The organism is Dryocola mayonis (assembly GCF_051307045.1).
Classification (GTDB): domain Bacteria; phylum Pseudomonadota; class Gammaproteobacteria; order Enterobacterales; family Enterobacteriaceae; genus Dryocola.
In genome coordinates this window covers 2,585,863-2,816,548 of sequence record NZ_CP150452.1, presented here as the reverse complement: position 1 = coordinate 2,816,548, position 230,686 = coordinate 2,585,863, and the positions used below count along the sequence as shown (strand labels likewise).

Genomic DNA, 230,686 nt, shown 5'->3' with positions numbered 1-230,686 from the left:
AATCGCCCGGCGGTAGACCTGAGCGGTGCGCGCGCAGTAGTAATAGGATTTGGTTCGGCCTTCGATTTTTAGCGAGTGGACGCCCATTTTCGTCAGGCGCTCCACGTGCTCAATGGCGCGCAGATCTTTGGAGTTCATGATGTAGGTGCCGTGCTCGTCTTCAAACGCGGACATGTACTCGCCGGGACGCTTCGCCTCTTCCATCATAAAGACTTTATCGGTCGGCGCGCCCAGGCCAAGCGTTGGCTCGACGTTTTGCACCGGAATAGGCTCGTGAAGGTGGACGATATTGCCCACCTCGTCCTCTTTGCCTTCCGCTACCTTATATTCCCAACGGCAGGCGTTGGTGCAGGTTCCCTGGTTGGGATCGCGCTTGTTGATATAGCCTGAAAGCAGGCAGCGGCCGGAGTAGGCCATGCACAGCGCGCCGTGAACGAAGATTTCCAGCTCCATTTCCGGCACCTGCTCACGGATTTCCGCGATTTCGTCCAGCGACAGCTCGCGCGAAAGAATAACGCGGGTCAGCCCCATCTGTTTCCAGAATTTTACCGTCGCCCAGTTGACGGCGTTCGCCTGCACCGACAGGTGGATATCAATTTGTGGGAAAGCTTCGCGCACCAGCATGATCAAACCCGGGTCGGACATTATCAGCGCGTCCGGGCCCATTTCGACCACCGGCTTCAGGTCGCGAATAAAGGTTTTCAGCTTGGCGTTGTGCGGGGCGATGTTGACCACGACGTAGAATTTTTTGCCCAGATCGTGGGCTTCGTTAATGCCGATCTGCAGATTTTCGTGGTTGAACTCGTTATTACGCACGCGCAGGCTGTAGCGCGGCTGGCCTGCGTAAACGGCGTCCGCGCCATAGGCGAAAGCGTAACGCATATTTTTCAGCGTTCCCGCTGGCGATAAAAGCTCTGGTTTAAACATGATGTTTCCGGTCTGATGTCAGGTCAGAACCACCTCACCTGGTGAGGCGGTTATAGCAGCTCGCGGGGATTACCCCAATTTTAGGGCGGGAATTGTAGCGCCGTGGACGTAGGGAGTAAACCGCCGGGCAAATGTTTAGACCAGTAAATTAAAAATCGGCGAGGAAATGCTGATATCGCCGGCAAATTCTTTAAGGGAGGAGACGTTTGAGCGGAAGTGTTCCAGCATACGGTCTATTGCCTGTTCTTCATTTTCAGCCTCGGTTTCATAAGGCATTTTTCTGAAGCCGTTCGCTTTTAAGCGATGCTTTTCGATTGCTGACAGGGTCTTTTTCTCATAAACGTTAACGCCGATATCGCTTAAATAAAAAGAGTATAATTTCATAGGATTATCCTTTTCACGGTGAAATATTATCAACTATTAAAGACACGTGTACGGCTGTTATGTTTCCTCTCGCCATAGTTGGGCTTTGCATTTTTTACATAGAATGGTGCGGCGAAATCAGTAAAACAGGCGAGGCCTGCAAACTTTCTGCAAAGAGGCAATGATGACACTGGATTTTACCACCAGCAATAATATCTGATGGATAAGACCTGATGTATATATCCTTTGTCGGTGATTTTTCCCAAAGATGGGCTAAAGGAGATTTCGTCAAAGGTGCATAGCAAATATTGAACATCCAGATGAGTAAGTAATATCTAATAATATTAATGGGTTAGCGGCATGGTATTAGAAACTGTAACGACGAGCGGATAATGAGCTTAACGGGAATTATTTGAGATGAAATTGGCGAAATAAAAAATAGCATCCTGTGATTTCAGACATTTTCTTTTGGCAAGCATATATAAGATATGTGGATAATTAATTGAAGAGTTATTGAGTGGGTGAATTGCGTGCTGAAATTATTATTTAATGAAATGCCTCGGCCAGAGGCATTTCGAGGATTCAGGCCATACGGCAGGCGTCCGCCTCCCAGCGGTAGCCTACGCCGTAAACGGCGCGAATAAACGACTGCTCTTCGTCAAGGGCTTCAAGCTTGCGGCGCAGGTTTTTAATATGGCTGTCGATGGTTCTGTCCGTTACCACGCGATAGTCGTCGTAAAGATGGTTCAGCAGCATTTCGCGTGAAAACACTTTTCCCGGCTCGTGGGAGAGGGTTTTTAGCAGGCGGAACTCGGCGGGGGTGAGGTCCAGCAGCTTGTCGCGCCAGCTGGCCTGGAAGCGGCCTTCGTCGATAAGCAAGGGGCTTTCTTCGCCCGGCGGAATTTGTTCCTGCTGACGCCTGCAGCGGCGCAAAATGGCTTTGATGCGCGCCACCACTTCTCTTGGGCTGTAAGGCTTGCAGATATAGTCATCGGCGCCGATTTCCAGACCCAGCAGGCGGTCGATTTCTTCTATTTTCGCGGTCACCATCACAATCGGCACCTCGGAAAAACGGCGGATTTCCTTGCACAGCGTCAGGCCGTCGGTGCCCGGCAGCATTAAATCCAGCAGGATTAAGCTCGGCGGCGTCTGGCGAACGTAAGGCAGCACCCGATCGCCATGGGTAATCAGCGTCGGGGCATAGCTCGCGGCCCGCAGATAATCGATAAGCAACTGCCCCAGTTTCGGTTCATCTTCAACAATCAAAATGTGCGGAGCATTTTCATCAATCGGAAAATCGGTCATATGTTTCTCATTGATTCTGGATCCAACGGTAACTCTACTGTAATGCTAACGCCCCCGAAAGGCGAATGGCCGGCCTTCAGGGTGCCGCCGTGCGCGGCGACGATGTTCTGGCAGATTGATAGCCCGAGTCCGGAGCCGCCGCTTGCGCGGTTTCGCGAGCCTTCGGTGCGGTAAAAGCGGTCGAAAAGCATGCTTAGCTGCTCGTCGTTTACGCCGGGCGCGCTGTCGGCGAATGTCATGACGAAGCGCTGCTGGCTCACCTCGCCGGAAATCAGTAGCTGGCCGCCCGCGTCGGTATAGCGCAGGCTGTTTTCCAGCAGGTTGTGGAGCAGCTGCATCAGCCGATCGCTGTCGCCAAAGATGCTGACCTGGTCGGGCAGCGCGAGGCGGATGCTAAGCCCGCGGGAATCAAAGCGCTGACGAAATGCGCCCGCCGCCACCTCCAGTAGCGTAATGATATCGAGAGACTTTTTCTGGTAAGCCAGCGCGCCCTCATCGGAGAGCGACAGCTGGTGCAAATCGTCAACCAGCTTGGTGAGCGTGGCGACCTCCATCTGCAGCGAAGCCACTGAGTCAGGGGTGAATTGACGCACGCCGTCCTGAATCGCCTCCAGCTCGCCGCGCAAAATCGCCAGCGGAGTGCGCAGCTCGTGGGAGATATCGGCCATAAAGGCGCGGCGCATGTTGTGGTTTTTTTCGAGCGTGCTCGCAAGCTGGTTAAAATCCTGAGCAAGTTTTCCCAGCTCGTCCTGGCTGGTGGAGTCGACGCGAGTGGTGAAATCGCCCGCCGCCAGCCTGTGCGTGCCTTCAACCAGCCGCTTAACCGGCGCCAGCAGGCCTCGCGCCAGCAGAAAGGTCGCCGCAGCGGCCAGCAGGGTGGAGAGCGCGACGATAATCCAGCTGGTGCGGCGCTGCTGGCGGTCAAAGTTGATATCCGTATTCCGCGTTAATCGTTCCACCGGTGAGGCGATAACCCAGCCCACGTCGCGGCCGTTAACGTTGATGGTGCGACGCATGCCGTCCGGGGGCACCGGCCCGCGCGGGCCAACCAGCGTTTTGAAATCCTGGTCCACCACCCAAAACTGCGTGCGCCAGCCGTGCGGCGGCATGTTTGGGTTGCGTCCGTCCTCGTCGTGCTCAAAGGATTTCAGGATTTGAAACATAAAGCGGTCGTTGTGGCGCAGGAACTGCCAGTTTCCATGCAGGGCGTACTGCTCGCCCAGCGCGTCTCCCAGCAGCTCTAGCCGCTGTTCGTTGCCGTGTTTGATGTAGTCAATAAAGCCGCGTTCGAAACTCAGCCGCACGCCCCAGTGCATAATGGCCAGCACCAGCAGACAGGTGGAAAAGATGGCGAGAAACAGCTTGCCGGTAATACCTGGCCGCCAGAGTTTCATTAATGGCTCCTTTTACGTCGCGCGATAACGACGTTTTTTGTCGTGTCCTTAGGTACGCGGGTAAAGACCAGCGCGGGAAGGGCGATAATCACCGCCATGCTCAGATAGGTATAAAGGAAGACGCTGTGCACCACCGGGCTGTCCGGCGCGATCTGGTGATGGCCGTACATGCCAAGCAGCATCCCGGCGACGGTAACGCCGATACTCATGGAAAGCTGCATCACCATCGACAGCAGGCTGTTGCCGGAGCTTGCCATATCGTCCGGCAGGTCTTTGAGCGTTAAGGTGTTCATGGAGGAAAAGCGCACCGAGTTGACCATCCCCTGAATAAACAGCACCACGGGCAGCAGGTAGTACCAGCCGAGCAGGGCGGTGGCCATAAACAGCAGGCTGATGACCGCCAGACCGAGCGTTGCGGCGACCAGCACCTGGCGATAGCCGAAGCGGTTGACGACCTGCACCACGATGCGCTTCATGCCCATGCTGCCCAGCACCATCGGGATCATCATTAAACCGGCGTGGAAAGGGGAAAAGCCGAGGCCGATTTGCAGGAACACCGGCGTCATAAACGGCAGCATGCCGCTGCCGACGCGTCCGCAGAAGCTGCCGAACAGGCCGAGCGAAAAGGTGCGCGTCTCAAACAGGCCAAGCTTGAACAAAGCGTTCTCGTTTCCGCGGGCGTGCCACAGATAGAGCATGATGGCCAGCACGCCACAGCCCACCAGCAATCCGAGAGCAAGCGCGGAAATGCCCAGCCCTTTCTGCCCGTCAAGGGCGATGGTCAGCGCCGCCATGCCGAAGGCCAGCAGCACAAAGCCCGGCATGTCAAAGCGGCGGGTTTGCATAGTGTAATTCGGCATCAGCCAGAGCGTGGCGACGGCGCCGATAATCCCCACCGGCAGGTTTATCAGGAAGATCCAGTGCCAGGAGGCGTACTCCACCAGGATCCCGCCCAGCGCCGGGCCAAGCAGCGGGCCGATCTGGCCGGGGAGGGTCACGAAAGTCATCGCCGCCATGTACTGCTCGCGCGGGACGATTTTCATCACCGTCAGCCTGCCTACCGGCACCATCATTGCGCCGCCGATCCCCTGCACCACGCGGGCCATAATCAGCTCGTCAAGGGTTGCGGCGTGGGCGCAAAACAGGGAGCCGATGGTAAACAGCACTATGGCGGTAAAGAAGATATTGCGCACGCCGACCCGGTCCGCGAGCCAGCCGCTGGCGGGAAGCATAACCGCCACGGTCAGCACGTAGGAGACGATGACCGAATGCATATGCAGCGGGCTCTCTCCCAGGCTTGCCGCCATCGAGGGCAGGGCGGTATTGACAATGGTGGTGTCCAGCGACTGCATAAAGAAGCCAAAGGCGACAATCCACAGTTGCCAGCGAACGGCTGCGGGCAGATCGGTCATTTAGTTCAGCACCTCGTCTTTACGGGATTTACGGGTAAAGTGTAAACGTAAACGATCAAAGAAGAGATAGACAACCGGCGTGGTGTACAGCGTCAGCAGCTGGCTGACCACCAGGCCGCCGACGATGGTTATCCCCAGCGGCTGGCGCAGCTCGGCGCCGTCTCCGCTGGTCAGCACCAGCGGCAGCGCGCCGAACAGGGCGGCGAGGGTGGTCATCATAATAGGGCGGAAGCGCAGCAGGCAGGCCTGGAAGATGGCGTCTTCCGGGGACAGGCTGCCGTTACGCTGCGCGTCTATGGCGAAGTCCACCATCATGATGGCATTTTTCTTCACGATGCCGATCAGCAGCATGATGCCGATCAGCGCGATCAGGCTGAAAGGCGCGCCGAACAGCTCCAGCGCAAGCAGCGCCCCGACCCCTGCCGAAGGCAGGGTGGAGAGGATAGTCAGCGGGTGCACGTAGCTTTCATACAAAACGCCCAGCACGATATAGACGGTGGCGATAGCCGCGATAATCAGCATCACCTGCGATTTCATCGTATCCTGGAAGACCTGCGCGGTGCCCGCATAGCTGCCGCGCACCGTCGACGGCACGCCAAGAGAGGTCATGGTGCGGTCGATGGCTTCGCTTGCTTCCGAAAGCGATACCCCCGTCGGCAGGTTAAACGAAACGGTGGAGGCCGCGGACAGCCCCTGATGATTGACCGAAAGCGGCGCATTCGCCGGCTGCCACTTCGCGAAATAGGACAGCGGGATCGGCTTGCCTTCGCTGTTGGTGACGAACATCTGATCCAGCGCGCTGATGTCCTGGGTGTAGCGCGGGTCGACCTCCATTACCACTTTGTACTGGTTGAGCGGCTGATAAATGGTTGAAATCTGGCGCTGCCCGAAGGCGTTATTCAGCAGGCTGTTGGCGTCGCTTACGCTAATCCCCAGCCGGGACATAGTTTCACGGTCGTAAATCAGATCCATTTCCGCGCCGTTGTCCTGCTGGTCGGAGTTAACGTCCGCCAGCTGCGGCAGCTTAGCGAACGCCTGACGAATTTTCGGCTCCCACTCCCGCAGGTCGGCGAGGTTATCGGATAGCAGCGTGTACTGGTAGCTGGCGTTGGCAGAACGGCCGCCGACGCGAATATCCTGCACCGCCATCAGAAACAGGCTCGCGCCCGGCTCTTTCGCCAGCTTTTTACGCAGCCTGTCGATGACCTGCTGCGCGGTTTCCGTGCGTTCGCCAAGCGGCTTGAGTGAAATAAACATCATTCCGCTGTTTACCCGCGAGCCGCCGGTAAAGCCGGTGACGTTGTCCACCGCCGGGTCTTCGCGAATGATCTTCATAAAATCCTGAAGCTTGCCGCGCATCGCCTGGAAGGAGATGCTCTGGTCGGCCTGGATATTGCCCATCAGCCGCCCGGTGTCCTGCTCCGGGAAGAAGGTCTTTGGAATGGCGATATACAGCCAGACGTTGAGCGCGATGGTAGCAAGCAGCACCAGCCCCGTCAGCTTCGCATGGCGCAGCACCCAGCGCAGCGAACGGCCGTAGCCTGTCTGCATCGCCACCAGCACGCGGCCGAAGCCACGCTTGCGGTTCGGCTTATGCTGCGGTTTGTTTTTCAGCAGCCAGCCGCACATCATCGGCGTCAGGGTCAGGGAGACGACCAGCGAAATGCCGATAGCCACCGAAAGCGTGACGGCAAACTCTTTAAACAGGCGTCCGGGCAGGCCGCCCATCAGCAGCAGCGGCAGGAAGACGGCCACCAGCGAGAGGCTCATGGAGAGCACCGTAAAGCCGACTTCGCGCACGCCCTGCAGCGCGGCCTGCAGCGGTTTGACGCCCGCCTCCAGATGACGGGAAATGTTCTCCAGCACCACTATCGCATCGTCCACCACGAAGCCGGTGGCGATGGTGAGCGCCATCAGCGACAGGTTGTTCAGGCTAAAGCCGCACAGATACATGGCGATAAAGGTGCCGATTAACGACACCGGCACGGCGACGGCGGGAATTATCGTCGCCCGCCCCGAGCGCAGGAACAGGAACACCACCAGAATGACCAGGCCCACGGAGATGACCAGCGACTGCTCAACTTCGGAAAGGGAGGCGCGAATGGTCGGCGAACGGTCCTGGGCGACCTGCAAATCTATGGAGGCGGGGATGGTTTCCCGCAGCTCGGGAATTTTCGCCCGGATTTTATCCACCGTCTCGATGATGTTCGCTTCCTGGGATTTGCGGATCATCAGCAAAATTGCGGGCCTGGCGTTGGTCATCCCGGCGTTGCGCACGTCCTGCACCGAGTCGGTGACGCTTGCCACGTCGCTCAGGTGCACCGCGCCGCCGTTGTTGTAATGCACAATCAGCGGCTGATATTCCGCGGCGGTTTTCAGCTCGTCGTTGGTCTGCAGCTGCCAGCGGTGGGTATTTTCCTCCACCGCGCCCTGCGGGCGCCGGACGTTAGCGTTGCTAATGGCGGTGCGCACCGCGTCCAGCGAAACGCCCTGGTTAAACAGCGCCTGCGGGTTGAGCGCCACGCGAACCGCCGGCAACGAGCTGCCGCCGACGTCGACATCGCCCACGCCGTCGATTTGCGCGACGGTCTGGGCCAGCTGCGTAGAGGCGAAGTCATACAGCTGCCCCTGCGAAAGCGTATCCGAGGTCAGCGTCAGGATCAGGATTGGCGCATCGGACGGGTTGGCTTTGCGGTAGGTAGGCCGGCTCGGCATCCCGCTTGGCAACAGGCTTTGCGCCGCGTTGATGGCGGCCTGCACGTCACGCGCCGCGCCGTTGATATCGCGGTCGAAATTAAACTCCAGGATGATGCGCGTGCTGCCCAGCGAGCTGGAGGAGGTCATTTCGCTCACCCCGGCGATTCGCCCCAGCGCGCGCTCAAGGGGCGTGGCGACCGAGGAGGCCATGGTTTCCGGCGAGGCGCCGGGCAGCGAAGCGCTGACCATAATGACCGGGAAGTCCACCTCCGGCAGCGGGGCTACCGGCAGCAGGCGGAAGCCCAGCACGCCGCACAGCGTGATGGCGAGGGTCAGCAGGATCGTCGCGACGGGCCGGTAGATAAACAGGGCGAAGAATTTCACTGGGCTTCTTCCTCACGCTTGCCAAATTTCTGGCGTGAGTAGTGCGAGAGTCGGTCGAACAGCAGGTAGATAACCGGCGTGGTAAACAGGGTTAACACCTGGCTGACCAGCAGCCCGCCGACCATGCCGATCCCTAACGGACGACGCAGCTCGGCGCCAACGCCGGTGGAAAGCATCAGCGGCAGCGCGCCCAGCAGCGCCGCAAGCGTGGTCATCAGAATCGGACGGAAACGCAGCAGGCACGCCTGATAAATCGCTTCATACGGCGACATGCCCTGCTCGCGCTCCGCCGCCAGCGCAAAGTCGATCATCATGATGGCGTTTTTCTTCACGATGCCGATAAGCAGGATGATGCCAATGATGGCAATCACGTCGAGCTCGGCCCCGGCCAGCATCAGCGCGAGCAGCGCGCCGACGCCCGCGGTGGGCAGCGTGGAAAGAATGGTCACCGGATGGATAAAGCTTTCATACAGCACGCCCAGCACGATATACATCGCCACCACGGAGGCGATGATAAGCCAGATGGTGCTGCCAAGGGCCGCCTGGAAGGCGAGGGTGCTGCCCTGGAACTGGGTGGTGATATCCGTGGGCAGCGAAAGCTCTTTTTCGGCATCGGTAACGGCCTGTACCGCTTCGCCTAACGAGTAGCTGCCCGGGACGTTGAAGGAGATCGTCGTCGACGGGAACTGGTCGAGGTGGTTTACCGAAAGCGGCGCGAAGCGCTGTTCGACTTTGGCGATAGCGCTGAGCGGAACGGTGCCGCCGGAGGTCGCGGCGAGGCGGATATTATCCAGCGCGCTCAGGCCCGGGGTGGTGCTGGTGTCATGCTCAAGCACCACGCGGTACTGGTTTGCCTGGGTATAGATGGTGGATATCAGGCGCTGGCCGAAGGCGTTATACAGCGCGTTGTCCACGTCGGACATGGAAATGCCCAGGCGGCTGGCGCTGGCGCGATCGACGTTAACGTACGCCACCAGGCCCTGATCCTGCCAGTCGCTGCTGACGTCGGAAAGCTGCGGCAGGGTTTGCAGCTTGTCCATCAGCTGCGGTACCCAGGTGCTCAGCGCCTCCAGCGAGGTGGCCTGCAGCGTGAACTGGTACTGGGTGCGGCTGACCGTGGTATCAATGGTGAGATCCTGAACCGGCTGCAGATAAAGCTGCACGCCCGGGACTTTTGCCACATTCGTTTGCAGGCGTTCAATGACGGCTTTGATGCGGTCATCGCGATCGTCAAGCGGTTTGAGATTGATCTGCAAACGCGCGCTGTTCAGCGAAGGGTTGGTGCCGTCGACGCCGATAAAGGACGTCAGGCTTTCCACCGCCGGGTCTTTCATTATCACGTCCGCAACCTGCTGCTGACGCTGCGACATGCTGGCAAACGAGACGGACTGCGGAGCCTGAAGCGTGCCCTGGATAATGCCGTTGTCCTGAATCGGGAAGAAGCCTTTCGGGATGAAAATCCACAGCATGATGGTGAGCGCGAGCGTACCGAAAGCGACGCCGAGGGTCAGCCACGGGTGGTTGAGCACCTTCTTAAGCGTGCGGCCGTAGGCTGCGATCACGCGTTCAAAGAAGCGTTCGCTCGCGCGTGAGAAGCGGTTCTGTTTGCGTAACGACTCGTGGCTTAGCATGCGCGCGCACATCATTGGCGTGAGCGTAAGCGAAACGATGGCGGAGATCAGAATCGCCACGGCGAGCGTCACGGCGAACTCGCGGAACAGACGGCCGACGATATCGCCCATAAACAGCAGCGGAATCAGCACCGCGATAAGCGACAGGGTCAGCGAGATAATGGTAAAGCCGATTTCGCCCGCGCCCTTGAGCGCCGCGGCCAGCGGTTTTTCACCTTTTTCGATGTAGCGAGAGATGTTCTCGATAACCACGATCGCATCGTCCACCACAAAGCCGGTGGCGATGGTGAGCGCCATCAGCGTCAGGTTATTGATGGAAAAATCGAGGAATACCATCACCGCGAAGGTGCCGACCAGCGACAGCGGCACCGCCACGGCGGGAATAATGGTCGCGGGCACGTTGCGCAGGAAGACATAGATAATCATCACCACCAGCGCGATGGCGAGCATCAGCTCGTACTGGGTATCGGTTACGGACGCGCGGATATTGGTCGTGCGATCGCTTAGCAGCTTAACTTCCACCGATTTCGGCAGGCTCTGGGTAAGGGTCGGCAGCATCTGGCGAATGCTGTCGGCGGTATCGATAATGTTCGCGCCGGGCTGGCGCTGCACGTTCATCACGATGGCCTGCTGTTTATTGGCCCAGGCGCCAAGCCAGGTATTTTCGGCGCCCTGTTCGACGGTGGCCACGTCCCCCAGGCGAATCGGGGCGCCGTTCTGGTAGGCAATTATCAGGTTGCGATACTCTTCCGCCGACTGCATCTGGTCGTTGGCGGAAAGCGTCACCGCGCGCTCGGGGCCGTCGAGGCTGCCTTTTGCCGAGTTGACGTTGGCGCTGGTAATGGCGGTGCGAACCGTTTCGCTGGTTAATCCCAGCGCCGCAAGGGCGGGGGCGTTGAGCTTCACGCGTACCGCAGGGCGCTGCCCGCCGGAAAGGGTAACCAGGCCGACGCCGGAAACCTGGGAAATTTTCTGCGCCACGCGCGTTTCCACCATGTCTTCAACCTGGGTCATCGGCATGGCGGTGGAGGTGACGGCGAGCGTCATAATCGGCGGATCGGCCGGGTTGACCTTGCTGTAGACCGGCGGGTTAGGCAGGTCGGATGGCAGCAGGTTGGTGGCGGCGTTAATCGCGGCCTGCACTTCCTGCTCGGCGACGTCCAGCGGCAAGGTGAGCTGGAACTGCAGCGTCACGACGGAGGCGCCGCCCGCGCTTTGCGAGGACATCTGTTTTAAGCCGGACATCTGCCCGAACTGGCGCTCCAGCGGGGCGGTAATCGCCGAGGTGACCACGTCCGGACTTGCGCCCGGATAGAGCGTAACGACCTGAATGGTGGGGTAATCCACTTCCGGCAGAGCGGAAACCGGCAGAAAGCGGTAGCCGATAATCCCCGCCAGCAGGATAGCCAGCATCAGCAGCGTGGTGGCGACCGGACGCAGAATAAACAGGCGGGAGGGGCCGCCCGTGGCGCTGGGAGGTAAGACCTGCATCAGGATTTCGCTCCGTTACGCGGGCTTGCGGGCTGGGCATCCGCCTTGTTTTCCGTCGTGCCGGCGGTGGCTGAATGGGCTTCCACCACTTCCACTTTCGCGCCTTCGGTGAGGCGGTCAATCCCGTCGGTGACCACGCGATCGCCTGCGGAAATGCCGGCGGTAATCACCACCTTCTGGCTGTCCTGAATACCCGTGGTGACCAGATGCTTGCTGACTTTGTTGTCGGCGTTCAGCACCCAGACGAAGCTGCCTTCGTTACCCATTTGCAGGGCGGCGGTTGGGATAACCACGGCGTTTTGCTGGGTATCGACCAGCATGCGGGCGTTGACGAACTGGTTCGGGAACAGCGCATCATCTTCATTATTAAACCGCGCTTTGAGTTTGATGGTGCCGGTGGTGGCGTCAATTTGGTTATCCAGGCTCAGCAGGCTACCGGTGCTGAGCTTCTGCTTGTTGGTGCGGTCCCAGGCTTCAACGCTTAAGGCGCTGCCGGCTTTTTGCGCCTTCACCACGGTGGCGATTTCGCTTTCCGGCAGCGTGAAGACTAAATCAATAGGATGGGTTTGGGTCAGAACCACGATACCGGTGGTATCGCCGCTGGAAATCTGGTTGCCGACGTCAACCTGCTTGAGACCGACGCGCCCGTCAACCGGGGCGGTAATGCGGCTCCAGTCGAGCTGCAGCTGGGCGCTGGCCACGGCGGCTTCATCCGCTTTTACCGTGCCCGCCGACTCGCTCACCAGCGCCTGCTGCGCGTCCAGCTCCTGACGGGAAACCAGGTTGGTTTTTGCCAGCTGCTGATAGCGGCCTACGTCGCGGCGGGCATTGGCGAGAGTGGCCTGATCTTTCGCCAGCTGTCCCTGGGCCTGGGCCAGCGCGACTTTAAACTGGCTTGGATCGATTTCGGCCAGCAAATCGCCGGCCTTGACCTGCTGTCCTTCCTGGAAATGAATCGCCAGCAGCTGTCCGTCCACCCGGCTGCGCACGGTAACGGTGTTCGCCGCGGTGATGGTGCCAAGGCCGGTGAGATAACGCGGCACGGATTCGCTGGTCGCCGTGGCCGCCTGAACGGGCGCCAGCGCGCCGCCGCGCATACCGCGTCGCCCGCCGGGAGCCTGCTGCTGGGTGGATTTCTGCGCGTCAGGTTCGCCTGTGGCGCCGCTGCGCCAGAAATAAACGGCCGCGATAACAACGATAGCGGTCCCTGCAATGAGCAACCAACGGGTAGTATGCGTGCCTTTCATAGATATACGTCTTCTCTTCCTGAAACGATTAGGCTTAATGATACTAGTGTAGAGAATGCCGGGCGCGGAAAAATGAAGGAAATATGGAGTACTGTATGGATAAATCCGATAGCGAGCCTTTCTGTGGTAAGCCTCGCAGCCTGGTTTAAGGCTCTGAGCAGGCGTAAAAATCCTGCATTAGCTTTAGTCGTAAGGCAGCCGTGAATCCCTTCACGGCCTTTCAGTCAGCCGCGAAACACCACTTCAGCCCAGCGGGCAAGGCCTGCGGTCACCGAGCCGAAATCATCGCCTCCGGCAATCTCTATGCCCGGCAGCTGCTGCGCCAGAGCGTGCTTGATCAGCGGCGAACGGGCGCTGCCGCCGGTAAGATAGATCACATCCGGTTGCACATCGCTGGTTTCCAGCGCCAGCGTAACCTGCTCCAGAATGCGCTGTAGCGGCTGGCTGATGGCGCTTTCCAGCTCCGGCTGGGTGATTTCACAGCCCAGCTCCGCGGCGATAAACGGCAGCATGGTGGCGACCTGCCCGCTGTCGGAAAGGGCTATTTTGCTCTCCTCGGCCGCGCGCACCAGGCGGTAGCTCAGACGCTGGCGCCATACCTTTTGCAGATACGCTACCTTTTCCGAATCGCGCGCGTCGCGTACCAGTTCGCCCAGCATCCTTCCGTTGGCGGCGCTGTAAAACTCGTTTTGCGCCGGAACGTCATTGATGGCAACGGCGTTCCACCACGGCAGTACCGGCAGGGCAATGCCTTTTTCCGTTTCCCCGCCCATGCCAAGCAGCGGAGAAAGCTGTTTGAAGGCCAGCATAATGTCGAGATCGTTTCCGCCGACGCGGCAGCCGCTGTGGCCGAGTAAGCTGTGCTCGCGGTCGCGACGGTTATGCCACTGCGGGCCCATCAGCAAAACGGAACAGTCCGTTGTGCCGCCGCCGATATCAACCACCAGCACCTGTTTTTCATTCTTTAGCGAGGCCTCGAAGTCAAGCCCTGCGGCCACGGGTTCAAACTGGAATACCACGTCCTCGAACCCGGCGCGATGCGCCGCCCGCTCAAGAATGCCCTGCGCCTGCCGGTTGGCCTCATCGCCTCCCAGGCCCTGGAAGTTGATCGGCCGGCCGATCACCGCCTGGCTAATCGGCTCCGCGACCTGGGCTTGCGCCTGGTTGCGAATATGAACCATCATGGCGCAAACCAGATCTTCGAACAGCGCGACCTGCTGAGGCTTCAGCCCGCTGGCGCCGAGGAAGGACTTCGGCGATTTTACGAAATAAACCTCTTCCGGGTCTTCCATATACTGGCGCAGCGAACTCAGGCCAAACTGTACGCTGCCCGGCTGCACCTCGATATCTTCTTCGCGATTAAAGGAGACGGCGCGACGCAGCAGCGCCTGAGTTTCATCGCCGTTTGCCGGGATCTGATGGTGGCGATAAAGCCACTCGCTGACCGCCTCGCGCGTGGGCGCGCACAGCATCGAGGGAAGCAGGGAAGAGCCGTTTTCCATTTCCAGCATCCGGGGCGCGCCATCGCGCATCACCGCAACCGAACAGTTTGCCGTACCATAATCAAAGCCAATAAATTGCATAACGCCCCCATGCCGGTGAGAAGGGGGGCGACTTTAGCGGAATGCGCCGCGGCGGGCAACTGAATATCAAAGCAAGGCAGGAATTGGCTTTTGCTAGTAAGCTAAGTACATAAAAATTCACGGGAACAGAAGATGTTTGAGCTTGTTTACCATCCGCCTTACGACTGGCGCTGGATGTTCGGCTTTCTGGCCTTACGTGCGGTTGCCGGCGTTGAAGAGGTTACGCCGGCACGCTATTGCCGCAGCTTCGCCCTGGGGCCGTATCAGGGAATTATCACCCTCGAACCTGATGAGACGCGCCGGGCGCTGAAGATAACCTTGTCCGAAGGACTGCTGCCGGTGGCGCAAGAGGTGCTGGTGAGAGTCAGGCGGCTGCTCGATTTGGATCGCAGGCCCCAGCCGCTGCTAGCAAGCCTCGGCGAACTGGCTCAGGCGCGGCCAGGCCTGCGGTTGCCCGGCTGTATGGACGCCTTTGAACAGGCCGTTCGCGCGATTCTGGGACAGCTGGTGAGCGTGGCGATGGCGGCGAAGCTTGCGGGAAAAGTGGTGCAGACCTTCGGGCAGCCGCTTGCGGGCTTCCCCGGGTGGCGTCTTTTCCCGGAGGCGGGCCGCATTGCCGCGCTGAAACCGGAGGAGCTAAAAGCGTTAGGGATGCCGCTTAAGCGCGGCGAGGCGATAATTAATCTGGCGCGGCTGGTAGAGGCCGGGGCGTTTCCGCTGACGATGCCGGAGGATGTCGAACTGGGCGTAAAACAGCTTATTACCCTGCCGGGCATCGGACGCTGGACCGCGAACTATTTCGCTCTGCGCGGCTGGCAGGCAAGCGATGTATTTTTACCCGACGACTACCTGATAAAGCAGCGGTTTCCCGGCATGACGCCCGCCCAAATCCGTCGTTATGCGGAGCGCTGGCAGCCCTGGCGATCCTACGCGCTGCTGCACATCTGGTACAGCGAAGGCTGGCTGCCGCAAAACTAAACCGTACAGATGAAATTAAGCTAAAAAGCAGGATACATCTTGTAACTCAAATCAGTAAGTATGAAAATCTCACATTAAGATTCTTAAATCCTTAAACAAAATTTGATTTTGCTTATGTTCGGCCTTTGAAGCACTCAACTTAGAAAGGGTAAACTGTGAAAATTCTGGTGACGGGGGCGACTGGTTTTGTCGGCAGTAAGCTAATGACAGAACTTAAGGCCAAAAATTATGATGTCGTAGGAACGTCACGACGTTCATTACAAACGACGCCTGAGCTTATCAATATCGGCGACATTTCTGAGCAAACAGACTGGTCTATGGTTCTCAAGGGTTGTGACGTTGTTGTCCACACGGCCGGACGCGCCCATATGATGAAAGACCAGGCCGAAGACAAACTGGCCGAATTCCGCCGGGTGAACCGTGATGCAACGCTTAAACTTGCTCACGATGCGAAAGCCGCAGGCGTGACGCATTTCATTTTTATTAGTTCGATTGGCGTTAACGGTAATGCTACTTCAGGCAAACCTTTTAGCGAGACCTCAACGCCTGAAACTACGTCTGATTATGCCATTTCAAAATTAGAAGCAGAGTTAGCTTTAAAAGAGCAATTTGCTGATACCTCTATGGCTATTACCGTGATACGTCCTGCTCTTATTTGCGGGGAAAATGCGCCAGGTAATATTCGACGTTTACTTAAGCTGGTTGAAAGCGGTATCCCGCTTCCTTTCAAAGGCGTTAAAAATAAACGTGGCATGGTTTCGTTAGAGAATGTTGTCAGCTTTATTTTGACCTGTATCGAAAATCCGCTGGCAAAAAATGAGCTATTTGTTCTGGCTGACAAAGAAAAACCAACGACGGAAGAAATTATTCATGCTTTTGCTCAGGGAATGAATAAACCGGCCAGGCTCGTCTGGTTCCCCTCTTCAGTTATAAGCGCCGGCCTGAAGGCGATCGGCAAAGGGAACCTCTATGAACAACTTTTTGGTTCATTAGATATTGATGCAACTAAAGCTTCCAGGCTTCTTAACTGGCAGGCTCCAGTAACTCTTGATGAAACTATGAAAAAAACTGCGGCGTTTTATGTTAAGGGAAATAAATGATGTGGGAGTTCGGCGGATCGGTTCTTGTATTTGTTTTTTCTTTTGCGTTAACCTGGGCTTTACGCATTTACGCATTAAAAAACAATGTGATAGACATACCTAACCAGCGCAGCTCCCATTCTATTCCCACGCCGCGTGGGGGCGGGGTCGCGATAGTTATCAGTTTTTTAGTCGGCATCATTTTTTTCTGCCTGACAGGTATGGTGCCAGTTTCACAAATGCTTTCATTATTTATTGCCGGTGCAATCACGGCAGTGGTTGGTTTTCTTGACGATCATGGCCATATCGCTGCCCGATGGCGCTTATTGATGCACTTCCTTGCCGCAGCGGCAGGCTTATATTTTCTTGGCCGATTCCCGGTCATCGATCTATTTGGCTACCAGTTCTCTGCGGGATGGTTAGGCATGTTATTTGGGCTGGTATATCTGGCCTGGATGCTCAACCTCTATAACTTCATGGATGGCATTAACGGCCTGGCAAGTATGGAAGCTATTGCCTTTGCCCTGATGTCTGTTGTGGTGGTCGTATTCGGTGCCCCGAATGCGCTGGCAGTGAGCCAAATTACCTTACTTTTACTGCTTGCCTGCGCCGCGCTGGGCTTTATTTTCTGGAATTTTCCATCCGCGAAAATCTTTATGGGCGATGCGGGCAGCGGATTCCTTGGCATAACAATCGGGTTGCTTGTTTTGCATGTAGCCTTGCTGGATGGCAAACTATTTCTTGCTGAAATTTGCCTGCTCGGAGTGTTTATCGTTGATGCGACGATTACGCTTTTACGCAGGCTTATTGGTGGAAAAAAAGTATACGAAGCTCATGCCAGCCATACCTATCAAATCCTCGCCCGTAAATATGAGTCTCATAAGCCCGTTACGATCGGGGCATTTATTATCAACGTCGTGTGGCTGCTACCTTGCGCATTGCTGATTGCGGGTGGGAAAGTAACAGGGGTTGTTGGCGTGATAATAGCCTGGTTACCGCTAGTGGTCATAGCATATTATTATGGTGCTGGCGTTAAAGATAAGGACCAGTAATAAGCATGAATAAAAGCCTGTTAATTTTAGGCGCTGGCGGCCATGGTCGTTGCATTGCCGAACTGGCTATTCAGCTAGATCAGTATGCTCAAATTGCTTTTCTGGATGACTCCTGGCAAGGAGAAACATGCCGCAACGCAAAAATAATCGGCCGTATAGACAGCCTTAAAGACCATAAGATTTTTACCCACGCCGTTGTTGGTATTGGTAACAACAGCGTAAGGAAGATTTTGCATCAACGCCTTGTAGCGGAAGGTTTTGAACTCGCAACGCTGGTTCATCCCGCCGCATGGGTAAGCCCTTCAGCGCAGCTCGGAAGAGGGTGCGTGATATTTGCTGGTGTGGTTATTGGTCCGGCAGCCCGTATTGGAGACGGAGCGATAGTCAATTGTAACGCAACCGTGGATCATGACGGGATGATAGAGGATTTCGCTCATCTGGGTGTAGGCGTACAACTGGCGGGCGAATGCCATATTGGTCAAGGCGCTTTTGTACAGGCTGGTTCAAGCGGAGGCTTTAGGGCTTTTGCGGAGCCCTATAATACCTACATTCCTGGATCAACTTTGAAATCAAGAGCATGATGCTCGCTATAAATTGGTTAAAAATATGCTGACGTTTTTACTGAGCTTACCCAGACCTTTAAAAAGACTTATTTCCCTGGTTATTGATATTGTTCTTTTGCTGTGCGCTTTCTGGTTTGCATTTTGGGTACGTATAGACTCTATGACCCCGCTGACCAGCCTGCCGCATTGGGGACTGATATCTTTCATTGTACTGATTACACTTGCTTTTTTTGTTAAATTGGGATTGTATCGAGCCGTTATACGTTACATCACAGCTAAAGTCCTGGTTGCTGTAAGTGTGGGCATGGTGGCCTCGGCAATTCTGCTGATTGTTGTAGCGTTTTATACTAATTTGTATTTGCCGCGTACTATTCCTTTTATCTATTTCTCCTTTGGTTTGTTAATGGTTGCGGGATCCCGTCTTGCGCTAAGAATGATTATCAACCGAGGCCTTCGATTAGGTACCAAAGTAATTATATATGGCGCAGGTGCGTCAGGCCGCCAACTGCTGCCAGCGTTAAGCCAGGCCGCTGAATATTACCCCGTCGCTTTTGTTGATGACAATCCACAGCTGCAAGGGAGTGTTATGCACGGTGTGACGGTGTATCCACCTGAAAAATTGTCATGGCTGGTCGAAAAGTACGAGGTAAAAAAAATCCTTCTTGCCATGCCGAGCGCCAGCCGTGCACGCAAAAATGAAGTTATCCAGATGCTTGAAGGTTTGCCTTGTGAAGTCTTATCAATTCCCGGCATGGTTGATCTTGTTGAAGGTAAAGCCAGAATAGATAGTTTGCAAAAAGTTTCTATTACCGATCTGCTTGGCCGAGATCCTGTCGATCCTGTACCCGAACTGATAGCGAAAAATATTCGTGCAAAAGTTGTCATGGTAACAGGCGCTGGCGGATCTATTGGTTCCGAACTATGTCGCCAAATCCTGCGGAATGCGCCACAAGCTTTAGTTCTTTATGAAATGTCCGAGTTCTCTTTGTATGCAATTGAACGTGAACTTGCAGCCTATATTGCAGATCATCAACTCGCAATTGAGCTCTATCCGGTTCTGGGGAACGTTCAGAATCAGGAGCATATCGAACGAGTGCTGAAAAGCTTCCATGTAAAAACAATTTACCATGCCGCAGCCTATAAGCACGTCCCGTTAGTTGAATATAATGTGGCTGATGGCGTGCGCAATAATGTGTTCGGAACCTTAGCTTGCGCTCAGGCTGCAATTAATTGTCAGGTGCCTAATTTTGTTTTAATTTCAACAGATAAGGCCGTACGCCCTACAAACACAATGGGGGCGACAAAGCGTATGGCAGAGCTTGTTTTACAAGCGCTGTCCGCCCAGCATTCAGGGACCAGATTCAGCATGGTTCGTTTTGGGAATGTGCTTGGCTCTTCCGGATCTGTTGTGCCTTTATTTGAAAAGCAAATTGATGCGGGAGGTCCGATAACGCTGACGCATCCGGATATCATCCGTTACTTTATGACGATACCTGAAGCTGCCCAATTGGTTATCCAGGCAGGGGCGATGGGCAATGGCGGGGATGTGTTTGTGCTGGATATGGGCGAACCCGTGAAAATAATAGACCTGGCACACCGAATGGTGACGCTCAGCGGGCTGACTATTCGTGACGAATCTAATGTTGACGGAGACATTGAAATCAAAACGACCGGCCTGCGGCCGGGCGAAAAACTCTTTGAGGAGCTATTGATTGGTGAAAGCGTTTCGGTTACCCAGCACCCGCGTATTATGACTGCCAACGAAGTTATGCTTCCCTGGTCGGAGCTTGCCGGATACCTGGATGAATTAAATATCGCGTGCAGCCGCTTTGATCAAGAGCGAATCAGAGAAATGCTCCTTAAGGCGCCCACCGGTTTCCAGCCAACCGATGAGATTTGCGACGTTATGTGGATTAAAGCTCGCGAAGCATAAATTCTGAGAAGCAATTTAAAAACGGCGTTGTAAACAACGCCGTTTTTTTATGTAGCTCCAGCACACGATTATGTGGCTATCCGTTAATTAATCGCGAAATAGCTGGTATGCAGCAGCAGGGTCAGCGGCTGCGGCGGGCTGATGGTTTCACCATAAATTAAATTTATTCCGATGCCGGAAAGGGTGTCCATCGCCATCGGCAAATCCGCCGGGCCCCCTATGGTTTGCAGCATCAGGCGCTGCGCGTGGCCGTGTATTATGGTCACCATCATTTCGTCCATCAGGTTGCAATGCACGTTCTGGATAAGCTCATTATCGATAATGATATAGCTGAAGATCTGACGGCTGATTTTTTCAAAAATATCCAGCTCCCGGCCCGAGTGGGTCAGAATCATCTGGCAGCCCCGGTCGCGCAGGCGCTGCAGATTTTTATAGGCCTCTTCGTCTTCGGCCAGTAAGGATTCCGCCCTGATTTGCAGATGCAGCAGACGCGCCGGAAGCGGGCTGCTATCCAGCATGGCAAGCAGTTCGTCGACGAAGCCGCGGCTTGCAAGCCCGGCCGGAGAGAGCGCAAGAGCGATGCCGAAGCCTTTTTGCGCTATCTGCGCCGCAAACTCGCGGAAGAATTCGCTGAACACCCGGCGATCGAGCGCCTGCTGCAGCTCGCTTTCAACCAGCCCGCTGCGGAAGGTGTGCTCTTCCACCATTTCTCCTTCGCTGTTCCAGAACTTGAGCGACAGCAGGTAGAAGCTGGCGGACTCAGGCACCCGCGGCGGCGCGACGGCCAGCGCAAGCATCAGCATCGGGTTTTCATTGATGATGCGCCTTTGTTCATCTGTATCCGGTAAGCTGCGGTTTTTTTGCAGGTAGTGCTGCTGCGCTTCAAAAGCGGTGACGCGCCCCCGACCGCTGTTCTTCGAGGTATAGCAGGCGATATCCGCCTGGGATACGACCTCCGAGGCCACTTTATTGTCGGCGTTAATCTGGGTGATCCCGGCGCTGGCGCCGATGCGATACAGCTGGCCTTCCCAAACGAAGTGATAGTCGTTGATGCTGTTGATAATGCGCTCGGAAATATAGCGGGCGTTATCTATTGAGCAATCCGGCAGCAGCAGGCCGAACTCATCGCCGCCGAGCCTCGCAAGGAAATCTCCGGTGCGCAGCATGCTCAGCATCAGCGAAGAGAGCTCGCGCAGCAGCGCGTCGCCGGCGGCGTGGGCCGGCGGTATCGTTCACCGCTTTGAACCTGTCGAGATCGATAAACACCAGCGCATGACGCTGACGATGTTCTCCGGCGCTTTGCAGCAGACGTTTGAGTTCATTTTCAAAGCTTACGCGGTTGGCCAGATGCGTCAGGCTGTCGTGGGAGGCGCTGTAGCTTAGCTGCTTAAGCATTTTACGCGACTCGGTGACGTCCTGAATAACCAGCACCGAACCGATGCTCTGGCCGTCGAGGGTGGTCAGCGGCGTAATGCTGTAGTGAATATCAAAGCTGCCGCCGTTACGGCAGTGCAGCACCACATCCTGCTCGATGGCCATGCGCGAAAAGTCGCCGCTGTGGATGTTTTCCAGCGCGGGCCCGGTATCGCCAAAGGTAATGCGTAAAATCGCAAGGATATGCTGTCCAATGGCGTTATCCTGCGGCCAGCCGCTGAGTTTTTCCGCCACCGGGTTCATAAAGGTGACGTTCATATCGACATCGGTACAAATCACCGCTTCGCCGATGGAGTCCAGCGTGATGTGCAGGCGCTCTTTTTCCTGATACAGCGCTTCGTTAAGCTGCTTGACCTCGGTCATATCCATGTTGATGCCGAGTAGGCGTTCGACGTCGCCGTTTTTATTCAGCACCCGGTTGGCAAGAGAGCGAATGTGACGAATACCGTTTTTGACTTTAATGCGGTATTCCAGTTTAAAAGGCATGCGCGCGCGCAGCGATTCGCGCACGATTTTTTCAGCCTGCGGCAAATCCTCGGTGAGGATGCAGTCTGACCAGAGTTTATAGGTGGGCTTAACGTGTGGCGGCAGCTCGTAGAGATCGAACATGCGTTTGTCCCAGCTGATCACATCGCTTGTCAGATCCCACTCCCAGATGCCGATGCCGCCGGCTTCGTTTGCAAGCGTAATGCGTTCCATCAGCCGTTTATTGATCCATTCGGTGTGCTTGAGATCGTTGATGTCTTCAATCTGGGCTATTAAATAAAGCGGGGACCTGTCGGTATTGCGCACCACGGAAACCGCAAGCAGCGCCCACACCACGTCTCCCTGGCTGGTGTAGTAGCGCTTTTCCATGGAATAGCTATTGATATCGCCCGCAAGCAGCATCTCAAGCTGGTGGAGATCGGCGTGCAGGTCTTCCGGATAGGTGATTTGCTGGAAGGTGAGCGCGCGCAGCTGCTCCGCCGTGTAGCCGAGGAAATTGCTCAGGGATTTATTTACCTGAATCCAGTGGCCCTCGATGGATACCAGCGCCATGCCGATAGCGGAGTACTCCATGGCGTTACGAAAACGCGCCTCGCTCTCGGTGATGTGTTTGCGCTCCTCGCGAAACGCATACATCACCATGGTCATAACGTTGGCCGGCAGCAGAATCAGCAGGAAAGGCAGCCACTGGACATTATCGCGCACCAATGGGTTGGGCATCATCATTGAGATGCTGTTGGTGGCCATCATGAAAGAAATGACCATCAGCGTGACAAGGAAAATGCAGAATGCCTCGAGGCGCGGCAGACGGATTGCGCTCCACATCAGGAAAATAATAATAAAGGTGAAAGGCCAGGGCAGGAAACGCAGCGCCAGATAGCTCAGCACCAGGGTGGTAACGAAGGTGCTCACCGTTTCGAGCAGCAGTTTCGGTTCCCGGTGGCGCAAAAAATAGTGGGGTTTAATCAATAAACCTGCCGGGAGCAGCGCCAGAGCGCCGATGGTTTCGGAAAGCACCCAGACGAAGAACGCTCTTGCCGCGCCGCCGCCTTCAGGGCCGGCCAGCCAGACGGCGAGCAGGCCACCCACCACGGGCGGGACGACGGCGCTGCAAAGGGCCAGCCGAACCCAGCTGTTGAGGTTTTGCAAAGGATTTTGCGTGGACAAAAAGCGGCGCATAAGCGTTGCGGATATTAACGCTTCGACAATATTGATGGCGGTGTAAACAAGATTAATTTCATTTAAAGAGTGCAACACCGCCGTGGCGGCCAGCCCGCCCGTTGAGCAAATAGCGGCAATCAGCGGCCACAGACGCGACGGATTGCGGAAAAACGCGGCCGTCATCACCGAGGTGGGGAACCATACCGGGGCGAATATGGTGCCGGAGAGGGTTAATTTGAGTGAGTAAAAAGTAAAAACAAAGCTCAGTAATCCCAGACCCAGCAGGAGCAGCCCGTAAGGCGTCCTGTCCTGCTTGTGTATATTCTTTTTGGTCATTCCCGCGAAATCCGTTAAGGCAATGCCGCCAGGTACATGCCCGGATGCAAAAATTAGGATAGTTTCGCTTCATGCTAGTACAAACAATTTACAATTCCTATGGCGTGCGCTCATAATTTAACATCAAGGCGTTATAAAAAGCGTGGTCGCTTGCCGCATATTTTCTTTTATGCCCTGTGCGGCAAAAAACGATTCATTTTCTCATTCTTCAGCGTCGCCTGTTTGTTGTGCGCGCAAAAACTCCCGCAGATAACCATTACTCTGGTATCACTCGCCGGTTATCCCTATAATTGCCGCGTTTGACGCAGCTTGCGTCTCCCTTCCTTATCATTAAGTCAACAAGGCTCGTTAACAACATGACTGACAAGTCTCATCAATGCGTCATCATCGGGATAGCCGGCGCATCGGCTTCAGGGAAAAGTCTCATAGCCAGTACACTGTATCGCGAATTGCGCGAGCAGGTCGGTGACGAACACATTGGTGTTATTCCAGAAGATAGCTACTACAAAGATCAAAGCCATCTGTCGATGGAAGAACGTGTTAAAACAAATTATGACCATCCCAGCGCGATGGACCACAACCTTTTGTTCCAGCATCTGCAGATGCTCAAATCCGGCAAAGCCATCGAGCTGCCGGTCTACAGCTATGTGGAACATACCCGCACCGCCAATACGGTTCACCTGGTACCGAAAAAAGTCATTATTCTGGAAGGGATTTTGTTACTGACGGATGCCCGGCTGCGTGAAGAGATGAACTTCTCTATTTTTGTCGATACCCCGCTGGATATCTGCCTGATGCGCCGCATGAAGCGCGATGTTAACGAGCGCGGCCGCTCAATGGATTCGGTGATGGCACAGTATCAAAAGACCGTTCGCCCAATGTTCCTGCAGTTTATTGAACCGTCAAAACAGTACGCCGACATCATCGTGCCGCGCGGCGGCAAAAACCGCATTGCTATCGACATTCTCAAAGCTAAAATTAGCCAATTCTTTGAATAATCTCACCGCCTGATAGCGCCCGCTGCGGGCGTGTAGCCGGAATGAGTTCCGGACACGCTCGCAAAATACGATGAATTCCCTGTAATTAGCTGTCGTTCCGTGGATATCTGTAGCCCGGTGTGGCAGTTTAAACATAACGAGCTTGATAAGGAGAATCTGCGATGCGTTTGTGTGACCGTGATATTGAAGCCTGGCTTGACGACGGGCGTTTAACTATTACTCCGCGCCCGCCGGTCGAGCGTATTAACGGCGCGACCGTCGATGTACGCCTGGGGAATAAATTCCGTACCTTCAGTGGTCATACTGCGCCGTTTATCGATCTTAGCGGCCCGAAAGACGAGGTTACCGAAGCCTTAGAGCGCGTGATGAGCGACGAAATCGTCCTTGCCGAGGGCGACGCGTTCTTCCTGCATCCGGGCGAGCTGGCGCTGGCGGTTACGCTTGAGTCGGTTACCATCCCTGACGATCTGGTGGGCTGGCTGGACGGCCGTTCCTCGCTGGGCCCGCCTGGGCTTAATGGTTCACGTTACCGCGCATCGTATCGATCCGGGCTGGCACGGCTGCATTGTGCTTGAATTCTATAATTCCGGTAAGCTGCCGCTGGCCTTACGCCCCGGCATGATGATCGGTGCGCTGAGTTTTGAACCTCTTTCTGGTCCCGCCGCGCGCCCTTATAACCGCCGCCAGGACGCCAAGTATCGCGATCAGCAAGGTGCGGTAGCCAGTCGTATTGATAAAGACTGAGTGACGCCCCCGAAGAGGAAGCTATGAGACGATTATTAACCACGCTGATGATTTTGCTGGTCGTGCTGGTGGCTGGCCTTTCTGCGTTGGTCCTGTTGGTCAACCCCAACGATTTTCGCGCTTATATGGTGCGCCAGGTGGAGCAACGCAGCGGTTACCAGCTCACCCTGGACGGGCCTTTACGCTGGCATGTCTGGCCGCAGCTCAGCATTTTATCCGGCCGCATGTCTCTTACGGCTCCCGGCGCGGCCCAGCCTCTTATCAGTTCAGATAATATGCGCCTTGACGTGGCGCTGGTGCCTTTGCTTTCGCATCAGCTTCAGGTTCGCCAGGTGATGCTTAAAGGCGCGGTCATTCAGCTCACCCCGCTTAGCGAAGAACGCAAACCCAAAGACGCGCCGGTCGGCCCGGCGGGCAACAATCCTCCCGTTCCGGAGACCGATCTAGGCTGGTCTTTTGATATCGCCAGGCTCAAAGTCGCCGACAGCGTGCTGGTTTTCCAGCATGACGATGACGAACAGGTCACCGTGCGTAATATCAACCTGCAGATGGAGCAGGATGATAAAAAGCAGGCCCACGTGGAGTTCAGCAGCCGCATCAACCGCGACCAGCGCGACCTGAACCTGTCGCTGGTTGCCGATTTGGACGCCAGCGCTTTTCCACAGAAGCTGAACGCAACGGTTTCCCAGCTTAGCTACCGGCTGCAGGGCGCGGATTTACCCAAGTCGGGCATCGCCGGCGGCGGAACGTTACAGGCGAGCTGGACGGACGCGGAGAAAAAACTTGAGCTGGGCAAGCTGCAGCTTACCGCCAATGACAGCGATCTGCAGGGGACGGCGAGCGTTGTGCTGGGCGACAAGCCGCAGTGGGTGGCTAACCTGAATGCGAACAATCTCAACCTGGACAAGCTGGTGGCGGCGTCGGCGGCAACCAACGCTACGGTGAACCAGCTCGGCCAGCAGCAAACTACGTTGCCGCGTCCGGTGATTGCCGCGGGCGCCGAAGAGACCTCCTATCGCGCGCTGCGCGGCTTTAGCGCGCAGGTTGCCATCGCTGCGAAAAGCGTGCGCTGGCGCGGCCTTGAGTTTAAGGACGTTCATTCCGCCATCAGCAATGACTACGGCCTGCTTAAAATTACCGAGCTGGCGGGGCAGTTTGGCAAAGGGAATATGTCCTTACCGGGCGAGCTCGACGCGCGCAATGAAGCGCCGCAGCTGAATTTCCATCCGCAGGTTAACGCTATTGAAATCGGCCCGATACTTACCGCGTTTGATTATCCTATTGCCTTATCCGGCGAGTTTTCAATGCAGGGCGAGTTCAACGGCGACAGGCTGAACGCCGAGGCGTTCCGTCGTTCATGGCAGGGGAAGGCGAGTATTACCATGGCCAACTCACGCCTGCAGGGCATGAACTTCCAGCAGCTGATTCAGCAGGCCGTTGAGCGCAGCAATAACGAGGTGAAGGCGCAGCAAAGCTACGATAACGTGACCGTGCTCGATAGCTTTAGCGCCGCGGCCACGCTGGATAACGGGCAGCTTGGCCTGAAGAATATGAACGGCAGCTCTTCGTTGTTAGCGCTGACGGGCGAAGGCACGATGGATCTGGTAAAAGAGGTCTGCGATACCCGCTTTGATGTGACGGTGACCGGCGGTTGGGAAGGAGACAACAAGCTTGTCGCCATGCTAAAAGACACGCCGATCCCGCTGCGGGTTTATGGCCCGTGGGATAAGCTCAACTACAGCCTGCAGGTGGACCAGGTGCTGCGTAAACATCTGCAGGATGAGGCGAAGCGTCGTCTGCAGGAATGGGCGGATCGCAATAAAGACAGCAGCCGGGCGAAAGACGTTAAGCAGCTGCTGGATAAACTGTAAGTCATGCAGCGGTGGCAGACGCTTGTCTGTCCACCCTGCAATCAGCTGTAAATACTGCTTAAAACACGGGACGGGTAAGCGTTAGCGCCGCCCGACGCAACCCCTCCTAAACCTCGAAATCCATCTCGTCATCTTCCCTGGCCAGCGGCAAAATCTGCACCTTCTGCACGCGATGGCTCTCAACCTGTAACGTTTTCAGCTGGTAGTTACCCACCTTAACGGCTTCCCCGGCGGCGGGAATGCGCTGCAGATATTCCATCAGCAGGCCGGCAATGGTGTGGTAGGTGCGTTTGTCATCCAGCGGCAGCGGTATGTACTGCACTAAATCCTCCAGCGGCATATGACCGTTTGCCGTCCAGCTGCCGTCCGGGTTTTTCTGAATATCGTGGCGGGCGTCAATCTCTTCGACTTCATTCGGCAGGTTGCCGGCAATCGTTTCCATGACGTCGCTTAGCGTCACCACCCCTTCCACCGAGCCAAACTCATCGACGATAAAGGCGAAGTGCGTGCGCGCGTTGCGGAACTGCTCCAGCGCCTGCAGCAGCGGCAGCGTTTCAGGGAAGACGAGCGGCTGGCGGATGAGCGTTTCAAGATTGAGCGGTTCACCCCGCAGCGATTGCGCAAGCAAATCGATAATATGCACCACGCCCAGCACTTCGTCGCTGTCGTCGGTTATCACGATGCGGGTGTGCTGATTTTTATCGAGGATTTCGCGTATGCGCTCCTCAGGCTCCGTCAGCTTCACCTGCTCCACGTCATGGCGCGACGTCATAATGCTGCTGACGGTACGCTGGTTGAGGTGCAGCACGCGTTCAATCATCAGGCGTTCCTGCGGATTAAAAATTTCGTCCTGCCGGTCATGGTCGGCGATCAGCGAGGAGGTTTGCGCGTCCAGCTCCGCCTCCTCTTTCTTACCGTTCAGCAGGCGTAAAACGGCTTCGGCGGTGCGCTGGCGCAATGACTGGTTTGCCGACAGGAAACGGCGGCGGTTGAAAATCGCCAGCTGGTTTAGCGACTCAATCATTACCGAGAAGCCAATGGCGGCGTACAGGTAACCTTTTGGAATATGGTAGCCAAACCCGTCCGCCACCAGGCTAAAGCCGATCATCAGCAGGAAGCTCAGGCACAGAATCACTATCGTCGGATGGCTGTTCACAAAGCGCGTCAGGGCCTTGCTGGCAAGCAGCATCAGGCTGATGGCGATAATGACCGCGGCCATCATGACGGCCAGCTGGTCCACCATCCCGACGGCGGTAATTACCGAATCAAGAGAAAATACCGCATCAAGAATGACAATCTGCGCGACGACGGGCCAAAAGCGCGCGCCGCGCTTTTGGGTCTGCGTTTCGCCGTCTTTCCCTTCAAGCCGCTCGTTGAGCTCTACCGTGGCTTTGAAAAGCAGGAATAACCCGCCCAGGAGCATGATTAAGTCGCGGGCGCTAAAGCCAAAACCTGCAATATTAAACAGCGGGGCGGTCAGCGTAACCAGCCAGGAGATAGACGCCAGCAGAAGCAGGCGCATAAGCATGGCAAGAACAAGTCCGGTGACGCGGGCGCGGTCGCGTTGCGCGGGCGGAAGTTTTTCGGCGAGGATGGCGATAAACACCAGATTATCAATGCCCAGCACCAGCTCGATAACAACCAGCGTAACCAGTCCGGCCCAGATTGATGGATCGGCAATCCATTCCATATGGCTTTATGTACCTTTTTTCGGTGGTGTAGCGTTTAAGAATACAGAGGGTTAAATGTCACAATGAAATGATGGGTAATCCTCCGCTAAATTGCAACGGCTCCCTGAGATTAATCTTATCCAGTATCCATGCCGGGCCCTTTATTTGCCACATATCCATTAAGTAACCAGGGTAAATAATTAAAAAACCCACGAAATAAGTCAGTGATATGTATTTATTATGACAGTATATATATGAGATATATCTGTTTATATTTTCGCTATTACTCTGAATTAATTTTTTGTCAATATAAAGAAATTCCTAAAGCGCGGCTTTTGTGGCGTTAATATTATTCTTAAAAGTATCTGTATGCCCGTCAGGCGCCTTGCCTGCGTCTGGGTTAGCTGTAACAATCGATATCAGTGTCTGGCAATGGATGTATTTTTTAATTAGTTGGTGTGGCACTTTAGCGCTTCATTACACGTAACTCTGCCTTATGGATAAATAGATACAGATTTATCTTAGGATCGGTGTCCTCTTATTATCTGCTTTCGTTTCAGTAGGTTGGTGACTGTAAGCCAAGGGCGGTAGCATGCCCGAAGGCAAGAGTTTAAGCCTCAATTATTCTGTCAATAGGATCTCTATAAATAAGCAACTTTTAGGACTGATACCAATTATTTATGACCGCCAGTATGTTCAATTTTCTGCTGCGTCCATTTGATAATTGGCCGCTTATTTTATTCGCTCAGGATAATTACTCTGCCATAGTGATAAATACTCAATGATAAAATACAAACTTAAATTGATGCCTTTATTGGTGTCAGTGACCCTGATGAGCGGTTGCACAGTACTTCCCGGTAGCAATATGTCTACGATGGGAAAAGATGTTATCAAGCAGCAGGATGCAGATTTCGACCTTGACCGTATGGTTAACGTTTATCCGTTAACGCCGCGGCTGGTTGAGCAATTACGTGTGCGTCCGGCCGTGGCCCAGCCAAATATGTCTTTGGATCAGGAAATTTCCGCGTATCAATATCGCGTCGGGCCGGGAGACGTGCTGAACGTCACCGTCTGGGACCACCCCGAGCTGACCACCCCTGCCGGCCAGTATCGCAGCTCAAGCGATGCCGGTAACTGGGTACAGTCAGACGGCACCATGTTCTATCCCTATGTGGGCAAAGTAAAAGTGACCGGCAAAACCCTTGCCGAGATCCGTAGTGATATTACCGGCCGCCTTGCGCAGTACATTGCTGACCCGCAGGTGGACGTTAATATCGCCGCCTTCCGCTCCCAGAAAGCCTATGTCTCAGGCCAGGTGAACAAGTCCGGCCAGCAGCCGATCACCAACGTGCCGCTAACCATTCTCGACGCCATCAACGCCGCGGGCGGGCTGACGGATATGGCCGACTGGCGCAACGTGGTGCTGACCCACAACGGCCAGGAGAAACGTATTTCGCTGCAGGCGCTGATGCAAAACGGCGATCTGAGCCAGAACCATCTGCTCTATCCGGGCGACATCCTGTTCGTGCCGCGCAACGACGACCTGAAAGTGTTCGTGATGGGCGAAGTGAAGAAACAAACCACGCTCAAAATGGACTTCAGCGGCATGACGCTCACCGAGGCGCTCGGCCAGGCGGAAGGCCTGGATATGACCGCCTCTAACGCCAGCGGCATCTTCGTTATTCGTCCGTTGAAAGGGCAGCAGGGCGGCAAAATCGCCAACATCTACCAGCTTGATATGTCCGATGCGACCTCGCTGGTGATGGGCACCGAATTCCAGCTGCAGCCTTATGACGTGGTGTACGTGACAACCGCGCCGGTAACGCGTTGGAACCGCCTGATCAACCAGCTGCTGCCAACCATCAGCGGTGTTCGTTATATGACGGATACGGCCAAAGATATCCATACATGGTAACGCGCTATGTTTAACAAAATTCTTGTGGTGTGCGTGGGGAACATTTGCCGATCGCCGACCGGCGAACGCCTGCTTAAATCCTACCATCCCACGCTCACCGTTAATTCGGCGGGGTTGGGGGCGTTAGTGGGGAAGGGAGCCGATGCCAACGCCGTTCGCGTGGCGCAGGAGCACAACCTTTCGCTTGCAGGCCATTGCGCTCAGCAGATCTCAGGCCGGATGTGCCGCGATTACGATCTGATTCTCACGATGGAAAAACGCCATATTTCCGCTATCTGCGAAATGGCGCCAGAGATGCGCGGCAAGGTGATGCTCTTTGGTCACTGGGATGCGGAGCGGGAAATTCCCGATCCCTACCGTAAAAGTCGCGACGCTTTCGAAGCGGTCTTCGACCTTCTCGACCTTTCCGCCCAAAAGTGGGCTAACGCACTCAATGCTCATCAGGGATAACAATGACTGACAAAGTACATCGTTCGGGCGCCTCCACCGAGGGCAATGACGAAATCGATATCGGCCGCCTGTTTGGCACCGTGCTTGAGGCCCGCTGGTGGGTGCTTGGCATCACGGCGGTATTTGCGCTGCTGGCGGTGGTTTACGTCCTGTTCGCCACGCCAATCTATAAAGCCGACGCGCTGGTGCAAATCGAACAGAACGCCGGCAACTCGCTGGTTAACGACATCAGCTCGGCGCTTTCCAACAAGCCGCCGGCCTCGGCCGCTGAGATGCAGCTGATTCAGTCCCGCCTGGTGCTGGGGAAAACCGTTGACGATCTCAACCTCGATATCGCCGTGGTCAAAAACAGCTTCTGGCTGTTTGGCGCCGGCTGGGACCGCCTCCACGGACGCCAGAATGACACGGTGAAGGTCACCGACTTCAACCTGCCTGCGGGCGCGGGAAAAGACACCTTTACCGTAGAGGTGCTAAGCCCGACCCGGTATCAGCTGACCAGCGACAGCGGCTTTAGCGCCAAAGGGCAGGTCGGCCAGCAGCTGAGCAAAGACGGCGTCACCATGACGGTGGACAGCATTAAAGCGCAGGTCGGCGATACTTTTACCGTCACCAAATACTCCACGCTCGGCATGATTAACCAGCTGCAGGGCAACCTGACCGTGGCTGAAAACGGTAAAGATACCGGCGTGCTTAGCCTGTCTTATACCGGTGAAGATAAAGATCGGATTCGCGCCATCCTCGACAGCATCACGCGTAATTACCTGGAACAGAACGTTCAGCGTAAGTCGGAAGAGGCGGCGAAGAGCCTTAAGTTCCTCGCCGAACAGCTGCCGGAAGTGCGCAGCCGCCTGGATGCGGCGGAAAACAAGCTGAACGCCTATCGCCAGCAGCAGGACTCGGTGGATCTGTCGCTGGAGGCGAAATCCGTCCTCGACACCATGGTCAATATTGATTCCCAGCTCAACGAGCTGACCTTTAAAGAGGCCGAAATCTCCAAGCTTTATACCAAGGCTCACCCGGCTTACCGTACGCTGCTGGAAAAGCGTAAGACGCTGGAAGATGAAAAAGCCCGCCTGAACGGCCGCGTGACCGCGATGCCGAAAACCCAGCAGGAGATCGTACGCCTGACCCGCGACGTGGAGTCCGGCCAGCAGGTTTACATGCAGCTGCTGAATAAACAGCAGGAGCTGAAAATCACCGAGGCCAGCACCGTGGGCGACGTGCGCATCGTTGACTCGGCGATCGCTCAGCCTGGCATTGTGAAGCCGCAAAAGGCGCTGATCGTGCTGGGAGCTATTATCCTCGGCCTGATTCTGTCGATCGTCGGCGTGCTGCTGCGCTCGCTGTTCAACCGCGGCATTGAAAGCCCGGCGGTGCTGGAGGATGCCGGCCTTAACGTTTATGCCAGCATTCCGCTGTCCGAATGGCAAAAATCCCGCGACAACGCCACCGTGCGCAACGTTAAAGGGGCGAAGCGCAATAAACAAAGCCAGCTGCTGGCGGTAGGGAACCCTACGGACCTGGCGATTGAAGCCATTCGTAGCCTGCGCACCAGCCTGCACTTCGCCATGATGCAGGCGTCCAACAACGTGCTGATGCTGACCGGGGTAAGCCCGTCAATCGGCAAGACCTTTGTCTGCGCCAACCTGGCCGCGGTCATTAGCCAGACCAACAAGCGCGTGCTGCTGATCGACTGCGATATGCGCAAAGGCTATACCCACGAGCTGTTGGGCACCACCAACGTCAACGGGCTTTCCGACGTGCTGGCCGGGCAGGGCGATATCACGCGCTGCGCGCAGAAAACCTCGGTGCCGAATTTCGATCTCGTGCCGCGCGGCCAGGTGCCGCCGAACCCTTCCGAACTGCTGATGAGCGAACGCTTTGGCGAACTGGTGAAATGGGCAAGCGCGCACTATGACCTGGTGCTGATTGATACCCCGCCAATCCTTGCCGTGACCGATGCCGCCATCGTCGGCCGCCACGCAGGCACCACGCTTATGGTTGCGCGCTACGCGGTGAACACGCTCAAAGAAGTGGAAACCAGCCTCAGCCGCTTCGAGCAGAACGGCATTCAGGTTCGCGGCGTGATCCTGAACTCCATCTTCCGTCGCGCGGCGGGCTATGACGATTACGGCTATTACGAGTACGAATATAAATCTGACGCTAAATAACCCTGCGCTAAATGGCGGCTGGCGCACCGCTTGCCCGCCGCCGCGAAAGTTGCACTTTTCTCATCAACGAGACTTTTTTGGGGAGTGTTATGAATACCACTACATCGCGCCCGCTGATTTCTGTTTATATGCCGACCTGGAACCGTCAGCAGCTGGCCATCCGCGCCATTAAATCCGTGCTGCGCCAGGATTTTGAAAACTGGGAAATGATCATTGTTGACGACTGCTCTTCTTCTTATGAACAGCTTCAGCGTTTTGTCGAAGAGCTGGGCGATGCGCGGGTGCGTTATACCCGTAACGACTACAACTCCGGCGCCTGCGCGGTGCGCAACCAGGCGATTAGCCAGGCGACGGGGGAGTTTATCACCGGTATTGATGACGACGATGAATGGACGCCGAACCGTCTGTCCGTCTTCCTGGAGTACAAGCATCAGCTGGTGACGCACGCGTTTTTGTACGCCAACGACTACGTTTGCGAAGGCCAGGTCTATTCGCAGCCGACCAGCCTGCCTTTGTACCCGAAGTCGCCGTATTCCCTGAAGCTGTTTTATAAGCGCAATATCATCGGCAACCAGGTGTTTACCTACGCCGACCGCTTTAAAACCTGCCTGTTCGATACGCAGCTGGCGGCGGCTCAGGACTACGACATTTTCCTGCGCATGGTGGTGGAGTACGGCCAGCCGTGGAAAGTGGAAGAGGCCACGCAGATCCTGCATATCAACCACGGTGAAATGCAGATCACCAAATCGACCAAAAAGTTCGCGGGCTACTTCCATTTCTACCAGAAGCACAAAGATAAATTCGACCGCGCCAGCAAAAAGTATCAGCTGTTTACGCTCTACCAGATCCGCAACAAGCGCATGTCTTTACGTACGCTGATGGCGCTGTTGACCGTGCGTAATACCAAACGCCTGGCCGACGGGCTGCGGGGGAAATAATCGTGCTGGAAGATTTACGCGCAAACTCCTGGAGCCTTCGTCCGTGCTGCATGGTGATGGCCTACCGCATTGCCCATTTCTGCTCGGTGTGGCGCAAGAAAAACGTCCTTAACAATATCTGGGCGGCGCCGGTGCTGCTGCTTTACCGCTTTGTGACCGAATGCCTTTTCGGCTATGAAATCCAGGCCGCGGCGACCATCGGGCGACGTTTTACCATTCATCACGGTTACGCCGTCGTGATCAACAAGTTCGTGGTCGCCGGCGACGATTTCACTATCCGTCACGGCGTCACCATCGGCAACCGCGGACAAAGCCTCGCCTGCCCGACCATCGGCAACGGCGTCGAGCTGGGCGCCAACGTCATCCTCATTGGCGATATCACCGTGGGCAATAACGTCACCGTAGGCGCGGGCAGCGTGGTGCTGGACAGCGTGCCGGACAACGCTCTGGTGGTGGGTGAGAAAGCGCGAGTTAAGGTAATCAAATGAATATTATGCAATTTAACGTGCGCCTTGCTGAAGGCGGCGCGGCAGGCGTCGCGCTTGACCTGCACCAGCGCGCTCGCGAAGCCGGACTCTCTTCGCGTTTTATTTACGGTTACGGCAAGGGCGGCAGGAAAAGCGCAAGCCATGACAAGTTTGCCAACGTAGAAAAACATACGCCGCGGCTGACGTCGATTGCCAACATCCTCCTGTTTCGCTTCTTCAACCGCGACCCGTTCGGCAACCTGAATAAACTCTATCGCAAAGTCACCCGCGCAAGCGGGCCCGGTGGTGCTGCATTTTCACGTGGTGCACAGCTACTGGCTGAACCTTGAAGAGATGGTGACCTTTTGCCAGCGCGTCAAATCCCACAAGCCGGATGTGACCTTCGTCTGGACGCTGCACGACCACTGGAGCATTACCGGGCGCTGCGCTTTTCTCGACGGCTGCGAAGGCTGGAAAACCGGCTGCGCAAAATGCCCGACGCTGAACAACTACCCGCCGGTTAAGGTCGACCGCGCCCATCTTTTAGTGGATACCAAACGCCAGCTGTTCCGCGAAATGCTCGCGCTGGGCTGCCAGTTTATCTCACCCAGCCAGCACGTAGCCGACGCCTTTAACCAGATTTACGGGGCGGGGCGCTGCAAAATCATCAATAACGGCATTGATGTGGCGACCGAGGCCATTCTTGCCGAGCTGCCTTTAACCCAGGCAAGCCATGAAAAACCCAGGGTGGCGGTGGTGGCGCACGATCTGCGCTACGACGGCAAAACGAACCAGCGGCTGATTCAGGCGATGATGGCGCTGGGCGACGATATCGAAGTGCATACTTTCGGTAAGTTTTCGCCTTTTAACGGGCCGAACGTCGTAAACCACGGCTATATGACCGACAAAAAAGCGCTGATGAGCGAGCTTAACGAGATGGACTCCCTGGTGTTCAGCTCGCGGGTCGATAACTACCCGCTGATTTTGTGCGAAGCGTTATCCATCGGCGTGCCGGTGATCGCCACGCAAAGCGAAGCCGCAGACGAAGTGCTGCGCAAGGTGGGCGGCAAAACGTTCAGCGAATCTCAGGTGCTCGAACTGGTGAAGCTGCCTAAAGCGGAGCTGGCGCAGCAGGTGTTTGGCATGGATCTGCCGAGCTTTAAAAACACCAGCCGCCGCTCGTACAGTGGACAACAGATGCTGGAGGAGTATGTCTCGTTCTATCAGAATCTGTAGCTATCTGCTGTTACCGTTCATCTATCTGGTGGTCAACGTTAAGCTTGCCTCGCTCGGCGAAAGCTTTCCGGTAACGATAGTGACCTTCTTACCCGCCATCCTCTTTTTATATATAGAACGCATTAGCGTTAAAAAGCTGATGATTGCGCTGGGTATCGGCGCCGGTTTAACCGCTTTTAACTACATCTTCGGCCAGTCGCTGGACGCCAGCAAGTACGTTACCTCAACGCTGCTGTTTGTTTACATCGTGCTGATTCTGGCCATGACCTGGAGCTGCCGCTTTAAGACTATTTCAAGCCGAAATCACCGGAAAATACTGCGGTTATTTTACCTCGTCGTCGGCATTATTGTGACGCTGGCGGCTGCGGAAATGGCCCAGATTATTCTTAGCGGCGGCAGCAGCCTGATTGAGAAAATTTCGAAGTTTCTTATTTACAGTAATAGCTATGTACTGAACTTTATTAGCTTTGGCGGAAGAAGAACCACGGCACTTTATTTTGAACCGGCGTTTTTCGCTCTGGCGTTAATCTCAATTTGGCTCAGCATCAAACAGTTTGGTATCAAAACGCCGAAAACTGATGGTATGATTCTTTTAGGGATTATCCTGTCAGGATCGTTCTCAGGGGTGATGACCTTCATCCTGTTTTACCTTCTTGAATGGGCGTTCCAGTACCTTAATAAAAGTGCCATAAAGAAGAAGTTGCCGCTGGCGATTATTTCTTTATCAGTATTTTTAGTAGGGTTGATATTCGCCTTCCCTTATATCGCCACGCGTTTAGGCGATTTAGGCACCGAAGGGTCATCATCCTATTATCGTATTATTGGCCCGCTGGCCATGGTGGGATATTCCCTGACGCATATTGATGGCGTCGTACGTTTCGGTTCTTTATATGAATATGTCGCATCATTCGGAATCTTTAACGGTGCGGACGTCGGTAAAACAGTGGACAATGGTCTGTATCTGCTGATTATTTATTTTTCCTGGTTCGCAGTGTTACTGACCATCTGGTACATGTGGAAAGTCTTTAAAATGATGCGCACGGCGTTTGGAAATAATGAAAATTTCCGCGTGCAATTATGGCTTTTCACACCGGTGTCGCTGTTTTTTACCGGTTCGATTTTTAGCCCGGAATATGCTTTCTTGATTGTTTGTCCGTTTATTTTACGTAAGGCACTCAAGATAACAAACTCCTGACGAGGCCCACAATCATGTTATTAAGCGTTATTACCGTTGCCTGGAAAAATTTAGCCGGAGTAGAAAAAACCTGGCGCTCGCTGGCGCATCTGGCGCAGGCTTCTGACATCACCTTTGAATGGATTGTGGTTGACGGAAACTCTCAGGACGGTACCGCGGAGTTTCTTGAAAACCTCAATGGGCAGTACAACTTACGCTTTGTTAGCGAAAAAGATAACGGCATTTACGACGCGATGAACAAAGGCATAGATATGGCGCAGGGCCGCTATGCTTTGTTTCTTAACTCCGGGGATATTTTCCACCAGGACATCGCCCAGGTGGTGCGTCAGCTCGCCGCTATGCCTGCCGTAGATAACGCCATGGTTATCGGCGACGCGCTGTTAGATTTCGGCGACGGCACGAAAATTGAGCGTCGGGCAAAACCGGGTTGCTATATTTACCATAGCCTGCCGGCCAGCCATCAGGCGATATTTTTCCCGCTGGCCGGACTGCGTAAACATCCTTACGATCTGCAATATAAAGTCTCTTCTGATTATGCGCTTGCGGCCAAAATGTACAAAAGCGGCTACGCGTTTAAACGCGTCAAGGGCATGGTTTCTGAATTTTCAATGGGCGGCGTTTCCACCTCCAATAATATTGAATTGTGCCGCGATGCCAAAAACGTTCAGCGCAAAATATTAGGCGTCCCCGGTTTTATTGCCGAACTGTCTTTTAAGCTTCGCCTGCGCACAACCGGTAAAGCAAAAGCGCTCTACAACAAAGCGTAATTGCCATAAGGAAATAGTATGCAGGAATTAAGCGGCTTTTCCGTGCCAAAAGGTTTTCGCGGCGGCAACGGTATTAAGGTTCAGTTATGGTGGGCCGTGCAGGCGACGCTGTTTGCCTGGTCACCGCAGGTGTTATACCGCTGGCGCGCCTTTTTATTACGCCTGTTTGGCGCAAAAATCGGTAAGGGCGTGGTGATTCGACCGTCGGTGAAAATTACCTACCCGTGGAAATTAACGCTTGGCGATTACGCATGGGTCGGGGACGACGCAGTTTTATATACCCTGGGCGATATCACCATCGGCGCAAATTCGGTGGTGTCACAAAAGTGTTATTTGTGCACCGGCAGCCACGACTATATGAGCAGGCATTTCGATATTACCTCCACGCCCATTACGATTGGTGAAAAATGCTGGCTGGCGACGGATGTTTTTGTTTCACCGGGCGTTTCAATTGGCGATGGCACCGTCGTCGGCGCGCGTAGCAGCGTTTATAAATCATTACCGGCGAATGCCGTTTGCCGGGGTAACCCAGCAGTAAAAATACGCGATCGAGCGTAGGGCCTTTATTTAGCAAAAGGCGCTTAATTTCATCTTCAATCATAGGAATTATTATGACTAAAGTAGCTCTCATCACGGGTGTAACCGGACAAGACGGCTCCTATCTGGCGGAACTGCTGCTGGAAAAAGGTTACGAAGTGCATGGCATCAAGCGCCGCGCCTCCTCTTTCAACACCGAACGCGTTGACCATATCTACCAGGATCCGCATACCAGCAACCCGAAATTCCATCTGCACTACGGCGATCTGACGGACAGCTCCAACCTGACCCGTATTCTTTCCGAAGTGCAGCCGGACGAAGTGTACAACCTGGGCGCGATGAGCCACGTTGCGGTTTCTTTCGAATCTCCTGAGTACACCGCCGATGTGGATGCGATGGGCACGCTGCGCCTGCTGGAAGCTATCCGCTTCCTCGGCCTTGAGAAGAAAACGCGTTTCTATCAGGCCTCCACTTCCGAGCTTTACGGCCTGGTGCAGGAGATCCCGCAGAAAGAGACCACGCCTTTCTACCCGCGCTCGCCATATGCCGTCGCGAAACTGTACGCTTACTGGATAACCGTTAACTACCGTGAATCCTACGGCATGTACGCCTGTAACGGCATTCTGTTCAACCACGAATCCCCGCGCCGCGGCGAAACCTTCGTGACCCGCAAAATCACCCGTGCGATCGCCAACATCGCCCAGGGCCTGGAGAAGTGCCTGTATCTGGGCAACATGGACTCCCTGCGCGACTGGGGCCATGCCAAAGACTACGTGAAAATGCAGTGGATGATGCTGCAGCAGGAAAACCCGGAAGACTTCGTCATCGCCACCGGCGTGCAGTATTCCGTGCGTCAGTTCGTGGAAATGGCCGCGGCCCAGCTGGGCATCAAACTGCGCTTTGAAGGCACCGGCGTGGATGAAAAAGGCATCGTGGTTTCCGTGACCGGACACGACGCGCCGGGCGTGAAGCCAGGCGACGTTATCGTCTCCGTCGACCCGCGCTACTTCCGTCCTGCGGAAGTGGAAACCCTGCTGGGCGACCCGACCAAAGCACACGAAAAACTGGGCTGGAAACCAGAAATCACGCTGCAGGAAATGGTTGGCGAGATGGTGGCTAAGGACCTGGAAGCAGCGAAGAAACACTCCCTGCTGAAATCCCACGGCTACGAGGTCGCCATCGCGCTGGAGTCCTGAGCATGAATAAAAAACGTATCTTTGTTGCCGGCCACCGCGGGATGGTCGGATCGGCCATCGTGCGCCAGCTTGAGCAACGTGATGACGTCGAACTCGTGCTGCGCGGTCGTGACGAGCTGAACCTGCTGGATGCCGCCGCGGTGAGCGCCTTCTTTGCCGGGGCGCGCATCGACCAGGTGTACCTGGCCGCGGCAAAAGTGGGCGGTATTGTCGCCAATAATACTTATCCGGCGGACTTCATCTATGAAAACATGATGATTGAAAGCAACATCATTCACGCCGCGCACACGCACAACGTGAATAAGCTGCTGTTCCTCGGCTCATCATGCATTTATCCGAAAATGGCCAGGCAGCCGATTGCGGAAAGCGAGCTGCTGCAGGGCACGCTTGAAGCCACCAACGAGCCCTATGCGATTGCCAAAATCGCCGGCATCAAGCTGTGCGAGTCCTACAATCGCCAGTTTGGCCGCGACTATCGCTCGGTGATGCCGACGAATCTGTACGGGCCGAACGATAACTTCCACCCGAGCAATTCTCACGTCATTCCGGCCCTGCTGCGTCGCTTCCATGAGGCTACCGAGCAGAACACGCCGGACGTGGTGGTGTGGGGCAGCGGCACGCCGATGCGCGAGTTCCTGCACGTGGACGACATGGCGGCAGCCAGCATTCACGTAATGGAGCTGGATCCGGAAGTGTGGGCGGAAAACACCGAACCTATGCTTTCGCACATCAACGTCGGCACCGGCGTGGACTGCACCATCCGCGAGCTGGCGCAGACCATCGCGAAGGTGACGGGCTACCGTGGCCGCGTGGTGTTCGACGCCACCAAACCGGACGGCACGCCGCGCAAGCTGCTGGATGTGACGCGCCTGCGTCGCCTTGGCTGGTATCACGAGATTGCCCTGGAGCCTGGCCTTGCCAGCACCTATCAGTGGTTCCTCGAAAACCAGTCCCGGTTCCGGGGGTAAGCATGTTTCTGAGTCAGGAAGATTTCGCCACCGTAGTTCGTGCTACGCCGCTAATCTCCATCGATCTCGTTGTGGAAAACCTGGCGGGTGAATACCTGCTGGGGTTGCGCACCAATCGCCCTGCCCAGGGCTTTTGGTTCGTGCCGGGCGGACGGGTGCAGAAAGATGAAACCCTGGCCGACGCTTTCGTCCGTTTAACCGAGGCGGAGTTGGGCCAGCGCTTCACGCTGGAGGACGGCGAGTTTTACGGCGTGTGGCAGCACTTTTATGACGACAATTTCTCCGGGCAGGATTTTTCCACCCACTACATCGTGCTCGGCTTCCGCCTGCGGGTGGACGACAAACAGCTGAAGCTGCCTGTCGAGCAGCATAAAGACTACTGCTGGCTGACGCCGGAAGCGTTACTTAAGCGCGATGATGTGCACGACAACAGCCGCGCCTATTTCATCAGACAAGGCAAAGGCAAGGTACCCGGTTTATGAAAATTCTGGTCTACGGCATTAACTACTCACCGGAGCTGACCGGTATCGGTAAATACACCGGTGAAATGGTGGAGTGGATGACCAGCCAGGGCCATGAGGTGCGCGTTATCACCGCGCCTCCTTACTATCCGGTCTGGAAAGTGCATGCGGATTACTCGGCGTGGACTTATAAAAAAGAGCAGGGCGCCGCGACCGTCTGGCGCTGCCCGCTGTACGTGCCGAAACAGCCTTCCACCTTAAAGCGCCTGCTTCACTTAGGCAGCTTTGCGGTGAGCTCATTCTTCCCGCTGCTGGCGCAACGTCGCTGGAAGCCGGATCGCATTATCGGCGTGGTGCCGACTCTGTTTTGCGTGCCGGGCATGCGCCTGCTTGCAAAGCTGAGCGGGGCGCGCACGCTGCTGCATATTCAGGATTACGAAGTGGACGCGATGCTCGGTCTGGGCATGGCGGGCGGCGGCAAGGGTAAAGTCGCGAAGCTTGCCCAGCGCTTCGAGCAAAGCTGCCTGCATAACGTCGACAACGTGTCGACGATTTCGCGCTCGATGATGAACAAGGCAATCGAGAAGGGCGTTGATGCGAAACGCGTAGTCTTCTTTCCGAACTGGTCGGAAGTGGAGCGTTTTCGCGATGTTTCCGCGCAGGACGTGCAGGCCTTACGTGAAAGCCTGCAGCTGCCCGCAGACCGGAAGATCGTTCTGTATTCCGGCAACATCGGTGAAAAACAGGGCCTGGAGACGGTTATTGACGTCGCCGCGCGCTTTGCGAACCAGCCGTACCTGTTTGTGATTGTCGGCCAGGGCGGCGGAAAAACACGCCTTGAAAAACTGGTAGCGGAGCGCGGCCTGCATAACGTGGTGTTCCATCCGCTGCAGCCTTACGACGCGCTGCCTGCGCTATTAAGGCTTGCGGACTGTCATCTGGTTATCCAGCGCCGCGGCGCCGCGGACGCGGTACTGCCTTCCAAGCTGACCAATATTCTTGCCGTCGGCGGCAACGCGGTGATTACCGCCGAGCCGGAAACCGAGCTTGGCCAGCTTTGCGAGCTGTATTCCGGCATCGCCGTGTGCGTGGAGCCGGAATCCGCCGACGCGCTGGCGGCCGGCATTGAACGCTGTCTGCAATTGCCCGCGCACAACACGGTGGCACGTGAGTATGCCGAACGCACGCTCGAAAAAGAGAACGTGCTGAGCCAATTTATTGCAGCTATATCTCCACAAGATGTCGGGGTTAAATCATGAGTCATTCGCAGCTTTATCCAGTCATCATGGCCGGGGGGAACGGCAGCCGTTTATGGCCCCTGTCCCGCGTGCTTTACCCGAAACAGTTCCTCTGCCTGAAAGGGGACCTGACGATGTTGCAAACCACCATCTGCCGTTTAAACGGCGTGCAGTGCGAAAGCCCGGTGGTGATTTGCAACGAAGAACACCGTTTTATCGTTGCTGAACAGCTTCGCCAGCTCAATAAGCTGACGGAAAATATCGTGCTGGAGCCTGCCGGACGCAACACCGCGCCGGCTATCGCTCTCGCCGCGCTGGCAGCAACGCGCAACCAGCCGGATAACGATCCGCTGATGCTGATCCTCGCCGCGGACCACGTGATTCAGAATGAAGAGGCCTTCCGCGACGCGGTGCGTAATGCGCTGCCGTACGCCGAAGCGGGCAAGCTGGTGACCTTCGGCATCGTGCCGGACCAGCCTGAGACGGGCTATGGCTACATTCGCCGTGGGCAAACGGAAGCGGCGGGCGTGGATGCGGTGGCCTTCAGCGTGGCGCAGTTCGTCGAAAAGCCGGACCTTGAAACCGCCCAGGGCTATGTTGCCAGCGGGGAGTACTACTGGAACAGCGGTATGTTCCTGTTCCGCGCCGGACGTTACCTCGAAGAGCTGAAAAAATTCCGTCCGGATATTCTGGCCGCCTGTGAAAACGCCATGGCGAACGTCGACCCGGATCTGGATTTTGTACGCGTGGATGAAGCGGCCTTCCTGGCCTGCCCGGACGAATCCATCGACTACGCGGTGATGGAAAAAACCGCCGACGCGGTGGTGGTGCCGATGGACGCGGGCTGGAGCGACGTAGGCTCCTGGTCCTCCCTGTGGGAAATCAGCGCCAAGAGTTCAGAAGGCAACGTGCACCACGGCGACGTCATCAGCCATGAAACCGAAAACAGCTATATCTACGCTGAATCGGGCCTGGTGACCACGGTCGGGGTGAAAGATTTGATCGTGGTGCAGACCAAAGACGCGGTGCTGATTGCCGACCGCGACCACGTGCAGAGCGTGAAGAAGGTCGTTGAGCAGATTAAACATGACGGCCGCCACGAGCATCATAAGCATCGCGAAGTCTACCGCCCGTGGGGCAAATACGACTCCATCGATTCCGGCGACCGTTACCAGGTGAAACGCATCACCGTCAAGCCGGGCGAAGGCCTCTCCCTGCAGATGCACCACCATCGCGCCGAGCACTGGATTGTGGTGGCGGGCACCGCCAAAGTCACCCTTGGCGATGAGATAAAGCTGCTGGGCGAAAACGAGTCCATCTACATTCCGCTGGGCGTGACGCACTGCCTGGAAAACCCCGGCAAAATTCCGCTCGACCTGATTGAAGTGCGTTCCGGCACCTACCTCGAAGAAGACGACATCGTCCGTTTTAAAGACCGTTACGGGCGCATTTAACGCGTAAACATTCATCATTCCCCGCAGCCGACCCTGCGGGTTGGGTAACTGTTGCCCGAAGGAGCGAAAACGATGCAAAAATTGACCTGTTTTAAAGCCTACGATATTCGCGGCAGGCTGGGCGAAGAGCTGAACGAAGACATCGCGTGGCGCATTGGCCGCGCCTACGGCGAATACCTGAAGCCGAAAACCATTGTGCTGGGCGGCGACGTGCGTCTGACCAGTGAAAGCCTGAAGCTGGCGCTGGCGCGCGGCCTGCAGGACGCGGGCGTGGACGTGCTGGATATCGGCCTGTCCGGCACCGAAGAGATCTATTTCGCCACCTGGCATCTGGACGTGGACGGCGGCATTGAAGTGACCGCCAGCCATAACCCGATGGACTATAACGGCATGAAGCTGGTGCGCCAGGGCGCGCGTCCCATCAGCGGCGACACCGGCCTGCGCGACGTGCAGCGCCTGGCGGAAGCCAACGACTTCCCGCCGGTCGATGCGGCCAGGCGCGGCGGCTATAAGCAGATTTCCGTGGTGGAAGCCTATATCGACCATCTGTTCTCCTATATCGACCTTAGCAACATCAAGCCGCTGAAGCTGGTGATTAACTCCGGCAACGGCGCGGCGGGCCCGATTGTTGACGCCATCGAAGCGCGCCTGAAGGCGCAAAACGTGCCGCTGACCTTTATCAAGGTGCACAACACTCCGGACGGCAATTTCCCGAACGGCATCCCTAATCCGCTGCTGCCGGAGTGCCGCGACGATACCCGCAACGCGGTGATTGAGCACGGCGCGGATATGGGCATCGCCTTTGACGGCGATTTCGACCGCTGCTTCCTGTTCGATGAGAAAGGGCAGTTTATCGAGGGCTACTACATCGTCGGTCTGCTGGCGGCGGCGTTCCTCGAAAAACAGCCGGGCGCGAAAATCATTCACGATCCGCGCCTGTCCTGGAACACGGTGGATATCGTCGAGCGCGCGGGCGGCACGCCGGTAATGTCGAAGACCGGGCATGCGTTTATCAAGGAGCGCATGCGCGAAGAAGACGCCATCTACGGCGGCGAGATGAGCGCCCACCACTATTTCCGCGACTTTGCCTACTGCGACAGCGGGATGATCCCGTGGCTGCTGGTGACCGAGCTGCTGTGTCTGAAGGGCAAAACGCTTGGCGAACTGGTACGCGATCGCATGGCGGCGTGGCCGGCAAGCGGCGAAATCAACAGCAAGCTGGCGGATCCGAAGGTGGCTATCGAGCGCGTGCACCAGCATTTCGCGCCGCACGCGGAGGAAATCGACAACACCGACGGCGTGAGCATGGCATTCGGCGACTGGCGCTTTAACCTTCGCTCCTCCAACACCGAGCCGGTGGTGCGTCTGAACGTGGAGTCGCGCAGCAACGAAAGTCTGATGCAGGCCCGAACGCAGGAAATTATGGCGCTGTTGAATCAGTAATTTGCGGGTACGGGCTCTCCGGGCGTTTGCCGGTTAGCAAACGCAGCCCCCTCCACCACCGCAAAGCTGCTTAAAGGCGCGGCGGAGGGGCTCCGCCCTGCAAGGTCAGGGAAGAGGGGATCCGTCACCCTTTTGATAAAGGTAAAACGATGACAAATCTAAAAAAGCGCGAGCTGCCAAAAACGAACGCATCGTTAATCTCCATGGTGCAACGTTTCTCAGACATAGCCATTATGTTTGTCGGGTTATGGGTGGTGTGTAAGGTCAACGCGTTGCCGTTTTTGTACATGCATCTGCTGATGGCTCTGCTTACCCTCGTTGTATTCCAGATGATTGGCGGCATTACCGATTTCTATCGCTCCTGGCGCGGCGTGAAAATTTCCAGTGAGCTGCTGCTGCTGCTGCAAAACTGGACCCTGAGCCTGATTTTTAGCGCCGGTCTGCTAGCCTTTAATCCTGATTTCGACGGCTCTTTTTGGGTGTACTTCGCCTGGTATGTCCTGACCAGCTTCGGCATGGTCGTCTGCCGCTCACTTATCCGCTTCGGCGCGGGCTGGCTGCGCAATATGGGTTATAACACCCGCCGCATTGCTATCGCCGGCTCCCTGCCGGTAGGCCGTACGCTCGCCAACAGTTTCCGTAACGAACCCTGGTTAGGTTTTGAGGTGAAAGGGGTTTATGACGATATGCAGCCCGCCACCGATCTCGGTGACTACGCGGGCAGCTTCGCGGATCTTGTTGAAGAGGCGCGTTCCGGCCGCATCGATAACGTCTATATCGCGATGGCGATGAGTGAAGAAGGCCGCATTAAAAACCTGGTGCGCGAGCTGACGGATACCACCTGTTCGGTGCTGCTTATTCCTGACGTCTTCACCTTTAATATTCTCAACGCCCGCACCGAAGAGGTGAACGGCGTGCCGGTTGTTCCGCTGTTTGATACGCCGCTAAGCGGCATCAACCGGGTGCTAAAACGCCTTGAAGATATCGTGCTCGCTTCGATGATTCTGCTGCTGATTTCTCCGGTGCTGCTGTGCATCAGCGTAGCGGTAAAAGCCACCTCTCCCGGGCCGGTTATCTTCCGCCAGACCCGTTACGGAATGGACGGCAAGCCGATTAAGGTGTGGAAATTCCGCTCGATGAAGGTGATGGAGAACGACGCGGTGGTGGTGCAGGCCACGAAAGGGGACAAGCGAATTACGCCGGTCGGTAACTTCCTGCGCCGCACCTCTCTTGACGAGCTGCCTCAGTTTATCAACGTGCTGCTGGGCGGGATGTCGATCGTAGGTCCGCGGCCGCACGCCGTCGCCCACAACGAGCAGTATCGTTCGCTGATTGAAGGCTACATGCTGCGCCACAAGGTGAAGCCGGGCATTACCGGCTGGGCGCAGATCAACGGCTGGCGCGGCGAAACGGACACGCTTGAGAAAATGGAAAAGCGCGTTGAGTTTGACCTCGAATACATCCGCGAATGGAGCCTGTGGTTCGATATCAAAATCGTCTTCCTGACCATTTTCAAAGGCTTTGTTAACAAAGCCGCCTATTGAATGAGACGCTCATGAGCCTGAGAGAAAAAACCATCAGCGGCGCCAAGTGGTCTGCTATCGCTACGATCATCATCATCGGCCTCGGGCTGGTGCAGATGACCGTGCTGGCGCGCATTGTCGACAATACCGAGTTTGGGCCTGTTGACCGTATCGCTGGTGATCATCGCGCTGGCGGATACGCTGTCGGATTTTGGTATCGCCAATTCTATTATTCAGCGCAAGGAGATAAGCCATCTTGAGCTGACGACCCTTTACTGGCTGAACGTCGGCCTGGGTTTAACGGTATTTGCGGTGGTGTTTTTGCTAAGCGACTTTATTGCCGGCGTGCTGCATACGCCAGCCCTGTCGCCGCTGATTAAAACGCTTTCCTTTGCCTTTATCATTATTCCCCACGGCCAGCAGTTCCGCGCCCTGATGCAAAAGGAGCTGGAGTTTTCAAAAATCGGCTCTATCGAAACGGTTTCCGTGCTGGCGGGCTTTACGGTGACGGTCAGCGCTGCGATGTACTACCCGTTCGCCATGACCGCCATCGTCGGTTATCTGGTCAATACCCTGGTGCGCACCTCGCTGTTTAGCTTTTTCGGCCGCAGGATTTACCGGCCGGGCTTGCACTTTTCGCTCAAATCCGTGGGGGCTAACCTCAAATTCGGCGCGTGGCTGACCGCCGACAGCATCATCAACTACGTGAACACCAACCTTTCCACCCTGGTGCTGGCGCGCATTCTCGGCGCGGGCGTGGCGGGGGGATATAACCTTGCGTACAACGTGGCGGTAGTGCCGCCGATGAAGCTCAACCCTATTATTACCCGCGTGCTGTTCCCGGCCTTTGCCAAAATCCAGGACGACACCGCCAGGCTGCGCGTGAACTTCTACAAGCTGCTGTCGATTGTCGGCATCATCAACTTCCCGGCGCTGCTCGGCCTGCTGGTGGTGTCGAATAACTTCGTGCCGCTGGTGTTTGGCGAGAAGTGGACGTTCATTACGCCCGTCCTGCAGCTGTTGTGCGTCGTCGGCCTGCTGCGCTCCATCGGCAACCCTATTGGTTCCCTGCTGATGGCGAAAGCGCGCGTGGATATCAGCTTCAAATTCAACGTCTTTAAAACCTGCCTGTTTATTCCGGCGATTATCGTCGGCGGACATCTCGGCGGCGCGCTCGGCGTAACCCTGGGCTTCCTGTTCGTCCAGGTGGTGAATACGGTGCTGAGCTATTTCATCATGATTAAGCCGGTGCTGGGATCGAGCTATCGGGAGTACATCGCCAGCATCTGGCTGCCGTTTTATCTTTCCATTCCAACGCTTGTCATCAGCGCCGCTTTAGGCGTGGCGCTGAAGGGGCATTTACCCCTGGCCGCACTGCTCGGCGTACAAATTGCCGCGGGCGCGCTCGCCTTTATCGTCATGCTGTCGCTTTCCCGCAATGCGCTGGTGGTGGAGATGAAACGCCAGTTTATCCGTCACGAACGTTTAAAAGCGCTGCTTCGCGCAAGCTAAGAACCCCCTTTAAAAAGAGGTCTGAGGTATATGAAATTATTGATTCTTGGCAACCACACCTGCGGCAACCGCGGTGACAGCGCCATTTTGCGCGGCCTGATTGATGCCATTACCACCATTGATGAAAGCGTGCAGGTCGACGTGATGAGCCGCTACCCGGTGAGTTCCGCCTGGCTGCTGGGCCGCCCGGTGCTGGGCGACGGCCTGTACAAGCAGATGAAGCAGCATAACAACGCCGTGGGGCTGATGGGGCGCGTTAAAAAAGTGCTGCGCCGTAAATATCAGCACCAGGTTTTAATGGCTAAGGCCACCGACAGCGGCCGCCTGCGCAATATCTCCGTCCCGCAGGGCTTTATCGATTTTGTGAAATCGCTGCAAAAATATGACGCAATTATTCAGGTCGGCGGCTCGTTCTTCGTCGATTTATACGGCGTTTCACAGTTCGAGCACGCGCTGTGCAGCTTTATGGCGAAAAAGCCGGTGTACATGATTGGCCACAGCGTTGGTCCATTCCAGGATCCGCAGTTTAACCAAATGGCGAGCTACGCGTTCGGCAACGCCAAATCGCTGATCCTGCGCGAGTCCGTAAGCCTCGATCTGATGAAGCAAAGCAATATTGATACCAGCAAGGTTGAGCAGGGCGTGGATACCGCCTGGCTGGTGGATCATCACCAAGAAAGCTTTGTGCCGAGCTACGCGGTGCGGCACTGGCTGGACACCATCAGGCGCAGGAAAACCGTCGCCATCACGTTGCGCGAGCTTGCGCCTTTCGATAAGCGCCTTGGCACCACGCAGCAAGCCTACGAGCAGGCGTTTGCCGCCGTGGTCAATCGGGTGATCGAGCAGGGCTATCAGGTGCTGGCGCTTTCAACCTGTACGGGAATCGACAGCTACAACAAAGATGACCGCATGGTGGCGCTGAACCTGCGCCAGTACGTAAATAATCCCGACCAGTATCACGTGGTGATGGACGAGCTCAACGATCTGGAGATGGGCAAAATCCTCGGCGAATGCGAGCTGACCGTTGGCACGCGCCTGCACTCCGCCATCATTTCGATGAACTTCGGCACCCCGGCCATCGCCATCAACTACGAACACAAATCCGCGGGCATCATGCAGCAGCTGGGCATGCCGGAGATGGCTATCGATATCCGCCAGCTTCTTGACGGCTCCCTGCAGGGCGTTGTGGCGGACGTGCTGGGCCAGCTGCCGGCAATCAACGAGCGCCTTGTTCAGGCGGTGAGCGCCGAGCGTGAAACCGGCCTGCGCATGGTCGAGTCTGTTCTGACCCGCGTAAAGGAGGCCAAATGAAGGTCGGCTTCTTCCTGCTCAGGTTCCCCGTCGCCTCTGAAACCTTCGTGCTCAACCAGATCGTGGCCTTTATCGAGATGGGCTATGAGGTTGAAATCGTCGCGATGCAAAAGGGTGATTTGACCAATACTCATGCCGCGTTCAACGAATACAACCTTGCTGAAAAAACGACGTGGCTGATGGACGAGCCGGAAGGGAAGGCGGCTAAGCTGCAATCCCGCGCTTTGAATACGCTGCGCGGCGCGCTTCGTCCCCGTACCTGGCGCGCGCTGAACGCTTCGCGCTATGGCGAGGAGGCCCGGAATTTAATTCTGTCATCCATTTGCGGGCGCAACTCGCGGACGCTGCGGGCGGATGTGTTTATCGCCCACTTTGGTCCGGCAGGCGTAACTGCCGCCAAGCTGCGCGAGCTGGGCCTGCTGCAGGGAAAAATCGCTACCGTCTTCCACGGTATCGATATTTCAGGACGCGAGGCGCTGGCGCACTACACGCCTGAATATCAAAAGCTGTTTGCGCGCGGCGACCTGATGCTGCCGATAAGCAACCTGTGGGCCGGGCGGCTGGAAAAAATGGGCTGCCCGCCGGCGAAAATTGCCGTTTCACGCATGGGCGTCGATATGGACCGCTTCTCGCTGCGCCCCATCAAGGCGCCCGCCGGCACGCTTGAGATAATTTCCGTGGCGCGTCTGACCGAGAAAAAAGGGCTGCACGTGGCCATTGAAGCCTGCCGCCTGCTCAAAGAGCGCGGCGTGGATTTTCGTTACAACATACTTGGCATCGGCCCCTGGGAAACCCGCCTGCGCACGCTTATCGAACAGCATCAGTTAGACGACGTGGTGTTTATGCCGGGCTTTAAGCCGAACCATGAAGTGAAAGCGATGCTCGACGAAGCCGATCTGTTTTTGCTGCCGTCCGTGACGGGCGAAGATGGCGATATGGAAGGCATTCCGGTAGCGCTCATGGAGGCGATGGCGGTGGGGATCCCGGTGGTATCGACCGTTCACAGCGGCATTCCCGAGCTTATCGATGCCGGCCGTTCAGGCTGGCTGGTGCCGGAATACGATGCCGCTGCGCTTGCCGACCGGCTGCAGGCCTTTGCAGACGTGGGCGAAAGCGAGCTGAAGCCTATGCTGACCCAGGCGCGTGCGAAAGTAGAAACTGAATTTAACCAGAAAGTTATTTATCAGAAGTTAGCCCATCAGCTCCATACGCTGTAAACCCACCGAGTGAAGCTTCACGAGGACGTATGCGCAAAAGATTTCAATCCATGGTCCCTTCTTTTTCCTCCTCCCGCCGCAGGCTGCTGTGGGCCGGTTCAGTTCTGGCCGCGGCGCCCTTGTTTTTACCCCGCAGCGTTTTTGCCGCCGGCGGCAAAAGCGAGGTAAACATCCAACAGTTCTATAAGGGCGACTGGATTGCCGCCTTCAAACAGGCCTTTGCCGCTGCTGATACCGTCGTCGTGCCCGTTGATTTGGTCTGCGACAGCATCAACACGGCCATTTTTATGCCGCAAGGCAAAACGCTGCTGGTACGTGGCGGCCTGAAAGGCAACGGCAAGGGACGTTTCGTGCTGCAGGACGGCTGCCGGATTCTGGGCGAGAAGGGCGGAAGGTTTAATAATATTATTCTTGATGTCCGGGGCTCTGAGTGCACCATTAAAGGCATCGATATGAGCGGGCTTGCGCCGGTGATGCAGATTTATATCGGCGGTAAAGAGAAGCGCACGATGCGCAACCTGGTTATCGATGACATCACCATACACGATGCGAACTACGGCATCCTGCGCCAGGGTTTTCACAACCGCCTGGAGAACGTGAAGATCACCAACGGCCGCTTCAGCCATCTGCAGGGCGATGCCATTGAATGGAACGTGGCGATTAACGATAGCGACCTGCTTATCTCGGATCATGTGATTGATAACATTGACTGCACCAACGGCAAGATAAACTGGGGGATTGGCATAGGGCTTGCGGGAAGCACCTACAACAACGCCTATCCGGAAGACCAGGCGGTGAAGAATTTCGTGGTGGCCAACATCACCGGCAGCAATTGCCGCCAGCTTGTCCACGTTGAAAACGGCAAGCATTTCATTATCCGCAACGTCAAGGCGCGCAATATTAATCATACCTTTAGCAAAAAGGCCGGAATTGATAATGCCACGGTAGCAATTTATGGCTGTGATAATTTCGTCATTGATAATATCGATATGGTAAATAGCGCCGGCTTCCTTATTGGCTACGGCGTTATTAAAGGCAACTATTTATCCATCCCGCAAAACTTCCGCCTTAACGACATCACCCTTGATAACAGCAACATGCCGTATAAAGCCCGCGGCATCCAGATCTCTTCCGGCAACGCCACCTCCTTTGTGGCTATCACCAATATGACAATGAAGGGGGCGACGCTTGAGCTGAACAACAAGCCGCAGCACCTTTTCCTGAGGGACGTCAACGTGATGCAGCGTGCCACAACAGGGCCCGCGCTGAAGCTGCGCTTCGATTTACGTAAGGACGTGCGGGGCCGCTTCATGGCGAAAGACGACACGCTGCTGTCGCTCGCCAACGTTCGGGCGGTAAACGAGAAAGGGGAGAGCTCGGTGGATATCGACCGGGTGGACCATCAGCATGTGAACACCAGCAACCTGAATTTTGCGCTGCCTTCGTTGGCTGAATAAACCCTCACGCATCTTTGCGAGTTTTCCGAGCCCTTATTGCCGTTAATAAGGGCTTTTTAGTTTTGTATCCTCCGGGCCGGGGGATAAGATGAAGTACAAACTTTGGGGATCAATTCATGCTGGCATCAGAGCACGAAAAGACTATAATCCCTCAACCATTTAAGAGGTGGGTTAAATATGATTAATTTGAAAGCAGTTATCCCGGTAGCCGGTCTTGGCATGCATATGCTGCCTGCGACAAAAGCCATCCCGAAAGAGATGTTGCCGATCGTAGATAAGCCGATGATCCAGTATATCGTCGATGAAATCGTGGCTGCAGGCATCAAAGAAATCGTCCTGGTAACCCACTCTTCCAAGAACGCGGTCGAAAACCATTTCGATACTTCTTATGAGCTTGAGGCCCTGCTGGAACAGCGCGTGAAGCGCCAGCTGCTGGCCGAGGTGCAGTCAATTTGTCCGCCGGGCGTGACCATTATGAACGTGCGTCAGGCACAACCGCTTGGCCTGGGCCATTCCATTTTGTGCGCTCAACCCATTGTCGGCGATAATCCTTTCGTCGTTGTGCTGCCTGACGTCGTGCTGGACAACGCCAGCGCCGACCCACTGCGCTATAATCTGGCGGCGATGGTCGCGCGTTTCAATGACACCGGCCGCAGCCAGGTGCTGGCGAAACATATGCCGAATGAAGATCTGTCCGCCTATTCCGTTATCACCACCAAAGAACCGCTGGATAACGACGGGCAGGTGAGCCGTATCGTTGACTTCGTTGAAAAGCCGGATCAGCCGCAAACGCTGGATTCAGACCTGGCGGCCGTCGGGCGCTATGTTCTGTCTGCCGATATCTGGCCGGAGCTTGAGAAAACCGAGCCGGGCGCATGGGGGCCGTATCCAGTTAACGGATGCTATCGCTGCGCTGAATGAAAAACAGCCGGTTGAAGCCGCGCTGATGACGGGCGAGAGCTACGACTGCGGCAAGAAAATGGGTTACATGAAGGCCTTTGTAAACTATGGCCTGCGCAACCATAAGGAAGGGCAGAAGTTCCGTGAGAGCATCAAACAGATGCTGGCTCGTTGATCTTATATCAATGAAAAAAAAGACTTTATGAAAAGAGCGGCAGTTAAAGTGGCGGCAAAGTTGCGATTGGGCAGCTTTATCGGGACTGACTGCCGTTTTTTTATGTAAGCGATAAAAAGTCAGAGATGCTTCATATCTGAATATATAGTAAACCGTTATTCTTTTATCTATTCAAATGTGTTGCAGAACAAATATCAATTTAGACCATAAATTAAGCGTCATATGTCAGTATTCTGGTAGCTGTTGAGCCAGGGGCGGTAGCGTGGATAAATATCTGTTTTACTCAGTACCTGTTGTCTTCCCTTTGGAATTATCATCTTCAGTATAAATAATGAAGATAATGATCACATATTTAGAGAGAGAATCTTTTCGTGAAAATTCTTGTTACTGGTGGTGCCGGTTTTATCGGTTCTGCGGTCGTTCGTCACATCATAAATAATACTCAAGACAGCGTCGTCAATGTCGATAAATTGACCTATGCAGGTAATCTGGAATCCCTGGCAGAAGTTTCCGATAGCGGACGCTACGCGTTCGTGCAGGCAGATATCTGTGACAGAAATGCTTTAGATAAGATTTTTTCAGAACACCAGCCGGACGCGATAATGCATCTGGCGGCTGAAAGCCATGTCGATCGCTCTATCACCGGGCCCTGCAGAGTTTATTGAAACCAACATTGTCGGCACTTATATCCTTCTGGAAGCCGCAAGGGCATATTGGTCACAACTGGAAAATAATCGTAAAGCTGGCTTCCGTTTCCATCATATTTCCACAGATGAAGTTTACGGCGATTTACCGCATCCGGACGAACGCCCAGCGGGTGAAGCATTGCCTCTGTTTACAGAAACAACTTCTTATGCGCCGAGCAGTCCCTACTCCGCTTCGAAAGCGTCAAGCGATCATCTGGTTCGGGCATGGCTGCGCACTTACGGTTTCCCGACCATAGTGACAAATTGCTCCAATAACTATGGTCCGTATCATTTCCCTGAAAAACTGATTCCTCTGGTAATCCTCAATGCTCTTGAAGGTAAGAATCTGCCGGTCTATGGCAAAGGCGACCAGATCAGAGACTGGCTATATGTTGAAGACCATGCACGAGCGCTCTATACCGTTGTAACTCAGGGGCGAATTGGCGAGACATACAACATCGGCGGGCATAACGAGAAGAAAAATCTCGATGTCGTACTGACTATCTGCGATCTGCTTGATGAAATTGTTCCGAAAGCCATTCCTTACCGCGAGCAAATTACTTATGTTGCTGACCGTCCAGGTCACGATCGCCGCTATGCAATTGATGCTGAAAAAATTAGCTGTGAGCTTGGCTGGAAACCACAGGAAACATTTGAAAGCGGCATTCGTAAAACCGTCGAATGGTATTTGGCTAATCAACAATGGTGCCGTCGAGTTCAGGATGGTAGTTATCAACGTGAGCGCTTAGGATTAGGTAATTAAAATGAAAGGCATTATTCTAGCGGGTGGATCAGGAACTCGGCTGTATCCTATAACAATGGGTGTATCAAAACAGTTATTGCCAATTTATGATAAGCCTATGATTTATTATCCATTGTCAGTGTTAATGCTGGCAGGGATTCGTGAAATCCTGATTATCACTACTCCTGAGGATCAGGACTCCTTTAAACGATTATTAGGTAATGGTGATGCATTTGGCATTCACCTGGAATATGCAGTACAACCAACTCCTGATGGATTAGCACAGGCTTTTATTATTGGCGAAAAATTTATTGGCCAGGATTCAGTTTGCCTCGTATTGGGCGATAATATTTTCTTCGGTCAAGGGTTTAGTCCAAAGTTACGTGCTGTGGCTGAAAAAAATAAAGGTGCTACCGTTTTCGGTTATCAGGTAATGGATCCAGAACGTTTTGGAGTCATTGAGTTTGATGAAACTCTTAAAGCTATCTCTATTGAAGAAAAGCCAGCCCAGCCTAAATCACATTGGGCAGTAACAGGTCTTTATTTCTATGATAACTCGGTAATTGATATTGCAAAAAGTGTTAAGCCATCGCCGCGAGGGGAACTAGAGATTACTTCTATTAATGATGTATATTTAAAAAGAAATGCTTTAAACGTTGAATTGTTGGGGCGCGGTTTTGCATGGCTAGATACTGGGACTCATGATAGTTTGATCGAAGCCGGTAGTTTTGTAGAAACAGTTCAAAAAAGACAGGGTATGATGGTCGCCTGTCCAGAAGAGATCGCATGGCGAAACGGTTGGCTTGATGACAATACGTTGCTTGAAAGTGGGAACTTGCTGAAAAAAAACCACTATGGTCAATATTTACTTAGATTATTAAATAAATAAAATGAAAATAGAAATAATTCCACTACAGATTCACGGTGATGATCGCGGTTCGCTTGTTGCCCTTGAAACAGAAAAAAATATTCCTTTTGAAATTAAGCGAGTATATTATCTTTTTGATACAAAAGATAAAGTTATTAGGGGGTATCATGCCCATAAGGTGCTCAAACAAGTTGCTATTGCAGTAAGGGGCTCATGCCGCTTTACATTAGATGATGGCAAAGAAAGAGTTGATGTTATATTAAATAATCCGGCTCAAGGTTTATTAATAGAATCTTTTATTTGGAGAGAAATGTCGGATTTTTCTCCAGACTGCGTTTTAATGGTTTTAGCCGATAGTTTATATGACGAATCTGATTATGTCAGAGATTATGAACAATTTATAAAAATGGTGGGGTAATGTATATTCATCCACTCAGTGATGTGCAAACACAAGATATAGGTCAGGGTACCAGAATATGGCAATATAGTGTTATTTTAAAGAATGCACGGATAGGTCAAAACTGTAATATATGTGCTCATACTCTTATTGAAAATGATGTTATTATTGGTGATAATGTTACTGTTAAATCTGGCGTTTACATTTGGGATGGGACTACGATCGAGGATAACGTTTTTATCGGTCCTTGTGTAGCATTTACAAATGATAAATTCCCACGTTCAAAAGTATATCCTGAAATATATCCTCGTATCTTAATAAAAAAGAATGCTTCTATTGGCGCTAACGCAACCATCTTGCCAGGAATAATTATTGGTGAAAACAGTATGGTAGGTGCTGGCGCTGTAGTTACAAAAAATGTCCCGGATAATACGGTTGTAGTCGGTAATCCCGCTAAAGTTATTAAAAAAATAGGTGATTTTAATGATTGATTTTCTAAATCTCAAAAGAATAAATAAACGTTACGAAAATGAGTTATTAGAGGCATGCGCTCGTGTTATTGATTCGGGTTGGTATATACAAGGAAAAGAGTTAACTCAGTTTGAAAATGAATTCGCAAATTATTGCGGTGTCAAATATGCTATTGGTGTTGCTAATGGTTTAGATGCACTGATTTTAGTTTTACGTGCATGGAAAGAACTCGGAAAGTTAAAAGATAACGATAAGGTATTTGTACCTGCAAATACTTATATTGCATCGATAATGGCAATTACGCAAAATAATCTTATCCCTGTATTGATTGAACCCGATGCTGACACCTTTAATATTACTTACGATGGTCTTGTGAATTCATGGGAAGACGGTGTGAAAGCTATTTTGCCAGTGCATTTATATGGTCAAATTGCCCCCATGAGAGAAATAATGCGTTTTGCCAAAGAAAAGAATCTACTTGTACTCGAAGATTCAGCCCAGGCGCACGGTGCTTCTGTTGATGGTAAAAAATCGGGAGCATGGGGCGATGCTGCAGGTTTTAGCTTTTATCCGGGTAAAAATCTTGGCGCATTAGGCGATGCCGGAATGATTACTACTAACAGCGAGGAATTAGCTGATATTTTAAAAACATTAAGAAATTATGGCTCTCAGAAAAAGTATGAAAATTTGTACGTTGGCTATAATAGCCGCCTTGATGAAATTCAGGCAGCCATGTTACGTGTAAAGTTAAATTATCTTGAAAATGAAATTCAGTCTCGTAGAAATATTGCTAAAAGATATCTGGAAGAGATTATAAATCCGGAAGTTAAGCTACCCTTAGTAAGTAACTCAGAAGGTCATGTCTGGCATCTTTTTGTCATTCGCTGCAAGAACCGAGAACTGTTGCAACAGCATCTTATGAATAATGATATTCAAACATTAATTCATTATCCTTTGCCTCCACATAAACAACAAGCTTATAGCGAAATGAATAATTATAGCTTACCGCTTACTGAACTCATACATAAGGAGGTTCTCTCACTACCGATGGATCCCAATATGACGGCTGAAGAAGTAACGAAAGTTATTAAGTATGTAAATGAGTTTGCTAAATGAAAAAACTCTTTTCCGTTACAATTTTTACAGCGATGCTAACACTATTTCGGATGCTTAGCGGATTTGTAATAGCAAAAGTTGTGGCGGTATATACTGGCCCCACAGGAGTAGCAATGCTGGGCCAGGTGCAAAGCATGATTACTTCTCTTAATGGTGTTGTAATAGCTCCAGTTGGTAGTGGAGTCGTAAGATATACTGCAGAACATTCTGCCAATGGCTATGATGCTTGTGCGAAATGGTGGCAAGCATCATTCCAATGGGCTTTTGGCTTAATGTTAATCGTTGCGCCAGTAACTATATTATTTAGCAGCTCATTGTCTTCATTTTTATTCAAAACTGCTGATTATTCGTGGTTGGTAATACTATGTTGTTTAGTATTGCCATTTTCAATTATTAATACTGCATTAATTTCAGTGGTCAATGGGCAGCAACAGTACAAACGCTATGTTAGTATTGGGTTTATATCTGTTACTGTTTCAACTATCGTCATGCTCTGGTTAGTTTATGTATATAATTTAAAAGGAGCATTAATAGCGCTCGCTTTTAATTCATCTATTGCTGGGGTGGTGATTTTAACGTTATCATTGCGTCAGCCATGGCTAAAATTTAAATTTTGGTTTGGACGCTCTGATAATGAAAAACGTAAGGCGATAGGTGGTTACGTTATCATGGCTGTAACTTCTGCTGTTGCAGCACCTTTTGCTCTTGTAGTTGTAAGGAATTTATTAATTTCTTACTCAGGTTGGGTTGGGGCGGGGCAATGGCAGGCCGTATGGAAAATATCTGAAGTTTATTTAGCTATAATCACTATGGGATTGAGTACCTATTATTTGCCGCAGCTTTCGAAACTTAATGGTATAGCGGAAATAAAAAAAGAAATAAACCAAACCGTAAAAGTAATAATGCCACTAGTTATCTTTTTGGCATTTCTCGTGTATATATGTCGCGACTTAATTATATACGTCTTATTTACCGAAGATTTTAAAGCCGCAAGGGATTTGTTTAGCATCCAGCTTGCTGGCGATGTAGTGAAAATATTAGCATGGCTCTACGCCTTTCCAATGCTGGCACGAGGTGCAACCCGCTGGTTTGTTTTCTCAGAAATCTTTTTTGCCATAACTTTAATATTTTTAAGTTGGGTATTTATTCATTATTTGGGTATACAGGGCGCAAATTGGGGTTATCTGGTAAATTATATTTTTTATTTTCTATTTGTCTTTTTAAATTTAGAGAAGTTTTCTCGATAATCAGGGATAAGAATAATGAGTAAAATTGTTTCCGTTATGGTTTTAACATTTAATTCAGCCACAACTATCGTAGAAACTTTAGATAGCATATTACACCAAACCATTGGCACAAAAAATATTGAGTTAATTATCTCAGATGATGCTTCTCAGGACGATACAGCTGTTGTAATACAAGCATGGCTTGATATAAATAGATATAAATTTAATCATGTGCATTTTTTGAAACATGCACTAAACCAAGGGGTATCAAAAAATTGCAATGCAGGCTGGCAAGCATGTACCTCTGAATGGATTAAAACCATTGGGGGAGATGATCTTCTTGAGCCTGAATGTTTAGAACTCAATCTTACATATGTTGATAAAAACCCCGATTGTAATATTGTTTTTTCAAAAATGCAGTGGTTCGGCAGAATAAACAAAGTAACACCTGAACCTTATAATAAAGATTTTTTTAATTTGACAGCTTCTGAGCAATATAATTACCTAAAATTTAAAAGCTTCAATATTGCTCCTGCTTCTTTTATACGTCGCGAAACCTTAGCTAATATTGGGTATGCTGATGAAAGGTTCCGTACAATAGAAGATTTGCCATTGTGGTTACGTTTTACAAAGAATGGTAATAAATTGCATTATTTCCCTACTATTACAGTTAAATATCGAATTTCTGATTCAGCCTCTAAACATTCTAAAAGATATGTTAACGAACGTTTTTTAGAAGACCTTATGAAAATTTATGGTGAGTTACCTTTCAGAAGTGTGCAAGGTTTAGGCGCTAAGGGCCCTTAAGTTTGACATGACAACATTATTGTACGGTAAAAAGTTAATAGCCAGATTAACAAACAATCGTGTTAGTTATTTATCAAGATTTTTAGATTATATACATTTATTATTAAGACCGTTTTATATTTTTATTAAAATAAAAAGACACCTTGTCAATTATATTAATAAAAACAATTGAGGTGCGTTCTCTTATGTAGTTAAAGGTTTACCAGTGAACTGGCCGAGGAAAATATGGTTGTATTTTTTTGTTTAATGCTAATGTTGGGAACTGCATTTGATTATTATATATGGAAGAAAATCACTCCATGTATGGTTTCTTTTGTAGGCGTATTTTTTATAATCTTTGTCCATGCACTTATAGGCGAGCCATTAGGCTTTATTGCAATAGAACCTACTATTTATATATTTATTTTGCTTTTTTATGTAGTTGGGCTCACTGCCAGTATAAGTTGCGCATTTTTAATGGCCTCGCTGACGCGTAATATACCTTATTCAAACTACAATATTAGCAAAAAATATCCGCCTGGTGTTCGTACAACTATTTTAAGTATATCTTTTGCGGTCGCTTTATTATGCCTTTATTTTATATTCCATGCCTGGCAGGTTGCCGGGTCTTTTGTTAGTGATGATTTTGAAGGTTTATTGAGTTATGGAGTTATTGGCCATGTGTTTTCTTTGCTCGTTGCATTAATTCCATTTGTACTAAAATGCTTCCATACAAAACGTTCTAAAAGCGTGTTTTTATTTATTGTGTTTATTTTGTTCCTTTTGTTTATGAAACAAGTGAAGTATTGGGTAATGATACCATTGGTTTGGATTTTTTGGTATTCTATGGTAGCTGGTTATATTAAAATGAGCGCGAAAAAAATATTATTATTATGTGTATTGATCGTCTCGGCTTTAATATTACTATTCTTTTCCGTATATTTTATGAAGGTTGTTTTTAGCGGTGATGAAGTTAATGTTGATTATGGTGTTTTATTTTATGACATCATGATTCATTTTTTCGGATATTTATATTCTGGTGTTTTAACTTTCTCCGTTTTCATTACTAAAGGTATGTACAATAACCTTGTGGCTAATGATATTTTAGGTTTGTTTTCTGGGCCAGTTAATATTATAAACCTGCTGTTGGGGGATGATTTAATAAATCTCACATTACCAAAATCAATGGAGATTATCAATACATACTCTGGAACATCAGGGAATGTACCAACTATATGGGGTACATTGCTTATGGCTGCAGGTTACTACTCTTTTATTATATACTTTATGATTATTTTCTTTGTTTCCTTCCTGCAGTGGATGACTAAGTATTCCGGATTGTTTTATATTCTGTATACATTCATGACATCGTTTTTGTTCTTCAGTTGGTTCGATTATTATTATTATCTACTTATGCCATTTGAAGTGATTATTTTATGCTCTATTTTTTATCTGATTTTTGAACGTGGACATTTAAAAAATAGTCAATATATAAGCACAAAAACACAATAGATTGAGAGCGCTACTTCTATAAAGACCATGTTGTGCTTAATTGCTATATAACCTGATGCTTTATGTTGATATGGATTTTAGGAAAGTTATAATGAAATACGCCATCGTTATTCCTACGTTAACCGTAGGTGGTGCAGAAAAAATAGCACTTGAAACTGCCATTGGTATTTATAAAAAAGGGCATAAAGTCAGTATAATAGTGTTATCAGCATCTATAGATTTAAATGTTCCTGATTATATAAAAGTTGTGCAAATTAAAAAAAATAAATTATATAATTTGATTTCATATTTGAAAGATAATAAATTTGATGGTTGTATTAGTTATATGGAGCGAGCTAATCTACTCTGTGCTTTAGCCTGTAAAGTGACAAAGACTAATTTCTGTGCATCAGTGCATACAGCACCAAAGGCAGGCTTTGCTCAAAGGAAATTAATAAATAAAATTGCTATTAGCTTAACATACAGATTGTTGCGATTATTAAATTCTAAAGTAATTTGTGTATGCAATGGCATTAAAAACGATCTTCAGCAACTTTATAAAATAAAAAATTCGATAGTTATCCCTAATTTTATAAACCAGGATGAAATCGCTAAAAAGGCAAGTGTAAATATTAAGACGCGTGAAAAATATGATTTTTTATTTGTAGGGCGGCTATCAAAAGTTAAAGGTTGTGATATATTAATAGATGCAATTATTGCGAATAAGACTTTATATACCGAGAATAACATTTCCACTATAATTATTGGTGATGGACCAGAGCGCAATAATCTTGAAAATAGAATTATTAACGCTAATCTTAGCCAATATGTCCAATTCCTCGGCACAATTGATAATCCCTACTCTTATATGCAAGACTCTAAATTTCTGGTGGTACCATCTTATGCGGAAGGATTTGGGTTGGTGATCCTGGAAGGGCTCAGTTTGGGTTGTAATATAATTTATTCGGAATGTGATTTTGGGCCTAAAGAGATAATTACTAATTATTTCCCTGAAATGCAATCCTTAAGTATTTCTGATCCTGGCAAAAATAGAGATATCGCGGTTGAACAAATGAAAATGATAATTAATAAAGTAATTGTTGATGGTTATAGCAATCCTGTAAGTTTTAATGAAGTACAGTCAAGAATAAATATTTACTATAACCGTTCTTTAGTATGCGATAAAATAATACAATCCTTTAATTGATTATCATCTCCGGATTAAAGCAATTATGAATGATTTGGTTTCCATCATTATGCCGACATTTAATTCGGCAGCAACTATAAAAGAAAGTATACAATCTGTTTTAGAGCAAACGTATCCTCATTGGGAGTTACTTATTACCGATGATTGCTCCACAGACGATACTCTTAAAATAATTCAGAGATTTGCCGCCAGCGACTCACGTATCAAATTTTTTCAAAACAAAATAAATTCAGGCGCTGGTGTTTCTCGTAATAATTGTATTGCAAATGCTCTGGGCCGTTTTATTGCGTTTCTTGATAGCGATGATATGTGGCAAAAAGATAAGCTAACTCGGCAAGTATCTTTTATGCTAGAAAATAAATATTATCTTACTTACACGCAATATCAGAAGATTGATCAATATGGTAATATCACGGGAAAAATTCATCCACCACAGCGTGTAAATTATTCTGAACTTTTGAAGGCTAATGTCATTGGGTGTCTTACAGCTATGTATGATACGAATAGACTAGGTAAAGTATATATGCCTACTATTCGAAAACGGCAGGATATGGCGCTTTGGCTCAAAATACTTGAAGAAATTGATTATGCCTGGTGCCTTCAGGAAGAGTTGGCTTTTTACAGAGAAGGACATCAAAGTTTATCATCTAATAAGATAAAAATTCTGTTCTCACAATGGGTGTTTTATAAAGAATATTTAAAATTTAATACTATAAAAGCTGCATGGTATTTTGGTTTTTATATTATAAGATCTATTAAGAAACATGGCATCAAAAAAAGCAATTAGAAAGAATGGCTGATGGATATAATCATGAAAATAACTGTTGTTGGATCAGGATATGTTGGTATTTCAAATGGAATATTGATGGCGCAGCATCATGAAGTCGTTGCCCTTGATATTGTTCAATCAAAGGTTGATCTCTTAAATGGAAAAAGGTCGCCAATAGTTGATAATGAAATTCAAGAATATCTCAGTACTAAAAAATTAAACTTTCATGCGACGACCAATAAGTCAGTAGCTTATAAAAATGCAGATTTTGTAATCATAGCTACACCAACCGATTACGATCCCAAGTCAAATTATTTTAATACATCCAGTGTTGAAAAGGTCATCATGGATGTTTTAGAAATTAATCCTCTGGCGGTTATGGTAATTAAATCGACCGTTCCTGTGGGTTTTACTAAATCTATCCGAGAAAAATATGGCATAGATAATATTTTCTTTTCACCTGAGTTTTTACGTGAAGGGAAGGCACTTTATGATAACCTTCATCCGTCACGTATCGTTATCGGTGAACGCTCTGCACGGGCGCAGATTTTTGCCAATTTACTGCTTGAAGGTGCAATAAAAAAAGATGTACCCGTATTGTTTACAGACTCGACCGAGGCTGAAGCTATCAAGCTCTTTGCAAACACATATCTTGCCATGCGAGTAGCTTATTTCAATGAGCTTGATAGTTATGCTGAGCACTTAGGATTAAGTTCACAACAAATTATAGAAGGTGTGTGTCTTGATCCACGAATTGGCAATCATTATAACAATCCTTCATTTGGTTATGGTGGTTATTGCTTACCAAAAGATACTAAACAGCTTCTGGCTAATTACGAGAAGGTCCCAAATAATTTAATTGGAGCCATTGTTGACGCTAACCGTACACGTAAGGATTTTATTGCGGATTCTATTATCCACCGCAATCCTAAAGTGGTAGGTGTTTATCGTTTAATCATGAAAAGTGGTTCTGATAATTTTCGAGCTTCATCTATTCAGGGTATCATGAAGCGTCTTAAAGCAAAAGGTATTGAGGTCGTTATTTACGAGCCGGTGATGGCAGAGAATGAATTCTTTAAGTCACGCGTAATTAGAGATCTCGATATATTCAAGCAGCAGTCTGACGTTATTATTTCAAATCGTATGGCTGAAGAATTAAGTGATGTTAAGAATAAAGTTTATACACGTGATCTGTTCGGTAGTGATTAACCTGACCTTGAAAAGATGAAATTCTGTGTAAGTTTTTTTCTAGATTAAACACGATCGGTCCGTACAGCTTCCAGGCACTTGTGACGGCTATCGCATCAAACGCTATCCTCCAGCGTTAAACCTGAGTTAACATCGAAGCTACATTAATGCTGCGTACTGCTATGCAGCTACCATCCTCAAGACAGGAGTTTGTAATGTCCAAACAGCAGATCGGCGTCGTTGGTATGGCAGTGATGGGGCGCAACCTGGCGCTCAATATCGAAAGCCGTGGCTATACCGTTTCCGTGTTCAACCGCTCTGGCGACAAGACTGAAGAAGTCATCGCTGAGAACCCGGGCAAGAAGCTGGTTCCTTACTATACGGTACAGGAGTTTGTTGAATCCCTTGAAACTCCTCGTCGTATTCTGTTGATGGTTAAGGCAGGTGAGGCCCACGGACAAAACCATCGACTCCCTCAAGCCATACCTTGAGAAAGGCGACATTCTGATCGATGGTGGTAACACCTTCTTCCTGGATACTATTCGTCGTAACCGTGAACTGTCTGCGGAAGGCTTCAACTTTATCGGTACCGGCGTTTCTGGTGGGGAAGAGGGCGCGCTGAAAGGTCCATCCATCATGCCTGGCGGTCAGAAAGAAGCTTATGAACTGGTTGCGCCAATTCTTAAGCAAATCGCAGCGGTTGCTGAAGATGGTGAACCTTGTGTGACCTATATCGGCGCGGATGGCGCTGGCCACTACGTGAAGATGGTTCACAACGGTATCGAATACGGCGACATGCAGCTCATTGCCGAAGCCTATGCGCTGCTTAAAGGCGGCCTGAATCTTTCCAACGAAGAACTGGCAGCTACCTTTACCGAATGGAATAAAGGTGAGCTGAGCAGCTACCTCATCGACATTACTAAAGACATCTTCACTAAAAAAGATGAAGAAGGAAAATACCTGGTCGATGTGATTCTTGACGAAGCGGCCAACAAAGGCACCGGCAAGTGGACCAGCCAGAGCTCGCTGGATCTGGGCGAACCGCTGTCTCTTATTACTGAATCAGTTTTCGCGCGTTATATCTCTTCTTTGAAAGAGCAGCGTGTCGCCGCCTCTAAAGTGCTGAGCGGGCCACAGGCCAAGCCGTTCACTGGCGATAAAACTGAGTTTGCAGAAAAGGTTCGTCGTGCGCTGTACCTGGGTAAAATTGTTTCCTATGCGCAGGGCTTCTCTCAGCTACGTGCTGCGTCGGAAGAGAATAACTGGGATCTGAACTACGGCGAGATTGCCAAAATCTTCCGTGCGGGCTGCATTATCCGTGCCCAGTTCCTGCAGAAAATCACCGATGCCTATGCACAAAACCCGGCAATTGCTAACCTGCTGCTGGCTCCTTACTTCAAGAAGATTGCAGACGAGTATCAGCAGGCTCTGCGTGATGTCGTGTCTTACGCAGTACAGAACGGCATTCCGACGCCTACTTTCTCTGCCGCTATCTCTTACTACGATAGCTATCGCTCAGCGGTTCTGCCGGCGAACCTGATTCAGGCGCAGCGCGACTATTTTGGTGCGCATACCTATAAGCGTACTGATAAAGAAGGTGTGTTCCATACCGAGTGGATGGAAAAGTAATTATTTTCATTAAGTTATAATGAAAACTGAAACCAGTGCGAGAATATTCTCCACTGGTTTTTTAATGTACCTGTATATTTTTTCTATCGCTGCCGGTAATGACAAAATTCATTTGCTGATTTCTATGGCTCGGTACAGGCACGCATGAAAGCCCGACGGTAGCGTTGTAGTTTGCACATATCCCTGAAAAAATAACGGCTCGAAGTCCCTTGCCTGTTGTTTGTTTAACCAATGGATATTCTGGTTTATTAAATTTTTATTTAGAAATAGCTGTTTTCACTACTTGTTAAGCGATTACCTCTATTTTGATCGCTGTTCAATTTAAGCACATGTTCTTTTTCTGATTATTATTTGATCGTTTTATTTGTGTTTAGTACATTATTCACCCTGATTTCTTCAACTTTTCTGAAAAAATTCAGAGTTCTTCCCGGGTTTTTCTGGTTTTACCCGATTATACTTAACCTGTAATTTTTCGCGTTTTGTGAACTATTTCTCTTAGGGTAATCATGAATCAAGATAACAAGAATGTGATGAGAAATCATATTGATAGCAATCAAGAATCTATTGATTTACTTGATATTTTTATGCAATTGTGGAGGGGAAAGGTGACTATTATCACTTTTACCGCCATAGCTATTATTGTCGCCGTAGTCTACCTGTTCGTTGCTAAAGAGAAATGGACTTCCACAGCTGTTATTGCGCAACCGGACGCTGCGCAAATTGCCACCTATAACAATGCGTTGAATGTCATCTATGGGAATGCAGCCCCTAATATTACGGATGTACAGTACCGCGTTGTTGGCCGTTTAAGCTCTTTGATGTCGGCTTTGTCCGAAACTCTGGACAATCTTGAGGAGCCCGAAAAACTGACGATTGAGCCTTCGGTTAAAGGTCAGGCATTACCCCTGAAAATTTCCTACGTGGGGGATACGCCGGAGAGTGCGCAAGCGAAGGTTGCCCAGTATCTTCAACAAGTTGATGAGCAGGTTGGCGAGGAGTTAGGCGTTGATCTTAACGACAGCATCAAATTGCAAATCACTACTCTTGAAGATTCTTTGAAAACACAGCAGAAAGTTGCTCAGGAACAGAAAGATTTACGAATTAAGCAAATCAGCGAGGCGCTGAAATTTGCCACTGAGGCGAAGGTTACGTCTCCTCAGGTTCAGCAGGGCACAGACGTAACGCAGGATACTCTGTTCCTGTTAGGCAGCGAAGCTCTGACCTCTATGATTAAAAACGAAGCAACTCGCCCGTTGGTCTTCTCGGGTACTTACTATCAAACAAAACAAAACCTGTTTGATATACAGAACCTGAAAATCGATCCAAAAACTATCCATGCTTACCGGTATGTGATGAAACCAACCCTTCCTATTCGCCGTGATAGTCCAAGGCGCGGTATTACGCTGATACTGGCAGCATTACTTGGTGGGATGATTGGTGCCGGCGTGGTGATAGGACGGAATGTGGTTCGTAATTATAAAACTGTTGCCTAAGCCTTTAAAATTCATGAAAAAGGCCGCTACTGCGGCCTTTTTCATATCCAAATAAACCTACTTATGCCGCGCCCGCAAATTCTTGATAACCGCGCTTAAATCTAAATCCTGATCCTGTAACAGCACCAGCAGGTGATACATCAAATCCGAAGCTTCGTTGGTCAGTTCATGACGGTCATTGACGGTAGCCGCCAGCGCTGTCTCCACGCCTTCTTCACCCACTTTCTGCGCGATGCGTTTGGTGCCGCTGGCGTACAGCTTCGCGGTGTAAGAGCTTTCTGGGTCGGCGGTTTTACGCGATGCCAGAAGCTCCTCCAGTTCGTAGAGAAAATGCCAGTCATGCTTAGCCGGCGCAAAGCAGCTTGAGTTGCCGAGATGGCAGGTCGCGCCGATGGGGTTTACCAGCGCCAGCAGGGTATCGTTATCGCAGTCTGGCGTGATGCTGACCACGTTCAGGAAGTTGCCGGAGGTTTCGCCTTTCGTCCACAGGCGCCGTTTGGTGCGTGAATAGAAGGTCACTTTTCCGCTCTGCTCGGTCTGAGCAAGCGCTTGCTGATTCATATACCCCAGCATCAACACCTCGCCCGACACGGCATGTTGCACGATGACCGGCATCAGCCCGTCGGTCTTTTCCCAGTCAAGCTGGCCACGCTGTTGTTCTGTTAACACACTCGAATCTCCACGCCAAGCTGAGCTAAAAAGAGCTTAAGCTCGCCGATATTAATAATCTGTTTATGGAATACGGAAGCTGCCAGCGCGCCGTCAACGTCCGCGTCGCGGAAGGCTTCCAGGAAGTGCTCCATGGTGCCTGCGCCGCCAGATGCAATCAGCGGTACACGGCAGACTTCGCGCACCTGGCGCAGCTGCTCTAAATCGTAGCCGTTGCGCACGCCGTCCTGGTTCATCATATTCAATACGATTTCCCCCGCCCCGCGTTTTTGCACCTCCTGCACCCAGTCCAGCGTTTCCCACTGCGTCACCCTTGTACGGCTCTCGTCGCCGGTGTACTGGTTCACGTGATATTTGCCCGTTTGTGCGTCAAACCAGGTATCAATACCTACCACAATGCACTGCACGCCAAAGCGGTCCGCAAGGCGGGTGATAAGCTCCGGCTCGGCCAGGGCAGGGGAGTTGATGGAGATTTTATCTGCGCCAAACGACAGGATTTTCGCCGCGTCGTCGACGGATTTAATACCGCCGGCGACGCAGAAAGGAATATCGATAACTTCCGCCACGCGCGATACCCAGCTTTTATCCACCACGCGTCCGTCGCTGGAGGCTGTGATATCGTAAAACACCAGTTCGTCCGCGCCTTCCTGCGCGTAGCGCTGGGCCAGCGGCACGATGTCGCCGATAATTTCGTGGTTGCGAAACTGCACGCCTTTGACAACCTGGCCGTCACGCACGTCCAGGCAGGGGATTATCCGTTTTGCCAGCATGAGATCGCCTCCGCTACGTTAAATTTACCTTCCAGCAGCGCACGCCCGACGATTACGCCGTTCACGCCGGTGCCGCGCAGCGCGGCGATATCGTTAAGCTCGCCGATGCCGCCCGAAGACTGAAATGCAATCTGCGGATAGCGGGCGCAGACTTCTTCATAAAGAGAAACGTTAGAACCGGCAAGCGTCCCGTCACGGGATATATCCGTGCAGAGCACGTGTTTTAGCCCCACCGGGAGATAGGTTTCCACCAGTTCTTCCAGCGATACGCCGGAGTTTTCCTGCCAGCCGCTTACCGCAACCTGCTTAGTGCCTTGTTCGTCGATGCGCACATCCAGCGCGAGCACCAGAGCGTCGGCGCCAAAGCGCGTGAACCAGCCCTTAACCTCCTGCGGGGATTTTACCGCCGTTGAGCCAACGACTACGCGCGCGACGCCAGCATCTAAAAGCGCGGCCACGTCTTCTTCGCTGCGTACGCCGCCGCCAACCTGAACCGGTACCGTCACGCCGGCAACGAGCTTTTTGAGCAGCGAAATCTGACGCTTAGCCGGATCTTTCGCCCCGGTCAGGTCAACCAGATGCAGAACCTGCGCGCCCTGCGCCTGGTAATCCTGCAGGCGAGGCAGCGGATCGCGGCCGTAATCGCGCAGCTTTCCGTAATCCCCCTGATGGAGACGCACCACTGCGCCGTCAATTAAATCGAGAGCGGGAATAATCATCGTGCTTACATCTCCAGGAAGTTCTTAAGCAATTTGGCTCCGGCGGCGCCTGAACGTTCAGGGTGGAACTGCACGCCGTAGAAATTGTCTTTCTGCACGGCCGCCGTGAAGGGTTCGCCGTAGCTCGCCTGTGCGACCGTATTAGCGCACACCGCCATCGCATAGCTGTGAACAAAATAGAAGTACGCGCCGTCTTCAATATCACGAAACAGATGGTCGCCCGCTTTTGGATAAACGCGGTTCCAGCCCATATGCGGCAGCGGCAAACCGTGGTCGGTCATTTTCAGCACGGGCTCGTCGATAATGCCCAGCGTTTTAACGCCCAGGTTTTCATCGCTGTGGCTGCCGAGGATCTGCATGCCGAGACAAATGCCCAGCACCGGCTGGGTGCAGGCCTGGATCAGCTCAATCAAATCACGTTCATGCAGCTTGTCCATTGCCGCCTGCGCGGTGCCAACGCCCGGCAGGAAGAGTTTATCCGCGCGCAGCACTGTATCCGCGTCGCGGCTTACCACCGGCTCGTAGCCCAGACGCCTGACAGATGATTTTACCGACAGCAGGTTGGCGCAGCCGGTATCAAGAATCACCACGTTCATCACAGCACTCCTTTTGAGGAGGGCAGCGTGTCGCCTTCAACGCGAATCGCCTGGCGCAGCGTGCGGCCAAACACCTTAAACAGGCTCTCGACGCGGTGATGGTCGTTTTTGCCTTTGGTTTTCAGGTGCAGCGTGACGCCCATGGTGTAGGAGAGCGAGCGGAAGAAGTGTTCGACCATTTCGGTGCTCAGATCGCCCACGCGCTGGAAGTTATACTCGGCTTTATATTCCAGATGCGGACGGCCGGAGATATCCAGCGCACAGCGCGCCAGGCACTCGTCCATCGGCAGCGTGAAGCCGAAGCGGGTAATGCCGCGCTTATCGCCAAGGGCGATTTTCAGCGCTTCGCCCAGCGCCAGTCCCGTATCTTCAACGGTGTGGTGATCGTCAATGTACAGATCGCCTTTCACGCTGATTTCCATGCGGAAGCCGCCGTGCGTGGCTATCTGATCCAGCATGTGATCGAAGAAGCCGACGCCGGTGTTGATCTTGCTGCCGCCTTCGCGGTCGAGCCAGACCTGCACGTCAATCTGCGTCTCCTTGGTGGCGCGCTCAACGTGAGCGTAGCGGTCACGTTTGGTGAGACGATCGCTTATCATCGGCCAGCTCAGGGTTTCGGCATTGTAGCGCAGCCCCTGAATGCCCATATTTTCAGCAAGCTCGATATCGGTGGCGCGGTCGCCAATGACGTAGCTGTTTGGTTTATCCAGCACGCCTTCTTCCAGATAGCCTTTGACCATCGCGATTTTCGGCTTGCGGCAGTCGCAGTCGTCCGCCGGTAAATGCGGGCAAATCAGAATATCGTCAAAGTTCACGCCCTGGGAGGTGAATACCTGCATCATCAGGTTATGCGGCCCGTCAAAATCGGCCTGCGGGAAGCTGGCGGTCCCCAGTCCGTCCTGATTGGTAATCATCACCAGCTTGTAGCCCGCTTTTTGCAGCTGCAGCAGGGCCGGGATCACCGCCGGTTCAAAGGCGAGCTTGTCCATGCGATCCACCTGGAAATCAGCAGGCGGCTCGGAAATTAAGGTGCCGTCACGGTCGATAAAAAGAATTTTCTGGCTCACACGCCCTCCGTAGCCGTCAGGCCGGGTTGTTGGCGCAGCGCAGCAAGGGTGCGCTCGCACTCTTCAAGGGTGCCGACGGTAATCCGCAGGCAGCCGCTTAACGATGGTTGTTTATTCTGGTCGCGTAAGATAATGCCCTGATCCCACAGAGATTTAAATACCGCGCTTGAGGCGGTGATTCTCGCCAGCACGTAGTTGGTTTCGGAGGCAAAAACCTCTTCGACGCAGGGCACCTCTTGCAGGGCGTTAACCAGATACTGACGGTTGGCCAGCACCTGCGCCACCCGCTCACGCATGGCGTTTATTCCCTGCGTGCTTAACGCCTGGGCGGCAATATCCGCGACGGGCGTGGACAGCGGATAAGGCGCAATCACCTTCAGCAGCAGGTTGATGACCTCTTCGTTCGCCAGCGTAAATCCACAGCGCAGGCCGGCGAGGGCAAACGCCTTGGATAAGGTGCGCAACACGACGAGATGCGGATATTCCTCAAGCCAGCCGGCAAGCGTCGCCTGCGGGCAGAACTCGATATAGGCTTCGTCTGCCACCACCAGCGCTTTGCCGCGCGCCATTTCCAGCAGAACGCGGAAGTCCTGCGGGTTGATAAGCTGCCCGGTTGGGTTGTTCGGGCTGCAAACGTAAATCACCTTTACGCCTGCCAGATTATCCGCAATGGCCGGTAAGTCGAGCTGCCAGTTTTCCAGCGTCCGCACCGTGCGGCATTCCACGCCGAAAGCCTCCGCGCTGACGGTGTACATGCCATAGGTCGGCGGGCAGTAAAGCACGGCGTCTTTGCCAGGCTCGCAGAAGACGCGGATGAGCAGCTCGATGCCTTCGTCGGCACCGCGGCTCACCAGCACCTGTTCCGGTTTTACGCCCGCATAGGCAGCGTAACGTTCAATCACCAGCTTCGGCTGGCATTCCGGATAGCGGTTTAGCGACTGCTGCGTTAATTCATACTCAACGGCCGTCGGATATTCGTTGGCGTTCAGCCACACATCGCCATTGCCGCCCAGCCGGCGGGCCGACTGATAAGGGGTCAGGGCGCGAACGTTATCGCGGGCTAACTCTTCAAGGCTCATTGCATCTCCTTTAGCGCGGCTACGCGCAGGGTCACGGCGTTTTTGTGGGCGTCCAGCAGCTCGGCGGCGGCCAGGGTTTCAATGGTTTTCGCAAGGCCTGCAAAGCCCTGCGGGGTGAGCTCCTGCACGGTCATCCGCTTCTGGAAATCCGCCAGCCCAAGGCTTGAGCAGGTCGCGGTGTAACCATACGTCGGCAGCACGTGGTTGGTGCCGGAGGCATAATCACCGGCGGACTCCGGGGACCAGTCGCCGAGAAATACCGAGCCGGCGCTGGTAATACTGTCGACCAGCTCGCGGGCGTTGCGCGTCTGAATAATCAGGTGTTCCGGTCCGTACTGGTTGGAAATGTCGATGCACTGCGCCAGGTCGCGCGCCACGATCAGGCGGCTGCTTTCCAGCGCTTTGCGGGCCGTTTCCGCGCGCGGTAAGGCGGCCAGCTGGCTTTCGACGGCTTCGGCTACGGCCTGCGCCATGGCGGCGTCCGGCGTAAGCAGAATTACCTGCGAATCCGGGCCGTGTTCGGCCTGGGAAAGCAGGTCGGAGGCCACAAAGGCGGGCGTGGCGCCGCTATCGGCGATCACCAGCACTTCGGAAGGCCCCGCCGGCATGTCGATTGCCGCGCCGTCAAGGCGCTGGCTGACCTGGCGTTTTGCTTCGGTGACGAAGGCGTTGCCCGGCCCGAAGATTTTGTCCACCTTCGGAATGCTTTCGGTGCCCAGCGCCAGCGCGGCAATGGCCTGCGCGCCGCCAACCTGAAACACCTCCTGCACGCCGCAAAGCTGCGCCGCGTAAAGGATTTCATCGGCAATCGGCGGCGGCGAGCAAAGCACCACTTTCTTACAGCCCGCGATACGCGCCGGAGTGGCGAGCATCAGCACGGTAGAGAACAGCGGCGCAGAGCCGCCTGGGATATAAAGGCCGACGGATGCAACCGGGCGCGTAACCTGCTGGCAGCGCACGCCGGGCATGGTTTCCACATCCACGGTCGCCAGCTGCTGGGCGAGGTGGAATGTTTCGATATTGGCGACGGCAACCGCCATCGCTTCTTTAATATCCGTACCAAGACGCCCGACGGCGGCGGCGATTTCCTGTTCGGTGACCTTTAGCTGCTGAACTTCAGTTTTATCAAATTTGGCGCTGTATTCACGCAGCGCCCTGTCGCCGTTGGTTTTAACATTATTCAGAATCTCCGCCACCGTGCGCGAGATGCTTTCAGATGCGGAAATGGCCGGGCGCATCAACAGCGCTTGCTGAGCGGCCTCATCGCAGTCGTTCCAGAAAATTTGCGTGTTGAAGTTCGACATCGGCTTACTCCATCATCTTCTCAATCGGCAGCACCAGAATGGAGCTTGCGCCCAGCGCTTTGAGTTTTTCCATGGTTTCCCAGAACAGGGTTTCGCTGCTGACCATGTGCATCGCCACACGCTGCTGATCCCCTGCCAGCGGCAGTATAGTCGGGCGCTCGGCGCCCGGCAGCAGGGCGACGATCTCCTCCAGACGTTCGCCCGGCGCGTGCAGCATGATGTATTTTGATTCACGAGCCTGAATAACGCCCTGGATACGGGTCATTAATTTATCGATCAGCTGCTGTTTCGCTTCCGGCATTTCGCCATCGCGCTGAATAAGGCAGGCTTTGGAGCGGTAAATGACCTCGACTTCGCGCAGGCCGTTGGCTTCAAGAGTGGCGCCGGTGGAAACCAGGTCGCAAATCGCGTCCGCCAGGCCCGCGCGGGGAGCCACCTCAACGGAGCCGTTCAGCAGGCAGGATTTAAACTGCACGCCTTTGCCGTCAAGGTAGCGCTTAAGCAGGTGAGGGTAAGAGGTAGCGATACGCTTATTGTTCAGACAGGCGGGGGCCGTCCCAGGCATCGTCAACGGAGATGGCCAGCGAAAAGCGGCAGCCGCCGAAATCCAGGCGACGCAGGGTGAAGTAACGCGGGTCTTCGCCCTGCGCGCGGCGGGCCAGCAGCTCTTCTTCCAGCACGTTTTCACCGATAATGCCCAGATCCACTACGCCGTCCATGACCAGCCCCGGAATATCGTCGTCGCGCACGCGCAGAATATCAATCGGCATATTTTCCGCCAGCGCAATCAGGCGCTGGGTGTGCAGGTTGATTTTTATGCCGCAGCGGGCCAGCAATTCGCGAGAGTCGTCGCTGAGCCGGCCGGATTTCTGAATAGCTATGCGTAAACGGTTGTTGTCTAACATTGGTGTCTGCCCCTTAGTAATCCTGTCTGACGTCCAAAAAAAAGCCCCCGGAAGAAATCTTCCGGGGGCTTTATCACTCGTTCATGCACCTCTGGAAGATCTTTTCGTCTCCCAGCACGCATCGCCTGAAAGACTAGTCAGGATGATGGTGATGATGGTGGCTTGCAGTCTGAACGCGTGTCATAAAATTCTCGTATGAATGTTTATTCATGATGTGCTTTTAACGTAAACCAGATTCGGCGTTGAGCGCAAGGGCTTTTTATCCTCATGTTTAATATTCTGTTTGCGCCCGCTAATTGTCAGTTCGCCCGTCGTGGCGTAGCCTTAATACAGGCGAGTCACACCAGCGCAGAATAAAACTCTGCGTCTCAGGAGAGAAGGCATGAAAAAGGTTGCGATTGTCGGGTTAGGATGGTTAGGCATGCCGCTGGCGCTGTCATTATCAGCGCGGGGCTGGCAGGTCACAGGAAGCAAAACTACGCTCGACGGCGTTGAGGCGGCCCGCATGTGCGGCATTGACAGCTATCAGCTGCAGCTGACCCCGGAGCTGGTTTGCGACAGCGGCGATCTCGATGAGCTGTTAAACGTGGACGCGCTTGTTATTACGCTGCCCGCCCGGCGAACCGGCGAAGGAGACGATTTTTATCTGCAGGCGGTGCAGGAAATTGTCGACAGCGCGCTGGCGCACCAGATTCCACGTATTATTTTTACCAGCTCCACCTCCGTGTACGGCGAGGCCGAAGGGACGGTGAAAGAAAGCTCGACGCTTGCTCCTGTTACCGCAAGCGGGCGGGTATTAAAAGAACTCGAACAGTGGCTGCATGATTTGCCGGGAACCTCAGTAGATATTCTGCGCCTGGCCGGGCTGGTGGGGCCGGAGCGTCATCCCGGCCGCTTTCTGGCCGGTAAATCCGACATCGCCAACGGCGGGCACGGCGTCAATCTTGTCCATCTCGAAGACGTTATTTCTGCAATTACTCTTCTGTTGCAGGCTCCGAAAGGCGGACACATCTATAATTTATGTGCGCCCGGCCATCCGTCGCGTGAAGAGTTTTATTCCCGGATGGCGCGGCAGCTCAATCTGGCGGCGCCGGCCTTCCGCGCGCAGGAAAAACCGGGGCATGGAAAGCTGGTGGACGGCAACCGTATTTGTAATGAACTGGGGTTTGAATATCAGTATCCGGATCCTTTAGTGATGCCCATGCAGTAGCGCAGCGGGTGGCATTGCTCGTTACCCCAGGGGGCGAGAATGAAACCATTGCTGGACGTACTTATTATCCTCGACACCCTCGATAAAGAAGGGAGCTTTGCCGCGGCGGCGACAAAGCTCTTTAAAACGCCCTCCGCGCTCAGCTACACCGTCCAAAAACTTGAAAACGATCTCAATATTCAGATTCTCGACCGTTCGGGCCATCGGGCGCGCTTTACGCGAACAGGCCAGCTTTTGCTGGAAAAAGGGCGCGAAGTGCTGCATACCGTGCGCGAACTTGAACAGCAGGCTATCAAGCTGCATCAGGGCTGGGAAAACGAACTGGTGATCGGCGTGGACGATTCCTTTCCGTTTTCCCTGCTCACGCCTCTTATTGAGGCCTTTTATAAAAGCTACAGCGTGACGCGCCTGAAGTTTATCAACGGCGTGCTGGGCGGGTCATGGGAAGCGCTGACTGAAGGACGGGCGGATATTATCGTCGGCGCGATGAGCGATCCCCCCTCGCTGAGCGGATTTGGTTTTACCCTGCTCGGGCAGCTGGAAATTATCTTCGTCGTGGCTCCGCACCATCCTCTGGCGGAGGCGCAAGAGCCGCTGACCCGCAGAATAATCAAGCGCAGCAGGGCTGTGGTGGTTGGGGATACTTCCCGTCTTGAACCCTCCCGCGCCATGCATCTGCTTGAGGATCAGGATGCCATTACCGTCTTTGATTTTAAAACCAAGCTTGAGCTGCAAATCAGCGGCATCGGCTGCGGCTATATGCCGCGCTATATGGCCCAGCGCTTTATCGAAAGCGGCGTGCTGGTTGAGAAACAGGTCGTCTCCCACGTGCCCTTTGTGCCGGTGTGGATCGGCTGGAATGAGCAAACCGCCGGGCTCGCCAGCGAGTGGTGGCGGGAGCAGATCGTCGCCAGCCCGGAAATCGCCAATGTCTACGGCATGACGCAAATTAATACTTCCAGGTGAGTGGCAAACCGCCGATCCCGCATCTATTGTTAAAAATGGTTCGATATCTCTTCTGCATGTGTCTTCGCGTTGAAATTTTCTCCTCTGCCCGGTTTTGCAGAGGTTTTTTGTGCGCAAGGAGTTCGTATGAAGCAAACCAATCAGCAATGGCAGTCGCGGCGTGAGCAGGCCGTTCCGCACGGCGTGGGCAACCTGCTGCCTGTCTATATAGAGAAAGCAAAAAACGCCGAGTTGTGGGATGCGGAAGGCAACCGTTACATCGATTTTGCGTCGGGCATCGCGGTCCTGAATACCGGCCATAACCATCCGGCGGTTATCGAAGCGGTTCGCCAGCAGCTCGATCGTTTCACCCATCCGTGTTTTCAGGTCACGCCTTATGGCAACTACATCGAGCTTGCGGAGCGCCTGAACGCGCTGGCGCCCATCAGTGAACCTTGCCAGACGCTTTTCCTGACCACCGGCGCAGAAGCCGTTGAGAACGCGATCAAGGTCGCGCGCATTGCAACCGGGCCGCTCTGCGGTAATTGCTTTTCGCGGCGCGTTTCATGGGCGAACCCTGTTAGGCATGGCGCTAACCGGCAAGGTGCAGCCGTATAAAAAAGGCTACGGCCCGTTCCCTGCGGGTATTTACCACGCGCCTTATCCGGCGGCCTATCTTGGCGTAACGGATACCCAGGCGCTGGCATCGCTGGCGGGTATTTTTGCCGCTGACGTTTCGCCTGACGAGGTCGCCGCCATTATTATCGAGCCGGTGCAGGGAGAGGGCGGTTTTTACGCCGCATCGCCGCAGTTTATGAAGCAGCTACGCTCCATTTGCGATAAGCACGGCATCGTGCTGATAGCCGATGAAATCCAAAGCGGCTTCTGCCGCACCGGCAAAACCTTCGCCATTGAACACAGCGAAGTCGAGCCGGATCTCATCACCATGGCGAAAAGCCTGGCGGGCGGTTTTCCGCTCTCGGCGCTGGTGGGGAAAAAATCCTTGTTTGATAAAGCGCTGCCGGGCGGCCTTGGCGGCACCTATGCCGGCTCTCCCGTGGCCATTGCCGCCGCTCTCGCCGTGACCAATATCATTGAAAAAGAGCAGCTGAACCTGCGCGCGCAGGCGATAGGCGAGCAAATTAAGACAAGGCTGCATCAGCTGGCCGAGCAATTTGACTGTATCGGCGACGTGCGCGGATATGGCGCGATGATTGCTATGGAGCTGGTCGAAGGACGTGACAGCCACCGGCCGGATAAGGAGCTGACCGCGGCGCTGGTGCAGGAGGCGGGCCGTCAGGGGCTTATCCTTTTATCCTGCGGCGTTCGCGCAAACGTCATCAGATTCCTGGTGCCATTAACCGTTGAAAAAGAAATTATTAATGAAGGCCTCAACATCTTGTCATCCTCCCTCGAATTAGTGCAAAATACGCGCCTCACAAAATGAGATAAAAAACCGACGTTAAACGCGTCGGTTATTTTTTTGCATTGAGTCTAAGCAGTTAAACAGGCATTCGCCAAAAAAACCAAGAGGCCGGGCTTCGTACCGGATAGATATTAGCTTTTAAAAAACGACAGTCGTGTCGCCGAGGAAAACAAGATGGGGCAGTTTTTTGCTTTTGCGCATGTCTTCGCCGTTTGGGGGAATGACCATGTCGCTTAACGTCACCGCAGGTGCAAACACCCGCCCAGGTCTGCGTAAGACCCTGACGCTGGTTCCGGTAGTTATGATGGGCCTTGCCTACATGCAGCCGATGACCTTGTTTGATACTTTCGGTATTGTTTCCGGGATGACCGATGGCCATGTGCCGACGGCTTATGCCTTTGCTCTGGTGGCGATCCTGTTCACCGCGCTGAGCTATGGCAAGCTGGTGCGTCGTTTCCCGTCTGCGGGTTCCGCCTATACCTACGCCCAGAAATCAATCCACCCGACCGTTGGGTTTATGGTTGGCTGGTCATCGCTGCTGGACTACCTGTTCATGCCGATGATCAACATTCTGCTGGCGAAAATTTATTTTGAAGCGCTGGTGCCTGGCGTGCCGTCGTGGCTGTTCGTTATTGCGCTGGTGGCCTTTATGACCATCTCCAATCTGCGCAGCATTAAAACCGTTGCCAACTTCAACACCCTGATCGTGGTGCTGCAGATGGGCATCGTTGCGGTGATTGTCGGCCTGATTGTCTATGGGGTTTCCCACGGCGAAGGCGCAGGTACGCTGACCAGCAGCCGTCCGTTCTGGTCCGGCGATGCGCACGTGGTGCCGATGATTACCGGCGCGACCATCCTGTGCTTCTCGTTCCTCGGCTTTGACGGTATCTCTTCTTTGTCTGAAGAGACCAAAGACGCTGAGCGCGTGATCCCAAGAGCCATCTTCCTGACCGCGCTGATCGGCGGGATGGTATTTATCGTTGCGTCTTACTTCCTGCAGCTGTACTTCCCGGATATCTCACGCTTTAAGGATCCGGATGCATCCCAGCCGGAAATCATGCTCTACGTAGCGGGCAAAACCTTCCAGTGGGGCGTGCTGATTTTCTCCAGCGTGACCGTTCTGGCCTCCGGCATGGCGGCGCATGCGGGCGTTTCACGTCTGATGTACGTGATGGGCCGCGACGGCGTGTTCCCGACCCGTTTCTTCGGTTATATCCATCCGAAATGGCGTACGCCGGCATGGAACGTGCTGCTGGTAGGGGCCATCGCGCTGCTGGCGATCCGCTTTGACCTGGTAACCGCGACCGCGCTGATTAACTTTGGCGCCCTGGTGGCATTCACCTTTGTGAACCTGTCAGTTATCTCGCAGTTCTGGATCCGTGAAAAACGCAACAAGACGCTGAAAGACCACTTTAACTATCTGGTTCTGCCGGTGTGCGGCGCGCTGACCGTGGGCGCGCTGTGGATCAACCTGGAAGAGAGCTCGATGATCCTTGGTCTGGTGTGGGGCGCTGTGGGCCTGATTTACCTGGCCTGCGTCACCCGCAGCTTCCGTAATCCGGTACCGCAGTACAACGAAGACGTCGCATAATCGATTGTCGCTATAAAAATGGCTCCCGCGCGGGAGCCATTTTTTTATCCTGCAGAAAGGCTAGCCCACTAAAAACTGCGCATACTCGAACAGCGCTTTAAGCAGCTCCGTCTTCTCTTTATCCCCTTCGTGCTGGTTATACAGCGCTTCCAGCTCCAGCGCGTAGGCCTGTAACGCTTCTTGCGTCAGCACCTCCTGACGATGCGCCAGCCAGCGCTGCTGCTCGGCTTCATCCAGGGTGCCGGGGAAATTACGCGCCCGGTAATTGAACAGCAGCTTCTCAATACGCTTATCGACGAATGAAATATCCAGCGCCGAAAGATTCTGCGGCTCGGTTTGCAGCACGATACGCATCGCCGCGCGATCGGCGTCGCTAAAGAAGCCGTTATAAAGCTGCGTATCGACGTTATCCGCAGGCACAAACGGCTCGGCCTCGGCAAAAATCGCCACCGCTTTTTCGCGCACGCCCGGATGTTCGCGCAGAGCTTTAAGATTATCCAGGCACCGCTGGCGGTCGATGCCCAGACGCTCCGCGTCCTCGGCACGCAGGGTGTTGGCGACGGGCCAGCACCGGACATTTATTAAGATGAACAAGTTTGATCGGCACGGCCGCCGCATCGCCCAGGGAAGATTTCGGCGTGTATAAACGCTCGCGCAGCGCATCGGTATCCAGTTCAAGCAGCGGCGTAATATCACCGGCAAGGTCTACCACAATGACCGCGTTGCGGTTTTCCGGATGCCAGGCAAGAGGGGCAATCCAGCTGGTGTTGCCGCGCCAGGCGCCGAACATGCCGGAGACGTGCACCAGCGGTTTCATCTGCGGGATATCGATGAGCGTCGTAAGCTTTTGCTTAGAACGGTGGCTGTAGAGATAGTCAAACAGCCGCGGCTGACGGGTTTTCACCAGCTGCGCCATGGCGATGGTGGCGTAAACGTCCGACATGGCGTCGTGCGCGTTGGCGTGCTCAATGCCGTTGGCTTTGGTGAGATGCTCAAGGCGGAAGCTCGGCAGACCGTCTTCGTTTTCCGGCCAGACGATGCCTTCCGGGCGCAGCGCGTAGCAGGCGCGCATCACGTCCAGCAGGTCCCAGCGGGAATTGTCGTTCTGCCAGCTCCAGGCGTAAGGATCGTAAAAGTTGCGATAGAAAATATTGCGCGTGACTTCATCATCAAAGCGCACGTTGTTGTAGCCCACCACGCAGGTTTTCGGCACGGTGAAAATATCGTGAATGCGTTTCGCAAATGCGGCTTCGTTCTCGCCGCGCGCCAGCGCCTGCTGAGGCGTAATGCCGGTGATCATCACCGCTTCCGGCTGGGGCAAATAATCATCCGCGGGCCTGCAGTAAAACACCTCGGGCTCGCCGATAACCTTGAACTGGTCGTCGGTGCGGATGGCGGCAAACTGCGCGGGCCGGTCCAGCGACGGGCTCTTACCGAAGGTTTCATAATCATGGAAGAGGAACGTAGGGTGCGATGCGGTATCAGACACGAAAGTTACCATTAAGCTGATGAAGGTCTGGCTTAATGGTAACTCATTTGGCAGGGCATCAGAAGAAAACCCGCCGCTAGGGCGTCAGCCTTTGCGGCCGTGCGGCCTCGCGATTGAGGATGCGTTTTCCTAACGCAATTCCCGGCTTTTCAATCCTGTGGTAGAGGACCAGCGCGATAAGCCAGGTTAGCGGCAGGCATATTGCTGCCGCGACCAGAAAGCGCACCAGCGCAGGCAAATGGCTGAAGGCCGTGGTATGAATCAGCAGCCCGATGACCGGAATGACGATCGTTAAATGCAGCAGGTAGACCGAGTAGGAGATATCGCCGAAAAACAGGCTGATCGGGCGCGTCAGCAGGTAGCGCGGGTAGTGCGCCAGGCGGCTCAAACGCGTGCTTTTTTCCGGCCTCCAGAGCAGGCCGGCCATGCTGACGATCAGCAGGCATTCAACGATCAGGCGCAGGTGGTTTTCCGCAAGGCGCATTTGCCAGGCGACGACGGGGGCGAGCAGGGCCAGGGCCAGATAGCCTGTCTTGCGCTGGCGAACGGCCTGGGATATCAGCATGCCGGCGATAAAAAAGGGCAGCTTAATCAGGATCATCGACGGCATCGGGAAGGCTTCGAAGTAGTCCGGCAGCAGCCAGCGGGCCGCAAGGCAAAACAGCATCAGCATGGCCGCCGAAATTGAGAAGCCAAAACGCATGATAATCAGCATGATGAACGGGAACAGCAGGTAATACTGCATTTCCAGCCCGATGCTCCAGTCGGGCAGCACCGTACGGTATGAATAGTCCGGAATAAAGCCAAAAACGAACGTCGCATGGCTTGCGATATTCATCAATGAGTGGTCGGCATAGCGGCTGGTGAGGGTCGCGGTGGTGGGCCATGCGCCGGCGATAATACTGCGCATTTCCCCAAACCAGCCGCCGAAAACAAGCGCGAAGATAAGCAGTAAATAATAAAGAGGGGCAATTCTGAAAAAGCGCCTTAGCCAGAACGTGCGCCACGTATTAACGCTATTCCACGGCTCCTTTTCCTGCCGGTCCTGATAATTTTTCGCCATCAAATAACCGGACAGCAGGATAAAGAGATCGACGCCGAGGCCCGGGTCGTAAAGCAGCGGAATACGGCACTGGGTCAGCAGGCAAATATGTCCCAACAGCACCCAAAGCGAGGCGAAACCCCGCAGGCCCTCAAGTTCCGGCGTCCAGTATTTACTTTGCACCATGCTGGTACCTTCAGAATAAAATTCACGCGAAAAGGCACGATATAAATGAACAGCGGCGCTGGCAATAAAATGCTGGCCGGCAACGAGTACTATCAGATAATACGCAGGCCGGGCGGAAGAATAGCCGTGCAAAAACGGCTGGATAATATTGCAAACGGGCGAGCGTCATATCCTCTTGCAATTTTGGCGCGAAAAAAAATGTTAAATCCAGTACAACGAGCGGCTGAAAATAATGTTGTTGAGGATATATCGTTGAAGATCCGTCGGTTTGTTGCTTTTTCACTCCTGTCGCTTTCCGCCCATAGTGCTTTTGCCGACGAGAATTTCGTAAACGCGCCGCTGCCGCCGCAAATTCAGGCCGGCTCATGGGTGCTGATGGATTACAGCACGGGTCAGATCCTGACCGCGCAAAATGAACACGTACAGCGCAATCCGGCGAGCCTGACCAAGCTGATGACCGGCTATGTTGTCGACCGCGCCATCGACAGCAAGCGTATCAGCCCTGAGGATATCGTCACCGTAGGAAAAGACGCCTGGGCGCAGGGAAACCCCGTGTTTAACGGCTCGTCGCTGATGTTCTTAAAGCCCGGCGACAGGCTGACGGTGCGCGATCTGAGCCGCGGCCTGATTATCGATTCCGGTAACGACGCCTGCGTGGCGCTTGCCGACTATGTGGCCGGCGGCGAACCGCAGTTCGTCGCGATGATGAATAAATACGTGTCGCAGCTTGGCCTGCGCGATACCCATTTCGAAACCGTCCACGGCCTTGACGCGCCCGGCCAGCACAGCTCCGCCTATGATTTAGCCGTGCTTTCGCGGGCGATAATTCACGGTGAGCCTGAGTTTTATCATATGTACAGCGAGCGCAGCCTGACGTGGAACGGAATCACGCAGCAAAACCGCAACGGCCTGCTGTGGGATAAAAACCTTAACGTCGACGGGCTGAAAACGGGCCACACCTCCGGGGCAGGGTTCAACCTGATTGCTTCAAGCGTGGTCGGGCAGCGCCGCCTGATCGCGGTGGTGATGGGGGCGGACAGCCCGAAAGGGCGCGAAGAGCAGGCGCGCAAGCTGCTGCACTGGGGCCAGGACAACTTCGACACCGTGCAGATCCTGCATAAAGGCAAGAAAATCGGCTCGGAGCATATCTGGTATGGCGATACGGATACCTTTGACGTAGGCACTAACCAGGATGTATATATGGCTTTGCCGAAATCTGAAGTCCCTAATATCAAAGCGAAATATGTTCTTGATCGCCAGGACATGCAGGCGCCTTTAGCCGCCAGCCAGCGCGTGGGCGAAATCGAACTTTTTGACCGCGACAAGCTTATCGCCCACTGGCCGCTGGTTTCGCTTAGCGAAGTGAAGAAAGGCGGGATGTGGTCGCGCTTTAGCGACTACCTGCACCGCAAACTCTGATTTCCCCTGAGAAGGAATGACGGGAGAGGAGCGATCCTCTCCCGTTTTTTTTGCCTACACTAAAAGCGATCCTGCTCGCAGAACAAACGCGCTCTCCTCGCGGGAGCCGTCACACTTTGTTATTTATCTGTATATAAAAACAGTACAGGCCCAGACAGGAGGATGCATGGAATTCACCATACAACAGGCGCCGGAACGTACGGTTGCGGGTTTCCACATGGTTGGCCCGTGGGAAAAAACGGTCCATCAGGGGTTTGAGCAGCTCGCCCTATGGGTAAAATCACACGGCGTTAACGGCGCCGAGTGGCTGGCGATTTACTACGACAACCCTGAAGAAGTGCCTGCTGAAAAGCTGCGCTGCGATACGGTTGTGCGCGTGGCGGAGGATTTTGTTGTGCCGGAAAACAGCGAAGGGGTGATCACCACGCGCATCGAGGCGGGTGAGTATGCCGTTGCGCGAGCGCGCGTTGCGGACAATGATTTCGCCAAACCCTGGCAGCAGTTCTTCGCCCTCCTGCTGGCTGATGAACGCTATCAGCTAACCGGCAAGCCCTGCTTTGAGCACTATCTTAACGACGGTTCGCAAAGCGGCGTCTGGGAGCTTGATATGTACGTTCCGGTTGCCAGCAAGCGCTAATAACCATCCTGAAAATTGCAATAACATTATCCTTATCCGTCTTGATCTACGCCAAACGCCCGGAAGCTCGTTTTTCGGGTGTTTGCGTTTAGTCTGCTACAATCGCACTTTTGTTTTCAGGAGAAGGGTGTGCGCCCCGACAAATCACTTAGCCCGTTTGAAATTCGTGTTTACCGCCACTACCGCACGGTACACGGGATTCGCATCGCGCTGGCGTTTATTCTTACGTTTATTCTCGTACGCATGCTCAAGGTGCCTGAAGGCACCTGGCCACTGATTACCCTGGTGGTGGTGATGGGGCCCATCTCTTTTTGGGGAAACGTGGTGCCGAGGGCCTTTGAGCGCATCGGCGGCACCATTCTGGGCGCGGCGCTCGGGCTTATCGCGCTTAAGCTGGAGCTTTATTCCCTGCCGTTAATGCTGCTGTGGTGCGCCATCGCCATGTTTTTATGCGGCTTTCTGGCGCTCGGCAAACGTCCTTACCAGGCCTTGCTTATCGGCATCACGCTTTCGGTCGTCGTAGGTGCGCCGGCGGGGGATATGGAGATCGCCCTGTGGCGAAGCGGCGACGTCATTTTCGGCTCGCTGCTGGCGATGCTGTTTACCAGCATCTACCCGCAGCGGGCCTTTATCCACTGGCGTATCCAGATGGCGAACTTCGTGACCGCCTTCGGGCGCATCTATAACGCGGGCTTCTCTCCCAACCTGCTTGAGCGTCCGCGCTTAGAAAAACCGCTGCAAACCATCCTTAATGACGTTGTAAAAATGCGCGCATTGATTGGCCCTTGCAGCAAAGAAACGCGCATTCAGAAAGCGATTTTTGAAGCGATTCAGAAAGTGAGCCGCAATATGGTTTGCACGCTCGAGCTGCAAATTAACGCCTACTGGACCTCCAGGGCCAGCCACTTTTTAATGATTAACGCCCGCACGCTGCGCGACACGCAGCAGATGACGCAAAAAACCCTGAGTGCCATCGCGCTCGCCCTGCAGGAAGGCAACCCTTCCCCCATTTCCGCCAATACCGAAAAGCTCAGCGAAATTGTCAGCGAGCTGCGGCAGCTGATGCAGGAAGGGCAGGGCAGCGCGCTGCAGGAAACGCCGATCCACGGCTATGTGTGGCTAAGCCTGGAGCTGGCCCGTCAGCTGGAATTACTGTCGCAGCTTATCTGCCGCGCGCTGCGTAAATAGGCGCGCGAGCGCCCGCTTTGACGATGCTGGTTTCGATTCAGCCGTATTTGAGGTTAAGATAGGGGCAGCAACCGATAAATCATTGTCAACGGCAGCCGCTACCTTTATGGTTAGGGCAGTTGTCTTAACGAATCCGAGTATGAATTTAGCAGGGGTGTAAAAATGGAAAATACCAAGCCTTCTTTTCAGGACGTTCTGGAGTTTGTGCGTCTGTTCCGTCGCAAGAACAAACTGCAGCGTGAAATTCAGGACGTAGAGAAAAAGATCCGTGACAACTCAAAACGTGTTCTGCTCCTCGATAACCTGAGCGACTACATCAAGCCGGGCATGAGCATCGAAGCCATCCAGGGCATCATCGCCAGCATGAAGACCGACTACGAAGACCGCGTTGACGACTACATCATCAAAAACGCCGAGCTTTCCAAAGAGCGCCGCGAGATTTCCAAAAAGCTTAAAGCGATGGGTGAACTGAAGCCTGAATAAGCTTTGGTGAACATGAATCTGAAAACCGCCTGTCCGGCGGTTTTTTTACGTCTGGCGTCGCTTTCGGCGGCGTGATTTCCACACCCTTGTGTTTTTACCTTTTGATTAGAATAACGTTTCTGGCAAGGAGCGAACCTTGACGTTACTGGCATGGGCGGCGGCCTGGCTGCTGGACTACTGGCTTGGCGATCCGCCAGGCTGGCCTCATCCCGTGCGCTGGATGGGCAGGCTGATAGTCTTTATCCAGCGTATCGTCCGCAAATACTGCACCAGCGAACGGGCGTTAAAAGCAGGCGGCGGTCTGCTGTGGCTGACGGTCGTCGGCGCCAGCTGGCTACTGAGCTGGGCTATTTTGCATATGGCCTGGCTCATCAGCCCGTGGTTGGGCTGGCTGGTCGAAGTGTGGATGATCTACACCCTGCTTGCCGCGCGCTGCCTGAGCGACGCCGCGAAGGAGGTTTATTACGCTCTGCAGCAGGGCACGCTTGCGCAAAGCCGGGAAAAGCTTTCCTGGATCGTCGGGCGGGACACCTCGCGGCTCGAACGCCCGCAGATAGCCCGCGCGGCGGTGGAAACCGTGGCGGAGAACAGCGTTGACGGCGTCATTGCCCCGCTGTTTTTTCTGCTGCTGGGCGGCGCGCCGCTGGCGATGGCCTATAAAGCCATCAACACGCTTGATTCGATGGTCGGCTATAAAAATGAAAAATACCGCGCCATCGGCTATGTTTCCGCGCGAATGGACGATCTTGCCAACTATCTTCCCGCGCGGCTGGGCTGGCTGCTGCTTAGCGCTGCGGCCTGGTGTTTACGGATGGATTTCCGCCGCGCTTTACGTATCGGCTGGCGCGATCGCTACCGGCACAGCAGCCCGAACTGCGCATGGTCTGAAGCGAGCGTTGCCGGCGCGTTGGGCATCCGGCTGGGCGGCCCGAATACCTATTTCGGTCAGCGGGTGGAAAAGCCCTGGATAGGGGACGAGCTGCGCGAAATCGAAGCGAGCGATATTTTACGCGCCATCGATTTAATGATGCTGGCGTCCACGCTGGCATTGCTGTTATTTGCGCTGCTGCGCTGGTTAACGACCGGCGCGGCATAAGATTAAACAGGAGGCATGATGGGCAATGCCGTGATGATTCAGGGCACAGCTTCGGACGTCGGCAAAAGCGTGCTGACGGCAGGCCTGTGCCGCATTTTCATGCAGGACGGACTGCGGGTCGCGCCTTTTAAATCGCAGAATATGGCGCTTAATTCCGGCATTACGCCGGACGGCAAAGAGATGGGGCGCGCGCAGATTTTTCAGGCCGAAGCCGCCGGCATCGCGCCGGACGTGCGTATGAATCCCGTACTGTTAAAACCCACCAGCGACCGCAAAGCGCAGGTGGTGCTGATGGGCAAAGTCGCCGCCAGCATGGATGCCGTCGCCTATCACAATTACAAACCCCAGCTGCGCGGCCAGATTCAGGAGGTGTACCGCAGCCTTGCGGCCGAACATGAGGTGATGGTGCTGGAAGGCGCGGGCAGCCCGGCGGAAATTAACCTGCGCGACCGGGATATCGTCAATATGGGCATGGCTGAGCTGGCCGCATGCCCGGTGATTCTGGTGGCGGATATCGACCGCGGAGGCGTTTTTGCCGCGATTTACGGCACCATCGCGCTGCTGCTGGAGCATGAAAAATGGCGTGTAAAAGGCGTTATCATCAATAAGTTTCGCGGCGATAAGGCGCTGCTTTACTCGGGCATTGAACAAATCGAAGCCCTGACCGGCGTGCCGGTGCTGGGCGTGATGCCGTGGCTGAATATCGATCTGGAAGATGAAGACAGCGTGGTTTTGCAACGCGGCAAGTATGACGAGACGGCGGTAAAAGATCTGCATATCGCGGTGGTTCAGCTGCCGTATATGTCCAATTTCACCGATTTTAACGCCCTGGCGGCCCAGCCGGACGTACGCCTGCGCTATGTCAGCCGGCCGCCTGAGCTTCAGGACTGCGATCTTGTTATTCTTCCCGGCAGCAAAAATACCTTAAGCGACCTGCGCTGGCTGCGGGAGAACGGCCTGGAAAAAGCTTTGCTGGCGCACCAGCAAAAGGGCGGCGCGGTGGCGGGCATTTGCGGCGGCTACCAGATGCTCGGCAAGCATATCTTCGATTCGGTGGAGTCCGGGCTGCAGGAAATGCCGGGGATTGGCCTGCTGGACGTCATTACCCGTTTTGCCCACGAGAAAACCACTACCCGCGTAGTCGGTAAAACGCAGCCGGCGCTGCCCGGTATCTTCGGCGCCTGTGCGGGACTTAGCCTTGCAGGTTACGAGATCCATATGGGCGAAACGCAGCATGGTGCGGGGGTGGAAACTTTTGCCCGCCTGCACGAATGCAACGGCCAGCCTTACGCCTGCGAGGACGGGGCGGTAAACGCCGCGGGTAACGTGCTGGGCACCTACCTGCACGGCGTTTTCGATAACGGTGAATTTACCCGCGCGCTGCTTAACGCCCTGCGTGAACGAAAAGGTTTGCCGGCCTGGAAGGGCGAGCACTTTGATTATCAGCAGCATAAGCAGCGGCAGTTTGATATTCTCGCCGCCGCGATGCGTGAACATATTGATATCGAACGTATTTACCAGATTATGCGTGAGCATCAGGAGCCATGATGATTTTGATTACCGGCGGCGCGCGCAGCGGCAAAAGCCGCCATGCGGAGCGGCTGGCCGCCTCAAGCGAGCGCGTGCTGTACATCGCCACCTCGAAAATTTTCGATGAGGAAATGGCGGCCCGCATTCAGCATCACCGCGACTCCCGTCCGGCGCACTGGCGCACGCTGGAGCAGTACCGCGATTTAAACAGCGTTATCGGCGTGCAGAACGACCCGCAGCAGGCGATCGTGCTGGAATGCATCACCACGCTTATCACCAACGTTATGTTCGACGCGGCGGGCGATACGCCTGAGGATAAATGGGACTTTTCAGCCGTCGAGCGGCAGGTTAACCAGCAGATTGACCTGCTGCTGGCCGCCTGCGCCGCAAGCCCGGCGCCGGTCTATCTGGTGACCAACGAAGTGGGCATGGGCATTGTGCCGGAAAATCGCCTGGCCCGGCACTTTCGCGATATCGCCGGGCGGGTGAATCAACGTCTGGCGCAGCAGGCGCGGGAAGTCTGGCTGGTGGTCTCCGGGATTGGAGTAAAGATTAAATGATCTTCCGTTTATATTTTGCCACGCTGCAGTTTATGAGCCGTTTGCCGGTGCCTGGCCGCTGGTCGCAGGGGCTGGAAGTGGATCAGTACGTGCGCGGTATTATCACCTTTCCCTTCGTGGGCCTGCTGTTAGGCGCCCTTGCGGGCCTGGCGTTCACCGTGTTGCAGCCGTGGTGCGGCCTGCCGCTGGCCGCGCTGGCCTACGTGCTGGCGCTGGCATTGCTGACGGGCGGCTTTCATCTTGACGGCCTGGCCGATACCTGCGACGGCGTATTTTCGGCGCGCAGCCGGGATCGCATGCTGGAAATCATGCGCGACAGCCGTCTGGGCACGCACGGCGGGCTGGCGCTGATTATCGTGATTGTCGCTAAGGTTTTAGTCGTCAGCGAGCTCTCCCTGCGCGGCAACCCTATGCTGGCGGTGCTGGCTGCGGCCTCGGTAGCCGGACGCAGCGCCTCGGTGCTGCTGATGTACAACCAGAAATACGCAAGGGAAAAGGGCTTAGGCAATCTGTTTATCGGTAAGGTGAGCGGTAAGCAAACCGCGCTGACGCTTGCGGGCGGCGCGGCGCTTAGCCTGCTGCTTGTCCCGGCAACGGGGATATTCGCCTTCGCCGTTACGCTTGCCGCCACGGCCGGGCTGGCCTGGATGCTGCGCCGTACGCTCGGCGGGCAGACCGGCGATACGCTTGGCGCCGCCATCGAGCTTGGCGAAGTGATTTTCCTGCTGGCGCTTTTGTAGCGTCAAATTAACCCTTCAGAGAACAAACAGATGCAAACACTGGCTACGCTTCTGGCGGCAATCGCCCCTCTCGATCGCGACGCGATGCTCAACGCGCGGCGGTATATCGACGGCCTGTTAAAACCGCAGGGCAGCCTTGGCCGGCTGGAGACGCTCGCCGTGCAGCTGGCGGGCATGCCGGGCTTAAAAGACGGTCTGGATACCCGCCGTAAGGCCATTATGGTGATGTGCGCCGACCACGGGGTCTATGCGGAAGGCGTGGCGGCTGCGCCGCAGGCGGTAACCGCCATTCAGACCATGAATATGACGCGCCGCAATACCGGCGTATGCGTGCTGGGCGCGCTGGCCGGAGCCGAGGTGACGGTTGTGGACGTCGGCGTTGACAGCGAGCCGCTGCCCGGCGTGCTGAACATGAAGGTGGCGCGCGGCAGCGGCAATATCGCCACAGGCCCGGCGATGTCGCGCCGGCAGGCGGAAGATCTGCTGCTGGCCACGTCAAAACTGACGCTGATGAAAGCCGCTGAAGGCGTGCGGCTGTTTGGCGTGGGCGAACTTGGCATGGCTAACACCACGCCTGCGGCGGCGATGGTCAGCGTGTTTACCGACAGCGATCCGCTGGATACGGTGGGCATGGGCGCAAATCTGCCGGCCGACAAAATAGCCCATAAAGTCGCCGTGGTGCGCCGGGCGCTGGCGATCAACCAGCCCGACGCGGACGATGGCGTTGACGTGCTGGCCCGCCTCGGCGGCTTCGATCTGGTCGGCATGACCGGCGTGATGCTCGGCGCGGCGGCGGCGGGGCTGCCGGTGGTGCTGGACGGCTATCTCTCTTACGCCTCCGCGCTTGCCGCCTGTCGTATTGCGCCCGGCGTGCGCGACTACCTCATCCCCTCGCATTTGTCGGCGGAGAAGGGCGCGCAGCTCGCGCTCAGGCACCTGGAGCTGGAACCGTATCTGCATATGGGGATGCGTTTAGGCGAAGGCAGCGGAGCCGCGCTGGCGATGCATATCGTCGATGCGGCCTGCGCAATGTACAACCAGATGGAGACGCTGGCGGGCAGCAATATCGAACTGCCGGAAGGCAAATAGGTCAGCGGCGGGCGGCGCTTTGCTTGCCCTGCAATATTCTCAACTCAGACAGGGCGGATAAGCGAAGCGCCATCCGCCGGTTTTCACTCTTCGTGCATCACCCGTAAAAGCGTTGCCAGCAGCCCTGGAAAACGCGCATCCAGGTCTTCCTGCCGCAGGGAAATCAGATTTTCGCGTCCCTGCGGGCGCTGCCAGATGACGCCGCTGTCGCGCAGCACGCGCCAGTGGTGCGTCATCGTCGATTTCGCCACGTCCTTGCGCAGCGTGCCGCAGGCCTGTTCTCCCCGTTCCGCCAGCGTTCTGACGATATCCAGCCGCAAAGGGTTGCCCAGCGCAAAAAGCACATTTTCCAGGCGGATTTGTTCTCGTTCGGGGTGATTGGCGATCATACTCTTCCTGTCTCTGCTTGGCTTTTGCGGCCCGGTAATATACCCAAAGCCGGTGAGATTTACCTATAGATAAAATAGTTCGTATATACTCGTACAGTTGTACTATGATGTCGACACATTCAACAGCGGCAGCTTCTGTCGCTTACGGTCAAACAGACTAAGGACGCATCATGCCCCGACCCATCCCTCTCGAACGCTATCGCAACATTGGTATTTCCGCCCACATCGATGCCGGCAAGACGACGACGACCGAGCGCATTCTGTTTTATACCGGCATGAGCCATAAACTGGGCGAAGTTCACGATGGCGCAGCAACGACGGACTGGATGGCGCAGGAGCAGGAGCGCGGGATCACCATTACCTCCGCGGCGGTAAGCTGCTTCTGGCCCGGCATGGACAACGGCTTTGCGCCGCATCGTATCAATATCATCGATACGCCCGGCCACGTCGATTTCACTATTGAAGTGGAACGTTCCATGCGCGTGCTCGACGGCGCGGTGATGGTCTATGACTCGGTTGGCGGCGTTCAGCCGCAGTCCGAAACCGTGTGGCGTCAGGCCAACAAATACCATGTGCCGCGGCTGGCCTTCGTCAATAAGATGGACCGCCAGGGCGCGGACTTCTTCCGCGTGGTGCAGATGATGATTGACCGGCTGAAAGCGAATCCGGTGCCCATTGTTATCCCCATCGGCGCCGAGGATGGTTTCACCGGCGTTGTCGACCTGATCAGGATGCGCGCTATTTTGTGGGACGACGCCACGCAGGGGATGACCTTTAACTATGCGCCCGTGCCGGATGAGCTGCTTTCCACCGCGCAAAAGTGGCGTGAAAAGATGATTTCGGCGGCGGCCGAAGCTAACGAAACGCTGATGGATAAATATCTGGAAACGGGCGAGCTGGGCGAAGAGGAAATTGTCGCGGGCCTGCGTGCGCGCACCGTTGCCGGTGAAATTCAGCCGATGCTCTGCGGCAGCGCCTTTAAGAACAAGGGCGTGCAGCGTATGCTTGACGCCATAGTCGAGCTGATGCCGTCTCCGCTCGATATCCCCTCCATTCAGGGTGTGGATGAGAAAGGGCAAACGGTTGAACGTCATCCGGACGACCGCGAACCCTTCTCCGCGCTGGCCTTTAAGCTGATGACCGACCCCTACGTGGGCCAGCTGACGTTTATCCGCGTCTACTCCGGCGTGCTGAAAAAAGGCGACTCGGTATACAACCCGGTGAAAGGTAAGAAGGAGCGAATCGGGCGTATCGTGCAGATGCATGCCAACGACCGGCACGAGGTGGAAGAGCTGCGCGCCGGCGATATCGCCGCCTGCGTGGGGCTCAAGGACGTCACGACGGGCGACACGCTGTGCGATCCGAACGCCGTGGTCTCCCTGGAACGCATGGAGTTCCCGGAGCCGGTGATCTCGCTGGCCATCGAGCCGAAAACCAAAGCGGACCAGGAACGCATGGGCATCGCCCTGCAGCGGCTGGCTTCGGAAGATCCGTCGTTCCGGCTACACACCGACGAAGAGTCCGGCCAGACCATTATTTCCGGCATGGGCGAGCTGCATCTGGAGATCATCGTCGACAGGATGCGGCGCGAGTTTGGCGTGGAGGCGAATATCGGACGTCCGCAGGTGACCTACCGGGAAACCCTGCGCAAAACGGTGACGGATATCGAAGGGAAATTTGTCCGCCAGTCGGGCGGTAAAGGGCAGTATGGCCACGTGGTGTTAACCCTCGAACCGCTTGGGGCCGGCAAAGGCTTTGCTTTTGAAGACGCGACCAAGGGCGGGGTGGTGCCGCGCGAATTTATACCTTCCGTTGAGAAAGGCATCCGCGAGGCGCTGAACAACGGCGTACTGGCGGGCTATCCGGTGGTGGACGTCAAGGTGACCCTGACCTTTGGCTCGTATCATGACGTGGACTCTTCGGAGATGGCCTTCAGAATGGCGGCCATCTTTGGCTTCAAAGAGGGCGCGCGCCGGGCAAGCCCGGTCATTCTGGAACCCATCATGCACGTCGAGGTGGAAACGCCGGAAGAGTATGCCGGCAACGTGATGGGCGATCTCGCCTCACGGCGCGGCATGGTGCAGGGCATGGATGAAAGGTTCGGCAGCCATATTATTCGCGCCGACGTGCCGCTTTCAGAAATGTTTGGCTACTCGACCACGCTGCGCTCCATGTCCCAGGGACGCGCGACCTATAACATGGAGTTCCATCATTATGCGCAAGCGCCAGATAACGTGGCGGAGGCCATTATTGCGAGCCGCAGCAAATAGTTAGTCTTTAAAAAAGGCCGCTTAAGCGGCCTTTTTATCAGCAGCAGAAAAGCTACCTTTTATAGTTTCCGGGCGCTGATAACAGCATTTTTCGCATGCGATCCATCACGGTATTTAAATCCACCGCTCGCTTAATCATGCTGCGTATTCTGTCCGAATCGTTGACGCCTTTCTTTACGTATTTCGCAATGTATTGCAGAACGTAGCTGTCCTCGTCGCTACGCGTAAAAGAGGAGAGCGTTTCCACGGTGCGCAAAATATGGCCCGCCAGCGGCTGGCGTTGATTATCCGCAGGGCTGACGTAACTGGCCTGCAATCCGTCCCGGCGCGCGTTAAAAATATCGTATTTTTCAACGGCATGATGCTTTTTAACGATGTTTACCCGCTTAGCTAACAGATACTGAACCAGTATCCTGCTGTAGCCCGTCAGCATAGCCGCGTGAAATATCGTCAACGGCATATCGCATATTCTTATCTCAATCGTGCCCAGGGGCCGGCTGCGGCCTGACATACCAGTAAATATCCTTGATGCTTTTAATGATGCCGATATCGCTCAGCTCCTGGTAAAGCGCGACGAATTCGTTCCAGTTATAAATGTTTTCGATAAGCTCGCTGTTGAGAAAGGCGTTCTGCCCGGTAAAGCGCGAGCTTGAAAAGGAGGTATCCACGCCGTTAAGCCACGGCGAGGAGGCGCTTAGCGCCACCAGATGCGGCAGATAGGGGATGAGCGCGTGGCAAAGATAAATGGCCTCATCGCCATCCTGCACGCCAATGTGGATATGCTGGCCAAATACGCAGGCCATTTTGGTGATGTAGCCGTAGCGTACCGCGAGATTTTGATGGCGCTGCAGGTCGCTTATCACCTGTTCCCGCCAGTCGCCATCCAGATGGCGCCCGCCGCCCGCCACGTCGCAGCCATGTTGCCTTGCGACCTCACGCACGTTGCGCGCAAGACAGGAAAGTTCTTCATGCAGATCCAGCACCGAAGCGTGCACCGAGCTGTTCAGCTCGATCATCGACTTGGTTAGCTCAGGCTTTATCTGTTGGCTGTTTCCCATATCGGCCAGGACGCTATCAGCTTTATCCACCAGCCGGGCATCCATCCTGTCTATCAACTGGAGTTCCAGTTCGGTGCCTGTCGTAAACCGCAGCGATCGGGTAAAAGGTAGAGATACCATAATGTCCTCTGCACTGAGTTGCCGTGTGATAACCGTCGATAAAAGTGTAGGTCAGCCAGGCGCGTTTAGCAGAGGTCATTGCTTTGCGAAAAAAATCCCGCCAAATGTAACTAACAAGTTAGTTATGTGATATTAATCGTGTTTATCTAACGCCTTAATTTCTATAATTCTTTGTTAACGATCATTATTTTAAACACGTTTAGAATTGACGTTTTTTTTGCAAAAACAATGAGGTAACGGAAATGAATCAACCCGACAGTCATAAACTGTCCCTCAATACCGCAACGGTGCGGCAGCGATGGAAACTTGATCAGATCGTTGAAGGCTGCGCCCGGCATGAGATCCGCGGCATAGCTCCATGGCGCGACCAGGTACAGGCGCTGGGATTAAAAGAGTCCGCGCGGCTTATTCGCCACCACGACCTGATCCTTAGCGGCTACTGTCGGGGCGGTATGTTCCCCGGCAGCACGCCCGAGGAACGTCGTGAGAAAGCGCTGGATAATCGCCGGGCGGTGGATGAAGCGCTTGAACTTGGCGCGCCTTGTCTGGTGCTGGTGGTGGGCGGGCTTCCTGCAGGCTCCAAAGATTTGCCCGGCGCCAGGCAGCAGGTGCGCGATGGCTTAAGCGAACTGCTGGACTATGCGCGCCCGCTGGGAATGCCGCTGGCGATTGAACCTTTGCATCCCATGTATGCCGCCGAGCGCGCATGCGTAAACACGCTGGCGCAGGCTAACGATCTGTGTGACGAACTGGGGGATGAAGGGCTGGGAATCGCGGTTGATTTATATCACACCTGGTGGGACCCACAGTTCCAGCAGCAGATTGAAAGGGCGGGGCTGCGTCGGCTGCTGGCTTTTCATATTTGCGACTGGCTGGCCCCGACGACAGATATGCTATTGGATCGCGGGATGATGGGCGATGGCGTGATCGATATCAGGGGTTTTCGTCAGGCGATAGAGATGCTGGGTTATGCAGGCCTGCATGAAGTCGAAATCTTTTCACAGAACAACTGGTGGCAGCGGGACCCGGACGAAGTGCTCGCCATTTGTAAACAGCGCCACCGTGAATTTGGCTAGCGCCTGTATTTTCCCAGAGTTCGCAACTCTGGGAAAATTCGCCCAGGCGGTTTCAGGACTTACAGGCCATAAAGCTTAAGCAGGCTTTGCATGCGCTGGGTGGCAAGCTGCGGGTTCTGCAGCAGGCCCGGCCTGGTCTGCCAGGCGGAAGATCGCGGCATAATGGCTAATCTCGCGCGCGGCCTGCATCCCGCCCGCCATCGTGAAATGTTTCTGCTGGCCGTTAAGCCAGGCAAGAAACACAATGCCCGCCTTGTAATATTGCGTCGGCGCCTTAAAGATTTCCCGCGACAGGGGAACGGTTGGGTTCATCAAACGGTAGTATTCACTCTTATTGCCCTGCGCCAGCTCGTTGAGCGCGGCTGCGGCAACCGGAGCGATGGCGTCAAAAATGCCTAATAGCGCATGCGAGTAATAGCCATCTTCTCCCTCGATCAGCTCCGGATAATTAAAATCGTCGCCGGTAAACATTTTTACCTGTGATGGCAGGCGTTTACGGAAAGCGATCTCTTTTTCCTTACTCAGCAGCGAAATCTTAATGCCCTCAACTTTGTCAACGTTGTTTGAGATGATCTCAAGTACGGTATCGGCGGCGGTTTCAAACGCCGTCGAACCCCAGTAGCCGGTCAGCGCCGGATCAAACATATCGCCCAGCCAGTGCAGGATAATTTTATCTTTGCTTTGTTCAAGCAGGCGGTTATACACGGCGAGATAATCCTGCGGCGTTTTTGCCACTTTCGCCAGCGCCCGGCTGGCCATCAGAATAATTTTCCCGTTGTGTTTTTCCACCAGCTCCATCTGTTCTTCATAAGCCGCAATCACCTGTGCAAGCGTCGTAGCTTCGGCCGCCTCCAGCTGATCGGTTCCCACGCCGGCGGCAAGGTCGGCGCCCGGCACCGTTTTCGCTTCCTGTAGCGTACGGACAATCAGCTCCCTGGCGATGTCCCAGCTTATTCCCATGCCGCGTTGGGCGGTGTCCATCGCCTCGGCAATATTGAATCCCAGGCGCCAGAGATGATGCCGATAGGCCAGCGTCGAATCCCAGTCGACGCGCGGGTTTTTTAGCCAGTCCGCTCCCTGGTGCTGAGGATCTATGACCACGTGTGCGGCGGCATAGGCGATACGATTAAAAGCAGGTGTAATAGCGATAGCGCGTTCTTCTGTAGTCAGCAGACGATAATCAGCGATGATGCCTTCAGGCGTTGGCAGATGAATATTCAGCATGTTTTTTCCTTCGTTAAGTATCTATTTAGTTACTTGTTATGTTTACTTTTCGACCCATGAAAAGTCAAGATACAAAAGGCTAAAGTGATAACCCGGACTGCTTCCCGTAGCCGGGTTACCGCCTTTGATGTGAATAATTGTCGGCGAGTTAACAACAATTATTTAACAGGATTGACATCAATATCTATCCATTGTAGTAACTATCTAGTTATTTATTTATTATATTCAGGCGTCGCTGCGGGGCAGCGATGCGACCAATAGCTGGCAGGAGGACGACCATGTATTTGACTGAAACCCATCAACAGATCCGCGAAATGACCCGCAAGTTTGCCGACGAAGTGATTCGCCCTCAGGCCGAAGAGCTGGATCGCGAAGAACGCTTTGCCGGCGAGATTTATCAGCAAATGGGCGAGCTGGGGCTTTTTGGCATCACCGTTCCGGAAGAGTACGGCGGGGTAGGTCTGGATGCGGTAGCCTATGCCGTGGTGATGGAAGAGCTGTCCCGCGGTTATGCTTCCATCGCCGACCAGTGTGGGCTGGTGGAGCTGCTGGGAACGCTGCTGTCAAAATACGGTAATGCCGAACAGCGCGAACAGTGGCTGCCGGGGTTGTTAAGCGCGTCTGTTAAAGGCGCTTATTGCATCACCGAAGCCGGGGCTGGTTCTGACGTCTCCGGCATTAAAACCACCGCTACGCGTACCGAGGACGGCTGGGTGCTAAGCGGCAGCAAGCTGTGGATCCATAATGCGCCGGTGGCCGATGTCGCCTTCGTACTTGCGCGCACGGATAAAGAAGCCGGCCATCGCGGTATGAGCATCTTTATTGTCGACTGCTCCCGCGAAGGGGTTTCCCGTGGCGCAAAAGAACACAAAATGGGGCAGCGCTCCTCGCAGGTCGGCGAGTTACACTTCAACCAGGTAAAACTGCCGGCCCAGGCGCTGCTGGGGCCTGAAAACCGCGGCTTCCATATTATGATGAGCGTGCTGAATAAAGGCCGCGTGGGCATCGGTGCGCTGGCGGTAGGCATTGCGCGCGCCGGGCTTGAAGCGGCCATTGAGTATGCGAAACAGCGCGAACAGTTCGGTAAACCTATCGCTGATTTCCAGGGCGTGCAGTTTATGCTGGCGGATATCGCCAAAGACACCGAAGCCGCGCGTCTGCTGGTGCACAGCGCGGCGTATAAAATTGACACCGACGCGCCGGATACCTCAATTGCCTGCTCGATGGCTAAATGCTTTGCTGGCGATGCCGCGGTGCTTCACAGCGGTAATGCGGTGCAAATCTTTGGCGGCGGCGGTTACATTCGCGGCGTTGAGGTGGAGCGTCTGTATCGCGATGCCAAAATCACCCAAATCTATGAAGGTACTAACCAGATCCAACGCATGATTATCGGCCGTAATCTACTGGCGTAGCGCCGGATAAAGAAGGTTGAGCACCCCTGACGGGGTGCTTTTTTTTGCGTGTAATGCGGGGCGGGCAGAGGGAAGGGTGGATATCGCACGCAAAGAAAACCCCGGCGCTTGCCGGGGCTGAAAGTCGTAACATCACATATTAGGATAGTTGGGGCCGCTTCCCCCTTCCGGCACCGTCCAGACGATATTCTGGAAAGGATCTTTAATATCGCAGGTTTTACAGTGCACGCAGTTCTGCGCGTTTATCTGTAATGCAGATTTGCCTTCTAAGGCGATGATTTCATAAACGCCCGCCGGGCAATAGCGCTGCGCCGGCTCGGCAAAAAGCGGCAGCGTTTCCCGCACGGACAGTCCGGCATCTTTCAGTTTAAGATGGCAAGGCTGATCCTCATCATGCGACGTATTAGCCAGATATACGGAAGAGAGCTTGTCAAAGCTCAGCTGGTTATCCGGCTTCGGATAGGCGATCGGCGTGCTTTGTTCAGCGCAGCGCAGCTGCAGATGATCCGCTTTTCTGTCATGCAACGTAAACGGCAGCTTTCCTTTAAACCAGTTTTGCTCGATATAGTTGAATGCGCCGCCCAGCAGGGTGCCGAAACGGTGCAATGACGGCCCAAAATTGCGCGACCGGCGCAGCTCTTCTCCGATCCATGATTCGCTAAACGCCTGCGCGAAACCGCTAAGATCTCTTTTCTCACCGGGAGTAGCCGTTAAGGCCTGATATACCGTTTCTGCCGCCAGCATCCCGCTTTTCATTGCCGTATGGCTGCCCTTAATCTTGGCGAAGTTAAGCGTCCCCGCGTCGCAGCCAATCAGCAGTCCACCGGGGAAATGCATTTTCGGCAGCGCGTTGATACCCCCTTTAGTAATGGCGCGCGCTCCGTAAGATATACGTTTCCCGCCGCTCAGGGTTTCGCTAAAGGCCGGGTGGTGCTTCATGCGCTGAAACTCATCGAACGGGCTTAGCCAGGGATTGCGGTAGTTGAGATCGACAATCAGCCCAACCACGACCTGGTTGTTTTCCGTATGGTAGAGAAAGCTACCGCCCGATGTTTCGCCGTTAAGCGGCCAGCCGGAGGCGTGTATAACGCGGCCGGGCTGGCTTTTTTCCGGCGCGATCTCCCACAGCTCCTTAATACCAATCGCGTAATGCTGCGGGTCGGAATCGGCATCAAGCTGATAATTGGCGATTAGCTGTTTGCCCAGATGACCGCGGCAGCCTTCGGCGAAGAGCGTATATTTCGCCAGCAGGTTCATACCCGGCGTAAAACCGGGTTTTTCTTCCCCTTTAGCATTGAGCCCCATATCGCCGGTCGTGACGCCAGCTACCGCGCCCGCATCATCATAGAGAATGCTGGCGGCGGCGAAGCCCGGAAAAATATCCACCCCCAGCGACTCGGCCTGCCGGGCGAGCCAGCGGCAAAAATCCGCCAGGCTGATGACATAATTACCTTCGTTGTGCATCGGAGCAGGGATAAAAGCGGCGGGGATCTTCCAGAACCTTTCGGCATCGCGTAACAGCAACAGCTCGTCTTCAGCGACGGCGGTATTCAGCGGCGCGCCGAGCTGCTGCCAGTCAGGAAAAAGCTCGTTGAGCGCCCGGGGCTCAAATACCGCTCCGGAAAGAATATGCGCGCCAATCTCGGCGCCTTTTTCAATAACGCAAACGCTCAGCTGGCGATCTTCTTCTCGCGCCATCTGCATCAGCCGGCAGGCTGCCGACAGCCCGGCAGGGCCGCCCCCGACAATGAGGACGTCGAATTCCATCGTTTCACGTTCCACCATAACCTCCATCTTTCGTTGCCTGCCCCTTGGTAATCAGAGTTTTGCTACCAGCTGCGGGACAATCTCGAACAGATCGCCCACCAGGCTGTAATCCGCGATTTTGAAAATCGGCGCTTCTTCGTCACTGTTAATGGCAACGATGACTTTGGCATTGCTCATCCCCGCCAGGTGTTGGATCGCGCCGGAGATACCCACCGCGATATAGAGATCGGGCGCAACAATCTTACCGGTCTGTCCAACCTGCAGATCGTTAGCGACCATACCTGCGTCAACGGCGGCCCGCGATGCGCCGACCGCGCCGTGCAGCTTGTCGGCAAGCTGTTCGATCAGCGCAAAGTTTTCGCGGCTGCCTAACGCCCGGCCGCCGGAAACTACTACGCGCGCGGTAGACAGCTGAGGACGGTCTGACTGCGCCAGCTCTTCGCTAATGAAGTCAGCGCCCGGCTGGTTAACGACATCGCTTACCTCTTCAATCGGCGCTGAGGATTCCCCGCTTTGGGCCGCCGGGAAACTGGAGGCGCGGACGGTCAGCACCACCAGCTTATCGTGGCTCTCGACGGTGGCGATGGCGCTGCCTGCATAGATTGGGCGTCTGAAGACGCTGGGACTGATAACCGAAATCACATCGGAAATTTGCGCAACGTCGGCCAGCGCCGCCACGCGGGGCAGGATATTTTTACCATTTGAGTTGGCGACGGCGAGGATATGGCTGTAACCCTCGCGCAGGGAGAGAATCAGCGCGGCAACGTTTTCGGCCAGCTGATTTTTACAGGCGGCGTTGTCCGCCAGCAATACTTTTGACACGCCCGCAATGCGCGCCGCTTTTTCCGCTACCGCGCGGCAATTTTCGCCCGCCACCAGCAGGGTAATGTCGCCGCCAAGCTCCCGGGCGGCGCTGACGGCGTTAAAGGTCACCGCGTTGAGCTGGTTATTGTCATGTTCGACGAGAAGTAGAGTAGCCATATCAAATCACCTTCGCTTCGTTTTTCAGCTTGTTCAACAGTTCATCCACGCTATCGACGCGTACGCCTGCCTCGCGCACCGGCGGGGCTTCTACTTTTAACAGCGTCGTGTGCGGAGGTAGTTCAAGGTCATATTCCTCAACCGGCCTGATGCTGAGCGGCTTCTTCTTGGCCTTCATCATGTTGGGCAGGGAGGTATAGCGCGGTTGGTTAAGACGCAGGTCGGTAGTGATGATGGCCGGGAGCGACAGGGACAGGGTTTGCAGGCCGCCGTCAATCTCACGCGTAACGATAGCCCGGTCATTATCAATGCCAACTTCTGCGGCGAAGGTTCCCTGCGGATAGCCGCAAAGCGCGGCGAGCATCTGCCCGGTTTGGTTGTTGTCGCCGTCTATAGACTGTTTCCCCATCAGGATCAACGACGGCTGTTCCTGTTCGACGACTTTCGCCAGCAGCTTCGCCAGGTTAATTGGTTCAAGGGCCTGCTCGGTGGAGATTAACAATGCACGATCGGCGCCCATGGCTAACGCGCTGCGCAGCTGTTCCTGGGCGATTTCCGGACCGATAGTCACCACCACAATCTCACTAGCCAGCCCTTTCTCTTTCAGGCGAATGGCTTCTTCAACCGCAATCTCGCAGAAAGGGTTGAGCGCCATTTTCGCGTTGGCCAGATCGAGCTGGCTGCCATCGCTTTTAACCCTGATTTTTACGTTATGATCGACAACGCGTTTAACGGGGACGAGAATTTTCATCGCTACCTCTCGGGATGTTTTCACATGTTTTTTTCAATTTAAGTAAATAACTATTTAGTTATTTAATCAACCGATTTTTGCCCATGGATAAGCACATGGGCAGCAATTTGTGATCAGTTCGACGCGATAATCAGATCGCTTGCTTTCTCTGCAATCATAATCGTCGGCGCATTGGTATTGGAGCTGACCAGGCTTGGCATCACCGAGGAGTCCACCACGCGCAGCCCCTCGATACCCCGGACGCGTAACTGCGTATCAACGACCGCCATCTCGTCGATTCCCATTTTGCAGGTTCCCACAGGGTGATAGCAGGTGCGCGCAAAATTGCGGATGTAGTTTTCCAGATCCCTGTCGCTTTGCGCCTCGCTGCCGGGCATATGCTCACGGCGAATATAGGGCGAGAACGCGCTTTGCTGCATGATATTGCGCATCAGCTTGCATCCCTCAACGGTCATTTTCAGATCGTAAGGATCGCTGAGGTAGTTTGGATCGATGAGCGGGGCGTCGCTGGAGTCTGCGGTTCGCAAAGTCACCCGGCCACGGCTGCGCGGACGCAGAAAATAGCTGTTGATAGTGACGCCCGAACCGGAAGGCACCGGTTCGATACCGGCTTCTACGCCCGCGCCCGCCAGGAAATGGATTTGCGTATCCGGATTAACGGACTGCTTATCGGCATACCAGAACGCGCCGCCTTCAACAATATTCGAGCACACCGGCCCTTTGCGGAACAGCATATATTCCAGCCCGGCCCACAGCATCCAGTGCGTCTTTTTGTACTTGTCGTAGCTAAGGGCGTTGCTGAGTTCGAAGATCAGATCGACGCCAAGATGGTCCTGCAGGTTCTCTCCAACGCCGGGCAGATCCACCGCCACCGAAATCCCTTTTTTCGTCAGTTCATCCGCCGCGCCAATGCCCGAAAGCTGCAGCAGTTTAGGCGAACCAATTGCGCCGGCGCTAACGATAACTTCGCGGCTGGCGTGCAGTAGCAGCCGCTTACCGTCCTGATAAATCTCCACGCCGACGGCGCGATTGTTATCGATTATCAGACGTGAAATATGGCAGCCGGTTTTAATGGTGAGATTACCTCGTCGGCCCGCGTCTTTAAGATAACCCACCGCCGCAGAACAGCGGCGGGCGTTACGGGTAGTGGTTTGATACAGACCGCAGCCGGCCTGCGTGGCGCCGTTGAAATCAGGATTATAGGGCAGACCCGCCTGCTGACAGGCTTTGCTAAAAGTTTTGCTCATCAGGTTGGCGCTGACCGGGCTGGAAACGCCCAGAGGTCCGCCCGAGCCGTGCCAGGCATCTGAAAAAGTATCGTTATCTTCGGATTTAATGAAATAGCGCTGAATATCGGCAAACGACCAGCCTTCGCAGCCTTCTTCCGCGGCCCAGCGATCGTAATCCGAGGGCGTGCCGCGGGTGAACACTTCGGCGTTGATTGAGCTGCCGCCTCCCAGCACGCGCCCCTGAGCAAACAGCAGTTCCCGGTTGCCAAGCTGAGGCTGGGATACGGTTTTATAACCCCAGGTCAGCGGCCCGGCGGTAAGTTTGCTAAAGCCGACGGGCAAATGGATATAAGGGTTGCTGTCCTTCGGGCCTGCCTCAACCAGCAATACCTTACAGTCGGCGTTTTCGCTTAAGCGTGACGCGAGAACGCTACCCGCCGAACCGCCGCCAATAATAATGAAGTCGTACATGTCTGATCCCCTGCCCAAAAATCATTCAGCGAGCCATTTGGCGCGCTGGCCTAACTGGATATGCACGGATTTAATTTCGGTATATTCATCAAGGCCGTAGCTGCCGCTTTCGCGTCCGATGCCCGATTGCTTAAAGCCGCCGGAAGGCAGTTCAGGGCCGCCGGCGATAGTGGTATTCACCCACAGTCTGCCCGCTTTCAGATCGCGGAATCCCTGGACCGCTTTATCCAGGTTGGAGGTCCAGACGCTGGCCGCCAGCCCGTAACAGGTATCATTGGCAATCCTGATGGCCTCTTCATAGCTGTCAAAAGGCGTTACGCAAAGCACCGGCCCGAAGATCTCTTCGCGGAAAACGGTCATCTCCGGGGTAACATCATCAAAAATAGTGGGTTCGATAAACAGGCCTTTGTCGGTCTTAACCGCGTGGCCGCCGGTAAGCAGCCGGGCTCCCTCTTTTTTTCCCTGCTCGATATAGCCCAGCACGGTCTGGTAGTGTTTCTCGGTGATAATCGCGCCAATCTGCGTGCTTTCATTTAGCGGGTCGCCGCTTTGCACTTTCTTCGCGCGTTCAACCAGCTTCCGGCAGAATTCTGCATGGATTGAACGTTCAACCAGCAAACGGCTGCCGCTTACGCAGCACTGCCCGGTATTGAACAGGAAGCCAAATAACGTGCCGTCGAGGGCCGCGTCCATATCGGCATCGGCGAAAACGACCTGCGGGTTTTTGCCGCCCAGCTCCAGCCCCAGACGCTTAATATTTTTTGCCGAAGCCTGCAGGGCCATCTGGCCGACGGCGGTGGAACCGGTAAAGGACACCATGTCGATGTCGCTATGCTCGGTGATGCGTTGACCCACTACCGAACCGCTGCCGGTCACGACGTTAAACACGCCGTCAGGCAGGCCCGCTTCTTTAAGAATCCCCGCCAGCAGCAGCGTGGTGCCGGAGGTGATTTCGGCGGCTTTCGCCACCAGCGTACAGCCCGCCGCCAGAATATAGGGGTAACGCTCCGCGCCGATAAAGAAAGGGAAGTTCCACGGCGTAATAACGCCGACTACGCCGATGGGTTCGCGCGTAACCAGACCCAGCATATTGTCGCCGAGGTTATTAAAGCTGTCGCCGTTAACGCTGCGCGCCAGCCCGGCCGCATATTCCCAGATATCCGCCGCGCCCTGGATCTCGCCGCGGGACTGGGTAAGGGGCTTACCGGTTTCCAGCGTTTCGAGCAGCGCCAGCTCGGCCAGGTTCTCACGAATGAGCTGCGCGGTTTTCAGCATAACCGCTGCCCGCGCGCCGCCGCTGATACGCGACCATGTGCCGGAGTCAAAGGCTCCGCGGGCGGCTTTTACCGCGTCATCAACGTCCTCGGCGGTTCCGGCCGGATAAGTGCTAACCACACTATCGTGCGCCGGGCTTTTACGGACAAAACTTTCGCTGCTATGACCCTTGGTCCATTTGCCGTTGATGAACATCTGAAATTCACGTGCTTTTTCAGGCAGCAAAGGGTGGTTAACGTCTACATGATGAAATGTATTGCTCATAATCCTCTTTCCCATAGTTCATAGCATTCCTTACCGGTCGGTAAGAGCCTGTGCGTGTTAATGGTCATCCTGCGCGGTTTGTGCTGAAGGCTGGCAAGATAAAAAGAATGTTAATTACTCTTATCCAACTGTTTTAAATACATAAAAAATAATTTATATAACTATATAGTTACATATGTTAGCACGGTGTTTTTGCCTTGGATAAGGAATCGCCATTACTTGTAATGAAATTGTTAAGCGGCTTGCAGAAAGGATATTACGCAAAAATTTTTCTTGATTTCCGCCAATGAGTAAGGGTTAATCATCAGCCAGATCCGCAACCAAAATGATGTAATGATTAAATCAGCTTCTGAAAAAACAGCACAGGTCCGCGACCCTATTGCGACACAAAACCGGATCCTGAAAGCGGCGAAACGAGAGTTCGCGCAAAAAGGGCTCGGCGGCGCGCGCATTGACGTGGTTGCTGAAAAGGCAAAGTCAAATAAACGAATGATTTATCACTATTTTGGTAGCAAGGAGCAGCTTTTCCAGAAGGTTGTTGAAGACTCCTATCTTGATATCCGCGCCGCTGAAAAAAAATTAAATCTCGAAAGCCTGGAGCCGCAGGAAGCGGTCGAAACGCTGGTCAGATTTACCTGGAATTACTACCTGAAAAACCCGGAGTTTCTGACGCTGGTAAACAGCGAGAATCTTCATCGCGCCGTGCACCTGAAAAAATCGGTGGCGATTAAATCCGCGCAGAAATCCATGGTGACGCTAATGCAGGGTATTCTCGAGCGCGGCGTTGAGCAGGGGGTTTTCAGAGCGGGTGTCGATGCTGAGCAGCTGGTGATTACCATAGCGGCGGTAAATTACTATTACTTTAATAATAAGTATACCGGCGCCATTTTGTTTGACCGCAATTTTATGGATGCGGATTCCCTGCAGCAGCGCCTTGATTTCAACGTCGAAACGATAATGCGGATATTACAGCCCTGATACCCGCATTATCTTTACGATTCAGAGAGATACAGTAGCGGGGTAAACGACTTTTGGACTAAATTGCATACGCTGTAAAATATCCTCTTCAAGGTTAACCCCGCTGACCACCGCAATCAGCTCCACGCCTTCTTCCGTCAGTTTGAAAACGGCGCGTTCCGTGACATACAGTACTTCCTGCCCGCGTTTAATGGCCTCAGGCCCGCTGAAGGTGATATGTCGAACCTTCTGCACCAGTTTGGGAATCTGGCCGTGAGATTCGATTTGTAAACGGTCGCCCTGCTGGCAAACCTGCAAGCCTTTTGCTTCGAAGGTGCCGCAGAAGACCACTTTTTTGGCTCCGCAGGTAATATCAATGAAGCCGCCGGGCCCCGACGATGGTATCGCCAAGCTGCGAGACGTTGACGTTGCCTTCAGCGTCCATTTCGCCCATTCCCAAAAAGGTAATGTCCAGACCGCCGCCGCAAAACAGATCGAACTGATCGAGAGAGCTGACGATGGCGTGGGGATATTTTGCCGCACCGAACAGTGCGCCATCAAGAAGCTGGCCGTTATGTATGCCTTGCTCCACCATCTGCCAGCAGGAGCTTACCAGGGATTTTTCCGCCATCGCCGGGATGCCGCCGGGAATACCGAACCCGTAATTGACGCGCATATTGGGTTGCAGTTCACGCACCGCCAGCCCTGAAATCAGGCGGCGAATGCCTTCCGCAGGCTCTTCGAGCGGATATTCATCCGGCGGCGCGACCTGACCGGAAATGGCCGGATCGTATTCGGCGAGGTAGCTTTGCCACTGCGCAGGGCACTCCACGATATGGTCAATCATCACGCCGGGTACCGTCACTTTACGGGCCGGCACAAAGTGTTCGCTGGCGGTCGATTTCACCTGAGCGATCACCATGCCGTTATTATTGTGCGCGGCTAACGCCACCGCGTAGGTATCCAGCTCGGCCGGCTCTTCGCTGGTGGAAATATTGGCGACCACATCCGCCTGTGAACCATGAATCACCGCCACATCGACCTTGAACGGCTTGTAATGGAGCCAGGTTTCACCGTCGAGTTCGATGCGAGAAACGATATCTTCGCAGGTGATATCGTTGCACTTTCCGCCGCTGATAAGCGGATCGACAAAGGTGCCCAGACCCACGCTTGAAATGACGCCCGGACGACCGGCGCCGCTTTCGCGATACAGCGTCATGATTATTCCGGTGGGTAAACAATAGGCTTCGATTTCATTGTCACGCGCCATTTTTTGTAGCTCGGATGACCAGGACCAGTGCCCGCCGATGACCCTTTTTACCAGCCCCGGGATAGCCAGACGACCCAGGCCCGATCCCTTACCGTTGCCGATGCCTAAGGCATGAATAAGGGTGAGATTGCGGGGGTGTCCGGTTTCACGATAGCGCGTCGCGATGGCCGCCATGACATAGTCCGACTCCAGCAGACCGCCTCCCGATCCGGTGAAGGCAACGGTTGAATTATCTTTAATCAAAGCAACGGCTTGATCGACGCTTTTCAGTTTGCCATGCATTCTCGCTATCCTCTTTGTAATTCACAACACAATAAAGTAACTAGTTAGTTACAATTACAGAAAAAAAATAAAGGATCAACGTAATTAATGGCGCTTTGTTACCCAGATAACATTTTCACAACATTGCCTCTGTTATAACTATCTTGTTAGTTAATTAACGTTGTCTTAACGCGGGAGCAAACAGATGGTTCCATCACAGAAAAATGCTTTTGGTCGTACAGATATTCAGGTCACGGCAATGGGCTACGGCGCCGCGCCGATTGGCAATATTTTTCGCCCCATCAGCGAGCAGGAATCAGAAAACATGATTCATCAGGCCTGGGACAGCGGCCTGCGCTATTTTGATACTGCGCCGATGTATGGCCATGGCCTGAGCGAAGCAAGAGTGGGGCACGGGCTGCGCTGGTATCCGCGTGATGAGTACGTTTTATCCACTAAAGTGGGGCGTTTGTTAAAACCTAAAAAACGCAGCGAGATCGACTCCGGGGTATGGGTCAATCCGCTGCCGTTTGAGGCGATTTTTGATTATTCCTATTCGGGAACCATGCGCTCCATCGAAGATAGCCTGCAGCGCATGGCGCTGGAGCATATCGATATCGCCTTTATCCACGACTGCGATTTTTATACCCACGGCGATAAGCAGCCGCACTATTTTCGTCAGGCGATGGAAGGCGCATGGCGTGCGCTGGCACAGCTGCGGGATGAAGGCGTTATTAAAGCCGTCGGAATGGGCGTCAACGAATGGGAAGTGTGCCATGCGGCGCTGAAGGAAGCCGACTTTGACTGCTTCCTGCTGGCCGGACGCTATACATTGCTGGAGCAGGAAGCATTAAAAGCCTTCCTGCCGCTGTGTGAAGAACGCAATGCGGCGGTGGTTATCGGCGGCGGTTTTAACAGCGGCATTCTTGCTACCGGCGCCGTTGAGAACGCCAAATATAACTATGGTCCGGCCAGTAAAGCGATTCTGGAAAAGGTCAGCAAAATTGAAAATGTCTGTCGTGATTATCATGTAAGCCTGCCGGCAGCGGCGCTGCAGTTCGTTCTGGCTCATCCGGCCGTGCCCACTATCGTTCCCGGCACCCGTAACGTTGCGCAGCTGGAAAACTGTCTGGAGTGGATTGCCGTGCCGATCCCGGATGATTTCTGGCGAGCGCTGCAAAAGCAGGGGCTGCTTGATGAGGGCGCGCCGACGCCGGCGGACCGGCAAGCCTGAGGAAAGATGGCCTGTAAAAAAGGTGCTCTTAAAGAGCACCTTTTTTACTTCGGCAGCGGCTTAAACCTCAGCTAAAGTTTCACTGCTGCGCGATTCGCAGCTGAATTTTCAGGTGCTGAGGATTAGCGAGCAAGGAGGAGAAGACCTGTTGAATATCTTCCAGCTTGTAGACCGCCTCGCAGAAGGGGGAGGTAATAAAGCGCTGGTGCGTCAACAAATGCAGCGCCTGGTGCATATCTTCCCCCATCCCCGCCACGCTGCCCTGAATCATTTGCTCCTGTAAAATAATCTCCAGCGGTTTAATGGCGATTTCGGTTTCGGCATCCGTCAGACCAAAGGCCAGCAGCCGTCCGCCGGGGCGTATAAACGTCAGCGCTTGTTTATACAATTCAGGATGCCCGACGCTTTCAATAACCACGTCGGCACCGCGACCTTCGGTGAGCTGTTTTATCTGCTCCAGCGCGCGCTCCGGTTCAGTGATGACTTTATCGGCGCCGCACCGTCTGGCCAGTTCAGCCCGTTGGGGATTGAGTTCAACGGCGATAACGGGCGCTGCGCCCAGTAAACGCGCCATCTGAATATGCATATTGCCGACCGGCCCGGCGCCAATCACCACCACCGACTCGGCGACCTTCAGGCCAATTTTTTTACCGGCGCGAACCACGCAGGAGAAGGGTTCTGTCAGACAGGCAACGTTATCCGGGATAGCGTCGCCAAGCGGAATCACCAGGCGGGCCGGGACGGCAACGTACTCCGCAAATGCACCGTTGGTATGAATGCCAAGCTGCCTGATGTCCGGGCAGTTCAGCAGCTCGTTTCGGCGACAGTAAAAGCAGTGGCCGCAGCCGATATTGATATCGGCGACAACGCGCAGTCCCGGCGTCAGGGTAGAGACGCTGCGGCCGACGGCAACGATTTCGCCGGTAAACTCATGGCCGGGAATTAACGGTAGTTTATCCCGGGAATAATGGCCGTTATAAATATGAACATCCGTACCGCAGATGGAACACTGGGTGACGTGAATTAGCACCTCATCTTCGCCACAGGCGGGAACGGGAACCTGCTGTATCTCGAATTTTTTGGGCGCCGTCAGCACCGCTGCTTTCATTAGCTCAGGAATCATGGCCGGCTCTCGGTTATTTAACGGTGGAAATTTTTGAGCGATCGATGGTCATGGCGATAGCCGCAATCATCAGCGCGCCGAAGAAAATCTGCTGTGCCTGCGCCTCAACGTTCAGGTAGGTCATGCTGGTACGAATAACGGCCACGATCAGCGTGCCGATAAGCGTGCTCACTACGCCGCCCACGCCGCCGGTCAGAGGCGTTCCGCCCAGCAGAACCGCGACAATCGCCGGTAACAGAAACTGGTCGGCCATCGTCGGCGACGCGCCGGAAAGGCGGGTCGCCAGCAGTACGCCGGCGGCAGCGGAAAACGCGCCGGCAATAGCGAAAGTGACAATTTTTACTTTCACCACCTTTACGCCGCTGGCGAGCGCGGCGGATTCGCCGGCGCCAATAGCTTTCATATGGCGCCCCAGCGCGGTTCTTCTTTCCATCAGCAATGCCACCAGCAGCAGCGCGGCGGCAATAATGATTTCTGCAGGCAGGGTAAAGACGGTGGTCGTCATCCAGCCTACCGTTTTGCTATGGATATCGCCGGGAATATAAAACGCGCGCTGCCCGGAAATAACCTGGCCGGTAGCATAGGCAATCCCGCCGACGGCTAAGGTGGTAATAAAGGAGGAGATTTTAAAACGGGTATGCACCCAGCCGGAGATCGCGCCGAATAGCGCGCCGATGGCCAGCGTGAGCGGAATAGCCAGCATGCCAATTTGCGAAAGTAAAATAACCAGCACTACCGTTGACATGCTGGCGATAGACTGCGCGGAGAGATCGATACCGCCAATATAAATCACAAAGGTCATCCCCAGTGCCATAATAAACAGCGTTGAAGCGTCCTGCAGCAGCTGGAATATATTACCAGGCTTAAGGAAGTCCGGATTATAGAGGCTGACTAAGGCCACCAACACCACCAGGGTCAGTATGGGTAAATAACGCGTGATTTTTTCACGCACCGTTAATTGAGGGCGTTTCGGGCTGCCGGGATTATTTATCGCAGACAGCGCTAATGAATCAGTTCGGGTGATTTTCATGGAGATATGCCTCAATAACCTAGACGAAATGCTGTAATAATTCATATTGCTCCGGACGCTTTTGTTCACAGCCGGTAAACTGATGCATCAGCCGCCCATCTTTAAAAATAGCGATGGTATGGGCAAGACCAATGGGCCTCTTCCAGCGAGTCGGCTATCAGGATCACGCCGCATTGCTCATCGGTGAAATCGCGTACTAAGTCATAGACGTCCTCTTTAGCGCCGATATCAAGGCCGCGGGTCGGGTGGTCGAGCAGAATGATTTTGGCTCCGGCGGTTCTCCATTTGGCCAGCACCACTTTTTGCTGGTTGCCGCCGGAAAGCTTGCCGCACTGCGTATCGATATTGGCGGTTTTGATCGACAGCTTTTTAACCCACTCGTTGGCCAGCCTGCGCTCGTTGTGCACCTGCAACAGACCGGAGGAGGAGTAGTCCTGCAGGTTTGCCAGGGTGATGTTTTCCACCACCGACATTCCTTCCACAATCCCTTCGATTTTGCGCTCGCGGGGGATATAGCCCACGCCCTCAGCGATGCTGTAGGTTGGATTAAATTTACTAACCGGCCTGCCGTTGAGGATGACTTCACCCTGTTCCGGCTGCATCAGGCCAAAGACCGAGCGGATAATCTCCTCGGTGCCAGCCCCTTCGGTGCCGACCAGCGCCAGCACTTCGCCTGCGTGTAAGGCGAGCGAGACATTCTGATAATGTCCCGCCAGCGAAATGTTTTTTAACTCCACCAGCGCGGTTTCTTTATTAATACCGTGCTTACGATGCTCCCGATAATAGCGTTCATCTATATCCCGACCGACCATCTGACGCTGAATGCTAACCACATCAAACTGCTCGCGGACGACCATATCCATGATTTGCCCGTCCTTCATTACGTAGATACGGTCGGAAAGCGCCATGACTTCATCCATGCGGTGCGAGACGAAAATAAAAGAGGCGCGATTTTTTAATTCTCTGACCAGCTCAAACAGCAGCTCTATCTCCTGGGCGGGCAATACTGACGTCGGCTCATCAAGTAAAATAATTAAATGGCCGCTGCTTCTTTCCTCAAGGGTTAATACCTTCGCCAGCTCAACCAGCTGGCGCTGGGTAAACGAAAGCTCGGAGGTGATAGTTTTCGGGTCGATATCAAGCTTAACCTTTGCCAGCTGCTTTCTGGCGGCGGCGGCCATTTTTTTCCAGTTAATAACGCCAAGCTTTTTAAACGGTTTTTCGAAGCCGAGGAAGATATTTTCCATCACGCTCAGATTAGAAATAAGGGACTGCTCCTGAAATACCATCCCAATGCCGTTCATCATCGCGTCGCGCGGCGAGCGGAATATTACCGGTTTGCCGTTGATCAGCACTTCGCCTTTATCGTGCTGATAGGCGCCGTAGATGATTTTCATCAGGGTGGATTTTCCGGCGCCGTTTTCGCCCACTAATCCGACTATTTCTCCCGGCTTAATAGTCAGGTTGATATCCTGTAAAGCCAGGACGCCCGGAAACGATTTACCAACGTTTTTGAATTCAAGCATAATCGTCACTTCACTATTTGCAGACGTTTACGATTGGTGACCAGCGCCACCGAGATAATAACCAGTGCGCCTAAAACACCCTGTTGGATATAGGTCGGGAAGCCGACCAGCACCATGCCGTTGTTGATAACGTTGATGATGAGTACGCCAATCAGGCTTTGCCATACCCCGCCGTTGCCGCCCATTAGAGAGGTGCCGCCGACCACCACGGAAGTGATGGCGATAAAGGTATAACCGTCGCCCAGATTGCTGGCGACAGACCCTAAACGGGCGACCGCAAATACCGCGCCCAGCCCGTAGAACACGCCGGCAAGGGCAAAGCCGAGTACGCGAATTCGTTTCACTGATAAACCTGAGGAATAGGCCAGATGCTCACCGCCGCCGACCGCATAAAAATTACGCCCCAGCGCGGTATAGCTTTGAATAAACCAGGCAAACAGTAGGGCGGCGGCGGCGAGATACACCATCAACGGGAAGTCGAAAATACGCTCCGTCAGCAGCAGTCTGAATACCGGATCGGGAAGGGGAATACGCTCTCCTTTGGTAATGACCATGGTGACGCCAATTAAGCTAAAGCCAATCCCGAGGCTGACCAAAAACGAAGGAATTTTAAGCTTAACGTGGATAAGACCATTTATCAGGCCGCAGGCGGCTGAAATAATAATGGCGGCCGGAATAGCTAAATAACCTAATTCGCTAAAGCCGCCCAGCTTCACCATGATGATTGCCAGCATGGAGCCGCAAAAAGCCATAATGCCTTCAATGGAAAGGTCGATCGAACCCATAATAATGATAAACGTCACTCCGATGGCAATCATCAACGGGGCGGCGCTGGCGGTCAGTAAACGCGAGAAATTACGCACGGATAAAAACCCGGGATAGATAACGCTGATAATGGTGCAAAGCAACAGCAATACCATTAGCGGCGCCCATTTGCGCAAAAGCTCTTTATAGCTTGATTGTGATGACATATTCGACCTTCACGAATTGAATTTATAACGCCTTCACCGAAATTGTCGGTAAAGGGCAAAACTATAATTTGCGATACTGCACGGGTCCTTTTGACGCCTGCCAGAAATTATTCCAGTCGACCGTCGGGGTATTAACGATATTTTCCTGATACCACTTCTGCGCATCGTCTTTGGTAATCATGATCGTCGGACCATAAAATTCGCGATGCTCATGGGGTTCAGCGGACGGCTTAAAGCTGCCGATAGCCGCGTGGTGCGCCAGCGAAAGCGCAATACCGCCTGCCCAGTACGGGTCGGTGCTGACGGTGCACAAAATTTCCCCGCTGATGCACAGCTTGACCGCGTCCGGCGTGCCATCGTAGGAAACAATCGGGATTTGTCCCGCCAGACCTTCTGCGCGCAGGGCTTCGATAATGCCAAGCGTCATGCTGTCGTTAGATGAGAAGATGCCTTTGATATCATCCCCGAAGCGGGTGAGCATCGTGGACATCATGTCGTTGGCTTTTGAGGTGCTCCAGTCCGCGTCCTGCCAGTCCAGCAGTTTGATATCCGGGTTTTCTTTCAGCTTATGCATCAGCGCCGCCTTACGTTCAATCGCCGGCACGTTTGATGCAATTCCCCCTAACCCGACGATGCCGCCTTTTTTACCCATCGCGTCAAACAGCAGCTGCGCGCATTGCTGTGCCGGTTCGAAATCGGACCAGCTGATATGGGCGACGTAATTGTCGCCAAAGTCCCAGGGATGCAGATCGTCGGTTTTATTCCAGATGGTGGTAATAAAAGCGCCGCGCTGTTGGCAGGCGGTAACCACTGCCCGCGCGTTAGGGGCGTCGTTAGGATCGCAGCCGATGGCCAGCCGCCCCTCGGTTTTGGACAGCAGCGCTTTAATATCCGAGAGGACTTTCTCGTTGTTCCCACCGTTAATCAGGCTCACCATCGGTGAGTTTTGCGTCTTCGCATAGGATTGTCCGCCCGCTGCGATGGCGTTCCAGTAAGAGTTGTCAGGGTCACGATATCCCCAGGCCAGGGTGAAATTGCCCCCTTCAGCCGCCAGTGCTTTAGAGAAAGGGCTGATAAGCGGCATCGCAGCCATGCTGCCGATGCCAAGGGCGCTTTTCAGCAGGAATTCACGTCGGCTAATCACGCTTTGTTCAACGAATTTTTTAATAAATGACATAGCGATATTTCCTGTCTTTTAGGGTTCCGTGGGGTAAGGAATCGGATAAATTGCGCTTAACATGTAAATAACTAATTACTTACAAATTGATGATATATCACCCGGGTTAACCGTTGGCAATTGAACGGATTAAGGTTTTTTCACCGGCCGTTTTTTTATGGCGAAATTTTATTAACTATCTGTTTTTAATTATTATTTTAAGGGATTGTCAGGACGGTTTTATCAAAGGTTATGCGTATGCGTTTTCAGCGTGTTTTTTAGTTAACATTATGATTTACATATGCTTAGGCTTGATTTTTATTGTCCGCCTGTTTTGCTTGCGTTTGGGATATCAGTCACAAAGATCTTGCTGCCGATCGCATGGCTGGTCATACGACAATACGCAGATCCCAGATTTGAGTTTTGTAAGTAACTATTTATTTACAAGTGCCGATCGGTGTCGCTATGATTTCTTCACATCCTCAATCAGCAGTGGGACGAAAAAATGACGGTTAATTCACGACAGGTTGCGTTTATCACCGGCGGGGCTCGCGGTATTGGTTTTGAAATCGCCGCGAAGCTGGCGCAGGCTGGCTTTCATATTGCTTTGAATGATTATCAGGATTCTGCGGCGCTACGCGCGTCCGTAGAGCGGCTTACCGGCTGGGGCGTCAAAGCGGTTGCCGTGCCTGGAGACGTGGCGGATATCAGCCTGCACGACAGGATGCTGGCGCAGGCTGAAGAAGCGCTGGGCCCGTTGACGACTTTCGTTAATAACGCCGGGGTGTCGGTGACCAGCCGTGGTGATTTACTTGATGTCACGCCGGAAAGCTACGATCGCTGCCAGGCGGTTAACGCCCGCGCTACGTTTTTCCTGTGCCAGGCCTTTGCCAAACGCCTGCTCTCCCGCACCTGCGAGCCTGGCCTGCATTACAGCCTTATCGTGGTCTCTTCATCTAACGCCTCGGCGGCTTCAATCAATCGCGGCGAGTACTGCGTGTCCAAAGCTGCGGCCGCCATGGTGGCTAAGCTGTTCGCAGCGCGTCTCGCCAAAGCAGGGGTGCAGGTTTTTGATATCCAGCCGGGACTGATCGTGACGGAAATGACGCAGCCTTCGCTGGAAATGTACCAAAAGCGCGTGGATGGAGGGTTAACCCTGCTGCCGCAGCTTGGAACACCTGGGCAGATTGGCACGATAGTCAGCACCCTTGCCAGCGGCGGCATGCCTTATTTAACCGGTCAGGTGATTAGCGCCGATGGCGGCATGTTGATTCCCCGTTTCTGACTTTAAGCAGGTGGATACTCATGAAAATCATTATTGCCCCGGACTCATTTAAAGAGAGTCTGTCAGCCAGCGCCGTGGCTGATGCTATCGAACGGGGCCTTCTGCGGGCCATACCCGACGCGGAGTGCCTGAAATTACCGATAGCCGACGGCGGAGAAGGGACGGTTGACGCGCTGATTAACGCTACTGCCGGAAAGCTCGTTTCCGTACCGGTGACCGGTCCAATGGGCACCCCGGTTAGCGGCTTTTACGGCCTGCTGGGTGATGGAAACACCGCCGTTATTGAGGTCGCCGCCGCCTGTGGACTGCAGTGGGTGGCGCCTGCAGATCGCGATCCGCTGCTCGCTACCAGCTATGGAGTAGGGGAGCTTATCAGGGCCGCGCTGGATCGCGGCGTCAACAAAATTATTATCGGTCTTGGCGGCAGCGCCGTTAATGACTGCGGCATCGGCATGCTGCAGGCGCTCGGCTGCCGCTGTACGACAGCCGTGGGCGAAGACGTATACTGGGGCGCGGGTGGCCTTGACGAGCTGGCCGCTATTGATATTTCCGACCTCGATCCGAGATTAGCGCAGGTATCGCTACTGCTGGCCTGCGATGTGAACAATCCTTTACTCGGTGAACAGGGTGCCACCGCGATTTTTGGCCCACAAAAAGGCGTAACCGGGCAGACGGCGGCAAGGATTGAAAACAACCTGGCCCGGGTCGCCAGCATTCTCAAAAAGCACGCCGGGAATGATATCGCCAGTTTGCAAGGCGGCGGCGCGGCTGGTGGGATGGGAGCCACGCTGCAAGGGGTACTGAAGGCCGAAATGTACAGCGGTATTGATATCGTTCTCGACACCCTGCATTTCGATGCGTTAGTGCGGGAGGCTGACCTGGTAATCACCGGCGAAGGACGCCTTGATGCTCAGACCAGCAGCGGTAAAGGACCTGCCGGGGTTATCAGCCGCGCTCATGCGCAGGGCTGTCCGAGTATTGCGCTCGCCGGATCTCTCGGCAGCGGTTATGAAGCTTTGCACGAGCTTGGTTTAAACTCGGCGTTTTCGCTGGTTCCCGGCGTTATCTCTTATGAACGCGCGCTGCGTGAAGCCGCAACGCTGCTGGAGTCGGCTGCGTTTAATATTGCTTCGCTCTGGCGTCTGGCCGCGAGTCAGCCTGTTCGCCGTTAAACCGAATCTTTTGCGGAAATAAAAATGAATATCCTTTATCGGGCAGAGTTTATCCGTGGCTTTGGCACCTATAAACTGCGGAACGAAACGTTAAGATCCGCATTAGAATACGCTTTGAAAATCGGCTACAGGGCGATTGATACGGCACAGATGTATAATAACGAACGGGATATTGGTCAGGTATTAAGCCATTATCCTGTGGCGCGCAGCGAGCTTTGTATCACGACGAAAGTGCTGCCTGCGAATTACCATAACAGTCTCTTTATGGCGTCGGTCGAGCAAAGCCTGCAGGCGCTTAACCTTGAACAGGTTGATGTTTTGCTGCTTCATAGCCCGCCCAAACAGGATTTTGACGCAACGCTGCGTTTGCTTGAACAGGCGCAGAAGTACGGCCTGACAAAGCACATCGGCTTGAGTAATTTCTCGCCTGTGCAGATGGCGCAGGCGCGAGGCGCGATCGCTACGCCGTTAATCATAAACCAGGTGGAGTTTCATCCTTTACTGGATCAAAGCGGGTTGCTGGAGGCCGCGGTCGAAACGAATATTCCCCTTTCATCCTATTGTTCAATAGCCCGTGGAGAAGCGCTGCAATACCCCCTTATTCAGACGCTGGCTAAACGTTATGCTAAAACGCCCGCGCAAATTATTCTGCGCTGGATTTTGCAGGTGGGCATACAGTCAAACACCATGTCGTCTAATCCGGAACGGATTAAGGATAATTTTGCTATCCTCGATTTCAGCCTCACCCATATTGATATGCAGCAGATTAGCGAGTTAAAAAGCGCCAATTATCGCGTGGTCGCGCTGTAATTCATTTTTAATAAGCCTGCAGGTTTCCAGAACGTTCCGGAGAAGAGGATAAATGACTCTTCTCCGGTATTTTTTACTTAGATAAATTTATTATGCCTTTCGTTGTCTGACGGCTAAGGCGTGAAACCTTATTATTTCCCCACAGATCCTGATAAGCGAAACCGGTAATATCCTCAAGGATGCGCTGGTTTTCTTTGCTGACCGGCGCTATTGGTCCACCAGCCAGACGCATTCTGTCACACTCCTGGCGCAAAACCGCGTGCGTTTTGATATTAAGCGTGAAGCTGCGCGAAACCAGATAACCGGCCGCTAACAGCAGCGTGGTGCCAAGGCTAAGCACCGCAAGGATGACGTAATGCACTGATTCCGGTTGATGAGGCTGACCTGGATTAAAATGCGCCAGCTGCAGCAAAACGCCGACGATCATGACCGCAACCGCCTGTGAAGCTTTGCGCGTCATGGTCATTACGCCTGCGAAAATCCCTTCACGTCGCAACCCGGTAATAGCTTCATCGACGTCGGCCATATAGGTGTAAGTATTCCAGGGAATATAGTTGATTCCGCCGCGCCCGAAACCTGCTACCGCAGACACCAGCATTAGTACGGCGAGATGAGTGAAGTCGCCCAGCCACAGGAAACCGTAGGTAAGACAGGCCAGCGCAAAAAAGCCAACCGCAAGGCGATAGGCGGGCGCAGGTCCCCAGTGAATACAAAGCGGGATCATGGACAGCACGGCAATCAGCTGCATGATGGACATTATGCCCAGCAGTTCCGAGGAGACGGTGGCGGTCTGGAAGAGGACATAAATAACGTAATAGGTAAAAACGGCGTTAAACACGTCCTGGGCGATAAACCCGCCGAGATACATGCCCAGATGGGTGCGGAATGCTTTAACCTTCAGCGTTGACAGCGCATCGCTGAAAAATCTCTTCAGTAAAGAACCTGATGCGTCAGCCGGTTTCTGCTCTTCGGATGGGCGTTCTCTTTCCCACGTATTGCAATAAACCAGAGTGAGCGCAACCGCGCAGATGACGGCAATCACCAGGCCGGCGTAGAAAAACGCATCGGGATTATCTTTTCCGTACCAGGCAAAAAACATGGCGGGCAGGTAAGCGGTGATGATGTAAGACAGCTGGGCGAAGGAGATCCTCGCGCCGGAGAAACGCGTCTTCTTTTTGAAATCATCGGTCATTTCCGGAACCAGCGTCTCGTAAGGCACCAGCACCATGCTATAGACCAGCTCGAAAACAAGGTAGGTCAGCAGATAATAGAGATAGCCCATATCGCTGACCCAGATAAAGCAGTAGGAGAAGACTGCGGGAATGCCTAACAAAATAAAAAATTTCCGGCGGCCAAACTTTTTCCCCAGCAGAGTGTGACCGAAGTTGTCGGTAATGTAGCCCATTAACGGGCTGGCGATGGCATCAAAAACCCGCGCGATGGCGAAGATTGATGCGGCTTCAACCGCGCTTAAATGACAGAAATTAGTATAAAAAAACAGTAGCCAGGCGCCGGTGAGCGCTGTCGTTCCCATACCAAAAAAATCGCCTGAACCGTAGGTGAGATAGTGCTTTAACGTAATTTTTCTTGTCATGACATACGCCTGTTATCTGAGTAACGAGTCGCTGTACCCTAGTTCATGTCTTGCATAAAGTAACCAACTTGTTAGTTACTTTTGATCGTAGATCACATTTCATTAACGCGTTATCAAAGTCCGTGTCGACAACTGACTGATAAAAATAAACCCGTTGCGGGTGCGTCAGGAACGGTTTCGTCGCGCCTTTAGTCAGCCTTGAAAATTTCTATAGGTACAAGAACTTGGCAAGCGGTGTTGAGAGGGTTCAATTAGCGAAGAAAGGAAATAGCCGGTGACTAAAAAGCAAGAAGCCCGCTTAAGTTTCCTTAAGCGGGCTTCTCAAATATGGCTCCTCTGACTGGACTCGAACCAGTGACATACGGATTAACAGTCCGCCGTTCTACCGACTGAACTACAGAGGAATCGTAGTGCGGCATATCTTAGCGAGTGGGCCTGGTTTGTCAACGCCTGAGTCGGCCTGCGGATACCGTTTGTGGATTCTATCAACGTTTTGGCGCCTTTTTAGCCGGGCGGAGGCAAAAAATACTTTGCAGGATAAGCGATTGTAAATCATTATTTGAAATGTGGTTTCACATCTCTCACGGGTTGCACTTGAACTTACATGCCGCACTGCGCCAGCGCGTTGAGAAAACGCGTTGGTATACCAACAGAAAAAGCTACCGGACGCTTTTCTGGCGCGAAATTACTCCCCTTGCCGTGCCTATCTTTCTGGAAAATACCTGTGTGCTGATGATGGGGGTGCTGAGTACTTTCCTCGTAAGCTGGCTGGGTAAAGAGGCGATGGCGGGCGTGGGGCTTGCCGACAGCTTTAACATGGTGATTATCGCTTTCTTTGCGGCAATCGATCTGGGAACGACGGTGGTGGTCGCCTTCAGCCTCGGCAAGCTCGATCCGAAACGAGCGCGGGCGGCGGCGCGCCAGTCTCTGGTACTGATGACCATCGTTGCGCTGTTTCTGGCGATCGGTATTCATCTGGCCGGTGAGCACATCGTCAACGTCATCGCCGGCGAGGCGACGCCGGAGGTGAAGGCGCTGGCGCTTTCCTATCTGCAAACCACCGTCTGGAGCTATCCGGCCGCGGCCATCGCGCTGATCGGCAGCGGCGCGCTGCGCGGGGCGGGGAACACGAAAATCCCGCTGCTGATTAACGGCGGCATGAATATCCTCAATATTATGATCAGCAGCGTGCTGATTTACGGCCTGTTCGACTGGCAGGGCATGGGATTCGTCGGCGCGGGGCTGGGGCTGACTATCTCGCGCTATATTGGCGCGATAGGGATTATCTATGTGCTGATGATTGGCTTTAACCCGGCGCTGCGCATTTCGCTGAAAAGCTACTTCACCCCGCTGAAGCTTAATATCCTCTGGGAGGTGCTCGGCATCGGCATTCCCGCCAGCATCGAGTCCGTGTTGTTCAACGGCGGCAAGCTGCTAACGCAGATGTTCGTGGCCGGCATGGGCACCAACGTTATCGCCGGTAACTTTATCGCTTTCTCGATTGCGGCGCTGATTAACCTGCCGGGGAACGCCCTGGGCTCGGCCTCGACCATCATCGTTGGCCGGCGTTTAGGCAAAGGGGAAATCGGGCAGGCGGAGCGGCAGCTGCGGCACGTATTCTGGCTCTCGACGATTGGTCTGACGATCATCGCCTGGGGAACCGCGCCTTTCGCCGGGCTGTTCGCCTCGTTCTATACGCATGAAGACGACGTAAAAGAGGTGGTGAAAGTGCTTATCTGGCTTAACGCCGCCTTTATGCCGATTTGGGCGGCCTCCTGGGTGCTGCCGGCCGGGCTGAAGGGCGCGCGCGATGCGCGTTTTGCGATGTGGGTTTCAATGCTCGGCATGTGGGGCTGCCGCGTTGTGGCGGGTTACACGCTGGGTATTGTGCTGGGGATGGGCGTGGTGGGGGTCTGGCTGGGGATGTTCCTCGACTGGACGGTGCGCGGAGTCTTCTTCTACTGGCGCATGGTCAGCGGACGCTGGCTGAAGAAATATCCTCGCCCGCAAAGACAGCCTGTCACTCTTACCCCGACAGCCGAAGACCTGCCTTCATCACCGCAATAAAATTTAAGCCGCGCGCTCCGGCGCGGCTTTTTTTGGCCGCAAACCTTGCCCGTGCCGCGGGCAAAATAAAAGCAGAAAGTCTACGCTTAGCGAAACGCTATCCGCCGGAAGGTAAAAACCATGCGCCTCAAATTTTATTGCAGCCTGCTGCTTCTGCTCGCCAGCCAGAGCGTGCTGGCCGTCAGCTATCCGCTACCGCCGGAGGGAAGCCGCCTGGTGGGCGCTCCGCTGAGAATCACCGTGCCGGCGGGAAACAAACTGCCGCTTGAGGCGTTTGCCGCGCAGTACGGCCAGGGGCTAAGCAACCTTATCGAAGCCAACCCCGGCGTGGACGTGTTTTTACCCCGCGCCGGTTCGGAGCTGGTCATTCCCCGGCAGCTCATCCTGCCGGATACCCCACGCGAGGGAGTGGTGGTCAACGTGGCGGAAATGCGGCTCTACTATTATCCGCCGGAGGGAAACACGGTGGAGGTTTTCCCGATAGGCATCGGCCAGGCGGGACGAGAAACCCCGCGCAGCTGGGTAACTAAGGTGGAGCGCAAGCAGGAGGGGCCGACCTGGGTGCCTACCGCGAATACAAGACGAGCCTACGCCAGCGAAGGAAAAAGCCTGCCGGCCTACGTCCCCGCCGGGCCGGACAATCCTATGGGGCTGTACGCCATTTATATCGGCAGGTTTTATGCGATTCACGGCACCAACGCCAACTTCGGCATTGGTTTGCGGGTCAGCCAGGGCTGCATTCGCCTGCGCAATGACGATATCAAATACCTGTTCGATAACGTCCCGGAAGGCACCCGCGTGCAGCTGATTGACCAGCCGGTGAAGGTAACGGCCGAGCCGGACGGCAGCCGCTGGCTGGAGGTTCATGAGCCGCTGTCCAGGAACCGCGGCGAATTTGAATCGAGCAATAAAGTTCCTTTACCTTCCACGGCCGCGCTTAACGAGGCGAAGAAGGGAGAGGGCATCGATATGCTTCGCGTTACCGACGAACTGGAGCGCCGTTCAGGGATGCCGGTCAACATCGGCGGAGCCGCGATGGGGTATGCGGCGCAGTAGCCCGGCCTGCTGCGCCTAAAATGGCTTAAGCAGCTCGTCGCAGCGCTGCTTCACCGCTTCGTGCAGCAAACGCACCGTAGTGGAAAGCTGTTTACGATGAGGGCAAATCAGGCTGAGCGGCACCAAATCGCCCTGATACTGCGGCAGCAGCACCTGCAGGCGGCCCGTCCGTATATCCTCGCTCACGTCCAGCATGGATTTAAACGCAATCCCTTCGCCCTTGATGGCTAAACGCCGGATCACCTCCGCATCGTCGCTCATCATGCTGCCCTGCACGGAGATGTGGTGCAGGTTGCCCTGCTGGCTGAGCGTCCATTTATCGAACACCCGGCCGCGTAAAATGTAAGTCAGCGCGTTGTGATGGGCGAGATCGGCAAGGGTTTTGGGCTCGCCGTGACGCGCAATATAAGAGGCGGCGGCTACCAGCACCCGGCGGTTTTTAGGCGCAAGAGGAAGCGAAATGTAGGACGCATCTTCGTTAATGCCGTAGCGGAAAGCGACATCAACCGGATCCTTAAACACATCGGCAATCTGATCGGAAAAGAGAATTTTGAGCTGCAGCGCGGGGTGCCGGCTTCTGAAGTCCTGAAAAACCGACAGCAGCAGGTTGCGCCCCAGATCCGAGGGGACGGCAATTTGCAGCACGCCGCGCACTTCATCCCTTGCCGGCTGGATTTGTTCGTAACCCGCTTCAAGCGCCTGCAGCGCCTGTATGGCGTAGGGGAGCCAGCTTTCCCCTTCGGGGGTCAGCCGCAGGCTGCGCGTCGAGCGGGCGAACAGGCGCACGTTGAGGATTTTCTCCAGCCGTTTTATGGCGGTGCTCACCTGGGCCGGCTGCAGGCCCCGCCTCGCGCGCCGTATCGCTGAAGCTGTTTAACGCGCTCGCCCTGACGAACAAAGTAAGATCTTCCAGCCTGAGCATTTTCACTCCCCGAGTATAAGTGTTGTTTTTTATGGACCGTTTCGCGACTGTCCTTCTGCTTGTAACATATTCCCCAGGCTCCGGTCGCGCCCGCTCCTTGCGACTTATGTTAACTAATTCAGGGAATCACCATGAATATTATCGATGCAGCTTCTTCACGCTATTCAACCAAAGCTTTCGATCCGGCGAAAAAGATCGGCGCGGAAGATATTGCGCAGGTGAAAAACCTGCTGCGCCTGAGCCCGTCGAGCACCAACTCGCAGCCGTGGCATTTCATTCTGGCCAGCACCGATGAAGCCAAAGCGCGCATCGCCAAAGCGACCTCCGGTTTTTACGTGTTTAACGAACGCAAAGTGCTTGATGCCTCCCACGTTGTGGTGTTCTGCGCCAAAACGGCTATGGATGAAAAGCACCTGCATACCCTGCTGGAAAAAGAAAACGCCGACGGCCGTTTTGCGAGCCAGCAGGCGATGGAAGGCCAGCACAAGGGCCGCTCTTATTTTGTGAATATGCACCGTTTTGACCTGAAAGACGCGCAGCACTGGATGGAGAAACAGGTTTACCTGAACGTCGGCAACTTCCTGCTCGGCGTTGCCACGCTGAACATTGACGCCGTGCCGATTGAAGGCTTTGACGCACGTATTCTGGATGAAGAGTTCGGCCTGCGCGAGAAAGGCTTTACCAGCCTGGTGATTGTGCCGATTGGCTACCGCAGCGTGGAAGACTTTAACGCCGCGCTGCCGAAGTCCCGCCTCGATTTCAGCGAAATTTTGACCGAGTGCTAAGCGCGGCGTTCGCTAAAAGCCGGGCTGCTGCCTGAACATATTTAGACGAGAAAATTGCCGCCCGGCGGGTTATGAGCCCGTTGGGCGGCTTCGTTTAGCGCGCGATCGCGTTCGCGCGCTGGCGGCTATTTTTGACGGTCAGCCAGATGGCCGAAATAAGGAAGTACAGCGCGCCGAAGCCCGCATAAGGGGCTACGGTGGCCACATCCAGCGCCATGCCGCTACCGGCCTGTTTGAACATAAAAACGCCGGCTGCCGCAGACTGCGCGCCGCTGAGGATCATCGCCCATTGCCCGCCGGAGGTTTTCCAGCGCCGCACGGCGGCGGCAAGCTGTAACACGCCCGAGAAGATCGCCCACGTCCCGAACACCTTGATCGCAGCGGCCATACCGACAGTGAGCGCCCAGCCGATGGCGAGGGTGACGATAATGCTGACAATGAAGTTGAACATCTGCGGCGGGTTGCAGCGAAGGCCGCCGTTCTTGCGGGCATCAAGATAATTGGCGAGCGCGTCCCAGGCTGGATAGGCAACCAGCAGCGCCGCGCCGAAGGCAGGATGCTGTTTGCCGGCAAAAACCGCAAGGACGATCCAGACTACACTGACGCCTGCTCGCAGAAAGTAGTAGGCCTGCAGCCATTGGTTCGACGCGTTGTCCGGGGCAGAAGTGACACTTTGCATAACGTTTCTCCAGGTGGTTTGGTCTGTCGGTTAAAGTAAACGCGCTAATAAACCAGCCGGTTTATCGATCGTTATCTGAATCTACCTACCGATAGGTAGGTTGTCAATTTGCCCTTTTGTAAATCACCGGCGGCCTTACCTTCTTGCGCTCCAAAGGCATGGCTTGCCGGGAGAAAATTATTTTTTCATCCTGCGGGAATAAACGTCCCGGCCATTCGTTTTATGGGCTCAATGTGAACACAACGAGCGGAAATATGACTAATCCTTCACTTTCCACCGGCCAGAAAGCCCTGCGCTTTTTGCCGATAGTGATAGTCCCATCGATCCTGATTGCGCTTTTTTTGTGGGCGGGCGGCTGGCTGACGCCGGAGCGGCTCACCTCGGATAAGCTGGTGACGGTATTGCAAAAGTCAGGCGGCGAGCATCCTGGCTATCGGCGCAACCATGCTAAAGGCGTGTGCGTAACGGGTAATTTTATCTCCAACGGTAACGCCAGTTCGTTATCGCGCGCCGCCCTGTTCGCGCCCGGTGAGATCCCCGTAACGGGACGGTTTGCCATCGCCGGCGGTAATCCTTCAGCGCCGGATTATGCCGTGCCCGTGCGCAGCATGGCCCTGGCGTTTCAGCAGAAGAATGGCGAACAGTGGCGCACGGGAATGAACGCCATGCCGTTATTTCCGGTCGCAACCGTGGAAGGGTTCTACGAGCTGCAGACGGTTTCACTGCCGGACCCGGCCACCGGCAAGCCCGATGCTGAAAAATTTAAAGCGTTTTTAGAAAAGCATCCCGAAACGGGGCGTTTTCTCGCATGGGCAAAAGGCTACATCCCCTCGTCCAGCTGGGCGAGCGATCGCTTTAACAGTCTGAATGCGTTTCGGTTTATTGATAAAGAGGGCGCGGAGCATCTGGTGCGCTGGAGCATGGTGCCGCATACCGATTATCAGCCCATCAGCGCGGCGGATAAAAACGATAAAAATTTCCTGCAGAATGATATTGCCCGGCGTCTTGCTCAGGGACCGCTGAAATGGGATTTGGTTATCACCGTCGCCCGGCCGGGTGACAGGGGCGATGATGCCACCAGCGTCTGGCCGGACGATCGTCAAACCATTAATGCCGGAACGCTGGTGCTGACCAGCGCGGCTGCGCAGCAGCAGGGCCCATGCAACGATATCAACTATGACCCCTTGATTCTTCCCGACGGCATTGTCGCCTCAGACGATCCCTTACTCAATGCGCGCTCGTCGGCCTACGCCAAATCCTACAATTTGCGCACCCGTGAACAGTCTCAACAGGCAGGAGCTCACTTATGAAACAGGTTGCTTATTTCCATCCGGCGCTGCGCTTTGTGCACTGGCTAATGGCGGCGGCGATAATGACGATGCTGTTTATTGGCGTCGCGATGGTGTCAACGGTTTCGTCGCTGCATGCTTTACTGGTGTCAATCCACAAGCCGCTGGGCCTGATGATTCTGGTGCTGGTACTGGTGCGTCTGTGGCTAAGATTTTATACCGTGACGCCGCCGCTGCCGATGTCGATACCCGCCTGGCAGCGCGTACTTGCCCATCTGTCGCACTGGGCGCTGTATGCCATGATGCTGCTCCAGCCGCTTATCGGCTGGGCGATGCTGTCGGCGGCGGGGTACCCGGTTTCGCTGGGCGGTAAAATTATTCTGCCGCCCATTTTACCGGTGGATAACGACTGGTATGCCATACTGCGTCCGTTGCATACCCTGGTCGCCCTGGCGCTATTTCTCACCGTGATGCTGCATCTGGCCGCCGCGCTGTTACACGCGCTGGTGCTGCGCGACGGGGTATTTGAAAGCATGTCGGGAACCCGCAGACGGTAAAGGGCCTTTATGTCACAGCTGACCGATGGTGAAATCCGGCAGGTAATGCCACATTTACAGCGATTCGCCCTGTGGCTGACGCGTAATCCGCACAGCGCTGAGGATCTGGTGCAAAGCTGCCTGACGAAAGCGTTAACGCGCAGGCAGCAAAACGAGGACGAGCAGAGCCTGCGAGCCTGGCTGTTTACCATTCTTTATCGTCAGTTTATTGATGGCGAGCGCCGACGAAAGCGCTATATGAAGCTGCTTAACTTTTTTACCGGCGAGGAGGCGTTCGGCCATTCCAGCGAGTCGCTGGCCCATCGCCGACGATACGCTCGCGCAGTTCGCCGCCTTGCCGACCGAATACCGCGCTATATTGTTGCTGGTGAACGTGGAAGGCCTGAGCTATAAGCAGGCCGCGCAGACGCTTGATATCCCGCTCGGCACCGTCATGTCACGTCTGTCCAGGGCGCGCAAACTGTTACATGAGAAGCTGGAAGGTAAGGTGACGCCGTTACCCTTAAGGAGATTGAAATGACTTTGCCACCAGATGAAAACGATCTGCATGCCTGGATGGACGGCGAAGCAGATGAAGCGACCTCAATGCGCGTTGAACGTTACCTGAAAGAAAATCCCCAGGCGGCGGCGCAGGTTGCAGGCTGGCGTGACGATATGCGCCAGCTGCGCCAGGCGATGAACCGGCAGGCGCTGAGTTTTGATACGCCGCAGCCGCAATATCTGCGTCGCCGGGTGCGGCAACAGAAGCGGTGGAGGCTGGCTACCGCCTGTACGCTGGTGCTGGCGCTAAGCCTGGGCAGCTACGCGGGCTGGCAGATGAAAGAGGCGGAGCTGCTAAGCCATCAGCCGATGGAAGACGCGGTGCAGGCCTATAAACTCTTTGATAATGATTTGCTTACGCCGATGGATGTGGTGGCAGATAAGCAGCCGGAGCTGGCGCGCTGGCTGGCGCGTTATTTTATTAACGGCAATTTGCCGCCGAATTTCGAACATTACGGGTTTAGCTTTTCCGGCGCCCGCCTTATAGCAACGGCGCAGGGCCCGGCGGCTCTGATCCTCTATCAGGATCTGCAGGGCACCCGGATCGGCTGGTATATCCGTCCGCTCAGCCCGGTAAAATTGCCCCACGGGCAACGTCAGGCGCAAGAGCTGATGGCGCAATACTGGAGTGATGAGCACTATAACTACGCTTTGGTTACGCCGCTGAATTCTTCTGCGGTAAATGAACTGCGTAAAGCCGTATCGCTGGCGACCGGCTAACACCGCTGCCCATTTTCAACGGCTTAAACCTGCCCGGCGGTATAATTTATTCCGTTAAATTATACCGCCGGGCTTTTACGGATTAGTTATTTTCGAAAAGCGGTCATAGCGGGTTCATCGCGCGAAAAATAGCGTCAAAGGTTCCTTCCTTTTCGGCCCGGCGGCGCCTTTTATCCCCTTCAAGCAGGATTTCACCTTCGGGATGCTGCTGCTGTTCAATTAGCATCATGACCTCTGTTACGTATGCAGATAAGGGCATTGCCCGCGGGTCCGAAGCCTGGCCTGGGCCGGTGAGTTCTGTCTGTACATAGGGAGGCGAAAGCTCAAGGACCTCGACGGGGATCTGGCGCAGCTGATGACGCACTGAAACCAGCCAGGAATGCATGAACGCCTTGCTGGCGCAGTAGGTGGGGAAATCCGCCTTCGGCACAAACGCCAGCGCGGAGCTGGTCGCCATCAAGGTGGCGTTGGCCTGCTTTTTAAGCAAGGGCAGGAAAGCCGCTGCCGTACGTATCATACCCATGATATTGGTATCGACGATAGCCCCGGCGATGCCGGCGTCCCAGCCGTCTGCGGCAATATTTTCCGGCCTTGAAATACCGGCATTGGCAATCAGCACGTTCAGGCCGGGAAAACGTGAGCCGACCTCGCCGACCAGTTCGGCGAGCATAGCGTCATCTTGTATATCGACCCTGAAACCGGCCATCCCTGGATTACCGGCCGTTATTTCATCGAGCAGATGCTGGCGCCGTCCGGTAATAATGACCTAATTGCCGCGCCTGTGAAAAGCCTCGGCAAGCGCACGCCCGATACCGCTGGTTCCGCCCGTAAGCAGAATGGTATTACCGCTAATTTGCATAAATTTTCCCTCTCCGGGTATAGCTGATGGAAAGGCGGCGATATTAACTATCGGACTGGCCGGATTTGATGGCCATGATGAGTACAGCGATCGCGCCTTGTGTCCCTGTTTCTCTGCTGAGACCCTGGGCTGTGGGGCGCGTTGGATGACGGTAACGCCTACGGCATGCTGAGGATGCACAATGATTATGTTGACGAAGCTTTATTGCGTCAAGTGAATGATAAAGGCCGTTAAACAGGGCGGGGCAGCGTACCCTGCCGGGATAACCGGGCCGGCTATTTCCCCTTGACACTGATTCTACCTGCCAGTAGGTTGCTTCAAAACGGCCGCGCCTGCCCGGCCAGTCGCTATCCTTACTATTGGTCCCTTGCTATGACGACTGAGCGCTCCCAGAAAGCAAACGAAATCCTGTCCTGTACCCGGGAGTTACTGACCTCCGGCGGCTATCGCAGCTTCAGCTTTGCCGATATTGCGGACAGGGTAAATATTCGCAAGGCGAGTATCCACCACCATTTCCCCAGCAAGGCCGAACTGGTCAGAACCGTAGTCGCGCAATATCGTGAAGAGGCCCGGACGGGAATGAAGCTGCTTAGCGATAAGTTAAACGACCCGGCAGCCGAGCTTCAGGCGTACCTGGACTACTGGTCAACCTGTATCAAAGACGGCTCCTCGCCGTTTTGTATTTGCGCCATGCTTGCCGCCGAATTGCCTACGCTTCCGCCTGACGTTGCCGCTGAGGTTTCCGGGCATTTTACCGATCTTTCCCACTGGCTGGCTGCCGTACTGCGCAGAGGAGAGGGCAAAAACGTGTTTCAGCTTCGCGGTACTATCTCCGCTGAGGCCGGCCTGCTCATGGCGACGGTGCATGGCGCCATGCTTGCGGCGCGCGCTTTTAACGATGCGGAAATTTTCGGGAAAATTGCGCAGCCTGCGCTTAACAGCATAATTCCTTAACGTGCAGTTTAAAAAAACATTGGTTTTAATAGGTTATTTGACGTGACCTTAGCCTGTTTCGGGTGTGGAAAATTTAGAGCGGCTTAAAGGAAAGACTTTATGGTTTTTATTTGTATTCATAGCGATAAAAATATCCTTTTTCAAATCGATATAAACCAGCGGATCGTAATGTAGTGTTTCCGGCGGCAGGGATTGCAGCGTGCGAACATCGGCGCACAATTCCCGCGTCAGCGTGGTTTTTCTGACGAGCCGCTTCTTTATTTTAGCCAGCTCAGGTGTTAATACCCTGCGTAGCACAATAGCGTCGTTTATTTATACCTTACTATTTTCTTATCCCACCACCTGAAGTTCCTATGAAATATCGCCCGCCGGCTCTGCTATAACTGCAGCACCACTGATTGCGCGATCGGGTATATCACTTCCAATTTCTGCGGAACCCGTTACTTATGGATATTGCCAGCATTGAAAAATTGATCGCCCTGGTCGAAGCCTCCGGCATTGGCGAACTGGAAATTGCCGAAGGCGCCAGCTCCGTTCGCATCATCGTCAAAGCCATGAAAATGATGAACCAGATTGCGGCGGATAGCCGCGGGCTCGTCAAAGCGATTCTGGCCGCCGATGGTCAACCGGTTGAGTTCGACCAGCCGCCGCTCGTGATTGAATAGGGGATCTCATGCTGGATAAAATTGTGATTGCCAATCGCGGCGAAATCGCGCTGCGTATCCTGCGCGCCTGCCGGGAGCTTAACATCCGCTCGGTGGCCGTCCACTCTACCGCCGACCGTGAGTTAAAACACGTGCTGCTGGCCGATGAAAGCGTCTGCATTGGCCCGCCGCCGTCCGCCAAAAGCTATCTCAATATTCCGGCGGTGATTTCGGCCGCTGAGGTGACGGGCGCGGCGGCCATCCATCCAGGTTACGGTTTTCTGGCAGAAAATGCCGACTTTGCCGAACAGGTGGAGCGTTCAGGGTTCGTGTTTATCGGCCCGAAAGCGGAAACCATCCGTCTGATGGGGGACAAGGTCTCGGCCATTCAGGCGATGAAGCAAGCCGGCGTGCCGTGCGTGCCGGGCTCGGATGGCCCGCTGGACGACAACCCGCAGAAGAACCGCCGGCTGGCGGCCGGGATTGGTTACCCGATCATCGTCAAGGCCTCCGGCGGCGGCGGCGGGCGCGGGATGCGGGTAGTCCGTCAGGAGAAAGAGCTGGCGCAGGCCATCGACATGACGCGCGCCGAGGCAAAAGCGGCGTTCAACAACGATATGGTCTACATGGAGAAGTATCTGGAGAATCCGCGCCATATTGAAATCCAGGTTCTGGCCGACGGGCAGGGGCAGGCGATTTATCTTGCCGAACGCGATTGCTCAATGCAGCGTCGCCACCAGAAGGTGGTGGAGGAAGCCCCCGCGCCGGGGATCACCGCGGAGATCCGCCAGGCGATCGGCGAACGCTGCGCGAAAGCCTGCCGGGAAATAGGCTATCGCGGCGCCGGCACCTTCGAGTTTCTCTATGAGCAGGGCGAATTTTACTTTATCGAAATGAATACCCGCATTCAGGTGGAGCATCCGGTGACCGAAATGATCACCGGCGTCGACCTGATTAAAGAGCAGTTGAGGATCGCCGCCGGGCTGCCGCTTTCCATCAGCCAGCAGCAGGTGAGCGTGCGCGGTCACGCGATTGAATGCCGTATAAATGCCGAAGACCCACACACCTTCATGCCCAGCCCGGGCAAAATTACCCGTTTTCATGCGCCGGGCGGCTTCGGCGTACGCTGGGAATCTCATATTTACGCCGGCTACTGCGTCCCGCCGTACTACGACTCAATGATCGGCAAGCTGATCGTCATCGGCGACAGTCGGAATGAGGCCATTGCGCGGATGGAACATGCCCTGAACGAACTGGCGATCGACGGCATCAAAACCAACGTTGAGCTGCAGCGGCGGATCATGGCGGATGACCATTTTCGCGCCGGCGGCAGCAACATCCATTATCTGGAAAAGAAACTGGAGCTCAGTCGCTGAACTTCGCCGCAAAGCCGCCTCCGGGCGGCTTTCTTAATTTATCGCTATGAATATCACTACTGGAAAACCGGAGGTAAGTTGTGTCTGCACTCTCTTATGTGACGGGTGAGAGCCATTGCGCCTGGGCTATCTATCTCGCCCAGGTGGAACGCGTCCTGCCGCTGCCCGGCGATCTCAATCGCTGGGCCGATACCCTGCGTCACCCGGAAAGGGCGCTGATTGTCGATGTTCCGCTGGAAATGGATGACGGGACGATTCGCCATTTTGAAGGCTATCGCGTCCAGCATAATCTCTCCCGCGGACCCGGCAAGGGGGGCGTACGCTATCACCCCGACGTCAGCCTGCAGGAGGTGATGGCGCTGGCGGCGTGGATGACCGTGAAATGCGCGGCGCTCAATCTGCCGTTCGGCGGGGCGAAAGGCGGCGTTCGCGTCGACCCGACGACGCTCTCCGACAGAGAGCTGGAGCGTTTGACCCGCCGCTACACTTGTGAAATCGGCAGGGTGATCGGCCCCCGGCAGGATATTCCGGCGCCGGACGTCGGCACCAACGCCCAGGTCATGGCCTGGATGATGGATAGCTGGTCGCGCAACGCCGGAACCGCCGGGGGCCGGCGTGGTGACGGGGAAACCGGTCCACCTCGGCGGATCGCTGGGGCGGGTGCAGGCCACCGGGCGTGGGGTGTTTATCACCGGCTGCCACATCGCGGAAAAGCTGGGGCTCTCCGTGGCGCAAAGCCGGGTCGCCGTACAGGGTTTTGGCAACGTGGGCAGCGTCAGCGCCGGGCTGTTTCATGCCGCCGGCGCGCGGGTGGTGGCCGTGCAGGATCATCGCGCGACGCTATATCAGCACAACGGGCTCGATATTCCGGCGCTGCAGGCGTGGCAGCAGGTTCACGGCACGATCGCCGGTTTCCCCGGCGCCGATAGCGTGGCGGACGAGGCTTTCTGGCGTCTCGAATACGAGATACTTATTCCGGCAGCGCTGGAGGGGCAGATCGGCGCGGAGCGCGCCGCCGGGCTGCGCTGTCGCCTTATTCTGGAGGGGGCCAACGGTCCGACGCTGCCGGAGGCCGACGATGTGCTGGCTGAGCGGGGAATAGTGCTGGTTCCCGACGTGATTGCCAACGCCGGCGGGGTGACGGTCAGCTATTTCGAGTGGGTGCAGAATTTCTCCAGCCTCTTCTGGAGCGAAGAGGAGATCGATGCGCGGCTGGATACCATTATGCGCCACGCCATCGAAAGCGTCTGGCTGAAAGCGCAGACGCTGGACATTTCCCTGCGCACCGCCGCCTGGGCCCTGGCCTGCGAACGGATCCTGCTGGCGAGCAAAGGCCGCGGTCTGTATTGCTGAGGCGCTGGGGGATGACAAGCCCTGCGCTGCCTGCGCGGGGCCGTTGGTATCGGTAAGCTCAGGAAGAGGCACGTGCGATATGCGCCCGCCGCTGCCGCTGGTCGCACCACAGGGTGAAGATCCCCGCCAGCGCCACGATCCCTGCGCCGACCAACGTTGACGAACCGGGCAGGCTGTTTAAGAACAGATAGCCAATCACCATCGACCAGACCAGCGTGGTGTAGTCAAACGGCGCCAGCAGCGAGGCGTCGGTAAAACGCAGGCTTAGCGTGACCAGAATCTGCGCCATGCCGCCGAAGAAGCCGCAGCCCACCAGCAGCAGAAGCTGACCCGGCGTTGGCCGCGCCCAGCCGAACAGGCTGGTTGCCAGGCCAATCAGGGTGGTCATCAGCGAAAAGTAAAAAACGATGGCGCCGGGTTTTTCAATGCCGTTGAGAAAACGGATCTGGATATTGGAAGTGGCGGTGCAGAGCGCGGCCAGCAGGGCGAACGCGACGCCGAGAGCCGTTCCGGACTGCAGCTGGCCGCCGGCGAACAAAGAGCCGCCGGCGGTTAAGCTGGCGGAGAGCATAAACAGGATGCCGGAAAAACCGATGATAACCCCCAGCCAGCGGGAAAAACGCACCCGCTCTTTTAGCAGTAAGGCCGCCATGATGACGGTGAATAGCGGGGCGGCATAGCTCAGGGCGGTGGCGTCGGCGAGGGAAATCGACACCAGCGCCAGATAGTTGAAGTACATCCCACCGGTCCCGGAAAAGCCGCGAATCAGATGGCCAAAAATATTTTTGGTCTTAATACTGGCCAGCACGTTGCCCTGAATTTTTAACCAGATGAGCAGGGGGAACATGGCGATAAAGGAGCGAAAGAAAATCACTTCGCCGGTGGGAATCGCCCCCTGCAATCCTTTAACACAGGCCAGCATTAACGTCGCGCACAGCGCGGAGAGTATTTTTAGATAAATCCCAAGTCGGGCATTCATGTGGCTACCTTTGGTTAACGATCGCGGAGGGAAGCGGGATGGATGTCGCGCATGGCGTTACAGTAGAGGGCGCGAAGGGCGGGCAGATAAGATAATTTCGTTCTGTCAGGATAATTTTTGCTTATCTCTGCGCGCCGGCGCCGTCATATAAATCACCTATCTCCCGACAGCGTTTCCCTCTTACCCGTCGCGCAAACAATGTCGATATAGTCGCGATAAGTGGTTAGCCATACCGGCGAAGCGGGGAACCTCTTACCGGACGTCGGTATTCTTTTATCCAGACCGAGGGAAACAATAATGAAACTGAAGCGAAATGCGGGTTTAGCGCTGGCGCTGACGCTGGTATCGGTGTCCGGCGCCGTGCGCGCCGATATGCTGGCGGATATTCATGCGCGCGGTGAGCTGAAGTGCGCGGTCTATTCCGATGTGCCGCCGTTTTCTGCCCCGGATCCAAAAACCCGCCAGTTGGTCGGCATGGACGTTGAACTCTGTCATGCGCTGGCGAAACAGATGGGGGTCAAGGCGCAGCTGGTTCCCACCTCCGTGGAAGCGCGTATCGCCGTCATCGCCACCGGGCGAGCCGACGTGCTGATCGCCAACCTTGCCTATACCAAAACGCGCGGCCGCCAGATTCAGTTCAGCGATCCTTACTACGTCGCGAAAGAGATGCTGCTGGTAAAAGAGGCGAACGCCGATAAAACCCCCGCCGATTTTAAAGGTAAGCGCATCAGCGCCACCAAGGGCACCACCTCTGAACAATCCATCGTGCTGAAGGGCGGCAAGCCGGTCACCTTCCAGGACGCCGCTTCGGCCTTCCTTGCCCTTGAGCAGAATAAAGCGGTGGGCTTCGTCACCAACACCATGACCGGTATCAAGATGATCGGCCAGGCGAAAAAGGACGGCATCAACCTGGCGATGATTAAGGAGCCGATGGCGCTTGAACCTATCGGCGTGGGGATGAAGCAGGGCGAACCGCAGCTGCTGGCCAGCGTCAATGAAAGCCTGAAGGCGATGGATGACGACGGGACGATCGACAAGATTTGGGATAGCTGGATTGGACCGAACACCGAATACAAAATGGTTCGCGAAGAACGGGTGCAGCCGCTCTCCAGCCTCACGTTCGAACCGCTGGAATAAGTATGACGCCGACATCGAAAACCTTGTTACCCGAGCGCCGCGTTGAGCTTCGCGCCGGCGCCCCGGCGCGGATCTCCATGATGGGTAGCCGGGCCTGGCTTATCGAAGCGCCCGGCGCCTTCGACCTTCCGGCGCAGCGGCGTATCTGGTCTTTAGCGCAGAGTCTGCAGCGGTGGCCGGAGGTGGAGAGCTTAATCCCCGGCGTCACGAATTTACTGGTGCTGCTACGCGATACGCCGGAGGAGCCGACGTTGGTGGAGCGCCGGCTGCACGAATGCTGGCTGGCGGCGCAGGCGCTCAACGTCAAAGGGCGGCAGATTGATATCCCGGTGTGCTACGGCGGGGAACACGCCACCGACCTGGAGGCGGTATGTCGTCATACCGGGTTTTCCGCCCGGGAGGTCGTTCGTCGGCATTCGCAGGGGGTCTACACCGTGGTCGCGCTCGGCAGCGCGCCGGGGTTCGGCTATTTGCACGGCCTGGATCCGCGGCTGGCGACGCCGCGTAAAAAGGTGCCTTCGCTGAATATGCTTAAGGGGACGGTCACCATCGGCGGGCCGCAGGCGGGCGTCTCGGTGCTGACCGGGCCGAACGGCTGGAACGCTATCGGCTACGCGGAAATTGAGGTATTCAACCCCCATGCCGCCACTCCTGCGCTTATGGCGCCAGGCGATATTATCCGTTTTCTGCCTGAGAGAGTCGAACTGTGATTGAGATTGAACAAAGCGCATCGCTAAATACGATCCAGGACTTAGGCCGCCCGGCGTGGCGCCACCTTGGCGTCTCGGTGAGCGGCGTGATGGATCCGCTGGCGCTACGCGCCGGCAACACGCTGCTGGGAAACGAGGAAAACGCGGCGGCCATCGAAGTGCAGATATTTCCTTTCCGCGTGCGTTTCCTGGCGGACACCTGGATCGCGCTTACCGGAGCTGATTGCCGGGCAAGGCTTGACGGCGCAGAACTACCGGCCTGGTGGGGCTGCGCGGTGCGTAAAGGCCAGGTACTGGAGCTACGCTTTCCCCGGTGCGGCGCGCGTGGCTATTTATGCGTGGCCGGGGGCATTGATGTCCCGCAGGTGCTGGGTTCGCGCAGCACCGCCCTGCGCGGCGGCTTTGGCGGACTCGAGGGCCGGCCGCTGCAGCGCGGCGACGTGCTGTCGTGCGGCCCGTGGCAGGGCGCGCCGCTTCCGGCCTCGGGGATCGGCATTGAGCCGCCGGAAGTGGCCCTGAGCGCCTTTTTTCCGCGCAACGCGCAGGGCGACGTGCAGATCCGCGCCATCCCCGCCGGCGAATATCCGCTGTTTGCCGCCGATGCGCCGCGCTTCTGGAGCCAGGCGTGGAAAATTTCGCTGCACAGCAACCGTACCGGCTATCGCCTGGCGGGGGAACCGATCCTGCCCGCCGAAACGGTTGAAATGCGCTCCTACGGCCTGATCCCGGGTATCGTGCAGGTTCCGCCGGCCGGCGAACCGATTATCCAGCTGAGCGATGCCAACACCGCGGGAGGTTATCCCAAAATCGCCTGCGTGATTGAAGAGGACCTCTGGCGTCTGGGCCAGCTGCAGGCGGGTCAGTCAATTCAACTGGTACAGGGCGATACGCGTACTGCGATCGCGGTGCGGCAGGCGATTGAACGCTGGCTGCTGCGTCTGCGCGTCAGCGTAGCGCCGCTGACCGGGGTTATCGGTTTATAAGGAACTTCGTATGAAAATTGATGTGAACTCCGATATGGGAGAAGGTTTTGGCGTCTATCAGTTATGTGATGATTCGGCGCTGATGAATATTGTCTCCTCCGCTAACATCGCCTGTGGTTTTCACGCGGGAGATCCGGCGATTATGAGCCGGATGGTGCGCCTGGCGAAAGCGCGCGGCGTGGGCATCGGGGCCCATCCAGGCCTGCCGGACCGCCAGGGGTTCGGGCGCAAAGAGATGTTGTTCTCCGCAGATGAGATCTGCCAGCAGGTGATTTATCAGCTTGGCGCGCTCTCCGCCATTGCCCGCGCCGAGGGCACCCGCGTCGCCCACCTGAGCTTTCACGCGGCGATGGGCAATATGATTAACCGTGACGACGCCCTGGCGCTGCAGGTGATGCAGGCCGTTGCCCGGATCGATTCGCAACTGATTATCTTCTGCCAGTCGGACACCATCATTGAACGAGCGGCGCAGGCCGCAGGGTTGCCGACGCTGACGCTGTTTCTCGCTGACCGGGCCCTATGACGATCGCGGGCAGCTGGTTCCGCGCGGCATTGCCGGTTCGCTGATCAAAGAGGAGACGGCGGTGCGCGCCAGAGTGCGTCAGTTTCTGCAGCAGGGCACGGTGACCACCTTTAGCGGCAATACGCTGCCGGTACGCGCGCGTTCGATCCTGGTTCATAGCGATACCCCGGGCTCGCTGGCGCTGGCGACGCTGGTTCGCAGTGAGATTGAAGCCTGCGGCGCGACGGTTGCGCCGGCGGCGGCGGTGCTGGCGCAGTAAAGCATTTCATGGGTTACGAGGGGCGTAAGCCGCGCCCCTGACCACCGTCTGCTCTTCCGGTACACGTCTGACGATGACCTTCATTCTGCCAAACCTCATTTTCCATACCGTCATGCATGAATCCATCCCGCAGCCCCGCAGGCGGAATAAAAAAATGCCTGCCGGTCAGACGCCAGGCAGGCATTTCACTTTGCTCAACGCGCAGAATCCGCGCGCTGAAGCTTAACGGCAACCCGCGCAGAAGGCGGCGAGACGATCGCAGCCGGTTTGCAGGCGTTCCATACTGGTGGCGTAAGAAAGACGGAAATAGGGACTCATGCCGTAGGCCGCCCCCTGTACCGTTACCACGTGCTGCTCTTCGATAAGCGCCATCACAAAATCGGCGTCGCTGGCGATAAAATGCCCGCCGGCGCTGGTTTTACCGATAAATTCCGCGATGTTCACGAACAGATAGAAGGCCCCCTGCGGCTTATGACAGCGCAGGCCGGGAATACCGGCAAGGCGCTCAAGCACGTAATCACGGCGCTGGCGATAGATTTCCGCGCGTTCCGCCAGCAGATCCTGCGGGCCGTCAAGCGCGGCGACGGAGCCCGCCTGCGCCAGGGTTGCCACGCCGCCGCTGTTTTGCGTATTGACGTTGCTCATCGCCTTAATCAGCGCCAGTGGGCCGCCGCAAAAACCCAGCCGCCAGCCGGTCATTGAATAGGCTTTCGAAACACCGTTCACCGTCAATACGCGATCGTACAGCCCGGGCTCCACCTGCGCCAGCGTCCAGAATTTCACGCCGTCGTACAGGAGATGCTCGTAAATATCGTCGGTCATGATCCAGATCTGTGGATGACGCAGCAGCATCTCGCCCAGCGCCCGGAGCTCGGCATGCGTGGCGACGGAGCCGGTCGGATTGCTGGGATAGTTCAGCAGCAGCCATTTGGTTTTCGGCGTGATCGCCGCTTCGACGTCCTGCGCCAGCGGTTTAAAGCCGTACTCTTCGTGACAGGGCACCGGCACCGGCGTTCCGCCGGCGAATTTCACGATGTCGGCGTAGCTGATCCACGACGGCACGGGGATGATCACTTCGTCGCCGGGGTTAATGGTCGCCATCATGGCGTTGAAAATAATCTGTCGGGCGCCGCCGGCGGTCAGGATCTGGCTGATGTCGTAGCGCAGTTCATTATCGCGCAGGAACTTGCGCTGAATGGCGGCGCGCAGCGCGGGGGTGCCATCCGTCGGCGGGTAGCGGGTATCCCCGGCGCACGCCGCGGCATAGGCGGCATCGATCACGTGGGGCGGCGTGGGAAAGTCCGGTTCGCCGGTGGAGAGACCGACGACGTCGATTCCCTGCGCGGCGAGATCGCGCGCTTTTTGCGTCATGGCGACGGAGGCGGAGACGGTAACATTTTTGAGACGATCGGCGATATCAGGCATGGGGCTGCGGTTCCTGGTTATAAGTTCAGCAAACCCGCACGCGGCGCAGAACGATCCCCCGCGTGCGGCGAGAGGGGGTCAATACACGTCAACCAGCATAGAGGGGGGCAAAGGCGGCCAGCTAATAGCGCTTTGTTGTGGGGACATAACGCAATGCGATGACTGGAGGGCAGGGCCGCATATATGCGCCGGTGCACTCCGACGGTGCAAATGCGGGAGCGTTGCAGAGCGGGTTGCCCGAAATTGCGCTGAGATTTGTGGCCTGCGGGGCTTTCAGGTACTGGCATCGATCTTGCTTGTCATCAGAGATACGTCTTGATGTGGGACTGCAGCTATGAATCTTCGCCGCCTGAAATATTTCATCAAAATTGTCGACGTCGGGAGCCTGACGCAGGCCGCCGACATTCTGCATATTGCCCAGCCGGCGCTCAGCCAGCAGCTGGCGACGCTGGAAGGCGAGGTCGATCAGCAGCTATTGATACGCACCAAACGCGGGGTTACGCCGACCGATGCCGGAAAAATTCTCTATACCCATGCCCAGGCGATTTTACGCCAGTGCGCGCAGGCACAGAGCGCCATCGACGGCGCGGGCCTGGCCCTGAGCGGCCAGGTTTCCGTCGGCCTGGCGCCGGGCACCGCCGCCCAGCAGCTGGCGATCCCGCTGCTGACCGAAGTGCAGCGCCAGCATCCTGGGATCGTGCTCTATTTCAATGAAAACTTTGGCATGACCCTCAGCGAATTAATCATGAGCGGGCGGATGGATATGGCGGTGATTTACGGCGACCGGGATATTCACGGCTTGCGTTTTCTACCGCTGATGAAAGAGGCGCTCTTTTTCGTCTGTCCGCACGCGTTAGGGGAACCCCGGCGCGAAATCGCCCTGGCGGAGGTCGCCCGCTACGATCTGTTCCTGCCGCGCATTTATAACATTATGCGTAAAGCCGCGGACGACGCCTTTACCCTGGCCGGACTGAGCTACCGGGTGAAATGCGAGATTGAATCGCAGTCCACGCTTAACGCCGCGCTGGCGGCGGAACTCGGCGGCACCATTATGCCGGAGTCCGCGGCGCGCACCATGCTCCAGCCCGCCAATGCCTGGATGGCGAGAATTGTCGAACCCAATGTGCTCACCTCGCTCTCTTTTTGTATGTCCGACCATCTGCCGCTTTCGCAGCCCGCGGAGGTGGTGAAGGGCATTTTGCTCTCCCTGATGGCGCAGCGGACCGAGGACAACCGGCCGCTAACCCTCGTGGGATAATAAGTCTCCCTTATTGCCTCAAAGCGAAACCCTCTTATCAGCCCGCCCGGTATCCGCGCTAGAGTCACGACTCTGGCGCGCGGCGCTGCCGTGATCTGACCCTTGCGCGATGGAATCATGATGGAAAAAAAACTGATAGCTTTTGAGGACGTGCGCCAGCTGGCGCAGAAGATGCATAACGCCGGATTACGGGAGATTGAGTGGCGCGGCGCGGACTGGTCGGTTCGCCTGCGCTATCCCGGCGGTAAAACGATAGCCGAACCCCCACCCCCGCCTCCACCTCTGCCGCCGACGGTGGCCGAAACCAGCCTGCTGCCGGTGTGTTCCCCCATGCCGGGACGCCTGCTGCTAAGCCACCCCAGCCACGGCGAGGCGTTCGTCAGCGAGGGGCTGCGCGTTGAGCCGGACGATATCCTCGCGCTGGTGCAGGTTGGGCCGCTCTATTTACCGGTGCGCAGTCCGGTGGGCCGGGACGCTCAAAAGCCTTGTCGCGACGGCGGGGAGCGTGCTGGAGTACGACAGCACGATCGCGCTGTTGCTGCCTGTGGACGCCGCCTGCGCGAAGTTATAAGGGCCCCTTATCGGGCCAAACTATTTATGTCTTATCCCCGTTGGGCATAACTGCATACAGTCAGAAAAACAACGTCAAAGGCAGATCGGTCTGCCGCAACAGGAGAGACACATATGCCATTTTCAGATTATAAGGTGGCCCTGGTAACCGGCGCTTCCGCCGGGATGGGTGAAGCGATTGTCGAACGCCTTTGTCAGGAAGGGATTGTGGTCCACGCGGTAGCGCGTCGTCATGAACAGCTGGCCGCCCTGGCGGACAGAACCGGCTGCATTCCCCACGCCGTCGACGTCGGCGATCTGTCGGCGCTGAACGCGCTGTGCTGCGATCTGCAGGTCGATATTCTGGTGAACAACGCCGGCGTTTCCCATCCGGGATCGATTCTCGATGCCGAGGCCGACTGGATCAACATCCAGCTGGACGTCAATCTGCGTGCCGTGCTGCACCTGTGTCGTCTGCTGGTACCGGGAATGGTGGCGCGCGACTGCGGCCACGTCATTAATATTACCTCCATCGCCGCGATTTATAACTTCAACGGCAACTCCATCTATCACGCCACCAAAGCGGGGGTGCACGCTCTGTCGCGCCAGCTGCGCGTCGATTGCTACGGCAAGCGGGTGCGAATTACCGAAATTTGCCCGGGTCGGGTGGCGACGGAGATTTTCGGTAATGTTTCCGGCGATCACGAAGAGGCGCGCCGTCGCTTTATCGATGGTTTCGAGCTGCCGGAAGCAAAAGACATCGCCGACTGCGTGGCCTTTGCGCTCGCCGCGCCGGTGGCGGTCAACATCGGCAATATTGAGATCACCCCGACGCTGCAGGTACCCGGTGGGCTATCCACGATGCGTCCCGGCGACCGCGAGTCCTGAATGGCGGCAAACGAGGAGGATATATGGCACTCGACTTCAGTAACGTGATGACTGGCCACTACGGCCAGACGATCATTGATGGCAGCGTCGTCACTCTGGAGCTGGCGTTGGGTGCATGGCTGCTGGCCATGTTTATTGCGCTGGTGCTGGTGATGATCCGCCTGAGCAACAAGCGCTTCGCGCAGCTGCTGGTGGCGGCGTACGTGTCCTACCACCGCAACGTACCGACGCTTATTCAGCTGATGATGTGGTATTTCGCGATTCCGACGCTGCTGCCCGAGTCGCTGCAGATGTGGGTTAACGAGATGAATGCGGAGTTTCTGTTCTCGCTGATCGCGCTGGGGCTGTGCCAGGCAGCCTACTTCTCTGAAGATATCCGCAGCGGCCTGCGCGCCATCCCCGATGGGCAGAATGAAGCGGCGAGGGCGCTGGGAATGGGGTATTTGCGCGCCATGCGGTTGGTGATTCTACCGCAAGGGATCCGTAACGCGCTGCCGTCGGTGATTAACCACACCGTGCTGCTGTTTAAAAATACCAGCCTTGCCATGGTCATTGGCGTCGCCGAGCTGACTTACGTTACGCGCGATATTGAAAACCAGACCTTCCGCACCTTCGAAGCTTATACGGTAGCGACGGTAGGCTATCTGGCCTTCTCTTTGCTGCTGATGGGAATGGGAGCGCTGTTGGCCCGTCGCTTTCAGCGCGCGTATGCGAGGTAATCTGTATGTCTGATTTTTTCACCATTCTGCATGATAACGGCCTGCTGTTGCTGATGGGGCAGTATCCTGACGGTCCGCTGGGCGGCGTGCTGTGTACCTTACTGGTATCGCTGCTGGCGGTGCTGTTCGCTTTTCCGGTCGGCGTGTTGTTGTGCCTCGCCCGTATCTCGCCGTGGCGCTGGCTGAGTTGGCCGGTAACCTGCTGGATCTATCTGCTGCGCGGTATTCCGCTGATGATGGTAGTGTTCTGGACCTATTTCTGCGTGCCGCTGCTGATTGGCCACAACATCAGCGGCTTTAGCACCATGCTGTGTACGCTGATCGTCTACGAGAGCACCTATATCGCTGAAATAGTGCGCGGCGGGATCCAGGCGCTGCCATCGGGTCAATATGAAGCTTCCCGCGCAATGGGGATGGGACATCTCCGGGCGCTGCGCCTGGTGATTCTGCCGCAGGCGTTGTACAACACGCTGCCGAGTCTGGTAAGCCAGCTGGTGTCGATTATCAAAGATAGCACCCTCGGCTACGTAATTAACGTGCCGGAACTGACCTATGCGGCCCAACCAGGTCAGTAACCAACTGCTGACGAAACCGTTCCAGGTCTTTGCCATCGTGGCGCTGAGCTATTACATCATTAACTTTAGCCTGACATGGCTGGCCAATCGCCTGGAGCTGCGTATCGCCAGCAGGAGGCAAGGCGCGCAGTCCGCTACGGGAAAGCCGATCACGCCGCTGGTCCTCGACCCGTCGCCATCACAAACTCAATAAGGAGCAACCATGCGACCGATGATTCTGTTCAATCAGGTGAATAAATGGTACGGGGAATATCAGGCCCTGACCGACGTAAGCGCCGAAATCAAAAGCGGTGAAGTGGTGGTGGTGTGCGGCCCTTCCGGATCCGGGAAATCGACGCTAATCCGGACGGTCAACCGTCTTGAACCCATCGAACAGGGACAGATCCTGTTTGACGGCGTCGATATTCATGGCTCAAGCACCCGGCTGAACCAGCTGCGAACGCGAATCGGCTTCGTCTTCCAGAGTTTTAACCTGTTTCCGCACGTTTCGGTGTTGGAGAATATTATGATGTCGCCGGTGAAAGTGCTCGGCGTGAAGCGCTCTGAAGCCCGAAGCCATGCCGGAGAGCTGCTGGAGCGGGTGGGGCTGTCGCACAAGGCCGACGTTTACCCGGCGCAGCTTTCCGGCGGCCAGCAGCAGCGGGTGGCTATCGCCCGGGCGCTGGCGATGAAGCCGCCGGTCATGTTGTTTGATGAACCGACTTCCGCACTCGATCCGGAGATGGTCGGCGAGGTGCTGAGCGTGATGCGCGGGCTGGCGCAGGAAGGAATGACCATGATGTGCGTCACCCATGAAATGAATTTTGCCCGCGACGTCGCCGATACGATCTGGTTTATGGATCAGGGGCAAATACTGGAAAAGGCCGAACCGGATAAATTCTTCACCGCGCCGCAGCATCCACGCGCGAGGCGTTTTCTCAATGATTTGCTGGTACACTAGAATGTTGGGCTGTTACCGCGGACTGTACCTGATTCAACGGGGGCGGTTCTTGTCCATCGAGACACCCGTGACGGAAGCCGCCGGGTTCGGAAACTTTAAAGGGTTTATCAGAAGGCTTAAGGCTGTGGAGTTTCGTATCGGTAAGGGGCATAGGGGGGCACTCGAGTATCGAACCAACCTGACCCCGGCTTTGACGACCCATTTTTCCCGATGCGGAGGGTAAAATCAAAATGCATCGGGAAGATTTTTCACGCTAACTTATTGAATCAAAACCATACAGGGATTCGCAAAGCGGCATAAAAACAGAAATTTGGCTCCTCTGACTGGACTCGAACCAGTGACATACGGATTAACAGTCCGCCGTTCTACCGACTGAACTACAGAGGAATCGTGTGAACGGGGCGCATAGTAACGAGGCGCACCTGGGTTGTCAAAGGCTGTTTTGGCTAATTGCGTTTGATTGCGGATTTTTGCAGCAAATCCTTAAAAAGGGCCGTTTTTTTACGGCCCTTTGCGCGTTAGCCAGCCATGCCGACGTTAACGGAAAGGCGGTTCATTAAAGGTCCGCAGCTTGCGCGAATGCAGCTTCTCGCCTTCGGCCCCGCAGCAAATCAATGGCGCAGATGCCGATTTGCAGGTGCTCGGAAATCGCCCCTTCATAGAAGCGGTTGGCCTGTCCCGGCAGCTTGATCTCGCCGTGCAGAGGCTTATCCGAAACGCACAACAGCGTGCCGTACGGCACGCGGAAGCGGTAACCCTGAGCGGCAATGGTCGCGCTTTCCATATCGATAGCGACCGCGCGGCTCAGGTTAAAGCGCAGCGCCGAAGCGGAATAGCGCAGCTCCCAGTTTCTGTCGTCCGTGGTGACCACCGTGCCGGTACGCAGACGCTGCTTCACCTCTTCGCCCGGCATGCCGCTCACCAGCTTGGTGGCGTCGTAAAGGGCGCGCTGCACTTCGGCGATGCTTGGAATAGGAATATCCGGCGGCAGTACGGCATCCAGCACGTGATCGTCGCGCAGGTAGGCATGCGCCAGCACATAATCGCCGATGGACTGGCTTTCGCGCAGCCCGCCGCAGTGGCCGATCATCAGCCAGGCGTCCGGGCGCAGCACGGCCAGGTGGTCGCAGATGGTTTTGGCGTTCGACGGCCCGACGCCGATGTTAATCAGCGTAATACCGCAGCCCTGGGCATCGATTAAGTGCCAGGCCGGCATCTGGTGTTTCTTCCATGCCAGATCGGAAATCGCCTCTTCCGGCGCCTCCGTATCGGCGGTCAGCCAGGCTCCGCCGGCGCAGGAAAGCGCCACGTAGGGGCTTTCCGGATCGAGGATTTGCTGACATCCCCAGCGCACGAACTCATCCACATAGCGGGTGTAGTTGGTAAACAGGACGAACGACTGGAAGTGCTCCACCGGGGTGCCGGTATAGTGCCGCAGGCGCGCCAGCGAGAAGTCCACCCGGCGCGCGTCAAAATGGGAGAGCGGATAAAACTCCGTGGGATGGAACAGGCCGTCCGCCGTTTCGTCGCCGATTTGCGCCAGTTCGGTGGTGGGGAAGTGGCGGGCCAGATCCGCGCTCATTGAGCGATCCAGCGACAGGCTGGAACCGTCGATAACGTACGGATAGGGGATTTCATGCTGCGATGGGCCAACCTCAATGCGGGCGCCGTAATCTTCATACAGCAGGGAAAGCTGTTCGGTGAGATAAGCGCGGAAGAGCGAAGGGCGGGTGATGGTTGTGGTGTAGCTGCCGGCGTGGGTAAAGCGGGCGTAGGCCCTGGTTTTCTTCGGCGTCCTTGCGCCGCCGTCCCAGCTGACGCGCAGTTCGGGGTACACGAACAGCCCTGACGACCGGGCAAGGGTGTCGGGTAACGAGCCATCCCGCGCGTAGCTGGCGATGGCGTCACGCAGCGCGTTCACTGCATCATCAAAAAGGGATTCGAGCTTATCAAGCGCCTGCTCGGGCGTTAGCCCCTGGCGGGTAGCGTCATTGTTCATTATTTCTCCTTCTGCCGGGCATGCCGGTGGCGATGCGGGTAAAGCTAGTATGTCATGGACGAGGGAGAACGGAAGGGCATCTCTGATTCTGTATGACAGAATTACATGAGATACCCGGTAATGAAGATGTGGGTTCCCGGTATGCCATAAGCGGCTGCGTCGGGAAACCTGTCAGAATCCCGTTACGCCCGCTTTTCTCCGGTTTCTGCATGTAATTTTTCTAACTGCTTAATGAGGGTCGCGGCAACGAGTTCAGCGGCGCCACGGGCAAACGGCGAACTTCTGGCCTCATAGGTGAACCGGTCATAACTTTGTTCATCCGGCATATATTTAGCTGCGCCATCCACCATGGTTGAGACAAAAGTATGACGAAATGGCGACAGTTCACGGATTCGGGCAGCGGTGATGGCTGAGAGTTCAGCCTGTAATCCTATCCAGATGATATTTCCCAGCTGCATCACCGTTACCGGAACTTCGCTGTTCCCCGCAGGTTGATAACGGAAAGTTTTCACCGGCCCTTGCGGAGCGTTTTGGGGGGAGAAGGTTAATGCCGGAACGGTTATCCGCTGGCGCCTGATAGTCAACACGGCAGGCGTTGAAGTCCTGATTGTCTTCAGAATCTGAGCAACCGCCTCTCCGAGGCCTGTAGCAAGCAGATTCAACATCTCAAACGCGTGCGCAGAACTGCTGATGCGGGAGACTGTCCCTGTGTCATCCACCACCGTTTGTACTGCCTGAAAGAGCGGGGCCTGATCGCCTGCCGCACCCACCAGAAATAAAGCCACCATATCGACAGCATCGACAGCAGCATGTTCCTCGATGTAACGCGCCGCGGCCCCCGCCAGATCTGCGGAAATCTGTTTGCCTCCGTTTGACTCCTGAAAATCCTCGGTGACAGAAGACTGCACGGCGTAGTTAAACAATGCCGCCAGCGGTTGGCCATGCTGATTATCGATCCTGATAACCCCCACAAAGGGATCGGCAAAACCATCTTCATTCATACCCAGCCACCAGCCATTTTCGCCGGGCTGGTCGCGATTGATATTTACCCGACAGGATCCTGAACCAAAGCCGATCCGGGCAGGCTGTAACCGCACTGTCGCCTGGGTAACTGCGGTTAAAAGAGCCGTTTCAAAGCGGTTAAGCATTTGCTGGTTCTGACGTTTGTCGGTGCCTGGCGGTGTATGCCCGTCCGGGAATATATGGGGGGCGCAGAAGGTATGGCTGGCGCAAAGCAGAATATTTTCCAGTGGGGCGTGGGTTTTTTCATGGATGAGCCTCTTCATGCCGTTAATTATTTCTTCGGACAAAGAGGTGAGATCAACCACCACGATACAAAATCTGGTCCGGGCGAATTCCAGCAAAAGTACGCGCACCCCCAGAGGGTCATGCTGACCGGAAAAACCATCAACCGGCCAATTCAGCCCCGCAAAAGTTACCCATGCTTTTCCTGCTCCTGCCCTGAATGAAGCCCCGGATTTTTCCAGACCACAGGCAGTCCGGGTAAAGCATGCCGCTGCCGCTGCCCCAAGAGCAGACAATATAAAAGCGCGTCGTGACTGCATATTAGTTACCTGATTTTCACTGCCAGTTCCGTTCCTCGCTTAACAGGAAGCGTCACTGAAATAAATCCGTTCATCGGATCACGGATCCATGTAAGAAAATCGGGTTCTGCATTGTCATTCAGTATATATCCGCCGATACGTAGCTGAGGAGCCACAATTTCAACGATCTGACGCGCAAGGGTCGGTCCTTCAGCCAGCGGCCAGCCGTCAATCAGCGCAAAATCGACAGGCCCGCCGGCGTCCTTCAGCGTCTCCCGCGCATCACCGATGCGGATGTCGACATAGTCCGACAGCCCGGCATCCGTCAGATTATGACGGGCGGTTTGCGCCTTGGCGGCAACCAGCTCGGCGCCAATAACCTGTCCACCGCCGTTGTCCCGCATGGCGGCGGCAAAATAAACGGCTGACATGCCGACTGATGTGGCAAAATCAATAACGCGTGTGGCGTTCATCGCCCGGCAGAGCAGGTAAATCAGATCCCCTTGTTCCGGATGAATAGAGAAACCATAATCGGCAAATTTTTCAGGATCGTGGGCGTCAGGCCCGCTAAACGCTTCCGCAGAGGGACGTTTACGCTCCGCATTCATGCGTTCCAGCACCTGTAATATTTGCGGATCGCGAATGGGAGAGGGCGCTGTGTTTTTATGGCTCATGGTTATCCTTACGGCTAATCGGCAGTGGGATTAATGCCATACTGCGACTGGCGTGGCTGTCGGTGGACGTTGATAATCATAGTTATCCATTTTATGGTACCAGTCAAGTACCATAAAGTTGGCTGTTACATTCAAAGGAAGCGCTATGTGCAAAAAAGATAACTCCATAACCGCCCGGCGGGGACGGCCAAAAGTTATGGAGTATGAAGAGCGACGGAAAGCTATCATTCAGGGCGCTTACAGCGCTTTTCTTGAACTGGGTTTTGCGCAGACTACGACCGCTGAAGTCGCCCGCCGGGCAAGAGTGTCAAAACGTGCAATCTATGAAGTGTTTGCCAATAAGATGGATATTTTTGCCACCGTTATTAAAGAACATCGTTATCTTTTTATGGCGCTGCCGCGTCCGGTAGATGAACGTTTGTCTCTGGAAGAAACGCTGTTTCGCATTTTCCGGCTGGACAGCAGTGAACATGAGGCAGTGGAAAGAGAAGCCATTCTTAAACTGATGACAAGAGAGGCCGTTTTTTTCCCCGAGCTGTCGGATTATCTGTATGAAAGCAAAGCTATCCATTCCCGCGAGCTGTTGATGGAATGGCTTGAAAGCGAGAATAAAAAAGGAAGGCTTAACGTCGAAGAACCCGGGGTTTGTGCCGGCATGCTGATGGATATTGTTTTTGGCGCCCTTATCCCGAGAAAATGGGTATCAGAGACGGAAGGGGAACGACAGTTAGATGCGAAAGGGCGCGTGCATCAACTGGAAACCATAAAAAAAAGAATACGAATCGTTCTGCGTGGTATCCATTCCGCCACTTAAACAATACTGGCGAAAGTATTATCCGAGCCAAAAGCCACCACATGCTTATACATGCCGCGGCTTTTATCTACGTATGCCGGTTAACCAGTGGCCCGCCATAGCGTCAGCGTATCAATCTGGCTGTCGAGGCGCAGGATATTTTTATCCATGCTGTCGGAAAAGCCATTCCCGGACAGGTTCGATGCCGTAAGCAATACGCCAGGTGTTCCGGTGGCCGCTGGCGCCTTCTGATGACTGGTTGGGCGGAATTACGGTGCCTTTTCGGAAGGAGACATAGTTGATCGGGCTGCCTTCGGCATCAATCTTATTGAAAGCGGTCTGGAATTCTTGCGGCGACCAGGTTCCATCCCAGGTGGCGCGGCTGATTTTCGCGCCCTCTTTTTCCAGGGCGGCGGTAATGGCGTTTTGTCCCGGCCAGGCCTTGTTGTCGTCCTGCGAAACCAGTATCCACAGTTTCTGGCGGGCGAGCGGCTTCACCAGCGCCGGGTCCCACTGCCCGGCAACGAGCAAGGAGGCGGCGAAAAAGTCCGGATACTTAATATTCATAGCGATCGACATCATGCAGCCGCCGGACTGGCCGGTGGCGTAGAGACGGTTCCGATCGATAGAGTATTGCGCTGACAGCGCACGAATCAGATCTATTGTGGTATCAAGCATGCCGGAGGTGCGCGAGTCATCGTCAGCGATAATTTCCGCATACTCAGGCGCAAGGACAAAGCAGGGGCGGCTGGCCTGATCTTCAGGACTGGCCCAGACCACCGCGCCCAGACCCTGATACAGGGTGGTGCGTGTTACGTCGCTGGTCGCGCCGGCATCATGCATGAACAGTACCAGCGGCCAGGATTTCTCCCTGTCATACCCCTTCGGTACATAGAGGTTATAGCGCAGTATGTTACCCGTTTTGGGATCGTGGAATTCCAGAGCCTGAAAATCGTCAACGACTGGGTTTTTGACCTTTGTCGTAGTCAGGGCGGTTTGGCTCGGGGGAAGGGTATGGCCGTTGCTCATCTTGACTGAGCCTGTTTGCATGATGGTAGCTTCGGGATGCCTGTAAACCGTGTCATAAGGCGGAATATCGCCTGCTTTACCCGGCCCTCCTCCGGCAGAAGGGGACGTCCGAGCGCCGTTTTTCGGCGGCACCTTTTCGGCAAGCAGGGCGTTATCATCTTCTGGCGACAGAGTCACGATAACAAAGCGCCCCATTGCCGCCCGATCGCGGGGATCGGCAGAGGCGCTGGTAAAAGCTCCCGTAACGGTTCGGTCTTTGACGCGAAAACCGGCAACGCTAAGCTCTGCTCCCCGTACCGGCGCGTCATACTCCACGGCAACGGCCGCCAGGCGGATACCATCACCGAACACCTGAGTAACCGCGGTGGCGCTTCTGACATGCGGGAGATCGTTTCTTGCGAAACCGGGCACGCTGATTGCCAGAAGCGTCCCGGCGCTCATGATCAAAAATTCCCGACGTGATGGCATATTATTTTCCTTATTATTTCCCGCGCATAGATGTGCTACAGGCCGACCTGTAAATATGGTACTTGTTTGGTACCGTATTTACAGGCAGATTGTCAATCATAAATAGCGTTAAGGCGACGTAACGCGAGGCGGGGCTGGCTCAAAAAAGGTCGGCCTGACGGTTTTTGCCCGTCCTCACATTGGTTTCTCCTGGCGTTTATGACCGCCGGTTTTCAGGCCGCGATGCAATTCCTGCATCCGTTTCATTGATTTTATCGTGCGCTGTGACGCGGAAGAAGCGACGGATAGCACCAGCATTTCCAGACAGATAAGCACGGTCCCATGCAGGGGGACTTTGCCATTTTCTCCGCCTCGGGGGACCTGAATCACTACATCGGCTTCCTGTGCAAAGCGTGAATCTAAGGCATTGGTCAGCAGTATGACCGGCATGCCTAACCGTTTAGCTTCACGCAGGGTCGTCATCCCCTCCCGGTGGGCTGATTTTTGAGCCATCATCACCAGAACATCTCCCCGCTGCAGGGTAAGTAGCTGTTCGGCGAGGCCGACGCCTGAGCGGTTGAGTGGCGCACAAGGCAACCCTATGCGGTTAAACAATCGCGCAGTATATTCCGCCAGGATGCCCGAAGCATTAATGCCGAAAATAGCCACCTGACGGGCGTCCAGCAGCAGCGATACGGCCTGTGACAGGGCAACACGATTCGCCGGCGAGGATAAAACCTCACAGGCGCGCTTATGTCCTTCCAGGACAAAATTAATGCTTGAATCAACGTCACCGGTGAATTCCGTTAGCGTGATGCTCATTTTATCAGTGGAAGTCATCACGGGTTCAAACCATAGCTCAAGGGTTTTTTTCAAATCGCGTAATCCGGCAAAACCTAATGCCTGGACTGCCCGCACCACGGTAGCATCCGAGGTATTGGTCGCTGAGGCGATTTCAAGCGCGGTGGATTCCAGTACCGCCGATCGGTTTTCGTTAATGTAGTGCAACACGGTCTGTAAACCGGCTGAAAGCTGGGGTGCCCGGCTGCGCAAACGTTCACCGTATACGTCCACTCTGTTTTTATTTTTTTTATGGTCAGTCATCTTTAGCTCCGGTTATTTCGCGCCAGACAGATCCAGCCCGGCAATATGAGACTGCACTACAGCGGTCATCAGACTGAGGGCGGCAAACGAGTTCGAAATCGCTTCTTCGCGGGAAACCAGCACATAATGTCCTTTCTGACAGGCGGTCAGGAAATGGCACCAGCCCGGCATTAACGCATTCATGGCGGCGATTTCATCCACGGGTTTGCCGCCGGTATCACCGCGCCAGGTAGCGAATACGAAATCAGCATCGAGATCCGGCAACCTTTCCGCACTGACATTCATGCGTCCGTTTTGCGGAATATTGTTAATCAGGGCGGGGAAGGTCAAGCCTGCATCGCGTAACACTTTGCCCAGAGAGTGATAGCTGTACATCACAGCCACCTTACCGTTATTTGCCTGGATCACCGACACGGTGATTTTTCGGTTATCAATGGTTTGTCTGAGCTGTTTGATCTGTTCCTGATAACGCGCTTCAAGCAGCGCCAGCCGTGCCTCGCTGCCGGTCAATTGCGCCAGTTTGCTATAGATCCGCGGAGCGCCGCCGTTAAGATGATCGATGCTGACGGTGGGGGCAATTTTCTCTAATTGTGTCACTGAAACATTGCGGCTTGGTTCGGTGATAATTAAATCGGGCTTCAGCGCGGCGATGGATTCAATATCGATATCGGCGGTGCCGATAAACTGAATGGCCGAGTTATCAAAATCGATCCCTGTCAGCAGGCGGGCCGAACGCAGGAAGTGACTGCCATCCGGCCGCGTCCGGCCATGGCTGCCGACCGGAAGGATACCCAGTTCAATCAGCGGGATAGTGATGTCCAGATCGTGCAACGAGACAATACGTTTGGGGTGCAAAGGCACCGTCACTGTACGCCCCAGGTCGTCGGTAAATTGCTGTGCTGGCGGGTTTGCCATGGCAAAGAAGCTGGTACAAAGCAGTAGAATAGAGAGGATGCGCATAATAATCCTTAACGGTCAGAAACTATCCCGACGTCGCCAGAGCAGTAACAGGAAAAAGGGACCGCCCAGCAGTGAAATAATAATGCCCGCGGGTAATTGCAGCGGGGAGAACGCCAGGCGCCCTAGGGTGTCAGCCAGCAGCACCAGCAAAGCCCCGCATGCCGCGCTGCCACTCAATAATCCGGCCTGCCCGCCGCGAAACAGCATCCGTGAGAGATGAGGAGCCATCAGGCCGACAAAACCAATACTGCCAACGCAGGATATACAGGTGGCGGTCAAAATTACCGGGGCGGTAAAACGCAGCAACGTCAGTTGTGATAAGCGAACCCCCAGACCGGTTGCCGTGGGATTTCCCAGCAAAGCGACATCGGACGCCCGGGCGGTTAGAAACAGGAGCAGCGATGCCGGGATTCCCCAGCACAGCGCCATCAGCAACAACGGCCAGCTAACGGTATTCAGGCTGCCGGCCATCCACAGCATGACGGTTTGCACCTGTCTGACATCGGCAGTAGTCATAAATACCCCGATGGCGGCCGCGAAAATCCAGGAAATACCAATCCCGATTAAAATAAATCGTGGCCGGGAAAAATCGCGCGCCAGGACGACAACCAGTAGCGCCACTAACAGACCGCCAGCCATCCCTGCGATCGGTTGCCAGAGTACGCTGAGCGTCGGGAAAAATAATATTTGCGTCAGAACCACGATACTGGTGCCTTCTCGTACGCCCAGTAGGCCAGGATCGGCCAGTCCGTTACGCGTAATAGATTGCATTGCCGCCCCGGCCATTCCCAGCATAGCCCCGATAGATAAGGCCATCAGCAGACGCGGCAGTCGTACATCCCGGACAATATAGACGGAAGGATCGTTCAGACTCTGCGGATAAAACAGGACCTTAGCTATAGCGGATACGGGAACCGGCAAGCTGCCGCGACAAACGCCGAAGACAAGTAACGCCAGAATCAGCAGTAGAAAAAAAAACAGTCGATAAAGCATGGCGGGACGCAGTAACACAGATAGCCTGCCTTTTCGCAGCGCCACCCGTCCGGCCTGGTGTAACAGACGACTCATTTGAAAAACCTTGAGGCAATAAAGATAAATACCGGTGCCCCTGCCAGAGCCGTCATCACGCCGGTGGCCAGTTCCTGCGGTGCTATCAGGGTTCGGGCGGCAATATCTGCAACAAGCAGCACCAGCGCTCCCCCCAGCGCACAACAGGGGAGCGCCCTGCGCAGATCTTCGGTGACCAGCCGGCGGATGATATGAGGGACTATCAGACCGACGAAACCGATCGGCCCTGCAATAGAAACTGCGGCTCCGCTGAGCAATGCGATTGCAATAATGGAGAACAGCCGGGTACGTTGCAGGTTAACACCCAGCCCGCGCGCCAGATGATCTCCTAACGCCAGCATATTCAGTGAAGGAGCCTGCCAGGTGGCGAGGAGCATGGCGATGCCAGTCAATATCGCGGCCGCGGTTATCACCGGCCAGCTCAAACCGGCTAGATCTCCTGCCAGCCAGGTCCGCATGTCCATAAGCGTTTGTTCATCCAGTATCAGCACGGTAGCGCTTAGAGAGGAAGCGAAGGCGGAAAGAGCCACCCCGCATAGCGTCACTTTAACCACCGTTAAGCCGCTACGGCCGGCGGAAGAAAACGTGATCACCAGGCTAAACAGTAACGCAGCTCCTGCGGCTGCGACCAGCGGGCGAACGGCGGGGGAGATTAACCAGCCTGCTCCACTGGCAGTACTCAGTACCACGGCAAGAGCCGCGCCGGCGTTGAGTCCCAAAATATGAGGCTCGCCTAATGGATTACGGATAACTGACTGTAACAGCAAACCAGCTACCCCTAATGCGGTACCAATCAGCAATGCCGCTACCAGCCGCAGTAAGCGTAATTCGATAACAACGCGGTGACTGAAATTTCCCGGATCGTAATCAAAGAGCGCCTGCAACACCGTACGGGGTGCGATGTAGCTTGCGCCGATGGCCAAGTCAAAAACTGCGCAAACTATCACCATCAGTAATAGCAATAGTAGCCGGGTCAGATAACGGGATTTGCTACGGCTAAATAACGAAACTGCCTGCTGCATTATATGCCGCCCGTCATAGCCGGAAAGGGCATGAAAAAGGGTTTGCCAGTATGCGGGTTGACCGACATATAAACGTCCAGATCAAATACTGAGCGGATCAGTTCAGGTGTGCAATCCGCAGGGTTATCGATAATGCCGGATAACTTACCTTGTTTAAGAAATACCAGCGTGTCGGCATAGTTGATCGCAAAATTCAGGTCATGCAAGACCATTATTACCGTGTGGTTATGGTGTAATGTTAAATCACGAAGTAATTCGAGAATTTCTACCTGATAACGTAAATCCAGAAAAGTGGTCGGCTCATCCAGTAAGATAATCGGGGTTTGTTGAGCCAGCGTCATCGCTATCCAGCAGCGCTGACGCTGGCCTCCGGACAGGCTTTCTACCGGTAGGTGGGCTAAATCTGCTGTGCCGGTTAAGCGTAAAGCCTGTTCAATGGCCTGTTCATCCGCTTCTGACCATTGGCGTAAAAATCCCTGCCACGGAAAGCGCCCGCGACTAATCAGTTCGAAAACGGTTAGCCCCTCCGGCAACAGCGGGTTTTGCGGCAGGAGCCCTAATTGGCGAGCCACCTGTTTGGTGGGCTGCTGATGAATAGCTTTACCATCAAGAATAATTTTACCGGCAAACGGGGTAATCATCCGCGCAATGGTATTGAGCAGCGTTGATTTTCCTGAACCATTTGCTCCTGCCAGCACCGTCATTTTGCCGGATGGAATGGTCAGGCTGATACCATCGATAATGATATTTTTTTGATAACCGGTACTCAGGGTTTCAATATGTAAACCGCTTTCATCCGTTTTGTGATCATCTTGTTGCGGCATTTTACTCCAGCACCGAAATCCGTATTTATCGAGTGTCATAATCTTAATAAATAGTAATAAGTATCATTATCCTTTGTGATTCTGCGCGAATGAAATGTAGTAGTCAAGTGAAGCGTATGGCCTGTTTTTCTTATCTCCTGCTTCTTCATAATGTGTATGAATACAATCCTGTTTTGTATTTTTATTGTTTTTATTCATGTGCTTATAATTATTCCATGCATCCGGAAAGGTTTTCTGAATCAGCAGGTTCATGCGTAGTCGATAAATTTGTTTTTAAGTTTACTACTACATTTTGTTGTGTTTGAATAATTCTCAATTACATTAGCGTTCGCGTTTTGCCTGGAAAATATCATCGTTTTTTGTGTGGGCTCACCGGGCATGTCCGTTGCGCAAATGAAGAAAGCGCATAAACCTGGGCGGGCCGCGCAGCAGAAAACTTTTTCTCCCGGGCAAGCTAACAATTTAATTAACTGGCAGGATCACACAGCAGAAATGAGCAGAGATAAGCGGAATTTTCGCCGCCACAAATCATCGCGGAATTTAATGATTACCGTTTGCGGCGGCGCATTTATATTTCCGGCAATCGCCTCCGCGGCCGAAAGTAACGATACTATTATCGTTACGGGTACAGAACAGGTAAACAAGGCCGAAAGCAGTTATACCAGCCCGACCAGTTCCGTTGGTAGCAAAACGCCGACGTCAAGGTTAGATGAATCTCAGTCTGTCAGCGTTGTGACGCAGCAACAGCTAAACGATTATCAAACCACTAATTTGACGGATGCGCTGCGTTTTGTCAGCGGAGTGGCACAAAGCAATAATCTGGCGGGAACCGAAGATGGTATTTTGCGGCGTGGTTTCGGTAGCAACTCTGATGGTTCAATTTATCGTGACGGTATACGCAGCAGCCAGGGACTGAATCTGAATGCAACCACCGAACGAGTGGAGGTGCTGAAAGGATCGGCATCGTTGTTATATGGTATTCAAAACCCGGGCGGGGTGATTAATATCATCAGTAAAAAACCACAATATCAATGGAGCACTACCCTATTCGGTCATTATAACAGCACAGGCGGCGGTGCCGGGGGCATTGATATTACTGGCCCTTTGGAGAACGGTTTTGCTTTTCGCTTAATTGCTGAAAAACAGACGCAAAATTACTGGCGTGGTTTCGGTAATGATAAGCACAATTTGATTGCGCCGTCGTTGCAGTGGATAGGTGATAAAGCCAGCTTCGATATCAGTTATGAAAGCTTTCAGTATGATATTCCTTACGATCGCGGCACCGCTTTTATTAACGGCAAGCCGGTGGCTATAGATTATAAAACCCGGCTGGATGACTACAGCAATCATGCCTGGGGTCGTAATCAAACCTTTAATAGCCACTGGGATTATCAGTTTAATGATACCTGGAATACCCGGGTAACTTTTGGGATGAATCAGCGTCAGTACAGTAACAATGAGGTGCGTGTGACGGCGATTAATCCAACCACTGGCGTAGTGACCCGGCGGGCAGATGCTAACCGCGGCTATAACCATAAAACCAAATATATTTCATGGGATATGATCGGCACCCCTGACATTGCAGGCATGGCCCATAATATTGTTATCGGTACGGATTACGAAATGGCGCAGACTTATCGCGCTCATGCTTATACCGGCAAGGCCGATACTTCATATACGCTGAGCAACCCTGTGTATGGTCTACCTACTGTTACCGACAGCAGTACTGAAAAGGTTTCGACTGCGAATCTGCTGAACCGTATTCACAGCCGTTCGGTCTATGCGAAGGACAGTATTGATTTAACCTCTCAATGGACGGCGGTGTTGGGGGGACGTTACCAGCATTACGAGCAACGTGAGTCGAGCGGTTTTGATCCTGTCATTGAAAGCTATAATGATATTGGCAATAAATTCCTGCCGCAGACCGGTTTAATCTATAAGTTAACACCGGATATATCCTTATATGGCACCATGAGCAAATCCTTCACTCCGTCAACCAGTGTCGACGATGAAGGGAATGTTGGTAAGCCGGAGCAGGGCACGACCTACGAGGTCGGGAGCAAATGGCAATTGACGCCATCACTGTTTGCTTCTCTGGCGTTTTATCATATTGATGAAAGAGATATTTCGCTATCGCTCAACGGCTCCACTTATGCTGTGGCCAAAGCCCGTTCGCGCGGAGTGGAGGCCGAAATTAACGGTGAGATTTACCGCGGCTGGGAACTAAGTGCCAATTACAGTTATGACCAGGCAATTATTACCGACGATCGGAATGATTCTTCCAATAATGGCAACCGCCTGCAGAATGCGCCACGTAATTCCGGTGCTGTGTATCTAAGCCACGCGCTCCCAGGTAACTTCCGTGTCGGAGGGGGAATACGTTATGTGGGTACCCGTGCCGGCGATCCGGATAACAGTTTCACGCTGCCAGCCTATACGGTTGCGGATAGTTTTGTTGCCTGGGACAATAAATTACTGGGTAAAAAAACGCATCTGCAGCTGAACCTGAATAACCTGTTTAACAAGCACTACTATACCTCCAGTGGCGGCAATCTGCGGGTAGAAGAAGGTGCGTCGCTGAACGGGGTTCTTAGTGCCAGCGTTGAATTCTGAGTTTCGCTACTCGCGGCGGAGGATACCTGCGCGCAACGGTGGCGTAATAGTTCGGGGAACAGCGCAACGGCAGGCAAAGCGGCAGAGGTCAGAAGAGAAACGATAAAGAGATTTTATCGTGACGCAAATGGATTCATAACAGTAAGCATCCGACATTGCCGATCCGGTAATGTCGGTTTAATGCTTAGCGCGGACAGAACCGCCGTTCTTGTCGTGTTTTATTCGTGGGAATATCTAATAAGGCGCGCGGGAAAGTGGCTTTAAACATCTGATCAAGGCTGAGCTGTGGTCACGCCATCATCTGGCTGAAATGACCACGAATTCTTGCCGATGCAGAGGGAATATTGAAAACGTATCGGGAAGGTTTTTCACGCTAGCTTATTGAATCAAAACCATACAGGGATTCGCAAAGATGCATGAAAACAGGAAATTGGCTCCTCTGACTGGACTCGAACCAGTGACATACGGATTAACAGTCCGCCGTTCTACCGACTGAACTACAGAGGAATCGTGTGAACGGGGCGCATATTAACGGGGTGAAATGGCCTTGTCAAAGGCTGAAATAACGCTGTTGGTTCGTTTGCTGATAAAACAAGCAAACGGCGCAAAAGCTATAAAGACATTCCCTTATTAAGGACCGTTTTCCGACAGGCGTTAACCGACTGCGGCGCGGTTTTAAATTTTTGGCCGTATGGGGCAGAGGTAGTAATCGTTTTTTCGTATTTGCGCGCACCGCATTGGTGCGCTTATACCCCTTTTGGGGCATAAGCAAACCGCTGTTTCAGTAATGCAATCACCCCTGCGCATCAGTTTCTCTTATAATCCAGCTGGTTAGACCATCTGGTCCGGCTTTATCAAAAGTGGCAAGCATCTTGCAATTCCTTCTACGACATTACCGCCGAGACTGGCACTGGCATTCCGTGAAGGGGGCAAAATGAATTTAAGACGGCTGAAGTATTTCGTAAAAATCGTCGATATTGGTAGCCTGACCCAGGCCGCTGAAGTGCTGCATATTGCGCAACCGGCGTTAAGCCAGCAGGTCGCCACCCTGGAAGGGGAGCTGAATCAGCAGCTGTTAATCCGCACCAAACGCGGCGTGACGCCGACGGAAGCCGGAAAGATTCTTTATACCCATGCGCGAACCATTCTACGCCAGTGCGAACAGGCGCAACTGGCGGTCGGCAACGTCGGACAGACGCTCGGCGGCCAGGTTTCAATCGGGCTTGCGCCCGGAACCGCGGCCTCTTCAGTGATTATGCCGTTGCTGCAGACGGTGCGTGCGGAGCTGCCGGACGTGCTGGTTTATCTGCATGAAAACAGCGGCTCCTCCCTTAACGACAGGCTGTTAAACGGCCAGCTTGATATGGCGGTGCTGTATGACCGCACGCCGGTGGCGGGCATCATCAGCCAGCCGTTGCTGAAAGAGGAGCTGTTTCTGGTCGGCACCCGCGACTGTCCGGGCCAGACGGTCGATCTCGCGGCGGTAGCCGAAATGAACCTGTTCCTGCCGCGTGACTACAGCGCCGTGCGCAAACGCGTGGACGAAGCTTTTTCCCTGCGTCGCCTGACGGCGAAAATCATCGGTGAAATCGAATCCATCTCCACCCTGACCGCGGCCATCGCCAGCGGGATGGGCGTAACGGTGCTGCCCGAGTCCGCGGCCCGTTCCCTGTGCGGCTCCGCTAACGGCTGGATGGCCCGCATCACCAGCCCGTCGCTCAACCTGCCGTTGTCCATTAACCTGTCGGCCCGTTTGCCGCTGACCCCGCAGGCGCAGGCGGTAAAGGATATTCTTATGTCCGTCGTCACCCAGCCGGCGGTGGAAAACAGAGAGCTGATGCTGGTCAGCTAAGCGCGGCTTATTGCTAAAAGGAATAAGTTGCTGGTTTTTATTATTTGTTCCGCGGGCGCTGTGACTTTAACAATGGTGTAAAGAACAGTAATGCTCCCGGGGGCAACGTGAATTTCCAGCAACTTAAGATCATCCGTGAGGCGGCGCGGCGGGATTACAATCTCACCGAGGTCGCCAATATGCTTTTTACTTCGCAGTCCGGCGTCAGCCGCCATATCCGCGAACTGGAAGAAGAGCTCGGCATTGAGATTTTCATCCGCCGGGGCAAAAGGCTGCTGGGGATGACCGAACCGGGCAAAGCGCTGCTGGTGATCGCCGAGCGCATTCTCAACGAGGCCCAGCAACGTCCGTCGGCTTGCCGATCTGTTTACCAACGACGCAAGCGGCGTGCTGACTATCGCCACCACGCACACCCAGGCGCGTTACAGCCTGCCCAGCGTTATTAAAGCTTTTCGCGCGCTTTTCCCGGAGGTTCGCCTTGAGCTTATCCAGGGCACGCCGCAGGAGATTGAATCTCTACTGCACAGCGGTACGGCGGATATCGGTATCGCCAGCGAGCGTCTGAGCACCGATCCTGGCCTTGTCGCCTATCCGTGGTTCCGCTGGTATCACAGCCTGCTGGTGCCAAACGGCCATCCGCTGATCCACGCCAGCCCTCTGACCCTTGATGACATCAGCCGCTGGCCGCTGATAACCTATCGCCAGGGAATAACCGGGCGCTCACGCATCGACGAGGCGTTTGCGCGCCGCGGCTTAACGCCGGATGTGGTGCTTAGCGCGCAGGATTCCGACGTGGTGAAAACTTACGTTGAGCTGGGCCTGGGCATTGGTCTGGTGGCCGATCAGGCAAGCGGCGAAGAGGGAAATCTGGTCCGCCTTGATACGCGACACCTGTTTGACGCCAATACCGTGTGGCTTGGGCTCAAGCGCGGGCAGCTGCAGCGAAACTACGTCTGGCGATTTATTGAATTATGCAACCCTGAGCTTTCCGTGGATGAAATTAAGCGTCTGGCGCTGGAGTCGGATGAGGTAGTTATCGATTTCCAGATTTAGCGCGACGTTTGTAATGAAAAACGGCTAACGATGTTAATTATTTATTAAATTCAGCTCGCAGCGCCCAGCTTATATTTCTGAAGCTTTTTTGATTCGGGAATATAAGCTGGGCGTTTTTTTGCTGGCCGGAAAGATTAAGGTTGCAAAAGTGTTCAATATTTCTAATCATCGATCGATTAAGGTAAATTAATAGTTATTAACTATCGAAATTTGTTTTTTGTAAAACAAAACCGATCAAATTCATAAAGTTACTCCCTCAGCGTCCGATATGTCCTTCAGCGGTTTCTCCGCGTTCGTTTTTCTTTTTGTTCGCCTCATCGATAACACAGCGGCTGATGGCCTCTATTGATAAGGATAATTCACCCGAAGGGAGCAGCTATGTCTTTACATGACGTAAAAATTCGCACCAAATTAACCCTGGCTTTCGCCTTCTTTATTGCGCTGATAATTTTCACCTCCGGCCTCTCATTGCTTAGCCTGAGCAAGGCAAATAACGGGATGCAAAATATTATTACGGTCGACTACCCCACCACGGTAAAAGCCAATCAGCTTATTGAGAATTTCCAGGACTTTATTAACGTGCAGCAGCTGATGCTGCTCGACGATAAAGGGATTTTTCGCGCCGCCTCTGAGAAGCGGCTGACCGAGCTTAGCGCGCGCATTACCGCCTTGCTTGATAACCTTAACAAGGCCCGCCAGGACGAAAAATCGCGCCGGGTGCTTGATGAGATTGCCGCGGTGCGCAAAGAGTATCTGGATTCCCGCTTCCGTATTCTGCAGGCGGTACAGCTTAACGACCGGGCGGCGGCGCTTGATGAGATGATGTCCACCACCGTTGAGGTGCAGAAAAAATATAAGGCGAAAGTCCAGGCGCTAATCGCCATCCAGAATGAGCAAATGCGGGCCGCCGGGGCGGAGGTGGAAAAGGATTACCGTAACAATCGCCTGCTGCTGGTGCTGATTACGCTGTTGAGCATCGTGCTGGCAATGGTTATCGGCTGGTTTATCGTTCGCTCTATCACCCGGCCTTTGGGCCAGGCGGTTGAGTTTGCCCAGGCGATTGCCGAAGGTGATTTATCCCACAGCATTGACGCCCATCATCGCGATGAAACGGGCGTTTTGCTTGGCGCGCTGATGGCAATGAAGATGCGTCTGCAGGAGATAGTGCGCGAGGTGCAAAAAGGCTCGGAAAACATCTCTACGGCGGCGGCGCAGATTGTCGCCGGCAACCACGATCTGGCGGCGCGTACCGAAGAACAGGCCAGCTCCGTTGAAGAAACCGCGGCCTCTATGGAGCAGATTACCTCAACGGTGAAAAACACCTACGATCACACCAACGTCGCCACCCGTCTTTCGGCGGATGTAGCAAACGTGGTGAAGAGAAACGGGCAGATGATGTCTCAGGTGACCAGTAAAATGCGTTTGATTAACGACACCTCTAACCGCATGTCCGACATTATCAACCTGATTGACTCCATCGCTTTCCAGACCAATATCCTCGCGCTGAACGCCGCGGTTGAAGCGGCACGCGCCGGCGAGCACGGGCGAGGTTTTGCCGTTGTAGCCGGCGAAGTACGCCAGCTGGCGCAAAAAAGCGCTTCCTCCGCCAGCGAGATCCGCAGCCTGATTGAAAATTCGACTTCGCAAACGCGGGAGGGGATGGACCTGGTGCAGACGGCAAACCAGCAGATTACCGGCATGGTCAGCAACGTTGAGGAGATGGACGGCATCCTCAGCGAGATCAAGCAGGCAAGCCAGGAGCAGACGGAGGGCATTTCGCAGATCAATACCGCTATCGGCATGATTGATACCACCACGCAGCAGAACTCCTGTCTGGTGGAGGAGTCCGTAGCGGCGGCGGCCTCGCTCAACGAGCAGGCGCAGCACTTGCGCGAAATGGTAAAAGTATTCCGCCTGGAAGCAACGCTTGCCGGCCGGTACTGATGAGCAGGGCGGGGAAGTGAATACTTGCCCGCCGTTCTCAGCCGCCGCATCCTGTTCATCCAAAACGCGGCGGCTGACCGTCAGAATTGATAGGACAGGCTCACCGAGAAGTTACGCGGCTCGCCGTACACATAGTTATTCATGTAGGTGTAGTAGGAGCGGTCAAACAGATTATTGACGTTTGCCTGCACCGCTATCTGTCTGGTGGCCTGGTAACGGGCAAAAAGGCTGGCCAGCGGGTAGCTGCCCTGATAAACGCGCCGGGTGCTGCCATCCGGCGCGCTGACGTCTTCAAACACGCGGTTCTGCCAGTTGATGCCGCCGCCAATGGCCAGCTCCGGCAGCGTCGGCACCTGGTAACGGCTAAACAGCTTGAAGTCGGTTTGCGGCTGGTCCGGGTTGTAGCGGCCGTCCTTGTCACGCGCGACGTAGCGCGTCGCCCCAAACGTCAGCTGCAGATTGTCGGTAAGCGCGCCGTTGAGCTCAAACTCCGCTCCTTTACTCCGCGCGCCCTTGGTTGCGTAATAGGCCCTGCTCGCTGCTGTTGTTAACATACACCCCGTTCTCTTCGCTGCCGACGTTGTCCTGCTCGATACGGAACACCGCGACGGTGGCGGTCAGACGGCCGTCGAGCCAGGCGGACTTCAGGCCGGTTTCATAACTTTTACCGGTAACCGGCGACAGGTAGCCGCCGGCGCTGTCGCGATAGGTTTGCGGCTGGAAGATGGAGGTATAGCTGGCGTAGGCCGACCAGGTATCGTTTATGTCATACACCAGGCCCGCGTACGGCGTGACGTTGTTTTTTTCCATATCGCCGCTGCTGCCGTTGGTGCTCCACTGGGTATAACGCGCGCCCAAAATCAGCGACAGCGGGTCGGCCAGCGAGAAGCGCGCGGCGCTGTAGGCGGATTTCTGGCGGATCACATCGTTCGCGTTCCTGTACCAGCCCTGCCACTGCGGCTCGGCAATATCGCCATTCCAGCTATTGTTAAAGGCGCCCATATCGCCGGCGGCGATGTTGTAGTTATCAGGATCGGTAATGCCGTCCTGGCTGTAGGTGGCGTTATGCTGGCGGTTGTAGCTGACGCCGGCCATCAGCTGATGCTGGCGGCCCAGCAGGCTGAACGGGCCGCTGGCGTAGCCATCGACCGAGGTGAGTTCACGCTTGCCGCGGTCCATGCTGCCGTAACCGGTCACGCCTTCGCCGCTGCTCCTGTCCGGATAATCCATAACGTACAGCAGCTTATCGCTAAAGGTGTTTTCCGCGTGGGTGCCGTTAAGGTGGACGCTCCAGCCGCTATCAAAATTATGTACCAGGTCGGCGTACACTTTACGCGCGTTGGTGTGATAGCGGGTCCAGTCGGCGGAGGAGTTCAGGCTGCGGTCGTAGTGGGTCAGCGAACCGTCGCTGTAAAACATCGGCAGGCCGCCCCAGGTGGGGTTGCCGGTGTCGGCGTCTTCATAGTCGTAGCCCAGCGACAAGGTTGTGCGTTCGGTGATATCCGCATCCAGCACGCCATAGATGAATTTTTTGCTTTTATGATAGCGGTCCAGCCAGCTGTCTGCGTCCTGATAGCCGGTCACTACGCGGCCGCGCAGCGAACCGTCCCCGTTCAGCGGGCCTGCGACATCGGCGACATAGCGCTGGTTGTCCCAGCTGCCGTAGCTGGCGCTGACGTTGCCGGTAAACACCTTGCTGTCCGCGTGTTTGCGCACCATGTTAACCGAGGCTGATGGGCTGCCCGCGCCGGTCATCAGGCCGGTGGCGCCGCGTACCACTTCGATACGGTCATAAATAGCCGTGTCCGAAGCGGCATCGCCGTAGTTCCATGAGTCGCCAACCGAAGTGGGGATGCCGTCAAAGGTGAAGTTAGTGATTTTGAAACCGCGGGAGTAGTACTCGGAGCGTTCGCTGTCGACCAGGTTGCTGGTGATGCCGGTGGTGTTATTCAGCACATCGGTAACGCTCCGCAGCTGCTGATCCTGCATACGCTGCTGGGTCACCACGCTGACCGACTGCGGCACGTCGCGCGGGGTCAGCAGCAGCCCGGTGCCGGCGCGCGTGGTTTTGATCTGGTAGTCCTGCTGCTCGTCTTCGGCCGCGCCGCTGGCGGCGGCGTCCACCACCATAACCTCCGGGCTATTACCGTTAGCCGAAGCGGTGCCGGTTTCGCTTGCCTGCGCCGGAAGCGGGCTGAGCAGGGCGTGTATGATCATCGCCAATGACGACAGCGTAAACGTTTTACGGATGCCAGAAGCAGGTGCTTCTGCGCGAGTTTCCCTGCGATTCAAAGACATAATATTTCCCGTGAAAATGAGCGTGCTCTGCTGTGGTATCGCTTCTTTTGTTATGGACGCGCGGTACGGAAACAGCAGCAGAAAATCTGCCGTCGCGCAGCGCATGAAAGAGAGAAGCGTATAAATTGAGAAGGCTAATGATAATCATTTGCTTTAATAATTCTAAAAAGGTTTCATTCAAATATGTAAATATTTGTAAATACGATATTAATCATATGATTACACATAATACTGACCGGTTGATTAGTGAAGCTTTGGTTTTATAAGCGTGAAAAACGGGCGAAAAATAGCGGCAGCGATGAAGGACAGAGCGTTTTCCGCGGTCGACGCGGGCGTCCCGTCGCGGCGTCCATCGGCGTTGATTTGCTTAGTTTTCGTTAATGCGTATGATTCTCATTCTTTCTTCTACCTTCCCGCGCGGCCAGTCCTCGCGGGAACCGTTCATCCCTTGATGGAGTTCAGAATGAAATCGTTTTTCAGTTCGCGTAAAGCCGCGCTTGCCGCAGCGGTCATCGCCGCCTTGAGCCTGACGGCCCTGTCAGGCGCCTGCCAAAAAAGCTGAAGCTCCGGCGGCGGCGAAACCGGCGGTTGCGCAGGCGGTGACGCAGCGTGTATTAGGCGATGGGCTGTATGAAATGGCGTATTCACCTGCCGCCCACGCGCTGTATGTTGCCAGCGCGCAGGGCTTTAAAGACGTGAACGGCGGAGTGCTGTATCGCCTCGACCCGGCTACGCTTGCCACCAAAGGCGAGACCCATACCGATCTGAAAAACTTCGGTATGGCGATCGATGACGAAGGCAATATTCTCTACGTCACCAATTCGCTGGACGGCACCCTGTCCAAAGTGGATGCGCAAAGCGGCAAGGTGCTGCAACGCCTGGCGCTGGGCGGCGGTAAGGATAAAGACGGCGATGCGGTTGGCGCGCGCGAGATGCTGCTGCACGGCGACGAGCTGTACGTCGGGCGCGTGGCCGATCCCGGCTTCATTAACGTTATCGACACCAAAACGTTTAAGGTCAAAGCCACCATTAAAAACGCCGGCAAATGGGTGACGGGCATTATCTATTCACCGCTGACCGGGCGCGTTTATGCCGCCAACGGCGGCGGAGAGATTGTGGTCATTAATCCGCGCAGCCATAAAATCGAGCAGCGCTGGACGCCGGGCGACGGCAAAGAGTATCTGTTCCTGAATATGGCAGAAGATCCGGCCACCGGCCGCCTGTTCGTCACCGACGATTCCAAAGCTAAAACCACGCTGGTGTTGGATATCCATACGGGCAAGGTCATTAAACGTATTGAAGGGGATGCGCTGGGCATCAAGTTTAACGCCAGACGCAATGAGATCTACATCAGCCAGCGCGAGTCGAAGAAAGTGCTGCAGCTGGATGCCACCAGCTATGCGGTAAAAAACAGCTGGTCGTTCGAGACCAGCCCGAACAGCCTGCTGGTTTCAGCGGACGGCGAAACGCTGTACGTTTCTTTGAAACAGGCCTTTAACGAAGACAGCTCGACTAAAGGACCGGATAGCGTGGCGCGCATTGCGCTAAAGTAGCTCCGCAAGGGAAGGCCTGCGGGCCTTCCTTCGCTGCTGCATTTTATTGCCGCTAGCCTATTGTTGACCACATATCATCGACACAGGAAATAACTTATGCGTTACGTGTATTTTACTGCTATCGACGGCGGCTCAGGTATTGCTGGAAACGTTGCAATCATCTTTCCATGCGCAGCGGAATTTCACCGACGGCAGCGATATTCTGGGAACTGTTTACAAGAGCATAAACGAAAAGGATAATGGCGCCGGGTAAAGGATCAGACGCCTTCGTTTATTGTGAACAACCAGGCAGCCTGGCCGTTATCCTGTATTGTTAACCTCGCGAAAAAGCGACTGCCGTAGGTGGTCGCCACATACACCCTGTGCAACACGCACGCGGTCAGCGTATCCGGAAAGCCGCACGAAATCATCGCGGCTTTGTTATCAGCCTTCAGCGCAATCTGCGTCTGGACTGATTATCGACAGGAACGCTGAATGAAGAACCCCCTTATTGCCGTTTTTATTACCGTTATCCTTGATGCTATGGGACTTGGGATTATTTTCCCCGTGCTGCCCGATTTGCTTAAGGATATTACGCATGTTCAGAATGTAGCCCTTTTCGTCGGCATCCTCACCACGCTGTACGCCCTGATGCAGTTCATATTCTCGCCGCTGGCAGGCGCGTTAAGCGACAGGCTTGGGCGCCGGACCGTTCTGCTGTGCGCCCTTGGCGGCGCAACCATCAGCTATATTTTCATGACTTTTGCCGCCTCCTTACCCTTATTGATTCTGGGCCGTCTCATTGCTGGTATCACCGGGGCCAGCCTGCCGGTGGCGATGGCCTGCCTCACTGATTTATCTGCGCCGGAAAAGCGGGTAAGGCATTTCGGCCTGTTCAACGCCATGTTTGGTATTGGCTTTATCATTGGCCCCGTGCTCGGCGGCCTGCTGAGCGAATACTGGATCCGTCTGCCTTTTTTGATAGCCGCGTTGCTTAACGCCGGCAATTTCCTGCTGGTGCTGCTTGTGCTGCCTGAAACCTGCAAAGGAACGCGGGAAGCATTTCGTCTGACGACCTTTAATCCTCTGCAGCCGCTGCGTCGCCTGCTGCTGAAAAATCGTATCGCCCCTGTAGCGTTCGTTTTTTTTATTCTTAGCTTTGCCGGAGAGGCGAGCGGTATTTGCTGGGCAATGTGGGGAAAAGCTGCTTTCGGCTGGGATGGCTTTCAGGTGGGAATATCTTTGGGCGCCTTTGGTCTTTTCCAGACCCTGGCGCAGATCTTCCTGCCAGGCCCGGCCACAAATCTTCTGGGCGAGCGGGGCGCCGTTTTATCAGGCATTGGCGCTTTATGTCTGGCCCTTTGCTGCATGGCCTTCGCGACGCAAGGCTGGATGATCTTTGCCGTGATGCCTGTTTTCGCGCTTGGCGGCGTTGGCACCCCGGCCCTGCAGGCTCTGGCCAGCCGCCAGGCCGGCGGCGATCTCCAGGGCCAGCTTCAGGGCCTTCTGTCATCGGCCGTCAGCCTGTCATCGGTTATCGCCCCGCTTTTTTTCTCTGCTTTTTATTTCTCAGTGGGCAATAGCTGGCCCGGGGCGGTGTGGCTTGCGGCGGCGGCCGTCAATATTATCGCTGTACCGCTGGTGCTGTACGGTATTCGAATAAATACAACCCATCAAAAGGCGGGGAAATAAAAGCCTGCAATTTCCACGCTCAGCATATAAAACCCACAGGAGGAAAGATTGATGAAAGCCGTAAGGTACAGCGAATATGGCGGTCCGGAAGTGATGTATATAACCGATATTGCCATGCCTGCTCCGCAGGCCGGCGAAATAAGAATTACGGTCAGCGCCGCGGGCGTTAACCCGTCCGACTGGAAAAGAAGAGCCGGAATGTACCGTGATTTTGATGAGGTTGAATTTCCTGCGGGGTTAGGCGTTGAGGCGTCCGGTATCGTCGACCAGCTCGGCGCAGGCGTTCAGGGCGTGCTGCCGGGAGACGCGGTATTCGGCCTGGGCAGAAACACCGCGGCCGAATACGCCATCCTTACCCACTGGGTACACAAACCCGCGCAGATGTCTTTTGAAGCGGCCGGAAGCATTTCCGTAGTCACCGAGACGGCTTTAAGAAGCCTTGACGATCTTCAGCTTAAGCCGGGAGAGACGCTTTTTGTCAGCGGCGCCGCAGGAGGTATCGGCACGGCCGTCGTTCAGATCGCCCGCTCCCGCGGAATTAACGTAATTGGTTCCGCGAGCTTAAAGAACCACGATTACCTTCGCAGGCTGGGTGCTACCCCCACGACCTATGGCCCGGGCCTCAGGGAAAGAGTCTGCAAACTTGCTCCGCAAGGCGTTGACGCGGCCCTTGACGTTGCCGGTTCAGGCATCATTCCGCAGCTAATCGCCATCGCTGGCATACCGTCGCGGGTTGTCTCCGTCGCCGATTTTTCTGCGGAACAATATGGCGCCCGCTTCTCCAAAGGTCCGCCGGAGGATCCTGACGGCGTCCTCACAGAGATAAACCGCCTTTTCCGTGATGAGCGGTATGCCATCCCTGTCGAAAAAACCTATCCGCTTGAGAAGACGGCAGAAGCGCATGAGGTCAGCGCCGGTGGGCATGTAACCGGCAAACTGGTGATTGTTCCGGCAAAGTAAAAGTGCTGAAAAGCAAAAAGCCCGCTTAAGTTTCCTTAAGCGGGCTTCTTAAATTTGGCTCCTCTGACTGGACTCGAACCAGTGACATACGGATTAACAGTCCGCCGTTCTACCGACTGAACTACAGAGGAATCGTTTGAACGAGGCGAATAGTAGCCTCGCGGTTAAAAAGAGTCAATGCATAAAATAACGTATTGATTCAAATGAGCAAATTAAAATCAACTTGTTGAATTAATGCACCGTTTTACCCTCTGGCTCATGGGGGTTTTCACTTCTGCGCAGGCGTTGTAGCGGATCCTGGCCGTAGAACATGCGAAACCTTTGATAAAGGGACGGGAAGCGCGGCGCGAACAGCTCTGGCGCGCTGAAGAAATACTCTGAAAGCACCGCGAAGCATTCCGCCGGCTCCGTGGCGGCGTAGGCATCGATGCTGGCGGCGTTTTCGCCTACCAGATCGATCTCGTCCTGAATGTTGCTCATCGCGGCATGCAGATCGTGCTCCCATGCCGCAACGTCCCGCAGGGCAACCAGCGGCACGCCGCTTGCGCGATCGCCGTTGCGCATATCCAGCTTGTGGGCGACCTCATGGATAATCAGGTTGAAACCCGAGGCGTCGAAGGAGTCCTGCACGTCCAGCCAGTTCAGCACAATAGGCCCCTGCTGCCAGCTTTGCCCCGACTGCACCACGCGCTGGTTATGCACCAGGCCAATGTCATCCTCCCACTCGTCATCCACGACAAAGGGGGCAGGGTAGAGGAGGATCTCATGAAAACCATCCAGCCACTCCAGGCCAAGTTCCATAACCGGCAGGCAGAACAGCAGCGCGATACGGGTGCTTTTCAGCTCGTCGAGCTCGAAGCCCTGCAGCGCGACCAGCCTTTTTTGCTGTAAAAAACGCTCGGCAAGACGAATCAGCTTTTGCTGTTCAACGGGGGTGAGCGCTGCCAGCACGGGAATAGCTAAAGCCTCCTCCCAGGGTAAAGCCGGGACAGTGGATGAATCACTTACTTTCCAGGGCCACTTAATCATTTTTCTTGCTCGCAAAGTCATCGTTTGAACAGAACTGAAAATACCGGGGCGATTGCTCTCGTCGCCATTATTCAAGCACTTAATGAAAATCACTTCAACGACAGGGGTCACAAGTGAGCTGAGTCGACGCAATTATTTACTATGGCTATTTTTAACTCAATTGTATTCATAATTTATATGCCCGGGCGACCTGAGGCAGCCACGCTGGCGAATGAGCAGGTAAAACGCCTGTTTCCGCGGCGTTTGTTAATTCGCCAGTTGACCTTTTAAAGAAGGATTACGGGCAAAAAACAGCGTTCCGGCTGTTAACAACCGATAAAAATGTGATAAAAATCACATCCTAAGGACGGTGGTTTTACCGTAAAACCCATGCTTTTGAGTTGAGATGGCTATGTCGAACGTTAAGGATAAGAAACCTGTCCGCACGCCGGGCGGCAAAATAGCCCTGTGGCTATTTTATGGATTTTGTTTGTATATCGTCTGGGCGATGGTGCGTTATTTTTGGGTGGTCAGCAGCGTGACCGGCGGAGAAATGGGCTCGTTAGGCGGAAAACTGCTCGGGGCGTTAATGGGGCTGCTGGTGCTGGGTTCGGTGGCGGCCGTGCTTGGCTGGATTGCCTGGTACACGCGGCCGCGCGACGATTTTCATCGGCAGTGAGGTTTTAAAGCATTGCCGGTGGCCGACTCTTTCTTGCTAATTTTGTGATCCTGTACTCATATTAGGTACGGGGTTTAGCAACGAAACGAGGAGTACGTATGCCGATAGCCCACTGGCAAGCGCGTTTTGAAGAGTACCTGCACGGCAACTGGCTGCAGGATGATAAGGCCCATGACGTGGCGCATTTTCATCGCGTCTGGAAAACCGCGCAGCGGATGATGGCGGGAACGGAGGCCGATCGCCTGGTGGTGCTAACCGCCTGTTACTTCCATGACATCGTCAACCTGCCGAAAAACCACCCGGAGCGACATCTGGCTTCTGGCCAGGCCGCGGTCGAAACGTTGCGCATCCTTGATAACCACTTCCCCGATTTTCCTCACGAACTGTATGACGCCGTAGCGCATGCGGTTCGTGCGCACAGCTTCAGCGCCGGCATTGAGCCACAAACGCTCGAAGCTAAGATCGTTCAGGACGCCGACCGGCTTGAATCGTTAGGCGCGATAGGCCTTGCACGGGTTTTCTATACCTCCGGCGCGTTGGGACGGCCCTTGTTTGACAGCGAGGATCCGCTTGCCGGAAAAAGGGAGCTGGACGACGCCACTTACGCGCTCGACCACTTCCAGAAAAAGCTTTTGAAACTTCCCGCAACGATGCAAACCGAAGCGGGCCGGGAGCTGGCGCGCCATAACGCCGATTTTCTGGTGCATTATATGGCGAAGCTGTGCGCCGAGCTCAAAGGCGACTACCACCATCTCGACAACGAGGTGATTGAGCAGTTTTCTCCCGGGCGCTAAACGTATTATCGTAAGCGGCTAACAAGCTGGCGCTGGTGATAACCCGCCAGAAAGATCACCGAGGTAAGCGCGCCCAGCAGGGCGCAAAACATATCCGACTGGGTATCCCACGGATCGCCCTGGGTACCCAGGAAAAGTTCAGCGTCCTGGCCCATGGCCAGCGCCGCCCACCATTCGATAAGTTCATAAAGGGCGCTTATCGCCAGCGCAATGCAGCACACCACGAAACCGAGTATTTTGCGTCCGTGTACGTACTGGCCGCGGATAAGGATTTCTCTGGCTGCCAACGCCGGAACCAGCCCCTGGAAAAAGTGACCGAGTTTATCGTAAGGATTGCGGCTCAGCCCAAGCCAGGCCTGTACGTCAAAACCGATCGGCACTTTGGCGTAGGTATACTGACCGCCAATCATCAGAATAATGGCGTGAAAAAATATCAGCGTATAAAGCACAGGGGTTAATGGATAGTGCGCATATGTCGCCCACAGTAAGGGCACGACGATCAGCACCGGCGTGACTTCCATCAGCCAGGTTGTTTTGTCCGCGGCATTGATGCCGGTCCAGATGAGAATCGCCAACAAAACCAGCGCTGCGCTTTTTAAAAGGGTAGAGGTCATAAGGGTTCACATGTCGCCGAAACCCTCACTATCTGTCGAATACGGTAGAAATTCAAATGAGCAAAAAAAACGGGGCCTTAAAGCCCCGTTGCGTATTATCGTTAATCGATTGTTTTAGAACAACTTGCGTAAACGCAGGCTGAAGGTATGCGCCTGATAACGCTCGCCCGTCTGCAGATCGTAACGCGCATCAAGGCTTAAATCATTAGCGTCATACAGCGTGCTGCCGATAGCCACGCCTGCCATATCTTTAACCGGTGCGACGCCTCTGGAAGTGAAACTCGTTTCGCCAATGGCGTCGGCAGCGTAGGTTGCGGTGCTGCTGGTCTCGCTGGTGTCATACTGGTGGATCCAGGACGCCTGAACGAATGGCGTCATATTACCCAGACCGGTGTCGAAGGTTTTTTCCAGCCGCCCGCCAATATTGCTCACGACAGACTGCGTATGGTTTGAACTCACGTCCAGCGCCATGCCGTTGCCACCGGTTTCTTTGTAGCCGTCAACATGTTGATAGCTATAAGCCAGGCCAGCCAGCGGCGTGGCAACCAGGCCAGCAGGCAGGCTGAGCGGATAACCGAATTCACTTTGCAGCGTAACAGACTGACCGTTGAATTTACCCTGCGCATTACCGGAAAAACCGGTGAAGTCTGCACGGCGGGTAGAGTCATAATTCTGGCGGTTGACCCCGGCAGACAAATTCATATACCACGGATTGCCGGTGTAGCCGGCATAGCTAATCAGGCCGTAATTGTCGGCGGTAGAGGTGTTGCCGCTCAGGTTATCTTTACCGTGAACGGAAGTGTTGCTGTAGTTAACGGCGCCGCCCACGCGCCAGCCTTCGCCCAGCGCGCGGTCAGCACCGATGATCAGGCCGCCGTATTTCGCGCTATAACCACTGATATTGCTGGTGCTGTCCTGGCGGGCATAACCACCGAATGGCTGACCCCAGAGGTGCCAGTCGCTGTAGGCATCCCCCGTTGATACGCCGCTTACGCCTGCCGTTTGCGCGTTGCGAACGGTATCCAGGTGGGTGGTAACAACGGACATGGCCGTCATGGTGGCAACGTTTGTCGCGGTGCCTGCGTTAATATTTTGGCTCGCGGAGAGGCGCTCGCCCACGCGGTTTGCTTCTTTTTGATCTGTAATCGCCAGCGAGGCGTTATACAGCTCAAGCAGCCGTGGCGAAATGCCTGAATAGCGTCCCAGACCGCCCAGTGCTGCCGTGGCGTTCGGAATGGTTGCCCAACCCGGTTTGGTGGTTGGCTCCGGCGCCGCTGGCGTTGTCGGGACCGGCTCAGGCGTCACCGGCGTTGCCGGAACTGGCTCAGGCGTTACCGGCGTCGTCGGGGTATTTGGCGTGGTCGGAACTGGTTCAGGCGTTACCGGCGTTGTCGGGGTATTTGGCGTTGTCGGAACTGGTTCAGGCGTCACCGGCGTCGTTGGGTCCGGGTTTGGCTGAGTCGGCGTCACTGGCGTTGTCGGATTCGTCGGCGTCGTCGTTGGCGGCGGCGTGACAGGCTCTTGCAGCGTAACGACCAGCGCGCTACGACCATTTTCATCATAGGTTGAGCCAGTGGCTGCGCCGGTATAACCTGCGGCCTGGTAGCGTAACCTGTCCACGTTGTAATTAGTATCGGTACTGTTGGCATCGATAACTACGTAGCGCTGACCGGCGGCGAACTGGTAGGTGTTACCAGTTCGGGCCAGGCTGACGCCTGAACCTGCGTCAATAGTCGCAGAACCGTTCACTACCAGACGGCCATAGCCGGTATCGTTAGAAGCGGCCCTCGGCAATCGCCCCGTCAGCCACGCCGACGATCAGTTCCGCGTTGCTGCCCTGATGGTAGTTACCGGTAATTTCAATCGTATGGTTGATTTGCAGCGAGGCCGCATCGTTGTTGGCGATGCCGTTGGTCAAGATATTGTCATCAAGCAGCAGGCGGCCCGTGCTGAAAATTACATCGCTGTTTGGGGTTTCGATTTGCCCAACGCCGTTAATACCGGTCAGAATACCGGTACTTCCGTTGCCGCCTTCGATGATTAATGGCGAGGAACTGTTATTTAAAATATTACCTTCAATAATGCCGCTGTTGGCAATTGTCATCGTAGTCGTGAGACTATTACCGTAAGCATTATTGTAGATAGCGTAGCTATTGCCGGTGATCCTGCCCGAGTTAACGATATTAACTGATGAATTCGTATTATTGTAATTAATGCTATAGATAGCATAGATGTTACTGCTGATAAGCCCGTTATTAACAATATTGCCGTTAGCGACAGTAGAATTGCTGTTAGTGAAATAATTATTATAAACACCAACGATAGCACCGCTGATTTCACCATTATTGGTGAACGTATCAATCGCCCCCTGGTTTTGCAAGGCAATGTAATTGCTGTTGATGGTGCCGTCGTTGATGAAAGTAGTAATAGTGCCCTGATTAAGTACGGCTGATTCGCTATAGCCGGTATTTGAAGAACCGCTGTCGATCAAACCGGTATTATTGAATGTACCGATCGCTCCCTGGTTTAAAACGGCGGCATTGGCGTAGTAATAACCGGAATTATTATTATCCATACGGATAGTGCCCGCGTTATTCAGTTCGTCGATCTGCCCGGTGTTATTGATCGCTGTATGACCGCCGATGGTAGCGTTTTGCGTATTCGTCAGGGTGTTAATCACACCGGCGTTGTTAATAGTAGCGCCGCTGAACCCGGGATAAAAGCCGCCTGCTGAGCCAGAGATAGTACCGCTATTCGTCAGGGTACCGATGTGGCTTGTTGCGCTCAGATGAACGGTATCGGCGGCGTCACCGCTGCTTTCAATCACGCCCAGGTTATTAATATTGTTAATGCTTCCGTCAATGTTCAGCGCGTAATAATCCGTGCTGGTAATGATACCGGCGTTTTCCAGTGTGCCGACGAGTACGCCCTGAATGACGGAAAGAGCATGCGTCTGAGTGCCGGTAACGGTACCCTGATCGGTTATGTAAACGGCATCATAAGAGGTGGAGATCTGAACGTCTGGTTGCGAGTTGGTTATGGTATAGTCGCTCACCGCGAGGGCTGGCGCTGCCAGCAATCCCTGCGCAGAGGTTAATGCCACCAGCAATGAGCCATGCTGGCTGATACGTGATTTCTTCATGGATACCGTCGCGATGTTGCTTAACAATTAATGTGCGGTTTTGAGCTGGGATCGGATTAATCTGATACCATTCGGGCGAAGAATATACATTTGGTTGCAAAAAACAATAAGCTCTGTTTAATTATTTCTCTTGGGTATCATTAAATTTTAAGCGTGTAGCGATGTGCGTCACGTTTTGAGGCGCTTAAATGCGGCTTTTCAATAAACTAATTAGCGGCTGCTTATTGATTGTTATAATTTTTTTCATTAGTAGCTGTACGGGTCAGGATCCCTTTGTGCGCGGCAGCACATTTGCGAAAGAAAAGAGGCTGATCGGTGAAAATTTACAAACGGAAAGATTCACGCTTGCCACCTGGCAGCGGATCGCTCCGCCGGTAAAATTATTGCGGGTCTACATTGAGGGTGATGGGTTTGCCTGGAAGAGCCGCTCGCGTCCGTCAGACGAGCCCACGCCGCATAATCCTGTTGGCCTGATGCTGGCGGCAGCCGATCCTTCTCCCAACGTACTTTATCTGGCGCGTCCCTGCCAGTTTACGGGGCAGCCGTTGCCCGCCGTCTGTACGCCCTCCTGGTGGACCGATAAGCGTTTTTCGCCCCTGGTCATTGAGACGATGAATAACGCGCTCAGTCTGGTTATGCGGCGCTATCCTGGGGCGAAAATTGAACTGGTGGGGTACTCCGGCGGTGGAAATATTGCCGCACTGCTGGCAGCCCGGCGAAGCGATGTACATTCGCTGCGCACGGTCGCGGGGAATCTTGACGTAGCATATGTCAATACGCTGCACCGGGTTTCAGCGATGCCTGACGCCATAAACGCCATCACTGTTGCTCCGAAGCTTGCCGGGATGCCGCAAATTCATTTCAGCGGTGGTGCGGATACTACCGTGCCGCCTGCGGTGGCCGAACGTTTTCAGCGCGCGGCAGGAACACGGTGCGCGCAGGTTGAGACATTGCCCGCTATGGCTCACGACTCTGACTGGGCCGCCATTTGGCCGGATTTATTGAAAAAGGCGTTAAGCTGCGGGCCTGGCGTAAACGTAAAATAGCTTTAATCCAGCGTCAGTTTTGATTAAAAGGCTCGTAATTTTAATGCTTTGGAATACAGGCGTAACGTATACATAAGCAGATCGCTATGTTAGGGTTGAATCCGTGATTGATCATCACACATTCAACCCAGATGGAGCTAGCATGCAAGCGTTACAGCCGGTCATTGATGAACTTATTGAGCAGTCACGGAACGCAGATAAACACAGGCAAGAAGAGTTGTGCCTCCTGAAAAAGGTTCTCGAGATCTACGATCAAAAGGTGGTGGCAGAGGTACTCCGTGCCGTCAGCGGAAGTCCCTGGACGCGTGAAACCATCAATCGCTGGGTAAACGGCAAAATGACCAACAAACGGCTGGTCGATGTTGAAATCAAAATGCTAAAGAGCATGCTGCCTTCGCCGCCTGCCCACCACGCGCAATACGCGTTTCGCTTTATCGATCTGTTCGCCGGCATCGGCGGTATCCGCAGCGGATTTGAAGCGATTGGCGGGCAGTGCGTGTTTACCAGCGAGTGGAATAAACACGCGGTAAGAACCTACAAAGCCAACTGGTACTGCGACCCGCAGCAGCATCAGTTCAACGAAGATATTCGCGATATCACGCAAAGCCACCGCACGGATCTTAGCGATGAGGAAGCCGCGGCGCATATCCGGGCGACGCTGCCGGATCATGACGTTCTGCTGGCGGGCTTCCCTTGCCAGCCGTTTTCCCTGGCCGGCGTATCCAAAAAGAATGCGCTGGGCCGCGCCCACGGTTTTGCCTGTGAAACTCAGGGCACGCTGTTTTTCGACGTCGCCCGCATTATTGATGCCAAACGTCCGGCGATTTTTGTGCTGGAAAACGTCAAGAACCTCAAAAGCCATGATAAGGGCAATACCTTCCGCATCATTATGGAAACGCTTGATAGCCTGGGCTATGAGGTGGCCGATGCCGCCGCCGCGGGCGCAAACGATCCGAAAATCATCGACGGAAAGCATTTTTTACCCCAGCACCGCGAACGTATCGTGCTGGTGGGTTTCCGCCGCGATCTCAACCTGCATCAGGACTTCACGCTGCGGGCGCTAAATGCCTTATACCCGTCGCGCCGCCCAACCTTCGGCGAACTGCTTGAGCCCACGGTCGAGGCTAAATACGTCCTCACCCCGGTGCTGTGGAAATATCTTTATAACTACGCGAAGAAGCATCAGGCGAAAGGTAACGGCTTTGGCTATGGTCTGGTAGACCCGACCAATCCGGCGAGCGTGGCAAGAACGCTGTCGGCGCGCTATTACAAAGACGGCGCGGAGATCCTGATTGACCGCGGATGGGATAAAGCGCTTGGCGAGCTTGATTTCAACGATGCGGAAAACCAGCTGCGTCGCCCGCGTCGCTTAACGCCGCGAGAGTGCGCACGGCTGATGGGTTTTGAGGCGGTGCAGGGAAAAGCCTTCCGCATTCCGGTTTCTGATACCCAGGCTTACCGCCAGTTTGGTAACTCGGTTGTGGTGCCGGCCTTCGCCGCCGTTGCTAAGCTTCTGGAAGAGAAAATAAAACTGGCCGTGAAAAAGCGCTAAACGGAGGGAAAGATGGCCGATGTCCACAGCAAAGCAGTGCGCAGCAAAAATATGCGCGCGATTGCCACACGCGATACGGCCATTGAAAAGCGGCTGGCGGGCCTGCTGGCCGGGTGCGGTTTCGATTTTCGCGCTCAGGACAAGCAGCTTGCCGGCCGTCCCGATTTTATTATCGATAGCCATCGCTGCATCATCTTTACCCACGGCTGCTTCTGGCATCGCCACGGCTGCTATCTGTTTAAGGTTCCCGCCACGCGCACCGAATTCTGGCTGGAGAAAATCGGCAAGAACGTTGAGCGCGACCGGCGCGATATGCGTCGTTTGCTGGGGGAAGGCTGGCGCGTGCTGCTGGTGTGGGAATGCGCGCTAAGAGGGCGCCAAAAACTCAGCGACGAGGCGTTAGCGGAAAGGCTGGAAGAGTGGATTTGCAGCGGCGGCCACCATGCTGAGATCGATACGCTCGGCATTCACGAGCTCGGCGACGAAGGGTGGCAAACGCCACCCGCATGCTGACTATTTTTCTGGTTCACATACCGTTACTACCGGCTTTGGGGGCAGAAGATATTTCCCCAGCGTCACCAGCACGACGGCGAAAATAATCACCCCCAGCGCCAGCCATTCCACGGGGGAGAGGCTTTCGCCGGCGAATCCCGTGCCGAGAAGCACCGCCACCACAGGGTTTACGTAGGCGTAGCTGGTGGCCACCGCCGGTGCGACGTTGCGAATCAGGTACATGTAGGCGCTGATGGCGATAATCGAGCCGAAGAGCGCCAGATAGCCTACCGCCAGCAAACCTGCGGCTGTCGGCATCGCCGTCAGGCGTTCCCCTGACAGCGCGGCGGCGCAAAGCAGCACGAGGCCGGCAGCAAGCATTTCAATCGCACCGGCCATCAGGCCCTTTGGCAGCTCGATGCGCGAGCCGTAGACGGAACCAAATGCCCAGCTCAGCGAGCCTATCAGAATCAGACCCGCGCCCCAGGGATTGCCGCTCAGGTTGCCGCCGCTGTTAAGTAGGACGATGCCGCCCAGGCCAATGGCGATGCCCAGCCATTCCAGCTTGCGCGTGGGGATGCCGAACAGGCGGCTGAAGCACAGGGTAAACAGCGGCACGGTGGCGACCATCACCGCCGCGATGCCGGAGGGAACGTGCTGATGCTCCGCGACGGTCACAAATCCATTGCCCACGGCGAGCAGCAGCACGCCAATCAGCGCGGCATTCAGCATCGGCTTTATTGCCGGTAACTTATGGCCCCGCAGCAACAGCACGCTTAGCAAAAGCACACCCGCGCTCATAAAGCGCGCGCCTGCCATCATAAACGGCGGCCAGCTTTTTACCCCGATGGCGATAGCAAAATAAGTCGAGCCCCAGATGATATACAGCGCAAACAGCGCCGCTATCAGCGGTAATAGTTGACCTGAACGAACGCGCATACTTCCTCACGGCTTTTCTTTGACGAGCATAATAGTTAACGTCAAAACTATCAGCCTGGCGAGTATTTTACTTGTTATTGTCTTGTTAATTTTCGTTGACATATGACTTTGATTTTCGCGCGCCGGGTTTTGCTCCATACTAAAAAGCAAACCAACAAAAAAGGATGATGATTTTGGCCGGAAGTAGCTTACTAACGCTTCTTGATGATATCGCGACGCTGCTGGACGATATCTCGATGATGGGCAAGGTGGCGGCAAAAAAAACCGCTGGCGTACTCGGGGATGATCTCTCGCTCAACGCCCAACAGGTGTCGGGGGTTCGCGCCAACCGCGAGCTGCCGGTGGTATGGAGCGTGGCGAAAGGCTCTTTTCTTAATAAACTTATTCTGGTGCCGCTGGCGCTGGTGATCAGCGCTTTTGCGCCCTGGGCGATAACGCCGCTGTTAATGGTGGGCGGAGCGTTTTTATGCTTTGAAGGCGTAGAGAAGGTGGTGCACAGTTTTCAGGCGCGCAAACACAAAGAGACGCCGGAGGAAAAGAAAGCGCGTCTTGATGCGGTGAGGGCGCAGGATCCGATGGTTTATGAAAAGGATAAGGTCAAAGGCGCTATACGCACCGATTTTATTCTCTCTGCCGAAATCGTCGCTATTACGCTCGGTATCGTCGCCGATGCGCCCTTGCTCAACCAGGTGCTGATATTAGCCGGCATTGCGATTCTGGTTACCGTGGGCGTATATGGCCTGGTGGGCATGATCGTCAAGCTGGACGATTTGGGCTACTGGCTTGCGGATAAAGGCTCGAAGATAGCGCAGGGGCTGGGTAAGGCGCTGCTGGTGCTTGCGCCGTGGCTGATGAAGTTTCTCTCCGTCGTCGGCACGCTGGCGATGTTTCTTGTCGGCGGCGGGATTCTGGTCCACGGCATTCCCGCCTTACACCACGCGATTGAAAACTGGACCGCAAAGGCGGGCGGGGTGGTGCATCTGCTCGCGCCGACGCTGGTCAACGTGGTGCTCGGCTTTATCGTCGGGGCGTTAGTTTTAGCGGCGGTAAACGGCATAAACCATCTGCGCGGCAGGGCTGCCCACTAAGAATTTGCATAAATTTGCGCCGCAAGCTGGGCAAAAATGCTGCTTTTTGACTATAACTGTAAAAGTTTTCACCCCTGATACAGGAGGCAGTTATGGTCTATGTGGTCAGCGATGAAGTCCAGCCTAAAAATGGTGGCCCAAGGATGATCGTTACCGGGTTTTCCAGCGGTATGGTGGAGTGTCGCTGGTATGACGGATATGGCGTAAAACGCGAGGCCTTCCGCGAGGATGACCTGGCGCCTACGGCGATGAGGGAGCAGACGCAAGGATAACGGCAGAAATACCCGGCCCCCGTGCGCCGGGTATTTTTTTGCCTGCGGCCGACTGATTCTTTTCCGTAGTCCGGCCAGGCGGTTAAGGCCTGTGCGAATTCAGCGGCGTCCTCATAAAAATCCCGCTTTAAAACCCGCCTTAAGACTTTTCCTGGGTGTCAGCCTGTTAATTTATGCATAATACCCGGCTGGTGCCGGGGGATAAAAATCTCCGGCCACTGAGTTTTCCAAATTAAGCTGCAGTCAGGGAGCGTGGTGCGTGACAGGGAATGCGATACAGAGGGTCATCAGCCGCTTCAGAAGACCTCAGAGAGTCGTTAACCTCTGTTTTATCATCGTGTTTATTTTCTCAACCATGCTGACCTGGCGGGAAGTGGTGGTGCTTGAGAACGCCTACGTCGCCAACCAGCGAAACAGCCTTTATAACGTCACTACCGCGCTGGACAGGCAGCTGCAGTACAACATCGATAACCTGCTGTTCTATCGCAATACCATGCATTACGCGCTCCAGTCGCCCATTTCTACCGATAAGTCGCGCAGGGCGCTGGCCGCCTTCGAAAACAGCCGCACGCAGCCGTTCTGGCAGCTGCGCCTTGATACCAGCCGCAGCCTGCCGATCAGCGGCGTTTCCGATGAGTTCGTGAACGGCAATGCCCTGCTTGGCCGTCATGAAGAGAGGATGCACGGTGAGCTGGAGGCGGCGCTGGAATTTAGCTACATCATGCAGCATTCCGACCGCACAAGGGATCTGCAACGCCATATTTTCTATGCTTCCAGGGCCGGTTTTTTCCTGGCCAACACGCCGCCGAACAACGATCCGCAAATCATTTCCCTCTATTCCCGGCTGGTGACCCAACCCTATTTTTCTTCCCAGTCGCCGCTTAATAATCCCGGCCGCCGGCTGCAATGGACGCACGCCTGCGACCCGAATACGGAAAACGGGCAAATCATTACGGCCTCCGTTCCGCTTGACGATAACAATCATTGGTATGGCGTACTGGCGATGGACTTCCCCATTGAATCGATGAATAAATTTTTAAGCGAGGCGCGCCATAGCGAACGGGAAGGCACCGTCCTGCTGGTCGACAAGCACTTCACGCTTATCGCCAGCTCGGACGATAAACCGCCTCGTCAGGCCCTGTTTACGCAAGCGCAGCAGGCTGAAATAGCCATGCATATGGACAACGCGAAGCGGGGCGACGAGGGCGAGCTGCGTATGGACAGCCGTTTTATCACCTGGTCGAAACTCAATAATTTCGACGGCCTGCTGATTAAGGTCCATACGCTTGAAGAGAGCATGCGGGGCGAGTTTGGCCGCATCAGCATCGTGCTGAGCATCTTATGGCTGCTGTTTACCCTGATGCTGGCCGCTTCCTGGCTGGTCATCCGCCGGCTGGTGAGCAATATGCTTAAGCTCCAGCGCAAGCTGAGCTGGCGCGCCGATTACGACACGCTGACCAATTTATACAGCCGCGGTGCGTTTTTTGATATCGCCCATCGTCTGGCTGCCCGGTGTGAGCAACAGGCGCGGCCTTTTGCGGTTATCCAGATGGATCTCGACTTCTTTAAAAGCGTTAATGACCGTTTTGGCCACCACGGCGGCGATAAGGTGCTGGCCCATGCGGCGGCGATTCTAGCGGGCTCCCTGCGAGCGGAAGATGTGGCCGGACGCGTGGGGGGCGAGGAGTTTTGCGTTGTGCTTCCGGGAGCCACGCTTGATGAGGCAGCGCAGATAGCCGAGCGCATAAGAGCGCGCATAAGCAGCAAGGAGCTGCTGCTAAAGCAGGGCAATACGGTGAAAATCAGCGCTTCCTTTGGGGTGAGCTGCGCTGAGGAATTGCGCGACTATAATTTCGAGCGCCTGCAATCCTGCGCCGACCAGCGGCTGTACAAAGCCAAGCAGGCCGGGCGCAATCAGGTTTGTATCCGTCACTAGCCCGCGTTATTCGGCCGGAATAAAATGATCCAGCCCTTCCTTCCAGCCCTGCGGACCATAGTTGAGGCTATGGTAAACCCGCGCGGGGTTGTCACTGCGTAAAATAACGGGTTCGCGGCTGTAGCCTTTTACCACCACCGCGTAATCAACGTTATCAAGCAGCACCGCATCGTTCGGGCCATCGCCCAGGCCTATGGTGATATAGTTTTTCCCCGTGTTGCGCTGGTATTGCTGATACAGCCAGCGCAGCGCCTGGCCTTTGTCGCTCTGCACGCCTGAAACGTGCCAGAACAGGCCGTCCTGAGCCAGCAGCAAACCCTGCTGCGCTACGACGTCGGCAAAAGCGCTGAACCTCTCCGGCGAATCCCGCCAGATAAAGGCTTCCGATGCTTCCCTGAGCCGCGCCAGAACCGCCTGTCGGTGCGTTAACCCGGTCCATTCAATAAGCGTTTTTTCATCCACGTCCGCAAAGCAGGTAAATTTAAAGCCGTGCTGCTCCCGCAGATTGTTCAGCAAAGGCATTAACTCATCGTGGCTGATGCCCGCGATGCGCCGCGGAAAGCCGTCGCTGTCGCTCCAGCGCTCGTCGAGCTGTATCACCGCGCCGTTTTCAGCGATAAAAGGCTGCCCGATGATGCCTAATTCTTTTTGCCACTCAATAGTCTCGGCGGCGCTTTTGCTGCTGCACAGCACCACGGGGACGTCGTGCTGTTTAAAGACGCCCAGCCAGCCGCTCGCAGCTTCCCAACGGTAGGTGTGGTGGTCCAGCAGGGTACCGTCAAGATCGGTGACAATAAGGAGCGAGTCGTGCAGATGTGGCATTGGGTTTCCTCGTTAGGATTACTCTCAATTAATTATCAAGCTTATCGCTTCGGTATAATGGGATCGTTACCGCAAGGCTTGTTCCATCGGGGATTGATGAAGGAATTATGTGGTGAATGTGTGGAATGGTAATCATTCATGTAAGAAATATATCCTTGTTTTACAAAAAATTTGCAGTAAGGTGAATAGCGACATCAGATTTCCTGATGTAGCGAATTTCAAATGCTTCTTGCATGAATAATGCTTTTACATCCCGGCTCCCCGGCCGGGATGCTTTTTCCTTTATCTGTTCACTTCACTGACGCTGAAATCGTGGATATCCAGTTCAAAGGCTTCCGCAAGCTCGGTATAGCTATGCCATGTCCGGCCATCGACGCTGACCCGCTGCGGATTTTCCTCGCTATCTGCGCGCCTTACTTCACTCTCGCTGATTTCGTTGATCGCCGCCAGCAGGGCATCAACGTCGATGTTGACCTCGCGATGCGCCGTTTCGCTGAACTCTTTTGCGGTCTTCATGTCATCTCCTCCTGCAGCTTGCCAGCCTTAAGTATAGACGCCTTGCCAAAATGCTTCGCAAAGGGCGCATGCGTCATGCGAATGAGACGTTTTTGATCTACACTGGGCACAAAGAATCTGGGAGGATTTTGTGATGAATATCAACGATCGCGTAACCGTAAAGACCGATGGCGGTCCTCGCCGTGCGGGTGTAGTGCTGGCCGTAGAGCAGTTTAGCGAGGGCACCATGTATCTGGTTTCCCTTGAGGATTATCCGCTGGGTATCTGGTTCTTTAACGAGACGGGGCATCCCGACGGAATTTTTGTCGAGCAGATGGAACAGTAGCCACCAGGCCCGCACGGATCGCCCTCACGCCGGTCTTCTCCACTGATGCTGGAGAATACCGAGGGCATCCTGGCTGTTCTTTGAATAAGAGTAGGGCAGAAGCAGGTTAAAAATTAACGCAGGTTAACAAAAATCCCGTTGGTGACATTATCCGTCAGGCGCACGACATGATATATCACCTGTTTATTATGCGTTTTTATTTTGCGTTTGATATTACCCTTGTGCGATGACACGGTTTTGGCTTTGATGTTCATTTGGTCGGATATCTGAATCGTCCCCTGGCCTGACATCCACATTTTCAACATGCTCGATTCGGTACGGCTTAATGACAGCGTGGGTAAATTAATATGCCCGATGCATTGCGCATTTTTTGCTAAATACTCTTCGAGAATTTCGTCTAGCGACTCCGGCTTGATGGATTTCGAACTGATAAGCAGGTTATTTCGCACCAGCAGATATTCATCGAAATGGATATTAGCAATCGCCATGAAAACCAAAAACAGCGTGCCGGGATGCTGATTAATGATCTGCTTTATGCGCTGACTGCTTTGCGGGTCGTGAATAAAGCAGTCTTCATTAATAAACACCACGCTGGGCGCCTGCGACTGGCACGCCTGCGCCAGCTCTTCTACGTCTGAAACGTCGGTAATCTGCCGTTTTCTAATCCCGCGGCTAGCCAGATAGCCGGTTAGCCCCAGCCGGGTATAACTGCATAAGTCCATAATAATCGTTGACATAGCAAACCCTCACTAAGTGTATTATCTGTTCAGCAACGATATCAGTTGGCCGCTTTGTTAGCGCCTCCCCATTACGAAACTATCCCTGCCAGCACTTCCGGACATCCCCTCCATTCAAGCAGCATGGCGGGGGAAAATGCTTGCCAGCCATTGGCTTGAGCTGCAGTTAACTGACCATACGGAAGTATTTTCAGGCGGGATTACTATCCCGTAAAGTTATGTATAATTTGCCAGGAAAGTTCTCAAAGTAAAGTAAATGTTGTGAACTGTGAGATAAGTAAAAACATATATCCCGCGTCGGAGTTATCCTGGTAGATGTTATTTGAAATGCATTTTAGGAATAACCTCAGAGAGGCATTATAAAGGCTGGGGGTTAATTGGCGGGAATTTCGCTCACTATATCCGCCAGCAGGTCAAATATTTCACTAAATAGGTGTTCGGCAAAAGGCGCGACCAGCGGCATCAGCGCGGCCATAACCAGCATGCCAATAGAGAGCGTGACCGGAAAACCAATCACAAATACGGAAAGCTGCGGCGCCATGCGGTTTAACAAGCCGAGCGCGATATTAAGCGTCAGCAGCAGGGTGACTAAAGGCAGGGCAAGCATAAGCCCGTTGAGGAAAATCAGTCCGCCTGCGCGGGTCAGCGCCATAAATGCGTTACTGTTAACGGGATCGCCGCCGATGGGCAGGGTATGGAAAGTGTCCACCAGCATCGAAATCAGCCACAGATGCCCGTTAAACGTCAGGAACAGCAGCATCGCCAGCATATCCATAAAGCGCGCCAGCACCGGCATATTCAGGTGGCTGCCGGGGTCGAAGAAGGTGGCGAAAGAGAGGGCCCATTTGCAGGCCGATAATCTCACCGGCGGTACGAATCGCGGCGAAGGCGAACTGCATGGTAAAGCCCAGCATAATGCCGATTAATATTTGCTGCGCCGCAAGCCAGAAGCCCGAGGGGGAGAAAATAGTCACGCCGCTCATGGGAAGCGTAGGGGCCACAATCCAGGTGATCATCAGCGCAAGGCCGATTTTTACCTTTTTGGAGATGGAACGCTCGCTAAGAATAGGGGCGGTACTGATAAGCGCCATAATGCGCAAAAAGGGCCAGAAGCCCATGCTCAGTAAATTCAGCCACTGGTCGCTATCGACGTGGATCATCCAATCATCGTCGGCAAATTGGTGAACAGCGTGCGCATATAGTCAAGCAGCAGATTAAGCATCCACGGCCCTGCCACAATCATGGTGACGAAGACGGCGAGGATCTTCGGAATGAACGACAGCGTCATTTCGTTAATCTGCGTCGCCGCCTGCAGCATGGAGATAATCAGGCCGGTTACCAGCGCAACCAGCAGCAGCGGTGCCGCGAGCGCCAGGGCAACTTTCATTGCCTCGGTGCCCATCATCATGACCGATTCAGGCGTCATCTTATTACCTTAACTGTAGAAGCTTTGCGCAAGGGAGCCCACCAGCAGCTGCCAGCCGTCAACCAGCACGAAGAGCATAAGCTTGAAGGGCAGGGCGATGGTCGCAGGCGGTACCATCATCATCCCCAGCGCCATCAGCACGCTGGCGACGACGAGGTCGATAATCAGAAACGGAATAAACACCGTAAAGCCAATCTGGAAAGCCGTTTTCAGCTCGCTGGTGACGTAGGCCGGCAGCAGAATACGCATGGGCACCGCTTCCGGCCCCTCTATCGCAGGCGTATTTGCCAGACGAGCAAACAGGCCCAGATCCGCTTCGCGCGTCTGGCGCAGCATAAACTCGCGCAGCGGCTGGGCGCCTTTATCGATAGCTTCCGGCATCTCAATTTTGTTTTCACTAAACGGCTGGTAGGCGTCGGTATAAATCTTGTCGAATACCGGCGACATAATAAAAAAGGTCAGAAACAGCGCCAGGCCGACCATCACCTGGTTTGGCGGGGCAGAAGGCGTGCCCAGCGCGTTTCGCAGCAGGCCGAATACGATGATGATGCGCGTAAAGCTGGTCATCATCAGTAAAATCGCGGGCAGGAAGGTCAGCGAGGTAATAAACACCAGCGTCTGAACCGGCAGCGACCAGCTCTGGCCGCCGTTCGGCATCGGCTGGCTTACCAGCCCCGGCAGCTGCGCCAGCGCCTGCGGGGTAACGAACAGCAGGCTGACCAGCAGGCCCATTAACGAGAAGGAGAGAAAACGTTTCATCAGGCTTTCCCGTTACGTTTAAGCAGGTTTTTCATCAGGTTCTGGAAATCCGCCTGTTCGGCAGGCTGAGGAGCAGCTTCCGCCGGCGCGGGCGGAAGAGTGTGTAAATGCGCGATCTGCGTGGCGGTAACGCCCAGCACCAGGCGGGCGTCATCCACATCGACAATCACAACGCGCTCGCGCGGGCCAAGGCTGCAGCTGGCGCTGACCTTAAGTCCCTTTGCGGAGCCGGTTTTGCCGGCGAGGCCAAAGCGTTTAGCCAGCCATGCCGCCAGCAGGATAAACAAAATAATCGCCGTTAAGGCTCCGCTCACCTGCACTAAAGGCGAGCCGGAACTGACGGCGGGTTGCTGCTGGACGGTGGTCTGGGTTTTCATGCTGTTAACGGCTCAGGCGACGCATACGTTCCGACGGCGTGATGATATCGGTGATGCGCACGCCGTATTTATCGGCCACGACCACGACCTCGCCCTGGGCTATCAGATAGCCGTTGATCAGAATATCCAGCGGCTCGCCGGCCAGGCCGTCAAGGGCCACCACGGAACCCTGCGACAGGCGCAGCAGCTCTTTAATGGTCATGCGGGTGCGACCTAACTCCACGGTCAGCTTGACCGGGATATCCATAATCAGGTCGATATCCTGCATCGAGCCTACGATATCGTTGTTTTCCAGCGCGCGGAACACGCTGTCGGCGGAGCTCTTGCCGGAGCCTTTTTGTTCGTTCAACGCATCAGCCCACAGATCGTCCACGGAGCCTGCATTGTCGTCGGACGGTTGATTAATATCACTCATTTGGGCTGTTCCTCATTCAGCGAATTCAGTATCGGGTTGATCAAGTGTTCGACGCGCAGGGCGTACTGGCCGTTTAGCGTGCCGTATTGACTGGTCAGCACCGGTACGCCGTCGACGTGTGCGAGAATGCGATCCGGCTTGTCGACTGGCAGCACGTCGCCAGGTTTTAGTTTCAGTATTTGTGACAGCCTGAGCGGGATATCGGCGAAGTTCGCCACCAGCTCCAGCTCGGAATGTTGCACCTGGCGCACCAGCGTGTCGCGCCAGCTTTGGTCTTCCTGCCGGGAGTTTTCCAGCGGCGGGTTCACCAGCAGCTCGCGCAGCGGCTCAATCATGCTAAACGGCAGACAGATATTGAATTCGCCGGTCAGGTTGCCGATTTCGACATGGAAAGGCGTATTCACCACGATGTCGTTTGGCGAGGTGGTGATATTGGTGAATTTCACCTGCATTTCGGAACGCACATACTCCACGTCAAGCGGATAAATGGCTTTCCATGCGTCGCTGTAAGCTTCAAGCGCCAGCTTAAGCATGCGGTTAATAACGCGCTGCTCGGTATGGGTAAACTCGCGCCCTTCAACCTTGGTTGGGAAGCGGGCCGTCGCCGCCAAACAGGTTATCTACCGCAATAAACACAAGGCTTGGCGAAAAGACGAACAGGCCGGTGCCGCGCAGCGGTTTAAGATGCATCAGGTTGAGGTTGGTCGGCACCGGAAGGTTGCGCGCAAACTCATGATAAGGCTGGATGCGAATCGCGCCGACGGTAATATCCGGGCTGCGGCGCAGCAGGTTAAACAGCCCCATCCGGAACTGACGGGCAAAGCGTTCATTGATAATTTCCAGCGCCTGCAGGCGTTCGCGCACCACGCGGCGCTGGGTATTAGGATCGTAGGGGCGAATGTCGGTTTCACTCGCCGCCCCGGCTTTCGGTTCGTCGCTGCTCTCGGCGTCGCCGTTTAACAGCGCATCAATTTCGGCCTGTGAAAGAATGCTGTCGGCCATGATTTACCGCAAAATAAAGGCGGTATACAGCACGTCGCTGACTACCTGTTGAGGTTGACCGGCAACCAGAGGCGGCGCCAGCGTGTTTTTAATCGCTTCTACCAGCTTCTGCTTGCCTTCGTCTGTCGCAAGGGCCGCGGCATCCTGACGGGAAAACAGCAGCAGCAGGCGGCTGCGCACTTCCGGCAGGAATTCGCTCAGGCGCTGACGAGTCGCATCGTCTTTCAGGCGCAGCGTAATGCCGACGTACAGCACGCGATCCGCGTCGCCAAGATTGACGGTAAAGGTATCCAGCGCGAAAAAGACCGGCGCAGGCGGCGGCTCTGGTTTGTCAGCCTGGGTGGCGGTGGGCTGCTGCTGCATCCGCCAGTAGCTGTAACCTGCGGTAGCGCACGCGGCGAGGGTTATCAGGACCAGTAACGGCATCCAGATGGAGCGCTTGCGGCCTTTGGTCTGAGCTATGTCGGTCATATCACGCTTTATTCCTGTATCGGTACTGCTTTATGGGGCGATTATCCCGCGTTGCCCGACTATCAAAGCCTGGAAAACACGGGATATTTGTTGTTACCTCTGCCGTTTACACCTTGTTGCAATTATCAGGCGAAAATGTCCACGGCGTTATTCCCCGAGGCGAGGCGCTGCACGCTGGCAGGAACGGCGAGGGGCTCAGCCTCGCCGGCCGGGGAAGGGAAGCTGCCCGCTGAGCGTGATGAAGGCTGCTGCTGCTGGCCCGACTGCTGCTGTTGCTGGGCAAAACTTTCGCTGCTGATGCTGCTCTGGCCGAGCTGAATGCCGCTTTCTGCAAGGGCGGTGCGCAACGCGGGCAGCGTCGCTTCCAGCGCGGCGCGCACGTGGCTGTGCGGCGAGGTCATCTGCAGCTGGGCCTGGTTATCCTCAAGCCGGAGGCTTATCTGGATTTGTCCCAGATCCTCAGGATGCAGGCGCAGCTCGGCGCTTTGCTGACCCTGGCGGGTAAACAGCGTCACGTGCTGGCTGACCGCCTGTTGCCACTCCTGGCTTCCCAGTTGGGCGCTAATCTGCGGGGCAACCGGCGTTGCGACATGCGTGCTTAGCGGCGTGCTGACGGTGGCGCTGCTGATGGTCGGCGTACTGACCGTCGGCGTGACGTTATTGCTGACCGCGTTGTCGCGGCCGTCTTTATCAAGGGTTACCACCGGGGACGCATTGTTATCTGCGGCCTGATTTGCTGTTGCCCCAACGGGTTTAGCGCCAAAGGCGGTATCGGTTGTCTGGGCCTTGTCTGCGGCTTTCTGGCTACTGTCGGCGCGGCCAGCGGGAGATTTTTGCTGCGCTCCGCCGCCCGCCAGCAGCGTGCTTAAGGATGAGGTTTCATCGCTATCTTTCCCGGCCGACGCGGTCAGGGCCGTTGCAGGCGTTGCGGTATTCTGCTGCGGCAGCATGGCGAAGAGCGCGCTCAGCGCCTGCATATCCGCGGTGCTCAGATTATGCGTGGCCTCTTTCTCTGCGTCAGCCTGCGCGGTTTTATCCGCGCCGGTAGCTCTCCCAATATTTGCCAGCAGGGCGGAAAGGGCCGCGGGTTTATCCGCGTCCAGCTTGTTAAACAGGTCCGCGAGCTTGGTTTTGCCGGCGCTGGTGTCCTGCGCACTGAGATCCTGGCCTGCGGTTTTGCCCAGCGCGGCGCTGATATCCTGCGCATTGAGCTCCTGGCCTGCGGCTTTGCCCAGCGCGGCGCTGATATCCTGCGCATTAAGATCCTGGCCCGCGACTTTAGCCAGCGCCGCGTCGAGCAGCTGCGTTTTACCGTCTTCAACGGCTGGCTCGCCTGATATCGCCTTGCTGAATAAATTCTGGAACTCTTCGCTCAGACCGTTTTCACCCGCGCCAGGCGCTGCGCCGGCCTGGCCGCTGTCAATATCGGGCGTGGTGTTTACCAGAGGTAGTTTGATCATTCGCCTTTCCTCATTGATGCCCGCTGGGCGTATTCATCCATCTGTTTCTGATCGAGCCGGTTTTCCGCCAGCAGGGTTTCGGCGGCTTTACGCTCCCGCAGGGTTTGCCAGGCCTGCAGCCTTTTTTGTTTTTCCTGCCAGCAGCTCAGGGCCTGATCGACTTTGTTAGTCCATTTGCTCAGCTGCTGGCGGTGCTGATCGATGGCCTTTTCGAGCGTCTGGATAAACTGCTGATAGTTTTGCCAGCGCGTGCTCGCAATGCCCTGGCTCATGCTGTTGTTCAGGTTAGTGCTGTACTCAAACTGGTAGTTAATCAGCATATTGAGCTGCTCTTCCGCCTGCTGGAATCCTTTGCGCATTTCGCCTAAACGTAAGGCCGCGTTCTCCACCTCTTTCTCGGCGAGATCGTGCAAAGTGTCGAGTGCTGTGCTTTGGCTCATGGTTACCTCTCATCAAGCCGTCGGGAAGATAAGCTCTAGCGCCGAGCAGGCATCTTCCCAGCCGCTGCGTTCAAAAATTCCCTGCTGCAAAAAGGCTTCCAGATGCGGCCAGAGCGCAATGGCTTTGTCGAGCATCGGGTCGCTGCCTTTGGCATAGGCGCCAACGCTCACCAGATCGCGGTTACGCTGGAAGCTGGACAGCAGCTGTTTGAAATTGCGCACCCGCGCATAGTGCTGGTCGCTGATCAGCGCCGTCATGGCGCGGCTAATGGATGCCTCGATATCGATCGCCGGATAGTGCCCCGCCTCGGCGAGACGACGGGAGAGAACAATGTGTCCGTCAAGAATGGCGCGAGCGGAATCCGCGATGGGATCCTGCTGATCGTCCCCTTCGGTCAGCACGGTATAAAACGCGGTGATCGAGCCGCCGCCGTGGATACCGTTGCCGGCGCGCTCCACCAGAGCGGGCAGCTTGGCGAAAACGGAAGGCGGATAGCCTTTGGTGGCCGGCGGCTCGCCGATCGCCAGCGCGATTTCACGCTGCGCCATGGCGTAGCGGGTCAGAGAGTCCATAATCAGCAGCACGTGCTGGCCGCGGTCGCGGAAATCCTCGGCGATGCGCGTGGCATAAGCCGCGCCCTGCATTCGCAGCAGCGGGGAAACATCCGCGGGAGCGGCAATCACCACCGAGCGCGCCCGGCCTTCGGGGCCGAGAATGTTCTCGATAAAATCTTTTACCTCGCGGCCGCGCTCGCCAATCAGCCCGACGACAATCACGTCGGCCTGGGTGTAGCGGGCCATCATGCCCAGCAGCACGCTTTTACCGACGCCGGAGCCTGCAAACAGGCCCATACGCTGCCCGCGTCCGACGGTGAGCAGGGCATTGATTGGCCGCACGCCGACATCAAGGACATGCTCGATAGGGGTGCGCTGTAACGGGTTAAAAGGAGCGGCGCCCAGCGCGCCGAACGTGGTGCTTTCCGGCGCGGGCAGGCTGTCCAGAGGGCGGCCGCTGCCGTCCAGCACGCGCCCCAGCAAAGCCGGGCCGAGCGGCAGCTGTTTGCCGCTGTGTAATCCGTCCTCGCTTGACGAACGCGCGTAAACGCGCGCGCCGGGCAAAATGCCTTCCACTTCCTCAAGCGGCATTAAAAACAGCTTGTGGCCGTTAAAGCCCACGACTTCGGCTTCCACTTCACGGGTGTGCTGCTCGATGATGCAGGTGGCGCCGAGGGGAAGCTGTAAGCCCGTCGCCTCCAGCACCAGACCCGTTGCGCGAGTCAGGCGGCCGTAGCGGCGCACGCCGGGCAATTTCGCCATGCGCTCTTCAAAACTGTCCAGCGAGTTAAGCCAGCGCGTTAGCCGGGCGGTCATCACAGCACTCCCGGAGCCGCAAGGCGGCAGAGTTCCTGCCAGCGGGTGGCGACGCTGGCGTCCAGATCGCCCTCATCGGCGGAGACTTTGCAGCCGCCCTGGTGCAGGCCCGGATCGCCGCGTAAACGCCAGCCGTGCAGGCTTAAGGTGGCGCCCAGCATCTCTTCCACGCGCTGTAAATCATCCGGGTGGACGCGCAGCTGCGGTTTGCCGCTAAACAAGGGCTCCTGCTGCAGCAGCCCCTGAATTTGTTTAATCAGCGCCGAGTTATCAATGCCCTGCGTATGGCCGATGACCTGGCGCGCCGCCTCCAGCGCCATTTGCATCAGGCGCGAAGCGATAACGCTATCCAGGGCATCAAGCGTGTGCTGAAACTCGCTGACCAGCTGCTGCATGCGGGCATGCACCGGAGCCTGCTGCTGTTTGGCCTCGTTGACGCCCTGTTCCATTCCCTGCTGAAAACCGGCTTTACGGCCTTCTTCAACGCCTGCCGAGTATCCGGCCGCATAGCCTTCTTTATGACCCAGCTCATGCGCCTGCATCTGCATCATCGCCAGGGTTTGCTGTAAATCCGGCTCGCTTTCTGCCGGGGGCTCTTGTGCGGAAATCTCCTGCGGCATCAGGCTTTCAAACGCCGGGCTGGAGGCCGGCATCAAATCGTCCGGCGTCCAGATTTTCCATGGCAGCTGGTTAGACATAGGTGTCCTCGCTGGTGCCAATCACCATCTCGCCGGTTTCGGCCAGACGACGCACGATAAGCAGGATGGCTTTCTGTTCGTTCTCCACCTGCGACAGGCGAACCGGGCCGCGGTTGGAGAGATCGTCGCGCAGGATATCGGCCGCACGCTGCGACATATTGCGCAGGAACTTCTCGCGCAGCGGCTGTTCTGCGCCTTTGAGGGCAACGAGCAGCGATTCGGACTCCACTTCCTGCAGCAGGCGCTGGATGCTGCGGTCGTCCACTTCCACCAGGTTTTCGAACAGGAACATCTCGTCGATAATTTTCTGCGCCAGCTCGCCGTCGAAGGCGCGAACCGCGGTGATAACCGCCTCTTCCTGCTGCGTTTTCATCAGGTTGATGATTTCGGCCGCCGTTCTCACGCCGCCCATTTTGCTGCGCTTGAGGTTCTGACCGTCGAGCAGGTTGTTTAACACCTCGGTCAGCTCTGCCAGCGCCGCCGGCTGCACGCCGCCGAAGGTGGCGATACGCAGCATCACGTCGTTGCGCAGACGCTCGTCGAACAGCGCCAGAATGTCGGCTGCCTGACCGCGTTTGAGGTGCACAAGAATGGTGGCGATAATCTGCGGATGCTCGTCGCGGATAAGATCCGCCGCGCTCTGCGGCTCCATAAAGTTGAGCGTTTCCATGCCCGAGGTGGTTTCGCGCGTTTCGAGAATATCTTCCAGCAGGCTTGAGGCGCGCTCTTCGCCCAGCGCTTTGATCAGCACCGAACGCAGATAATCGTTGGCGTTGATGCTCAGCGCGGCGAACTGTTCGGCTTCCTGCTCAAACTCGGCCAGCACGTCGGTCAGCTGCTTGTTGGAGATCTGGCGGATGTTCGCCATCGCCGCACTTACGTGCTGCACTTCTCGCGGGCTGAGGTGCTTAAACACCTCAGCGGCGCGGTCTTCGCCAATAGTCATCAACAGGATGGCGCTCTTTTCGGTGCCGGTAATACTCATAGTTCGTTACTCATCCATTGGCGGATAACCAGCGCAACGACGCGCGGATCGTTATCAGACATTTCGCGGATACGCTGGCTCATCACTTCGGCGCTCAGGCGCTGGTTGGCTTTACGCTGCTGCTGCTGTTCGTCTTTGCTCAGGCGAACAGACACGGCTTCATCTTCTTCTTCGCGCTGGCGTACGGCTTCGGTCTGGGCCTTCTGGATTTCAGCCTTGCGCTGCAGCTGCGGGCGAATAGCCTTGCGCCACAGCAGCCAGGCGACAATCAGCACCACTAACCAACGGCCCGCGGACAGCAGCAGATCGAAGAACGACTGCTGTTGCCAGAACGGCAGCTCGCCGCCGGTTTCCTCGCTTGCGGTAAACGGCGAGTTGACCACGTTGAGCGTATCGCCGCGTTTTTCCGAATAACCCATCGCTTCGCGCGTCAGGTCTTCGATTTGCTTGAGCTGATCGTTCGTCAACGGCAGCGGCTTGCCGTCGGCCAGCTGGCGGTAATTCACCACCACCGCAACGGACAGGCGCTGAATATCGCCAGTGTTGAGTTTGGTATGGCGTATGGTGCGGTCTACTTCGTAGTTGGTCGTCTCGTCGCGCTGGGTATTGCTGGAGCCCGTTTGCGCAGAGGTCGAGGTGGACTGGGTCTGTCCGGCGCTGGCAGCCTGTCCGTTGGCCGGGTTTTGCTGCGCAGGCGTAGTAATAGGCGCGTTGTTCGGCGGCGCAGGCTGGTTAGACAGCGCGCCCGGCACGCCGCCCGGATTGCGGCCGTTAACCTGCTCGCTCTGATTCAGCTGGCGCGAGCGGATCGCCGCCTGGGCCGGATCGGCATTCGGACGATACTGCTCTTCGGTTTGTTCTTTATTGGCAAAATCGATCTGCGCGGTAACCTGGGCGTGAACGTTGCCGTTGCCGACGATTGGGCCAAGGATGGATTCGATACGGCGCTGGTAGCGGCTTTCCACGTCAGCGGAATATTTTAATTGGGCGTCATTCAAATCACGGCCGGCGGTATTGGACTGGGTCAGCAAATGGCCGCCCTGATCCACAAGCGTAACGTTGCCCGGCGGCAGGCCGGCGACGGCGCTGGAAACCATATGCACCACGGCGCTGATCTGCCCTTCGTCCAGCGCGCGTCCTGGCTGCAGGCTCAGCGTAACGGAGGCGGAAGGGGACTTTTGTTCACGAACAAATAAAGAAGGTTTTGGCATGGCGAGGTGAACGCGAGCGCTTTTCACCGGGCCGAGCGTTTCAATGGTGCGGGCCAGTTCGCCTTCCAGCGCGCGCTGGTAGTTCACCTGCTCGCTAAACTGGCTGATGCCAAACTTTTCCTGATCTAACAGCTCAAAGCCTACCGCGCCGCCTTTGGGCAGGCCTTGCTGGGCGAGGCGCAGGCGCAGGTCATAAACTTTATCCGCCGGGACTTCGATCGCGCTGCCGTTGTCGGAGTAGCGATAAGGGATATTCATCTGGGTCAGCTGGGTGACAATCGCCCCCCCGTCCTGATCGGCCAGGTTGCTGTACAGCACTTTATAGTCAGGCTGTTTGGCCCATAAGGTCAGCGCCACAATGATGGCGATAGCCGCCGCGCCCGCGACGATTAAGGGGATTTTAGGATTTGCGCGCAGGCGCGTGAGCCATTCCTGGGTTTTGTTCGGCGGTGTTTGCGCCGGGGCCGCTGCTGCAGTCATTGCGCACCCCGCGGCTTAGCGTAGAGAGAATAATTCGTATAAACAGTGGACAAAACGAGCTCCCGGGTCGACAAACACGACAAAAGTTCCAGATAGATGGCGCAGTCATTATTTTCTTTTCAGGAATTTTCGATGGTCGAATTAGCTCTATTTTTTACGTCTATTTAACGCCTTTGTCCTATTGACAAGGTGATAATCTTGCCGCGTTTAATAAAACTGGGGCAGGAAAATGGCAATTCAGGGGATTGAAGGGGTTATTCAGCAGCTACAGGCTACCGCGCTCTCCGCGGGCAGCCAGGTGCAAAACAGCGATCCAAAGGTGAGCTTTGCGGGTGAACTGCAGGCGGCGTTGGGCCGCATCAGCGATACGCAGAACGCAGCGCGCACCCAGGCGGAAAAATTTGCCCTCGGCACGCCGGGCGTGGCGCTAAACGATGTGATGGTCGATCTGCAAAAATCCTCCGTTTCATTGCAGATGGGGATTCAGGTGCGTAACAAGCTGGTCTCTGCCTATTCCGAAATCATGAACATGCAGGTGTAGTCCCGCCGGTAAGCGGCAGAAAGAAGATGAGGGGTTTCCCCCTCACCGCTATCGCTGAATTAAATAACGAATCGTCGGGCCGTCCTGCTGGATATCCAGCACGGTATAGCCATGGTTTCGCGCATCCAGCGGGATGTTGTTGATGGACTGCGGGCAGTCGCTGACCACCTCAAGAATCTGCCCCTTTTTTAGCTGCGGCATGGCTTCAAGCGTGGCGACCGCCGGGTAAGGGCAGGGCTCCCCGACCATATCCAGGCGAAAATCCGGTACGATATTCTGGCTCATAGGTTCCCCTCAAGGCTCTGAACCGCGGTGATATTTTTGCGGCGGAAGAAGCGTTTCTCCCAGCCAACCATCAGTAAAAATGCCGCCAGCAGCATCAGATAGGTTACCAGCAGGCCGCCCAGCGGGCCGAAGGTATTTAACAAATTTACTTTATCCCAGCGGGTGGCGAGGGCAGGAGAGAGCGCGTCCCAGTAGTAGGCAAGGATAGTGGAGCCGATAACGTTACCCAGCCCGACCCACCAGTAATGCACCTGGCCTTCAACGGCGCGGTACATCCAGCCCGTCTCGCAGCCGCCCGCCAGCACGATGCCGAAGCCGAACAGCAGGCCGCCCAATACCGCATTCGGTCCCGCCCACATGATTTTTGCCTCTACGCCGAGCTGCACATAGCTGAAGATGCCGATGGCGCTGACCGCCATGCCGAGAATAATAGCCTTCGCCATGTGCGTGCGGCCGGTTATCCACATATCGCGAAACGCGGAGGTAAAGCAGATTTGCGCGCGTTCGATAAGCAGGCCGAAGCCTACGCCAAACAGCATCGCCAGCCCCAGTTTGGGCTGGTTCATCGCGGTCAGCGCGCCCCAGCCAATCATGCCGATAAACACCAGCATGCCGATGCGAAAACGGCGCTTCGCCTGATTGGGCTTCTGGGTTAATGGCGAAGCGGCAGAGACTTTCTGCAGCTTAACGGGAATGCGGAAGATGGGCAGCAGCGTGAAGCGCGCGCCAAACCATGAGCCTAACGCCGTCGCCAGCGCGAAGAACCAGGCGTGCAGCGAGAACTGCGGAATGCCGGTAAAGAATGCCGCCAGGTTGCAGCCCATCGCCAGCCGCGCGCCGAACCCGGCGATAATCCCGCCGGCTACCGCCTGAATGATACGGATGCGGTGCTGCGGCAGGCGCAGCTTAACGTTATTGGCCCACAGCGCCGCCGCAAAGCAGCCGCCGAACATGCCGATGATCATCATGCCGTCGATGCGCGTAAGCGGGCTGCCGTCCAGATGAATGAGCTTGAAATAGCCCCACTCTTCGGCATGCACGCCCATAAGCTGCAGCAGCTGCCCGCCCCAACGGGTAAATTCCCCCGTCACGGCCCAGAAGGTGCCGGTAATGCCGAAATAGTAGGTGGAAAGGATGCCGGCTGCGATAACCGCAGGCATCGGCGCCCAGAATTTGATCAGGTACTGCTGTTTGAAATGTTGCCAGGACATAGGCCGCCTCTGAACTCAGAAGGAGGTGAAAGAAGGCGGGTATTAAATCATTTTTCTCCTCCCGTCCAAACGTCCGGGCGCGCACATCGTGAAAACTTGCTTCTTTTTATGATTCTGGTCAAACGGACGGGCAGAGGGCTTAGCCATAACGAGGTACATCCGCCGCGGTTACTGTTTCCTTTGCAACACTGGCGGGCTAAATGCTTTAATGCCAAAATTATTTTTTCTCCGCAGTCAGGACAGACGATGAAGAAGGTTGCAGTTTTAGCGGCGCTGCTGGCCCTTAGTGGGTGCGTGCAGGTCGATGATTACCGGGAAGTGGTGAAGGCGCCGGCGCCGGCCGGGCTTGCAGGTTACTGGCAGTCTGAAGGGCCGCAAAGCGAGATGGTGAGTCCGGAAGCGATCGCCACGCTGGTGGTCACGCCCGCAGGGGATACTCTGGATTGCCGTCAGTGGCAGCGCGTTATTGCCCTGCCGGGCAAGCTGATGCTGCGCTCTGACTCGCTGTATAACGTTACGGCAAAACGCGAGATCTACGATGTAGAACGTGAAGGCGAGACGCTGGAGTACGCCGGCATGACGCTTAAACGGGTGGATCGTCCGACCCAGGAATGCGCTGATTACCTCGAAAAAAATCCGCTTCCAACCCCGCTTCGCTAGCTTTATGTTTCCCCTGAGCCGGATATACCGCGCAGGGGAATATCTCCACAGTTTTCCCGCAGCCTACTGCATCTTTTTGCGCCGTAACGCCATCAGCGGATTAACGGAAATACCGTGCACTATCACGCTTGCCACGACCAGGGTCAGCGCGCAGTCCATCATATAGTTAGCCTCGTCGCCGCGCATGCCGTGCATCCAGGCAAAGGCGATATAGTTCAGGCTCCCGATGCCGCGTATACCCAGCCAGCTGATAGCGACGCGCTGGTGCGCGGGCGTCGAAATGCCCCAGGTTACCGCGTACACCGCCAGCGGACGAATAATCACAAACAGCAGCGCCGCCATCAAAAGCCCATCCGGCTGCCAGTGCTGGGCAAGGGTGATGCCGAGGATAATGATCAGCGTGGCGGCAAAAATACGCTCGACGGTGTCGCCAAAAGAAAGGGCGTCGCCAATCACCAGGCCCATTGATTTTACCCGGGTCGTTTCGGCAAACTCATGCCTTTGATGAGGGTTGACCATGATTTCGGCCGGCAGCGCCGCACCGTCTTTCTCCTCGCTTTCGTCCGGGAAATGGCGCTGAACGTTAATTTCCGCCCGTCTCAGGCCAACCCCTGCGGCAAAGGCGGCGAGGAAGCCTGAGGCGCCAAGCGAAAGGGCGATGGCGTAGCTAAGGGCTATCAGCGACAGGGCAATAAAATCGCTTGAGGCAAACTCGCGCTGGGTATAGCGAAAATGGGTCGCCATCAGCCCGACGGCGTGCCCCAGCATATATCCAATACCGACCCCGGCTATCAGCGCCCATATCACTTCTATCGTAAACCAGTGGCCGAGCTCCGTTGCGGTTATGCCGTCGCCGCTGTTAGACAGCATCAGCGCCAGCGCAAGCAGGGGCAGGGCGGTGCCGTCATTCAGCCCGGCCTCGGTTGAAAGCGACAGGCGCAGGCTGTCGTCGTCACGGGCATCGTTAATGGCTATCAGGCTGGCCAGCACCGGGTCGGTTGGGGCGATGATGGCCGCGAAGGCCAGCGCGATGGGCCAGCTCATTCCCAGCAGGTAATGCGCGGCCAGCATAATACCGCCGACGGTCAGCAGCATGGCGGGACCCGCCAGAAGCGCCCCCATTTTCCAGCCTGCCGATTTAAAAGGCATGCGGATTTTCAGGCCGGTCATAAAGAGCGAGGCCGCCATCGCCACTTCGGAAACGTGGGCGATGATGGTGGAATATCTGACGATATCAATGTGCAGCAGGTTCAGAACCCACGGGCCGCAGACGATGCCGACCAGCAGGTAGAGCCCGAAAAGAGGAACGACGCTGCGGCTGATCCAGCCATAGCTTAGGGACATCAATAACAGCAAAGCGCCAGACGCGGCGGTCCAGGTCACAAAATTCATCTACAGGTTTCTCGTTAAATTCATTTTTCAGCCGCAAAAAGGCCTGATACATGAATTTAAGCTTAGAGTAAATTTTGCGGCTTCGTAGGGTACAGCGAAATTGTCCTCTCTGGCGGGAGAGGACGGTAAATACTCTCAGAGCACCTCTTCCATCACCCACACGCTCACGCTTCCGCCGTTGCAGGTAAAGGTTGCGCTGCCGTTTTCATCGGTAGCGATGGTTTCTTCCCGGTTGCCCAGGTAGTCCCGCCAGCTTTTATTGCCGTAGTTTTCCCCAAGCTCAATGGTTTTTTCGCCCTCATCGCCGTTTGACAGCACCACCACGCAGCCGGGGTCTTCATCGGTACCGCTGCGGCTGAACGCAATGCAGTTAGGGTGATCGAAAAACAGCGTTTGCACGCCGTGGGCGAAGCGCTGGCGGGCGTGAATCAGATCGTCGAGTTGTTCAACTACCGGCATATCAATGTGATAGGTTTCGCCGTCGCCGCCTTCGTCGTCGTAGCTTGCGCCGAACAGATCGGGATAAAACACGGACGGAACGCCGTTTTCACGCAGTAAAATTAACGCGTAGGCGAGGGGTTTGAACCATGACTCTACCGGGGCTTCCAGCGATTGCAGCGGCTGGGTATCGTGGTTGGCGACCAGCGTCATCGCGTGGAAAGGATCGGCCTCCACCAGCGTGCCGGTGAAGATCTGGCTCATGTCGTAATCGCGGCCCTGCCGTGAGGCCTGGTGGAATTTCATCTGCAGCGGCGCGTCGAACAGCAGGGTTTTGCCGTCAACCTGAGCGATGTATTCCTGCAGCTTATCGACCTCGTGCGACCAGTATTCGGCGACGATAAACAGCGGTTCTTCAGCCACTTCCTGCACGTGCTCTATCCATTCCTTATAGAACCACGCGGGGATATGCTTGACGGCGTCCAGGCGAAAACCGTTGCAGCCGGTTTCTGCCATAATCCAGCGCGCCCAGTATTTTATCTCCTCCGCCACGGAGAGGTTGCGGAAGTCGATATTTTCACCCATCAGGTAATCGAAATTACCCAGTTCGTTATCCACCTGATCGTTCCAGCCCTCGCCGGTGTAGTCATTAATGATTTTAAAAATGCCGTCTTCGGTGGGGTTTTCGATATGGTCTATGCCGCTAAAGCATTTGTAGTCCCAGATAAAGCGGGAGTATTTGCCGTCGCGGACGGGGAAGGTATAGCGGGTCCAGGCTTCGCACTCGATAACTTCGTCATCGATTTCATTGCGGTTTTCTTCATTAACGCGGTTAACGCGAATTTTTTCTTTCTCATCCGCGCCCATTTTGTGGTTCACCACCACGTCCAGTAATACGGCGATGTCGTTTTGCTGCAGGGCGTTAATAGCCTTAAGAAGCTGCGCCTTGTCGCCGTATTTGGTGGCGACGCCGCCTTTTTGATCGAACTCCCCAAGATCAAACAGATCGTAAACGTCATAGCCTACGGAGTATCCGCCGGAGCTGCCTTTATAGGCAGGAGGCAGCCAAACCATATTGATGCCGATTTCATTGAGATTGGGAGCCAATGCTTCAACTTCAGGCCAGAGCGCGCCGCCGCCGGGATAGTACCAATGAAAGCATTGCAACAAAGTCGGATTACGCATATTCAAGCTCCATGAAACAAGGATCTCAATTATGGATGATATGCCTGAAAATGCCTGGTGCGAAAAAGATCCTTCTTTGCCGCACCTCAATGAATCACGGGATAATATCCAGATTGTCCTGCGGCGCCAGGATTTGTCCTCCCTGTTTGCCATAGGCGCTTAGCACCGATTGCTGTATGGAGGATTGCCCCACAAGCTTTGCAAGTTCATCCATACGCCTTTGCAGCAAAAGCTTTACTTCGCTTTCATTGTCCAGAATGGCGCGGAGCATCGGGCGGAGCTGCTCCTGCATATGCATTGAGGGCTTGCTGTCGCGCATGAATTCAGTCAGTTCATGCACCGCATTAACGTAATCCATTTCACTGGCGATCAATTCATCCCATAGTCCTGCACGGGCGTTTTGCAGCATCACCTTACTTTGCTCTAATAACTGCTGATAGAGGGTATACAGTTGCGGTGCATGGTTCATTAGACTACGTCCTGAATCCGGTTAGGCATCTGAGCGACGTCTTTCCAGGCATCGGCAATGTTTCTCAGCAGGTTCTCGACCTCTTCGATCGCGCTGACATCATTACGTAAGTTGGCCTGAAGAAGGCGTCGCACCATATAAGCGTAAAGTGCGAACAGATTCTGCGTCAGCTCATCGCTGCTTGTTTCATCGATCCCAACTTTAAGGCCGTTTTCGATAATATTTATGGCTTTGGACAGGGAAAGGCCTTTCCCTTCCAGGTTGCCATCCTGCAAAAAAAGACGGGCGCGTACTAACGCGCTGAGCGCGCCATCAAACAACATGGTGACCAGCTGCTGTTGGCTGGCGCTCATGACCGCGCTTTCGATCCCGATTTTTGCATAGGCCTGGGTGCCTTTTGCGCCGTACATGTCTTCTCCTGAATTAATTATTTGCTGCTGCTGGTGCTGGTAGACTCAAACTGCTGGGTCAGATAGCTGCTGGTGGAGTTCAGCGAACTCATCAGTACGTCCAGTTGCGTAAACTGCGCCTTATAACGCGCCATTAATGTGTCGATACGGTCGCTGGCCGCATTGTATTGCTGGGTCAGGTTATTGAGCGTCTTGCTCACGCCGTCTTTCGCCGCCTGGATAATGCCGGTGGTGGATAGCCAGCTGGTCAGATTCTTGCCAATCACGGTGGTAATACCGCTGGCCTTACCGTCGCCGACAATCATGTCTTTGACGCCGGAAGCATCTTTTTTCAGCGCTGTTTCCAGCTTGTCGGTATCCAGCTCTAACTTCCCGGTGCTCGGATCTGAAGTAATACCAATCTGTGACAGCGTCTTAAACGTCGCGCTGCCCGACGTGTTGCTGAGCAGGCCTTTTAACTGCGTCTGGATGGTGCGCAGCGTGGTGTCGCCAAGCAGCGCGCCGTTGCTGGTGTCTTGCGTATCTGCTCCAGCGTCAACCGCCGTATATTTAGTCAGGCTGCTGAAGGTGTCCTGCAGAGAGTTATAGGCATCGACCCAGGCTTTGATAGCGCTTTCGGCCTTCGAGGTATCTTTGGTAATGGTCAGCGTCTGGTTGCCGGTAGTGACATCGCTTAGCTTGAGGGTGATATCTTCCAGCGCATCGCTGATGGTGTTGCTGCTGTTTTCGATATCGACGTTATTAACTTTGAGTTTGGCGTTCTGCGCGGTAACGCTTTCTTCCATGCCGTTGCCGGCGTCGGTGCTGGTGCCGTTGTAGCCCATAAAGGGCCTGCAGGGCGCTGTCGCTGTCCTCGCTAAAACTCAGGGACATGGCGTTGTCACTGCCGGTATCGTCAGCGGTCACGGACAGGCGGTACTGACCGTTGCCGACGTTGATAATGCTGGCGCTGACGCCGGCTTTGGCATTGTTGATGGCGTCGCGAATGCCGCTCAGCGAGGAGTTGGCCGCGCTGATATCAATGGTTACCGGGTCTTTGCCGCCGCCCTGCTGGATAGTCAGCACGCTGTCGCTGGTAGCGATAGCCGTTTTGCTGTCGGCCTGGCTATTTTTGGTGGTCAGCGTCTGCGCCTGCGCCAGCTGCGACACGCTAATGGTATATTTTCCAGCGATCGCGCTGCCGCTGGTGGTGGCGCTAAACGCCGTGCTGCTGCTTGACGTCGAAGTGGCGGTAAATAAGTCGGCTTTATTCAGGGCGGTATTGGCGGTCTGGAAGGTTTCCAGCGCGCTTTTCAACGTACCGTAAGCGCTCAGTTTGGCGGTATAGGAGGACTGCTGAGTCGAAATCGGCGTTAATGTGGATTTTTCTGCCGCTTCAAGGCTGTCCAGAATGCTGCTCAGATCCAGGCCCGAACCTACTCCCAGCGTTGAAATACTTGCCATATATATTCCTTAATTTATCGACGCATAAAATGAATACCGGGATTATCGGCCTGAATAACGCAAAGTTTACGTTTAATTTGTTTTTTTTAATGGCGGGAATAGCGGGGTGGGGTAAGAGTATTTCCGCCGCTAAAAAATATTCGGCAAGCTGAAAAAAATTCTAAAGGTTGTGGGTGACCAGACGATAACAGGTTTAACGGCGACGAAGCCGAAGGGTGGAAGCCCAATCACGTAACCCGTAGATTTGAACACAGGAAAATACATCATGGCACAAGTCATTAATACCAACAGCCTCTCGCTGATCACTCAGAACAATATCAACAAGAACCAGTCTGCTCTGTCTAGTTCCATCGAGCGTCTGTCTTCTGGCTTGCGTATCAACAGCGCCAAAGATGACGCTGCGGGTCAAGCGATTGCTAACCGTTTCACCTCTAACATCAAAGGGCCTGACCCAGGCTGCACGTAACGCCAACGACGGTATTTCTCTGGCGCAGACCACCGAAGGCGCGCTGTCTGAAATCAACAACAACCTGCAGCGTGTTCGTGAGCTGACCGTTCAGGCGTCTACCGGCACCAACTCCGATTCCGACCTGTCTTCCATCCAGGACGAAATTAAATCCCGTCTGGAAGAAATTGACCGCGTATCCGGTCAGACCCAGTTCAACGGCGTGAACGTGCTGGCTAAAGATGGCAAAATGGCCATCCAGGTTGGTGCAAATGATGGCCAGACCATCACCATCGATCTGAAACAAATTGATTCCACTACGCTTAATCTGAAAGATTTTAGCGTTGCCAATACTGCTGCAACGACCCTGGCTACTACTGCAACTACCTCTATTGGTGGTACACCTGCTGTTACCGCCCCAGTTACGCTTACTGATGGATCTGCTACTCCAGCGACAGCAGACGGTCTCTTCACTGATGGTACAAATTATGCAGTGAAAGTAGGCGCGAATTATTATACGGCTACATATAATGCTACTACTGGTGTGGCAGATTTTGATTCAAGTGATACAGGTTCTCAAGTCGCTGCTGGTGACATCGCTGATTTTGACACTGCGGTGGCAACCTATGTACAAACTCCTGCTGCTGGCGGAACAACCTTAACCGGCGAAACTGGTGATGGCGTCTTCGAAGCTCAGGATGCTGCAGGTAAAGGTACCGGCGTTTATTATGTGAAAGACGGCGCTGATTACTACAAAGCTGAGATCGCTGATGATGGCGCTGTAACCAAAGGCGATAAGGCCGATCTGTCTGCGAAAACCAAAACCGCTGACCCGCTGAAAGCACTGGACGACGCTATCGCTCAGGTAGATAAATTCCGTTCTTCCCTGGGTGCCGTGCAGAACCGTCTGGATTCCGCTATCACCAACCTGAACAACACCACGACTAACCTGTCTGAAGCGCAGTCCCGTATTCAGGACGCCGACTATGCGACCGAAGTGTCCAACATGTCTAAAGCGCAGATCATCCAGCAGGCCGGTAACTCCGTGTTGGCGAAAGCGAACCAGGTTCCACAGCAGGTTCTGTCTCTGCTGCAGGGCTAATCGCCTTTTGCCTGACCAACCCCGCTCCGGCGGGGTTTTTTCTTATTATTGTTACCCATAACCCCCAAATAACCCCCCATTTAGTCCACTATTCTGACGATTAAAACCCCTGCAGAAACGGATAATCATGCCGATAACTCAACTAACGCAGGGCTGTTTATCGTGAATTCACTGTATACCGCTGAAGGTGTGATGGATAAACACTCGCTGTGGCAGCGTTATGTTCCGCTGGTGCGTCACGAAGCGTTGCGCCTGCAGGTTCGTCTGCCGGCGAGTGTGGAGCTTGACGATCTGCTACAGGCGGGTGGCATCGGATTATTAAATGCAGTCGATCGCTATGATGCCCTGCAAGGAACGGCATTTACTACCTACGCGGTGCAGCGCATTCGTGGGGCGATGCTTGATGAACTGCGCAGCCGTGACTGGGTGCCGCGCAGCGTCAGGCGTAACGCCCGCGGCGTCGCGCAAGCGATTGGTCAACTGGAGCAAGAGCTGGGACGCAACGCCACCGAAACCGAGGTGGCCGCGAGGCTTGATATCCCGCTCGACGAATACCGCCAGATGTTGCTCGACACAAATAACAGCCAGCTCTTCTCTTATGACGAGTGGCGTGAAGAGCATGGCGACAGTATCGAACTGGTCACCGAGGAGCATCAGCAGGCGAATCCTCTACAGCACCTGCTGGAGAGTAATTTGCGCAGCCGTGTGATGGAAGCGATTGAAGCGCTGCCGGAACGCGAGCAGCTGGTGTTGACGCTGTACTACCAGGAAGAGCTGAATCTCAAGGAGATCGGCGCCGTTCTGGAAGTGGGGGAATCCCGGGTGAGCCAGTTGCACAGCCAGGCGATAAAACGCTTACGCACCAAGCTGGGTAAGTTGTAGGGAGTGCCGCACGATTATCTCACCACCTGGAAATTATCATGACGGTGCAGCAACCAAAAAGACGGCCACTAAGCCGCTACCTTAAAGATTTTAAACACACACAGACCCACTGCGCGCATTGCGGTAAGCAATTGGATCGCATTACGCTTACCTGCCGCGGTGAAATCGTGAATAAAACAACTATCGCGCAGCTTGATACGCTTATTGACGACGCCACCTGGCAGGTGGAAAAACAGGAGTGGATGGCGCTGTGTCGTTTTTGCGGCGACCTGCATTGCAAAGAGCAGGGCAACTACTTCGACATCATCGGCTTTAAGCAGTATTTATTCGAGCAGACCGAAATGAGCCACGGCACCATTCGTGAGTATGTCGTGCGCCTGCGTCGTCTGGGGAACCATCTTTCCGAGCAGGACATTCCTGCGCCTTCTTCTTTACAGTGCCTTCTTGATGACTCGCTGGATAACTGGCTTCCGCGCACCAGCACCAATAACTACCGCATCGCGCTGCGCAAATACTGGCAGTTTCAGGCACAGCTCACAGATACGTCTTCCGCCTGGCAGGAAGCCATATAACTTCCGATATATTAATATGGAATAAGTTGTAGCGGACTGGTTTTGACGGTGCAAGCTAACTCGCTACACTACAACAAAATTATTAATAGCTGGGGTAACTATGAAATTAGCATTGGTGGGACGTCAGGCGCTGATGGGCGTACTGGCGGTAGCGCTGGTCGCCGGCGCGAGCGTAAAAACGTTCGCGGCGGAAAATTTACTCAATAAAGTCAAAGAGCGCGGCACGCTGCTGGTAGGGCTGGAAGGGACCTATCCTCCGTTCAGCTTCCAGGGCGACGACGGTAAGCTAACGGGTTTTGAAGTTGAGTTTGCCGAGCAGCTCGCTCAGCACCTTGGCGTTAAAGCGGCGCTGAAACCGACCAAATGGGACGGCATGCTGGCCTCGCTGGACTCCAAACGTATTGACGTGGTGATTAACCAGGTCACCATCTCCGACGAACGTAAGAAAAAATACGATTTCTCTACGCCGTATACCGTTTCCGGTATTCAGGCGCTGGTGAAAAAAGGTAACGAAGGCAGCATCACCGGGCCGGACTCCCTGAAAGGGAAAAAGGTTGGCGTAGGCCTTGGCACCAACTACGAACAGTGGCTGCGCGAAAATGTGCAGGGCGTGGATATTCGTACCTATGACGATGACCCAACGAAATATCAGGATCTGCGCGTTGGGCCGCATCGACGCTATCCTGGTCGACCGCCTCGCCGCTCTCGATCTGGTGAAGAAAACCAAAGATACCCTGGCCGTCGCGGGCGAGCCGTTCTCCCGTCAGGAAGCGGGCGTGGCGATTCGTAAAGGCAACGACGATCTGGTTGAGGCGGTGAATAAAGCCATTGCCGATATGCAAAAAGATGGCTCGCTGGCAAAACTTTCCGAAAAATGGTTTGGCGCTGACGTGACCAAATAATCCCTTTGCTACGCCTGAAAGGTGCTGATAACAGCACCTTTTTTTATTTGTATTTGCCGGGAATTATCCGTGCTGGTACATAATGAAGGGATGGGGAATTTTCGTTCCGGTTTTAATGGAGTCGCTCATGTCACTGCACAACCTGACACGTTTTCCGCGTCTGGAATTTATCGGCGGTCCTACGCCGCTTGAGTACCTGCCGCGTTTTTCTGATTACCTGGGTCGCGAAATTTACATCAAGCGTGACGACACCACGCCGCTGGCGATGGGCGGCAATAAGCTGCGCAAACTGGAGTTTCTGGCAGCCGACGCGCTGCGCGAAGGCGCCGACACGCTGGTGACCGCAGGCGCCATTCAGTCGAACCATGTTCGTCAGACGGCGGCGGTTGCGGCAAAGCTTGGCCTTAAATGCGTGGCCCTGCTGGAAAATCCAATCGCCACCCGTGCGGACAACTACCTTAGCAACGGCAATCGCCTGCTGCTGGATCTCTTCGATGCTGAAATCGAAATGTGCGATGCGCTGCACGCGCCCGACCAGCAGCTTGAGGATGTCGCCACGCGCCTGGAAGCGCAGGGATTCCGTCCTTATGTCATCCCGGTTGGGGGTTCGAACGCGCTTGGCGCGCTGGGCTATGTGGAAAGCGCGCTGGAAATAGCCCAGCAGTGCACCGGAGCGGTGAGCGTTTCATCCGTTGTTGTGGCCTCCGGCAGCGCCGGCACGCACGCGGGGCTGGCCGTCGGGCTTGAACAGGTGATGCCGGATGTCGATCTTATCGGCGTGACGGTTTCCCGCACCGTCGCCCAACAGCTGCCGAAAGTGGAAGCTTTGCAAAAGGCCGTGGCGCACTCTCTGGATTTAACCGCATCCGCGCCCATTCATCTCTGGGATGATTATTTTGCGCCCGGTTACGGCACGCCTAACGAAGAAGGGCTGGAGGCTATCAAGCTGCTGGCGCGGCTGGAAGGGATCCTGCTCGATCCGGTTTATACCGGCAAAGCGATGGCCGGCCTGATTGACGGCGTGGCGCAAAAACGTTTTAAAGACGAAGGACCGATAATTTTTGTGCATACCGGTGGGGCGCCCGCGCTGTTCGCTTACCATCCGCATGTGTGATTGTGATTCATAATAAAAAAAGACAGGGTGTAATTTAAGTATGCAAGAAAGCCTTCAACTGGTGCTGGATTCGGCGCCGTATTTGCTCAAGGGCGCCGTGTTCACGCTGCAGCTTAGCCTCGGCGGGATGTTCTTCGGCTTACTCCTCGGATTTTTACTGGCGCTGATGCGCCTGTCGCCGTTTTGGCCTTTTTCGCTGCTGTCGCGTTTTTACGTGTCTGTCTTCCGCGGCACGCCGCTTATCGCGCAGCTGTTTATGATCTATTACGGCCTGCCGCAGTTTGGTATCGAACTCGATCCGATCCCGGCGGCGATGATCGGGCTGTCGCTCAATACCGCGGCCTATGCCTCTGAAACGCTGCGGGCGGCCATCTCCTCGATCGAGAAAGGGCAGTGGGAGGCTGCGGCCAGCATCGGCATGACGCCGTGGCAAACCTTGCGCCGCGCTATTCTGCCGCAGGCGGCGCGCGTTGCGTTGCCCCCGCTTAGCAACAGTTTTATCAGCCTGGTAAAAGATACGTCGCTTGCGGCGACTATTCAGGTACCGGAGCTGTTCCGTCAGGCGCAGCTGATTACCTCGCGCACGCTTGAGGTCTTTACCATGTATCTTGCCGCGTCGTTGATTTACTGGGTAATGGCAACGGTGCTTTCCGCCCTGCAAAACTACTTTGAAAACCAGCTGAACCGCCAGGACAGGGAGCCAAAATGAGTGCCATCGAAGTAAAAAAACTGGTGAAAAAATTCCACGGCCAGACGGTGCTGCACGGTATCGATCTGGAAGTGAAGCCCGGTGAGGTGGTCGCCATCATCGGGCCAAGCGGCTCGGGTAAAACCACGCTGCTGCGCTGCATTAATCTGCTCGAACAGCCCGAGTCCGGAACCATTCAGGTTGGCAATATCACTATCGATGCCGCAGTTTCCCTGAGCAAGCAGAAAAACCGCGTGCGCGAGCTGCGCCAGCACGTCGGCTTTGTCTTCCAGAGCTTTAATCTGTTCCCGCATCGTACGGTGCTGGAAAACATTATTGAAGGACCGGTCATCGTAAAAGGCGAGCCAAAAGAAGAGGCGGCGAAGCGGGCGCGTGAGCTGCTGGCAAAGGTCGGCCTGACCGGCAAAGAGACCAGCTATCCGCGGCGCCTTTCCGGCGGGCAGCAGCAGCGTGTGGCCATCGCGCGCGCGCTGGCGATGCGCCCGGAGGTTATTCTGTTCGATGAACCCACCTCGGCGCTGGATCCTGAGCTGGTGGGCGAAGTGCTAAGCAGCATCCGTCAGCTGGCCCAGGAAAAACGCACCATGGTTATCGTGACCCATGAAATGAGCTTTGCCCGTGACGTGGCGGACAGGGCGATCTTTATGGATCAGGGAAGCATCGTCGAACAGGGACCGGCCCGCGAGCTGTTTGCTAATCCTCAGCATCCGCGCACCAGGCAGTTCCTGGAGAAGTTTCTGACCCGGTAGCCCGTCAAGGCGGGTGGGCTTGGCTCATCCGCCTGACCACTCTTTTTAGCACCTGCATAACCCACGCGCGCCCGGCATGTTTATTTGAAATTTTGGTTAAAGAAACAGGCTGGTCGGTCGATAACCCATACAAATGTGTTTATCCTATATGTTCGCGTGACATATCCAGAATTTGAATGATTTAAGTTTCAGGAGAGACGCCAGACTAATGCCGGATTGCGACTTTTTAAGCTGGCGACGGGAAGTGCTTAATATTTTTCAGTCTATTACCCAGGCCAAAGAAATAACCACAGTGCTTCACCAACAAACCCAGTCGTTAGAATTTGATTATTTTGCGCTCTGCGTTCGCCACCCTGTACCCTTTACCCGCCCTAAAACATCGGTGATTTCGACTTATCCATCGGCCTGGCTTGAGCATTATTACGCTGAGAACTATTTCGCCATCGATCCGGTGCTTAAGCCGGTGAATTTCATGCGCGGCTATCTGCCGTGGAATGACGAACTGTTTGCCGGTACGCCGCAGCTGTGGGATGCCGCGCGGGATCACGGTTTACGCCTTGGGGCGACGCAGTGCGTGATATCACCTTCCCGGGCTGCGGGGCTGCTTTCGGTATCGTGCTCGTCGCTGAAGGGGAAAGTATTGCCTGCTGATGAGCTGAACGCGCGTCTGCAGTATATAGCCGAACTCAGTTTGATGACGCTTGCGCGGCTCGAAGATCCCTCTGTGGATGCGATGACCATGAAACTCAGTAAACGCGAGCTGGAAATTTTACAGTGGACGGGGGAGGGGAAAACGTCGGCGGAGATCGCCATGATTTTATCGATATCCGAAAATACCGTTAATTTTCATCAGAAAAATATGCAGAAGAAGTTTAACGCGCCGAATAAAACACAAATCGCCTGTTACGCGGCGGCCCTTGGAATTATCTGATCGACCGCGGGTTTTTCATGTCAGCTAACAAAACGGCGGATGAATATTAAGTTCATTCCGCCGTCACCCACCTGTTACTTACGGTAAGCCTGTTTAATTTGCTTAACGGTATTGCCGAACACTTCAGCGTGCGCCGTGTCATCCATCTGAGCGATTTGCTTTTCCATTTTAATGATAACTTTACCTGCGTCCGCCTGGCCCATCGCTTTAAGCATCTGGGTTAGCATCGCCTTCAGGCAGGTGACTTCAATAGCCAGTTCGCTATTGTTGTCAGCGGTGGAAAAATCAGGAGTGCTCATTTATTTTCCTCAAGTCTCGGTTAGTACACCGTCATTCGGCGCAACGGTTTTGTAAGGCGGCGGAGTATAGCATAGTGGCTGACCATTTTATTAGTGGTTACGCCAGACTTCGGATTTTACGGCTACCCGCGCTTTCTTTTCTGCCGCCCCGGCTGTAAAGCAATAATAAGCGCACTGGCGGGCTTTAATGCACAAATGTTTATGATTCGTTTATTAAAGGTTAATAAATAGTGCGGCTTAGGCGGGGCCAGGACATTTTATGTCGAAGATTTATTGGCATTTTTTAACCGCCCGCTACTTTTTTGTTCCCCTTAGTAAACAGGCTATTCGCCAGGCGTTCTTTCCACTGAACACTGTAAAATTAAATTTCCGAAAATTGCGAGTAATGCCGATTTATCCATTCTTTGCATTTTAAAGTTCCCGGAAAACCCGTTAATATGAACGCCTGAGTTTTTAGCAGCGTTATCCCTTTTCTGGAGAGTTATCCTTTGATCAACGTTCTTCTTGTTGATGACCACGAACTGGTGCGCGCAGGGATACGACGCATTCTTGAAGATATCAAAGGGATCAAGATATCAGGTGAAGCAAACTGCGGTGAGGACGCCGTAAAGTGGTGTCGCGCTCACCCGGTCGATGTGGTTTTAATGGACATGAATATGCCCGGCATCGGCGGCCTTGAGGCCACGCGTAAAATCGTGCGCTACTCTTCAGACATCAAAGTCATTATGCTGACCATCCATACGGAAAATCCGCTGCCGGCAAAGGTTATGCAGGCGGGTGCTTCTGGTTACCTCAGCAAAGGTGCCGCTCCCCAGGATGTCGTTAACGCTATTCGTTCGGTCAATGCCGGACAGCGGTATATCGCTTCAGATATTGCCCAGCAGATGGCGCAAAGCCTGATAGAACCGGAAAAAACGGAAACGCCGTTCGCCAGTTTGTCTGAGCGCGAATTACAGATTATGCTGATGATAACTAAAGGTCAGAAGGTCAATGAGATCTCTGAGCAGCTTAATCTGAGCCCGAAAACGGTCAACAGCTACCGTTACCGCATGTTTAGTAAACTGAATATCAGTGGCGATGTTGAGCTGACGCACCTGGCAATTCGTCATGGGCTCTTCAACGCGGAGACGTTAATCAGTAGTGAGTGAAACCTTCGATTCCCGGGCCTTCCTTAAAACCGTTACCAGCAAACCTGGCGTCTACCGCATGTACGATGCCAGCAGCACGGTTATTTATGTCGGTAAAGCCAAAGATTTAAAAAAGCGTCTGGCGAGCTACTTCAGAAGCAATCTGTCGAGCCGAAAAACCGAGGCGCTGGTGGCGCTTATTCATCATATAGACGTCACCGTCACCCATACCGAAACCGAAGCGCTGCTGCTTGAACACAACTACATCAAGCTTTATCAGCCGCGCTACAACGTGCTGCTGCGCGATGATAAATCCTACCCGTTTATTTTTCTTAGCGGCGACACCCATCCGCGCCTTGCTCTGCACCGGGGAGCTAAACACGCCAAAGGCGAATACTTTGGCCCGTTCCCGAACGGCTATGCCGTCAGAGAGACCCTTGCGCTGCTGCAAAAAGTTTTCCCTATCCGCCAGTGCGAGAACAACGTTTATCGCAACCGCTCCCGTCCTTGCCTGCAGTACCAGATTGGGCGCTGCCTGGGGCCCTGTGTGGCCGGGCTGGTCAGCGAAGACGATTACGCCCGGCAGGTGGAGTATGTTCGTCTTTTCCTCGCCGGCAAAGACGACCAGGTACTGACGCAGCTTATCGAACGCATGGAGCAGGCGAGCAAAAACCTTGAGTTTGAAGCCGCGGCGCGTATCCGCGATCAGATTCAGGCCGTGCGGCGTATAACGGAGAAGCAGTTCGTTTCCAATAGCGGTGACGATCTGGACGTTATCGGCGTGGCGTTCGACAACGGCATGGCCTGCGTGCACGTGCTGTTTATCCGCCAGGGCAAAGTGCTCGGCAGCCGCAGCTACTTCCCGAAGGTGCCGGGCGGCACCGAGCTTGCGGAAGTGGTGGAAACCTTTGTCGGCCAGTTCTACCTGCAGGGCAGCCAGATGCGAACCCTGCCGGGAGAAATTCTGCTCGACTTCACGCTGCCGGATAAAACGCTGCTGGAAGACTCCCTTTCCGCAATGGCCGGGCGGCGCGTTAACGTGCAAACCAAACCGCGCGGCGATCGCGCGCGCTACCTGAAGCTTGCACGCACCAATGCCGCCACGGCGCTGGTCACGCGTCTTTCCCAGCAATCCACCATCCATCAGCGTCTCGCGGCGCTGGCGCAGGTGCTGAAGCTGCCGGAAATTAAACGCATGGAGTGTTTCGACATCAGCCACACCATGGGCGAACAGACGGTGGCTTCCTGCGTGGTGTTTGACGCCAACGGCCCGGTGCGCGCGGAATACCGCCGCTACAATATTTCCGGCATTACGCCCGGGGATGACTATGCGGCGATGAACCAGGTGCTGCGCCGTCGCTATGGCAAAGCCATTGAAGAAAGCAAAATCCCGGATGTTATTTTAATAGACGGTGGGAAAGGGCAGCTGGGCCAGGCCAGGACGGTGTTTGCCGAACTGGAGGTTCCCTGGGATAAACATCACCCGCTGCTGCTGGGGGTGGCCAAAGGCACGGATCGCAAGGCGGGCCTTGAGACGCTCTATTTTCAACCGGAAGGGGAAGGTTTTTCCCTGCCGCCGGACTCCCCGGCGCTGCATGTTATCCAGCATATCCGCGATGATTCGCACAATCACGCCATTAGCGGACACCGCAAAAAACGCGCCCGGGTGAAAAATACCAGCTCGCTGGAAACCATTGAAGGCATCGGGCCAAAACGTCGCCAGATGTTGTTGAAGTATATGGGCGGATTGCAACCGTTAATGAACGCATCCGTTGAGGAAATCGCAAAAGTGCCGGGTATCTCGCAGCAGTTGGCAGAAAAGATCTTCTACTCGTTGAAACATTGAGGCCGCTGTAGCAACATAGAGACAATTTCCACTTACGACAGACAGTTATCCGGCACTATGCAATTTAATATCCCAACGTTGCTTACTCTGTTTCGTGTCTTCCTTATCCCATTCTTTGTGCTGGCTTTTTATCTGCCGTTCATCTGGGCGCCATTCCTGTGCGCTTTTATCTTCTGGCTGGCAGCCATAACGGACTGGTTTGATGGTTTTCTCGCGCGCCGCTGGAACCAAAGCACCCGCTTCGGGGCCTTCCTCGATCCCGTCGCGGATAAGGTGATGGTGGTCGTGGCGCTGGTTCTGGTGGCCGAACATTATCACGCCTGGTGGGTGACCCTGCCGGCGGCTACCATGATTGCCCGTGAAATTATTATCTCTGCGCTACGTGAGTGGATGGCGGAAATCGGCAAGCGCAGCAGCGTTGCCGTGTCATGGATTGGCAAAACTAAAACCATGGCGCAGATGCTGGCGCTGATTGGCATGCTGTGGCGTCCGAACATGTGGATTGAGTACGCCGGCATCGGCCTGTTCTTTATCGCCGCGGTGTTAACTTTCTGGTCAATGTTCCAGTATCTGGCCGCCGCGCGCGGTGATTTGCTCGAACCGTGATCTAAGCGGCGCAAAATTCAGCAAACGAAACGAGGTGCAGGAAAATTTCATTGACTCACTGCGCCATCTAAGTAGAATGCAACGCATCGAACGGCGGCATGGCTTGTCGGAAGATAATAAAATCAAGTGATTAACCAACCTCACTTGTACAAATTTGCGGGAATAGCTCAGTTGGTAGAGCACGACCTTGCCAAGGTCGGGGTCGCGAGTTCGAGTCTCGTTTCCCGCTCCAGATTCAGGTAGCAGAAATAGCTGTTACGGCCTGCAAAGGCAAAAAGTTTTGGCGCGTTAGCAAAGCGGTTATGTAGCGGATTGCAAATCCGTCTAGTCCGGTTCGACTCCGGAACGCGCCTCCACTTTCTTCCCGAGCCCGGGTGGTGAAATCGGTAGACACAAGGGATTTAAAATCCCTCGGCTTATGGCTGTGCGGGTTCAAGTCCCGCCCCGGGCACCATGGGAAAATAAGAATAAAATCAATGATAAGCAGTGTCGTGTAAACCACCTTCGGGTGGTTTTTTATTGCCTGCGTAATGCCTTTCTCACCCTCTTACCTGCTATTCTCTAATATTCACCGACAGCGCGTGAACCCCATTCACTACAGGAGTCCGGCTTATGCACCAGGGACCATTAACCGAAGAAGAGATTGAATGGCTTGATGACGTGCTGCTAAAGCACGCCACCGAGCGCTCTATTATGGACGTCGCCGAAATGGACGGCATGCTGACGGCGATCCTTTCCGGGCCAAAAGAGCTGGGACCGGAGGCGACCTTTGCCGCGTTCTGGGGCGGCGAAGGGGATCAGCCGCTGTGGGAATCGCAGGACGAGCTGAAAAAGTTCGTTGAGCTTACCTTCAAGCACGTGAACGATATTGCGGAGCGCCTGAGCGGCTACCCGGAACAATACGAGCCGTTGTTCGGCACCAGCACCGTTGAAGAGCAGGAGTTCACCATTGTGGAAGAGTGGTGCTTTGGCTATATGCGCGGCGTTATGCTGTGGGAAGTCGATCCGCTGCCGGAAGAGCTGCGCGCTATGCTTAAGCCGATTGCCCTGCACGGGCTGGAAGAGAAGTTCGATGAGCTTGACAGCCTGTCGCACGAGGTGTTCATCGACAGCATTGAGGATATCAAACCTGCCGCGCTGAGCGTATTTGCATACTGGCACAACAGGCAGCACTCAGAATTACATTAATAGCTAAAACAGGCCGAAGCGCAAAACCGCTTCGGCCTGGCGTAATGCTTAGCGCGTCAAATCAGGCCTGGGTATCCAGCGTGGAAAGTTCTTTATCCACAAAGTAGAGGCCTTCACCGCTTTTACCGACCAGGCTAAGTTTATCCAGCACGGATTTAAACAGCTTCTCTTCTTCATGCTGCTCGGCAACGTACCACTGCAGGAAATTGAAGGTCGGATAATCCTGCGAGGTCATTGCCGCGTGGGCCAGTTCATTAATCTTGCCGGTAATTAACTGCTCGTGTTCATAAGTCGCCTGGAATAAAGCATCCAGCGATGGATATTCGCAAAACGGCGTCGGTACGGCGTTAATGCACGGCATATTTCCGGTGTCGGTCAGGTAGGCGAACAGGCGCTGCATGTGCTCCATCTCTTCCTGAGCGTGGCGACGCAGGAAGGCCGCGGCGCCTTCAAAGCTATGGTAGCTGCACCATGCGCTCATCTGCTGATAAAGCAAAGAGGAATACAGCTCCAGGTTCATTTGCTCGTTAAGTTTTTCGACCATTTCTGCTTTCAGCATCGTGCGCTCCATTAAATTAAAATCCGCTAACGGCGCTACTCTATTTTTTTAATTTCAATAATGCAAATAGATTGTTAATTAATTTGTTGTAATGAGAATGGTTGCTAATATTATTCTTTTTTATCATTAAATATAAATAGCGACAGAATATTACTGCACCACTATTTCATCGCGCAGATATTTTTCCATACCGACTCCGCGGCACTGATACTCAAGTGTGACCTTCTGATTTAAGCACCAGGCGCCGCTGCTCAGGGTGCAGGTTTTTATCGGCTCGCCGTAAGGGAAGGCGGCGATATATCCCCATTGCTGGCATTGATGGCTGGCGGTGGTCTGCGCGATATAAGTATCAACCTTCGCCGTCTGCAAAGGCGCGAGATCGAAGCCAAGACGTACTACGCCCGCGACTTCGCTGCCTTTTACCGGCTCCGGGGTTTTATTGAAGCTGCAGCCGCTCAAGACGAGGACCGCAATAAATAAAGAAGAACGATGCATAACGGAAAGCCTCAGCCGGCACTTTTTTGTATGTTAGCACATCTGCAATTCCGGGCGTTGCCCGCAGCACAAAGCTAAAAAATTTCATTTTAAATGGCGTGAAAATGAGTCTCTAAGGCAAATTTCTCCCGTAACAGCCGGGCGGTTTTACCAGAGGTTTTCAGCACACATCCTGTAGTCCCCGAGCGTTCCACGCCTGCGCGGCGGGTGGGAGAAATGTGAGCGCATCTTTAATTTTTAAAACAATTTTTCATTAAATTTGAAAGTATGTTTGTCTGATAGTATGGTTAGCCGATACGGGCGGTTCACGACGACAATTCATCACGGTCTTTCACAGCGAAATGTCCGTGACCTAATCAGGAGACGAAAGAATGAAAATTGCGCTGATGATGGAAAACAGTCAGGCTGGCAAAAACGCCATCATCCTTAAAGAGCTGCAGGCCGTGGCGGCTGAGAAAGAGTATCCGGTTTATAACGTCGGCATGAGCGATGAGCAGGATCATCATCTGACCTATATTCATCTGGGCATTATGGCGAGCATTCTGCTGAACGCTAAAGCGGTTGATTTCGTGGTCACGGGCTGCGGTACGGGCCAGGGCGCGCTGATGTCCCTGAACATCCATCCGGGCGTGGTGTGCGGCTACTGCATCGATCCTGCGGACGCGTTCCTGTTTGCGCAGATTAACAACGGCAACGCGCTGTCTTTGCCGTTCGCTAAAGGCTTCGGCTGGGGCGCCGAGCTGAATGTGCGTTTCATCTTCGAAAAAGCCTTTACCGGCCGCAAGGGCGAAGGCTATCCGGTTGAGCGCAAAGAGCCGCAGGTGCGTAACGCCGGTATCCTCAACCAGGTTAAGGCGGCGGTGGTGAAAGAGAACTATCTCGACACGCTGCGTGCTATCGATCCCGAACTGGTGAAAACGGCCGTGTCCGGCGAACGCTTCCAGCAGTGCTTCTTTGAAAACTGTCAGAATAAAGAGATCGAAGCCTTCGTGCGCGAAATCCTCGCCTGATTGAAAAAACGGTCGGTAACTACAGCTACCGGCCGTTTATCACCGACGCCTTTCCGACATCACTTCTTATTTGAAACCGCGCTGCCCGCCGTTCGCGGCAGGCGCAGCAGATCGAAAAGCCCCGCCAGGCAAATAAGCGTAATTAATACAAACGAGATTTTAATGCTGATGCCGGCAACGTCGGTCAGATGCAGCCACCCGCTGATTTTTTCTCCCAGCCTGATGCCGATTGCGCCAAGCGTAATGCCCAGCCCCACGGAAAGCTGCGTGGCGGTGCTAAACAGCGTATTAGCGTAGCTCATTTGCTGTGCGGGAATATCCGCAAAGGCGAGGGTGCTGATGCCGGTAAACTGCATCGAACGGAACAGCCCGCCAAGAAACAGGATCACGACGGTCGCCCAGGTCGCGGTGTGCGGCGTAAGAAAAGCGCAGGCAAGCAGGGCGATAACGTTCAGCAGGCCGTTGACGATGAGTAATTTTTTAAAACCAAGCGCGCGGATAAGCGGCGTGGTGCCGGGTTTCATCGTCAGGTTGCCGGCGAATACCGCAAGCACCAGCAGGCCCGAGTGAAACGCATCCATGCCAAATCCCACCTGAAACAGCAGCGGCAGCAAAAAGGGCACGGCGCTAATTGAGGTGCGAAAAAGCGAGCCGCCGTACATTGTGACGCCGAAAGTCTGCACCTTTAAAGCGTCCAGCCGAATCATTGGATGCGGCGCGCGTCTAAAATGCCACAGGGAAAACCACAGCGCAGCCGCTCCCGCCGTCAGCAGGACTGACGTGGCGACCGCGTCAATATTTGCCTCGCCGAGCTTTTCCAGCCCGTACACAAGACAAACCATGGCGACGGCGGTGCTGACAAAACCAATGCCGTCAAACGGACGGCGCTCGTCATCGTGCACGTCCGGTATCAGCCGCCAGGCCAGCGCCATAGCGGCAAGCCCGAGCGGAAGATTGATATAAAAGATCCAGCGCCATGAAGCATAGCTGGTGATAAATCCGCCCAGCGGCGGCCCGATAATCGGGGCGACCAGCGCAGGCCAGGTCAACGTCGCTATGGCGGTGATTAGCTGGTGTTTCGGCGTCGTTCTTAATACCGCCAGGCGACCTACCGGCACCATTAACGCGCCGCCAGCGCCCTGTAAAACACGCATTGCGACAAACTGTTCAAGACTGTTGGCAAGGCCGCACAGTACGGACGCGAGGGTGAAAACACCCAGCGCCAGGGTGAAGACTTTACGCGCGCCAAACCGGTCGGCGATCCAGCCGCTGGCGGGGATCAGCACCGCAAGCGTAAGCAGATAGGCGCTCATGCCGATGTTCAGATCCACCGCCTCCGCGCCGAAGGTTCGCGCCATCTGCGGCAGGGCGGTGGCGATCACCGTCCCGTCGAGAAACTCCATAAAAAACGCGCCGGCGACCAGCAACGCGGTAAGGGAAAGGCCGCGTTTTTGCACAAAAGATACCTTGTCAGACATGTTGTCGCTCGAATTTAAAATAATGTTTTAAAAATTTACCAGGACAGGTAATCAGTTAAATGATGGATTTGCAACGGGTTTTATATAAACGGGCGGAAAAATCCATACGCACATTGTGTGATATGTGTCACAAATCTATTGATTTATGTGATGGAAGTCATATTATAGGTCGCATAACGAGCAACGCCTGCACAAATAAAAACCGGAGTAGAAGATGAAACTGCGCAAAATCCTGAAAAGTATGTTTGAAAACTACTGCAAAACCTTCAAAGACGTACCGCCAGGCGCGATGTTCTAAGAAAGTTTGCTGATGAAAAAAACCTGCCGCGGCAGGTTTTTTTGTGTCCGCAATACTCCCCTTTTGGCGTCTCGCAGGAGGGGAGCGGAAAGGAGTGTTGCCTCGTGATTCACGCCGCATGTACTATGGCGCGCAATATGAAACAGGAGAACAAGATGTCTGAACAACTATCCGCCGACCAGGAGCTGGTTTCCGACGTGGTCGCCTGCCAGCTGGTGATCAAGCAAATTCTGGACGTGATTGACGTTATTGCCCCGGTTGAGGTGCGCGACAAAATGGCCAGCCAGCTAAAAACGATTGATTTCGCCACCCATCCTGCCGCAGCGGACCCGGTGACCCGCCGCGCGATTCAAAAGGCGATTGCGCTGATTGAGCTGAAGTTTACGCCGCAGAAGGATGCGCATTGATTCAGTAACGTTATGGCGGATAAGCGCAGGCGTCGTTATCCGCCATTAAAAGAACGTCATTACCAACAGGTAACTCGCCGCGCAGGCGCAGCTTACGCCGATTAAACCCGGCAGGATAAAGCTGTGGTTGATAATGAACCTGCCGATACGCGTGGTGCCCGAGCGGTCGAACCCGATACAGGCCAGATCGCTTGGGTAGGTCGGCAGCACAAAGTAGCCATAGGATGCGGGGAAGAAAGCGATAAGCATTTTAGGCTCCACGCCCAGCATCAGGCCCATCGGGGCGACCGCCGTCAGGGCCGCGGCCTGGCTGTTAACCAGTTTTGATACCAGGAACAGGACGATGGCATACGTCCACGGGTGGCTTTGCACCACGCCCTGCAAGGCTATTTTCAGCTCGTCGAGGTGCGCCTGGAAAAACGTATCGCTCATCCACGCTACGCCGAAGACGGAGAAAATCGCCACCATCCCGGCTTTAAATACCGCGCCGTTTGAAATGGCCGTCGCGTTTACCTTACACAGGATAAGCATTACCGCGCCGGCGATCAGCATCATCATCTGGATAACCAGATTCATTGACAGCGGCGCCATGGCGCCTTTCACCTCAAAGGCGGGTCGCAGCTGCGGCACCGCGCCCAGCAAGACCACCACCAGAATCCCGGCGAAGAAAATCCACGTTGACCAGTACGCCTGTTTCGGGAAGGTCTGGTTCATCAACGTTTCGCTGCTGCCATAAATATATTCGCGCTGTTTTGGATCGGCAATTTTTGCCTGAAACTCCGGGTCGTCAGCCAGATCTTTACCGCGACGCAGGCTCCAGAGCGCGGCAATCAGCACGCCAAAGAGCGATGCGGGAACGGAGACCGAGAGAATTTCAAGAATCCCCCACGCGCGTCCAATCCCATGGCCCGCGGCCAGAATAGAGACCAGTGAAACCACGGCAACGGACACGGGAGAGGCGGTAATCGCCATCTGCGAAGCGATAGAAGCCACGGCCATCGGGCGTTCGGGACGAATGCCTTTTTTCAGCGCGATATCGCTGATAATCGGGAACATGGTGTAGACCACGTGCCCGGTGCCGCACAGAAACGTGAGCGTCCACGTGGTGAAGGGGGCGAGCAGGGTGATGTGCTGAGGGTGTTTGCGCAGCAGGCGCTCGGCAAACTGCATCATCACGTTCAGGCCGCCCGCCGTTTGCAGCGTGGCGGCGCAGCCGATGACGGCAAGAATGGTAAGCATCACGTCAACCGGCGGCTTGCCCGGCTCGAGGCCAAAGATAAAGGTCAAAATAAACAGACCGATACCGCTGATTAACCCCAGCCCCATCCCGCCAAAGCGGGTACCAACCAGCAGACACAAAATGATGACGATGAATTCAATGGCTATCATGGTAATCCCTTAAAGTTTGCTCATGCCGCAAAGCATTGCAAATTGTAAGGTTACTCATTGAGACCCAGATCTGATTTGTTAAAACTTAATAAAAACAGTTGGATATAACATTTTGTTAACAATGCGCTAAGCGCCCCGGCGTCTGCTATGGTGCAAAAAAGCTTACCGCCGGGTTCAGATAAAGAAAAAACCCGGCGCGGAGCCGGGTAAAGCACTACTCAGAAAGGGATTATTTAGTGCCGCTGATGGTTGACCAGGTTAGTCAGATACTGGTCGGTCTGCGCCATACACAGGCCTGCTTTGTCCGCGTTGCGCACTTCGTCAAGGAGTATATTGAGCAGCGCGCCGTCCTGAAGCTGTTCGTTTTTGACGGACTGTAAAAAGAGCAGCGTCCTGTAATCGTTTATGGCTTTGGCTTCATCGGTAAGCTGCGTAAGGGTTCTGCTGCGCTGCTGGTAATCGGCAAGGGTTTGCTGGAATAAAGCTTCCAGGGAGTCGCAATGACTTTGCGGCGTTTCTATTTCGCCGACGACAGGATTGCCGCCTGACTGTTTGATAAAATTAAATACGCGCATCATTTGCGTAACGTTATTTTGCGCCTGGTGACGTAAAAAGGTCGCGGTGCCGGTTAAGTTATTTTCCGCGCACCAGGCGCTAAGCTGCAGGTAAAGATTGGACGTGTAAAATTCACTGTTTACTTGTTTGTTGAGTTTTTGAACCATTTCCGTAACTGCCATAATAATCTCCATATATGTTCAACTGCACTACCACGGACGTGCGAAATAAACACGTCTTCGTGAATGACGCCACAATAGTTGGCCGGTTCCAATTTGAATAACGTTCAGCGCGTAATTAGCCCCTGAATCATTAAAAAGAATAATCCTTTTGGAGTAGGTAGCAAACGTCTAATTTTGCCGTTTTACTAATTTTTACAACTTATCGCTCAGGAAAATATTTCTTTGAAGAGATTGCGTTAATTTATTCAATGCAAGTTTTTCTAAGTTAATGTGGAGTTATATTCTGCGCATATACAATAAATACTGAAACTGGGAATATTTGTTTTGCATCAATTTTCGCTTTATCGGCCTGGCATGGGTTTATGTGAAAAATTGATCCGCATGGGGCGGCGTTAACGCTGTCGGCTTGCCTTTCTGTACTGCAACGGCGTCTGGCTCATCAATTTTTTAAAGCAGGTAATAAAGTAGGTCACCTCGCTGAAGCCTACCGCGAGGGCAATCTCATCCACGCTGTCCGCCGTGGTGCGCAGCAGATCGCAGCTGCGTTTTATCCTTCTGGTCAGCAGATACTCGTGAATGCTGCCGCCGGTCTGCTGGCGGAACACTCGTGAGGTGTAGCTGCGCGAAAGCCCCATCGCCCGGGCCAGCTCGTCTAAGGAAAACTTCCCGGCATAATGCGCTTCGATCCAGCTCATTATGCGCGAGGCGGCGGTCTGCGGCGTGGGCGCGAAAGGCTGCGGCCGGGCGGGCAGAAAGGCCATGATTTGCATCACCAGGAAAGCGACCTCGCTGGCGGACGTCTGGCTGTTAGCCTCAAGGGCGTCGAACTGCGCCAGGATCGCCTCCATAAACGCCGCCCGCTCGCTTAAATCGTAGATCTGCGCGGGAACGTTACTTGCCGCCAGGGCGGCAAACTGACCCTGCAGGCGAGGAAAGCCCTGCAGCGCGCTTTCCACCGCCGATTGTTCAATATGCATGGTGGTGCGGTGGTACTGATTTTTCTCGCTTTCGTCGACGTGAACTTTATGCAGGCGAAAGGGGGGAAAGATAAACAGGCGCCCGGGGCGCGCGGTGTAATGCTGATTGTCCACCACCACGATGCCGTAGCCTTTCGAGATATAAAGCAGCTCAACGCACTGGTGCCAGTGGTAGTAGGCCGCGCTCGACGACCACCTGCGGTGGAAGGAAATAACCCGATCGTCAAGGATGATTCGTTCAAGCAGCTGCGGTTCGCTCATTTTTCCCCAGGACAATAGATTTAAATTTTTACGCCACGGTTTGCAATTTATTACCGCGGCGCGGCGAAAAATCCAGTAAAAATGAAATACCGGTTTAAAAATGTGAACCCGCTCACTCGGCGCCGGGTTTAAAAGGGGCTACTCTTTGCCTCGTCAGCGCCTGCACTGCTGTAGAAGAGCTAAATAACAATAACTTATCCGTTTCTCGTTATTGACGGGAGGACATCTTGCAACCTGAAAATATTACGCTCACCAATCCCTTGCGCTGCCGAAACGACCTCCGGCAGCTGGTGAATGAATTACTTAATGCGGTAACGCCATTCTTTAAAAAAGACGCCAGCCGCGTGGACCTTGCCAACTTCACGGCGCATTACGGTCAGCGGGTGGCGAATATGGAAACCTTTTCGCGCCTGCTGTGGGGCGTTACGCCTTTACTCGCCGGCGGCAGCGAGCCGGAGCAGTTTTCTTTCTATATACAGGCGATAAAAAACGGCACCTGCCCGCAGCATGCGGATTACTGGGGAGAAGCGGAGCCGTACGATCAGCGCATCGTGGAAATGGCCGCCTACGGCCTGCTGCTGGCGCTGGCCCACGAGAGGGTGCTGGCGCACTTCAACGAGCAGGAAAAAACCAACCTCTGGCGCTGGTTAAAACAGAGCGAAAGCCAGGCTATTCCGGACAACAACTGGCATTTCTTCCCGATTCTGGTGCAGGTCGGTTTCCATAAGGCGGGCATGGAAACCAGCCCGCAGGCGCTGGAAAAACATTTTGCCGCCATGGAGCGCTATTACCTTGGCGACGGCTGGTACTCCGACGGGCCGGGCCGTCCGCGCGATTATTACATCTCGATGGGCTTTCACTTCTACGGCCTGATTTACGCGAAGCTGATGGAAGAGGCCGATCCCAAACGCTGCGCTGAGTTACGAAACCGCGCCCGGCTGTTCGCCGCCGACTTTATTCATTTCTTCGCCGGGGACGGCGCTGCCGTTCCGTTTGGCCGCAGCCTGACCTATCGCTTTGCCCAGGCGGCATTCTGGAGCGCCGCCGCCTTTGCAGGCCTGGAGGTTTATTCCCCGGGCGTCGTTAAAGGCATAGTGCTGCGGCATTTACGCTGGTGGATGAAGCAGCCGCTGTTCGACAGGGACGGGGTATTAAGCGTGGGGTATAGCTATCCGAACCTGATTATGGCCGAAGACTACAACGCGCCGGGCTCCCCGTACTGGGGGCTGAAAACCATGCTGGTGCTGGCGCTTGCCGGGGACGACGCTTTCTGGCAGGCAAAAGAGCTGCCGCTGCCGCAGCCTGAAGCCGAGCACGCTATTCCTCATGCCGATCAGATTCTGGTGCACCAGCCCGATCATTTGTGGATGCTGACTTCCGGCCAGCTTGAGCTGAACAACTTCGTCAATACCGAAGCCAAATACTGCAAGTTCGCCTATTCAACCCGCTATGGCTTTACCGTCGAGCGCGGCCGCTACGGGCTGGCGCACGCCGCGGCGGATTCCATGCTGCTGCTGTCCGAAAAGGATAACTACTGGCGCGGGCGCCGCGACTGCGTTTGTGTGCAAACCGCGGACGGGATGATTTACAGCCGCTGGCAGCCCTGGCACGACGTGACTATCGACACCTGGCTGCTGCCGCTTGGCGAATGGCAGCTGCGCGTGCACCACATCAATTCGGCGCGCGATCTCGACGCGGCGGAGGGCGGCTTCAGCGTGCCGAATCGTCCGCTGCCGCAGGTCGAGGCGGGTCCGGGCCGCTGCCGGCTCGCTACCCCTTCAGATATCAGCGCCATCTTTTGCCTCAGCCCCGCGCTTCGTCGCGGCGAACAGGTCTTAACGCCGCCAAACAGCAACCTTTTGTTTGCCGAGCGGGCGGCCGTTCCGCTGCTGCGCGCAGAGCTGGCGCAGGGAAAAAATCTGCTGATCGGCGCCGTCTGGGCGGGGAATGCGGCCGATTTTAGCGCGCAGCTTTGCCCGCAGGCCATCATTCGCGATGACGTTGTACGCCTTGTGACGGCTCACCATGAAAAATGTCTGACCCTGACCGCCTTGCCGGAGATCTCCGTATGACGACCACAACGCCCGTACGTAACGCGCAGATAAAAATGAGCGCTTTTATCTTCCTCTACTTTTTTACCTGGTCGTCGAGCTTTGGGCTTTACGCGCTGTGGCTGAGTCAAAAGGTGGGCCTTGATAGCATCACCATCGGCAGCGTTTTCGCCGTCAACGGCGTGTTCGCCGTGATCCTAAAGCCGGTTTATGGCTACATCATGGACAAAATCGGCATGAGCAAGCGGCTGCTCTATTTCGTCTGCGCCGTGTCGGCCCTGATGGCGCCGTTCTTCGTCACCGTCTATCAGCCGCTGCTGCTAAGCCACACCACAGTTGGAATAGTCGCAGGCGCGCTTTATCTCAGCCTCGGCTGGTATGCGGGCGTTGCCGCCTCCGAATCTTACGCCGACCGCTTTAGCCGCCTCTACGGGCTGGAGTTTGGCCGCATTCGTATGTGGGGATCGCTCGGCTGGGCGATGGCGGCCTCGGTTTCCGGCCTGCTGTTTAACTTCACGCCGCTGGCTAACTTTCTGGTCAGCAGCGCCACCTCGGTGCTGATGCTACTGGTGCTGGTTAGCCTGAAAATCGGTGAGGATCGGCTGCGCGAAAACAACGTTATCTCCGCCAACAAAATCGTCTTTGCCGACGTGCTGACGCTGCTGAAAAACCGCAAATTCTGGATGTTCAGCCTGTACGTTGCGGGCGTGGCCTGGATGATGTTCGTCGCCGAGCAGCAGTTTCCGCGCTACTTCGTCTCGTTCTTTGAAACCAAAGAGCAGGGCAACGCCTGGTACGGCTACCTGAGCACCGTGCAGTCCGGGACCGAGTTCGTGATGATGATGTTTATCCCGCTGCTGGTTAACCACTACGGCGCAAAGCGCGGGCTGCTGCTGTGCGGCTGCGTGGTGGGGGCTCGTCTGATTGCCTCAGGCCTTACCACCGACCCGGTCATTATTTCGATTATTAAGCCCCTTTACGGCATCGAAATTTCGCTGCTGCTGATCTCCGTCTTTAAATACATCGCCGAGCATTTCCATAAGAAAATCAACGCCACCATGTACCTGCTTGGCTATCAGGCGATGATCTACGTCGGCTCGGTGGTGGTGGCGCCTCCCGCGGGCTACCTGTACGACAAAATAGGCTTCGAGCACACCTACCTGATGATGGGCTGCTGCGCGCTGCTGTTTACCTTTATTTCCGCCTTTACGCTCTCACGCTGCCAGGCGAAACGCGATGAGTCCCGCATTCTTTCCCCGGCTTTAGAAGCCGCCCCGGCTGAGCCGGCCAAACGCTAATTCAGGAGTGGTTATGACCAGGACAGTGAAGACCGAAGCCCTGCGCCCCATTGAGCTTCATCAGGTCGACAGGCACCAGCTTCGCCAGAAGCTCGACGAGGCGCTGGCGCGCGCCGCGCGCAAGCTCGATAAAAATATCGTCGCATTTGGCGACCGCTTCCCCGGCGAGGCCTGTGAAAGCGGGGTCTGGCCGCGCACCGCTAACGTGGAGTGGACCACCAGTTTCTGGCCGGGGCAGCTATGGCTGGCGTGGGAGATGACGGGGGATGAGAAGTACCGCGCCGCCGCCGAGCGCTATTTGCCGTCTTTCGCCGAGCGCATCGAAAAACGTATTGATACCGCGACGCACGATCTCGGCTTTTTATATTCACTCTCTTGCGTGAGCGCATGGCGGCTGACCGGCAACGAGGCCGCGCGAAAATCGGCGCTGCAGGCGGCTGAAACGCTGATGGAACGTTTTAACCCGGTGGCGAAAATTATCCAGGCGTGGGGCGATCTGAACGACCCGGAACAGCAGGGGAGAATGATCATCGACTGCAATATGAACCTGCCGCTGCTGTACTGGGCAAGCGAGCAGACGGGCGATCGGCGTTACGCGCGGGCGGCGACGGCGCACGTGGAACAGGCGGCGAACTATATCGTCCGCGAGGACTCGTCGACCTGGCACACCTTTTATATGGATGTGAAAACCGGCGAGCCGCGCTTTGGCAATACGCATCAGGGCTACAGCGACACCTCCTGCTGGTCGCGCGGCCAGGCGTGGGGCATCTACGGTTTCCTGCTCAGCTATTTGCATACCGGCGATAAAAAAATGGTGGAGCTGTCGCGCAGCCTTGCCCACTACTTTATCAACCGCCTGCCGGAAGACGACGTTTGCCACTGGGATCTGGCGCTGCTGGGAACCGATGCGGTGCGCGACAGCTCGGCGGCGGCCCATCGCGGCCTGCGGCCTGCTGGAGCTGGTGAAAGCTCTGCCGACGCTGGATGAACACCGCGCGCACTATGAAGAGATGGCGCTGCGCATCGTGCTGTCGCTTACCGAAAACTATCTGGCGCGGGACGAGGATCCCACCGAAGGGCTGCTGCAGCATTCGGTTTATCACATGGCGAGCGGCAAAGGGGTCGATCAGTGTTGTAGCTGGGGCGATTACTTCTACCTTGAGGCGCTGGCGCGTTTACGTCAGGTCTGGTATCCCTACTGGTGAATTGCTGTACAAAGGAGATCGGAGATGAAAAGCGTTGCCGTATTGCTGGCGCCCGGCTTTGAAGAGGCGGAGGCCGTGGTCACCATTGATATTTTGCGCCGTCTGAATATTCAGGTTCAAACGCTGTCGTGCGTGGATAACCGCACGGTAGTGAGCTATCACGGCATCCCGATGGTGGCCGACGCCGTTCTGAGCGAAAGTTTCGACAGCACGTTTGACGCCGTTGTTTTGCCCGGCGGCCCGGAGGGCAGCATGTTTCTCGCGCGAAGCGCCAGCGTTATCGCGTTTGTTCGCCGCCACGACGAGCAGGGCAAGTTTATCTGCCCCATCTGTTCTGCCGCCGCGCGCGTGCTGGGCGGCAACGGGCTGCTCAAAGGCCGTCGCTACGTCTGTTCCGGGGACTTATGGCAGCAGGTGACGGACGGCGTGTATAGCGATGCCGACGTGGTTGAGGACGGAAATTTAATCAGCGGCAGAGGGCTTGGGAAGGTGTTTGATTTCGCCCTCACCGTTGCTGCAAGGCTTAACGGCGATGAGGCTGCCGCCTGCGATCACGCGCAGCATATTTACTATCCCTGGCGATGAATAACTCGTTTGGTGCGGTCGTTTCTATACTTACTCTTTTACCGAGGAGAAAGAAATGGCGACTGAACTGGAAACTCTGGCCCTGAACCAGCCGAGCGGCGGCGTGCCAAACAGCGCGCTGCCGCTCGTGCTTTATCATCACGTCTCCCACGAAGAAAACCTCGCCGAAGCTTTTGAGCGTCTTTTCGCCAGCAACGGCTGGCCGCCGCGCTGGCGCTATCCGGTCTTTACCTACACGCACTTTCATTCCAACACGCACGAAGTGCTGGGCGTTTTCGCGGGCAGCGCGAAGATTCAGTTTGGCGGCGAAACCGGCCCGGTGGTCGATATCTCGCGCGGAAACGCCGTCTTGATACCGGCGGGCGTGGGGCATAAGCAAATCGACGCCTCGGAAGATTTTATGTGCGTGGGGGCTTATCCCGACGGTTTTTCGCCGGATAAGTACCTTGACCAGCCGGGGCAGC

At 54.7% G+C, this 230,686-nt stretch carries 189 protein-coding genes, 7 tRNA genes, 27 pseudogenes and 1 other annotated feature (2 of these 224 running past the window's edge); of the genes and pseudogenes, 129 read left to right on the top strand and 94 right to left on the bottom strand.

Features of this window, described 5'->3' with window-relative positions; genetic code table 11:
* From trhP to yegD, 9 genes are all read right to left on the bottom strand, one after another.
* Positions 1 to 927, bottom strand: the 5' portion of a protein-coding gene (trhP, locus tag WLO32_RS13620; protein ID WP_435945602.1) for a prephenate-dependent tRNA uridine(34) hydroxylase TrhP. It extends 435 nt beyond the left edge of the window; only the first 927 of its 1,362 coding nucleotides appear in the window; the start codon lies at positions 925 to 927; its stop codon lies off the left edge, out of view.
* Positions 928 to 1,062: 135 nt separating this feature from the next.
* Complete coding sequence (locus tag WLO32_RS13615) at positions 1,063 to 1,311, bottom strand: hypothetical protein (protein WP_435945601.1); 249 nt, start codon at positions 1,309 to 1,311, stop codon at positions 1,063 to 1,065.
* Positions 1,312 to 1,872: 561 nt separating this feature from the next.
* Positions 1,873 to 2,595 carry a two-component system response regulator BaeR gene (gene baeR / locus WLO32_RS13610; protein ID WP_435945600.1) on the bottom strand — a complete coding sequence of 241 codons (723 nt, stop codon included), beginning with the start codon at positions 2,593 to 2,595 and terminating at the stop codon, positions 1,873 to 1,875.
* Complete coding sequence (gene baeS / locus WLO32_RS13605; protein ID WP_435945599.1) at positions 2,592 to 3,989, bottom strand: two-component system sensor histidine kinase BaeS; 1,398 nt, start codon at positions 3,987 to 3,989, stop codon at positions 2,592 to 2,594. The genes baeR and baeS overlap by 4 nt, the downstream gene beginning before the upstream one ends.
* A complete protein-coding gene (locus WLO32_RS13600) occupies positions 3,989 to 5,401 on the bottom strand; it encodes an MFS transporter (protein ID WP_435945598.1) in 1,413 nt (470 codons plus the stop codon). Before WLO32_RS13600 ends, baeS begins: the two co-directional genes overlap by 1 nt.
* Positions 5,402 to 8,482: a multidrug efflux RND transporter permease subunit MdtC gene (gene mdtC, locus WLO32_RS13595; protein WP_435945597.1), complete on the bottom strand. Its 3,081-nt coding sequence runs from the start codon at positions 8,480 to 8,482 to the stop codon at positions 5,402 to 5,404.
* A complete protein-coding gene (locus tag WLO32_RS13590; protein ID WP_435945596.1) occupies positions 8,479 to 11,604 on the bottom strand; it encodes an MdtB/MuxB family multidrug efflux RND transporter permease subunit in 3,126 nt (1,041 codons plus the stop codon). Before WLO32_RS13590 ends, mdtC begins: the two co-directional genes overlap by 4 nt.
* Positions 11,604 to 12,851, bottom strand: a complete 1,248-nt coding sequence (locus tag WLO32_RS13585; protein ID WP_435945595.1) for an MdtA/MuxA family multidrug efflux RND transporter periplasmic adaptor subunit — start codon at positions 12,849 to 12,851, stop codon at positions 11,604 to 11,606. The genes WLO32_RS13590 and WLO32_RS13585 overlap by 1 nt, the downstream gene beginning before the upstream one ends.
* Before the next feature lie 224 nt (positions 12,852 to 13,075).
* Positions 13,076 to 14,434 carry a molecular chaperone gene (yegD, locus tag WLO32_RS13580; RefSeq protein ID WP_435945594.1) on the bottom strand — a complete coding sequence of 453 codons (1,359 nt, stop codon included), beginning with the start codon at positions 14,432 to 14,434 and terminating at the stop codon, positions 13,076 to 13,078.
* A gap of 132 nt (positions 14,435 to 14,566) precedes the next feature.
* Here yegD and alkA point away from each other — a divergent pair, with 132 nt between their 5' ends.
* The 5 genes from alkA (at position 14,567) to WLO32_RS13555 (ending at position 20,039) form a co-directional block, all read left to right on the top strand.
* Positions 14,567 to 15,412 (top strand): DNA-3-methyladenine glycosylase 2, encoded by an 846-nt coding sequence (gene alkA / locus WLO32_RS13575; protein WP_435945593.1) that lies wholly within the window; start codon positions 14,567 to 14,569, stop codon positions 15,410 to 15,412.
* 155 nt (positions 15,413 to 15,567) lie between these two features.
* Positions 15,568 to 16,512 (top strand): NAD-dependent epimerase/dehydratase family protein, encoded by a 945-nt coding sequence (locus tag WLO32_RS13570; RefSeq protein ID WP_435945592.1) that lies wholly within the window; start codon positions 15,568 to 15,570, stop codon positions 16,510 to 16,512.
* A complete protein-coding gene (locus tag WLO32_RS13565) occupies positions 16,512 to 17,543 on the top strand; it encodes an MraY family glycosyltransferase (RefSeq protein ID WP_435948305.1) in 1,032 nt (343 codons plus the stop codon). The genes WLO32_RS13570 and WLO32_RS13565 overlap by 1 nt, the downstream gene beginning before the upstream one ends.
* 5 nt (positions 17,544 to 17,548) lie before the next feature.
* Complete coding sequence (locus WLO32_RS13560; RefSeq protein ID WP_435945591.1) at positions 17,549 to 18,124, top strand: acetyltransferase; 576 nt, start codon at positions 17,549 to 17,551, stop codon at positions 18,122 to 18,124.
* Between the two features lie 25 nt (positions 18,125 to 18,149).
* Positions 18,150 to 20,039 carry a polysaccharide biosynthesis protein gene (locus WLO32_RS13555; protein ID WP_435945590.1) on the top strand — a complete coding sequence of 630 codons (1,890 nt, stop codon included), beginning with the start codon at positions 18,150 to 18,152 and terminating at the stop codon, positions 20,037 to 20,039.
* Positions 20,040 to 20,122: 83 nt separating this feature from the next.
* On the opposite strand, the pseudogene WLO32_RS13550 reads toward WLO32_RS13555, so the two are convergent.
* A pseudogene (locus WLO32_RS13550) lies at positions 20,123 to 23,456 on the bottom strand (diguanylate cyclase).
* Positions 23,457 to 23,812: 356 nt separating this feature from the next.
* Here WLO32_RS13550 and udk point away from each other — a divergent pair.
* The 3 genes and pseudogenes from udk to asmA all read left to right on the top strand — a co-directional run bounded on the left by udk (position 23,813) and on the right by asmA (position 27,069).
* Entirely contained in the window at positions 23,813 to 24,454 is a 642-nt protein-coding gene (gene udk, locus WLO32_RS13545) for a uridine kinase (RefSeq protein ID WP_121265785.1), read from the top strand.
* Positions 24,455 to 24,615: 161 nt separating this feature from the next.
* Positions 24,616 to 25,198: pseudogene (gene dcd / locus WLO32_RS13540) on the top strand (dCTP deaminase).
* A gap of 23 nt (positions 25,199 to 25,221) precedes the next feature.
* Entirely contained in the window at positions 25,222 to 27,069 is a 1,848-nt protein-coding gene (gene asmA, locus WLO32_RS13535; RefSeq protein WP_435945589.1) for an outer membrane assembly protein AsmA, read from the top strand.
* 106 nt (positions 27,070 to 27,175) lie between these two features.
* On the opposite strand, the gene WLO32_RS13530 is transcribed toward asmA, so the two are convergent.
* Positions 27,176 to 28,759: a TerC family protein gene (locus tag WLO32_RS13530; RefSeq protein WP_435945588.1), complete on the bottom strand. Its 1,584-nt coding sequence runs from the start codon at positions 28,757 to 28,759 to the stop codon at positions 27,176 to 27,178.
* A gap of 761 nt (positions 28,760 to 29,520) precedes the next feature.
* On the opposite strand from WLO32_RS13530, the gene WLO32_RS13525 reads away from it, so the two are divergent.
* The 34 genes and pseudogenes from WLO32_RS13525 (at position 29,521) to wzzB (ending at position 67,339) form a co-directional block, all read left to right on the top strand.
* On the top strand, positions 29,521 to 30,654 hold the full coding sequence (locus tag WLO32_RS13525; RefSeq protein ID WP_435945587.1) for a polysaccharide export protein: 1,134 nt from the start codon (positions 29,521 to 29,523) through the stop codon (positions 30,652 to 30,654).
* 6 nt (positions 30,655 to 30,660) lie between these two features.
* A complete protein-coding gene (gene wzb, locus WLO32_RS13520; protein ID WP_435945586.1) occupies positions 30,661 to 31,104 on the top strand; it encodes a low molecular weight protein-tyrosine-phosphatase Wzb in 444 nt (147 codons plus the stop codon).
* Between the two features lie 2 nt (positions 31,105 to 31,106).
* Positions 31,107 to 33,275: a tyrosine-protein kinase Wzc gene (wzc, locus tag WLO32_RS13515; RefSeq protein ID WP_435945585.1), complete on the top strand. Its 2,169-nt coding sequence runs from the start codon at positions 31,107 to 31,109 to the stop codon at positions 33,273 to 33,275.
* 89 nt (positions 33,276 to 33,364) lie between these two features.
* Positions 33,365 to 34,213, top strand: coding sequence for a colanic acid biosynthesis glycosyltransferase WcaA (gene wcaA, locus WLO32_RS13510; protein ID WP_435945584.1), 849 nt, complete (start codon positions 33,365 to 33,367; stop codon positions 34,211 to 34,213).
* A 2-nt stretch (positions 34,214 to 34,215) separates the two neighbouring features.
* Complete coding sequence (gene wcaB, locus WLO32_RS13505) at positions 34,216 to 34,701, top strand: colanic acid biosynthesis acetyltransferase WcaB (RefSeq protein WP_435945583.1); 486 nt, start codon at positions 34,216 to 34,218, stop codon at positions 34,699 to 34,701.
* Positions 34,698 to 35,916: pseudogene (gene wcaC / locus WLO32_RS13500) on the top strand (colanic acid biosynthesis glycosyltransferase WcaC). Before wcaB ends, wcaC begins: the two are co-directional and overlap by 4 nt.
* Positions 35,891 to 37,111, top strand: a complete 1,221-nt coding sequence (gene wcaD / locus WLO32_RS13495) for a colanic acid polymerase WcaD (RefSeq protein ID WP_435945582.1) — start codon at positions 35,891 to 35,893, stop codon at positions 37,109 to 37,111. The pseudogene wcaC and the gene wcaD overlap by 26 nt, the downstream one beginning before the upstream one ends.
* A gap of 14 nt (positions 37,112 to 37,125) precedes the next feature.
* Positions 37,126 to 37,878 (top strand): colanic acid biosynthesis glycosyltransferase WcaE, encoded by a 753-nt coding sequence (wcaE, locus tag WLO32_RS13490; protein WP_435945581.1) that lies wholly within the window; start codon positions 37,126 to 37,128, stop codon positions 37,876 to 37,878.
* 18 nt (positions 37,879 to 37,896) lie between these two features.
* Positions 37,897 to 38,436, top strand: coding sequence for a colanic acid biosynthesis acetyltransferase WcaF (wcaF, locus tag WLO32_RS13485; protein WP_435945580.1), 540 nt, complete (start codon positions 37,897 to 37,899; stop codon positions 38,434 to 38,436).
* A gap of 53 nt (positions 38,437 to 38,489) precedes the next feature.
* Positions 38,490 to 39,611: a GDP-mannose 4,6-dehydratase gene (gene gmd, locus WLO32_RS13480; protein ID WP_121265761.1), complete on the top strand. Its 1,122-nt coding sequence runs from the start codon at positions 38,490 to 38,492 to the stop codon at positions 39,609 to 39,611.
* Positions 39,612 to 39,613: 2 nt separating this feature from the next.
* The gene (fcl, locus tag WLO32_RS13475; protein WP_435945579.1) at positions 39,614 to 40,579 is read left to right on the top strand and encodes a GDP-L-fucose synthase; all 966 of its coding nucleotides are present in this window, start codon (positions 39,614 to 39,616) and stop codon (positions 40,577 to 40,579) included.
* Positions 40,580 to 40,581: 2 nt separating this feature from the next.
* Positions 40,582 to 41,061: a GDP-mannose mannosyl hydrolase gene (locus tag WLO32_RS13470; protein ID WP_435945578.1), complete on the top strand. Its 480-nt coding sequence runs from the start codon at positions 40,582 to 40,584 to the stop codon at positions 41,059 to 41,061.
* Positions 41,058 to 42,299 carry a colanic acid biosynthesis fucosyltransferase WcaI gene (gene wcaI / locus WLO32_RS13465; protein WP_435945577.1) on the top strand — a complete coding sequence of 414 codons (1,242 nt, stop codon included), beginning with the start codon at positions 41,058 to 41,060 and terminating at the stop codon, positions 42,297 to 42,299. Before WLO32_RS13470 ends, wcaI begins: the two co-directional genes overlap by 4 nt.
* Positions 42,296 to 43,732, top strand: coding sequence for a mannose-1-phosphate guanyltransferase (gene cpsB, locus WLO32_RS13460; RefSeq protein WP_435945576.1), 1,437 nt, complete (start codon positions 42,296 to 42,298; stop codon positions 43,730 to 43,732). Before wcaI ends, cpsB begins: the two co-directional genes overlap by 4 nt.
* Positions 43,733 to 43,804: 72 nt before the next feature.
* Positions 43,805 to 45,175 (top strand): phosphomannomutase CpsG, encoded by a 1,371-nt coding sequence (gene cpsG / locus WLO32_RS13455; protein ID WP_435945575.1) that lies wholly within the window; start codon positions 43,805 to 43,807, stop codon positions 45,173 to 45,175.
* Positions 45,176 to 45,324: 149 nt separating this feature from the next.
* The gene (gene wcaJ, locus WLO32_RS13450; RefSeq protein ID WP_435945574.1) at positions 45,325 to 46,719 is read left to right on the top strand and encodes an undecaprenyl-phosphate glucose phosphotransferase; all 1,395 of its coding nucleotides are present in this window, start codon (positions 45,325 to 45,327) and stop codon (positions 46,717 to 46,719) included.
* Between the two features lie 11 nt (positions 46,720 to 46,730).
* A pseudogene (locus tag WLO32_RS13445) lies at positions 46,731 to 48,210 on the top strand (MOP flippase family protein).
* Positions 48,211 to 48,240: 30 nt separating this feature from the next.
* Positions 48,241 to 49,521, top strand: coding sequence for a colanic acid biosynthesis pyruvyl transferase WcaK (gene wcaK, locus WLO32_RS13440; RefSeq protein ID WP_435945573.1), 1,281 nt, complete (start codon positions 48,241 to 48,243; stop codon positions 49,519 to 49,521).
* On the top strand, positions 49,518 to 50,738 hold the full coding sequence (wcaL, locus tag WLO32_RS13435; protein ID WP_435945572.1) for a colanic acid biosynthesis glycosyltransferase WcaL: 1,221 nt from the start codon (positions 49,518 to 49,520) through the stop codon (positions 50,736 to 50,738). The genes wcaK and wcaL overlap by 4 nt, the downstream gene beginning before the upstream one ends.
* Positions 50,739 to 50,788: 50 nt before the next feature.
* Entirely contained in the window at positions 50,789 to 52,195 is a 1,407-nt protein-coding gene (gene wcaM / locus WLO32_RS13430) for a colanic acid biosynthesis protein WcaM (RefSeq protein WP_435948304.1), read from the top strand.
* Between the two features lie 177 nt (positions 52,196 to 52,372).
* Positions 52,373 to 53,270, top strand: a pseudogene (gene galF / locus WLO32_RS13425) (UTP--glucose-1-phosphate uridylyltransferase GalF).
* A gap of 371 nt (positions 53,271 to 53,641) precedes the next feature.
* Positions 53,642 to 54,719: pseudogene (rfbB, locus tag WLO32_RS13420) on the top strand (dTDP-glucose 4,6-dehydratase).
* A gap of 1 nt (position 54,720) precedes the next feature.
* Positions 54,721 to 55,587: a glucose-1-phosphate thymidylyltransferase RfbA gene (rfbA, locus tag WLO32_RS13415; RefSeq protein WP_435945571.1), complete on the top strand. Its 867-nt coding sequence runs from the start codon at positions 54,721 to 54,723 to the stop codon at positions 55,585 to 55,587.
* 1 nt (position 55,588) lies between these two features.
* Positions 55,589 to 55,984 carry a sugar 3,4-ketoisomerase gene (locus WLO32_RS13410; RefSeq protein WP_435945570.1) on the top strand — a complete coding sequence of 132 codons (396 nt, stop codon included), beginning with the start codon at positions 55,589 to 55,591 and terminating at the stop codon, positions 55,982 to 55,984.
* Positions 55,984 to 56,454: an acyltransferase gene (locus tag WLO32_RS13405; RefSeq protein ID WP_435945569.1), complete on the top strand. Its 471-nt coding sequence runs from the start codon at positions 55,984 to 55,986 to the stop codon at positions 56,452 to 56,454. The genes WLO32_RS13410 and WLO32_RS13405 overlap by 1 nt, the downstream gene beginning before the upstream one ends.
* Positions 56,447 to 57,550: a DegT/DnrJ/EryC1/StrS family aminotransferase gene (locus tag WLO32_RS13400; protein ID WP_435945568.1), complete on the top strand. Its 1,104-nt coding sequence runs from the start codon at positions 56,447 to 56,449 to the stop codon at positions 57,548 to 57,550. The genes WLO32_RS13405 and WLO32_RS13400 overlap by 8 nt, the downstream gene beginning before the upstream one ends.
* Entirely contained in the window at positions 57,547 to 58,797 is a 1,251-nt protein-coding gene (locus tag WLO32_RS13395) for an O-antigen translocase (protein WP_435945567.1), read from the top strand. Before WLO32_RS13400 ends, WLO32_RS13395 begins: the two co-directional genes overlap by 4 nt.
* A 15-nt stretch (positions 58,798 to 58,812) precedes the next feature.
* Entirely contained in the window at positions 58,813 to 59,583 is a 771-nt protein-coding gene (locus tag WLO32_RS13390; RefSeq protein ID WP_435945566.1) for a glycosyltransferase family 2 protein, read from the top strand.
* Positions 59,584 to 59,808: 225 nt separating this feature from the next.
* Positions 59,809 to 61,074, top strand: coding sequence for a DUF6337 family protein (locus WLO32_RS13385; protein WP_435945565.1), 1,266 nt, complete (start codon positions 59,809 to 59,811; stop codon positions 61,072 to 61,074).
* 91 nt (positions 61,075 to 61,165) lie between these two features.
* Positions 61,166 to 62,260: a glycosyltransferase gene (locus WLO32_RS13380; protein ID WP_435945564.1), complete on the top strand. Its 1,095-nt coding sequence runs from the start codon at positions 61,166 to 61,168 to the stop codon at positions 62,258 to 62,260.
* Positions 62,261 to 62,285: 25 nt separating this feature from the next.
* Positions 62,286 to 63,047, top strand: a complete 762-nt coding sequence (locus WLO32_RS13375; protein ID WP_435945563.1) for a glycosyltransferase family 2 protein — start codon at positions 62,286 to 62,288, stop codon at positions 63,045 to 63,047.
* A 24-nt stretch (positions 63,048 to 63,071) separates the two neighbouring features.
* Positions 63,072 to 64,238 carry a nucleotide sugar dehydrogenase gene (locus tag WLO32_RS13370; protein ID WP_435945562.1) on the top strand — a complete coding sequence of 389 codons (1,167 nt, stop codon included), beginning with the start codon at positions 63,072 to 63,074 and terminating at the stop codon, positions 64,236 to 64,238.
* A gap of 194 nt (positions 64,239 to 64,432) precedes the next feature.
* Positions 64,433 to 65,846 (top strand): annotated as a pseudogene (gene gndA / locus WLO32_RS13365) (NADP-dependent phosphogluconate dehydrogenase).
* A 506-nt stretch (positions 65,847 to 66,352) separates the two neighbouring features.
* Positions 66,353 to 67,339, top strand: coding sequence for an LPS O-antigen chain length determinant protein WzzB (gene wzzB / locus WLO32_RS13360; RefSeq protein ID WP_435945561.1), 987 nt, complete (start codon positions 66,353 to 66,355; stop codon positions 67,337 to 67,339).
* Between the two features lie 57 nt (positions 67,340 to 67,396).
* Here wzzB and hisIE read toward each other — a convergent pair whose 3' ends face one another.
* The 9 genes and pseudogenes from hisIE to hisL form a co-directional block, all read right to left on the bottom strand.
* Positions 67,397 to 68,008 (bottom strand): bifunctional phosphoribosyl-AMP cyclohydrolase/phosphoribosyl-ATP diphosphatase HisIE, encoded by a 612-nt coding sequence (gene hisIE, locus WLO32_RS13355; RefSeq protein ID WP_435945560.1) that lies wholly within the window; start codon positions 68,006 to 68,008, stop codon positions 67,397 to 67,399.
* Positions 68,002 to 68,778, bottom strand: a complete 777-nt coding sequence (gene hisF / locus WLO32_RS13350; RefSeq protein WP_435945559.1) for an imidazole glycerol phosphate synthase subunit HisF — start codon at positions 68,776 to 68,778, stop codon at positions 68,002 to 68,004. The genes hisIE and hisF overlap by 7 nt, the downstream gene beginning before the upstream one ends.
* The gene (gene hisA / locus WLO32_RS13345; protein ID WP_435945558.1) at positions 68,760 to 69,497 is read right to left on the bottom strand and encodes a 1-(5-phosphoribosyl)-5-[(5-phosphoribosylamino)methylideneamino]imidazole-4-carboxamide isomerase; all 738 of its coding nucleotides are present in this window, start codon (positions 69,495 to 69,497) and stop codon (positions 68,760 to 68,762) included. Before hisA ends, hisF begins: the two co-directional genes overlap by 19 nt.
* Positions 69,498 to 69,502: 5 nt before the next feature.
* Complete coding sequence (hisH, locus tag WLO32_RS13340) at positions 69,503 to 70,093, bottom strand: imidazole glycerol phosphate synthase subunit HisH (RefSeq protein WP_435945557.1); 591 nt, start codon at positions 70,091 to 70,093, stop codon at positions 69,503 to 69,505.
* Positions 70,093 to 71,160 (bottom strand): bifunctional histidinol-phosphatase/imidazoleglycerol-phosphate dehydratase HisB, encoded by a 1,068-nt coding sequence (hisB, locus tag WLO32_RS13335; protein ID WP_435945556.1) that lies wholly within the window; start codon positions 71,158 to 71,160, stop codon positions 70,093 to 70,095. Before hisB ends, hisH begins: the two co-directional genes overlap by 1 nt.
* Entirely contained in the window at positions 71,157 to 72,239 is a 1,083-nt protein-coding gene (gene hisC, locus WLO32_RS13330; RefSeq protein WP_435945555.1) for a histidinol-phosphate transaminase, read from the bottom strand. The genes hisB and hisC overlap by 4 nt, the downstream gene beginning before the upstream one ends.
* A complete protein-coding gene (gene hisD / locus WLO32_RS13325; RefSeq protein ID WP_435945554.1) occupies positions 72,236 to 73,543 on the bottom strand; it encodes a histidinol dehydrogenase in 1,308 nt (435 codons plus the stop codon). The genes hisC and hisD overlap by 4 nt, the downstream gene beginning before the upstream one ends.
* 4 nt (positions 73,544 to 73,547) lie before the next feature.
* A pseudogene (gene hisG / locus WLO32_RS13320) lies at positions 73,548 to 74,448 on the bottom strand (ATP phosphoribosyltransferase).
* Positions 74,449 to 74,483: 35 nt separating this feature from the next.
* Positions 74,484 to 74,606, bottom strand: a sequence feature (His leader region).
* Positions 74,582 to 74,632 (bottom strand): his operon leader peptide, encoded by a 51-nt coding sequence (hisL, locus tag WLO32_RS13315; RefSeq protein ID WP_202304721.1) that lies wholly within the window; start codon positions 74,630 to 74,632, stop codon positions 74,582 to 74,584. Its footprint overlaps the feature before it by 25 nt.
* A 198-nt stretch (positions 74,633 to 74,830) precedes the next feature.
* Between hisL and WLO32_RS13310 the strand changes: the two genes are divergently transcribed.
* From WLO32_RS13310 to WLO32_RS13290, 5 genes and pseudogenes are all read left to right on the top strand, one after another.
* Positions 74,831 to 75,658 carry an SDR family oxidoreductase gene (locus WLO32_RS13310; RefSeq protein ID WP_435945553.1) on the top strand — a complete coding sequence of 276 codons (828 nt, stop codon included), beginning with the start codon at positions 74,831 to 74,833 and terminating at the stop codon, positions 75,656 to 75,658.
* Between the two features lie 39 nt (positions 75,659 to 75,697).
* Positions 75,698 to 76,624, top strand: coding sequence for a LysR family transcriptional regulator (locus WLO32_RS13305; protein WP_435945552.1), 927 nt, complete (start codon positions 75,698 to 75,700; stop codon positions 76,622 to 76,624).
* A 126-nt stretch (positions 76,625 to 76,750) separates the two neighbouring features.
* Positions 76,751 to 78,050 (top strand): annotated as a pseudogene (gabT, locus tag WLO32_RS13300) (4-aminobutyrate--2-oxoglutarate transaminase).
* Positions 78,051 to 78,203: 153 nt separating this feature from the next.
* Positions 78,204 to 78,266, top strand: coding sequence for a membrane protein YoeI (gene yoeI / locus WLO32_RS13295; RefSeq protein WP_121267984.1), 63 nt, complete (start codon positions 78,204 to 78,206; stop codon positions 78,264 to 78,266).
* Entirely contained in the window at positions 78,256 to 79,620 is a 1,365-nt protein-coding gene (locus tag WLO32_RS13290; RefSeq protein ID WP_435945551.1) for an APC family permease, read from the top strand. The genes yoeI and WLO32_RS13290 overlap by 11 nt, the downstream gene beginning before the upstream one ends.
* A gap of 60 nt (positions 79,621 to 79,680) precedes the next feature.
* On the opposite strand, the pseudogene sbcB reads toward WLO32_RS13290, so the two are convergent.
* Together sbcB and WLO32_RS13280 are read right to left on the bottom strand one after the other, a co-directional pair.
* Positions 79,681 to 81,121 (bottom strand): annotated as a pseudogene (gene sbcB, locus WLO32_RS13285) (exodeoxyribonuclease I).
* A gap of 64 nt (positions 81,122 to 81,185) precedes the next feature.
* A complete protein-coding gene (locus WLO32_RS13280) occupies positions 81,186 to 82,337 on the bottom strand; it encodes an acyltransferase family protein (protein WP_435945550.1) in 1,152 nt (383 codons plus the stop codon).
* 252 nt (positions 82,338 to 82,589) lie between these two features.
* Between WLO32_RS13280 and dacD the strand changes: the two genes are divergently transcribed.
* From dacD to cobT, 9 genes are all read left to right on the top strand, one after another.
* Positions 82,590 to 83,756: a serine-type D-Ala-D-Ala carboxypeptidase DacD gene (gene dacD / locus WLO32_RS13275; RefSeq protein WP_435945549.1), complete on the top strand. Its 1,167-nt coding sequence runs from the start codon at positions 82,590 to 82,592 to the stop codon at positions 83,754 to 83,756.
* Between the two features lie 166 nt (positions 83,757 to 83,922).
* Positions 83,923 to 84,393 (top strand): DNA gyrase inhibitor SbmC, encoded by a 471-nt coding sequence (gene sbmC / locus WLO32_RS13270; protein ID WP_435945548.1) that lies wholly within the window; start codon positions 83,923 to 83,925, stop codon positions 84,391 to 84,393.
* A 129-nt stretch (positions 84,394 to 84,522) separates the two neighbouring features.
* Positions 84,523 to 85,581: an FUSC family protein gene (locus WLO32_RS13265; protein WP_435945547.1), complete on the top strand. Its 1,059-nt coding sequence runs from the start codon at positions 84,523 to 84,525 to the stop codon at positions 85,579 to 85,581.
* A 162-nt stretch (positions 85,582 to 85,743) separates the two neighbouring features.
* Positions 85,744 to 86,064, top strand: a complete 321-nt coding sequence (locus WLO32_RS13260; RefSeq protein WP_147402970.1) for a DUF496 family protein — start codon at positions 85,744 to 85,746, stop codon at positions 86,062 to 86,064.
* Positions 86,065 to 86,200: 136 nt separating this feature from the next.
* Complete coding sequence (gene cbiB, locus WLO32_RS13255; protein ID WP_435945546.1) at positions 86,201 to 87,160, top strand: adenosylcobinamide-phosphate synthase CbiB; 960 nt, start codon at positions 86,201 to 86,203, stop codon at positions 87,158 to 87,160.
* An 18-nt stretch (positions 87,161 to 87,178) separates the two neighbouring features.
* Positions 87,179 to 88,708 (top strand): cobyric acid synthase, encoded by a 1,530-nt coding sequence (locus tag WLO32_RS13250; protein WP_435948303.1) that lies wholly within the window; start codon positions 87,179 to 87,181, stop codon positions 88,706 to 88,708.
* Positions 88,705 to 89,250: a bifunctional adenosylcobinamide kinase/adenosylcobinamide-phosphate guanylyltransferase gene (gene cobU / locus WLO32_RS13245; protein WP_435945545.1), complete on the top strand. Its 546-nt coding sequence runs from the start codon at positions 88,705 to 88,707 to the stop codon at positions 89,248 to 89,250. The genes WLO32_RS13250 and cobU overlap by 4 nt, the downstream gene beginning before the upstream one ends.
* Positions 89,250 to 89,990, top strand: coding sequence for an adenosylcobinamide-GDP ribazoletransferase (gene cobS / locus WLO32_RS13240; protein ID WP_435948302.1), 741 nt, complete (start codon positions 89,250 to 89,252; stop codon positions 89,988 to 89,990). The genes cobU and cobS overlap by 1 nt, the downstream gene beginning before the upstream one ends.
* A 30-nt stretch (positions 89,991 to 90,020) precedes the next feature.
* Entirely contained in the window at positions 90,021 to 91,079 is a 1,059-nt protein-coding gene (cobT, locus tag WLO32_RS13235) for a nicotinate-nucleotide--dimethylbenzimidazole phosphoribosyltransferase (RefSeq protein WP_435945544.1), read from the top strand.
* A gap of 83 nt (positions 91,080 to 91,162) precedes the next feature.
* Here cobT and WLO32_RS13230 read toward each other — a convergent pair whose 3' ends face one another.
* Positions 91,163 to 91,468 carry an ArsR/SmtB family transcription factor gene (locus WLO32_RS13230; RefSeq protein WP_435945543.1) on the bottom strand — a complete coding sequence of 102 codons (306 nt, stop codon included), beginning with the start codon at positions 91,466 to 91,468 and terminating at the stop codon, positions 91,163 to 91,165.
* Between the two features lie 170 nt (positions 91,469 to 91,638).
* Here WLO32_RS13230 and fusA point away from each other — a divergent pair, with 170 nt between their 5' ends.
* Positions 91,639 to 93,738, top strand: coding sequence for an elongation factor G (gene fusA, locus WLO32_RS13225; protein WP_435945542.1), 2,100 nt, complete (start codon positions 91,639 to 91,641; stop codon positions 93,736 to 93,738).
* Between the two features lie 52 nt (positions 93,739 to 93,790).
* On the opposite strand, the gene WLO32_RS13220 is transcribed toward fusA, so the two are convergent.
* Both WLO32_RS13220 and WLO32_RS13215 read right to left on the bottom strand, forming a co-directional pair.
* Positions 93,791 to 94,198, bottom strand: a complete 408-nt coding sequence (locus tag WLO32_RS13220) for a hypothetical protein (RefSeq protein ID WP_435945541.1) — start codon at positions 94,196 to 94,198, stop codon at positions 93,791 to 93,793.
* A gap of 16 nt (positions 94,199 to 94,214) precedes the next feature.
* Positions 94,215 to 94,853, bottom strand: coding sequence for a glutamate-cysteine ligase family protein (locus tag WLO32_RS13215; protein ID WP_435945540.1), 639 nt, complete (start codon positions 94,851 to 94,853; stop codon positions 94,215 to 94,217).
* A gap of 305 nt (positions 94,854 to 95,158) precedes the next feature.
* On the opposite strand from WLO32_RS13215, the gene WLO32_RS13210 reads away from it, so the two are divergent.
* Positions 95,159 to 95,992, top strand: a complete 834-nt coding sequence (locus WLO32_RS13210; RefSeq protein WP_435945539.1) for a sugar phosphate isomerase/epimerase family protein — start codon at positions 95,159 to 95,161, stop codon at positions 95,990 to 95,992.
* A gap of 75 nt (positions 95,993 to 96,067) precedes the next feature.
* Here WLO32_RS13210 and WLO32_RS13205 read toward each other — a convergent pair whose 3' ends face one another.
* Positions 96,068 to 97,216, bottom strand: a complete 1,149-nt coding sequence (locus WLO32_RS13205; RefSeq protein WP_435945538.1) for a dihydrodipicolinate synthase family protein — start codon at positions 97,214 to 97,216, stop codon at positions 96,068 to 96,070.
* Between the two features lie 278 nt (positions 97,217 to 97,494).
* Here WLO32_RS13205 and WLO32_RS13200 point away from each other — a divergent pair, with 278 nt between their 5' ends.
* On the top strand, positions 97,495 to 98,628 hold the full coding sequence (locus WLO32_RS13200; RefSeq protein WP_435945537.1) for an acyl-CoA dehydrogenase family protein: 1,134 nt from the start codon (positions 97,495 to 97,497) through the stop codon (positions 98,626 to 98,628).
* Between the two features lie 132 nt (positions 98,629 to 98,760).
* Here the strand turns inward: WLO32_RS13200 and WLO32_RS13195 are convergent, their stop codons facing one another.
* The 5 genes from WLO32_RS13195 to WLO32_RS13175 form a co-directional block, all read right to left on the bottom strand.
* The gene (locus tag WLO32_RS13195) at positions 98,761 to 100,422 is read right to left on the bottom strand and encodes an electron transfer flavoprotein-ubiquinone oxidoreductase (RefSeq protein ID WP_435945536.1); all 1,662 of its coding nucleotides are present in this window, start codon (positions 100,420 to 100,422) and stop codon (positions 98,761 to 98,763) included.
* Between the two features lie 24 nt (positions 100,423 to 100,446).
* The gene (locus tag WLO32_RS13190) at positions 100,447 to 101,376 is read right to left on the bottom strand and encodes an electron transfer flavoprotein subunit alpha/FixB family protein (RefSeq protein WP_435945535.1); all 930 of its coding nucleotides are present in this window, start codon (positions 101,374 to 101,376) and stop codon (positions 100,447 to 100,449) included.
* Position 101,377: 1 nt separating this feature from the next.
* Entirely contained in the window at positions 101,378 to 102,127 is a 750-nt protein-coding gene (locus tag WLO32_RS13185) for an electron transfer flavoprotein subunit beta/FixA family protein (RefSeq protein ID WP_435945534.1), read from the bottom strand.
* 113 nt (positions 102,128 to 102,240) lie between these two features.
* Positions 102,241 to 103,827: a GMC family oxidoreductase gene (locus WLO32_RS13180; protein ID WP_435945533.1), complete on the bottom strand. Its 1,587-nt coding sequence runs from the start codon at positions 103,825 to 103,827 to the stop codon at positions 102,241 to 102,243.
* 21 nt (positions 103,828 to 103,848) lie between these two features.
* Complete coding sequence (locus tag WLO32_RS13175) at positions 103,849 to 105,366, bottom strand: aldehyde dehydrogenase family protein (RefSeq protein WP_435945532.1); 1,518 nt, start codon at positions 105,364 to 105,366, stop codon at positions 103,849 to 103,851.
* 333 nt (positions 105,367 to 105,699) lie between these two features.
* Here WLO32_RS13175 and WLO32_RS13170 point away from each other — a divergent pair, with 333 nt between their 5' ends.
* A complete protein-coding gene (locus WLO32_RS13170) occupies positions 105,700 to 106,344 on the top strand; it encodes a TetR/AcrR family transcriptional regulator (RefSeq protein ID WP_121267949.1) in 645 nt (214 codons plus the stop codon).
* Positions 106,345 to 106,365: 21 nt separating this feature from the next.
* Here WLO32_RS13170 and WLO32_RS13165 read toward each other — a convergent pair.
* Positions 106,366 to 107,875, bottom strand: a pseudogene (locus tag WLO32_RS13165) (acyl CoA:acetate/3-ketoacid CoA transferase).
* A 184-nt stretch (positions 107,876 to 108,059) separates the two neighbouring features.
* On the opposite strand from WLO32_RS13165, the gene WLO32_RS13160 reads away from it, so the two are divergent.
* Positions 108,060 to 109,088: an aldo/keto reductase gene (locus WLO32_RS13160; RefSeq protein WP_435945531.1), complete on the top strand. Its 1,029-nt coding sequence runs from the start codon at positions 108,060 to 108,062 to the stop codon at positions 109,086 to 109,088.
* A gap of 79 nt (positions 109,089 to 109,167) precedes the next feature.
* On the opposite strand, the gene WLO32_RS13155 is transcribed toward WLO32_RS13160, so the two are convergent.
* From WLO32_RS13155 to WLO32_RS13135, 5 genes are all read right to left on the bottom strand, one after another.
* The gene (locus WLO32_RS13155; RefSeq protein WP_435945530.1) at positions 109,168 to 110,211 is read right to left on the bottom strand and encodes a zinc-dependent alcohol dehydrogenase; all 1,044 of its coding nucleotides are present in this window, start codon (positions 110,209 to 110,211) and stop codon (positions 109,168 to 109,170) included.
* A gap of 13 nt (positions 110,212 to 110,224) precedes the next feature.
* Positions 110,225 to 111,241, bottom strand: a complete 1,017-nt coding sequence (locus WLO32_RS13150; RefSeq protein ID WP_435945529.1) for an ABC transporter permease — start codon at positions 111,239 to 111,241, stop codon at positions 110,225 to 110,227.
* A 101-nt stretch (positions 111,242 to 111,342) separates the two neighbouring features.
* Positions 111,343 to 112,767: a sugar ABC transporter ATP-binding protein gene (locus WLO32_RS13145; protein WP_435945528.1), complete on the bottom strand. Its 1,425-nt coding sequence runs from the start codon at positions 112,765 to 112,767 to the stop codon at positions 111,343 to 111,345.
* A 5-nt stretch (positions 112,768 to 112,772) separates the two neighbouring features.
* The gene (locus WLO32_RS13140) at positions 112,773 to 113,738 is read right to left on the bottom strand and encodes an ABC transporter permease (protein ID WP_435945527.1); all 966 of its coding nucleotides are present in this window, start codon (positions 113,736 to 113,738) and stop codon (positions 112,773 to 112,775) included.
* Between the two features lie 61 nt (positions 113,739 to 113,799).
* On the bottom strand, positions 113,800 to 114,915 hold the full coding sequence (locus WLO32_RS13135; RefSeq protein ID WP_435945526.1) for a sugar ABC transporter substrate-binding protein: 1,116 nt from the start codon (positions 114,913 to 114,915) through the stop codon (positions 113,800 to 113,802).
* Between the two features lie 484 nt (positions 114,916 to 115,399).
* Between WLO32_RS13135 and WLO32_RS13130 the strand changes: the two genes are divergently transcribed.
* Genes WLO32_RS13130 through WLO32_RS13120 form a run of 3 tightly spaced genes read left to right on the top strand, consistent with a single transcriptional unit; the run spans position 115,400 to position 118,161 of the window.
* Complete coding sequence (locus WLO32_RS13130) at positions 115,400 to 116,179, top strand: 3-ketoacyl-ACP reductase (protein ID WP_435945525.1); 780 nt, start codon at positions 115,400 to 115,402, stop codon at positions 116,177 to 116,179.
* A 20-nt stretch (positions 116,180 to 116,199) separates the two neighbouring features.
* Complete coding sequence (locus tag WLO32_RS13125; RefSeq protein ID WP_435945524.1) at positions 116,200 to 117,351, top strand: glycerate kinase; 1,152 nt, start codon at positions 116,200 to 116,202, stop codon at positions 117,349 to 117,351.
* A 24-nt stretch (positions 117,352 to 117,375) separates the two neighbouring features.
* Positions 117,376 to 118,161 (top strand): aldo/keto reductase, encoded by a 786-nt coding sequence (locus tag WLO32_RS13120; protein ID WP_435945523.1) that lies wholly within the window; start codon positions 117,376 to 117,378, stop codon positions 118,159 to 118,161.
* Between the two features lie 73 nt (positions 118,162 to 118,234).
* Here WLO32_RS13120 and WLO32_RS13115 read toward each other — a convergent pair whose 3' ends face one another.
* Together WLO32_RS13115 and WLO32_RS13110 are read right to left on the bottom strand one after the other, a co-directional pair.
* Entirely contained in the window at positions 118,235 to 119,755 is a 1,521-nt protein-coding gene (locus WLO32_RS13115; RefSeq protein ID WP_435945522.1) for an MFS transporter, read from the bottom strand.
* 328 nt (positions 119,756 to 120,083) lie between these two features.
* Positions 120,084 to 120,159, bottom strand: a tRNA-Asn gene (locus tag WLO32_RS13110).
* A 190-nt stretch (positions 120,160 to 120,349) separates the two neighbouring features.
* Between WLO32_RS13110 and WLO32_RS13105 the strand changes: the two genes are divergently transcribed.
* Both WLO32_RS13105 and ldtA read left to right on the top strand, forming a co-directional pair.
* Complete coding sequence (locus tag WLO32_RS13105; protein WP_435945521.1) at positions 120,350 to 121,822, top strand: EmmdR/YeeO family multidrug/toxin efflux MATE transporter; 1,473 nt, start codon at positions 120,350 to 120,352, stop codon at positions 121,820 to 121,822.
* Positions 121,823 to 121,942: 120 nt separating this feature from the next.
* Complete coding sequence (gene ldtA, locus WLO32_RS13100) at positions 121,943 to 122,878, top strand: L,D-transpeptidase (RefSeq protein WP_435945520.1); 936 nt, start codon at positions 121,943 to 121,945, stop codon at positions 122,876 to 122,878.
* A gap of 15 nt (positions 122,879 to 122,893) precedes the next feature.
* Here ldtA and WLO32_RS13095 read toward each other — a convergent pair.
* Positions 122,894 to 123,800 (bottom strand): annotated as a pseudogene (locus WLO32_RS13095) (LysR family transcriptional regulator).
* Between the two features lie 131 nt (positions 123,801 to 123,931).
* Between WLO32_RS13095 and nfsB the strand changes: the two are divergent.
* Entirely contained in the window at positions 123,932 to 124,585 is a 654-nt protein-coding gene (gene nfsB / locus WLO32_RS13090) for an oxygen-insensitive NAD(P)H nitroreductase (protein WP_435945519.1), read from the top strand.
* A gap of 94 nt (positions 124,586 to 124,679) precedes the next feature.
* Here the strand turns inward: nfsB and WLO32_RS13085 are convergent, their stop codons facing one another.
* Positions 124,680 to 125,264 carry a DUF308 domain-containing protein gene (locus tag WLO32_RS13085; protein ID WP_435945518.1) on the bottom strand — a complete coding sequence of 195 codons (585 nt, stop codon included), beginning with the start codon at positions 125,262 to 125,264 and terminating at the stop codon, positions 124,680 to 124,682.
* Positions 125,265 to 125,518: 254 nt separating this feature from the next.
* Here WLO32_RS13085 and WLO32_RS13080 point away from each other — a divergent pair, with 254 nt between their 5' ends.
* Genes WLO32_RS13080 through WLO32_RS13060 form a run of 5 tightly spaced genes read left to right on the top strand, consistent with a single transcriptional unit; the run spans position 125,519 to position 128,370 of the window.
* Entirely contained in the window at positions 125,519 to 126,574 is a 1,056-nt protein-coding gene (locus WLO32_RS13080) for a catalase family peroxidase (protein ID WP_435945517.1), read from the top strand.
* Positions 126,571 to 127,110, top strand: a complete 540-nt coding sequence (locus WLO32_RS13075; protein WP_435945516.1) for a cytochrome b — start codon at positions 126,571 to 126,573, stop codon at positions 127,108 to 127,110. Before WLO32_RS13080 ends, WLO32_RS13075 begins: the two co-directional genes overlap by 4 nt.
* Before the next feature lie 9 nt (positions 127,111 to 127,119).
* Positions 127,120 to 127,503, top strand: coding sequence for an RNA polymerase sigma factor (locus WLO32_RS13070; protein WP_435945515.1), 384 nt, complete (start codon positions 127,120 to 127,122; stop codon positions 127,501 to 127,503).
* Positions 127,478 to 127,630, top strand: coding sequence for a sigma factor-like helix-turn-helix DNA-binding protein (locus tag WLO32_RS13065; protein ID WP_435948301.1), 153 nt, complete (start codon positions 127,478 to 127,480; stop codon positions 127,628 to 127,630). The genes WLO32_RS13070 and WLO32_RS13065 overlap by 26 nt, the downstream gene beginning before the upstream one ends.
* On the top strand, positions 127,627 to 128,370 hold the full coding sequence (locus WLO32_RS13060; protein WP_435945514.1) for an anti-sigma factor family protein: 744 nt from the start codon (positions 127,627 to 127,629) through the stop codon (positions 128,368 to 128,370). Before WLO32_RS13065 ends, WLO32_RS13060 begins: the two co-directional genes overlap by 4 nt.
* Before the next feature lie 103 nt (positions 128,371 to 128,473).
* On the opposite strand, the gene WLO32_RS13055 is transcribed toward WLO32_RS13060, so the two are convergent.
* Positions 128,474 to 129,076 carry an SDR family oxidoreductase gene (locus tag WLO32_RS13055; RefSeq protein WP_435945513.1) on the bottom strand — a complete coding sequence of 201 codons (603 nt, stop codon included), beginning with the start codon at positions 129,074 to 129,076 and terminating at the stop codon, positions 128,474 to 128,476.
* Here WLO32_RS13055 and WLO32_RS13050 point away from each other — a divergent pair.
* Both WLO32_RS13050 and WLO32_RS13045 read left to right on the top strand, forming a co-directional pair.
* Positions 129,050 to 129,256 (top strand): hypothetical protein, encoded by a 207-nt coding sequence (locus tag WLO32_RS13050; RefSeq protein WP_435948353.1) that lies wholly within the window; start codon positions 129,050 to 129,052, stop codon positions 129,254 to 129,256. The two genes, WLO32_RS13055 and WLO32_RS13050, sit on opposite strands and share 27 nt — an antisense overlap.
* Positions 129,257 to 129,601: 345 nt before the next feature.
* Positions 129,602 to 130,183: a TetR/AcrR family transcriptional regulator gene (locus tag WLO32_RS13045; RefSeq protein WP_435945512.1), complete on the top strand. Its 582-nt coding sequence runs from the start codon at positions 129,602 to 129,604 to the stop codon at positions 130,181 to 130,183.
* Between the two features lie 84 nt (positions 130,184 to 130,267).
* On the opposite strand, the pseudogene WLO32_RS13040 reads toward WLO32_RS13045, so the two are convergent.
* Positions 130,268 to 130,483 (bottom strand): annotated as a pseudogene (locus WLO32_RS13040) (MFS transporter); the annotation flags it as partial.
* Positions 130,484 to 130,629: 146 nt separating this feature from the next.
* On the opposite strand from WLO32_RS13040, the gene WLO32_RS13035 reads away from it, so the two are divergent.
* From WLO32_RS13035 to WLO32_RS13025, 3 genes and pseudogenes are all read left to right on the top strand, one after another.
* On the top strand, positions 130,630 to 130,848 hold the full coding sequence (locus WLO32_RS13035) for a biotin/lipoyl-containing protein (RefSeq protein ID WP_435945511.1): 219 nt from the start codon (positions 130,630 to 130,632) through the stop codon (positions 130,846 to 130,848).
* 8 nt (positions 130,849 to 130,856) lie between these two features.
* Positions 130,857 to 132,203: an acetyl-CoA carboxylase biotin carboxylase subunit gene (gene accC, locus WLO32_RS13030; protein ID WP_435945510.1), complete on the top strand. Its 1,347-nt coding sequence runs from the start codon at positions 130,857 to 130,859 to the stop codon at positions 132,201 to 132,203.
* A gap of 80 nt (positions 132,204 to 132,283) precedes the next feature.
* Positions 132,284 to 133,556, top strand: a pseudogene (locus WLO32_RS13025) (Glu/Leu/Phe/Val family dehydrogenase).
* 58 nt (positions 133,557 to 133,614) lie between these two features.
* On the opposite strand, the gene WLO32_RS13020 reads toward WLO32_RS13025, so the two are convergent.
* On the bottom strand, positions 133,615 to 134,535 hold the full coding sequence (locus WLO32_RS13020; protein WP_435945509.1) for a DMT family transporter: 921 nt from the start codon (positions 134,533 to 134,535) through the stop codon (positions 133,615 to 133,617).
* Positions 134,536 to 134,832: 297 nt separating this feature from the next.
* Between WLO32_RS13020 and WLO32_RS13015 the strand changes: the two genes are divergently transcribed.
* The 4 genes and pseudogenes from WLO32_RS13015 to WLO32_RS13000 all read left to right on the top strand — a co-directional run bounded on the left by WLO32_RS13015 (position 134,833) and on the right by WLO32_RS13000 (position 138,147).
* Positions 134,833 to 135,672 carry an ABC transporter substrate-binding protein gene (locus WLO32_RS13015; protein ID WP_435945508.1) on the top strand — a complete coding sequence of 280 codons (840 nt, stop codon included), beginning with the start codon at positions 134,833 to 134,835 and terminating at the stop codon, positions 135,670 to 135,672.
* A 2-nt stretch (positions 135,673 to 135,674) separates the two neighbouring features.
* Positions 135,675 to 136,382, top strand: coding sequence for a 5-oxoprolinase subunit PxpB (pxpB, locus tag WLO32_RS13010; RefSeq protein ID WP_435945507.1), 708 nt, complete (start codon positions 135,675 to 135,677; stop codon positions 136,380 to 136,382).
* Positions 136,379 to 137,365: a biotin-dependent carboxyltransferase family protein gene (locus WLO32_RS13005; RefSeq protein ID WP_435945506.1), complete on the top strand. Its 987-nt coding sequence runs from the start codon at positions 136,379 to 136,381 to the stop codon at positions 137,363 to 137,365. Before pxpB ends, WLO32_RS13005 begins: the two co-directional genes overlap by 4 nt.
* A 10-nt stretch (positions 137,366 to 137,375) precedes the next feature.
* Positions 137,376 to 138,147 (top strand): annotated as a pseudogene (locus WLO32_RS13000) (5-oxoprolinase subunit PxpA).
* A 222-nt stretch (positions 138,148 to 138,369) separates the two neighbouring features.
* On the opposite strand, the gene WLO32_RS12995 reads toward WLO32_RS13000, so the two are convergent.
* Positions 138,370 to 139,572, bottom strand: a complete 1,203-nt coding sequence (locus tag WLO32_RS12995; RefSeq protein ID WP_435945505.1) for a pyridoxal phosphate-dependent aminotransferase — start codon at positions 139,570 to 139,572, stop codon at positions 138,370 to 138,372.
* Between the two features lie 334 nt (positions 139,573 to 139,906).
* Here WLO32_RS12995 and nac (WLO32_RS12990) point away from each other — a divergent pair, with 334 nt between their 5' ends.
* From nac (WLO32_RS12990) to WLO32_RS12965, 6 genes and pseudogenes are all read left to right on the top strand, one after another.
* On the top strand, positions 139,907 to 140,830 hold the full coding sequence (nac, locus tag WLO32_RS12990) for a nitrogen assimilation transcriptional regulator NAC (protein ID WP_435945504.1): 924 nt from the start codon (positions 139,907 to 139,909) through the stop codon (positions 140,828 to 140,830).
* 117 nt (positions 140,831 to 140,947) lie between these two features.
* Positions 140,948 to 141,451: an acetyl-CoA carboxylase biotin carboxyl carrier protein gene (locus WLO32_RS12985; RefSeq protein ID WP_435945503.1), complete on the top strand. Its 504-nt coding sequence runs from the start codon at positions 140,948 to 140,950 to the stop codon at positions 141,449 to 141,451.
* A gap of 63 nt (positions 141,452 to 141,514) precedes the next feature.
* Positions 141,515 to 142,267, top strand: coding sequence for an SDR family oxidoreductase (locus WLO32_RS12980; RefSeq protein ID WP_435945502.1), 753 nt, complete (start codon positions 141,515 to 141,517; stop codon positions 142,265 to 142,267).
* A 23-nt stretch (positions 142,268 to 142,290) separates the two neighbouring features.
* Positions 142,291 to 142,986 (top strand): amino acid ABC transporter permease, encoded by a 696-nt coding sequence (locus WLO32_RS12975; protein ID WP_435945501.1) that lies wholly within the window; start codon positions 142,291 to 142,293, stop codon positions 142,984 to 142,986.
* A 5-nt stretch (positions 142,987 to 142,991) separates the two neighbouring features.
* A pseudogene (locus WLO32_RS12970) lies at positions 142,992 to 143,754 on the top strand (amino acid ABC transporter permease).
* A gap of 9 nt (positions 143,755 to 143,763) precedes the next feature.
* Positions 143,764 to 144,501 (top strand): amino acid ABC transporter ATP-binding protein, encoded by a 738-nt coding sequence (locus WLO32_RS12965; RefSeq protein WP_435945500.1) that lies wholly within the window; start codon positions 143,764 to 143,766, stop codon positions 144,499 to 144,501.
* 67 nt (positions 144,502 to 144,568) lie between these two features.
* Here the strand turns inward: WLO32_RS12965 and WLO32_RS12960 are convergent.
* The 5 genes and pseudogenes from WLO32_RS12960 to WLO32_RS12940 form a co-directional block, all read right to left on the bottom strand.
* Positions 144,569 to 144,652, bottom strand: a pseudogene (locus WLO32_RS12960) (Arm DNA-binding domain-containing protein); the annotation flags it as partial.
* Between the two features lie 160 nt (positions 144,653 to 144,812).
* A tRNA-Asn gene (locus WLO32_RS12955) sits at positions 144,813 to 144,888 on the bottom strand.
* A gap of 150 nt (positions 144,889 to 145,038) precedes the next feature.
* Positions 145,039 to 146,500 (bottom strand): annotated as a pseudogene (locus WLO32_RS12950) (AMP nucleosidase).
* A 182-nt stretch (positions 146,501 to 146,682) separates the two neighbouring features.
* Positions 146,683 to 148,065 carry a hypothetical protein gene (locus tag WLO32_RS12945; protein WP_435945499.1) on the bottom strand — a complete coding sequence of 461 codons (1,383 nt, stop codon included), beginning with the start codon at positions 148,063 to 148,065 and terminating at the stop codon, positions 146,683 to 146,685.
* Between the two features lie 5 nt (positions 148,066 to 148,070).
* Positions 148,071 to 148,718 (bottom strand): O-methyltransferase, encoded by a 648-nt coding sequence (locus WLO32_RS12940; protein WP_435945498.1) that lies wholly within the window; start codon positions 148,716 to 148,718, stop codon positions 148,071 to 148,073.
* 145 nt (positions 148,719 to 148,863) lie between these two features.
* Between WLO32_RS12940 and WLO32_RS12935 the strand changes: the two genes are divergently transcribed.
* Entirely contained in the window at positions 148,864 to 149,532 is a 669-nt protein-coding gene (locus tag WLO32_RS12935; protein WP_435945497.1) for a TetR/AcrR family transcriptional regulator, read from the top strand.
* A 141-nt stretch (positions 149,533 to 149,673) separates the two neighbouring features.
* On the opposite strand, the gene WLO32_RS12930 is transcribed toward WLO32_RS12935, so the two are convergent.
* The 6 genes from WLO32_RS12930 to WLO32_RS12905 all read right to left on the bottom strand — a co-directional run bounded on the left by WLO32_RS12930 (position 149,674) and on the right by WLO32_RS12905 (position 155,965).
* Positions 149,674 to 151,008, bottom strand: a complete 1,335-nt coding sequence (locus WLO32_RS12930) for a PHB depolymerase family esterase (protein WP_435945496.1) — start codon at positions 151,006 to 151,008, stop codon at positions 149,674 to 149,676.
* A 174-nt stretch (positions 151,009 to 151,182) separates the two neighbouring features.
* On the bottom strand, positions 151,183 to 152,091 hold the full coding sequence (locus tag WLO32_RS12925) for a MurR/RpiR family transcriptional regulator (protein ID WP_435945495.1): 909 nt from the start codon (positions 152,089 to 152,091) through the stop codon (positions 151,183 to 151,185).
* Between the two features lie 12 nt (positions 152,092 to 152,103).
* A complete protein-coding gene (locus tag WLO32_RS12920; protein ID WP_435945494.1) occupies positions 152,104 to 153,051 on the bottom strand; it encodes an ABC transporter substrate-binding protein in 948 nt (315 codons plus the stop codon).
* Positions 153,052 to 153,066: 15 nt separating this feature from the next.
* Positions 153,067 to 154,119, bottom strand: a complete 1,053-nt coding sequence (locus WLO32_RS12915; RefSeq protein ID WP_435945493.1) for a FecCD family ABC transporter permease — start codon at positions 154,117 to 154,119, stop codon at positions 153,067 to 153,069.
* Positions 154,116 to 155,141 carry a FecCD family ABC transporter permease gene (locus tag WLO32_RS12910; protein ID WP_435945492.1) on the bottom strand — a complete coding sequence of 342 codons (1,026 nt, stop codon included), beginning with the start codon at positions 155,139 to 155,141 and terminating at the stop codon, positions 154,116 to 154,118. Before WLO32_RS12910 ends, WLO32_RS12915 begins: the two co-directional genes overlap by 4 nt.
* Positions 155,141 to 155,965 carry an ABC transporter ATP-binding protein gene (locus tag WLO32_RS12905; protein WP_435945491.1) on the bottom strand — a complete coding sequence of 275 codons (825 nt, stop codon included), beginning with the start codon at positions 155,963 to 155,965 and terminating at the stop codon, positions 155,141 to 155,143. The genes WLO32_RS12910 and WLO32_RS12905 overlap by 1 nt, the downstream gene beginning before the upstream one ends.
* Positions 155,966 to 156,457: 492 nt before the next feature.
* Between WLO32_RS12905 and WLO32_RS12900 the strand changes: the two genes are divergently transcribed.
* Positions 156,458 to 158,578, top strand: a complete 2,121-nt coding sequence (locus WLO32_RS12900) for a TonB-dependent siderophore receptor (RefSeq protein ID WP_435948300.1) — start codon at positions 156,458 to 156,460, stop codon at positions 158,576 to 158,578.
* A 431-nt stretch (positions 158,579 to 159,009) separates the two neighbouring features.
* Here the strand turns inward: WLO32_RS12900 and WLO32_RS12895 are convergent.
* Positions 159,010 to 159,085: transfer RNA gene (locus WLO32_RS12895), tRNA-Asn, on the bottom strand.
* Positions 159,086 to 159,512: 427 nt separating this feature from the next.
* Between WLO32_RS12895 and nac (WLO32_RS12890) the strand changes: the two genes are divergently transcribed.
* The 3 genes and pseudogenes from nac (WLO32_RS12890) to WLO32_RS12880 all read left to right on the top strand — a co-directional run bounded on the left by nac (WLO32_RS12890) (position 159,513) and on the right by WLO32_RS12880 (position 163,427).
* Positions 159,513 to 160,430 carry a nitrogen assimilation transcriptional regulator NAC gene (gene nac / locus WLO32_RS12890; RefSeq protein WP_435945490.1) on the top strand — a complete coding sequence of 306 codons (918 nt, stop codon included), beginning with the start codon at positions 159,513 to 159,515 and terminating at the stop codon, positions 160,428 to 160,430.
* 107 nt (positions 160,431 to 160,537) lie between these two features.
* Positions 160,538 to 161,483, top strand: a pseudogene (cbl, locus tag WLO32_RS12885) (HTH-type transcriptional regulator Cbl).
* Positions 161,484 to 161,861: 378 nt separating this feature from the next.
* The gene (locus tag WLO32_RS12880; RefSeq protein WP_435945489.1) at positions 161,862 to 163,427 is read left to right on the top strand and encodes a methyl-accepting chemotaxis protein; all 1,566 of its coding nucleotides are present in this window, start codon (positions 161,862 to 161,864) and stop codon (positions 163,425 to 163,427) included.
* An 80-nt stretch (positions 163,428 to 163,507) separates the two neighbouring features.
* Here the strand turns inward: WLO32_RS12880 and fhuE are convergent.
* Positions 163,508 to 165,725 (bottom strand): annotated as a pseudogene (fhuE, locus tag WLO32_RS12875) (ferric-rhodotorulic acid/ferric-coprogen receptor FhuE).
* A 463-nt stretch (positions 165,726 to 166,188) separates the two neighbouring features.
* Between fhuE and WLO32_RS12870 the strand changes: the two are divergent.
* The 3 genes and pseudogenes from WLO32_RS12870 to WLO32_RS12860 all read left to right on the top strand — a co-directional run bounded on the left by WLO32_RS12870 (position 166,189) and on the right by WLO32_RS12860 (position 169,909).
* Positions 166,189 to 167,278 (top strand): annotated as a pseudogene (locus WLO32_RS12870) (hypothetical protein).
* A 474-nt stretch (positions 167,279 to 167,752) separates the two neighbouring features.
* Positions 167,753 to 168,949: a TCR/Tet family MFS transporter gene (locus WLO32_RS12865; protein ID WP_435945488.1), complete on the top strand. Its 1,197-nt coding sequence runs from the start codon at positions 167,753 to 167,755 to the stop codon at positions 168,947 to 168,949.
* A 51-nt stretch (positions 168,950 to 169,000) separates the two neighbouring features.
* The gene (locus WLO32_RS12860) at positions 169,001 to 169,909 is read left to right on the top strand and encodes an NADP-dependent oxidoreductase (RefSeq protein WP_435945487.1); all 909 of its coding nucleotides are present in this window, start codon (positions 169,001 to 169,003) and stop codon (positions 169,907 to 169,909) included.
* A gap of 55 nt (positions 169,910 to 169,964) precedes the next feature.
* On the opposite strand, the gene WLO32_RS12855 is transcribed toward WLO32_RS12860, so the two are convergent.
* Both WLO32_RS12855 and mtfA read right to left on the bottom strand, forming a co-directional pair.
* Positions 169,965 to 170,040: transfer RNA gene (locus WLO32_RS12855), tRNA-Asn, on the bottom strand.
* Between the two features lie 100 nt (positions 170,041 to 170,140).
* The gene (mtfA, locus tag WLO32_RS12850) at positions 170,141 to 170,938 is read right to left on the bottom strand and encodes a DgsA anti-repressor MtfA (protein ID WP_435945486.1); all 798 of its coding nucleotides are present in this window, start codon (positions 170,936 to 170,938) and stop codon (positions 170,141 to 170,143) included.
* A 391-nt stretch (positions 170,939 to 171,329) separates the two neighbouring features.
* Between mtfA and drpB the strand changes: the two genes are divergently transcribed.
* Together drpB and WLO32_RS12840 are read left to right on the top strand one after the other, a co-directional pair.
* Positions 171,330 to 171,596 (top strand): cell division protein DrpB, encoded by a 267-nt coding sequence (drpB, locus tag WLO32_RS12845; protein ID WP_435945485.1) that lies wholly within the window; start codon positions 171,330 to 171,332, stop codon positions 171,594 to 171,596.
* 98 nt (positions 171,597 to 171,694) lie between these two features.
* Entirely contained in the window at positions 171,695 to 172,390 is a 696-nt protein-coding gene (locus WLO32_RS12840; protein ID WP_435945484.1) for a phosphohydrolase, read from the top strand.
* Between the two features lie 5 nt (positions 172,391 to 172,395).
* Here the strand turns inward: WLO32_RS12840 and WLO32_RS12835 are convergent, their stop codons facing one another.
* From WLO32_RS12835 to WLO32_RS12825, 3 genes are all read right to left on the bottom strand, one after another.
* Positions 172,396 to 173,004: a DUF2238 domain-containing protein gene (locus tag WLO32_RS12835; protein ID WP_435945483.1), complete on the bottom strand. Its 609-nt coding sequence runs from the start codon at positions 173,002 to 173,004 to the stop codon at positions 172,396 to 172,398.
* Positions 173,005 to 173,118: 114 nt separating this feature from the next.
* On the bottom strand, positions 173,119 to 174,798 hold the full coding sequence (locus WLO32_RS12830) for an autotransporter outer membrane beta-barrel domain-containing protein (protein WP_435945482.1): 1,680 nt from the start codon (positions 174,796 to 174,798) through the stop codon (positions 173,119 to 173,121).
* Positions 174,779 to 176,146, bottom strand: coding sequence for a beta strand repeat-containing protein (locus WLO32_RS12825; protein ID WP_435945481.1), 1,368 nt, complete (start codon positions 176,144 to 176,146; stop codon positions 174,779 to 174,781). Before WLO32_RS12825 ends, WLO32_RS12830 begins: the two co-directional genes overlap by 20 nt.
* Positions 176,147 to 176,334: 188 nt before the next feature.
* Between WLO32_RS12825 and WLO32_RS12820 the strand changes: the two genes are divergently transcribed.
* The 3 genes from WLO32_RS12820 to WLO32_RS12810 all read left to right on the top strand — a co-directional run bounded on the left by WLO32_RS12820 (position 176,335) and on the right by WLO32_RS12810 (position 179,257).
* A complete protein-coding gene (locus WLO32_RS12820) occupies positions 176,335 to 177,192 on the top strand; it encodes an alpha/beta fold hydrolase (RefSeq protein WP_435945480.1) in 858 nt (285 codons plus the stop codon).
* Between the two features lie 142 nt (positions 177,193 to 177,334).
* Entirely contained in the window at positions 177,335 to 178,744 is a 1,410-nt protein-coding gene (locus WLO32_RS12815; protein WP_435945479.1) for a DNA cytosine methyltransferase, read from the top strand.
* Between the two features lie 12 nt (positions 178,745 to 178,756).
* Positions 178,757 to 179,257 (top strand): very short patch repair endonuclease, encoded by a 501-nt coding sequence (locus WLO32_RS12810; protein WP_435945478.1) that lies wholly within the window; start codon positions 178,757 to 178,759, stop codon positions 179,255 to 179,257.
* On the opposite strand, the gene yedA is transcribed toward WLO32_RS12810, so the two are convergent.
* Positions 179,258 to 180,175, bottom strand: coding sequence for a drug/metabolite exporter YedA (yedA, locus tag WLO32_RS12805; RefSeq protein WP_435945477.1), 918 nt, complete (start codon positions 180,173 to 180,175; stop codon positions 179,258 to 179,260).
* A gap of 173 nt (positions 180,176 to 180,348) precedes the next feature.
* Here yedA and WLO32_RS12800 point away from each other — a divergent pair, with 173 nt between their 5' ends.
* The 3 genes from WLO32_RS12800 (at position 180,349) to dgcQ (ending at position 183,471) form a co-directional block, all read left to right on the top strand.
* Entirely contained in the window at positions 180,349 to 181,263 is a 915-nt protein-coding gene (locus tag WLO32_RS12800; protein ID WP_435945476.1) for a DUF808 family protein, read from the top strand.
* A gap of 92 nt (positions 181,264 to 181,355) precedes the next feature.
* Positions 181,356 to 181,535 (top strand): YodC family protein, encoded by a 180-nt coding sequence (locus WLO32_RS12795; protein WP_435945475.1) that lies wholly within the window; start codon positions 181,356 to 181,358, stop codon positions 181,533 to 181,535.
* 259 nt (positions 181,536 to 181,794) lie between these two features.
* Positions 181,795 to 183,471 carry a cellulose biosynthesis regulator diguanylate cyclase DgcQ gene (gene dgcQ, locus WLO32_RS12790; protein ID WP_435945474.1) on the top strand — a complete coding sequence of 559 codons (1,677 nt, stop codon included), beginning with the start codon at positions 181,795 to 181,797 and terminating at the stop codon, positions 183,469 to 183,471.
* 6 nt (positions 183,472 to 183,477) lie between these two features.
* Here dgcQ and WLO32_RS12785 read toward each other — a convergent pair whose 3' ends face one another.
* The gene (locus tag WLO32_RS12785) at positions 183,478 to 184,293 is read right to left on the bottom strand and encodes a mannosyl-3-phosphoglycerate phosphatase-related protein (RefSeq protein ID WP_435945473.1); all 816 of its coding nucleotides are present in this window, start codon (positions 184,291 to 184,293) and stop codon (positions 183,478 to 183,480) included.
* A 282-nt stretch (positions 184,294 to 184,575) separates the two neighbouring features.
* Complete coding sequence (gene yodD, locus WLO32_RS12780; protein ID WP_435945472.1) at positions 184,576 to 184,809, bottom strand: YodD family peroxide/acid resistance protein; 234 nt, start codon at positions 184,807 to 184,809, stop codon at positions 184,576 to 184,578.
* Positions 184,810 to 184,942: 133 nt separating this feature from the next.
* On the opposite strand from yodD, the gene dsrB reads away from it, so the two are divergent.
* Positions 184,943 to 185,134, top strand: coding sequence for a protein DsrB (dsrB, locus tag WLO32_RS12775; protein WP_435945471.1), 192 nt, complete (start codon positions 184,943 to 184,945; stop codon positions 185,132 to 185,134).
* Between the two features lie 113 nt (positions 185,135 to 185,247).
* Here dsrB and rcsA read toward each other — a convergent pair whose 3' ends face one another.
* The 14 genes and pseudogenes from rcsA to fliF all read right to left on the bottom strand — a co-directional run bounded on the left by rcsA (position 185,248) and on the right by fliF (position 196,966).
* Positions 185,248 to 185,871 carry a transcriptional regulator RcsA gene (rcsA, locus tag WLO32_RS12770; RefSeq protein ID WP_435945470.1) on the bottom strand — a complete coding sequence of 208 codons (624 nt, stop codon included), beginning with the start codon at positions 185,869 to 185,871 and terminating at the stop codon, positions 185,248 to 185,250.
* A 373-nt stretch (positions 185,872 to 186,244) separates the two neighbouring features.
* A pseudogene (fliR, locus tag WLO32_RS12765) lies at positions 186,245 to 187,031 on the bottom strand (flagellar biosynthetic protein FliR).
* Positions 187,028 to 187,297 (bottom strand): flagellar biosynthesis protein FliQ, encoded by a 270-nt coding sequence (fliQ, locus tag WLO32_RS12760; protein ID WP_435945469.1) that lies wholly within the window; start codon positions 187,295 to 187,297, stop codon positions 187,028 to 187,030. The pseudogene fliR and the gene fliQ overlap by 4 nt, the downstream one beginning before the upstream one ends.
* Before the next feature lie 9 nt (positions 187,298 to 187,306).
* Positions 187,307 to 188,056 (bottom strand): flagellar type III secretion system pore protein FliP, encoded by a 750-nt coding sequence (gene fliP, locus WLO32_RS12755; RefSeq protein ID WP_435945468.1) that lies wholly within the window; start codon positions 188,054 to 188,056, stop codon positions 187,307 to 187,309.
* Entirely contained in the window at positions 188,056 to 188,433 is a 378-nt protein-coding gene (gene fliO, locus WLO32_RS12750; protein WP_435945467.1) for a flagellar biosynthetic protein FliO, read from the bottom strand. Before fliO ends, fliP begins: the two co-directional genes overlap by 1 nt.
* 4 nt (positions 188,434 to 188,437) lie before the next feature.
* Complete coding sequence (fliN, locus tag WLO32_RS12745; RefSeq protein WP_435945466.1) at positions 188,438 to 188,848, bottom strand: flagellar motor switch protein FliN; 411 nt, start codon at positions 188,846 to 188,848, stop codon at positions 188,438 to 188,440.
* Positions 188,845 to 189,850, bottom strand: a pseudogene (fliM, locus tag WLO32_RS12740) (flagellar motor switch protein FliM). Before fliM ends, fliN begins: the two are co-directional and overlap by 4 nt.
* Before the next feature lie 3 nt (positions 189,851 to 189,853).
* Positions 189,854 to 190,321 carry a flagellar basal body-associated protein FliL gene (fliL, locus tag WLO32_RS12735; RefSeq protein ID WP_435945465.1) on the bottom strand — a complete coding sequence of 156 codons (468 nt, stop codon included), beginning with the start codon at positions 190,319 to 190,321 and terminating at the stop codon, positions 189,854 to 189,856.
* A 125-nt stretch (positions 190,322 to 190,446) separates the two neighbouring features.
* Positions 190,447 to 191,781 (bottom strand): flagellar hook-length control protein FliK, encoded by a 1,335-nt coding sequence (locus tag WLO32_RS12730; protein WP_435945464.1) that lies wholly within the window; start codon positions 191,779 to 191,781, stop codon positions 190,447 to 190,449.
* The gene (gene fliJ, locus WLO32_RS12725; RefSeq protein WP_435945463.1) at positions 191,778 to 192,221 is read right to left on the bottom strand and encodes a flagellar export protein FliJ; all 444 of its coding nucleotides are present in this window, start codon (positions 192,219 to 192,221) and stop codon (positions 191,778 to 191,780) included. Before fliJ ends, WLO32_RS12730 begins: the two co-directional genes overlap by 4 nt.
* Positions 192,222 to 192,233: 12 nt before the next feature.
* Positions 192,234 to 193,592 carry a flagellar protein export ATPase FliI gene (gene fliI, locus WLO32_RS12720; protein WP_435945462.1) on the bottom strand — a complete coding sequence of 453 codons (1,359 nt, stop codon included), beginning with the start codon at positions 193,590 to 193,592 and terminating at the stop codon, positions 192,234 to 192,236.
* Positions 193,592 to 194,290: a flagellar assembly protein FliH gene (gene fliH, locus WLO32_RS12715; protein WP_435945461.1), complete on the bottom strand. Its 699-nt coding sequence runs from the start codon at positions 194,288 to 194,290 to the stop codon at positions 193,592 to 193,594. Before fliH ends, fliI begins: the two co-directional genes overlap by 1 nt.
* Complete coding sequence (gene fliG, locus WLO32_RS12710) at positions 194,283 to 195,275, bottom strand: flagellar motor switch protein FliG (RefSeq protein ID WP_435945460.1); 993 nt, start codon at positions 195,273 to 195,275, stop codon at positions 194,283 to 194,285. Before fliG ends, fliH begins: the two co-directional genes overlap by 8 nt.
* Positions 195,272 to 196,966: a flagellar basal-body MS-ring/collar protein FliF gene (fliF, locus tag WLO32_RS12705; protein ID WP_435945459.1), complete on the bottom strand. Its 1,695-nt coding sequence runs from the start codon at positions 196,964 to 196,966 to the stop codon at positions 195,272 to 195,274. Before fliF ends, fliG begins: the two co-directional genes overlap by 4 nt.
* Before the next feature lie 229 nt (positions 196,967 to 197,195).
* Here fliF and fliE point away from each other — a divergent pair, with 229 nt between their 5' ends.
* On the top strand, positions 197,196 to 197,507 hold the full coding sequence (gene fliE / locus WLO32_RS12700) for a flagellar hook-basal body complex protein FliE (protein WP_121269095.1): 312 nt from the start codon (positions 197,196 to 197,198) through the stop codon (positions 197,505 to 197,507).
* A gap of 48 nt (positions 197,508 to 197,555) precedes the next feature.
* On the opposite strand, the gene yedF is transcribed toward fliE, so the two are convergent.
* Positions 197,556 to 197,792, bottom strand: a complete 237-nt coding sequence (gene yedF, locus WLO32_RS12695; RefSeq protein WP_435945458.1) for a sulfurtransferase-like selenium metabolism protein YedF — start codon at positions 197,790 to 197,792, stop codon at positions 197,556 to 197,558.
* Positions 197,789 to 199,003 (bottom strand): selenium metabolism membrane protein YedE/FdhT, encoded by a 1,215-nt coding sequence (gene yedE / locus WLO32_RS12690; protein WP_435945457.1) that lies wholly within the window; start codon positions 199,001 to 199,003, stop codon positions 197,789 to 197,791. Before yedE ends, yedF begins: the two co-directional genes overlap by 4 nt.
* Positions 199,004 to 199,249: 246 nt before the next feature.
* Between yedE and yedD the strand changes: the two genes are divergently transcribed.
* Positions 199,250 to 199,663: a lipoprotein YedD gene (gene yedD, locus WLO32_RS12685; RefSeq protein WP_435945456.1), complete on the top strand. Its 414-nt coding sequence runs from the start codon at positions 199,250 to 199,252 to the stop codon at positions 199,661 to 199,663.
* Between the two features lie 63 nt (positions 199,664 to 199,726).
* Here yedD and WLO32_RS12680 read toward each other — a convergent pair whose 3' ends face one another.
* From WLO32_RS12680 to fliD, 5 genes and pseudogenes are all read right to left on the bottom strand, one after another.
* The gene (locus tag WLO32_RS12680; RefSeq protein WP_435945455.1) at positions 199,727 to 201,055 is read right to left on the bottom strand and encodes a cation:proton antiporter; all 1,329 of its coding nucleotides are present in this window, start codon (positions 201,053 to 201,055) and stop codon (positions 199,727 to 199,729) included.
* Between the two features lie 135 nt (positions 201,056 to 201,190).
* Entirely contained in the window at positions 201,191 to 202,678 is a 1,488-nt protein-coding gene (gene amyA, locus WLO32_RS12675; protein ID WP_435945454.1) for an alpha-amylase, read from the bottom strand.
* A gap of 94 nt (positions 202,679 to 202,772) precedes the next feature.
* Entirely contained in the window at positions 202,773 to 203,147 is a 375-nt protein-coding gene (fliT, locus tag WLO32_RS12670) for a flagella biosynthesis regulatory protein FliT (protein ID WP_435945453.1), read from the bottom strand.
* Positions 203,147 to 203,557, bottom strand: coding sequence for a flagellar export chaperone FliS (gene fliS, locus WLO32_RS12665; protein WP_435945452.1), 411 nt, complete (start codon positions 203,555 to 203,557; stop codon positions 203,147 to 203,149). Before fliS ends, fliT begins: the two co-directional genes overlap by 1 nt.
* Positions 203,558 to 203,574: 17 nt before the next feature.
* Positions 203,575 to 205,000 (bottom strand): annotated as a pseudogene (gene fliD / locus WLO32_RS12660) (flagellar filament capping protein FliD).
* Positions 205,001 to 205,265: 265 nt separating this feature from the next.
* Here fliD and WLO32_RS12655 point away from each other — a divergent pair.
* From WLO32_RS12655 to sdiA, 8 genes and pseudogenes are all read left to right on the top strand, one after another.
* Positions 205,266 to 206,547, top strand: a pseudogene (locus tag WLO32_RS12655) (FliC/FljB family flagellin).
* 162 nt (positions 206,548 to 206,709) lie between these two features.
* The gene (locus WLO32_RS12650; protein ID WP_121269087.1) at positions 206,710 to 207,429 is read left to right on the top strand and encodes an RNA polymerase sigma factor FliA; all 720 of its coding nucleotides are present in this window, start codon (positions 206,710 to 206,712) and stop codon (positions 207,427 to 207,429) included.
* Between the two features lie 38 nt (positions 207,430 to 207,467).
* Complete coding sequence (gene fliZ / locus WLO32_RS12645; protein ID WP_435945451.1) at positions 207,468 to 208,001, top strand: flagella biosynthesis regulatory protein FliZ; 534 nt, start codon at positions 207,468 to 207,470, stop codon at positions 207,999 to 208,001.
* Positions 208,002 to 208,101: 100 nt separating this feature from the next.
* Positions 208,102 to 208,903, top strand: a pseudogene (gene tcyJ, locus WLO32_RS12640) (cystine ABC transporter substrate-binding protein).
* 127 nt (positions 208,904 to 209,030) lie between these two features.
* The gene (gene dcyD, locus WLO32_RS12635; RefSeq protein ID WP_435945450.1) at positions 209,031 to 210,017 is read left to right on the top strand and encodes a D-cysteine desulfhydrase; all 987 of its coding nucleotides are present in this window, start codon (positions 209,031 to 209,033) and stop codon (positions 210,015 to 210,017) included.
* A gap of 40 nt (positions 210,018 to 210,057) precedes the next feature.
* A complete protein-coding gene (tcyL, locus tag WLO32_RS12630) occupies positions 210,058 to 210,726 on the top strand; it encodes a cystine ABC transporter permease (protein ID WP_435945449.1) in 669 nt (222 codons plus the stop codon).
* Positions 210,723 to 211,475, top strand: a complete 753-nt coding sequence (tcyN, locus tag WLO32_RS12625) for an L-cystine ABC transporter ATP-binding protein TcyN (protein WP_435945448.1) — start codon at positions 210,723 to 210,725, stop codon at positions 211,473 to 211,475. Before tcyL ends, tcyN begins: the two co-directional genes overlap by 4 nt.
* Positions 211,476 to 211,683: 208 nt before the next feature.
* Entirely contained in the window at positions 211,684 to 212,406 is a 723-nt protein-coding gene (sdiA, locus tag WLO32_RS12620; RefSeq protein ID WP_435945447.1) for a transcriptional regulator SdiA, read from the top strand.
* 74 nt (positions 212,407 to 212,480) lie between these two features.
* Here sdiA and WLO32_RS12615 read toward each other — a convergent pair whose 3' ends face one another.
* Positions 212,481 to 212,705, bottom strand: a complete 225-nt coding sequence (locus WLO32_RS12615) for a DUF2594 family protein (protein ID WP_121269080.1) — start codon at positions 212,703 to 212,705, stop codon at positions 212,481 to 212,483.
* A 488-nt stretch (positions 212,706 to 213,193) separates the two neighbouring features.
* Between WLO32_RS12615 and uvrY the strand changes: the two genes are divergently transcribed.
* From uvrY to WLO32_RS12580, 7 genes are all read left to right on the top strand, one after another.
* A complete protein-coding gene (gene uvrY, locus WLO32_RS12610; RefSeq protein WP_435945446.1) occupies positions 213,194 to 213,853 on the top strand; it encodes a UvrY/SirA/GacA family response regulator transcription factor in 660 nt (219 codons plus the stop codon).
* Positions 213,846 to 215,678, top strand: coding sequence for an excinuclease ABC subunit UvrC (uvrC, locus tag WLO32_RS12605; protein ID WP_435945445.1), 1,833 nt, complete (start codon positions 213,846 to 213,848; stop codon positions 215,676 to 215,678). Before uvrY ends, uvrC begins: the two co-directional genes overlap by 8 nt.
* 57 nt (positions 215,679 to 215,735) lie before the next feature.
* Positions 215,736 to 216,284, top strand: coding sequence for a CDP-diacylglycerol--glycerol-3-phosphate 3-phosphatidyltransferase (gene pgsA / locus WLO32_RS12600; protein WP_121269077.1), 549 nt, complete (start codon positions 215,736 to 215,738; stop codon positions 216,282 to 216,284).
* Between the two features lie 156 nt (positions 216,285 to 216,440).
* Positions 216,441 to 216,516, top strand: a tRNA-Gly gene (locus WLO32_RS12595).
* Between the two features lie 50 nt (positions 216,517 to 216,566).
* Positions 216,567 to 216,640, top strand: a tRNA-Cys gene (locus WLO32_RS12590).
* A 12-nt stretch (positions 216,641 to 216,652) separates the two neighbouring features.
* Positions 216,653 to 216,738, top strand: a tRNA-Leu gene (locus WLO32_RS12585).
* A 158-nt stretch (positions 216,739 to 216,896) separates the two neighbouring features.
* The gene (locus tag WLO32_RS12580; RefSeq protein ID WP_435945444.1) at positions 216,897 to 217,472 is read left to right on the top strand and encodes a UPF0149 family protein; all 576 of its coding nucleotides are present in this window, start codon (positions 216,897 to 216,899) and stop codon (positions 217,470 to 217,472) included.
* Positions 217,473 to 217,533: 61 nt separating this feature from the next.
* On the opposite strand, the gene ftnA is transcribed toward WLO32_RS12580, so the two are convergent.
* Complete coding sequence (ftnA, locus tag WLO32_RS12575) at positions 217,534 to 218,031, bottom strand: non-heme ferritin (protein WP_435945443.1); 498 nt, start codon at positions 218,029 to 218,031, stop codon at positions 217,534 to 217,536.
* 150 nt (positions 218,032 to 218,181) lie between these two features.
* Positions 218,182 to 218,526, bottom strand: a complete 345-nt coding sequence (yecR, locus tag WLO32_RS12570) for a YecR family lipoprotein (protein ID WP_435945442.1) — start codon at positions 218,524 to 218,526, stop codon at positions 218,182 to 218,184.
* A gap of 371 nt (positions 218,527 to 218,897) precedes the next feature.
* Here yecR and WLO32_RS12565 point away from each other — a divergent pair, with 371 nt between their 5' ends.
* Complete coding sequence (locus WLO32_RS12565) at positions 218,898 to 219,536, top strand: RpiB/LacA/LacB family sugar-phosphate isomerase (RefSeq protein ID WP_435945441.1); 639 nt, start codon at positions 218,898 to 218,900, stop codon at positions 219,534 to 219,536.
* A 59-nt stretch (positions 219,537 to 219,595) separates the two neighbouring features.
* Here the strand turns inward: WLO32_RS12565 and WLO32_RS12560 are convergent, their stop codons facing one another.
* Complete coding sequence (locus WLO32_RS12560) at positions 219,596 to 221,014, bottom strand: MFS transporter (protein ID WP_435945440.1); 1,419 nt, start codon at positions 221,012 to 221,014, stop codon at positions 219,596 to 219,598.
* A gap of 214 nt (positions 221,015 to 221,228) precedes the next feature.
* Here WLO32_RS12560 and azuC point away from each other — a divergent pair, with 214 nt between their 5' ends.
* Together azuC and WLO32_RS12550 are read left to right on the top strand one after the other, a co-directional pair.
* Positions 221,229 to 221,312 (top strand): stress response protein AzuC, encoded by an 84-nt coding sequence (azuC, locus tag WLO32_RS12555; protein WP_014229869.1) that lies wholly within the window; start codon positions 221,229 to 221,231, stop codon positions 221,310 to 221,312.
* Positions 221,313 to 221,467: 155 nt separating this feature from the next.
* Positions 221,468 to 221,719, top strand: a complete 252-nt coding sequence (locus WLO32_RS12550; protein WP_121269138.1) for a DUF2766 family protein — start codon at positions 221,468 to 221,470, stop codon at positions 221,717 to 221,719.
* Positions 221,720 to 221,764: 45 nt separating this feature from the next.
* Here WLO32_RS12550 and WLO32_RS12545 read toward each other — a convergent pair whose 3' ends face one another.
* From WLO32_RS12545 to WLO32_RS12535, 3 genes are all read right to left on the bottom strand, one after another.
* Positions 221,765 to 223,108: an anaerobic C4-dicarboxylate transporter gene (locus WLO32_RS12545; protein ID WP_435945439.1), complete on the bottom strand. Its 1,344-nt coding sequence runs from the start codon at positions 223,106 to 223,108 to the stop codon at positions 221,765 to 221,767.
* Positions 223,109 to 223,341: 233 nt separating this feature from the next.
* Entirely contained in the window at positions 223,342 to 223,845 is a 504-nt protein-coding gene (locus WLO32_RS12540) for a non-heme ferritin-like protein (protein ID WP_435945438.1), read from the bottom strand.
* A 392-nt stretch (positions 223,846 to 224,237) separates the two neighbouring features.
* Positions 224,238 to 225,083, bottom strand: a complete 846-nt coding sequence (locus WLO32_RS12535; RefSeq protein ID WP_435945437.1) for a helix-turn-helix domain-containing protein — start codon at positions 225,081 to 225,083, stop codon at positions 224,238 to 224,240.
* Positions 225,084 to 225,310: 227 nt separating this feature from the next.
* Here WLO32_RS12535 and WLO32_RS12530 point away from each other — a divergent pair, with 227 nt between their 5' ends.
* The 5 genes and pseudogenes from WLO32_RS12530 to WLO32_RS12510 all read left to right on the top strand — a co-directional run.
* Positions 225,311 to 227,155 (top strand): DUF2264 domain-containing protein, encoded by a 1,845-nt coding sequence (locus WLO32_RS12530; protein WP_435945436.1) that lies wholly within the window; start codon positions 225,311 to 225,313, stop codon positions 227,153 to 227,155.
* On the top strand, positions 227,152 to 228,432 hold the full coding sequence (locus WLO32_RS12525) for an oligosaccharide MFS transporter (RefSeq protein ID WP_435945435.1): 1,281 nt from the start codon (positions 227,152 to 227,154) through the stop codon (positions 228,430 to 228,432). The genes WLO32_RS12530 and WLO32_RS12525 overlap by 4 nt, the downstream gene beginning before the upstream one ends.
* Positions 228,433 to 228,445: 13 nt before the next feature.
* Positions 228,446 to 229,637, top strand: a pseudogene (locus WLO32_RS12520) (glycoside hydrolase family 88 protein).
* Positions 229,638 to 229,661: 24 nt separating this feature from the next.
* Positions 229,662 to 230,222, top strand: coding sequence for a DJ-1 family glyoxalase III (locus WLO32_RS12515; RefSeq protein ID WP_435945434.1), 561 nt, complete (start codon positions 229,662 to 229,664; stop codon positions 230,220 to 230,222).
* A gap of 55 nt (positions 230,223 to 230,277) precedes the next feature.
* Positions 230,278 to 230,686: the 5' portion of a cupin gene (locus WLO32_RS12510; protein WP_435945433.1), read on the top strand. Its footprint extends 98 nt past the window's final position; the window shows 409 of its 507 coding nt (coding positions 1–409); the start codon lies at positions 230,278 to 230,280; its stop codon lies off the right edge, out of view.

Coding starts and splice junctions, on each gene's coding strand:
- WLO32_RS13615 (WP_435945601.1), bottom strand. CDS start 1,311: ATGAAATTATACTCTTTTTATTTAAGCGATATCGGCGTTAACGTTTAT.
- baeR (WP_435945600.1), bottom strand. CDS start 2,595: ATGACCGATTTTCCGATTGATGAAAATGCTCCGCACATTTTGATTGTT.
- baeS (WP_435945599.1), bottom strand. CDS start 3,989: ATGAAACTCTGGCGGCCAGGTATTACCGGCAAGCTGTTTCTCGCCATC.
- WLO32_RS13600 (WP_435945598.1), bottom strand. CDS start 5,401: ATGACCGATCTGCCCGCAGCCGTTCGCTGGCAACTGTGGATTGTCGCC.
- WLO32_RS13590 (WP_435945596.1), bottom strand. CDS start 11,604: ATGCAGGTCTTACCTCCCAGCGCCACGGGCGGCCCCTCCCGCCTGTTT.
- WLO32_RS13585 (WP_435945595.1), bottom strand. CDS start 12,851: ATGAAAGGCACGCATACTACCCGTTGGTTGCTCATTGCAGGGACCGCT.
- yegD (WP_435945594.1), bottom strand. CDS start 14,434: ATGCAATTTATTGGCTTTGATTATGGTACGGCAAACTGTTCGGTTGCG.
- alkA (WP_435945593.1), top strand. CDS start 14,567: ATGTTTGAGCTTGTTTACCATCCGCCTTACGACTGGCGCTGGATGTTC.
- WLO32_RS13565 (WP_435948305.1), top strand. CDS start 16,512: ATGTGGGAGTTCGGCGGATCGGTTCTTGTATTTGTTTTTTCTTTTGCG.
- WLO32_RS13560 (WP_435945591.1), top strand. CDS start 17,549: ATGAATAAAAGCCTGTTAATTTTAGGCGCTGGCGGCCATGGTCGTTGC.
- WLO32_RS13555 (WP_435945590.1), top strand. CDS start 18,150: ATGCTGACGTTTTTACTGAGCTTACCCAGACCTTTAAAAAGACTTATT.
- udk (WP_121265785.1), top strand. CDS start 23,813: ATGACTGACAAGTCTCATCAATGCGTCATCATCGGGATAGCCGGCGCA.
- asmA (WP_435945589.1), top strand. CDS start 25,222: ATGAGACGATTATTAACCACGCTGATGATTTTGCTGGTCGTGCTGGTG.
- WLO32_RS13530 (WP_435945588.1), bottom strand. CDS start 28,759: ATGGAATGGATTGCCGATCCATCAATCTGGGCCGGACTGGTTACGCTG.
- WLO32_RS13525 (WP_435945587.1), top strand. CDS start 29,521: ATGATAAAATACAAACTTAAATTGATGCCTTTATTGGTGTCAGTGACC.
- wzb (WP_435945586.1), top strand. CDS start 30,661: ATGTTTAACAAAATTCTTGTGGTGTGCGTGGGGAACATTTGCCGATCG.
- wzc (WP_435945585.1), top strand. CDS start 31,107: ATGACTGACAAAGTACATCGTTCGGGCGCCTCCACCGAGGGCAATGAC.
- wcaA (WP_435945584.1), top strand. CDS start 33,365: ATGAATACCACTACATCGCGCCCGCTGATTTCTGTTTATATGCCGACC.
- wcaD (WP_435945582.1), top strand. CDS start 35,891: ATGTCTCGTTCTATCAGAATCTGTAGCTATCTGCTGTTACCGTTCATC.
- wcaE (WP_435945581.1), top strand. CDS start 37,126: ATGTTATTAAGCGTTATTACCGTTGCCTGGAAAAATTTAGCCGGAGTA.
- wcaF (WP_435945580.1), top strand. CDS start 37,897: ATGCAGGAATTAAGCGGCTTTTCCGTGCCAAAAGGTTTTCGCGGCGGC.
- gmd (WP_121265761.1), top strand. CDS start 38,490: ATGACTAAAGTAGCTCTCATCACGGGTGTAACCGGACAAGACGGCTCC.
- fcl (WP_435945579.1), top strand. CDS start 39,614: ATGAATAAAAAACGTATCTTTGTTGCCGGCCACCGCGGGATGGTCGGA.
- WLO32_RS13470 (WP_435945578.1), top strand. CDS start 40,582: ATGTTTCTGAGTCAGGAAGATTTCGCCACCGTAGTTCGTGCTACGCCG.
- wcaI (WP_435945577.1), top strand. CDS start 41,058: ATGAAAATTCTGGTCTACGGCATTAACTACTCACCGGAGCTGACCGGT.
- cpsB (WP_435945576.1), top strand. CDS start 42,296: ATGAGTCATTCGCAGCTTTATCCAGTCATCATGGCCGGGGGGAACGGC.
- cpsG (WP_435945575.1), top strand. CDS start 43,805: ATGCAAAAATTGACCTGTTTTAAAGCCTACGATATTCGCGGCAGGCTG.
- wcaJ (WP_435945574.1), top strand. CDS start 45,325: ATGACAAATCTAAAAAAGCGCGAGCTGCCAAAAACGAACGCATCGTTA.
- wcaK (WP_435945573.1), top strand. CDS start 48,241: ATGAAATTATTGATTCTTGGCAACCACACCTGCGGCAACCGCGGTGAC.
- wcaL (WP_435945572.1), top strand. CDS start 49,518: ATGAAGGTCGGCTTCTTCCTGCTCAGGTTCCCCGTCGCCTCTGAAACC.
- wcaM (WP_435948304.1), top strand. CDS start 50,789: ATGGTCCCTTCTTTTTCCTCCTCCCGCCGCAGGCTGCTGTGGGCCGGT.
- rfbA (WP_435945571.1), top strand. CDS start 54,721: ATGAAAGGCATTATTCTAGCGGGTGGATCAGGAACTCGGCTGTATCCT.
- WLO32_RS13410 (WP_435945570.1), top strand. CDS start 55,589: ATGAAAATAGAAATAATTCCACTACAGATTCACGGTGATGATCGCGGT.
- WLO32_RS13405 (WP_435945569.1), top strand. CDS start 55,984: ATGTATATTCATCCACTCAGTGATGTGCAAACACAAGATATAGGTCAG.
- WLO32_RS13400 (WP_435945568.1), top strand. CDS start 56,447: ATGATTGATTTTCTAAATCTCAAAAGAATAAATAAACGTTACGAAAAT.
- WLO32_RS13395 (WP_435945567.1), top strand. CDS start 57,547: ATGAAAAAACTCTTTTCCGTTACAATTTTTACAGCGATGCTAACACTA.
- WLO32_RS13390 (WP_435945566.1), top strand. CDS start 58,813: ATGAGTAAAATTGTTTCCGTTATGGTTTTAACATTTAATTCAGCCACA.
- WLO32_RS13385 (WP_435945565.1), top strand. CDS start 59,809: ATGGTTGTATTTTTTTGTTTAATGCTAATGTTGGGAACTGCATTTGAT.
- WLO32_RS13380 (WP_435945564.1), top strand. CDS start 61,166: ATGAAATACGCCATCGTTATTCCTACGTTAACCGTAGGTGGTGCAGAA.
- WLO32_RS13375 (WP_435945563.1), top strand. CDS start 62,286: ATGAATGATTTGGTTTCCATCATTATGCCGACATTTAATTCGGCAGCA.
- WLO32_RS13370 (WP_435945562.1), top strand. CDS start 63,072: ATGAAAATAACTGTTGTTGGATCAGGATATGTTGGTATTTCAAATGGA.
- wzzB (WP_435945561.1), top strand. CDS start 66,353: ATGAATCAAGATAACAAGAATGTGATGAGAAATCATATTGATAGCAAT.
- hisF (WP_435945559.1), bottom strand. CDS start 68,778: ATGCTGGCAAAACGGATAATCCCCTGCCTGGACGTGCGTGACGGCCAG.
- hisA (WP_435945558.1), bottom strand. CDS start 69,497: ATGATTATTCCCGCTCTCGATTTAATTGACGGCGCAGTGGTGCGTCTC.
- hisH (WP_435945557.1), bottom strand. CDS start 70,093: ATGAACGTGGTGATTCTTGATACCGGCTGCGCCAACCTGCTGTCGGTA.
- hisC (WP_435945555.1), bottom strand. CDS start 72,239: ATGAGCCTTGAAGAGTTAGCCCGCGATAACGTTCGCGCCCTGACCCCT.
- hisD (WP_435945554.1), bottom strand. CDS start 73,543: ATGTCGAACTTCAACACGCAAATTTTCTGGAACGACTGCGATGAGGCC.
- WLO32_RS13310 (WP_435945553.1), top strand. CDS start 74,831: ATGAAAAAGGTTGCGATTGTCGGGTTAGGATGGTTAGGCATGCCGCTG.
- WLO32_RS13305 (WP_435945552.1), top strand. CDS start 75,698: ATGAAACCATTGCTGGACGTACTTATTATCCTCGACACCCTCGATAAA.
- WLO32_RS13290 (WP_435945551.1), top strand. CDS start 78,256: ATGTCGCTTAACGTCACCGCAGGTGCAAACACCCGCCCAGGTCTGCGT.
- WLO32_RS13280 (WP_435945550.1), bottom strand. CDS start 82,337: ATGGTGCAAAGTAAATACTGGACGCCGGAACTTGAGGGCCTGCGGGGT.
- sbmC (WP_435945548.1), top strand. CDS start 83,923: ATGGAATTCACCATACAACAGGCGCCGGAACGTACGGTTGCGGGTTTC.
- WLO32_RS13260 (WP_147402970.1), top strand. CDS start 85,744: ATGGAAAATACCAAGCCTTCTTTTCAGGACGTTCTGGAGTTTGTGCGT.
- WLO32_RS13250 (WP_435948303.1), top strand. CDS start 87,179: ATGGGCAATGCCGTGATGATTCAGGGCACAGCTTCGGACGTCGGCAAA.
- cobU (WP_435945545.1), top strand. CDS start 88,705: ATGATGATTTTGATTACCGGCGGCGCGCGCAGCGGCAAAAGCCGCCAT.
- cobT (WP_435945544.1), top strand. CDS start 90,021: ATGCAAACACTGGCTACGCTTCTGGCGGCAATCGCCCCTCTCGATCGC.
- WLO32_RS13230 (WP_435945543.1), bottom strand. CDS start 91,468: ATGATCGCCAATCACCCCGAACGAGAACAAATCCGCCTGGAAAATGTG.
- fusA (WP_435945542.1), top strand. CDS start 91,639: ATGCCCCGACCCATCCCTCTCGAACGCTATCGCAACATTGGTATTTCC.
- WLO32_RS13220 (WP_435945541.1), bottom strand. CDS start 94,198: ATGCCGTTGACGATATTTCACGCGGCTATGCTGACGGGCTACAGCAGG.
- WLO32_RS13210 (WP_435945539.1), top strand. CDS start 95,159: ATGAATCAACCCGACAGTCATAAACTGTCCCTCAATACCGCAACGGTG.
- WLO32_RS13205 (WP_435945538.1), bottom strand. CDS start 97,216: ATGCTGAATATTCATCTGCCAACGCCTGAAGGCATCATCGCTGATTAT.
- WLO32_RS13200 (WP_435945537.1), top strand. CDS start 97,495: ATGTATTTGACTGAAACCCATCAACAGATCCGCGAAATGACCCGCAAG.
- WLO32_RS13195 (WP_435945536.1), bottom strand. CDS start 100,422: ATGGAGGTTATGGTGGAACGTGAAACGATGGAATTCGACGTCCTCATT.
- WLO32_RS13190 (WP_435945535.1), bottom strand. CDS start 101,376: ATGGCTACTCTACTTCTCGTCGAACATGACAATAACCAGCTCAACGCG.
- WLO32_RS13185 (WP_435945534.1), bottom strand. CDS start 102,127: ATGAAAATTCTCGTCCCCGTTAAACGCGTTGTCGATCATAACGTAAAA.
- WLO32_RS13180 (WP_435945533.1), bottom strand. CDS start 103,827: ATGTACGACTTCATTATTATTGGCGGCGGTTCGGCGGGTAGCGTTCTC.
- WLO32_RS13175 (WP_435945532.1), bottom strand. CDS start 105,366: ATGAGCAATACATTTCATCATGTAGACGTTAACCACCCTTTGCTGCCT.
- WLO32_RS13170 (WP_121267949.1), top strand. CDS start 105,700: ATGATTAAATCAGCTTCTGAAAAAACAGCACAGGTCCGCGACCCTATT.
- WLO32_RS13160 (WP_435945531.1), top strand. CDS start 108,060: ATGGTTCCATCACAGAAAAATGCTTTTGGTCGTACAGATATTCAGGTC.
- WLO32_RS13155 (WP_435945530.1), bottom strand. CDS start 110,211: ATGATTCCTGAGCTAATGAAAGCAGCGGTGCTGACGGCGCCCAAAAAA.
- WLO32_RS13150 (WP_435945529.1), bottom strand. CDS start 111,241: ATGAAAATCACCCGAACTGATTCATTAGCGCTGTCTGCGATAAATAAT.
- WLO32_RS13145 (WP_435945528.1), bottom strand. CDS start 112,767: ATGCTTGAATTCAAAAACGTTGGTAAATCGTTTCCGGGCGTCCTGGCT.
- WLO32_RS13140 (WP_435945527.1), bottom strand. CDS start 113,738: ATGTCATCACAATCAAGCTATAAAGAGCTTTTGCGCAAATGGGCGCCG.
- WLO32_RS13135 (WP_435945526.1), bottom strand. CDS start 114,915: ATGTCATTTATTAAAAAATTCGTTGAACAAAGCGTGATTAGCCGACGT.
- WLO32_RS13130 (WP_435945525.1), top strand. CDS start 115,400: ATGACGGTTAATTCACGACAGGTTGCGTTTATCACCGGCGGGGCTCGC.
- WLO32_RS13125 (WP_435945524.1), top strand. CDS start 116,200: ATGAAAATCATTATTGCCCCGGACTCATTTAAAGAGAGTCTGTCAGCC.
- WLO32_RS13120 (WP_435945523.1), top strand. CDS start 117,376: ATGAATATCCTTTATCGGGCAGAGTTTATCCGTGGCTTTGGCACCTAT.
- WLO32_RS13115 (WP_435945522.1), bottom strand. CDS start 119,755: ATGACAAGAAAAATTACGTTAAAGCACTATCTCACCTACGGTTCAGGC.
- ldtA (WP_435945520.1), top strand. CDS start 121,943: ATGCGCCTCAAATTTTATTGCAGCCTGCTGCTTCTGCTCGCCAGCCAG.
- nfsB (WP_435945519.1), top strand. CDS start 123,932: ATGAATATTATCGATGCAGCTTCTTCACGCTATTCAACCAAAGCTTTC.
- WLO32_RS13085 (WP_435945518.1), bottom strand. CDS start 125,264: ATGCAAAGTGTCACTTCTGCCCCGGACAACGCGTCGAACCAATGGCTG.
- WLO32_RS13080 (WP_435945517.1), top strand. CDS start 125,519: ATGACTAATCCTTCACTTTCCACCGGCCAGAAAGCCCTGCGCTTTTTG.
- WLO32_RS13075 (WP_435945516.1), top strand. CDS start 126,571: ATGAAACAGGTTGCTTATTTCCATCCGGCGCTGCGCTTTGTGCACTGG.
- WLO32_RS13070 (WP_435945515.1), top strand. CDS start 127,120: ATGTCACAGCTGACCGATGGTGAAATCCGGCAGGTAATGCCACATTTA.
- WLO32_RS13060 (WP_435945514.1), top strand. CDS start 127,627: ATGACTTTGCCACCAGATGAAAACGATCTGCATGCCTGGATGGACGGC.
- WLO32_RS13055 (WP_435945513.1), bottom strand. CDS start 129,076: ATGGCCGGTTTCAGGGTCGATATACAAGATGACGCTATGCTCGCCGAA.
- WLO32_RS13045 (WP_435945512.1), top strand. CDS start 129,602: ATGACGACTGAGCGCTCCCAGAAAGCAAACGAAATCCTGTCCTGTACC.
- WLO32_RS13035 (WP_435945511.1), top strand. CDS start 130,630: ATGGATATTGCCAGCATTGAAAAATTGATCGCCCTGGTCGAAGCCTCC.
- accC (WP_435945510.1), top strand. CDS start 130,857: ATGCTGGATAAAATTGTGATTGCCAATCGCGGCGAAATCGCGCTGCGT.
- WLO32_RS13020 (WP_435945509.1), bottom strand. CDS start 134,535: ATGAATGCCCGACTTGGGATTTATCTAAAAATACTCTCCGCGCTGTGC.
- WLO32_RS13015 (WP_435945508.1), top strand. CDS start 134,833: ATGAAACTGAAGCGAAATGCGGGTTTAGCGCTGGCGCTGACGCTGGTA.
- pxpB (WP_435945507.1), top strand. CDS start 135,675: ATGACGCCGACATCGAAAACCTTGTTACCCGAGCGCCGCGTTGAGCTT.
- WLO32_RS12995 (WP_435945505.1), bottom strand. CDS start 139,572: ATGCCTGATATCGCCGATCGTCTCAAAAATGTTACCGTCTCCGCCTCC.
- nac (WP_435945504.1), top strand. CDS start 139,907: ATGAATCTTCGCCGCCTGAAATATTTCATCAAAATTGTCGACGTCGGG.
- WLO32_RS12985 (WP_435945503.1), top strand. CDS start 140,948: ATGATGGAAAAAAAACTGATAGCTTTTGAGGACGTGCGCCAGCTGGCG.
- WLO32_RS12980 (WP_435945502.1), top strand. CDS start 141,515: ATGCCATTTTCAGATTATAAGGTGGCCCTGGTAACCGGCGCTTCCGCC.
- WLO32_RS12975 (WP_435945501.1), top strand. CDS start 142,291: ATGGCACTCGACTTCAGTAACGTGATGACTGGCCACTACGGCCAGACG.
- WLO32_RS12965 (WP_435945500.1), top strand. CDS start 143,764: ATGCGACCGATGATTCTGTTCAATCAGGTGAATAAATGGTACGGGGAA.
- WLO32_RS12945 (WP_435945499.1), bottom strand. CDS start 148,065: ATGCAGTCACGACGCGCTTTTATATTGTCTGCTCTTGGGGCAGCGGCA.
- WLO32_RS12940 (WP_435945498.1), bottom strand. CDS start 148,718: ATGAGCCATAAAAACACAGCGCCCTCTCCCATTCGCGATCCGCAAATA.
- WLO32_RS12935 (WP_435945497.1), top strand. CDS start 148,864: ATGTGCAAAAAAGATAACTCCATAACCGCCCGGCGGGGACGGCCAAAA.
- WLO32_RS12930 (WP_435945496.1), bottom strand. CDS start 151,008: ATGCCATCACGTCGGGAATTTTTGATCATGAGCGCCGGGACGCTTCTG.
- WLO32_RS12925 (WP_435945495.1), bottom strand. CDS start 152,091: ATGACTGACCATAAAAAAAATAAAAACAGAGTGGACGTATACGGTGAA.
- WLO32_RS12920 (WP_435945494.1), bottom strand. CDS start 153,051: ATGCGCATCCTCTCTATTCTACTGCTTTGTACCAGCTTCTTTGCCATG.
- WLO32_RS12915 (WP_435945493.1), bottom strand. CDS start 154,119: ATGAGTCGTCTGTTACACCAGGCCGGACGGGTGGCGCTGCGAAAAGGC.
- WLO32_RS12910 (WP_435945492.1), bottom strand. CDS start 155,141: ATGCAGCAGGCAGTTTCGTTATTTAGCCGTAGCAAATCCCGTTATCTG.
- WLO32_RS12905 (WP_435945491.1), bottom strand. CDS start 155,965: ATGCCGCAACAAGATGATCACAAAACGGATGAAAGCGGTTTACATATT.
- WLO32_RS12900 (WP_435948300.1), top strand. CDS start 156,458: ATGAGCAGAGATAAGCGGAATTTTCGCCGCCACAAATCATCGCGGAAT.
- nac (WP_435945490.1), top strand. CDS start 159,513: ATGAATTTAAGACGGCTGAAGTATTTCGTAAAAATCGTCGATATTGGT.
- WLO32_RS12880 (WP_435945489.1), top strand. CDS start 161,862: ATGTCTTTACATGACGTAAAAATTCGCACCAAATTAACCCTGGCTTTC.
- WLO32_RS12865 (WP_435945488.1), top strand. CDS start 167,753: ATGAAGAACCCCCTTATTGCCGTTTTTATTACCGTTATCCTTGATGCT.
- WLO32_RS12860 (WP_435945487.1), top strand. CDS start 169,001: ATGAAAGCCGTAAGGTACAGCGAATATGGCGGTCCGGAAGTGATGTAT.
- mtfA (WP_435945486.1), bottom strand. CDS start 170,938: ATGATTAAGTGGCCCTGGAAAGTAAGTGATTCATCCACTGTCCCGGCT.
- drpB (WP_435945485.1), top strand. CDS start 171,330: ATGTCGAACGTTAAGGATAAGAAACCTGTCCGCACGCCGGGCGGCAAA.
- WLO32_RS12840 (WP_435945484.1), top strand. CDS start 171,695: ATGCCGATAGCCCACTGGCAAGCGCGTTTTGAAGAGTACCTGCACGGC.
- WLO32_RS12835 (WP_435945483.1), bottom strand. CDS start 173,004: ATGACCTCTACCCTTTTAAAAAGCGCAGCGCTGGTTTTGTTGGCGATT.
- WLO32_RS12825 (WP_435945481.1), bottom strand. CDS start 176,146: ATGAAGAAATCACGTATCAGCCAGCATGGCTCATTGCTGGTGGCATTA.
- WLO32_RS12820 (WP_435945480.1), top strand. CDS start 176,335: ATGCGGCTTTTCAATAAACTAATTAGCGGCTGCTTATTGATTGTTATA.
- WLO32_RS12815 (WP_435945479.1), top strand. CDS start 177,335: ATGCAAGCGTTACAGCCGGTCATTGATGAACTTATTGAGCAGTCACGG.
- WLO32_RS12810 (WP_435945478.1), top strand. CDS start 178,757: ATGGCCGATGTCCACAGCAAAGCAGTGCGCAGCAAAAATATGCGCGCG.
- yedA (WP_435945477.1), bottom strand. CDS start 180,175: ATGCGCGTTCGTTCAGGTCAACTATTACCGCTGATAGCGGCGCTGTTT.
- WLO32_RS12795 (WP_435945475.1), top strand. CDS start 181,356: ATGGTCTATGTGGTCAGCGATGAAGTCCAGCCTAAAAATGGTGGCCCA.
- WLO32_RS12785 (WP_435945473.1), bottom strand. CDS start 184,293: ATGCCACATCTGCACGACTCGCTCCTTATTGTCACCGATCTTGACGGT.
- yodD (WP_435945472.1), bottom strand. CDS start 184,809: ATGAAGACCGCAAAAGAGTTCAGCGAAACGGCGCATCGCGAGGTCAAC.
- dsrB (WP_435945471.1), top strand. CDS start 184,943: ATGAATATCAACGATCGCGTAACCGTAAAGACCGATGGCGGTCCTCGC.
- rcsA (WP_435945470.1), bottom strand. CDS start 185,871: ATGTCAACGATTATTATGGACTTATGCAGTTATACCCGGCTGGGGCTA.
- fliQ (WP_435945469.1), bottom strand. CDS start 187,297: ATGACGCCTGAATCGGTCATGATGATGGGCACCGAGGCAATGAAAGTT.
- fliP (WP_435945468.1), bottom strand. CDS start 188,056: ATGAAACGTTTTCTCTCCTTCTCGTTAATGGGCCTGCTGGTCAGCCTG.
- fliO (WP_435945467.1), bottom strand. CDS start 188,433: ATGAAAACCCAGACCACCGTCCAGCAGCAACCCGCCGTCAGTTCCGGC.
- fliN (WP_435945466.1), bottom strand. CDS start 188,848: ATGAGTGATATTAATCAACCGTCCGACGACAATGCAGGCTCCGTGGAC.
- fliL (WP_435945465.1), bottom strand. CDS start 190,321: ATGACCGACATAGCTCAGACCAAAGGCCGCAAGCGCTCCATCTGGATG.
- WLO32_RS12730 (WP_435945464.1), bottom strand. CDS start 191,781: ATGATCAAACTACCTCTGGTAAACACCACGCCCGATATTGACAGCGGC.
- fliJ (WP_435945463.1), bottom strand. CDS start 192,221: ATGAGCCAAAGCACAGCACTCGACACTTTGCACGATCTCGCCGAGAAA.
- fliI (WP_435945462.1), bottom strand. CDS start 193,592: ATGACCGCCCGGCTAACGCGCTGGCTTAACTCGCTGGACAGTTTTGAA.
- fliH (WP_435945461.1), bottom strand. CDS start 194,290: ATGTCTAACCAGCTGCCATGGAAAATCTGGACGCCGGACGATTTGATG.
- fliG (WP_435945460.1), bottom strand. CDS start 195,275: ATGAGTATTACCGGCACCGAAAAGAGCGCCATCCTGTTGATGACTATT.
- fliF (WP_435945459.1), bottom strand. CDS start 196,966: ATGACTGCAGCAGCGGCCCCGGCGCAAACACCGCCGAACAAAACCCAG.
- fliE (WP_121269095.1), top strand. CDS start 197,196: ATGGCAATTCAGGGGATTGAAGGGGTTATTCAGCAGCTACAGGCTACC.
- yedF (WP_435945458.1), bottom strand. CDS start 197,792: ATGAGCCAGAATATCGTACCGGATTTTCGCCTGGATATGGTCGGGGAG.
- yedE (WP_435945457.1), bottom strand. CDS start 199,003: ATGTCCTGGCAACATTTCAAACAGCAGTACCTGATCAAATTCTGGGCG.
- yedD (WP_435945456.1), top strand. CDS start 199,250: ATGAAGAAGGTTGCAGTTTTAGCGGCGCTGCTGGCCCTTAGTGGGTGC.
- WLO32_RS12680 (WP_435945455.1), bottom strand. CDS start 201,055: ATGAATTTTGTGACCTGGACCGCCGCGTCTGGCGCTTTGCTGTTATTG.
- amyA (WP_435945454.1), bottom strand. CDS start 202,678: ATGCGTAATCCGACTTTGTTGCAATGCTTTCATTGGTACTATCCCGGC.
- fliT (WP_435945453.1), bottom strand. CDS start 203,147: ATGAACCATGCACCGCAACTGTATACCCTCTATCAGCAGTTATTAGAG.
- fliS (WP_435945452.1), bottom strand. CDS start 203,557: ATGTACGGCGCAAAAGGCACCCAGGCCTATGCAAAAATCGGGATCGAA.
- fliZ (WP_435945451.1), top strand. CDS start 207,468: ATGACGGTGCAGCAACCAAAAAGACGGCCACTAAGCCGCTACCTTAAA.
- dcyD (WP_435945450.1), top strand. CDS start 209,031: ATGTCACTGCACAACCTGACACGTTTTCCGCGTCTGGAATTTATCGGC.
- tcyL (WP_435945449.1), top strand. CDS start 210,058: ATGCAAGAAAGCCTTCAACTGGTGCTGGATTCGGCGCCGTATTTGCTC.
- tcyN (WP_435945448.1), top strand. CDS start 210,723: ATGAGTGCCATCGAAGTAAAAAAACTGGTGAAAAAATTCCACGGCCAG.
- sdiA (WP_435945447.1), top strand. CDS start 211,684: ATGCCGGATTGCGACTTTTTAAGCTGGCGACGGGAAGTGCTTAATATT.
- WLO32_RS12615 (WP_121269080.1), bottom strand. CDS start 212,705: ATGAGCACTCCTGATTTTTCCACCGCTGACAACAATAGCGAACTGGCT.
- pgsA (WP_121269077.1), top strand. CDS start 215,736: ATGCAATTTAATATCCCAACGTTGCTTACTCTGTTTCGTGTCTTCCTT.
- WLO32_RS12580 (WP_435945444.1), top strand. CDS start 216,897: ATGCACCAGGGACCATTAACCGAAGAAGAGATTGAATGGCTTGATGAC.
- ftnA (WP_435945443.1), bottom strand. CDS start 218,031: ATGCTGAAAGCAGAAATGGTCGAAAAACTTAACGAGCAAATGAACCTG.
- yecR (WP_435945442.1), bottom strand. CDS start 218,526: ATGCATCGTTCTTCTTTATTTATTGCGGTCCTCGTCTTGAGCGGCTGC.
- WLO32_RS12565 (WP_435945441.1), top strand. CDS start 218,898: ATGAAAATTGCGCTGATGATGGAAAACAGTCAGGCTGGCAAAAACGCC.
- WLO32_RS12560 (WP_435945440.1), bottom strand. CDS start 221,014: ATGTCTGACAAGGTATCTTTTGTGCAAAAACGCGGCCTTTCCCTTACC.
- azuC (WP_014229869.1), top strand. CDS start 221,229: ATGAAACTGCGCAAAATCCTGAAAAGTATGTTTGAAAACTACTGCAAA.
- WLO32_RS12550 (WP_121269138.1), top strand. CDS start 221,468: ATGTCTGAACAACTATCCGCCGACCAGGAGCTGGTTTCCGACGTGGTC.
- WLO32_RS12545 (WP_435945439.1), bottom strand. CDS start 223,108: ATGATAGCCATTGAATTCATCGTCATCATTTTGTGTCTGCTGGTTGGT.
- WLO32_RS12540 (WP_435945438.1), bottom strand. CDS start 223,845: ATGGCAGTTACGGAAATGGTTCAAAAACTCAACAAACAAGTAAACAGT.
- WLO32_RS12535 (WP_435945437.1), bottom strand. CDS start 225,083: ATGAGCGAACCGCAGCTGCTTGAACGAATCATCCTTGACGATCGGGTT.
- WLO32_RS12525 (WP_435945435.1), top strand. CDS start 227,152: ATGACGACCACAACGCCCGTACGTAACGCGCAGATAAAAATGAGCGCT.
- WLO32_RS12515 (WP_435945434.1), top strand. CDS start 229,662: ATGAAAAGCGTTGCCGTATTGCTGGCGCCCGGCTTTGAAGAGGCGGAG.